The sequence below is a fragment of the Chryseobacterium vietnamense genome (genome assembly GCF_031454475.1).
Taxonomy (GTDB): domain Bacteria; phylum Bacteroidota; class Bacteroidia; order Flavobacteriales; family Weeksellaceae; genus Chryseobacterium; species Chryseobacterium vietnamense.
The window spans coordinates 1-230,686 of sequence record NZ_JAVDQX010000005.1 but is presented as its reverse complement, the minus strand read 5'-3'; the positions used below and the strand labels follow the sequence as shown (position 1 = coordinate 230,686).

Sequence of the window (230,686 nt, the reverse complement as noted above, 5' to 3'; positions counted from 1 at the left end):
CGGACATAAATGCAATCGGAATGAATACCGATGCCATTACCAATGTGATTGCAATAATTGCTCCACTGATTTCATGCATTGCTTCTTCTGTGGCCTTCAATGGAGAAAGATGTTTTTCTTCCATCTTGGCGTGAACGGCTTCAATCACTACAATCGCGTCATCTACCACAACCCCGATCGCCATTACCAGCGCAAAGAGGGAAATCATATTCAGGGTAATTCCGAAAGCAGACATTACCGCAAATGTTCCCACCAATGAGACCGGAACGGCTAATGCAGGGATCAATGTTGAACGCCAGTCTCCAAGGAATAGAAATACTACGATAGCAACCAGAATGAAGGCTTCAAATAAAGTATGGATTACTTTTTCCATGGATGCATCCAGGAATCTTGATACGTCATAACTGATATCGTAATGCATTCCTTTCGGGAAGTTATTTTTTTCAAGATCCTTCATCAATGCTTTCACATTTTTGATAACGTCACTTGCATTGGATCCATAGGATTGTTTTACCGTGATCGCCGCTGAAGGTTTTCCGTTCAATGTGGAATAAATATCATACATGGAACTTCCAAACTCTATATCGGCAACATCTTTCAACCTTACAGACTCTCCATTCGGTTTTGCTTTTAAAATAATGTTTCCGTAATCTTTTTCATTATTAAAACGACCGGGATATTTTAATACATACTCGAAAGACTGAGAGCGCTTTCCTGAACTCTCCCCTGTTTTCCCGGGAGAAGCTTCCAAACTTTGCTCGTTCAGAGATTCCATTACTTCATCCGCTGAGATGTTATATGCTGTTAACCTGTCCGGTTTAAGCCAGATACGCATGGCATATTCACGGGTTCCCAGGATATCGGCAAAACCTACACCACTTACCCTTCTCAATTCAGACATTACGTTGATATCTGCATAGTTGAAAAGGAATTTCTGGTCGGCTTTAGGATCATCACTGTACAGGTTAATGTACATCAACATGTTGGGTTCTTCACGCGTGATCTTTACCCCTTCACGCACTACCAAAGGCGGAAGTTTATTGACCACTGAAGATACACGGTTCTGCACGTTTACTGCAGCTACGTTGGGGTCTGTCCCCAGATCAAATACAATCTGAATGGACGCTTCCCCGTCATTTCCGGCATCTGAGGTCATATATTTCATACCGGGAACTCCATTTAATCCTCTTTCCAAGGGGATGACTACGGATTTAATTAACAGTTCGTTGTTGGCTCCGGGATATTCCGCGGTGATATTTACTTTAGGCGGAGAAATAGATGGAAACTGGGTCACCGGAAGTTTCACCAATGACAATATTCCCATAAATACAATAATCAATGAGATTACTATAGACAGAACTGGTCTGCGAATGAATTTCTTAAACATACTGCTTCATTTTAGAGACCACTACTCTGCTTTTAATTTCAATGATTGAAGAACTTTCTTAGGATCCTGGAATTTTGTTTTCACTTTTTGATCATCCTTTACTTTCTGTACGCCTTCCAGAAGAATCTGATCTCCTTTTGAAATTCCTGATCCTACCACATACAAGTCCTGAAGTTCATAGGCTACTTTGATATTTCTGGATTTTGCCACTCCATTTTTATCAATGACAAATACATATTTCTGATCCTGAATTTCATAGGTAGCTTTCTGTGGAATGATCAATGCATTATGAACAGGCATAGACATCTGCACTTTTCCGGTTTCTCCGTTTCTCAGAAGCTTGTCCGGATTAGGGAATTTCGCACGGAAAGCAATATTTCCAGTTTCATTATCAAATTCTCCTTCAATGGTCTGAATTTCTCCTTTTTGGGTATACATTTCTCCATTTGCTGTAATCAGAGAAACCTGGTTACTTCCTCTGTCTGCAGCGTGAGTCTGATAGCTCAAATATTCAGGTTCAGAAACATTGAAATAGGTGTAGATACTGGTATTGTCTGATAACGAAGTCAACAGATCACCTTCATCTACAAGGCTTCCCAATTTCAGTGGAATTCTGTTAATAATCCCTGAAAACGGTGCTTTGATATCAGTAAAAGAAAGGTGGATCTGAGCCAGTTTCATTTCTGCATTGGCAGCATCCAGTTTGGCTTTTGCCATTGCTCTTTCATTTTTAGAAACGATATTGTTTCCTGCCAGTGTACTGGCGTTTTTCAGCTCAATAGAAGCCTGTTCTACTTCTGCTTTTGCTTTTAATAATTCTGCCTGGTACAATTTAGGCATGATTCGGAACAATGTTTGTCCGGCCTGTACATATTGTCCTTCATCTACAAAGATTTTTTCCAGGAAGCCTTTTTCCTGAGCTCTCACTTCAATGTTTTTTACAGATTGGATCTGAGCAACATATTCTTTGTTGATTACGGTATCCATTACCACAGGGGACGTCACCGGATAGACGGTAACTTCTTCTTTTTCTTCTTTTTTCTTATTGCAGCCAACCGCCAACAGAAGGGCACTCAGCGCAATTCCCGAAGCAACTCTTTTTATCATAATTCTAGAGTTTATATAAATCGTTAATGTTTTGATAGAAATAAAAAACGGTAATAAAAGGGGTACGATGTGATGATTACCGGCATACACAACGCAAGTGCTTTCCACCCGGAATCAGGCAGAAAATAAATAGAACGGAGAATTTTTAAATTCTAATGGAACGGATAAGAATAAATCTTTTGGTGGCTAAACCAAGAACAAAGCCATGAATATCCGGTTTTGACCGTTTATAGCTTTTTAATCCAAAAATATAGACCAGACTGAAAACTCCGGCAATAACAACAATAGCCTGCCATACATCAGACAGCTGGAAATCATTTTCGGTAAGTTCTAAAGTGGAATTGTCTACACTATCAGCCATCTGCTGAACGGAAAGTTTTTCAAAAGTCTGATTCAGTCGGTTGGCTCTTTTTGGCATATGATGAGAAACATGACCGTTATAGTCGTTTCGGAGCGTTTTAACATCAAGTCTGCTTTCTACTACAAAGAGCAGAAAAAGACCGGTTAAAAAGTATACTATAAAGTTTCTCATTTTGAAGTTGCAAATGTACACCCAGATTATGATATTATCATCATGGATTAACAAAATTTAACTCTTCTTTAAAATACCTGAATCCAAAAATATGATAAATATTAAATATTTCTTTTATTCAAGCGTATTCTGAGCAATTCTGATATCTCATCTGTGCATGTTTCAAATTTCAAAAAGTAAGCCACTTTTGTTGATTTAAGGAAATTTTAATTTTAAAGCTGTTTCGCTTTTGAACATTTTAAATGGCCTGGCTCGCTGTTTTGAAAATTTTTCTATTCCAACCTAAACTTTATCATAAATTATAATTATTAACATTTACTTATTGTTACTCTCTTTTTTTTGAATTATTTTTGCCGAAATTAACACAACAAATGAAAAATGAAAAAAAACAACTTTATACTACTGAAAGTAAGTGCGTTAAAAACCCTGAATTAACAACGGTTATCCTTAATCTTCCACAATAATTATTACATTCCGTTTCGTGAATATTGTTTCAAAAAACAGTGAGTTAAATGACCTAAAACTTTAATTTTCTGTTAGTTTATGAAAAATTAACACATATTTATTAAAAATATTTGTAAATTTATATAGCATTAACAGCATAATTCATGAAACACTTTAAAATCACTTATCACTATGAAAAAATTATTATTACCAGTCCTTTTCGGATTGACCATTATTTCCCTGACAGCGTGTAAACATCCCGGAAAAGAAGCTGAAACAATTACTGCTGTTGCTCCAGAAAATACAGATGACATTTCAAAAAATGTGTATGTTGACAGCTATGGAGAAAAAATAGAAGTGACTATCAACAACACCAAAAATACAGCAACAATACATTTAAACGGCAAAACTTTTGACCTTAAAAAAAGTGATGCTTTACCTGACTATACAGCCTCCAATGAAGAATATCAATACTCTGATATTAAAGGCAATATCACTTTTCTGAAAAAGAATGTTGATATGGTCCTTTTCCATCTTAAACAGGCAAAAAAAGAGTCTGGTCCTGCAAAAATGGCATCGTATTAGCATAGGGATTAGCAATTCACATTAAAAAAATAAACATTATGAGAAGTTTATATTATTATTTTTCGGCACTTGTTATCGCAGCATTTTTAGTGGTTTCTTGTAAAACACAAAATGCTCAAAAAGCAACTACTGATATTACAGGAAAAACATGGAAGCTTACTGAGCTTAACGGGAAGCCGATTGAATTGAAAAACCCTAAAAACAATCCTTATTTCAAGCTTGAAATGGACGGAATGAGATATCAGGGACATGCAGGATGTAATGGTTTAGGAGGAACATTTGAGATCAAACCTGAAATAATGAGAATTAAATTCAATCAGGGAATGTCTACCATGATGGCTTGTGAGGATCTTGATATTGAAAATCAATTTACCAAAGCAATCCTTGCAACAGATAATTACTCTGTAAACGGAAATACATTGACTCTAAACAAGGCAAGAATGGCTCCTTTAGCTAAATTTGTACTTCAATAATAGGATCTCGCTTAATATTTCACTTAAATAAAAATAAAATACGCTTCATCATGATGAAGCGTATTTTTATTTGACAATTCTATTTTTTCTTATTATACATGATATAACAGATCAAAAGGCTGATATTCACCAGAACTGCAAATGCATTGGATACAATGATAGGTAGTTCGTCTTTGGCAAAGCCGTACCATACCCATAAAGAGAGTCCTGAAATCAGGACCAGCAGCATGAGTAAAGAAATATCTTCTACATTCTTTTCTCTGATTACCTTTATAAGTTGTGGGATCATTGAAACGGAAGTAAGAACTCCGGCCACTATACCTAATATATTTTCATTCATAAATTTTCACCTTTTATTATCTGCACTAAGATACACTATTGAAATCTCTTCCATGAAACTTCTTCGTGCAGTGGGATATCTTCCTCCATAAAACGGAATAAATCTCTCGAAAAATAGCATCCATTAAGAATACCACGGGCTCCAAGTCCATTAAAGACATAAAGATTGCTGAATGTTTCGTGCCTTCCTATGATAGGTCTTCTGTCTTTTACAGTGGGGCGGAATCCGAAATGTACTTCTTCTACTTCAAAATCATAAGGATAAAATTCTGAAAGTCCCTTCACAAGTTGTGCAACTGCAGACTCATCAATGTGATGGTGAAGCTGCTCCCTGTCATAAGTTCCTCCATAAAAATACAGCCCGTTACCGGTTGGGAATAAAAAATGTTTCTTTTTAATGGTTATATTTTCCTGAAGAGGTTGTGACAATTTCACTTTTATATGGTGACCTTTATTCGGGGTTACTGTAATCTCTGAAAAGTAAGGATTCTCCTTCACTCCCATTCCTTCACAAAATATAATATTCTTGAAAGTATAATCCTTATAGATGGATTCAGATGGGTTCAATTTTGAATAATCGAATTTTTCTTGTACCAGATGATCATTTTTTTTAAAATAATTGAATAGACCACCGAAAAATCCATTAACATTAAGTCTTGCAGATTGATTGACCTTTCCGGTAAGAAAATCGTTTTTTACTATATTTAAACGATCAAAATTTTGATCAAGAAAATGTGATAATTCTTCATTTTCTGATTTTTTCAACCATAAATTCTGTTCATTCTCATCATGAAAAATTCTGTGGATGGGAGCATTGATCAGATAATTTTCTCCGGTATATGATTCTATTTCCTTTAGACTTTCTTTGAGAAAATCTATTTGTTCCTGTGCTTTCCAGAATGTGGTAAACTTTTTTAGCACAACGGGATTGATAATTCCTGCTGAAACCTGAGAAGCACTTCTTCGCCCTTCTGTAAAGATCACAAAAGATTTGTTGTTTTTAATTAGCTGATGAGCTAAGAAAAGCCCGGCATACCCATCTCCTACAATAATATAATCTACATTTCTCATAATAAAAAAACCTGAGTAAAAATACTCAGGTTTTCTATAAATATCAAGTGAAATCTAGTAATTCCACATATCATTTTCCATATCAAGAATCTGTCCTTTGATTCTATCACTTTCTTCCAGTTGTTCATCGGCATTTTTAGGAATATAATCCTTAATAGTACCATCTCCTAAACCAGCTGAAGACTTATAAATGATAGAAGAGAATCTTCTTGCATTGATAACATCATCGAAAGATAAGTCAGCAGACGAATTTTTTCTGTTGAAAACAAAATTATTCGCCAAAACATCACGAGCACTTGGATAATAGATCCAGAACAGATCAATTAACTCATCGTTACTTGCAATAGGCTTACCATCTGGCCCGATAACTCCCTGTACTGCAGGATCCGGTCCCATAGCAGCAATACCAAGAGGTCTGTATTTCATTTGCCCGTCTCTCTTATCAATAAACCACATACCCATGATTTTAAGAACTTTTACTTTATCAGTAGTTGTCTTAAATACGTCAGTATATTGCTTTTTTTCTGCTTCTGTAAGTTGTCTTCCAGAGTTTAAGATATCAATAGCAGCATCATTGATGATCACTTTTTCCAATCTTTTCTGAATTCCTTCAGGAGAAAGTTTTACAGTGAAGTTTTCATCATCATATACCTGCTCAATTTTTCCACTTAAAGCTGCATCCAACAATAATTGGTATAGAGATCTTGTAGGAGAAGAAAGAAGGCCATCCGGATTATCATAGTAGAATGGCTGGTTGATCTTATCATTCATATCAATGATCTCCCATACAAACATACTTTTAAGGATATCTTTGTCTTCTACGAAACCATACTCAAGAGGCTTTACTGTTTTATCTACAATAGTATCACCAACTTTTTGTTTGTTTTCTGCTCTCATCTGTCTGAACTCTTCCGGAGAGGATGCATTCAGAATAGTCTGGGAAAAAGCAAATCCCGAAACTAATACTAAAAGGGTGCTAATATATTTTTTCATAATAAATTACAATTTTAGTCCTATGGAATGTTAATGATTATAGGAGTAATGTTTTTAATAACCTGTCCATCTAAACCTTGAGCAGTAACTTTAATATCAAAGATAGAAACTACATCTCCAGATCTAAGATTCTTCACTAATCCAGCAGCATCATCTAATGAATTTCCATGAACTAATAGCGCTGCTCTACCTGGTACTCTTACCATAAACTGAGTTACAGTAAATGACACAGGGAAGTCAAAGTCAGGGATTGCTGCCTGAACAGATTGGTTAGGAATAGAAGTTGCCGGCATAGACACAATACTTTGTCCTCTAATCTGACCTTGTGGTGGTGGTACATTTTTAATTCTGTATTCAAACACCTGAGATACTGATTTTCCGTAAGGATCTGTTCCTGACAATGTTAACTTAACAGTAGTACCTGTAGTTGGTTTTACAATCCATTTTCCTGGGCCTGTACTTCTTACAGATGCACCCGGAGCAGATAATGAAAGTTTAGAATTGTCAGCTCCTAAGATTGATCCTGAAACAGGGTTCTCAAGTCCTCTATACATTACATTCATTTTGTCTGCAGAAAGTAATAATCCTTTTTCAAGTTTTACTTCTCTTGGTCCTGCAATTACATTATAAGTATGTGTCCAAGGGAAGCTTTGCGGCTTACCTGAAGCATCCGTTAATGTAATAGTACCTCCCAATTTATGTTCACCAATTCCAGAACCTGAAATTGCGATAGAACCTTTACCGTTTTCTACTTTACTTACTCCAGAAATACTGATCTTATTACTGTTAGAATAAGTACCTAGCATTACTTTTACTTCAGCCTGTTTTCCTGCCTGGATATCCACCGGACCTGAAACGATAGGCTCGTAGCTTGAGAATTTAATACTCGCATCCACTTTTTCCTGAAGTAATAATGCCAATGCATCAGACTGAACGTTTCTGGCATCATTTTGGATAATCTCCAAGTTAGATATTGCAGCAATTAGCGGCTGATGATAAAATTTATTCTGGAACCAGGTCTTTTCATTTGGAGATGTTCCTTTAGGATACTCCGCGATAAGAGACTTGTTAGCTCTTGCAACTAAATCCTGTAACTGAGCATTGCTTCCGAAAGTAGCATTGATGTAGTTTCTTACGTCATCAATTTTAGCTTTCAGGTCTAATGCATTCTTAGATGGAGTATTTTCATCTCCTTCTTTGAAGAAATATTCAGTAGTGGCTTCGTTGTTGTTCAATGCAGCAAAGTTTTCACTTACGTCAATATCTTTTCCTGTTTTAGGATCTTTGTCGTGAAACTCAGATTGTTTCTTCAACAAATCTTTAATATCCTGAGCAGATTTTACCAATGCATCAATTTTGGTTTTCAATACTTTGTACTGAGACCATGGTTGTGCATAAGTATCCGGAACTTGCTGAGCCTTAGCTTCCAACGTTCTTTCAAAGATCTTCTCGTTCTTTTTTTCTGTTAAAGTTCTGGTTTCATTCAATGCTCTTGTAGAGTCATAGTATGATCTGATGATTTCTGCATCAATATTTAGGGCCATCATCGCGATGAACACCAAATACATCAGGTTGATCATCTTCTGACGAGGGGTCTGTTTTCCTTGTGCCATTCTCTTTTCTTTGTTTTTTGATTAAGTAGTTAAATTTAGAAATGGTTAGGAATTAAGACTTCATAGCAGTTAGCATACCACCATAAACTCTGTTTAAATTATTAAGATTAGATGTTAAACCTTGTAGCTCTTGGTTGAATTTTTCAGATTGCTCTGCAGATTTCTGCATATCAGCAACATACTTGTTAGCAAATTCAGATTGTCTCTTACCGCTTTCAAGTTGCATTGCATAAAGAGCATTCATGCTTTCCATATGCTGAGCTGCTTTATTTAATTGATCGTTATATTTATGAGTAGAAGCAGATACGTCAACAGTTTGATTGATCTGATCAACAGAGTTTGAGAATTTATCAATTCCTGTTCTTAATCTTTCAAATAATTGAACATCTAATCTAGCATCTTCAAGCATTTTATCCAATTTGTTAGAAAGAGAGTTTTCTAATTCAGCAAATTGAGCTGCAGCGTTATTATTTCTAGAAGAAACATTAGAGTGTAAAGGATTTGGGTTTGCATGCTTATCTAATAACTCAGGATAAACATTTTCCCAGGCATAAGACTCTTCTGATTTTGGAGGGTCAAATGCAAAAATGATAAAGATAATTGCCTCAGTAATAAGCCCCACAGTAAGAGCAATATTCCCGTTAATTGGTCCCAAGGTAATGTGAGTAATTTTAAGCCAAGCTCCAAGAATTACAATTGCAGCACCGAATGAATAAAAGAAATTCATCCAAGCATCTTTAGTCTTAAACATATTGAGTTAGTTTTTTTAATGTTAAATAAAATTGTTATTGAAAAATTGTCTGATTAATTTCTGTTAACTCTTCTTGGTTTAACAGCGGCTTCAGGGATGTCCTGTACAGTTCTGAATCCAATATAGCTTCTTGCGGAATCTTTTCTTTCCCAATCTCTAGCACCTGTCATTAGTGCATATCCTATATCTTTCCATGATCCACCTCTTACAGATTTCTTCGTATCCATCTTATCTTTAGTAGAAGGATTTAATGTAGAAGAGAATCCTGAAGAAGAATTGTTAAATGAAGATAGTGTCCATTCAGAAACGTTTCCAGCCATATCAAATAACCCAAACCCATTTTTCTTAAATTTCTTAACTGGAGCTGTATATGTATAAGTACCTTTTTTCTCATCTTCCATGTAGTTACCTCTCTTCGGCTTAAAGTTAGCCAGATAGCAACCTCTGTCATCCATTAAATATGGACCACCCCAAGGGTAAGTAGCATTTTGCATACCTCCTCTTGCAGCATATTCCCATTCAGTTTCAGTTGGAAGACGGAACTCTAATGGTCTTTGTTTTTTTCTTTTTAAGCTTTCGTTGTAATCTGTTTTCAATTTAGATCTGAAGTTACAATAAGCCCTTGCCTGATCCCAGGTAACCCCAACAACAGGATAGTCTTTATAAGCCTTGTGCCAGAAATACTGTTCAAACAATGGCTCATTGTAAGCAAAGTGGAAATCTTTTACCCAAACTGTAGTATCAGGATAGATCGCGATACTTTCGCTTTTCAGGTAATTAGCTCCTCTTTCGTTATCTGCAACTGCAGCGTCCATATCTCCCCAACGGTAAGTATATTTCAGCTTGCTTACATCTAAAATTCTTTCGTTTCCAATTCTTGAAGAAGAAGGCAGATACAGAGATTCTAGAACTTCTGCGTATTCTACATCCGGATATTTTGATGTGCTCCAGTGTAAAGGAATTTTCCAATCTAATCTTTTGCTGGCATCATAGCTTCCGTCTTCCCGGCCACCTTGGCCTTCCATATATTCTTGATAAGGTGTTAAATTTTCTTCTTTTTTAGCAAGATATGCATAATCCCCTATGCTGGCCCCTTTACGTCCGCCTTCATCACCACCTTCTCCGGCAGCTTCAGCAAGTAAAGTTCTCGCGATAGAGTCTCTTACATAATTGATAAATACTCTGTACTCTGAGTTGGTAGTTTCTGCTTCATCCATGAAGAAAGAAGAAACAGTAACAGTCTTCAATGCTGCTTTTTCAGGAGTATTTGTTGGATCCTGGTCTGCTAAACCAGCAACAAATGAACCTGCAGGAATTGCAACCATTCCGTATGGTCTTTCCGCAACAAATGATTTAGTTTTTTCTCTTGGTATCAATTCTCCTTTTGTTCCTGGCTTCCCTACAGAAGAGCTGCCACCACCTGAACAAGATACCGATGCTACCGACGCAGACAATAATAAAAGAAATATCCTTTTCATGTTAATTTTTATAATTAAGCCGTAAATATATAATTTTTTTAAGAAACTTTTAAGATTTTTTTTGAAATAACGGAAGAAATCTAAATTTATTTTATTTACAACAACTTTTTATTCCACGGTAACAGATTTTGCAAGGTTTCTCGGTTGATCTACGTTGGCTCCTCTATATACTGCAATATAATAAGCAAGCAGTTGCAGAGGTACGGAAGCAACGATTGGAGAGAAACATTCTGAAGTTTCAGGGATTTCGATAACATAATCTGCCATTTCGCTCACCTGACGGTCTCCTTTATTAACTACAGCGATAATTTTTCCTTTTCTCGCTTTAATTTCCTGAACGTTACTTACAATTTTATCATAGTGGCCTTTTCTAGGTGCTATAATTACAATTGGCATGTTTTCATCGATCAGGGCAATGGGACCGTGCTTCATTTCTGCAGCCGGGTATCCTTCTGCATGGATGTAAGAAATTTCTTTTAATTTTAATGCTCCTTCTAAGGCTGCAGGATAGTTGTATCCTCTTCCTAAATAAAGGAAATTGGTAGCTTTCACAAAATCTTTTGCAATATTCTGCGTAAGCTCATGGGTAGTATTCAACACTTCTTCAATTTTCTTAGGAATAGCATCAAGCTCAGCAATTAAGCTCATAAATTCAGCGTTTCCTAAGTTTCCGTTGTGTTTTCCTAATTTAAATGCAATTAAAGTAAGAATGGTAAGCTGCGCCGTAAATGCTTTGGTAGAAGCCACCCCGATTTCAGGACCGGCATGGGTATATGAACCAGCATCTGTAATTCTTGCAATGGAAGAATCTACAACATTACATATACCATATATAAATGCACCTTTTTCTTTTGCTAATTTTAAAGCAGCCATCGTATCAGCTGTTTCTCCGGACTGAGAAATGGCAATCACCACATCTTTATCTGTAATAATCGGGTTTCTGTATCTGAACTCTGATGCGTATTCTACTTCAACAGGAATTCTTGCGTATTCTTCGATCAGATATTCTCCGATAAGACCTGCATGCCAAGAAGTACCACAAGCAATGATGATAATTCTGTTGGCATTTTTAAATCTTTCAACATGATCCCAGATTCCAGCCATTTTAATTACTCCTTCATCTACAAGAAGTCTACCTCGCATTGTATCGTGTACAGATTTAGGCTGCTCAAAGATCTCTTTAAGCATGAAGTGTTCGTATCCACCTTTCTCAATTTGTTCAAGGCTTAATTTAAGCTCTTGAATTTCCGGCTCAATTTTAGAGTTTTCACTGATGGTTCTGATATCTACTCCATTTTCCAGAGAGATCGTTGCCATATGTCCTTCTTCAAGATAAATAGCTTCTTTTGTAAATTCTACGAAAGGAGAAGCATCAGAAGCAATAAAGTATTCTTTATCACCGATTCCGATTGCTAAAGGAGATCCTAATCTTCCTACCACCAATACTCCAGGATAATCTTCATGAAGCGCAGTAATTGCATATGCTCCATATACTTCATTCAAAGCATATCTCACTGCAGTTGGGAAGTCGATATCCGGATTAAGATCCATAAAATACTGGATAAGGTTTACCAGTACTTCCGTATCTGTTTCTGATTTGAAAGTAAACCCTTTTTCAGTAAGCATTGTTTTAATGGTATCATAATTTTCAATAATACCATTATGTACAATTGCAATTTTTCCGTTGTTTGACAAGTGCGGGTGGGAATTTCTGTCACTTGGAACTCCGTGGGTAGCCCAACGGGTGTGTCCCATTCCAATTTTAGCCTTTCCTTTTAGTTCTTTTGAAATATTCACCAAATCCTCCACTTTACCTTTTGTTTTTTCTACTTCCAGTTTGTTACCTGGTCCTTCTAAAACAATTCCGGCACTGTCATACCCTCTATATTCCAATCTTCTAAGACCATTAATTACAATTTCATAAGCGTCTTGAAAACCTGTATATCCTACTATTCCGCACATATTTTATTTTGTCTAGTGTTGTTTGTTTATTGTGTTCTATTTTTTCGTACCATAAGTCACCATTAGCTGGATTCTCTTAGGGTTGGTATTCGTTTTATCAGTTCCTATCAGAATAATTCTGTTCATATCAAATGCTCTTGTCGTATTACGAACACCTAAAAGGGTTCCTGTAGTACTTGCTGCAAATGCTCCCGCACTGATTATTAATGGCTTATTAACAATCGGCTGTGTAGCATCTCCAACTGTTTCTGTTTTTCCTTCAACGATATCCTTGATTGTTTTTGTGACTACAAAATCATAATAACCTGGCTCAGGTTTCTCACTAAAATAGTACAATCCAAGTCCGTTTGTCAGATCTGAAGTGAAAGCTAATTTTGAGTAATCAATTTTACCGGCATTTAATGTATTGTTTAATAGTGTAAACTTACGATCTTCAGTAGAGCCAGTATTTTTCCAGGTTGAAGGATCCAGATATACTCTGATCTTAGCACTTACAATGCCCGCTTTATCTTTGGTATAGATATCCTTAAGTTTTGCGATAGTCTCATCCTGAATTTTTACCACTACAGAAGGACCTCCCATTCCCTGAACAAAAAGTTTTGCATCACCTTCGTTAGGATTACTTTCTGATAATGCATCTTTAACAGGTGTTCCTAATCTGTTATATTCAACCAATCCGATATGTGCATTGGCACTTCCTAAATTAAAATTAAGTGTTGCCTGCGGTCTTGTGGTAGTTCCATTATCAGTTTTATCATATTTATAGTACATGATAACCTGCAGGTCATTAGGAGAAAACTGATACAGATATCTGTCTGTTTCGTCTACAGAAATTTTTATTCCTTTAAAATATCTGATAAAGTTAGCAGCATCCTGAAGTTCAGGTTTTCCTTTTTTATCAAGAATATGAGTCTGGAAGAAATCTGTGTTACTCAATTTCATTCTGAATCCTAAGTTTCCTGAAAATACAATTGAATTGTCAGATTTTTTTGTAATAGATAAAGAGCTCACGTTACCATCAAATACTCCTGAACCTAATAGCTCACCAGTACTTATTGATGCATTGGAACGTTTTAGGGCATCATTATTTGCATCCAGGAACGTAGTCACTTCATGCACATTGATTTTCATTGATTTTGAAGCACCTCCTATTTTACCGTATTTACGAACAGGATATGTTTTCTTCTCAATGGAAACTTCTGTAGCTACTCCGTCTACCGGGAAATCAGTTTTCGTGTATGTATTTGTTCTTAATGAATCGCTGCTTTCAAAGAAGTAAGTATTTGAAGCTGTATTTGCAGGTGGTCTTACTACAAGGACTACGGAATCTACTTTTGGATTCGCGCCATTGAAGTCGAAATTATCTGTTGGCATTCTCAGCTGAGTAACATAAGATGCTCTCTGCATTCCAAACTGGGATTCAGTAAAGGCTCCAAGAACAGCAACATTTGTGGTAACGCCTGATTCGCTCAGCCCACTGATCAATCTTGAAGCATCACTTCTGATGGAATCATTATTGTCATAATTGTATGCTATAACAGGATATGCAATTTCATTGCCTTGTGCTGCATCACCATTAAACAGCTGCTCCCCAAGAGAATCCGGATCCGGCTCACAGTTATAAAGCAATGCACTTCCAAAAATCGCCAATAAAAGCATGGCGAAGGTCTTTTTAAGATTATGAGTCATTAAAAATGTGTTTTTAATAAAGTTGATTTATAGAATCTACGTCCAGATACTCCGATTTCTGGGTTGCTGTTTCGTTGAAAGCCTTATCCAGGTCTTCATCCAGAAACTCGTCACCTTTTACAACGGCATCTACGTAGTTCATACTTTCGATAACAAAACTTTTAATAGTTGGGTTATCTAACGCTTTTAATCCTGAAATATTATCAAACTGCAGCTTTTCATCGATCTTTTTGTCCAGGTCAGCATCTTTCTCATTGTAAAGAGAAAGTACAATTTTTGCGTCCTTGAAATAAGTATCTGATTCGTAGTAAGTTTTTAGATAAATTGGAACAAAAGAAGACATCCATCCATTCAAATGGATAACATCCGGCACCCAGTTTAGTTTCTTAATGGTTTCAATAACTCCTCTGGCAAAGAAAATAGCTCTTTCGTCGTTGTCTTCGAAAGGGTTTCCTTCATCATCGAAATAATATTGTTTTCTTTTGAAGTATTCTTCATTGTCAATAAAGTAAACCTGAAGTCTTTCCCCCGGAAGAGACGCTACTTTAATGATTAGAGGCTGGTCCAGGTCATTGATAATAATATTCATCCCTGAAAGACGGATTACTTCATGAAGCTGGAATTTTCTCTCACTTATTTGTCCAAATCTTGGCATAAAAACTCTTACATCATTGCCTTCTTGGTGCATCTTAAGTGCCATTTTGTTTACCACTGCAGCCATATTTGTATCTTCCTGATATGGATACATCTCTGTAGTAATGTACAGTATTTTTTGATTCGGCATAAACTTTCTATCTAATTTTTGTAAAAATGCTTTAATGTGCAAAATTACAAAAAAACATCCAACATTATTTTAATTAACATTTTTTTACGAAAATTCCCTTTTTCAAATTATTAAAAGTACATATTATTATGCGATATTTTTAGTATTTTTGAAATAGTATTAAAATAAACTATGGAAGTTCTAAAAAACAGAAAAGTCCTTCAGGATTTCATTGAAAGACAGAAAGAAATGGGAAAAAGAATTGGCTTTGCCCCTACTATGGGTGCCCTGCACAATGGCCATCTTTCTCTGTATGAAGAGGCAAGAAAAGAAAATGACCTTGTCATTTCATCAATTTTTGTAAATCCAACCCAGTTCAACAATCCTGAAGATCTTGAAAAATATCCAAGAGATATCAACAGGGATATTCTTATTCTTCAGAATTCAGGTCTTGTAGATGCTGTTTACATCCCGGAAGTAGCTGATATTTACCCTGAAAAAGCAGAAAGCCAATCATATGACTATGACGGATTGGAAAATGAGATGGAAGGCAAATCAAGACCGGGGCATTTCAATGGGGTAGGAACTGTTGTAGAAGAGCTTTTCAGACAGGTACAGCCTGATAATGCTTATTTTGGTGAAAAAGATTTTCAGCAGCTTGCTATTATTAAAAAAATGGTGGAGAAAAAGCATCTTCCCGTTAAAATAACCGGAGTTCCTATTTACAGAGCAGAAAACGGACTCGCATTAAGCTCAAGAAACCAAAGACTTCATGAAGACCGAAAAGAAGCCTCTAAAGTAATTTATGAGACTTTAAAAAAAGTAAACGACTGGTTCAGGACTGTGAGTATTCCGGAAATTAAGGAAAGAGTAGCTGATATTTTTGATGATCAGCAAGGCATGAAGCTTGAATATTTTCTGATTGCTGATGAAAACACATTACAGGAAACTGACTTTTTCTATAAAGACAGAAATTTCAGAGCTTTCATTGTAGTTGTAGTAGATGGAGTGAGATTAATTGACAATATGCATCTGGATTAATCTTTATCCATTACAATATACTATCCCCTGCTGATTCAGTTGGGGATTTTTCTTGAATCTATCAACAAAAGATTAGGGAAGGCTTAGTTTATACAAAAATCAAAGGCCTCCTGAAGGAAGCCTTTGAAACACCAAATCACAAAATATTAATATGAAAAAAATTTACTTTTCAGTAAACTTGTGACCCGGCTGGGATTCGAACCCAGGACCCATACATTAAAAGTGTATTGCTCTACCAGCTGAGCTACCGAGTCGGCCACAATTAAAATGAAATAAATTTCAATATTAATTATAAAATTTTCTTTGCAGTGCCTGCGACTGGACTCGAACCAGCACATCCTTAGGAAACCACCCCCTCAAGATGGCGTGTCTACCAATTTCACCACGCAGGCAATAAAATTACAAACTAAGTAATTATTATTGCTAGTGACCCGGCTGGGATTCGAACCCAGGACCCATACATTAAAAGTGTATTGCTCTACCAGCTGAGCTACCGAGTCGGCCACTTGTGTAACAAGTTTTCATTTAAGTAATGTCCCTTGTTTTAAGTGGTGCAAAGATATGACTTTTTTCTTTATCTCAAAACTTTTTCGCAAATTTGTTTAAAAAAAATTCATGGTAATTTCATTGATCGGATACATGGGAAGTGGCAAATCTCACATTTCCAAAATATTAAGCGAAAAAATAGATTTTAAATTAATTGATCTCGATAAAGAGATTTCCAGAAGAAATAAATTAACCATTCCTGAAATTTTTGAAAAAAAGGGAGAGATTTACTTTAGAAAGCTGGAAAGAGAGGCGCTTGAAGAGATATTGGCTTCTGAAGAAAATGTGGTTTTAAGTCTTGGCGGAGGAACTCCCGTATATTATAATAACATGGAAATCATCAATCACAATTCCAAGAGTGTTTTTTTAAGAACAGGAGTAGGAACACTGGTTGAAAGACTTTCAAAACAGAAGGAAAAAAGACCTTTGATTGCCAATATATCTGATGAAGACCTGCCGGAATTCATTGCCAAGCATTTATTTGAAAGGAATCAGTTTTACAGCAAAGCACAATTCACTGTAGGGACAGATTCCCGAGAACCGGAAGACATTGTGAACGAAATAATAGAAAAGCTCTATCTCTAGAGCTTTTTTATTTTACTATTAATCTTCATCATCAGTTTCATTACCTGTCTCTCCAAAGAAATCGTCCCAGTCTGTAAAATCAGAATCGATATCGTTTCCTACGTAGTCGTCCATCTCTCTTCTGTCTTTTTTGGTAGGTCTTCCCTCTCCTTTATTTCTGTAATAGTCTTGTGACATTTTACGGAGTTTCAACAGTTCGTACTGCTCTTTATCTGTCACATCCTGGATATGAAGAGGTACCAGCTTGGCTCCAATTCTGCTTTTAGGAATCTGAATTACCTTTATTTTATAATCAATTTGATTCTTACGGATTTTAATAGTATCTCCTTCTTTTACCTCTTTAGATGACTTTACGGCAGACGTTCCTATAGAAACTCTATTCTTTTTAATCTCCTCTGCTGCAATACTTCTCGTCTTATAAAAACGAATGCTCCATAAAAATTTATCTATTCTCATAATTTTTTATACTTTTGCCGTTATATTATTTGTAAAGTAATTAAAGTTTTTTGAAATGAAAAAAATATTTTTATATATCCTTGCAGGATCTTTGTGTTTTACTGCTTGTAAGAAAGATGATGACACATCACCCTATGTAGAACCGGAAGATATTGCTACGCAAAACACCTATGATGATCAGGCAATTAAGAAATTCATGGATGAGAATTATCTCGATGCGCAGGGTAATATAAAAGCTTTCAGCTCTACAGACACATCAGATGATAATGAAAAGAAATTATCTGAACTGTCGCCTGTAACTCTTCCTTCAGGAACAATCTATATTATGAGAAGTGGTGCTCAGCCTGTTAATCCTACAGCTAATCAAACCATTAAGGATGATGATATTATCAAAATTATGGGAAGAGGATACTCGTATCTGGCCGTTAATTCTGATGGAAGCACTACATTTCAAGCAAAAGCTGCCTTTTTAAATACCATTGACGGAACGGGTGTACCTGTTATTGACCCAATGTATTACTATGTAAAGAAATCAATATTGAGCACTGTTACGACCCCTGATGCTGCAAAAAAAGCAAAATATTATCAAATTCCAGGATTTAGAGAAGCTTTACAGAAGTTCAAAGCATTTGATAATCTTACCGGTGAATCACCCTATAACTTACAGGGAGTAATCATCGTTCCTTCCAGAGCTGCTTTTGCAAGAAATCCTCATTATCCGTATCTAAATACTTCTTACAGAAATAAATCTTTTGTGTTCAACTTTCAGATTTATGGAAGAGAGGACAGACCAAGTGATGACAAACAAACACAGGAACAACAGCAATAAAATAAAAAGTAATTATATAAAAAACACCGTTATTCAAACGGTGTTTTTTTATGATGTAAAATGTAATTACGGTCTTGCTTTCTGTTTTACATTTCCTAAGATATCAGGGAAATAAAGGTCTGCAAGGTGATCAAATTCATCTCCTCTCATAAACATGGTGGCATCTACTTCTTCATAAGAGCTTCTTCCTGCAGCAGCAATTAATTCATTACAGGTATGGAGTGTATTTTTGTGGAAGTGATATACTCTTTCTGCTTTATCTGTCACATCAAGTCCTTTAATAAGCATTTTATCCTGAGTTGCCACTCCCGTAGGGCAGTTGTTTGAGTTACATCTCAACGCCTGGATACATCCTAAAGAGAACATAAATCCTCTGGCATTGTTACACATATCTGCACCCATTGCGACTGCTCTCAGAATATCAAGACTGGTAAGAACTTTACCACTGGCGATCACTCTTAATTTACTTCTCAGATTATAGTTATTAAGTGTTCTGTTCACAAATATCAAAGCAGGCTCCAATGGCATCCCCACTCCATCAGAAAATTCTGGTGGTGCAGCTCCTGTTCCCCCTTCAGCTCCGTCTATAGTGATAAAATCAGGATAGATTTTCAAAACATTCATCTGTACACAGATATCTTCAAATTCTTTGGTATCACCGATACACAGTTTAAAACCGACTGGTTTCCCTCCAGAAAGATCTCTCAATTGCTGTACAAACCTCAGCAATCCGGCTGCATCAGAAAAAGCACTGTGTGAGGGTGGTGAAATAACAGTCATTCCAGGTGTTACGTGACGAATTGCTGCAATTTCCGGTGTATTCTTCACTCCCGGAAGAACTCCTCCGTGTCCTGGCTTTGCTCCCTGTGATAATTTGATCTCAACCATTTTCACATTAGGAAGGGTGGAATATTTTGTAAATAATTCAGGATTGAATTTTCCTTCAGCATCACGGCATCCGAAATATCCTGTCCCGATCTGCCAGCATAAATCTCCTCCTTCCATGTGATAAGGTGAAATTCCTCCCTCGCCTGTATTATGATAGAAGTTTCCTTTTTTAGCTCCTCTGTTCAGTGAGATCTGTGCTCTGTCACTCAATGCTCCGAAGCTCATCGCTGAGATATTGAATAAGGAAGCATGGTAAGGCTGTGTACACTGCTCTCCTCCTACCCATACTCTCGGAAGTTCTTCTGATGGCGATTTTGCATAAATAGAATGCTTAATCCCTTCATATTTTCTGTGATTTACTTCCAGCTGTGTACCAAAAGCTACCGTATCACTTAAATTTTTTGCACGTCTGTATACTGCAGAACGCTGATTTCTTGGAAATGGTTTGCCATCTGTTTCCCTTTCAATAAAATATTGCTGCATTTCGGGTGAAATACTCTCGAAAAAATACCTGAAGTATCCCAATACAGGAAAGTTCCTCAAAATAGCATGTTTCGATTGGTAAGCATTGTAAACACCCAATGCATAAATTGCGGATAACAGCGTGGGTATCCAATAATGCGCTCTGATCAGTATTGCTATAATCCATGTAGCAACTACTAATACAATTCCCCAAGATAAAAACTTATCTCTCATGAATGTAGTATTTAAAGTTTAAAAATAAATTTAGTAGAATTTTTGCAAAGAGCCTATGCTTTTGCTAAAAAATTTTGGTAAGAAGATTGCACAGAAACTGTGCCATCTGACAGGATTTTTTCTAAATTTAGAAATTCGATTTGATTTACGGATGCAGGATCAAAGTCTTTCTGGACTCTCACATAGTTTTCTGTGAAGCCAAACATTTTTCCGTCTTTATTTTCGTGCTCCCAAAGAACAGGAAGCGTTTTTCCAAGTTGTGTCTGATAAAATGCCATTTTCTTCTTTTCAGAAAGAATTCTCAACATTTTATTACGTTTTTTTCTTTCCGCAACAGGAACTACTCCATCCATCGCTGCTGCTTCTGTATTTTCTCTTTCAGAATAAGTAAATACGTGAAGGTAAGTGATAGGAAGCTCATTAAGGAAATTATAAGTTTCCATAAATATTTCTTCTGTTTCTCCCGGGAATCCTACAATAACATCAACACCGATAGCCGCATGAGGCATAACCTCGCGGATCTTGTTTACTCTGTCATTGTAAAGCTTAGTCAGGTAACGACGTTTCATCTTTTTCAAGAGATCATCGCTTCCGGATTGTAACGGGATATGGAAATGCGGAACAAAGCTTTTGCTTTTAGAAACCAGCTCAATACTTTCATCTTTCAAAAGATTGGGTTCAATAGAAGAGATACGAATCCTTTCAATTCCTTCTACTTTATCCAGTTCTGAAATAAGATCAAGGAATGTATGCTCATGTCTTTTATTTCCAAATTCTCCTTTACCATAATCCCCGATATTTACACCTGTAAGAACAATTTCTTTAATGTCTTTCGCAGCAATCTCCGTGGCATTTCTAAGAACATTTTCGATGGTATCAGAACGTGAAATTCCTCTTGCTAACGGAATGGTACAGTAGGTACATTTATAATCACAGCCATCCTGTACTTTCAGGAAAGCTCTGGTTCTGTCCCCAATAGAATAACTTCCGATAAAGAAATCGGTTTCTTCAATTTCACATGAATGCACTACGCCTTCACTCTCGGATTTCTCCAAATCATCCAGGTAGCTCAGAATATTGAATTTTTCTTTTGCTCCTAAAACCAGGTCCACTCCTTCAATCTGTGAAATTTCTTCAGGTTTCAGCTGTGCATAGCATCCCACAATAACGACCAGTCCTTCCGGATTGGCTTTCATTGCTCTTTTCACGTGAAGTTTACATTCACGGTCAGCATTTTCTGTCACCGAACATGTATTGATCACATATACGTTTGCTTTTTCATCAAAACTTACCTTATCATAACCTGCATCTGTTAATTGACGGGCAATAGTAGATGTTTCTGCAAAGTTTAATTTGCAGCCAAGTGTATGAAACGCGGCAGTTCTATGAAAAGTAGACATTTGTTACTCCTGAATTTTATGGGTGCAAAGATAGTAATTTTAATAAGAATCCAAGATTGATTCAATCTATTGTTTATATTCATCCCTTACTTCGGGGCTGTTTTGAAAACAAACGGGTGATGAATTAGGATCCGGATCCTGACTTGAAAATTTGGTTTTCATTTCTGTATTAAACTGTTGAGATCGGTTTCTGGCAATTGAAAGTGTACTCCATCCTTCATTTTTTATCATTTTGGCGATATAAATAATTTGTCCGATATGGTAAGGATAATGAGCCAACTGACGAAGGACTGCATCAATAACAGGGTGAGCTTCCCCTCTGATATAAGTTGTTGAATACATATTATCATCATTTATCTTTTCAAGGGCATCAAAAAAGCAGGCCCAACCTTTTTCCCAGTATTCAACAATCTCTTCTTTTGTTGTAAATGTATTGACAAATTCTCCATCGCGGTTACGCCAGGATTTCTCTCCGTCTTCTGTCAGGAAATTGGTCCATCTTGAAAGCATGTTTCCCGCAAGATGCTTCACAATGATAGCAATAGAATTACTTTCTTCATTATACTGCCAGAACATCTGCTCATCTGTTAACTGTTCAAAGGTTTTATCACCAAGAGATTTATAGTATTCAAAACGTTTTACAAACAGGTCTTTCATTTTTTCTATTTTGATATCTAATTTAAAAACTTTTAAAAATAAAAACCACTTCAATTGAAGTGGTTTTTTCTATCTGTTTTATTTATTATTCTCTGTTTTTCACCAATACCCAACCTGTGAATTTAACTGCAGTATTTTTTTTATCATTTTCATTCCATGTGATAGAATACCAGTATGTTCCTGTAGGTACTCTTCTTCCACCGTGAGTACCATCCCATTTATAGCCATTTGATCTGTCTGCCTGGAAGATTTTATTTCCATAACGATCAAAAACATTCATGACCAGGTTTTGTTTGTTTGCCAGGGCTGAATAATCAATCACATCATTTATTCCATCTGCATTAGGAGTTATCACGTTAATCAAATTAGGGACAACGATTCCTATTTCTATCGGATCGCAATCATAAGCATCTTTTACATATACTTTATGATCTCCTCTTGAAAGGTTATTGAAAACATTGGAATCCTGCCAGATGATATTATCTATTGAATATTTATAAGCTGGAGTTCCCCCTAATACAGATACTGTGATTGTATTGTTCGAGATATCAATACCGGAAACAACAGGCTGTTCGGAAGGGAGTACTTTTACCGTTTGTGTGGTAACACATTCTCCTGTTTTAAGTTTTACCCAATACACTCCTATTCCTGCTTTAATTGTCTGTGAAGTAGCTCCTGTACTCCACTCGTAGCTTTTAAATCCGGGACCTGCATCCAGAGTGGTTTGGTCTTCCGCACAAATAGTCACATCTTTAAGTTTATCAGAATAGACAGGTGGAATAACCACTAGAGTAACCTTAGCCACATTATAGCATCCCTGGGAATTAGAAACTCTTATGTACACAAATCCATTAGGTGCAATGTAATTATTGGCATTCAGAATTTCATTGGTCTGGTTAACAGCATCTGTTAATGAAGGATAATATTTTTTGGTTGGATTGGTTTGTCCGGTTACCGAAGCATTGATAAGATTGAAAGAAGCTGTAGATGGGCTGGCCTCGATGAAGCATGATCTCAGGGTTGTTTCATTCACAACCACAACCGGATAAAATTTCAAAGTAATCTGTGCCACTGCAGTACAGCCAAACTCTGAGATTACCTTTACATAGATTATTCCTTCTGCAGACACATATGCCATTGGGTTGGTTATCTCATTGGTTCCAGCATTGAGATCTGCCATTGTAGGATAATATTTCTTAGTAACATTTGGGTTTCCAATAACATCCGCTGTGGTTAAGTCAAACAAAGCTGTCCCAGCATTATTATTGTTACATTGGGTCAATGTTGCATTTTTTGCTGTAATAGAGCCATCTTTAAATTTAAATATTCCGACCTGTTTACATTTATTAAGCGGATTAGACGCATTGGCCGGATCGGTATAATTGATACTGTAATAATAGACAGTTGTTGTATTTACAGTAATTGGAGCAGTGATAGGGTTATTGCCTGTTAAAGCATCATTCTGACCCAGGTGATAGCTTACCCCGAAATTTTGATTTCCATTGAGAATTCCTGAGGATAATGTAGAAAAATCGAATAAAGTTGTTGCAGAACAGATGACCACTTCTCTTGGATCAGCAGGATTGGCAGCCGGAATTCCGGGAGGATTAAAGGGCTGGGTCTGAATAGCCGGATCTGTAAATGGTGAAGCGAGTGTTGCAGTTCCTCCCCACGTTAAAGAAAACGGAGCCGTTGTAGAACTGGTACTGCTTACCCAATTGTCGATAAACAAATAATAAGTTTGTCCCGGTAAAACATCAAGATATTTACAATAAGGAGTCAGGGAACCTCCTGCAGCGCTTAAAATAGTGCTGGTCATATTCAATCCTGTAGCGGGACCGGGTCCGATAACTGTTGCTGCATTACAACGTATCGGGGACCCCAAACTTCCACAGGTTACATTCGGACCAAAAATTGCCCAGTCGTAATCTGCATCCGGATTATTGGGTACAAGGTCAAAGGTAAGGGTACCTCCTGTAGCGATTGTAATTTTATACCAGATTGAGTTGTGCTCGCCGGTAAAGTCTATACAACTTCCCGAGTTGACCAATTCCTTTATATTACCATATCCGGTAGGGCTATACGTGATATTTGAATTTCCGCAGACGGAGAGTGCAGTAGCACAATCAGCTTGAGCATAGAAAGTATGAGATAGACATAGAAGTATAAAAAGTAAAAGTTTTCTCATAGATTTAATGTTTTTATGGTTATATCAGTTACACATTGTATTGATAATCAACACCCATCAAATATAACCCAATTTTAATTAAAAACAATAAAATCTAAATAATTTTAAACTATTACAAATTAAAACATCAATTGCTTTAAAATTATTCATCTTATCTCAGATTAAAGAACAAAATAGCCAAAAATAACAGGACATTAGCTTTATTTTATACTTGTAATATTTCCACAGAGATTTTCCAGGTGAAATATTTTATGGAAGGGGCTTTTTACTTCTTTCAGATGTTCTTTATCCTGAATGAAAGTATATCTTGAAGCAATAGAATTCATATCGGAAACAATCACCAGCCAACATTCATCTACGGAGGTGTCGTAATAAGGGAATTTTTCGTTCTTCTTTTCAATGAGTTCCAGAATTTTATCGGAGCACAATTCATCAAACAGATTCATACTGTACTCATGGGTGATAAAAACATTTCTGCGGTGAAAAGATTTCCTCAGACTTTTTACACAACCTACAGGTTTATTTTTTTTAATGCTCTTATAAATACTGATGATATTTTCCTGCTGCACTTCCAGATTATCAAATTTTGTTTCAGGATGGAATTCTAAAAAATAAACACCACGATATTTCGTAGTGTCTTCCTGTTCTAATAATATTTCTGCCTGACGGAACATTTTATTCAAAGTACTTTCTACTTTTTTCATTTCCAGATGATTGATTACTTCGGTCAGTTCTATTCCAATTTTTTTGTCGTTGAGCTTGGCGATAAAGTCTGGGCTCTCGCAGGTAAGGTCTTCAAATTTAACTTCGGGGAAATGATGCATAAATGAGTTGAGAAGAAGAATCTCGGATTTCTTTCTGTACTTTTCACGGTCATGCAGCGGAGATGCATCTATGGTACGGTGATACTTTTCCATTGGCTTTTTTTTCAAATGCCGATTAAGGTAGTATAAGCTAAGATTCTTTATCAGATCTTCTTCAGAAAACGTCTTTTTCATGTGTGATTTTTTTATTTAATTAAAGAACACATGCAGCCATTGGCTTTCATCATTAAAAGTTTTTGATAATCAAAAATTTACACTCTTAAAGATAAGTAAAAAAACAATTCGATACTTAGTTTTTAATTAATTTATCGATTAATTAATGTAAAGTTTATTTTCATAATTAATACCTTTGTCTTTTTAAACACAAACCCACATTTATGGATTTCAGGAATTTCAGAATACCCTACACTATCAATCCCCAATATTCAAAAAAGACTGTCTATTTTTCAATGGAATTTGCTCTTGAGCAGGTACTGAAAATATATTCGGGAGGACTTGGCTTTCTGGCAGGATCTCATATGAGAAGTGCTTATAACCTTAAGCAGGATCTTATTGGAATCGGTATCCTGTGGAAATTTGGTTATTATGACCAGGCGAGAAATCACGATCAGACTTTACAACCTGTTTGGACGAGAAAAATGTACAGTTTTCTTGAAGACACGGGAATAAAGTTTCAAATCGAAATCCACAGTGCTCCGGTTTGGGTAAAAGTATGGTACCTTGATCCTGAAATTTTCAATACGGCACCCATGTTTTTCCTTTCTACAGATGTTCCTGAAAATGATCATGTTTCTAAAACCATCTGCCACAAATTGTATGATGCCAATGAATCTACAAAACTTGCCCAATATATTTTATTGGGAAAAGGCGGAGCTAAGTTACTGGATGAAATGAATATTGAAAGAGAGGTTTACCATCTTAATGAAGCCCATGGACTTCCGGCAGCCTTTTATCTTCTGAAAAAATATAACGGCGATCTTAATAAAGTTAAAGAAAAACTGGTTTTTACCACCCATACTCCTGAGGAGGCAGGTAACGAAAAACATAGTTTCAGATTATGTTATGACATGTCTTATTTTTCCGGATACAGCATGGAAGAAGTGAAAAAAATTGAGGGATCTGATGATGACCGTTTCAATCACTCCCTCTGTGCGTTAAGAATGGCTAGAATAGCCAATGGAGTTTCCCAGCTTCATGGTGTAGTTTCCAGAGCTATGTGGAATAAATATCCGGGAATCTGTGAAATCACTTCTATTACCAATGCTCAGGAATTTAAATATTGGTCTGATAAACCTTTATACAATGCAAAGGATGAAAATGATGCCACTGTTTTTGATTTCCGAAAAAAGTATTTAAAGAAAAAACTGTTCAGTATTGTTGCTGATCAAACAGGAAATTTATTTAACCCTAATGTATTTACTATTGTCTGGGCAAGAAGATTTGCAGGCTATAAGAGAGCAGAACTTCTTTTGCACGACAAGGAAAGATTCTACAGACTTCTGAATCATCCAAAATATCCGGTACAGATCATCTGGGCAGGGAAGCCTTACCCAATGGACTACTCTGCAATTTCTACGTTCAATACCCTGGTGGAAGAAAGTAAAAATCATAAAAATATTGCAGTTCTTACAGGCTATGAACTTTCTTTAAGCAAGTCTTTAAAACAGGGTTCTGATGTCTGGCTTAATAATCCGAGAGTTCCAAGGGAAGCTTCCGGAACTTCCGGTATGACGGCTGCTATGAACGGTTCTGTGAATTTATCCACAGATGACGGCTGGATTCCGGAATTTGCCAAGCATGGCGAAAACTCCTTCGTTGTCCCTAAAGCTGATTATCAGAATATGAGCATTTATGAACAGGACAATTATGATTTAAATACATTGTATGAAATCCTGGAAAACGAAATTCTTCCCACTTATTACGACCGTCCTGACCAATGGAGAAAAATTCAGCATAATGCAATGAATGATGTGAAAGATCATTTCAACAGTGACAGAATGGCGGATGAATATTACAGAATTCTCTATAATCAGCAATAGAATTAATGAGCAACATCCTGAACACACCTGAATCCGGTGTTTTCAAGACTTGTATCAGGGCTGCTTTTCATGCGTCTGGCTACCCTGTATCCACTGCAATAGCTATCATTGCATAAAAAGCTTCCTCCACGCAGGCTGCGTTTTACACTATACGGTTCCTGAGGGTCATAAGACCTGTCGGCACCCTGAGGATTTAGAGCCAGTCTGCCTTCCAGCTTTTTATAGTAATCGTAATTATATAAATCGCTGCACCATTCCCAAACATTTCCCGCCATATCATACAGGCCATATCCGTTGGCTTTAAATGATTGCACAGGGGCAATGGTAATATAGCCGTCTTTCTTTTCATTAAGGTAAGGAAACTTTCCCTCCCAGCTGTTCGCTTTAGGAACTCCTGCATTGATGGATTCATTTCCCCATGGATAAATATTATTTTTTAATCCGCCCCGTGCTGCAAATTCCCATTCTGCTTCTGTGGGTAAGCGTTTACCGGACCATTTACAATATGCCTGCACATCATCCCAGCTTATCTGCACTACAGGATAATTATCTTTACCTTCAATATTGCTGGCCGGTCCTTGCGGATGCTTCCAGTCAGCTCCTTTTACCCATTTCCACCATTGACTGAAATCATTCAGATTGACAGGTTTACTTGTGGGTTTAAACACTAATGAAGCAGCTACCAATAAGCTATCCGGAGGTTTCGGAGTACCCTCAGGCAGGTTTTTCTTTAATTCTTCCCAATCGGGTTTACGTTCTGCCGTTGTGATATACCCTGTAGCATCTACAAATTTACGGAACTGTGCATTTGTCACTTCTGTTATATCCATATAAAACGGAGAAACTTTTACTCTGTGTTTAGGATATTCATCCGGATCAGCCTGACTGTTATCACCACCCATGTCAAATTCTCCGCCCGGTATAAGCACCATTCCCTCCAGAGAAGCAGTTCCGCTAAAACTGATATGAGAAGAATCCGTTGTACCCAATCGTTTTGGTACATTCATACAGGTGTGCCCGGGTTTATTTTCCTCGGGCTTTAAGGTTTTATCTTTATTACAGGAACACACAAAACTTAGTATACCTGTATAAATGATCATTTTTTTTATAACGGAAAGCATCATCTCTATCTGAATATTTACAGTTTTTATGATCTCGGTTTACTGTATCTCCATCCTTTTTTCAACTGCAGTGAAAGTTGATTGACTAATTTTTTAGAAGAAACTTCTTCAGCAATATTTATATTTTCATCAGGATCATTTTGATGATCATAGAGTTCTCTGGCCAGATAGTCGCCAGGCTTTTCAGTTTCTTTATTCCATTCGAACCATTCTACATATCGGTAACGGTCGGTACGGATCGCATATCCCATTCTTTCTACATTTTGCACTCCTTTGGCTTTTACTCCATATCTTCCCAATAAAAACTGGCTGTAGGCTGCTGTCTTCCATTTATGTCCGGGATCCGCAAGCAGAGGTTTCATACTGGTTCCCTGAAGATAATCCGGAGTTTTTATTCCGCTCATATCACATAAAGTAGGGTAAATATCAACAAACTCTGTAAGAGCATTGCTTGATTTTCCTTTTGCTTTTACTCCTGCCCCACTGATAATAAGCGGCACTCTGGTATCGATCTCATAATTACTCTGTTTACACCAGCTGTTATGCTCTCCGAGTTTCCAACCATGGTCTCCCCACAATACAATAATGGTATTTTCACTAAGTCCTAATTCATCCAGTGCTTTTAACAGCCTGCCTATTTGAGCGTCTGTATAAGAAACAGATGCATAATACGCATGGAGAAGTTCCCTTTGCTTTTCCACATCATAAGGTTTTTCCGATGGTAAAGGCAGGTCTGATCTATCTGTATAACCTCTCAGTTCACTATCCCCATGTACCGCAAATTCCGGAGCATTTTCGGGCATGAATTGATTTTTTGCAAGTGGTATATCGTTTCTGTTATACAAATCCCAGTATTTTTTGGGAGCATTAAATGGTAAATGTGGACGGTAATATCCTACCGAAAAAAAGAAAGGTTTATCTTTTCCTTTTAATTCTTTCAGCTTTTGAATGGCCATAGTTGTTTGCGCACCATCATAATAAGCGTCATCATCAACATCTGCCATTTCTACAGAATTGGCCTTTGTATAGATAAATCCATAAGTATCCGGCCTGGCTTTTCCCATTTTCTTAAGGGCGAGCTCCTTTTCTTTCTGAATCATCCTGTTTTTTTCCAGTTGATACACCGCATCCGGATCAAAAGGATATCCGTTTACATGTAGCTCTTCATTCCAGGATTTATCATCAGGTAAAGTGTTATGAAAGGTTTTCCCGATCCCTACCGTATAATAACCGTTATTCTTGAATACCTGCGGAAGAGTGATTACATCCGGCAGATTTTTCCTGAAATCTGTCTGAAGATCCCATACACGCACAGAATCAGGTCTCAGACCTGTTAGTAGGCTTGCTCTGGAAGGATTACATACTGCCTGCTGACAATATGCCCTTTTAAAAACAACACCTCTTGCGGCAAGTTTGTCCATATTAGGCGTTTTTATAACAGTATTCCCGTAAGAGCCCATTTCAGGTCTTAAATCATCAATAGGAATAAATAAGATATTAGGTCTTGCTTGCTTTATATTGGATTTTATACTTTTTTTAGGTTTAGGATTAGCCGTATGGAAATTTCCGCCCCTTACCGCTATACAATTACAAATTGATACAATGAATAGTATTTTTAAAAAATTGAAATTCTTCATGAAATATAAGTTTCTTTTTATTGAGTAGATTGAGCTGTGACTAACTTATTTTTAACCTCTTTCCATCCTTTTTTACGTTGTTCGGACAGCTTTTCAAGGATGTCTTTATTTTCCGGATACATTGCAATATTGAAATTCTCTTTCGGATCTGAGGTAAGATTATAAAGTTCACGTGCCACAAGTTCTCCCGGTTTTTGGGTTACTTTATCCCAATAGTACCACTCTATCAGATGATAACTTTTGGTCACCATTGAATATCCCATATAGTTTTTTTTATTAAGATCTATTCCTTCTCCGGCTGGGCGTAAGAACTGGCTGAATACAGCCCCTTTCCATTCCACACTATTTTCATTCAAAAGCTTTTTAAAGCTTACCCCTTGCAGATAAGAGGGCGTTTCTATTCCTGCAAGATCACAGAGGGTAGGATAAAGATCCACCATCTCTACCAGTTCGTTGCTTTTACTTCCTGGATTTTTCATCCCAGGTGCATAAACAATAAGTGGTACACGGGTATCATTTAAGTAATTAGTCTGTTTACCCCATGCATTATGCTCACCTAATTTCCAGCCATGGTCTCCCCATAACACAATAATGGTATTATCTAATAACTTCTGTTTTTCAAGCTCATCTACGAGTCGCCCGATACAGGCATCCACATAACTTACAGAAGCATAATACCCATGTTTGAGCATTCTGGCTTCCTTTTCAGGCATTCTGAAATAGGCAGGATGTTTTACGTATTCCAGATCGTAACAGGCGGTCATCTCTCTTTGATTATACATTGCCATGCTCGGTGCATTGAAAGGGATAAAATTGTTATCCGCCATAGGTATTTCCATAGGATCATAAAGATCCCAGTACTTTTTAGGAGCTACAAAGGGTAAATGCGGTCTGAAATATCCCAATGCCAGAAAGAACGGTTTCTTTTTATTTTTAACACGGTTGATCGTCTGAATGGCAAGTGATGTCTGAGCTCCGTCATAAAGCGAATCATCAGGGCAGTTGGCCACTTCTACAGAACGTCCATATGCCCAGCCGTTACCATATCTTTTAGGATCTTTAGCTAATCTTTCCAATCTTTTGGCAGCAAGCTCAGTTTTAAGTTCTCCACTGAAATAAAAAGATTCAGGATCTCTGTCTACCATATTTTTAAGGGCATAGCCATCAGGACGGAGGTCCGGCTCACGAAAAGAGATAGAATCAGGCATGTGGTTATGAAAAATCTTTCCGATGGATACCGTATGATAATTAAATTTTTCAAATTGCTGGGGAATTGTGACCACATCAGGATGTATTTTACGAAACTCTTCTCCCAATACCCACACTTTGGTAGAATCCGGCCGCAAGCCTGTTAATGCACTTGCTCTGGAAGGAGCACAAACAGCCACCTGGCAATATGCATTGGTAAAAGTTGTACCTCTTCCTGCCAGCTTATCTATATTGGGTGTTTTAATGGTTGAATTACCGTAAACTCCCAGTTCCGGCCTCAGATCATCAACTACAATAAAGATTACATTGGGTTTGGATCTTTTTTGCGATTGTCCTGTAATGATAGTAAATGGTAAAATCAACAACAGAAGAATAGATATTGATTTTGATTTGAAGGTTGAAATTCCGGACATATCAATTAGTTTTAAATAATCAACCTTGCAAAAACGTAATCTATGTTGTGGTAGAAGAGCAAATTTCCAAGGCTGTTTTTATTGATTAACATTGGAGAAGAAAACTTTAAACATCCACAAAACATTAAGAATTCTTTTTCATCATTTGTGTTTGTATTGAAATAAGATAATGAGTTATGGATGTGATGCGAATTTGCAACAAAAAAGTGCAAACTCTTGCAAAGTTAACTACAGCATACATACATCAACAATACAAAACACACATTTACAGCATTTTATAAATAACAACAAGATCAAGACATAAAAAAAATTACAGTTTAGAAAAACAGATCAGTTAATTTTCCATGTACTACTTTCATCTCACTTTTTTATGAAATACAGAATATGAGATAAAAAAAATCCGGAAAGTTGATCTTTCCGGATATTATGAATTACTTATTTTTCTTTTTCACTGGTACTTTCATACCTTTTTCCCGCGCTTCAGAAATACCGATAGCTACGGCCTGTTTTCTGCTTGTCACTTTCTTTCCGGAAGAAGATTTCAATTTCCCTTCCTTGAATTCGTGCATTACTTTTCCTACTTTGTCCTGAGCTTTTTCTGAATATTTTGTTTTGCTCATGATTGATTTTTTAAGATTTTGGCAGGGATACCCCTAGTTCATAGACACAGGCATGTTTCAAATATTTTGAACGCTCTCTCGATGTCACCGATTCAAAATGATCATTTTTAATTACAATAATCGGGTCTTCCGCATTTTCAATTTCAAAATTGGCTAAATATCTTTCATCCGGTGGAGATTGCTGCAGTTTTGCTTTTATTTTCTGCAGCTCATCTGCATATTTCCTGAATCCCGGATCTGAGGAATGGATAAATTTGTACTCATCGCCTGCATACACATAGTAATGAATTTTTTTCTCTATCAACCCCGCCTCATTAGTAATTTCGGGATTATCATTTCCGTCTCTAAACACCACTTCCACCAATGTCCCTCCTTTTTTATGAGCACATTCTTCTGCATCATTAAAACTGGAAAAACCTGTATAAACAATCTGGTCGTTTAATACATAACGGTTGAGTTTCTGGTTGTATGCATTCGTTTCCATAATTATTACTTGATTTGATTTACTGTTATTATATATTCAATTTTTTTGCCAAATTGTTTTTTTTCGCCAAAATTCATTACTTATTTTTTATTACTTTAGTGTTGAAAACTAAAAAAAATATTTACCATGAAAAATCTAAAAAAAATGTCAAGATTTCAATTAAAAGAAATACACGGAGGCGTTTTACCCGGAATGAGAAGATGTGTTGACGAAGTCACCTGTCAAATCAGAACCTGGTGGATTGGAGGAGGATTCGACTCTCCCTGCACTGCTACCTATCCATTCTGCGCCCCGGAAGGATATTACCCTCCGGAAACAGAAAATCCGGGAACTATGCACGAAGCTTAATCAAAATAAAGAATCAGGACATTAGATCCTGATTTTTTATTTTATATGGTTATGTAAGTAAGAATTATTAAATTTGAAATCATTAAAATTGAAAATGAAAAAACTCCTATTAACTCTTACTGTGGCTGTGGTATTTCAAAATGTAACGGCACAGGAAATTACTTTAGATAAAATATATTCAGGATATTACCGTGGAAAAGGGATTGCAGGAATCTCTTCCATGAAAAACGGAGAGAACTATCTTGTTATTGAACCCTCAGGAATTGCAAAATATTCTTACAAAACTTCACAGAAAGAAGGAAATCTTGTAGATGGAAAGTTTGAAAGTTATATTTTTTCTGATGATGAATCTAAAATCCTTTTACAGGTAGGAAGCCAGCCTATTTACAGGCATTCTTTTCTGGGAAAATTTGATGTAAAAGATTTAAAATCCGGGAAAGTAATCAGTCTGAATGAAGGGAAACCGGTTCAGGAGCCTACATTTTCACCAGATGCTACAAAAGTGGCTTTTATTTCAGACAATAATCTTTTTTATCAGGATCTCAGCTCAGGAAAAATCACTCAGATTACTACGGATGGTAAAAAGAATTCAATCCTGAATGGTTTGGCAGACTGGGTATATGAAGAAGAATTCGGGCACGCAAGACAATATGAATGGACAAAAAATTCTGATGCCATTGTATTTGTGAAGTCTGATGAAAGCCAGGTTCCGGAAATCTATATTCCCATTTATGGAAAAACGCTTTATCCTACAGAAATGCGTTATAAATATCCAAAGGCAGGTGAGAAGAATTCTGTAGTTTCAGCACAGCTATACCGTCTTGATAACGGGAAGACAATGCAGCTGAACCTGGGTTCTTTTAAAAACTATTACATCCCGAATGTATTCCAGACTGCAAAACCGGACGAAATTGTTTTAATTACTTCTGAGAGGATTCAGAACGCTTCTGATATTTTAAAAGTAAATACCAAAACAGGAGCTGTTCAAAAGTTATTTACAGAAACAGATGATAAATGGGTAGATACGGACAGCCCTACTCTTGAATTCCTTGAAGATGATTCGTTCCTTTGGGCCTCTGAAAGAGATGGAAACCGTCACCTGTATTGGTATGACAAAGATGGTAAGCTTAAAAAGCAGATCACAAAAGGAAACTGGGAGGTAACGGATTATTATGGGTTTAATCCAAAATCTAAAGAAATCTACGTTCAGACTACTGAAAAAGGAAGCATCAATAAAGTGATTTCCAAAGTCAATATTGACAACGGAAAAACTCAGCTGATCTCCAATGCAGAAGGAAACAACTCTGCCAATTTCAGCAAGAACTATAATTATTTCATTGAAACATCTTCTACAGCAGCAAAACCTTATACATATGTTTTAAAAGACGGGAATGGAAAAGCAGTAAAAGAACTTCAAAACAATAACGATCAGTTACAGAAATTAAAGACTGATAATTTTGTTGAAAAAGAATTCATTACAATTCCCAATGCAGTAGGCGATCAGATGAATGCCTGGATCATGAAGCCTAAAAACTTTGATCCGAATAAGAAATATCCTTTATTTATGTTCCAATATTCCGGGCCGGGGTCTCAGCAGGTAGCCAACTCATGGGATAACGGAAATGCCATGTGGTTTAATCACCTGGTACAAAAAGGATATATTGTTGCTTGTGTGGACGGACGTGGAACAGGTTATAAAGGAGCAAAATATAAGAAAGTAACCTATATGAATTTAGGAAAATATGAGATCGAAGATCAGATCACTGCAGCGAAGTGGTTTGGAAACCAATCTTATATTGACAAAAGCAGAATCGGAATGTTCGGATGGAGCTTTGGTGGTTATATGACAAGCTTAGCAATGACTAAAGGAGCTGATGTTTTCAAAGTGGGAATTGCGGTAGCACCGGTAACCAACTGGAGATATTATGATTCTGTATATACGGAAAGATTTATGAGAACTCCTCAGGAAAACCCTGATGGATATGATAAAAATTCACCAACTGAATATGCGAATCTATTAAAAGGGAAATTCTTATTAATCCACGGAACGGCGGATGATAACGTTCACTTCCAGAACTCTATGGAATTCTCTGAAGCTTTGATTCAAAATAAAAAGCAGTTTGATTTCATGGCCTATCCCGACAAAAACCACGGAATCTATGGTGGACAGACAAGACCTCAGTTGTATCAGAAAATGACGGATTTCATCCTGAATAATCTATAATATCAAATATATATCTCATAAAAATTCCTTTCAGAAATTCTGAAAGGAATTTTTATTGATGTACCTCTTAAGGATATTTTACCGCTTTATCCAGTTCTATAGGATTATTAAAAGCTTTTAGTTTTTTCCTTTCGTTGGCTTCTGCTGGCTTCAGCTGTTCTTTAGACAAGACTGTTCCATCCTCCAACAACAATTTCTGCCCTTCGCGCATAGTCAGATTTCCATTCAGGACATATTTAAAGGGATTGGAATATAGGTCCAACCTTAGTTTATTTAAATCTTTCTGAGTAACGGGAATTGCTCTGGATATAGAGGCATTTAATAAATGTCGCTTATAATCATCCGCAATCTTTTCACTCTTAATCACATTAAAATAATAATTCTTTTTTGTATCATACAATTCCATAATCAATCCCGGTAATCCGTTAAACTTATAAGGTCCGTAGGGCATTGGAATATCTTTGGAAAACCATGCGATCCAGTTTCTTCCTCCAAATTTGGTGGTCGCTTTTTGAAGCGAAAGGTGATCAGATATTTTTATGCTGTCTGTAATAGTCCACTGTTGCCTTGGTTCCTCAGACATTTTATAAAAATTCACATCCCCGATGTATTCATAGTTCTGATAGGTATTGCTATTGTTCTTTTTGATGAGAAATGAAGTCAGCCTGTTGCCTTTAAATGCATATTGCCCGGTAGCAGTAAATAATGAATCACTAATATAATTCAGTCTGTTATAATAAGCAATATCATCTTTTGTGATATCCAGATAGTAATTTTCTCTGGTAATATCTTTGGAGGCTGAATCTTTCTTGTATTTCACCTCATAGATGAACCTGTTGTTCTGAGCAAACATCATACATGTTCCCAGCAATATAAATAATAAGCTTTTCATAATAATTTAATTTTCAGATAATAATTCCGGGATAAAGAACTCCAGATCTGCTCTCTCATACTGTACCGGATATTCTGTGTCATTGATAAAGATATTGGGTGTAAAATGCACCCCATTGCTGCTTACCCATTTTTCGTGTCCTTTTAATAGGGCAAGTGCATTCTCTGAACTTCCGAAATATTTGGAATACTTTTGATACCAGCCACTTTTGTCTTCACTATATCCCTGAACGTCATACCAGCCGTTCAATGCTTCCAGAAATTCTATTTTATTTTCGCTATTGATATAGATATTGGTAAGATTTACATGAACCGTTCTATTATCCAGATCATCCCTGCTAAGATCTATATCAAAGAAAATATTGATTCTCAGCTCATCAGAATACTTTTTTACCAGCTTTAGAAAAACAGGATAAAATTCTTTGCAATGTTTACAAAAAGGATTGGTAATAAAGGTTAAAGTTTGATCTGCTTTTTCATTTCCAAACACAAAAGCGCTCGAAAAATCTTTATTCGTAAACCTTTTCTGCAAAGACAAATTATTTTTGAAAAACTGATAGTTTCTCCTGAATTTCAAATTTCTTTTAAGCGTATTTTCATCTTTCTGTGCATTTTGATTTTTCATCCTGAAATTCATCAAAACGATGAGCGAGCCTAAACTTCCAATGAGAAACAGAACAGCACTTATGTCAAGTCCTTTACTGGTAAAGGAAATAAGATTGGCAGCTACCAGTTGAATACATACGGATGCTATGATTACCATACAGACAGGACAATACTTTTTAACAATAAATATCTGATAGAATAATGACAAGAAAGCGATGGGTATGAAGCCAAATAATCCATATTGATAGATCCCGAAAAAGAGTTCAAGATTTTTTATCAGACCAAATAAAATAAAACACACGATCTGGCTGGTAAAAAACAGCAGTGAAATCTCAGACAAATCTATTTTGTTAAAAATCTTCCATTTTTTCGAATTAAAAACCAGGTCGCAGTCCGTATTCAGATAATTGCTTTTACATACGCCAACCGGTATGAATGTTCCTTTACCATGAGTTTTTTTGTAGGCTTCACGGGCAAAGATGAATCCGATAAGACCAGTAACCGCAAAGATCAGTTTCAAAACCAGATTAGAATCATCATATCCGAAAAGAAACAGAAATAGTAGCGCTATAATTCCCCAATTAAGGTATGCAGAATCAAGTTTTGATTTTGTATAAGTTTGATCTTCAGACTTTTCTACAATAAGTATTATATTTTCCCATTCTGAAAAAAAATCTTCTGTGTGAGAACCATTGACTGTTATTGTATCACCTGTATTATTCACAACTGCCAGCTCTCCTTTTACTAAAGCCAGGAAATCTTCAGGTAAAATGTCTTTTTCATCATTATCAATTCTGTAACTGTAATTTTCAATATTGAAAAAGTGTAAAGCATCAGAAAATGCCAGAAGGCTTGGAAAATCGGGATGTCCTTCCAACTGAAGCTCAAACTCATCCTTATCAATACGTATTTTATTATCATCCAGATAATTGATAACAGCAGTATAACTTTTGCGTGTCATAGTAATATATCTTTTTGCATTAAAAAAAATAGCAACAGTTTCCTGTTGCCATTTTAAAAAACTTACACTGATTACCCACAACAAAAAGTACCATTGCAATAAGAATCACCATTCCCATTATGGGTATTGGCACAAGCTGCATTCGTACACCCACATCCTCCCTCTGTCTCAGGATCATCCGCCATCAATCCTCCTTTAATAGTTTTCAACTGATTTCTGGATAAACTTCCTTTCATCTTTTTTAAATTGATCTTTTTCATAATAAATGTTTTTTAATTATATGTCATTATTGACATCTCGAAACTAGAAAACAAATATTAGATAAAAGCAAAATAAACTTGTATATCCATTGTACAACAAGCAGTTACAACATGTATATAATCTGTACAAATTAATTTCAGCAACTTAAATCACTCTTTATACTTAAAATTTTATATTTATTTCATTAATCATTTGGCTAAGTATTATTTATTTTATCAATTAAAATTAAAAAGCTATTTTTGGGAAATTTGAAAATTGATTATATGAAGACTAAACATCCTAAAGGGCTGCCCTATCTCTTTTTTACAGAAATGTGGGAGCGTTTCGGGTATTACCTGATTCTTGGAATCTTTGTTCTATATGTTATTGAGCCTACGGGTATGAAAGGCGGACTTGGACTTCCGGATAAAACTGCTGATGACATTTTCGGAACTTATATTGCCTTAACTTATCTGACTCCATTCATTGGAGGATTCCTGGCTGACAGGGTTTTAGGGTATATTAAATCTATTTATCTTGGAGGTTTTTTAATGGCTGCAGGATATATAGGAATGGGAGTTTTTAAAGATTTGCCTTTGTTTTATGCTTCTCTGGCATTAATTATCATTGGAAATGGTTTCTTTAAGCCTACTATTTCAACACTCTTGGGAAACCTCTATTCTGAAGAGCCTTATAAAGCGAATAAAGATTCAGGATATAATATTTTCTATATGGGAATTAATATCGGGGCATTTATCTGCAACATTATTGCGGCTTTCATGCGTAATAAATTCGGTTGGGGTGAAGCTTTCATCACGGCGGGTGTAGGAATGTTGATCGGGATGGTTATTTTTACCATAGGAAGAAAGCATTATATCCACGCTGCACAGATGAAACCAGTACAGGAAGGAGATACCAAACTTTCAGAAATTCTGATCAAGGTATTTGTTCCTGCTATTGTTGCCGGAGCCATCGGTTGGTTTATTCCCGGTAATATTTTCGGAAGTGACAGTACGGATGCCTTTATTTTTGCATGTATACCTGTTATTTATTTCTATGCATCTCTTTACTTTAAAGCTAAACCTGATGAAAAAGCATCTATCGGGGCATTACTTTCTGTATTCCTTATCAGTATGTTTTTCTGGGCTGTTTTCAAGCAAAACGGTACAGCATTGACAAGATGGGCCAATTATTATACGGACAGAAGTGTTCCTGCTTCTCTTGAAAAGCCATTGGAAGGAATTTATATGGTGGAGGGAAAAAGCTATGAAAATAAAGAAACTCCTGTGTATGACAATCAGTTCCGTTCTCAAAAAGATGATAATGGAGAGACTAAAAAGGAAATGGGAAAAGATGTTTACTTTAAAAATATATCCCCTGAACAGCGTGCTGTTCTTGAGAAAAACCCGGAAAATAAAGTATTCTTGTACAATACAGAATTATTCCAATCTATCAATCCGTTCTGGGTTATTGCTCTGACGCCTGTTATTGTAGGATTCTGGGCATTATTGAGAAGAAAAGGAAAAGAACCTTTAACGCCTACCAAGATTGTTTTAGGGCTATTCATATCCGGACTTTCCTGTCTTGTAATGGTTTTAGCTGTGATGGCTGGAGATAACGGATCTGTAAAAGTTTCTCCTCTATGGCTGGTTGCCAGCTACGGGGTGATTACCATCGGGGAATTATGTTTATCTCCAATGGGACTTTCTTTTGTATCTAAACTTTCTCCTGCAAGAATTACAGCATTGATGATGGGAGGATTTTTCCTGGCTAACTCTGTTGGAAATAAGCTTTCAGGAATTCTTGCCAGTACGTGGTACAGCTACGAAAACAAAACGAATTATTTCCTTGTTAACTTCGCTTTGTTAATATTTGCTACACTTTTAGGTCTTTCTATGTTAAAAAGACTGAATAAAATTATGACAGAAAAAGGGCATTAAAATGCTCAATATTATAAAGATAACTAAGCTGCGGACTAGTCCCGCAGCTTTTTTATTTAAAAATAAAATTAAAACCTTGCCAAAAACCCAAAATAAACTATATTTGTCAGTCTTAACAAAAATTAACAATAGAAATGGATAATATTGAAGCATTGAGTCCGAAACCGGATGAATTTGTAGAGAATAAGAATTCCAGGCATCCTAAAGGATTATGGGTTCTGTTCGGAACAGAAATGTGGGAGCGTTTCAACTTTTATGGAATGAGAGCTCTATTGACGCTCTTCATGGTAAATTCCTTATTAATAAAAGAAGCTGATGCAGCAATCATCTATGGTGGATTTCTAGCTTTATGTTATTTAACCCCTCTTTTGGGAGGTTTTATTGCTGATAAATATATCGGAAACAGATATGCGATCATCATTGGTGGATCATTAATGGCTATTGGCCAGTTCTTATTATTCATCAGTGCCTCTACTTTCTCAGCAGATATCGGAAGTGCTAAACTTATCATGTGGCTGGCGTTATTCGTTATCATTTTCGGTAATGGATTCTTCAAACCGAATATTTCCTCAATGGTAGGAAGCCTTTATCCAAAGCAGGAAAAATCTAAACTGGATTCTGCTTTTACCATTTTCTATATGGGGATCAACATTGGGGCATTTTTAGGTCAGTTTATCTGTCCATACGTAGGAGACGTAAAAGATGCTGCAACTGGAGTAAGAGATATCTTCGCTTTCAAATGGGGATTCTTAGCAGCTTCTATTGCAATGGTAATCGGAACGGTAACCTTCTTTATCCTTAAGAACAAATATGTAGTAACTCCTGAAGGAAGACCTATCGGAGGGTTACCTAAAAATAATACAAGTGCCGACTTCGAAGAAGGAGAAACGCAGACTGCTAAATTCTCTGGTCAGGCTTTAGGAATTACCGGAGGAATATTTGTTGTTCTGTTCTTCCTTTTCAGATATCTTCTTGTAGGTGAATTTGGATTCAACTCTGTAGAAATGGGGCAGCTGATCAAAGGAATTATTTATCCTTTCATCTATTCAGCTGGTATAGCTCTTGCTTTCCTGATTATGTCTTCTGCTGAAAATAAGGTAGAAAGACAGAGAATCTGGGTAATCTATATTGTATCATTCTTTATTATTTTCTTCTGGGCAGCATTTGAGCAGGCTGGATCTTCATTAACATTTATCGCAGATAACCAGACAGACAGAAACATTTTCGGATGGAATATGCCTCCTTCAATGGTTCAGATCTTTAATGGTATTTTCGTTGTTCTTTTAGCGGTTCCTTTCAGTTTATGCTGGGACAAGTTAAGAGCTAAAGGAAAAGAGCCGGTATCTCCGTTCAAACAAGCAATGGGATTGGCATTAATCGCTCTTTCATATTTCATCATTGCACACAATGTAAAAGATTTAGGAAGTTCAGGTTTATTAGCCATCAAATGGTTAATGTTATTATATTTCATCCAGACTTGTGGTGAGCTTTGTCTTTCTCCAATTGGTTTATCACTGGTAGGTAAACTGGCTCCAAAAAGATTTGCTTCATTATTATATGGTGTATTTTTCATTTCTAACGCTGCCGGTTATGCATTGGCAGGTTCATTAGGAGCTCTTATCCCTGCAACGGGTGATAAATTCAAAAAAGCCGAAGAAATGGGAGTTAATCTTCAGGATGTATTAGATAAAAAAGTAACCTTAACAGCAGATCAGGTAGCTGCCTTTGATAAAGCTCAGTTACCACTACACAACCCTACTTTTGTAGGATTCGAGATCCATAACTTATTTGAATTCTTTATGGTATTCGTAGTACTTTGTGGTATTGCTTCTGTCATCCTAGGTTTAATTTCACCTATCTTAAAGAAAATGATGCATGGTGTAAACTAATTGTATCAATAAAATAGAATAAAAACCTCTGCCAAGTCAGAGGTTTTTTTTATTTTCGTATGATGGAAATTTCCGAAGATTCTTTATTCCAATCCGTACAGGAAATCATTAGACAGTCGCGCGAAAAAGTTTTTCGGATCGCGAATTCTACACTACTGCTTACCTACTGGCAGATTGGAAAATTGATTGTTGAAGACGAACAAAAAGGAAAAGAACGTGCAGAATATGGAAAATATACACTGAAAAAGCTTTCTCAGAAGCTTACCTTAGAATTTGGGAAGGGATTTGATTATACGAACTTGTCTAATATGCGGAAGTTTTACACCGCATTTCCAATTGTTGACACATTGTCTCAACAATTGAGCTGGTCTCATTACAGACTGCTCTCAAGTCAGGATAATAAAGACAAGAGGTTTTATTATCTGAATGAGTCCATACAAAATAACTGGAATGTAAGAGATCTCAAAAGACAAATCAATTCGCTTGCTTACGAAAGAGTTTTAGAGCATAAAAAATCTTCTCCGGAAAGTATTCACAGTGTTTTAAAAGATCCCTATATTTTTGAATTTCTTGGCTTAAAAGCTGATGAACAATTCTCTGAAAAAGAAATTGAAACAGCCATTATTGATCATATTCAAAAATTTTTACTGGAATTCGGGAAAGGTTTTGCCTTCGTAGCCAGACAACAACATATTTCTACGGATACATCGGACTTCTATATTGATCTTGTTTTCTATAATTACATTTTGAAGTGTTTTGTCATCATTGATCTAAAAACCGGAGAACTTTCTCATCAGGATATCGGACAGATTGATATGTATGTAAGAATGTATGATGATCTGAAACGCGGAGAAGGAGATAACCCAACCATCGGAATTTTATTATGCTCAGAAAAAGATGAGACCATTGTAAAATATTCCATTTTGAATGATAAAAACAATTTATTTGCCAGCAAATACCTGCTGTACCTCCCAAAAGAAGAAGAATTAAAACAAATTATTGACCAGGACAGAATCCGTTTTGAACTGGATCAGGACAATAAAAACCCTTAATTAGAACTTAATCATATATCACTATGAGCTTAACTTTAGATGAAATACAAAATTTCAAAGGAAAGTATCCCAGACAAATCTGGAGCCTGTTTTTCTCTGAAATGTGGGAACGTTTCTGTTTCTACGGAATGCGTGGAATGCTGGTTTTCTTTATGATCTCACAGCTTAACTTCCATGAAAAAGAAGCCAACCTTCAATATGGTGCTACCCAGGCCTTCGTATATGCTTTTACTTTTGTAGGAGGTCTTTTTGCCGATAAAATTTTAGGATTCCGAAAATCCCTGTTCTGGGGCGGACTTCTGATGATCGTAGGAAGTTTAATTCTTGCTACCGATCCCCATAAATTCTTTTTCTTAGGAATAGCATTCACCGTAGTAGGGACAGGTTTCTTCAAACCTAATATTTCATCTATGGTAGGACAGCTTTATAAACCTAATGATTCAAGGGCAGATGCAGGATTTTCACTTTTCTACGCAGGAATTAACCTCGGAGCTTTGCTGGGTGGTTACCTATGTATTGCAATTGGTAAAGGAGAATTCCTAAGCAATATTATTGCAGAAGAAATGAGATGGCATATTGCTTTTGGTCTTGCTGCAATAGTAATGGTCGTAAGTTTGATCAATTTTGTATTTACACAAAGAACATTAGGCACCATCGGCCTGCAACCGGGACACCCTTTAGCAGAAGAAAAAACAGCCCCAATTCCAAAATGGAAAGAATATGGAGTATACGTTTTGTCGTTGGTTTTTGTACCTATCATTATGACCATGGTAGCGAAAACAGAATATACAGATTATTTCATGTGGACCATCGGGCCCTTAACTTTAATCTATTTATTCTATGAAATGTCTAAAGTAACAGCTTCTGAGCGTAAAAAACTTTGGGCCGCTTTGGTTTTCATTATATTTTCAATCATCTTCTGGGGAATTTATGAACAAAGTGGAGGCTCTTTAAGCATTTTTGCGGCTAAGAACCTTAACAAAGATCTTCTTGGATTAGACCCGAATGGAGTGAATAACTCAGGAGGAGCTTTCTTCATTATTTTCCTTGCTCCATTGATTGGACTTCTTTGGATCTGGCTGAACAAAAGAAAAATTGAGCCCAATACGATCATTAAATTCGGATTAGGATTCATTTTCTTAGGATTAGGATATTATGTTTTGTTTGCCACCCGCCTGTTTGCAGATCTTCAGGGAATCACTTCACTGAACTTCTTCACACTGGCACTTCTTATCATTACACTTGGAGAATTATGCCTGTCGCCTATCGGATTATCCATCATGACCAAGCTTTCTACAAAGAATCTTCAGGGAATGATGATGGGAATGTGGTTCCTTGCTTCTGCTTATGGACAGTATGTTGCCGGGATTATCGGGGCAAGTCTTGCCACAGCCAAAGAAGGTTCTACCAACTATGATGAATTGATCACTTATACTGATGGATATAAACAATTAGGATTATATGCGGTAATTGCCGGAGTGGTATTAATTTTGATATCTCCGTACGTGAAAAAATTAATGCAGGATGTAAAATAAAAAATAAGTAATTATGCTTATTTTTACTTAAATATCACAATATGAAGAAAATTTTAAGCATAGTTCTCTTACTTTTATTAAATTTCAGTTTTGCACAGGTAAAGTGGATGACGATTGAGGAAGCTTTAAAAGCTCAAAAGGAAAGTCCAAAAAAAATATTAATTGATTTCTATGCAGACTGGTGTGGCCCATGTAAAATCATGGATAAAAAAACGTATGGTCATCCTGTAATTGCTCAGATTTTAAATGAGAACTATTATCCTGTAAAATTTAATGCAGAAGAAAAAAAGAGTATTGAAATTTTCGGAAGAACATTTTCCAATCCCAATACTGAACATAAAAAAGGAAAAAATTCTCTTCATGAGTTTACCCAGTATATGAATGTAGGAGCAGTTCCAAGCACCGTATTTCTGGATGAGCATGGAGATCCCATCACCATACTTCAGGGGGAACTGTCTGCCAAAGAACTGGAACCTTATCTGGAACTGATCTCAAAAGATTTGTTTAAAAAGATTAAGACCAGGGAACAATGGGAGGATTACCAGAAGAAATTCAAATCTAAAATTAAAGATTAATTCAGAACTTTGAAACCGCATTTTCTGTTTCAGTTCTAAAAATTCACTATAGAGGCTTCCAATTTTTTGGAAGTCTTTTTTATTTTACCGAAATTCGAGCCTTTATTTCTATTATCCGAAATAAGGATCAAAAAATTCAAAAAATTAGTATCCTGCAACCTGAAAATGAATCTCGAAACCTCCATAGAATATGTAAAAGGAATAGGCCCGGAAAGAGCTAAACTCATCAAAAGTGTGTTGGGCTTATCTACTGTAGAAGATATGTTGAATTTCTACCCTATCCGATATCTGGACAAAAGTAAAATCTATACTGTTTCTCAACTCAAAGAAGAAACCAGCCAGGAAATTCAGTTGAGGGGAAGAATTACTCAGGTACAGGAAATTCAGACTGGTAAAACCAAAAGATTATCTGCAAAGTTCAATGATGAGACAGGCAGTATGGATCTTGTGTGGTTTCAATATTCCAAATGGTTGAAAGAACAGCTTCCGATCAACAAGGAAGTTTATATTTTTGGGAAGATCAATGTTTTCAACCGTCAGTTTTCTATGCCGCATCCGGAAATTGAAGCGGAAGAAAAAAAAGAAGGAGACACTCGGCTTAAACCTATTTATCCGAGTTCTGAAAAACTAACCAAGAGAGGATTAAATCAAAGATTTTTCCAGAATGCTTTAAGAAATATCTGCAAAGAGATCCCGAATCTTATTGAGGAAAACTTTCCGGAATATCTGATGAAGACATTCAAGTTTATGTCCAGACAGCACGCTTTTCTGAATGTCCACTTTCCAAAGGATCAGGAACATTTTGATAAAGCGGATTACAGATTAAAATTTGAGGAATCATTTTTCTTTCAGTTAGGATATGGCTTAAAGAAACTTCATCATAAAACACAGTCTCATGGTAATCCTTTCCCGATTATTGGAGATCATTTTAATGATTTTTATGAAAACCATCTTCCTTTTGAGCTTACCAATGCACAGAAAAGGGTTTTGAAGGAAATAAGAGTGGATATGAAAAGACCGGTTCAGATGAACAGGCTTTTGCAAGGGGACGTAGGATCAGGAAAAACGATGGTTGCCCTTCTTACGATGCTTATCGCAATGGATAACGGTTTTCAGAGCTGTCTGATGGCTCCCACGGAAATTCTTGCTCAACAGCATTACAATGGTATCAAAGAGCTATTGGAAAAAACAGGAATCAATATCCGCCTTCTCACAGGTTCTACCAAAGCAGCAGAAAGAAGAATTATCCATGAAGAACTGGAAAATGGCTCACTTTCTATTTTGGTAGGAACTCATGCCGTTTTGGAAGACAAGGTTAAATTTAAAAATCTGGGATTAGCCATCATTGATGAGCAGCATAGATTCGGAGTTGCTCAAAGGGCTAAACTTTGGGCTAAAAATAGGATTCCGCCTCATATTCTGGTGATGACCGCCACCCCTATTCCAAGAACTCTGGCTATGAGTTTTTATTCTGATCTCGATGTTTCTGTGATTGATGAGATGCCAGTGGGGAGAAAGCCTATTATTACAGCTCATCGCCGGGAAAAAGACAGATCGTATGTGTATAATTTCTGTAAAGATGAAATTAAAAAAGGCAGACAGGTTTATTTCGTATATCCTCTGATTGAAGAATCGGAAACCCTGGATTATAAAAACCTGATGGAAGGCTTGGAGCATGTCATGGATTATTTCTCGGAATACAACGTCACTATGCTTCACGGGAAAATGAAACCGGATGAAAAAGATGCCGCTATGGCTTATTTTGCTTCAGGAAAAGCTGAAATAATGGTTGCAACAACAGTCATTGAAGTGGGAGTAAACGTTCCGAATGCTTCGGTAATGGTGATTGAAAGCTCGGAAAGGTTTGGGTTATCACAGCTTCACCAGCTCAGAGGGCGTGTGGGAAGAGGTGCTGAACAGAGTTACTGTATCCTGATGACTTCCGATAAATTATCCAAAGAAAGCAGAACACGTATTAAAACAATGACTGAAACTAATGATGGGTTTAAAATTTCTGAGGTAGATATGCAGCTTCGCGGACCCGGAGATATTTTGGGTACTCAGCAAAGTGGTGTGGTAGATTTTAAAAGACTGGATCTTATTAATGACTCGGCAATCATCAAAACAACAAAAAATACGGTAGAAAGAATACTTGAAGCAGATCCTATGCTTTCAAGGACTGACAATCTGATCATCAAAAACTATTATATCAGATACTACAAAGGAAAAAATAAGTGGAGTAAAATATCATAAAAAAAACCGCAGAAAAAAACTTCCTGCGGCCCCCTTATAAAACTGTTATTTAGAAGAAATTACTTTTGGTGTGTCCAAAAAAAATTTATTTTAATAGTTCAGGCTTAATATTTTGTGATGTGGTGTGAAAATATTTATATAACAATATAATAATGAGCTAAAACCATAACTATTAAAATAAATTATAAAAAACAAAATGAATTATTTTTTCCAACTTGCTTATTATAAAAACTAACTGTGCTTTCGATGGAGATGAGGGAATGAAACGAATAAAAATATCTCCAACTACTTATTGAGTTTTCATGATTGTACCGTTTTGTTTAAAGATCTTCTGTGCTTTAAAATTGGAAAATTAGTATAATTCATTTTGTTTAACTAACATCGTGATTTATATAATTTTGTTCTTTAGAAACAATTACTTCTCATTCATCTGTATCTTCTACTATATAATGAAATTTGTGTCTCAGTTTACTTTTACAAATGTCAGAATATTAATTCAGATGCCTTTTATATTATTTTAATTATTAGTTATAAAATTTTCACTTATTTGTGAATAGTATGCTATAAATATGATTTAAAAATTATTAATATTAAATTAACAATTCCTTTATTCATAATACTTTCAAGATAAAATTATCTTTATTCAATCCTGAGGTATGATACTGCCAATTAATGGTAATAACTTCCGTGAGTACTTTTTTAAGCTTCTCAAAACACTCTGGTTTTTTCATAAAAATATGGGCTCCTTTTACAAAAATATCTTCTATTTCACTTTCCGGAATCGGGTCTGAAAAAATAGCCGTTACCATATTGTTGAATTTTGAATTCGAACTGATATCTTCCAGGCATTCCATGCTTTCTTTTCCAGGAATCAGGTAATTGATAAAAACAATTTCCGGAACTACTGCATCGTCATTATTCAGGTATTCCATCAGGTTACTTCCATTGCTGAAACATTGAACTTTTATAGAGATTTTCAGTTCTTTCAAAATATTTTTAAAAAAAATCAAGGTGTTTTCATCGTTGTCTGCTACAATTACGTTCAGAAATTCTTTATTCATACTGCATTTTATGGTTTATTACCGTGCTTTGTACTCTTCTTCGTTTGCTAATAATTTTTTGAAACTGGGATGGAGTGATTCCTGTTGTATTTTTGAACTGAGTACTTAAATGCGCTACACTGGAATAGTTCAGCTTATGGGCAATTTCCGTAAGACTTTGTTTGTTTCTTATGATCAAAGCCTTTGCATGTTCAATCTTTTGCAGAATAATAAAATTCTCAATAGAGGTATAGGCAACTTCTGAAAAAAGATTGGAAAGATATCCATAGCTGTGATTCAGCTTCTCAGAAATATAGATGGATGCTTTTACCGGTATAATTTCATCAGAAAAGACAAGCTCTACAATAGCATCTTTTATTTTCTGTACCAGCGCACTTTTTTGACTTTCTATGATCTCAATACCATAATCTTCAAGATTTTTCTTAAAAAGATTGTGCTGTTCTTGTGTAAGGGGCTCATAGAATTCCACTTCACCAAAGTTCAGTAACCTGTACTTCAGCCCGTGTTCTTTAAGTTTCTCGTCCAATACCTTTTTACAAAGGGCATTGAAATCAAATTTAACATACATTTTCATCCTAGTATATATAAGCCAATATTATTTAGTAAATATAATAATTTATTTCAAGTAAATGTGAAATAGATGTATATTTTTAACATTTTGCTATATATACGAAAAAACTCCTGTATTTTAGAATACAGGAATTTAAACACTAAGGATGAAAAAAATATACTGATAAAAAGCTTTTCAGCTCAAAACCAAGCATATGAATGTATTGTATAAGTGATTTGGTTCTGAAGCAAAGATGAATCAAAAAAAGAAATCACTTGTTATAGAATTACAGGATAAAGTTACAAAATTTTAAGTCATTTATCAGTGAATTAGAAATTCCATGAGATAATCATCCATTACAAAACCGTTTCCAATATCAAAAACACCTTCGTCATAAACTTTATATCCCTGGGATTCATAGAATTTTCTGGCAGAATTGTACTTATTGACATTCAGGATAATTCTATTGTTTTTGTTTTCAGAAACCTGCTCATTCAGGAACTGAAGTGCTCCCTTCCCAAATCCTTTTCCTTTGCTTTCCGGAATCAGATAAATCCTGTGCAGCTTTGTTGTTTTTTCTTCATAATTATGCTCATAACCGATAAAGCCTTCATAGCTTTCATTATTTTCATCCTGAATAAGATAATAATGATAATACGGATTTTGAAAATGATGCAAAATTTCTGTTTCAGAATACATTTCCGAGAGCATAAACTCCATTTGTTCTTTCGAAAGAATGTCTGCATAGGCATTTTCCCATGATCGTCTTGCAAGATCCTGAATCAAAGGGATATCAGCTGCTGTTGCCTGTTGTAATTTCATGATTGGTTATATTATATGATTAAAAAAAGTGAAAAGCCTAAGCTTTTCACCCTTTATATTGTTCAATGATGACTCATGAGTTTTAACATTATTAAAATTCATTTTGTCGGTTCATTATTAAATCTTAGCCATTTCAGCTTTAATTTTTGCGTGAAGACCTTCAGAAGCTTTTACCAGAGGAAGTCTCAGATAATTTTTGATGATTCCCTTTTCTGTCAGTATTACTTTAATACCACAAGGATTACCTTCAGCAAAAATCAAACGGGTAATATCTACCAGTTTGTTGTGAATTTCATAAGCTTCCTTCACTTTACCCTCAAAAGCCAGCTGTACCATTGTTGAAAATTCTTTAGGATAAGCCTGCCCGATTACGGAAATTACTCCATCTCCACCGGCTAATGTTACAGGTAATGTATATTCATCATCACCGGAAACTAAAGAAAATCCTTCCGGCTTCTTTCTCAGAATATCAAAATACTGAAGAATGTTAGGAGAAGCCTCCTTAATCAGGAATAAGTTAGGAAATTCCTTTGCAAGACGAAGCGTAGTCTCTGCTTCTACATTTTGCCCTGTTCTTGATGGAACATTATAAATAATAATATTTTTTCCTGTGGAAGCTAAAGCTTTATAATGTTGATAAAGACCTTCCTGGTTCGGTTTATTATAATATGGAGATACTGAAAGTACGGCTTCAAATGCAGAAAGATCTGCTTCTTCAATCTGTTTCTTGACGTCAAGAGTATCGTTACCGCCAATTCCCAACACTAGAGAAAGACGTTTATTATTCACCTTAATGATATGCTCAATTACCTGTTTCTTCTCCTCTGCAGAAAGCGTTGCGGCTTCTGCCGTTGTTCCCAATACAACTAAATAATTGGTTCCGTTTTCGATATTGTACTCCACCAGTTTTGTTAAACTGTCGAAGTCAACGGATAAATCTTCATTAAAGGGCGTTACCAATGCAACACCTACTCCTTTTAAAATGCTCATCTGTTAGAATTATTTTTGTCAAATTTAATAATTTACAGTAAGAATTTGTAATAAATAATAATGTTTTATTATACATATAGTTATATTTGCATATACTAAAAGAGATTATGAAAAATAAATTCTTGTTACTAGGAATTGCTCTGATGTCGCTTACTGCATGCAAAACGGCTTCTGCGCCGCAGCTTGTGAATGTAAAGACCCAGAAAAATATTTCTATTAATAATGAGCTAAAGAATGATGAGGAGTTTGTAAAATTTATCGAACCTTATAAGCAGAAACTGGATAAAGAAATGAACCAGAAGATCTCGCATACCAATGTGGATCTTACAAAACAGGGCGATAACAGCAATCTGGGTAATCTTTTAGCTGACTATACGTTTGAAGGAGGTAATGAATGGATCAAAACTCATCTTAAGCAAAACGTAGACGCTGCACTGATCAATATCGGAGGAATCCGAACCACTATCGGAAAAGGAGATATTTTACTTAAAAATGTATTTGAAGTAATGCCTTTCGAAAATGAAGTAGTGATTGTGAAAATGAAAGGAGCAGATTTACAGGGGCTTTTTGAGTATTATGCAAAAACGCAGGTCAACAATCCCGTTTCTCATTTATACATTGAAACAAAAAACGGACAGGTAACCAAATCCTTAATCAACGGCAGCACAGTAGACCCTGCCAAAGATTATTATATTGCTACTTCAGACTATCTTGCACTGGGAGGAGACAATATGAAATTCTTTGCTAAAGGAGAATCCATTGCTACAGGGATTAAAATGAGAGATTTATTTATCGATTATTTTAAAAAGTCACCTGAAGTGGTAGTGAATTCGGATGTTCGTTTAAATTTTATCGGGAAGAAATAATGGATAGAAAAAGTTTTTTAAAAGCAATAGGCGGAGGATCTTTAGCAATGGCTTTAGCTCCCAATATGATGATGGCGGAAGAATTAAAAGTTCTTAATTTAAAATCTGCAAATAAACTGACTATTCTTCATACCAACGATCAACATAGCAGAATAGAACCTTTTGATGCGAGCTATACAAAAAATCCTAATCAGGGAGGTTTTGCAAGAAGGGCAAGCTTAATTCAGCAGATCAGAAGCCAGGAAAGTAATGTTCTTCTTCTTGATTCCGGAGATATTTTTCAGGGAACACCATATTTTAATTTCTTCGGAGGAGAACTGGAGTTCAAATTAATGTCCATGATGAAATATGATGCCTCTACCATGGGAAATCATGATTTCGACAATGGACTTGATGGATTTTTAAAAGTGCTTCCTAATGCGAAGTTTCCTTTTATCTGTTCCAATTATGACTTTAAAAACACAGTTCTTGACGGGAAAACTTCTCCCTACCAGATCTTCAATAAGAATGGCATCAAAGTAGGAATTTTCGGAGTGGGAATCCAGCTTGATGGTCTTGTAGGCAAAAAACAGTATGGAGAAACCGTTTACTCCAACCCGGTGGATGTAGCGCAGCATTATTCAAATTTCCTGAAGAAAGATCAGAAATGTGATCTTGTGATTTGTCTTTCTCACATCGGCTACGATTACAGAGACGAACCTAATAAAATAAGTGATAAAATTTTAGCGGCCAATACAGAAAATATTGATATTATCCTAGGAGGCCATACTCATACATTCTTACCGGAACCGCAGACCTTCACCAACAGACAGGGCAAAAATGTACTTGTTAACCAGGTGGGATGGGCAGGTCTTCTTTTAGGTAGAATAGATTTTTATTTTGATACAAACAAAAACGTACAGCATATTTCCTGGAACAATCAGGTAATAGATAGCAGCATAACCGCATAATATGAAAAAACTCTCTATAATTTCTCTTGGTATTTTAGCTTCCCTGCAGCTGACAAAAGCACAGGTTATTTCATCCAAAAAGTGGGCAGATCTGTTTTCCTACAATAATGTCTTAGCCATGAAAGAAGACAACGGAAAAATCATTGCAGCCACTCAAAACGGAATATTCTATTATACAATATCAACAGGAGAAATTACGAAGTTATCCAAAGCCAATGGTCTTCATAACATCGGAATTACCGCTTTCGATTATAATCCGCAGACGAAAACAGGGCTTATTGGTTATGAAAACGGATCTATGGATGTTATTACGCCGCAGGAGATCAAATATATTGTTGATATTCCCATTGCTACAGGTTATAACGGGGACAAAAAAATCAACCATATTTCCATAACCGGAAATCAGGCTGTCATTTCTGTTGGGTACGGAGTTTCCATATTCAACCTCCAGAATAAAGAATTTGGTGATTCTGCATTTTTCCTTTCTGGTGGTGTTTATCAGGCGAGTAATGAAGCCACGATATTCGGGAATAAAGTATATTCTGTAACAGATACAGGATTGAAAAGCCATCAAATGAATACTACATTTCCGGTATATTCTACCTGGACAACGGAAGCTCCCGGAGTTTTCAAACATATAGATTCAGAATCAGAACTGGTATATTCAACGGCTACAGCAGCGTATATTTATAATAATGGTACCCCAATACAACTTCCTACTACCTTTGAAAAAATCAGGGATGTGGTGATTACTTCCAATAGTATTACCGTTACCGATAACAGAGTATATACCTATGGAACCAATGGAGTTTCACAAAATGCGGTAAGCCTTGGCGAAGAATGCAATACAGCATTAACAGCTGGCGGAAAAATTTTAGGAGGAACGGTGTTATCAGGAATTAAGGATGAAGGTAACAATACTTTTAAACCTTCCGGTCCTTACTTTAATTTTGCGTATAATATCAATCTTTTTGATAATAATCAACTCCTGGTTTCTACCGGAGCAAGAGCAAATAACTATAACGAACCATCTATTAATCCTAAAAAACCGGGATTTTATTATTTCACCGGTACAGAATGGGTTTATCCTTCATATTTTGTTAATAACCCACAGTCTATCAATGTACTAGATGCCACATTAAGTCCTTCTAATAATAATGAAGTATTTTTTACCAATTATACGATGTTTGATAATGGGGTTTACAAAATGAAGTACAATGCTACCAGCAAAGATTTTGAACTGGTAAAGTATTATAATCTTGGGGCACAGCCTTATTACAGACGCCCTGTAGGTTTTGCTACAGACTCCCAGAGTAATCTTTTTGTATCTTTTGGTTTTAATGATGGGAATCCTTCTATAGGAATCTACGATAAAGCAGCGGATGATTTTGTTATCAAGAAAATAGTTCTGGCCAGTGATGGTATACAAAAACCGGTTTTCTATGAAAATATGTTGTGGACTCCGCTACCGAGATCCAATAACTTCTGGGTGTATGATTATAAAAATGCTCTCAATCTTTCAGATGATTCGGATTATATCCTGGGAACATCTAATGGATTTAACAGTTCAGGAGGAATTTTATCTGTAGCATTTGATAAGGCTGGTGATGCATGGATTGGTACAGATGGAGGTTTAAGAGTTATGCCTAATGCGGCATCAGAAATAAAAAGCGCTCAGCCTAAAGTTGAACCTATAGTTATAGAGCAGAATGGTTTGGGTGAGGAGCTCTTCAGAGAATCAGCAATTCTTCAGATTGCAATAGATGCAGGTGACTATAAGTGGGTTTCTGTTGACGGTGGTGGTGTTTACTACCTGTCTTCAGACGGTCAGAGAACCATAAAACATTTTACAAAGGAAAATTCACCTCTTCCTACGAACAGTGTTACTGATATCAAGATTGATAAGAAAACAGGTAAAGTATATTTTGTAACCTATAATGGTATTGTAACGTATCAGGGCGATGTTGCCGATGTAACATCCAATTTCGGTGATGTTGTAGTATATCCTAATCCTGTTGTTTATTCCAATTTCAAAGGAAAAGTAACCATTAAAGGTCTTGCAGAAAAAACCAATATAAGAATTGTAGATGCTGCAGGAAACGTAGTTCACTCAGCTGTAGCACGAGGAGGTTATTATGAATGGGATCTGAATAATCAGAAAGGAACAAGAGTAGCCTCAGGGATTTATTTCGTTCTGATGACCAATGAAGACGGATCTGATAAAGCTACCGCCAAAATAGGAGTAGTTAATTAATGAATTCACAAAACGGTTTTTTACTTTCATTTATCAAATATGGAGAAAATGATGCTGTATTGCATTGTTTTACGGAAGAAGAGGGTTTCCAGAGCTATTTTCTAAAGGGAATTTATTCCAAAAAGAATAAAAAGAAAGCCTTGCTTCAGCCACTGAGCCAGCTCAATTTTTCTGTAAATCCATCGCGGGGTAACGGTATTCCGTCTGTTTCAAAATTTGAACTGGTTAAAAACAATGACATTTATACAGATATAAAGGTTAATACCGTCATTTTCTTTATTTCAGATTTTCTGAGCCATATTCTTAAGCATGAGAACAAAAATATTCCGATCTATTCCGGTATTGATCATCTCATCAGCGAGCTGACCAATAGAAACTATCAGGCGCATCTTCTGTTTTTGCTGGCTTTTTTAAAAATTCAGGGTGTTGCTCCATTGCTGAGTGAAGGCAGATTTTTAGATCCGGAAACAGGAACTTTTTCTCCTGGAATAAGTCATCAGCTTTTCAATGAAGAAATTTCTATGCTGTGGAAAGAAGCGCTTTGTGCAGAAGACTTTTATGCCACAAAAATCCATTCTTCCTTAAGAAAAGATTTTCTTGATAGTCTTTTAGTGTACTATCATTATCATATTACAGACTTCAAAACTCCGGCTTCACTGGAAATTATTCAGCAGATATTTGAATAAAAGCAGATTACTTTTTCGTTGCCTTATTGTTTTTTCCAACATCCTCCGGCATTTCAGTTTCGGACTCTGCCATTTCTTTTTTGGAAAATCTGGGCTGAAGAATCTTAGCAATAAGTCCCGTCCAGCCGGTCTGATGAGAAGCTCCTACTCCACGACCGTTGTCTCCGTGAAAATATTCATAGAACAGGATATAATCTTTAAAATCCGGATCGGTCTGAAATCTTTCATACTGCCCATGAACCGGTCGTTTTCCGTTTTCATCTTTTAAAAATATCTTCGCAAGTCTCTTGTTTAAGGCATCTGCAATCTGATCAAGGTTTGAATAATTACCACTTCCCGTAGGATATTCCACTAAAAAATCCGGGCTATAATAGAAGAAAAAACGCTGAAGACTGTCAATAATAAGGAAGTTAATGGGAAACCACACGGGACCGCGCCAGTTGCTGTTTCCTCCGAAAAGGCCGCTATCACTTTCGGCAGGTGTATATTTTACGCTGTAATTCGTATCATTCAACGTTAAAGTGTAAGGATTGCTTTCATATTCTTTGGATAAAGCTCTTACTCCGTAATCACTGAGAAATTCCTCAGGATTCAACATCCGGTTTAACAGTCTTTTCAAACGATGTCCGCGAAGCAGAGATAAGAGGTGTTTGGAATCCTGCCCTTTCACTTCCCATCTTGAAACCAGAGAAGCCAGTTCAGGTTTATTATCCAGTACCCATTTCATTCTTTTCTTGAAATCAGGAAGATTTTCAATCATTTCATCATCGATAACCTCAACGGCAAACATTGGAATTAAACCAACAATCGTCCTTAGCTTCAGATACATATGAGTTCCGTCACTGGAGGTAATGGCATCATAGAAAAATTCATCCTGCTCATCCCAAAGACTGAATTTCTCATCACCCATATTATCCAGTGAATGGGCAATCGACAGGAAATGTTCAAAGAACTTCATTGCCATTTCTTCATACACTTTATTGTATAGAGCCAGTTCCAGGGCAATTCTCATCATATTCAGAGCAAACATGGCCATCCAGCTTGTTCCATCGGACTGCTCCAGCTGTTCTCCGTTGGGCAAAACAGAATTCCGGTCAAAAACCCCGATATTGTCAAGTCCCAGAAAGCCTCCTTCAAAGATATTGTTGCCATTAAGATCTTTTTTATTAACCCACCAGGTAAAATTCATCAATAGTTTTTGAAAAGCACTTTCCAGAAATTCCAGGTCTGGTTTATCTTTTAAATATTCATCAATTTTAAATACCCTGAAAACCGCCCAGGCATGTACAGGTGGATTTACATCACTCAGGTTCCATTCGTAGGCAGGCAGCTGTCCGTTGGGATGCATATACCATTCAAAGAGGAAAAGCTTTAGCTGATGTTTTGCAAAATCCGGGTCTATCAGGGAGAAACTAATGGTATGAAATGCCAGATCCCATGTTGCATACCATGGATATTCCCATTTATCAGGCATTGAAATGATATGCTCATTGTTCAGATGCTTCCAGTCGAAGTTTCTTATTGTTTCCCGGGACTTTGGCGGCGGCATTCCGGAAGGATCACCTTTCAGCCATTTTTCTACATTGTAATGGTAAAACATTTTATTCCAAAGCATTCCGGCAAAAGCCTGTCTTTGAACCAGTCTTTCATCTTCCAAAGAAATTCCCTTCTGAATTTCTGCATAAAACTCATCTGCCTCTTTCTGTCTTTGTTCAAAAAGAATTTCGAAATCTTTAAAAGGCTCTCTTATATCTTTATCTGAAAGTCTGAATTCAAATATTTTAGATTCCCCTGCTTTAAAATCCTCATCAATAAAAAAAGAAGCTTTTGTTCCTGCATTTTGTGGATTCACAGACTGGGAATTTCCTGTCATCACAAAATTATTAATTCCGTCTTTACTGTATTTTGACTCATTGGAAGATTGATAAAGCCTTTCATTATTGGTCTCATTATTACAAAATAATGTCTTCAAAGATTGCTTTGCATAGACATTTTTAATCTCAATATCCTGATGACCGACCTTAATATGATCTGCATCTTCCGCAGATAATTGCGGTTTATAATCATCATACCCCCAATTCCAGGTATTCCTGAACCAAACAGTCGGAAGAATGACAAGAGACGCTTCGTTTTCAGATTTATTGACTATTGTTATTCTTACAAGAATATCATGCTGACTTTCTTTTGCATATTCAATAAAGATGTCAAAGTATTCATTGTGATCAAAAATACCTGTATCTATCAGGTCATATTCAGCTTCCTCCTTTCCCCTTTCCGCATTTATTTTAACAAGCTGTTCATAAGGAAAAGCATTTTGAGGATATTTATACAACATCTTCATGTAAGAATGGGTAGGTGTGGAATCCAGATAGTAAAAATATTCTTTCACATCTTCACCATGATTTCCCTGTCCATTGGTGAGCCCAAAGAATCTTTCTTTGACCATTTTATCTTTCTTATTCCAGAACCCTACAGAAAATACAAGCTTCTGGAGATCATCACAGATTCCACATATTCCTTCTTCACCCCAACGGTATGTTTTGGCTTCTGCGGTATCATGACTGGTATAATTCCAGGCATCTCCGTTTTCACTGTAATCTTCACGAACAAGCCCCCACTCACGGTTACTAACATAGGGACCCCATTTTTTCCATGAAATATCTGAAATTCTCTGCTGTTCTGACATAAGCGATAATTATGAGTAATGAGTAATGAGCAATATTTAATTTCGTTTCAATCTCTGAGAACAACCTCAAAACTTTAAACTAAATTTTGAACATTAAACCTTGAACTTCGAATTTCCTCTACCCTCCCGTAGAAAAACTCTCAAACGTAGTCATTCCACCATCCACAAAGATGCTGGTTCCGGTGATATAATCTGCAAGGTCACTGGCAAGGAACGCGGCTAAGTTTCCGATATCCTGCGGTTGTCCGATTCTGTTATAAGGAATAAGGTTCAGAAGAGAATTAAGGGCTTCCGGAGTATCCCACGCATTCTTATTAATAGGGGTTTGAATAGCCCCCGGACAAATGGAATTGACACGGATCTTGTTGGCCCCATATTCCTGAGCAAGGGTTTGCATCAGCATTCTGATGGCCCCTTTACTGGAAGCATAATTCGCATGTCCCGCCCACGGAATAATTTCGTGTACCGAACTGATATGAATGATTTTTCCACAGGCTGCGGACCTTGAAGGATCTATTCCTCTTCTCAGAAATTCTTTAATAGCTTCTCTGGCGCATAGAAATTGTCCCGTCAGGTTGACTCCAATGACAGCATTCCATTGATCCAATGTCATTTCAGTGAATTTTGCATCTTTTTGAATGCCTGCATTATTGATCAGAATATCTACAGTCTGATATTCAGCAATGACATCCTGAAACATCCTGACTACCTGATCTTCTTTGGAAACATCACATTGATAGGTCATTCCCTTACCTCCGGCATCCGTTATTTCTTTTAATACAGCTTTAGCTTCTTCCGTAGATCTTTCTGAAGAATGGTTGACGATGACTGTTGCTCCAGCTGCAGCCAATGATTTCGCAATTCCCGAACCGATTCCACTGGAAGCTCCTGTGACTATAGCCACCTGATTCTGAAGTGATATTTCCATGTTTTGTAATTTGATGTTACTCAAAGTTATGGAAAGATTCCAGCAGATAAAAAATTATGATTTTAAAATTTTATTAAAGTTTTTTGTGCATCAGGTATTGAGGGCCGCTTCTTCCGATCCTCGTTTTACCATCGTAAATGTATCCTGCCTGAAGGTAAATATGGTAAGCAGAGTCATTTTTCTGGTTTACAGCAAGGACAATTTCATCACAGCTATTGAAGTGGTTTCTCACAAAATCTCCCACTTCCAGCATTGCAGCTTTTCCAATTCCTTTGCCCTGCATTTGCGGATTCACAGATAAAGAACGTAATAAAACTGAGTTTTCATTATCTGTAAGTTCGTGTTTATCTTTCCCAAAATCAAGTACAAAAAAACCTGCAGGCTGATCGTTGTAAAATATAGTTACGGGAAATGCATCGTTATCATCCCGTTCACTGATACTTTGTAAAGCCTGCTGAGCAGTCGCTGTAAATCTCATCTGATTTTCATCCAAAGCATAGCTGACTCCGGAACGATCTTCTGGTTTAAAGAATGCTAAATGTATCATAAGTATCAGTGATGGTAGATATCTTCATACATTACTCCTGCACGGATTTCCACGGGAAGTTTATTTTCCTCCGGAACAATAGGGCAATTGTAATCATAAGCGTTGTAAGCACAGAAAGGATGATAGGATTGATTGAAATCAAGCACAATGGTATTTCCTTTCGGGATGGTAAGATCCATGTATTTTCCTCCTCCATAGGTTTCTTTTTCATTGGTGGCATCACGGAACGGAAGGAAAAGATAGTTTTTGTATTTTTCCTGTTTAATTAAATCCAGACTTTGATATAACGTTACAGTATAAGGTTTTCCATCCAATGTAAAGGTTGCTTTTCCATATTCCTGATACATTTTTGTTTTGCCTGAAGATGTGGGAAGTTCAAAAGGCTGCGTATCCTTCGACTTAACAAATTCTGCCGTAATCCTGTACTTAGCATTAAAAGGAAAGAAAGGATGCCCCTTAAAATTTTTAAAATTATCACCTCTTAACGGAGTCTCTTTTGGATTAAGATATTCCGCATTCAGTTCTTTCTGAAATTTCTGGACCTCTTTCTCTTCCTTTGACATCTTTTTCTGAGAAAAAAACCATAGTGGAAGAAGCAGAAAGAGTATTATATATTTTTTCATGAATTTAAAATTATAAGTAAAACTATGAATTTCCGAAACAATAAAAGTTAAAATTGTAATAAAAAAATATAATCTGTAATAAATAAAATAAGCACCTGCATATCTAGCATACTTTTTGAAAAACAAAGCTCATGGACAGAAAAAGCTTCATTAAGACCGGTGTTTTGGCAATATCAGGATTTTACTTTCTTCAATCTGAGTTATTTCATGCTGCGGAAAGAAGAAACAATAAGATAAAGGACTATCGTGATGTTCCGATTGTTATTATTGGCAGTGGATATGGAGGTGCGGTATCTGCCCTCCGCCTTTGTGAAGCCGGAAAAAAAGTGGTACTGCTGGAGATGGGTCTTAACTGGGAAAAAGCAGGAATTCCGTTTTCCAATCTGCTGAAGCCCGGTAAAAGTTCTGCATGGCTGAAAACCAAAAGCATTGCTCCTTTTATGAATATTTTTTCTCTGACTCCTTTTACCGGAACACTGGACCGTCTGGATTTTGATCATATTAAAATCTGGGTAGGACGAGGGGTAGGCGGAGGTTCTCTGGTGAATGGCGGAATGGCTGTTACTCCTAAGGAGAGCTATTTCAAAGAGGTTTTCCCTGATCTTGATGCTGAAAAATTTTATAGCCATTACTTTCCTCTGGTTCGGGAAGAGCTTAAAGTAAACGTGATTGATGAACAGTTTCTGAAAGACTGTCCTTATTATAAATTTACGCGGGTAGGTGAAGAAGAAGCTCATAAAGCCGGGTTTAAAACCATCCGGGTTCCGAATGTGTATGATTTTAAATACATGGAAAAAGAATTCCGGAATGAAGTTCCCCGTTCTGCGCTCAATACTGAAGTGATTTATGGAAATAATCATGGGAAAAACAGTTTAGATAAAACCTATCTCAGAAAAGCAATGGAAACCGGAAATCTGGAAATTCTTGATCTTCACCGTGTTCAGACCATTCAACTGAATGATGACAAAAGTTATACATTAAATGTGCAGCAGACCGATACTTCGGGAGCTCTGATTGCGGACAAAGTTTTCACCTGCAAAAAACTTATTCTTTCTGCAGGAACAATGGGCACTTTACAGCTGCTGTTACAATCCAATGCAGAAAACGGGTTTCCTATCCATGAAAAGATTGGCAAAAACTGGGGAAATAACGGGAATTTCATGACAGGAAGAAACTGGGTTAAGCCTTTGTCTGGTGGCACCGGAGCTAAGCAATCCACTATTCCGGTAGGAGGAATTGATAACTGGGATGATCCTGAACATCCGTTTTTCACAGAAATTGCTCCTCTTCCAATGGGAATGGATGTTGCTACTGCTTTGTATCTGCTGATTAACAGGGTTGATAAAAAAGGAGATGTTTTTTACAATAAAACCAGCCAATCTCTGACATTAAACTGGAATGAAAGTAATACTCTCAAAATGAGAGAAAATGCCCAATATTTTATCCGGAAAATGAATAAAGCTAATGGGGGTACCAGAAGCCATCTTCTTTTCGACAATGGTTTTGGAGCAGATATCTGTTATCATCCGCTTGGCGGATGTGTCCTTAATGAAGCTACCAACGAATATGGAAAGCTGAAAGATCACGAGAACCTGTATGTTTTGGATGGCTCGTTAATTCCGGGAACCATTGGTGTTAATCCCTTTGTTACCATTACAGCCATTGCAGAATACTGTATAGAAAATCTTATCAGAAAGAATGAGTTTGCCTGAAATTAAGGCATTGCCTTCACTTCCTCAAGATAGTTCCTGATATCTTTTTCCAGTTTTGCAGGATAGATAAAATGAAGTTTTTCTGCCAATGAAGTCCCCAGTTCATGTACCAGGTCGGCACATTCCAATAAAGCTTTCCAGTTTTCTTCAATATCGCTTCCGGAGAAAGTTCTTTCCACCTTGCTCCACAAATCAGCGGGTAGGTATTTTTTGAAAAGTCTTCCGTGTTTATTGGTTGTGATCGTGTTCCAGTTATGATTTCCGGCAATATACCATTCAATCAATGGAACGAGATAATCTGTACGAAGAATATTTTCAGACATAAATTTGGCATAAAAAATATCTCCGCGCTTCAGGCATTTTGCAACATAGGTTGTATCCCACCAGAAGTCATTCATCAGCTGCTTAAATTCCTTTTCAGATGGTTTCTGAATCATGACTGACTGATACGTTGGTTCTTTCAGCTTTTCAGTCAAATTATCTTTATCTATTAAAACTCTATACCCTACGTCCCAGTCTTCAGGAAGGTTTTCTTCTTTAATTTCTTCAATAAATTCTGCTACCTGATACAGTTTAAAGTCAACCTTCACATGGTCTTTATATAAAACCATTTTCATGGCATGTTTTCCGTCAAAAACACTCTCATCTTCTTCAATCATGGAAATAGGCTCACCAAAGAGTCTGATCCATTCATTTTCTGATTCATAGAATGATCTGTTATCAAAAACAAGTTCTACATCAAGATCACTAAAATCATCTACGGATGCATAAGGATTTACCAATGAGCTGGTAAGAAGAACAGCACGAATATCAGGATTGTTTTCAGCCCAGTGAATAATCTGTTTCAGCTTTTCTTCCCTTACTTTCATATTAATAAGATTCTGATATTTTCACGCGGTACACGTCGGAAGAATTTCTCTTGATTGATTCTACAAAAAAGCCTCCTTCCTCAGGAATTACTTCTTTCAGATCAAAACTTTTACAATCTTTCGGAAGCCCGGAAAAGATCAGGGTAAACCAAAAGTCTTTCATAAAGGGAACCGGTGTCCAGTATGGTGAAATTGAAATATTTTCCGCATGAATCATTTTGCTTCTATGCTCAGACTGGTTGTCAAAAAGATAGGTTGAATGCCAGATCCTGATCAGGTTTCCCAGAAACGGTGATGCGGGAAAACAGCAATGTACAATAACCTGCCTCTCCTCTTCTGTTTTTGCCTGAAGAGATTCCAGGATTTCCTTTGCAATGAGTGGTTTTACAATTACTTCTTCCACCTTTTTATAAATAATGAGCAATGAGCAATGAGTAATAAAGGCTATTACTCATTGTTCATTATTGATGTTAATATTCTAATTCTAGTTTTTCTTTGGTGTAATTTCTTACTTCATGGGTCAGTTCTGGGTTTTCGGCCAGTTTTTGTCCGTAAGAAGGGATCATTTCAAGTAACTTTCCTTTCCATTCTCCATGTAGTTTTTCCGGGAAACATTTTTCCAGCACATTCAGCATGGCATAAACTGCAGTGGAGGCACCCGGTGAAGCTCCCAATAGAGAAGCAATTGTTCCGCTCTTGTTCACTACCACCTCAGTTCCGAATTCCAGCTTACCCCCTTCTTTTTCATCTTTTTTGATAATCTGAACTCTCTGTCCGGCTACTTTCAATTCCCAGTCTTCTTCTTTAGCATCCTTGATAAATTCTCTCAAATGCTGCATTCTCTGCGACTTCGTCATGGCAACCTGCTGGATCAGATATTTTGTTAGTGGAATATTATGCCACCATGCTCCGAAAAGTGATTTTAAATTTTTGGTATTTACACTTTCAGGAAGGTCAAGATAGCTTCCCTCTCTCAGGAATTTAGTTGAAAATCCTGCAAAAGGTCCGAAAAGAAGTGCTTTCTTCCCATCAATGATTCTAAGGTCCAGATGCGGAACAGACATTGGCGGAGCATCTACCGTAGCCTGAGTGTATACTTTAGCATGGTGCTTTTCTACCAGCTCCTGATTGTGACTTACCAGCCACTGGCCAGAGACCGGGAAACCACCATATCCTTCACTTTCTTTAATATCTGAACTATCCAGTAAAGGAAGCGCATATCCTCCTGCACCGATAAATACAAAATCTGCCACCACTTCCTGTTTATGACTGTGAATTCTGTCTTTCACTTTCATTTCCCATGTACCGTTTTCTCTCGGGCTGATATCTTTCACTTCATGGTATAAGAAAACCTCAACATTGGAATCTTCCAGAAGGTGTCTTCCCATTTTTCTTGTCAGGGTTCCGAAGTTCACATCTGTTCCCATATCCATCTTTGTTGCAGCCATTACTTCAGATTGATTTCTTTTGCTCATCACCAGAGGAATCCATTCTTTAAGTTTCTCGTGATCTGTAGAAAATTCCATTCCTGAAAAAAGGACAGATTCTGCCATTTTATCATGACGTTTTCTAAGATATTCAGCATCTTTTTCTCCAAATACCAGGCTCATATGTGCACAGGAATTGATAAATTCTTTGGGTTCATGAATATATCCTTTGGTAATCAGATAAGACCAGAATTGTTTTGAAATTTCAAACTGTTCTGCAATACTTTCAGCTTTGGTAATATCAACAGATCCGTCTGGTTTTTCAGGGGTATAATTTAGCTCACAAAAAGCGGAATGTCCTGTTCCGGCATTGTTCCATGCAGCTGTACTTTCTTTGGCAAATCTTCCGAGTCTTTCGAAGATAGCGATTTCAAGATTTGGATCAAATTCATGAAGCAGCGTTGCTAAAGTGGCGCTCATGATTCCGCCGCCTATCAGTACAACGTCGTATTTAGGTTTCGGTGTTCTGCTTGTAAGCGATTGTGACATAATTTTAAAATTTTACTTCAAATTTCGTGAAAAGTTTTAAAAACCGGAACGATTTTAACACGTTATTTTTTCGTTCAAAACACTTATTGAGTACACAACAAAAAACCATGGAAAATTTCAATAGAACACCATTGAAATGATTGATAATGTAAAACAGTTGTTTATAAAAATGTTAATTTTTTATTTTTTTAATTCACTGAATGGTAACTAATTAATTAATTGACAAGGGCAAAATTTTATAAAAATTTAAGTTTACTTAAGTTCATCGGATTAAATACAGCAACCATAAGTATTTATGCCATTACACTTTATCAACAATAAGTGATAAATAATTACACTTACAATATAAAATATCACTTTTTATTGATAAATATACAATTTTATAGATTTAATTCTATGCATACCACATTGAATAACTGTTTTTTTTATGTACCTTTCAATTGATTTAATACCTATTCCACAAGTATTTAATTAAAATTATTTCATAAACATACTACAGATGAAAATTATTAATTTCGTGAGTACACTATTCGCGACAGTGGCATTTGCCCAAAGCGGAAGTGTAGGAATCAACACGTCCACACCGGACCCCAGTGCAATTCTGCACATTGAGAACTTCAGTGGAACACCTGCCACAGCTACTGCCGCCATTTCGGGAGGAGCTGTTACCGGGGTTACCATCAGCAACGGAGGTAGTGGTTATACTTCCACACCAACAATTAATTTTTATGGAGGAGGATCTGTCGTTAACGGAGGTTCAAAAGCGCGTGCTACAGCAGTAATTTCCAATGGTCAGCTTACAGGGATAACGATTAACAACGGAGGTAGCGGCTATACGACAGCTCCTACGGTAACCGTTTCCGGAGGTAATAAAGGAGTATTATTTCCCAACCTGAATATTGCCAGCCTTACCAGTACAACGAGCCCTGTTACCTCTCCCGCCAATGGACTTATTGGTTTCAACGGAGGAACAAATGGTAACAACAGAGCTCTTCATTTTTTTAACAGTACAACCAATTCATGGCAAAGCACAATTGATGCACAAAACACTCCTAAAGTTGCCTATCTCGATTTTACCGGATCACTATCTGCTCTTGACAATGCGATAGCGGGTGCCAGCACTCAGCTTATGGTAAATAATCCTGCGGTTTCAGGGGTATCAAACATCAGCGGATTTAAAGTTCTCCCCAGCACTTTAGGAGGATATTCCCTTATTCTTCCACAGGGAAGCTATCTGGTGGAAGTGAATCTGAATTTAAATTCCCCCCAGGAAAATCCAGCCGGAGTGAACGGTACTGCTCCACTCACAGGGAGTACTTATTATCTGATGGGATATTTTATAGATTTCTACAGCGACACCTATAATAATTCATCCAACACCTTTACCGGAGGGGGCGTCAGCAGAAAAGAGGTTCCTATTGTTTCAAAAATAAGTACCAATCACCTCGCTACCTGGTCTTTCTACTATACAGTACCTGCAAATGCCAATGCCAATATTATTGGCGCATTACGGTTGAGTCTGGGAAGAATGCAAAACAGTACATTCTACGATCTTGTGAATGTAATTCCTACCGGTTCTTATATTAAAATATCTCAGTTATAAAAAAACAATCAACATATGAAAAAAAGTTATATCCTGCTATTATTGATTATAGCCCAGACCATATATGCACAGGTTGCTATTGGGAAAACCTCAGTCAACAGTTCAGCTGTTCTGGATGTTTCACAGATTACCAATAAAGGAGTACTTCTTCCAAGAGTGGATATTGTAGATGTATTGAGTAATAGCTCTCCGGTAAATAATCCGGCAGAAGGACTGGTGGTGTACAATAAAGGAAACTCCATCAGTCCCGGTCTTTATATCTGGAAAAATAACAGATGGACTCAGTTGTCTGATACGTATAACCTGGTAAGTTATATGATGCTTCAACGCTCCTCTGATTATGCGATACTTGGAGGTCTCGCCAACGGTACATACAAAAATTTTAATGATGCTGCCTTTACTGTTGTATCCAATGATATCGGAGCATTATACAATACTTCCACAGGAATTATCACACTTCCCGGAAACAGCGGTTATCTGGTGAATGTATGCCTGAACATCAGAACAGCTCTTGAAAGCACTACAGCAGGGATCGGAGGAACTTCTGTTCATCTCCATCAGTATCTTGTAAAGCTCATTGATCCGTCCAGCGGAAATCAATATGGTAAAACAATAAGTATCAACGCACAATCAATTGCCGGTAATAAGACCCATACGCTGAATATGAGTTTCTCTTTTGTGACTACTTCAGCAGCACCTATTCTTTTAGTTCCTGCCATTGCTCATGATGCAGGAGGAACTTATCAGAACGGATCCGGAGGAACAGGTCCTAATAACGGAGAAATCATCATCACGAACGCTAAAGTTGATATTCAAAGATCAGCGCTTAATCAATAATCAATTGCACAATGAAAACATCTATTTACATAACCTGTATGATACTGTTAAGCATTTTTTCAAATGCACAAGTTGGTATTAATACAAACTCACCCAATGCGAGCAGTGTTCTGGACATTAACTCATCCAATAAAGGAGTGCTTTTTCCGCAATATGATCTGCTTGTTCTGAACAGTACTTCAACGCCTGTTGCGAATCCCACAGACGGGCTTATGATCTACAATAACGGAGGAGCCTCAACATATCCGAAAGGATATTATGTTTGGGTAAGAAATCAATGGCAGCGTATTATAGTTTCCGGTTCAGAACCTCAGATAATGTCTCTGCTTATCAGTCCGGGAGTCCTTATTCCTACCGGAAGCACAAATAATACATTAGGAAACTTTGCAGTAACTTCCAATAAAATTGCAGGGGCATCACTGGGTACAGATAATTCCACTATTACACTGCCTGCCGGAACTTATATTGTAAGATATTCTGTGGATTCCAGCAATGCAAATAATAACAACGGAACGGCTAACACCCAGTATCTTTCTCAAAATTTTACCTGTACCCGTTCTTATCTGATTAATTCTGCTACGAGTGCAACCATTACGGAAACCAACAGAATGTGCCAGCTGTCAAGTTCTTTTACATTCTACCAGGGAAGTTATTTTTTAACACTGGCTGCCCCAACAACGATCCGTCAGAAATTTGAATTTGATACAGGAAATGGCTTTACTGCCAGCAATCTTAATGTCAGATCATCATTATCACTTGTCATTACTAAGATGAGCCTATAAAAAAACTTAAGCACTTTCTGTGCTTAAGTTTCATTATTTATGTTTAGCAGGACTTTCCCAAGTCCTGTTTTTTTAATTCAATTTTGCAGTCAGTTTTTTAAACTGCTTTTCAGCATTTTTACCTTCATACAAAATAGCATATACTGTATCAATAATCGGGAGTTTAAGATTTTTTTGTTTCGCTGTTTTATAAATGGAATCTGCAGCATAATATCCTTCTGCCACCATATTCATAGACTGAATGGCAGATTTTACCGTATATCCTTTTCCAATCAGGTTTCCAAGGTTTCTGTTTCTTGAGAAAAGCGAATATGCTGTTACCAGAAGGTCTCCCAGATAGGCGCTTTCGTTTACATCTCTTGGTGCTTCGTAAATTGCTTCCAGGAAGGTTTCCATTTCACGGATCGCATTGGAAACAAAGACTGCTGTAAAGTTATCTCCATAGCCTAATCCGCTTGCAATTCCCGCTCCGATTGCAAAAATATTTTTAAGAATAGCACTGTATTCATTTCCTAAAATATCTTTGCTTGTATGAACTTTGATAAAGTCTGAACTGAAGATTCCTTCAAGCTTTTCAGCAGTTTCATCTTCTACTGTAGCAATTGTAAGATAAGAAAGTCTTTCCATAGCCACCTCTTCAGCATGACAAGGCCCTGCAATAACAGCCTGGTTTCTGAAACCGATTTTAAATTCATCACGCAGATAATGCGCTACTACGTCATTTACTTTAGGAATAATCCCTTTAATTGCAGAAATAAAGATCTTATCCGAATAATCACATGTCATCTTATCCAACGTATCAGACAGGTAGATAGACGGTGTTGCCAGAACAATAACATCACAGGCAGCCACCAGCTCGTTAATATCTGTTGTCAGTTTTAAACTTTTCAGATTAAAATGTGCAGCGGTAAGATAAGTAGGGTTATGTCCACGAAGTTCAATGGCTCCTTTTACAAATTCACTTCTTACGCACCAGTGTACTATTTTGCAGTTTTCAACAAGCATTTTTACAATAGCGGTTGCAAAACTTCCGCTTCCTACAACTCCTACAGAAATATCCTTTTTATTCTTTTTTGGATTCGAAGATTCTGAAATAATTTTCTTTTTAGCCATAATTGGAATGTGAACTGCAAAGATATTAAAACAAAGACGTATCGCGGGCTTTGAAACTATGATAAAAGCCATTTTCTGAAAAAATTAACACTTCAACACAATTAAATAACTAATTAACCGTTAAATACAGAAAAAACTGAATTTTAAATAAAAATAACTCACAAAACTTATTTTTATTTAAATTTGCAGCTTCAAAACCGTTTTAAATTTACTAAGAGAAGAAATATGAAAAAATTTCTAAACAGCAAGAAGAACGTAAACATTCTCCTGGGAGGACTTTTACTAGTAGTTTTTGCACAAGGTGTCTTCATTGCGAAGCTCTTTTCTGAAAGAGATGACAAAACCTACGAAGTGAACCTTGTAAAAATAAACACTGAAAAAGACAGTGTAGATTATTTAAAAATGAAAACTGATCTTACTCTTGTAGATCAGACTGTTGCTCAACTCAACTCCTTCCTGAAGTCCAAAGACATCACTAATGAAAAGCTCATGATGCTCAGCCAGGACAGTATTTCAAATTCTATTTATCTTTCCAAACAGGCTAACCGATATAGCCAATATCTGATGGATCTTCAGAAAAAACTGATGCAGGTACCATTAGGAATGCCTACTGACGGATATATTTCATCTAATTTCGGGATAAGAAAAAATCCTATTCCATTCAAAACTGTTTTTGCTTCGGTAAGATCAAGTGCGGCAACAGAGGCAAAACCAACGGTAGCTGCAGCTGCAAAACCTGAAGTAAAAGCCGAACCTGTAGAGAAAATTATAGAACTTACAGACAGCTATGGAAATAAAAGAGAAGTAAAAGTGATGGTTACTCCAAAAGCAACTCCTGTGGCTTCTGCCCCAGCTCCTTCTGCCACTAAAACTGTTGCCGGAACTACTACAGCCAAAACTGCTGTTGCGGAAAAAAACAATCCACCTGCTGAGGCTGACCAAATGCAGTTTCATAAAGGGCTGGACATTGCGGTTGCCTATGGTTCCGATGTAAGAGCTGCTGCTGCAGGGACAATCATTTTTTCCGGACAAAAAGGAGGCTATGGAAACTGTGTAATTGTTTCGCATGGAAACGGGCTGGCTACTTTATATGGACATTTATCTCAGCTTGTTGCAAAAGTAAATGATAAAGTAAAAGTAGGTCAGGTCATTGCAAAATCCGGAAATTCCGGGCGTTCTACCGGACCTCATCTTCATTATGAAGTCCACAAAAACAATACTCCGATTAACCCGAAATTGTTTATGAATCTATAAAAAGAAAACTGTCTCATGAGAGGCAGTTTTTTGGTTTTAAAAAATAGAGTATTCATTTAAAGGCCTTTTTTAAACACGAAGAACACGAATAGTTTCACGAATATCACGAATATAATTCTCATGATCATAGATCTGCAGCATATGAAAAATCTGCGAGAGATTATTTTAACGCCAAGTTTTTAATTTGCTTTCTTTTGATTCTAGGGAGGCAAAGTTGGAATCAGCAAGCTGATTTGAGAGCTCTGGTGATATTTTATTGTTAATTCTTATGATACAAAAAAAACAGCTGCCAATGCAGCTGTTTTTTTATTTTAAAATTTTAAGCGTTCCTTTCGGGTGGGTAAATGTACCGTCCGGACCTGCAATATTTGAGTAGATGATATTTTTATTATAATCCTGAATATGGGTTACATTAAATCCAAGATGAGGTTCATGCCAGTAGACCATAAAAACATTCTTCGCAACTTCCACAGCGGTATATTCCACAGTGTCTGTACTGTTTTTTGAACTTCCTGCGGTTCCTGTAAACGTCATTGTTTTATTATCTTTAAAATCAAGAAGGAATTTTATAGTTCCAAAATCCACTTCTACTTTACGGCCTATTGCCGGATAAGGAGATTTCAGATCCCAGTCCATTTCTTTAAGATAAACCTTTACTCCCATTTCCAGTTCGCCTTTTCCTGGTAGATCAGGATATTTTTTAACCATGAAATCTACAATAGCAGATGAAGTTTTGTTTTCAGTAACTGCCTGTTTATAGTTTTCCAGATAGCTTTTCACAAAATCAAGTGATTGTGGTGATGTGGACAATTCTGCAAAATGAGAAGGAATAACCTTTTCAGGCTTCAGAGCCTTCATAGCATCAATCTGCCCTATCCATTGATCAATTGCTTTTATATTCTGCGTATCTGCCATCCAGAGATGTGAGCCAACAGAAACTGAAATCCCGCCTGCAATGGTTTTGATGGAAGGAATCCAAAGAAAACTGTGTGCCGGATCTTCCTGGTTTTGAATAATTTCAATTTTGTTTCCTTCAAGATCAGGAATTGAAGTAACTGCTTCAGGAATTATAATTTCCGATGGAGCATCTGCCTTCAACTGTGGTTTCCACACTCCCATTTTATCATCTTTTGATGCTGATATCAGATAAGCTGTCTGTGCTGTTGAAATAATCTTTGCATTCGGAAAAGCTTTTTTAATCACATCCAGTCCAAAGTAAAAATCAGGATCACTGTGAGAAATGAAAACCGTTTTCAGGTTTTTTCCTGTTGCTTTTATTTCTTTTACCAGCTGTTCTGCATATTGCTTCTGAAACTGTGCATCCACAAGTATGGCATCTTTATCTCCATAAATAATGGTAGAAGTGATAGGAAATATAGCTTTGGTTCCCGGATTATAAACTTTCACTTTTAGATTTCCTGCAAATATGCTGATGAATCCCAACAGTGCTAATAACGACCATAATTTTTTTTGTATCATTTCTGTTCTTTTATCGATTAGTAAGCTGCGGTGAAACGTTCACGGATGTGGTTATTCTGCTCCAATTCATCTACCAAAGCAACAGCTACATCTTCTACAGAAAGACGGCTTCTTCCGTTTTCATCAAATACCGGAGTTTCTAATGATGTTCTGTATTTTCCTGTTCTTTCTCCTACGTTCGCCTGGTTCATTTCGATAGCAGGGCTGAAGAATGTCCAATCCAGTGTATTGTTTTCTTTGATCTTGTTTAAATAATCTCTTGCTGCTGTTGCACCCGGCTTGTAAGCTTCCGGGAAATCAGGAGTATCTACGATCTGTACGTTATCCGGTGTGTAAAGACTTCCTGCTCCACCTACTACAATCAGTCTTTTTACACCTGACTGTTCTACAGCTTTTTCAATATTTTCAGAACCGTTTAAAAAATCGTTGTAAAGATTAGGATTCGTCCATCCTGCGTTGAATGTACTGATTACCGCATCACTCCCTTTCAATGCTTCAGCTAATTCATCTACATTGTTTACATCAACACTTTTGGCGGTTACATTTTCCTGTGTTTTTACTTTTGATGCATCTCTTACCAATGCTTCCACTGCATATCCTCTGTCTGCTAATTCTGATACTACGTGTGCTCCTACAAATCCTGTTGCACCGATTACTGCTACTTTTTTCATAATGTTTTATTTTTAATTAAATTGTAATAAATTTTGTTACATTTAAGGTTAAAAAATTTTATTCGAACTGGTCTGTGAATTTTTGTAATGACTTGTCTCCTAAAAAGTTTACAACCAATTGGTCTGTTTCTTCAAATAATGTATTTAAATGATTGTTGATCTCTTTTCCAACACTGCATGCCGGATTGGGATTCTGATTTTTTTTGCCTAATACTTCTGTATTTTTTACTGCTTTATAGATCTCAGAAATAGTGATCATTTCAGCATTTTTTGCAAGCTGGCTTCCTCCTTCTTTTCCCTGTCTGCTGATAATCAGACCTGCTTCTCTCAATACGCTGATTTCCTTTCGGATAATCACCGGATTCACATTGATACTACCGGCCATCCAGTCAGAAGTAAGCCACTCCTGAGGACTTTTTGCCAATAATGTCATAATATGTACTGCCGTAGCAAATCTTGTATTGTTCATTGTAATTACAGGGCAAAGATACACTTTTTTTTAAATGTAACAAAATTTATTACAGTTAAATTTTTCTTAAAGTATTAATTTGTCCAGATCCAGCAACAGATAATTGATGTTCTGATTAATGGTACGGGTTGCGGACTGCATCTGATTCAGCATGGCTGCCCGGTTATGAAGATCATCTGCCCTATAAAGGCCACCATCACTGAAAATCACCGACTTATCTGCCGCTTCTTTACTATCGTCAAACTGATAATGCAGCCATCGGGATTTCATATTTCCGATAATGGAATGTTCTTCTCTGTTGGAAAACTTTTTCTCTGTGTACATATACCAGATAAAAGGTGGAAAATTGGGTGACTCCAGTTTTTCTCTCCAGATATCTCTTAAAAGATTTCTCTGATGGATAAATTCTACTTTCCTACCTTTAGGATTAAGAGTTGCCAAACCAAAACCTGCTCCCAGAACTCCTCCACTAATATCAATGGCATTACTCCAGCCCTGATCATGCACAATTCCTCCTGCTATTGAAGCTGCTGCTCCTGCAATGATAGAATATAAAATAAGCTTATTATTTCTTGAAGAATTTAAGTTATCCACATAATTTCCAATCTGGGCTACTCTTTCTCCTTCACAGTCAAACTCTGCAGCCACCGCATCTAACTCTGTAAGAGCAATTGTTATTTTGCTGTTTATTTTTGTTTTTAACTGTAAAACTTTAACCTGTGAGGCCAGGGATGAGTCTTTTTTGAGATCAATAATTTCATGAACTTCATCTAAATTATCCAGTGCATTTAAGATGAGAATGCTCTGGTCAGAAAATACTTCTTTTAGGTCTTTATTGGCAGTTAAGATCGAATCAGAATTATAGGATGGAAGTTTATTGCTGTAGTTATATTTGAACGGAGCCTTACAATAGCTGTCTTTCAGCGTGAGAATATTCTGCTGAATAGCTTGATTCTTCCTGGAAACACAGGAAGTAAGAAGCCCGAAAACAATCAAAAGGTAAAAAAGTTTTTTCATTCAGTCATTTTTTGTGCAGGATTGATGAATTGTAGCCGGTTCATCTTCTTCTTCAACTTTACAATTATCAATACGAATATAGCACAAATAAAAAAATTTACCTGAAATCAGGTAAATTTTAATTTATTTTTAAGTAGGATTATTTAATATCCAACAATTCAACTTCGAAAACAAGGGTACTGTTTGGCCCTATTTCTTTGCTGATTTCCTGATCTCCATAGGCTAAGTGCGGAGGAATAATCAGTCTCCATTTGCTTCCGACCGGCATTAACTGAAGAGCTTCAGTCCATCCTGAAATAACTCTGTTTAAAGGAAAAGATGCGGGTGTACCTCTTTTTACAGAGCTGTCGAATACTTTCCCGGAAATAGTAGTTCCGTGATAATGGCATTTTACAGTAGATTTAGGACCTGGTTTTGCACCATCACCTTCTGTAATAATTTCATATTGCAAGCCGCTTGGTAACTGCACAACGCTTTCTCTTTTACCATACTCCTCCATATATTCTTTACCGTCTTTCAGGTTTTTTTCTGCTAATTCTTTTTTACGTTTAAATAACATATCTGCTACTCCCATATTATAATTTTTTACAAAGATAAGGCTTTTTAGGGTTGCAACGTGGAAGCACGATGAGGGAAGTTTAAAAGCCCAAAGCATTCCCGTACCAAACAACAGCTTTTTAATTCATTCTTATTAAAAAAAATCTAAACACTAATAATCAACAAGTTAAACAGTTTATTCTTTAATATTTATCAACCATATAATCTTACATTTCCTTATTTTTAAATATGTTTTCCACAAAATTCAAATAATTGTAATACTTATTTAACACAGATTTCGAAACTTGGCGTTATAATTGGATTTTAAAAACTAAATGCCAAATCCACTAAAATATAATAAGAAGTTTGATGAACTGAATGAAGAGGAAAAAAAGCTTCTGGAAATCAATAAAAAAACAATAGCAGATTTTGTTGAACAATCCTCTTCCATTAGTGATGTCAATTATGCCACCAGGAATGCCCATGCTAAAACGTATGCGGCAGCAAAGGGTACATTCCGGATAGAACCTGATATCCCGGAATCACTGCAGCCTTTTTTTGATAAGGAAAAATTTGACCTGACTATACGTTTTTCCAATGCTCAGCTGAAAATTAAGAATGCTAAAAAGGATATTCCTGCCTACGGCTTTGCGGTGCAGATCAGGGATGAAAGCGGTACACTGCTTGCCAATTATCCGCTGGTTAACTTCCCTTTGTTTCCCATTAATTCTGTTTCAACTTTTTTGAAACTGTTTACTGCTGTCAACAGATTTTACATCAAAAAATGGAGCAGCCTTTTTACACTGCTGCTTCAGGTGATTAAAATAGTTCCTTCCCTGGCAACAGGTGATATGGTTCGTAATATGATCAAACTTCTTGGTAAAAGAAATGATTTTATTCTTTCCTTCGACTATTATTCTATAGGTGCTTACCGGCTTGGGGATCATATTATCAAAATAAAACTGTCTCCTCAATCTGTGGATAAGAACATTGGAAAAAGACAGAAGGTAAAAGATTCCTTAAAAAACTATCTGCAGACACACGACTTTACTGCAGATGTTTTGATACAGATATGTTATGACCTGAAAGACCAGCCGATCAATAAGCTGAATGTAGAATGGAAAAATTCCCCATATATCAAGATCGGTGAGGTTAAAATAAATAAAGGTTCCTTACTGGATGAGCGCAATTGTACAAATGAGCTGCTGTCATTCAATCCTTTTGAAAGTAAGCTATTCTTTCAGCCAGTAGGAAAAATACAGAAACTGCGAGATGAAGCTTACAAAGTATCTATGCAAACAAGGAGAAAGATCAATAAGCTGCTGCATGGGAAAAACAGTTAATAAATGATGAGTTATGAATTATAATTTATTGACTGGATGTTTCAGTTTTAATAAACCTTAAAAAACAAAAATGACTGTTGTAGTAACAGTCATTTTATTTTATCGAAATTTTCGTTCTTCTTCTTTGATTGCCATATCATTGATGCTTGCATATCTTTTTGCCATGAGCCCGTTTTCATCAAATTCCCAGTTTTCATTTCCGTAGGCTCTGAACCAGTTTCCTTCCTGGGTCTGATATTCATATTCAAAACGAACAGCGATACGGTTGTCAGTGTGTGCCCAATATTCTTTTTTAAGGTGATAATGAAGCTCTTTTTCCCACTTTTTCTGTAGAAATACTACAATATTTTCTCTTCCATTCACGAATGTATCTCTGTTTCTCCATTCGCTGTCAATGGTATATGCTTTGGAAACCTTTTCAGGATCCTGACTGTTCCAGGCATCTTCTGCCATTTGAATTTTTTCCAGTGCCGTTTCAAGAGTGAAAGGCGGAAGCGGATGTTTCTGTTCCATAACTTATTGTATTAAATTGGTAACTATTTTTTTTGATTTTTCAATGAGTTCATTGGATTTAAAAAGCTGGCTTTCTATGATGCTGCTTTCAAAAAGCATGTAGATATGATCGGAAAGAGTATCATCATTCAATAATTCTAAAAAAAAATTTCTGAGATCAGCTTTATGAGACTGAATTACGCTGAGTATTTTAATATTATCCATTGGTATTTCCGAAAGAATATTCAGGAAGCTGCACCCACGGAAATTTTCTTTTTTATTCATATATATCAGGAAATCGAAAGCCTGGATGGTTTTAGATTTCGGGTCTTTTTCCTTTGATAGAAAACTATTGAGTTCACTGAACCAATATTCATGTCTTACCTTCAGAAATTCTACACATAGGTCTTCTTTGGATTTAAAATATTGATAAAAGCTTGCTTTGGCTACTTCTGCCTCGGAAATGATCTGATTGATTCCGGTAGAATTGTACCCTTGTTTTGCAAACAATTCGAAGGTTATTTCTACTATTCTTTCTCTTGGAGATTTCATATTGCTTTTCTTTTCTGGAACAAATGTATGAAAAAAAATAATATACAGACCAGTCTGTCTATTTTATTTTTAAAAAATTATTTGGTAAAATGTTGGAAACGCAAGGGCGCGAAGTTTTTATGAAAAATAATGTGTTAAGGCGCAAGGATTTTATCTTCGATAAAATTTAATACCGCTAATAATATGTCTCTGAATTATGCAAATAATTAGTAAGTATCCTTGAGTAAAGTATTTTGACAATCTTATTCCCCTTTTATCTCAAACCTTATAGGTTTTTGAAACCTATAAGGTTTACATCTTAAAAATTCAACATTGCTGAAAATCTTTGATTTTCTTGGGCCTTAAATAATATGCAAAATGCTAATCATCCGGGCGTTTTTCCAACAAAAAACACAAATAAAAAACCTCCAGAAATAAATTCTGGAGGCTTTATAGTATATTTTAAATACAATTATTTTTCATCCAATTCTTCCTTCTTCTCTTCTTCTTTTTCAGGGAAGATGATCGATAAAAGAACAGAGATTACCAATACTCCTCCTACAATTCCCAATGAAACCGGAGACGGAATATGAATCCATGGTGCGATAAGCATCTTAACTCCAATAAAAGATAGGATAATAGCCAATCCGTATGGAAGTTTGCTGAACATATGAATAAAGTTCGCTAACAGGAAATATAATGATCTTAATCCTAAAATAGCAAAGATATTTGATGTATAAAGGATGAACGGATCATTTGAAATCGCAAAGATCGCCGGAATGGAATCTACTGCAAAAAGAACGTCCGTAAATTCGATAACCCCTACAACTACTAAAAGGGGAGTTGCCATTTTGATTCCGTTCTGGATAGTGAAGAATTTATCTCCATCATAGTTATCGGAAACTTTCCAGAAGCTCTTGATCAATCTTGCTCCTGCTGTATTACTGTAATCTTCGTCATCGTCATCATCGCCATCACCCCATGATTTGATCCCTGCATACACAAGGAATAATCCGAATAATGTCATGACAACGTTGATTTTCACCGCTTCACCGAAGATATTCATTTCAGGAAGATACGTCAGATTGATTAATCCGACTCCTGCAAAGATGAAAATCGCTCTGAAGATCAGGGCTCCGATAATTCCCCAGAAAAGAACCTTATGGTGAAGAAATTTCGGAACTTTAAAGAACCCGAAAACCAGGATAAATACAAATAAGTTATCTACAGACAAGGCTTTTTCAATCCAATAGGCTGCCTGATACTGTGTAAATTTCTCTACTGCCAAAGCATGGCTTTCAGGGCTTCCGTCGGTATTAAATACCCAATAGACCACTCCTGAAAAAACCATAGAAAGCGAGATCCATACAATAGACCAGATGGTAGCTTCTTTGGAAGATACTTCGTGACTTTTTTTATTAAATACCCCTAAGTCCAGGAGCAGCATGATAACGACTGTTACTGCAAATCCCCACACCAGACCAGGGTGCAGTTCTAAAATACTTTGATGTTCCACTTGAGTTATGTTATTATATGATAAAAGCAATAGATGCACAGAGTACAAATATTGCTATTTTATTTATCGTTTGATTGACAATTGATTATAAGTAATTCATCTGCACTGTCTGGATCGTCTGCTCCAGCTTTTTATCTGCTGTAGGATCTCCGATTGCGTTGAATTTCCATTCTCCGTTTCTCTTATAGAAAACACCCATTACCATAGCAACGTGCCCGCTGAAAGAAGCATCATTTGCAATATCATATTTTGCAAAAACTTCTCTCACATTGGTAGGTGATCCTTCATAAATACGGATAGAAGCAAAAGGAATGGTTCCGAAATCCTGACCTCTGTAGCTGTTCAGTACCATTGCCACATGTTCTACATTCGGTTCCAATTGGCTGAAATCTACTGTGATTACTTCATTATCCAATCCGTCATCTCCATTTACGTCACCAGTAAGGTCATCTCCGCTGTGTCTTACAGATCCGTTTCTGGACTTAAGATTTCCAAAGTAGATTACTTCCGTAACGTTTTTGTTTGAATCATATAAAATACAGCTTCCGTCTAAGTCTACTGCTTCTTTTTTAGTTCCAAAAAATCCTTTCTTTTCAATTGCTCCCCAGTTGATTCCTACACAAGCCTGGGAAAGTTCAGCTCCATTTTCTTTTTTAAGGTTTATTCTCTGACCTTTTTGTAAGTTGATAGCCATCTTTTTATGTTTAGTTGTTATTTATTTTTTTGCAAAAAAGTTATTCTTTTTGCTTTCAAATTTCGTTCTAGTTATTATTCAGATTCAGGTTAAGCATCGCTCGCAGAATATTCGTTTCTTCATCGAAGTCAAATATTTTGCTCATAATGTCCATATTTTCCAGGTTTTTAATATAATCTTTCAAAACGCCTTCCACTTCTGCCGGCAACGTACGTTTTCTTTCATTCATACTATGTTCCAACTGCTCATTTTTATTTCTCAGCTGATCAATAATAGAGCTTTGGTTAGACTGATTTTCAGAAATATCCAGCTTATCCAGTTCTTTATCAAAAAGATACAATTTCTTTTCATCTACACTGAAAATAAAATAATCATCCGACTGAAAGATCTTAAACAGTTCATAATCATGGGTCCCGATAAGATAACCACACACAAAACGGACTTTAAATCCCTGTATATTAAGCCTTCCCAACAGTTTCCTTTCAATAGAATAGTCTTTATACTGATAGGCAGGAAAAGCATCGGATTTCAATAGTGTTTCATCTGTATTGGCCCTGTAAAATTCCTGAGCATATTTTTTATGAAAGTACAGTACATTTTCCCAATTGGCTGTAAAACTATCTTCCGTAAGATCTTTATACAACGTTTTCAAATGTTGCGAAAACACACCACTGTACATTTTCCTATCGGTCTGAAAGTTGTCTGCCTGTCTCTCTTCAAAACCTGATATATATTTACTGTTGATGTTAATTTCATTGATGACCGCCAGCATATCATTTTCCTTCTGCTTTTTAATTTTAGTCAGAAGTTCTATAAGGCTGTCGGTATACTGAAGGTGAAAAAGTTCCAGTTTATTGTAATCTAAAGCCGTATTTTCCTGGAACAGATTGTGGATAATATCTGTTTTGATGTAAATAGATATAATGTCAATATGTTCAAAAAAATTAGCGAGAAGCTTAAGCTTTGTTAATCTTCTTTTGCTTTGCGACAATATGGTTGCTGCATCATCCCCCACCTTGGTATCCTATAAATTAACCTCTGACATTTGCTTTAAGTTCATGCTCCAATGTCTGAAGATCCTGATTCAGTTTTCTTCTGTTATCAGCTCCCTGTTTCTGGATTTGTTTCACTTCATTCAACGTATTAATCAGCATGGATGTTGTTTCTCTTAATGTTTCCACAGATACAATAGTCTGCTCATTAGCTCTGGCAACATTCACAGAATTCTGGCCAAGACGCTCAGCATTCTTTCTTAAGATTTCTTCTGTAGTGGAAGAAACTTTCTGCTGGATTTCAATATTCTGCTGCTGTCTGTACATTGCTACAGCTAATGAAAGCTGGTTTTTCCATACAGGAAGTGTCGTGGTAAGAATCGTCTGTGCTTTTTCAGCAATAGAAACGTTGTTATTCTGTACCAGCCTGATCTGTGGAAGTGACTGCATCATGATCACACGCACTACTTTTAGATCAGCCATTCTTCGGTCTAATCTTGCAATGAAATCTCTTTTATCTGCAATCTGATAATCCTGAAAATTCTGAGGAGCAGCTTCCATTTGAGCAAGTTCAACGGCAGCTCTTTCCATTCTGATATTTCCTGCGATCACCAGCTCTTCAATCTGCTTGATAGAATTCACATTGCTCTCAAAAATAGTCTGAAGAACAGCATTATCTTTTGTAGAAGTAATGATTCCTGCATTTACTTTATAAGAAATCTGCTCGATATTGTTGATGATCTTATCGTATTTTGCAAATAAGTTCTCTACCTGAGTCATTACCTTCTTCATGAATGGCAATTTGCTCAGAAAGCTTTTCACTTTGTTTCCGTTAAGCTCTTCTACGTCTACATAATTAAGCTCTACCAAAAGGTCATTGATAAGTCCTCCAACTTCTCCGGAATTTGATCTTCTTACATTTCCTAAGAAGCTGTCACTCTGATTGGTTAATGTTTTCTGAAGTTCCGCTCCGAAGTTCACGATAGAACCTGGATTGGCTTCGTCAATAGAGTTCGCAAGAACTTCATATTTCTGACGTTCTTCTGACTGTAATTGTGTCAGATTTACATTTCCCTCTCTGTCCACAAGAACTGCAGGCGCTGCATTTTGTGCAGGCTGAGCCGGAGTTGGAGGAACCATTGGAGTAGGTTCAAAGGTTTTAAGAGGTTCTATTGATCCTAGCGGATCTATGGGTTGATTTTCCTGATTGTCCATGATTACTTCTGATAAATTGATACAAATTTCTCAAGGCCGTCTCTTTGACCTGCCCCTACAGCCTCAAATTTCCATTCTCCGTTTCGATTGTAGATTCTTCCGAATTCCACAGCAGTTTCGATTGAGAAATCTTCATCTAATTCATATTTTAAGATCTCTTCATTCGTATCTGTATTGAAAATTCTGATGAAAGAATTTCTTACCTGTCCAAAATTCTGTTTTCTTGAATCAGCTTCGTGAATCGTTACTACTACCGTAATTTCTTTGATTGCATCATCAATTTTTGTCAGATCAATTTTGATCTGCTCATCATCTCCTGATCCTTCTCCTGTAAGGTTATCTCCAGTATGGATCACAGATTTATCCGGAGACTCAAGGTTGTTATAGAAAATAAAGTGATTATCTGAAACTAATTTTTTGTCGTCCCCAAGCAAAAATAAAGAAGCATCAAGGTCGAAAGCTGTTCCTGTAGAAGTATTATTGATATCCCATCCTAAACCTACAGTAAATTTAGGTGCGTTAATGTTTTCTCTTTGTCCTTTTTGTAAGTTAATAGCCATAATATAATTCCGTTTGTGTTAAAGTATTGATGTTATTTTCGTATTCTTTTATTAAATGATAATTGTTGCTGATGGCCAGCTCCAAAAGCAAATCCATCTGTTCTCTTTTTACTTTAGACGTAAGATAATCAAAATTACTTGATTCCAGTCCTAAAATATATTTTACAATCCTTGTATTGAATTCAAAACTTTCTTTATTCATCACTTCTGCAACATGATTTACATTTTTCACTGCGTAATAATTGAAAAAGTTTTCAATTTTCGGGTCAAGGTCAAAATTCATCAGTTCTGCATAATACAGGAACATAAAGTCAGCCTCTACGCTATATTCGTCCAGAATTCTGTTGACTGTATATTCATGACTTCCCGTGATTTTTATATCGTCTATAAAAATACAAAGTTTTCCCCTCAAAAAATCTTTATCGATATAATAAGTATCATTCGCGATCAGATTTTTACGGTCTTCGAAATTAAGATTCCCATAATCTGTGATGTAAGTATGATTACGATTGATCTTAGATAAAATACTGGACTTCTTTCCTTTCTGAAACAAATAAAAATCCAGATGCTTTTTAAAGAAAAAACATAAGAAATTAGAAGCCGTAGGAATCGCCATATAAGGGCTTGGAAGTACTACAATCTCTTTGTCGGTATCTAAAAGCAATTCGTTTTCAGAAATAAATCCGTCGAATAATTCTCTCGCAAATTTTTCAGCATACGACTTATCGCCATATTTGAAATAGCTGTATTCTGCGGGTGAGAAAGTAAACTCATCTGCTGAATGAATGTGGTGTAAGCTGTATCTTTTATTCATGTTTATTTTTAGTGTTTAAGTAAGTGTGCACTGAAACCGAAGTTTTTTGCTCCCTGATAATCTGCTACGGGATTATCTCCGATATGCAGGATCTGATGCATAGGTAAATCCTGATCTTGGATATTATTCTTCACTTCCTGAAAAATAAGCGGGTTCGGTTTGGAACAGTTGATTTCATCAGAATAAATGTGGAAATCTATATACTGATCCAGGTTTTCGTGGATCAGGAATTTCCTCATGGTCGTTCCTTTGATAAATCCTGTATTGCTCAGAATATTGATGGTCTTTCCCTGATTTTTAATATCATCAAAAAAATCATGAAGATTCTCAAAAATCACAACAGGTCTGTATTCCAGAAACAATTCTTCACTTTTGTTGTAAAACTCATTGAGTTTTTCCTTGTTCAATTGCTTTACATCTATATCCAGAGAACCAAGAATCATCAGATAAATTTCAAAAGTGTCTATATTTCCTCCCGTGACTTCATTAATGGTATTGCAAAGATCATCGTAATATTTTACAGTTTTCGCAACTTCCTCTAACGGTTTATCTACGTTAAAAAATGAGGAGAACAGCTCAACTCTTTTTGCTTTAAATTCAGGATGAGATTTGATTAAAGTGAGCCACAGGTCAAAGGAAAAATGACAGTGGTTATGGATGTCGATATCTGTTTTCAATAGGTTTTAAGTTAAAAGTTTTTATTTAGCTTCTTGAAAAAGATTTAAAATTTTTTAATCATCAAAAAGTGTTTACCATACTATTCTTCCCAAAGATAAAATATTTATCATAAAAGCATTACGTTCGTTATCTGTTTTAAGATATTTTTATGAAATTCTATGGATTTGAAAGATTCTCAGAAGATGATTTAAAAAGTGTTTAATATCCGTTCACGAAAAAATATTTTCAAAAATTCTTTGAAAATCAAAAAAAAATTATAATTTCGCAACCGATTAAAAATCAACAATGTCAACAAAAATGATAAATATTATAACGTTAAGCAATCCTGTCAGAGCTGTGTTCTTTGGCAGCACTGAATATTTATCTGAATAGTTCTATAGATCTTTTATACCCAAAAATATATTGAAGACCTGTCTATTCGGATAGGTCTTTTTTGCTGCCCTGATTTCAGACTTCAACAATTCAAACAACTTCTGTGATTTGTTAAGATCTCTGAAAATTTTCCTTTGATTCAAAATACAAAAAATGTTTTGCCGGCTCTCTGAGACCGGAGTGTATTTTGTGTTCATTTTTTTTAGAATCTTTTCAATATACAGATCTAACAACCAACAATTTAAATCAAACAAAATGAAATACAACACACGAAATATAGGGATCATAGCACACGTAGATGCAGGAAAAACAACGTTATCAGAAAGACTTCTGTATTACACCGGGCTTATTCATAAAATTGGTAATGTAGATGACGGAAATACCACCATGGATAAAGATATTCAGGAGAGAAACAGAGGGATTACCATTTCATCAGCTGCGGTTTCCACACAATGGAAAAAGGATGATAATGTTTATAATATCAACATTATTGACACTCCAGGGCACATTGATTTTGCTGTGGAAGTAGAACGTTCTCTAAGAGTTCTGGACAGCGTTGTCGCCGTTTTCTGTGCTTCTTCAGGAGTTCAGCCACAGACTGAAAATGTATGGTTTCAGGCTGAAAAACATGGAACTTCCAAAATCTGTTTCATCAATAAAATGGACAGAATTGGAGCAGATTTCTTTGCGGTTCTCAATGAGATAAAAACCAAACTGAATGCAGTTCCTCTGGCTCTTCAGATTCCGATGGGAGCTGAAAACCACTTTGAAGGTGTCATTGATCTCGTCAAAATGAAAGCGTTATACTGGACAGATGAAAATGGAGAAACCATTCTGGAGAAGGAAATTCCTTCTGCTTCTATCACAGAAGCCAACGAATACAGAGTAAAGTTAATAGAAACTCTTGCAGAATGTGATGAGACGTTTTTTGAAATCTTCATGGATACTGAACATACAGTCACTGTTGAAATGATTACAGAAGCTATACAAAGAGTCTGCAGAACAGGATCTGCGGTTCCCGTTCTATGTGGTTCTGCCTTTAAGAATAAGGGAGTCCAGCCTCTTCTCGATGCGATTGTAACGTATCTTCCGGCACCTGATCAGCTTGCTGACCTGCAGGGAAGAGACCCTCGTACAGAAGAAACCGTAACTCTGGCAAGGAATGAAACTGTTTCTTTTTCAGGTCTTGTCTTCAAAGTTGTGATTGACAAGCATATGGGCAGACTGGCTATGCTCCGTGTATATTCCGGAACAATTAAATCCGGAGATACGATATTGAATGTAAGAACGGGCGAAAGTTTCAGGATTTCCAGGATTTTACAAATGCAGTCTGACAAAACGTTATCTCTGGAAGAAGCCAGAGCAGGAGATATTGTTGCTTTGACAGGAATAAAAGATGCCAAAACCGGAGATTCTTTATCTTCTGTAGAAAAACCGATATTACTGGAAGCCATTACCATTCCTACTCCTGTGATCAGAGTGGCTATTGAACCAAAAACCAATGGTGATGAGAAGTCTTTTGGCTTGGTGCTGGCAAAAATCCAGGAAGAAGATCCTTCATTGGTGGTTGAAAGAGACCCGCAGACTGGAGAAACTTTATTAAGTGGATTGGGAGAACTTCATCTCGAGGTTACTCTGGAGAAAATCCGTCTGAATCATGATATTGAAATCAATCAGGGGAAACCTAAAGTTTCTTATCGTGAAATCTTAACGGAAACCAAAATCCATAGAGAAAAGCTGTCCAAGCAAAACGGAGGAAGCGGTCAGTTCGCTGATATCACTTTTGAAATAGGCCCGGGAAATGACCACGAACACGGATTGGAGTTTGTTAATATGATCAAAGGAGGAGTTATTCCGACTGAATTTATTCCTTCCGTTGAAAAAGGATTCAGAGAAGCTATGGAAAACGGACCTTTAAAAGGATATCCTCTGGAAAACATGAAGGTCACCCTTCTGGATGGTTCTTTCCACGCTCAGGATTCTGCAGCATTTGATTTTGAAATTGCTGCAAGAGAAGGATTCAAAGCGGCGGCAAAAGGATGTAATCCTAAACTGATGGAACCTGTTATGCAGGTGGAGATCCAAAGTATTGAGGAGTACACGGGAGCTGTCACCGCAGATATCAACAGAAGAAGAGGAATCATCACTTCTATTGATGAAAAATCGGGAAGAAAGATTTTTGCAGCGGAAGTTCCGTTAGCTTCAACTTTCGGATACATTTCTGATCTGAGAACGCTGACAAGCGGAAGAGCTTCCATTAGTATGAAATTATCACACTATGCTTTAGTGCCTGATTTTATCGCTAATACATTAATAACCTAAACAAGCAAGGACTGTAGATTTTTCTTACAGTCCTTGTGTTGTTATTGAGGAGTTTTTATAGTGAAAAGTCAATCGTCAATCCGTTGCGCTTGTCAATTTTTTTTCTACAAAATTCATCATTTCACTTGCGGAGCAAAATTTACTTATTAGCTTCTCACCTATTTTTCCGGCATCACTTTATAAGTCGGGTCTTCCTGAATATTAATTTCAATTACTGCTTCTGCATTTTTAAGTATTTTCAGGCAGTCTTCGCTGAGATGACGTAGATGTAAGGTTTTATGATATTGCTTATACCGCTTGGATAATTTGTCCAGAGCATCTATGGCGCTCATATCTACAACGCGGCTTTCTTTAAAATCAACCACCACCTGATTAGGATCATTCATAGGATCGAATTTATCTGTAAATGCTGTTACTGAACCAAAAAACAGAGGGCCATATATTTCGTAGTGCTTCACTCCATTTTCATCCATATGTTTTCTCGCTCTGATTCTTTTGGCATTATCCCATGCAAAAACCAGTGCTGAAATGATCACACCAACCAAAACTGCTAATGCCAGGTTGTGTAAAATCACAGTAACCAACGCTACAGTAACGCCTACAAAAATATCAGACTTCGGCATTTTATTCACAATTCTTATGGATACCCATTGGAATGTACTGATGGCCACCATCATCATCACTCCAACCAAAGCTGCCATAGGAATTTTTTCTATCACGGGTGCTCCGACCAGAATGATAATCAAAATAAGCAGGGATGCTACAATTCCTGATAACCTTGCCCTGGAACCTGCGTTAAGGTTTACCAACGTCTGTGCTACCATTGCACATCCGCCCATTCCACCAAAGAAACCATTGGTAATATTTGCCAATCCCTGAGCTACGGATTCTTTATTGGCGCTTCCTTTTGTATTTGTGATTTCATCTACCATTGATAATGTCAGAAGAGATTCAATAAGGCCTACTCCAGCCATAATTAAGGCATATGGAAAAATAATCTGTAAAGTTTCCAGTGAAAAAGGGATTTTCGGAATATGAAAATTGGGAAGGTTTCCACTGATATGAGCGATATCTGCTACCGTTTTTGTCGGAATATTAAATCCGAGAACAACTGCAAAGACAATAATAATAGCTACCAGAGAAGCAGGAACAATTTTTGTGATTTTCGGAAAAAAATAAACAATGGCGATTGTAAGAACCGTTAAACCAGCCATGATGTATAAAGGCATTCCCTGCAGCCAATGTACCGCACCACTACTGTCTGTTATTTTAAACTGCTCAACCTGCGCCATGAAAATAATAATAGCCAAGCCATTCAGGAATCCGTACATAACAGGTTGTGGAATCAGTCTCACAAATTTCCCAAGTTTAAAAATACCTACCATCATCTGAAGGATTCCGGCAAGTGCTACAGTGGCAAAAAGGTATTCTATCCCATGAGATTGTATCAGAGCAATCAGTACAACGATCGTTGCTCCTGCTCCACCGGAAACCATTCCCGGACGTCCTCCCAAAACAGCGGTTACCAATCCCATCATAAAAGCGGCATAGAGACCTGTAAGGGGAGACAGACCAGCCAGGATAGCAAATGAAAGAGATTCAGGAATCATCGTCATCGCTACCGTAAAACCAGCCAGCAGTTCATTTTTATAATTGATTTTTTTCGAAAAGTCGAATAAGCTTATAATATTTTTCATTGATTTGCAAAGGTATGGACTGTCCGGATGGTATACAATTTTTTCTTTTTATGATTTTTTAATGGACGAGTTTGTCATTTTAGATAATTCACACATCAGTTCTTATAATATGTTAATTTTAATTAAAACAAATCTATAAAGTATGATTTTTACATTTTCAAGTGTTTTTACTACTTATTTTTGTTTACATTTGAAAACGAATAAACAATTATTTGGTACTAATTAAAAATTCAATGGGTAAAAAGCTGTTTATCAATCTATCTGCAGCTTAACTCATAGAATTACGTAAAACCTTAATAGGTTATATATTATTTCACACAAATGGCAGGAAAAGAAGTTTGAAAGAGAAGAAGAGAAAACCATTGAAAGTAAAGAAATATATTCCAAGTACATTAAGGTGATCCCTACCCACCTGCTTTTAAGATATTTGGCAAATTACAAATACGTTTTATAAGATCAATGGTCTTATAATACCTGTTTTAATATTCTTACATCATCATTTTCATTTTCATCAATTCAAATTTCTGTGAATTAACGCCTACCATGCAAGATAATATTTATCACCTATTTTCGTTTTTTTATATATAAGTTTAAACAAAAGAACAATATTTATTAAAAATGTTATATAAAGAAATCCATATTGGGAAATTTATCAAGGAAAGAGTTGATGAAAATGAAATTACAGTAGAGAGGATATGTAAATTTTTAAGTAAAGATGAAGAAGCTGTCGAAATGATGTATGACAGCAGATCAATAGATACGGATCTTCTTTTAAGATGGAGCAAATTACTGGAATACGATTTTTTCAGACTTTACAGTTCACATTTGATTTTATATGCTCCTCCCTCCGCCATTAATAAAAACCAGCAGAAGTCCGAAAAAACGCCCTATTTCAGGAAAAATATTTATACACAGGAAATCAAAGACTTTATTATGAAAAGAATTCTTTCCGGTGAAATGACCCAGAGTGAAGTTATTAAAGAATATTCTATTCCGAAAAGTACTCTTCACAGATGGCTTCAGAAGAGTAATAATGCAAACGGATAAACAGATAAAAATGCGCCCAAATTACAAAAAAATTTACCAGGATATGCTGAAGATGGAATATCCTGAAAAGCTTAAAGATCCAAAAGTTAAAGACCTTCTTGAAAAGCTTCATACGAGCGAAGATGTTCTTAAGTTCAATGAAAAACTGTTCAAGCAATCCAGAGAAAATCAAAAACTCAAAACCTATGACAGGCAGACTATGCTAAAACTGCTTCAGTATCAAAAAAAGCATGGTCATTCTACGAGTTATATGTCACGAAAATATAAAATAAGCCGCACAACGCTTTCCAAATGGAAAGGAATGTTTGAAGAAGAGCTTGAAGATACAATGAAAAGTGCCGGTAAGTAATCTACCGGCATTTCTTTAAAGGTAATGGTAAGGAAAAAACCGGGCTAAACGTTTGCCGGAGTCGAACCGGATAACCTTGCCGGACTGACCGGCTTCGCTATTCCTCCCATAGTTGTGTTACGATGAATTTTTTCCTAACGACACTTCAAAATGGTAATATAAAGAAGCTGGAAGTGGGCAGAAGAAAGGGATTAAAGCCTGATGATCTCTCTGACTTTATAGAAAATTATATACAAAGATCTTTCAACGTCCCACTTCCGGCTTCTTGAATGTTTGAAAAACAAGGCAACGGACAAAAAATGCAGTCGTGCTCTAACCTGCTGAGCTACTCTTCCTATATAGACCGTGTTTTTTTTTGTGGAAGAGACGGGATTCGAACCCGTGACCCCGTCGTGATGAGCGAAGTAACATTTTTCTACGGCACTTGTTTGTTTTTATTTTTCTTCTTCAGCAATATATGTTTTGACAATAGGATGAACGCTGGCATTTTCCGGATAATAATTTAACCCAAAGCCTCTCCATCCCGAAGACCAGTAAAGAATCAGTTCTTTGAGATAAGGAATGTCTTTGGTTTCATCATACTTAAAATTTTCGTTATTAATTTTTTGCACTTCATCAATAAGTTCCGGATAAAACCTCTTATCTTCATCATCATATACATCTGTATAAATATCAAGATGATCTCTTAGTTCATATAGTAAGTAAGTTCTGAAATCCCAACCCAGAATGACAATGTCCGAACCTCTAATGCTTACTACAGGATTCCATTTTAAATTGTTGTTTTCTACAACACAAGCAGAATTCCTGACAGGTAATAATTGCGGAAGCCTTGAAAACCATTCATCAAAAATTTCTTTCCTTTTTTCGATTGATTTTGGTTTTATTCCCCAGGATTTCAACCAAACATGATTGACACTCATAATATCATCCCACATCCATTTGTAAAAAGAATTTATCTGGCTGATAATTTCTGTTTCATTCTCTAACCAATTATAAAAGAAAGTACATTCTTCTGCAATCAGTTCTCCATCATCCTCATATTCAACAATTTCTTTTTTATCTATAGCATGAAGAATCTTTAGAAACTCTCTGTGTTCATAGGTAAAGCTCACCTCATATTTTCTTTCAACCTGATCAATCTGTTCTTCAGAAAGCCCTTGCCATTGGGCGCCGTAAAATCCTTTAGGACAATTTTCATTATCTACAGACCACAGTTTTTCTGTGCGTTCTTTGACCCAGTATAAAAATTCAGTCAGATTACTTGGTATATTCATGGTTGTTAAAGTTTAAAAATAAAAAGAGGCAAGATTCGAAAAGACTTGTACAAGATCATTTCCATGACCTTCTGGAGTCGAACCAAATTAAACCGAAGCAGGCCTTTTCTACGGCACTCTTTTATCAATCAAGGTAATATTTTTTAGAATCTTCCGTGCATTTGCTCTACCTGCTGAGCTACCTCTCCTTTTCGGGGGAAAAGGCAGGATTCGAACCTGCGACCCAATGTTTACTCAATCTCGAAGTATGATTCTAAGACGACACTTGATGTTAATTATTCATAGTTATTAGTTTTCTTTTTACAAAATTATATTGTTACTGCGCATTCTTTTTACGCAGTTGTTTTTTATTAAAAAAACCAAGCAATAAGTTATAAGAGTAATTGATATTCAATTGAAAGTTGACGATGAAACTCTTATGAACGGCATTGGTCTGGTACCTGGGCAATCTGGTGAAAGACTCTTTCATTTTTGAATCGAAGTAGGTCTTTCTAACGGCACCGATATTATTAACACTGCAAAATTATATTACAGGTACGCAATCTTTTTACGTAGTTTGATTTTTATTTAAATATTTGTTCGTTTTGCCTTGAAGCAAAAGAACCAAAAGTTCAAGACCTGGAAACTCCGGCTAAAAATAACCTACACTCTCTAAAAATTCTAAAACTTGCGCGAATGTTATATGAGCTCTTCGTTTCACTTTCTGTGTCGCGCTTCAAACAGTAGAATTTTCTTGACGTTCGTATAGCTTATTTTCTTAACGCCTCCATTTCCTATGTCATTCTTTAATTCCAGCCAATTGATTTGGAATTTTCTATGGATATTTATAATTCAGTGTTTTTAGAGTGGAAAGCGGGAGTAAGCTCCTGAATATATTGATTGTTTTTTTATATATTTTAAAAGCAGTGCCTGTTACAGCACTACTTTTTGAATCATTTTCACTGCCGATTTTTTGTCTTCCAAAGCATTCAGTACATCGAAAATTTTGTCTGACCAACCTGCAATAAGATGTACATCATCCTTCCTGATATCCAGCGGCTGCGTACCATAACCTGCAAGGTCAAAAATATATAGCTTTGCATGAGGCGCGATGGCTTTGTACTTTTTCCACACGTCTTCAAAGGAGTTTCTTTTTCCCGTGCTATCCCACATCTGAGTATCGGTGAACAGCATTACTTTATCTACCTGCTCGTTTCTTTTGATAAGATCCTCGATAACCAGGTAACCATTGGTGGAATATCCTACTTCACCTTCACGCTTGTAAAAGGCATCTACATTTCTTAAGATACCATTTTTCGGCATTGGAACTCTTAGCCAACGGTCGCCGAAGATACCTGTCACCACATTTTTACATTGTGACTGAAGGATCATAGACATCAGCAAACCGATATCATACAGCAAAATTTTACTTTTGCCAGAGACTGGCTTCTGCATGGAACCTGACACATCGGCAGCGATCACCACTGAAGTATCAAAACCAAAGCCTTTGATATTTTTAGCACTCACCACCACTGCATCTTCCAATGCTTCCAATACAGATGACAAATAAGGAGAATCTATATTTTTTAACTCTCGATAAGCCGCAAGGAATCTGAATGGGAGCTGTTTTGAACCGGATACGGCCCTTTCATCTGAAAGATATCTGCATACTTTATTCATTGCATCTGGTGATACGCTCGCTTCCAGGATATTCCTCAGGTTTCTCATGGTTGCCATATAACCCAATTTGTTACTGAAGATCAGTTCTTCCCATTTGTTTTTGAAGGCCATTTTTCTTTCCGCATCATTGGCAAATTTTGTCTGTCCCAGAACGTAAAGTTCAACTTCCCATGTATAGGGAGTTTCCAATGTATTGTTGGCAATTTTGTTGAAAACGGCCTGCTGATTTTCATCTTTAGCTTTCGGATGAACCAGGAATAATGCATCTTTCAGCGTTACTTCCGTTTTTCTGTTGTATTTTGCAAACTGGTACTCATCAAATTTATTGAATGATTTTACCAGACCTTTCTGAATCTGTTTGGACAGTTTGTTCAGTTTCTTGGTATCTGTTCTCTTATTGGCCAGCTGGTAGTATGCCAGCAACTCTGTGATTTCATCTGCTCTCTGAACGATTCCGTTTACTGTTTTACTTACAAGGTCTGTACCTGAAGTCTGCTTTGCCAATTCGGTTGTTAAAACCAATGGAATGGATCTTAAATACATATCTTTTCTGGCATATACCGCCAGCTTTGCCACAAACTCAGGATCATTTTTTTTAATCAGAGACTGGATTCTTTCCAACCTGTCATTTCCTTTTTCATAGTTGGCATCTGACAGTCCTGTTGTAACAACAGCACTATACAATTCTTCTGCAGGTGTCATGGCATATGCTTTTGCACCTTCGTAGTTCAGTACTACTTTTTTATTTTCTTTTTTTAAAAAATTAAATTTCATGGTTACTGTTTTTTTGTTAAACATGGAGAAGAATTGATACTTCCTCTCTGATTTCTGATGCAAAGTAAAAACAGTATTACGCAATCTTTTTGCGTAGAAAATTTTTCTTCGTTTTTTCTATTTTTTATTTCGGAAACGTGTTTATATACATAAATGCTCGTAGATTTTGCGGATTGCGCAGATTTTTAAGTTTTGGCTAAAGCCGAATGAAAGGAGGCAATTTGAAAGGCGGGCTAAAGCCCACCTCTATTGAATTGTATTAATTTTTAGAATTTGTTCATCCGCAGATTTCAAAGAATTGCACAAATATTGTGATGATACAATGGCATTCATCATTCATCATTCATCATTATAAAATCCTTCTATCATTCATTTTCATTAAAGAAATCGTCTGTAGTCAGTTTTTCGGTAAGGCTTTTTTAGCTTTGCTTTTATTAAAATTAAGCTATGATTAAAGGAATATATGAGACTCATGTTCAGGTGAGCAATCTTGAAAATGCGATACAGTTTTATACAGAAGTACTGGGATTGAAACTGGCTCACAGGGATGAAACCAGACCTATTGCTTTTTTATGGGTAGGAAATGGAAAAGAATTTATGCTCGGATTATGGGAGCAGAAGGAAAATCTTCAGACCAGGCATTTTGCTTTTTCCAGCAGTAAGGAAGATATTCTGAATTATTCTGTGGAGTTTCTTAAAAAAAAGGATTTAAAACCTTACAATTTCCTTAAAAACGGAAGTACAGAGCCTATGGTATTTGCATGGATGCCTGCACTGGCTATTTATTTTAATGATCCTGATGGAAACCAGCTTGAGTTTATTTCTATTCTTGAGGGTGAAGGTAAGCCCGAATTAGGTGTATTAAGCTATGAAGAATGGATAAAGCAATCTGGAAATTAAACAGCACCTTGAACAGGCAATGCAGAGGCGGAAGAGAATAAGATAATATTTTCCCTGATAAAACAGAATTTATGCTTCTGCGATTACCATTAAAATAATAAGGTAAGTATTAGAATTTTTAAACATTAACCAGTCTTTTTACTGCCAGCACATGTTTACAGGGTCCTCTTTCTCCCTGATATTTACTGAACCATTCGCAGGTACAGCGTTCTTTCTCTTCTTCAATGATTACCGTATGGTTCACATCGGTTCCTTTTACTCTGGCTTCTGTTCTTTCTTTATTATTGTTTAAGATTTCTACTTTTCCGTCTTCAATCAGTTTTTCGGCATTTTTTATGCGGGGATTGAGCCCAATAATACGACTTAATTTAAAAGGAAGTCTACGGTAGAAAAATTCTCTGTCATCAAGATCATAACCCAGTAATCCCATTGCGGCAAGCCTGCATGTTATATTTTCAATTTTGCTCAAACTGATATTCTCTTCCCGGGCAAGTCTGCCAGGGTTAAAAGACTGATTGGTATAAGCATATTTATCCAGCGCGTCAACCCATTCATCAGGAACATCTGAAATCAGGTTATCCAACATGGCCCCTTCTCCTGAAAAGCCTCTCCAGCATTCTCTCGATAAAGAAAAAGTGAAACGAATATTTCCCATATAAAGCTGCCATGTGGTAGACTGCATATTTGCATGTGGAAAAACCTGCATGCTATCAATATAAGGAAGAATAGGTTCTAAAAGCCGAAGCCTGTGAAGCCCTCCTACACAAACAGAATCTACAGATTTCACGGGAGAAAATATAGGTTTATTACCTCTCACAATTAAATAATAATCTGACTTCACCACTCCTTTCGGCATTCCTCTAAACAACTGCTGTGTCTGGATTTTATTGAAGGTATAACGCTTTTCCGATTCTGATAAATACACCTGAACAGTTCCCAGTCCTTTGATCCATTTTGCAGGCAATGGTACTTTTCTTTCTGTTACCCTGGTTTCGTCCTTGTATAACTCTACTTCTTTTTGTCCTACAGAAAGCATAATTTTTTCATTCGGACGGACGCTTCCTAATGCCGTTATCATAGGCTGATTGAAATCCACATTTGTCGTTCCATTTTCAAGAAACTCTCCATCCAATCCATCCGGCAGGACATCTACTCTTGCGTAAACTCCTGCACAATGGGAAAAACCTTCAAACTTTACTCTTTCATTTCCTGCTGTTACTATAGGATCTTTAAGAAGTACCATCTGAAACGGCGATAGATTAAAACTGGATTTCACTATATTGGAAAGCGTGATCAGACATCTGGCCAGAATAAAAGGCTGTCCTACATTTCCCCAAAAGAAACAGGGGGCATCAGTATTTTTATGTACCTCACTGTATTTCGCAAGAAACAACTCTTCAAGTGCACCTTTCCTAAATAAAGAGGATACACCTGAATAGTTGTAAATAAGCGTATCTCCCATGATCTATTTTTTCAGAAGAAGATTACAGATTTTTTTCAGGCTTGAGTTTTCTTTCCAGATATTTAATTTTTCAACGACTTCCTGATGTACGAATGAATGGTTCAAAGCCAATACTTCGTGGTAGATTTCCAGAATTCTTTTCAGATTGGTAACAGGTTCTTCCATTTGAAGTAAAATATTGAAAATCAATTCCTCAAGAGCTGTATTATGATTTTTACTTACATTAAGCATGTGGTGCTGCATAAGATCTGTGAATCTTTTCACCGGTGCCCATTCCAGTTTTTCGTGCAGACCAATTACTCTTCCCAGCCTTGCATTATCCATCATCTGGCAAGAAACATGTTCAAGCCAGATTTCGGCAGCAGTTCCGCGAATGGTCTTATCACTGTCCAGGAAAATAGTCCCAAGAAACAAATAACCGATTTCATCCAGAGGTTTTTTAATCTGATAAAGCGTATTCGCAGTATTCAAAACAAGACTTCTTTCAAACACTTCAGCAATTCCCGAATAGAAAAGACAGTATTTAATTACTTTCGCCAGTGCATTTGCAGGAGTATTGGGGAAACAAAGCATCAGCGCAGGAATTTCATTAAGCTCTTTCTGCTCTGCAACAAAATATTCCATGAACAGAGGCTCTTTTCTTTTTTCAAGATGATATTTTGGAATCGTAATATTCAGTTCTACCGGATAGTATGAATTTTTCTTATTGTCAATGGTTTTCCATTGGTAATCTCCAGTAAAGAATTCTGCAGAAATATTATTATATCCGAAATCTTTAAATTCCTCAAAAACTGTTTCAGGTGAACGGGTAATTCCAGCTGTCATCCACCATGAAGGATGGATAAACTTACCTTCCGGCTTTGCATTTTTTCCAAAGAAGAAAAGCAGTAATTCTTTATATTCGCCTTTTAATCTTTTCTCTGCTTCAGCAATAGCTTTTGAAGTATCATCCAAAGCACAACGTTGCAGGGCCAGCTGAATATCCAGATGATGAGGTTCTGCATTATTTTCCTGATAGCGCTCCAATCTCTCCACCAGTGTTACAGGAGAAATCCAGCATGGTGCATGGGTAATAGGAAACAATAAAGGGAGTTTGTCCCCGGATTTTATTTTTTCAACTGCATATATAGCTATATCCTTAAAAGCCTGTCTTGCAGGGCAATCTGCTCCAACATCTTCTATAGGACCTAATTTTTTCTGATAATTGGAGTAAGACTCTCTTGTCGCTTCCTCTTCTTTGGTTTTCTGGTATATCTTTTCCAGATTCTTCAGCTGAACCGGATATTTCTCCATTAAAGCCAGCCCATAATTGATAATGGCATTGCATAGTAAAACATTCAGATAAGGAACTTCCCATTTTGCAATGGTTTTACAGGCTTTCAAAAACACGGGTTCCATCAGTTTTACAGAATCTTCATCCACATCTCCGGCAAACCTGATAAATCCCGTCAAAGCAATATCACAGTGATAGCTATATGGATCATCCATTGCCAGAGGCAGATAGAACATAAGATCTTCAAAATTCTGAAGTATCTGTACTGCATTTCTATCGGAAGTCAGCAACAGTTTTTCTGAAGCAATCGCCTCCAGTTCCGGCTGTTTCTCTTCAATATATTTTACCAAAAGAGGACGCACATTGGATAATATATTATCAGAATAATGAGACAGAGCTACTATCATATTTTCTGAAGCCGGAATATATTTAAGGATGATCTTCGCTGCTTTTGATTGTATACCATCATCTTTACTGACAAACGCTGTACTTAAAGCCATTCCAAGCATATCCGGATCTATTTTCTTTCTCTGGAATATTTTTTCAGTAAGTCCCAGACTGGAAACCACTACTGTTTTTACCTCTGAACTCAGTAGATTCGGAAGGTAATGGGAAAATTCTTCATTTTTAAATTCAGAAGTTTCCACAATTTTTTTCAGATGTGATAATATTGTATTTACCGCTTTTGACTGTGAAGAAACAAGTCCTGCAAGCAATTCATCCTGTAGATCAGCTAATTCTTCTTCCGTTGGTTTTAATGATGTAAACGCATCCATAAACCAACCTGTGACATTTTTATTAAAGTTTCTGTTGGCAGCCAGCAGGCACTCTTTCAGAAATCTTTTTCTCTCAATTTTCTTATCCGTAATAAGCTTTTGAACAATAGGGAACCATTCTTTACGGAAAGGTAAAGATTTGGAAGGATATTCACACAAATACCAAAAATGAGTATTAAGGGTTTCCGGATGGCCGTCAAGATCTGCCGGGTAATTACTGAGATGGTGTCCCAATAATTCCGGTTTGGGCTGTACATATCCTTTCTCTGTCCATCCTAAAATATCTTTATAATTAAATGCTGTAAATTCAGCTTCAACCGATTCATTGATAAAGTCTGAAAACCAATCCGGACATCCCCATTCCAGTATCTGATCAGTCTGTTCTGCATTGCGGAAAAGACTCCAGTAGTTTTTACCAAAATTCTTTTTGTCCATGCAGACAAATGAAGCTATATCTATAATGGAATGCTGATTCACAGATCCTGCCGTATGGTAGGAGTTTTTAGTCATTACAATTTTACTGATCTCACGATCCATTTTCTTTATAGATGGCACCAGTGTTTTCCTTTCTTCATTACTAAGCTCTTTTAAAAAAGGGATAATCTCATGTATCTTTTCCTCATTAAGGATCTCATAAAGTCTTTCTTTCATGTGCTTCTAATTTGATGTATAAATTTGTTTCAGGTTATTGAGCAACGACTTCTTTTTTATCTTTTGGTATAAGTTTTTTAAGAAAAAGAACCATCTCTTTTATTTTACAGTTTAAGTATTTTCTCTTAAAACCCTCATCAATAAGCATAAATTCATTCTTGTCAGCTAAAATAAAAAAAAATGACTGAGAGACAGTAAATTATCCCATAAAAGTGATTTTTTTAACAAATATTAAGTTAATAAAACAATTGCTATTAAAGCATTTAACAAAACAAAAACAATTCCCTGTTTAAAGATATATTGATAAAAAAGTAGATAAAAGCTGTCTACTATGATATTTACACATCATTTGGTGTCTTAATTTCAGAAATTATCATACCATACGGCAAAATCAGTTTACCTTACGGATACGTTAATTTTTTTTAAAATAATAAATACAGGGACCAAAATGAAATCATCCCGTAACCTTTAGCTATAGGCTCTTTCCAGTATGATGCTGAACTCTTAAAGAAAATAAGAGTTCCTACTCTGATCATTCATCCTGATTGTGGAAAAGATATTGCGGATTCTATTCCCAATGCCTAATGGCTTCTCATTGAAGGGATGGACATTCTATTCCGATGGAATTACATGATATACAGTGAAAGTATTGTCAATACTATCAACAAAAAGCTCCCATATTAAAGGGAGCCTTTTTATACTATTCATCCTGTACGACTTGTAGAATATGAATTGCCTTATCTTCATTGTTGGCAAAATAAAGTTTCAGTTCTTCATACATAAATTTCTTAATTTCTGTCTGTACTTTTGGAGTTCCAAGCGTCCATCTTGTTGAACCCAAAAATGTAAGATCTCCCTGCACAGAACCATAAAGCAACAGGTGTTTTTTTAGTCTTGACGAACTTATATTCAATTTCATATCTCTCTTTGCCGCTTCTTTCTTCAAAAACATCTTGAATCCCTGTATAATTCCATCCAGTAAAGATCCTCCCAAAATGGTTTCTTTATAATTGGCGTACATCTTGATTTTAGGTTTAAAGACCTGGCTATCAACAAAGGCAAATGCTACTGAATATGAATATTCTGTTTTTTTCTGAAAATTCAATGTAAAAAAACAGAAATCATACTGCAATCTCTTTTGCACTTCATAATCTATGATCTCAGCTAAACCATCTGAGTAATGAAAAATATTAATCTGTTGTTCATCTCCAGATTCATCAATACTTCTTATTTTCAAATTTGGATTCAAAAAGGAAAATCTTCTGAATAAATCATTCAAAACCTTATAACTCAAAATCAAACCTTTAAAAATATCCTGATCAGGAATGAAATCAATCATCCAACTGCATGCTTCTTCTTCATTAATATGATTGATGCTGTCCAAAATATCAAAATTTCCTTTTTCTGATTGTAATACAGGTAAACCATTAATCTCAATTGAAGAATACTCCGTCAGTGCAATAATACCTGCCAATGATAAATAAAACTCTCCTTGTTTATATTGATCAATACTCTTTATGATTTCTGTATTAAAAAGCGTTTTTTCAGGACTGGTCCATTTCATGATCAGTCTATTATCTTTTTTCAGGATGAAAATGATATCATAGATTCCTGCTCTGATGAAATCTTCAATAAAATAGCTTACTAATTCATTAAAGCCAAAATGGTTCAGAAAACCTATATACATTGCAGGTCGCATTCTGATATGCTCCAGCACATTATATTTTTCAATCATATATTAAGAATCAAGATATTTAAATATATGAATTTTTAAAATTTTATAAGGACTTTTGAAGACACCAATGCAGAATCTTTGCAATATTTTTGGCATCATCTACTCCTCTGTGGTGGGTACCTTCTAAAGTCATCCCCAATTCACCCAAAGCTCTGTTCATTCCGACACTTTTCCTGATGGTAGGGTGAATTTCACCGAATAATGTCTTCACATTGATGTGGTCATCACTCATCGGATAATCTGTGTAGAATCTTCTTGCCTGATTCTGAAGCATATTCAGATCGTAATTTCCATAGCTTGCCCATGTCAGTTCTTCGGAATCATACTCTGCTCTCAGGATATCGAAAGCGTCATCCAGCATAATACCTTCATGATCCAGCATATTTTGGGTAAGGGTGGTCAGTTCCGTACAGAACGGACTTACTTTTGAATGTTGGGGTTTTATTAAAATCCCTTCATTTTTATAGATCTTACCGGTTTTTGCATTCATAATGCATACTCCGATTTCGATGATCTCACTTTCCTGACCTCTTGGAGGCCGGTTTTCCCAGCACGTTGCTTCAAGGTCTACTATTAATATATTTTCTGTTGTTTTCACTTGTTTAAAATTTAATTGTTAAAGGATAGAAGACGGATACGGGAAGTTTCCATAGTCTGTGAATTACCTCCCGCCTTTAGTTTCAGTCTTCCATTCTGATTACTATTTACAGAATCTTACTTAAAATTCTGGCTGTATTGTAAGCATCGTCTGCTCCGCTGTGATGGGTACCTTCAAATTCCATATTCAGATAACTCAAGGCTCTTTTAAGTCCTATTTGTTTGTGTAATTTAAAATGTCTTTTAAATTCATGCATCACATTCATATAGTTTTCTGAAAAAGGATTGGTTATCCCGAGCCAGTCACACTGTTCTATAATCTGCTCTCCATCAAAGTTTCCATATCCTGCCGATGTAAGCGGTGCGGAACTGTATTGATCTCTGATCATTTCACAGGCTTCTTCAAAATAGATTCCTTTTTCTTCTATCAGTTGAGGAGTAATTCCGGTCAGTTCTGTACAGAATCTGTTGATTTCTGATCTTTCAGGAATTACATAAATGCTTTGTTTTTGGGAAATTGCTTTTGATTTTAAGTTTAATTTACAAATCCCTATTTCGATAATATCGACCTGTTGCCCGACGGGAATTCTGTCGTTTTCCCAGCATGTGGCTTCCAGATCGATGATTATGATCTCATTGGTTGTATTCATGATTTTTTTGAAATTAGAAACTGGAGGTAAGAAGTTATCAGGTTTATAGTTCTCTTCAGCTTCCTTTCATTGTTAATTGTTAGTTTCTTGGAGCAAATGGAGGCGTCCATTTTTTCCTTTTCATTATTTCTTTGACTTCCTCGTAGGAAACCGGATAAAAATTGTGGCAGTCTACCCCAACGTCAAAACTGAGTGCCATCTCATCATCCGGCAGTGTTCCGTGTGAATGACCGTATAACTGCCAGACACCGCGATGTGAGCCATTCCAGGTACGCATGGCGTAATGGAAAAGAATAATTTTCTGTTTGCCATTGCTTTGGTCCGGCTCATCAATTTTCAGTTCGTGATAATCTCTGATGGAGGTAAATCGTTTGGGATACGTTAAAGCTGCTCCTTCATGATTGCCTTTAATCAGATGGATATTTCCATTTAATCTATCCAAAATCTCTTTTGTAAAGTCTGGTTTTCCTAAACTCATGTCTCCTAAATGGTAGACTGTATCACCAGGCTCAATCTTTTCATTCCATCTTTTAATAAGTTCTTCATTCATGTGGTCCAGTGATTCAAAGGGTCTCTCTGAAAACTTTATAATATTCTCGTGACCAAAATGATGGTCTGCTGTAAAAAATATATTGGGTTTCATTTTTTTAATTGTTTTTTCTTTTTTAAACCACCCCGTCAAAAATTCTTTGAATTTTCGCCACCCCTCCAAAGGATGGGAATTGTCACACTTTCATAAGTCTTATTTCTCTTTAATACAATGAAGTGTTTTCGTTCTTCTGATATTGATGGTTAAGTTTATACATAAAAAAGTTTCGGTAAAAAATTACCGAAACTATACTTTAAGAGTCATCAACTCTTCTTTTATAAAATCAATCGCTAAAGAATTCAACTTTTTGTTGATCCTTTTCTGCTCTTCTTTTTCAATCGCGGCAAAAGCTGCCGGGAAGTCTTTTTGAAAGTCTTCTAAAATATCCTGTGAAAAAAGACCAATCACCTTACCTGTCATTTTAGGTTCGAATTCGCCTATTTTGCTCACCACATTATTCAATCTGTTGGCTGTAGCATACTTTTGGATTTCTTCCCAGATTTCCTGCGCTTTTTCACCGAAATGAACCTGTTTATGAACAGTTTTACCCTCTTTTTTAACCATTTTGGATTTTTCGACCCATTTTTCATTCTTATTTTTCAGAATAATTCTGGCTCCGTTTCCAAAGTATTTGGTTTTCAAAGTTTTTACGATGGTTCCTTCACACATATTGTTCTCCAATTCAGGTAATCCCAGCCAGGCCGGAATTTGTGAATTGAAAACATTGGGGAATTTCAAAGCTTCTTCCAGGGTTCCCTGAAACAAAATTTTAGCATAGAAAAATCCTGTCTCTTCAAAAATCTGATTGACCACTTCTGTATCCAAATAGGTAATCCCATTCAATTTGATATCGAAAGCGTAAAATTCGTTGTGAGGGGCATACTCAATGCCTTTCTGCACCTTCACAGTATCTTTTACAGGTTCTACTTCTTTATGTTTGTAACCGCCACCGAACAATTCACCGTAGATCACTACAGTTTCTACATCCGGGTGTATGGTTTTCACTTTCTGAAACACTTCTATTACATTTTTTCTGTAGCGTTCCAAAATCTGATGTGCATTGAAAAATTTTTCATCCTGTTCGATGAAAGCAGTTCTCTTCGCGATTTTAATTTCCTTTCCGTCGGTAAAGAAAGAGAAATTAGCTCCATGAACTTTTTCCTGTACTATGAAAACCTCATCCCCAAAACCCTGCATCCTGATCTGTTCGATCACGCGGGCCTGGTAAGCATTTTCTATAGCGTTATATGTTTTGAAAATCATTTTGTTTTAGTTTTTAAAGTTTTTTAAAAGGGAAAGAATATTTTCCTTTCCTACCGGATTCATGGAGTGACTATAGAATTTTGGAAGATCCAAATAATTATCCATGCAATATTCTACCAGCCATTTGGCGCAGTCGTATCCTGTTTTTTCAACAAATTCCTGAGAATCCTGTTTCAAATAGTGCTCGTCTGCAAGATCATGGTCAAAAGAGATCATTTCCGGAAGTCCTTTTTCCAAAATCCTGTTGACAAACTGCTCGTAGTTCCGAACGATATGCCAGTCGCTTCTGAAGAAAATATCCTGTTTTGTATAATGATAGGCCTCAACAGGATATCTTATATCATCCAGAAATAGTAATCTTTTTGTTTTTTCCATGATTTAATTTTATAATTATTAAGCTTCCAGCTTTATTACACCATCATATCAGCACAGTTGGAACTTGCGAAGGCAAAAGGTTTTGCTTTAAACACATATCCCATTCCGAGAATATATCCCATGGCATCTTTTAATGCTACATTGGATTTAAAATCCGGGTCGGTATTAATGTCTGCGTGTACCTCCATTTCCACACCATAAGTATCCAACACAGAGCAGATCGCGTATGCAATTTCAACGGATTTGTTGACTTCATTCAGCATTCGCTCCTTGATACTGATACTCTGTATTTCTCTTTCTTTTCTAATAAAGGTAAACGCTCCTTTTCCCTCACGAATAAATACTACTGCCGTAGCATAATTGATGGCATCTCCATATACATGAGAGTCTGATCCCACACATACTTTCAGACGGTGTCCGTTGGCCTGTTCGCGGATGATGGCTTCTTCTACCAGCTGTGTGATAGAGTGTTGGAAAATTTTTCCATTCATATTCTGCCATGTTTGTTGTTGCGTTTCCATTTTTTCTACATATTTTAAATTGATAAATGATTATTGTTAATTGATAAATGATAACCCGTTACTGGTTTCATACTTTGCATTCCGAACCGGACTCGAACCGATACCATCAGTTTTGGAGACTGAGATGCTGCCATTACACTATCAGAGTAATTCATGAGTAAGTAATTGGTAATGAGTAATATTTTCTCTTTTTATTATTATCCATTGCTCATTATTTATTACTTACATTTTTGGTACGGAAAGAGGGATTCGAACCCCCAAAAGCTTGATCCTAAATCAAGAGTGTCTGCCATTCCACCATTCCCGCAGGTTTTTTATAAGTAATGATTAATTGGTAATAAGTAATATTTTCTCTTTTATTATTACTCATTATTCATTGCTTATTACTCATATAATGTTAGGTTTGAGAAAGCTCTGTCTGTTTATAAATTATGCCTGCTAGTATTTGTAAAGATCTTCTGCGCTTGACAAACCTTTCTCATTTCCTAAGGTGTTTTGTTAAAAAAAAGTAAAAGGCTGTCTATTTTTATTGACTAAAGATCTTCTGCTCTGACAGTCCTTTTCTCTTTTCTTCATTTTTTTGTGTGAATGGTAACTGGCCAATTTTTTTAAAAAAATCTGAACTTTCATGGTATTAATATCATTCAATATTGACCAGCTATTCACATCCAGTACTCTATAAGGGAATCGAACCCTTGTTTTCTGCTCGAAAGGCAGGCGTCCTCACCGTTAGACGAATAGAGCGTTAACCCACCGACCAGGAATCGAACCTGAACAACAAGAGTACATTTCCTGCATGCTGCCATTACATTATCAGTGGTTGGTGGAAGTAGTAGGATTCGAACCTACTCAGCAATGAAGCAACAGATTTACAGTCTGCCCCGACTCTCCAACTTCGGCGTACTTCCGGATTTTATGAGCAATTAGTAATGAATAAGTAATTCCTCATTTTTTTCTTTTAAAAAGAAAAGGTCTGTCTTTATTGAATGTTTGATTAAAGATCTTCTGCGCTCGACAGCCTTTTTCTTTTATTAATAAAGGATATTCTTTGCTATAGATGATAAAAGATCTTGATAAAAGATTCTTATATCTCCTATAGTTTTTACATTGAGATGGCTATGGGATTCAAACCCACTCAGTTGACACAGCGGTTTTGCAGACCGCCCCGACTCTTCCACTTCGGCGAACCATCAGATTAAAAAAAATAAAGTCTGTCTAAAATTGTTTGATATAAGAACTTCTGCGCTTAACAAACTTTATTTTACCTAAAAATTTATAAATGATAATCTTAACTTTTAATTAATCCGGAGAGAAGAAAAGCCTGTCTGTATTTTCCGTGTTTGGCGTAAAGATCTTCTGCTCTCGACAAACTTTTACTTTTTCTCCTGAAACAATTAACAATTAGTTACCTGCGATTCCGGAAAGACTCGAACTTTCAACTTCCGGTTTAACAGACCGGCGCTCTGCCATTGAGCTACAAAATCATTGTAATTCCGGAAGGACTCGAACCTTCAACCTTCGGTGTATCAGACCGACACTCTAACCACTTGAGCTACGAAATCATTGTTTCCATAAGGGGATTGACCCTTTCCCGTTCAGTAGCAAGCCGAATGCACTTACCACTATGCTAATGGAACAAATTGTCTGGAAAGCAAGATTCGAACTTGCGACCTCCCGTGTCCAAGGCGGATAAACAACCACCGTTATCTTTCCAGCTTTGGGGTTCACTTCTGTTTCTTTTCCGGGAGACAGCCGGATGGGAAATTTTCCATGAACCTTTTTGTGATTCCGAGAGGACTCGAACCTCTGACCCTGGGTTTAGAAAACCCATGCTCTATCCAGCTGAGCTACGGAACCGCTTTTGTAACCCCAGAAAGATTTGAACTTTCAACCCCCGGTTTAAAAGACCGGTGCTCTAACCATTTGAGCTATGAGATTGTTTTTAAAGTCATGAATAGTCAATATCAATCCACTTCACTTGTCAATTTTAAAATTCACATTCTTTGTAATCTCAGAAGGACTCGAACCTTCAACCTTCGGTGTCGTAAACCGACGCTCTATCCAATTGAGCCATGAGATTTTCTCCTTTGGGTATCTCCGGGGATCGAACCCTGTTCTCCGGTTCCACAGACCGGCGCTTTACCAAATAAGCTAAAGAAACCATAAAAAAAGCGCCTCTTTTCGGGAGGCGCTTCATATATTTTAACGTAAGAGATCATTAGCTGACCCACGTATATAAGCACCTTTTATCCACAATTCCACTTTCAAGAATACACGCAACACCTGTCGGTTCCTGTCCGAATAGTCTTGAATATTGATTGAATATGTTGTGTAAATGTTTCATTTTATTTTTGTTTGTTTCTAAATTATTTTTAATTGAATCCTGAAAACCTGTTGCTTTCAATTTTCGGTTGCAAAGTAAATATGAATTTTTGGAATCCGCAAATAAATTTTTAAATTAAATTATTGATAATCAGATAATTACACCGTATTTTCAGCATAGAGAATTTCTGTCCGCAATATTTTGCAGATATCTTAATTACCTAAATGACTGTCTCTCACTGGGTTGCTTATCACTCTATTTTATCGTATTAAAGTTTCATTGTTTATTAAAAATTTTTCATGTTTATGGTTATTTTTTTTCATTCTAAATAATTTCTGACCTAAAAAACAAAAAACGCCTCGGTTTTCCGAGGCGTTTCTGTTGTATTTTGATTAATTTTTTACAAGTTTATAGTAAATAATTTCCAAAGTCAGCACATTTCGCCTCATTCCATATCACCTCATCATATCCGAATAATCCTTTATTAGAAGGACTTTCGAATAGTTCTGCATTGATATGTGCTCTTTGTATTGTCATAATTTTCTGGTGCAAAGATAAATCTTTTTTGATATTATTTTATAATTTTCACAATTTAGGGAGGTTTTGGATACGCAAAACAACAAAACAGAATTACTATATTATCTTCAACGCAAAGTTTTATTTCAGGAGTTTCTTATTTTAGGGAGCTAAGGGGAATCAATTAAGAATTGATTTGATGAAGATGTCTGCTAAATTATATCATGCAAAGTTTTCTATTCCATTAATTAATATTATTCATTTCTTCATCAAGTTTTTCAAGTTGTGTGAATAACTCTCCTTGGTAATCATAAAGACTTTTATGTTCTGAAGTTGCTATAACAATAACTTCTTTGGCTTCCATTAATGAGAATGCAGGAAACTTCTCCTTAATTACTTTTACGGCATAGAGTGGTAATTTGCCTTTTGATATTATTTCCTGTGCAATTTCAAAAGGATTTTTATTATCAAATTTAAAATGAAGATATTTAGCAGTATTGTCCATCTTATTTTCTCTTTAATTTCTAAACATTTTATTTCTTCCGGTTTTGAATCTTGAGATATCTTTGAAAATTACTGCATCATCAGGGTTAAAAAATTTGAGTTCATTCACAATTTCTGAGCGTGTGCTTACTTTATCAGCGATAATTTCGTAGGCTATATTTCTAACTGTAGTATGTAATTTCGGATCTTTTTTGAATTCATGTTTCATTGCTTCCAGATAAGTAATTTTTTTATAGGCTGGAGTCTTTTCGTATAAATTCAATATTTCAGATTCTAATTTTTTAATGTCAAAGATATTGGCGAAATAGTTATTCAAACAATTGAAAGCATCTTTATCTTCTTCCCATCCTTTCAATAACACCTTCTGGGCTTCTTCTGTTTTCTCCATCTTTTTCCGGTACACCAAAGAAGCTTTTACCATCTGGTTGTTTTTCACATAATCATCGACAACCATCTGATAATAGTAATGGGCATTTCTAAGATCGTTGATTTCTTTATAAAGATCTCCTACTTTTTCTTTCTGTTCCATTTCTTTGTAAAGATCAATAGCTTTTTTATGCTGTTTTGCCTTTTCATAACAAACGGCAGCATCGGATTTGTTATTCAGTTTTTTAAGGTATACTACTGCTGCTTCGTTATAATGTTCTCCATTTTCCAATGTCTTTGCACCTCTGTAGTTGTCCTGCAAAAGATTCATATAGATTCTTGCTGCTTTTTTATAGTCTTTTTCCGCAATGTATTTTTCGGCCAGCTCTTCATATTTGCTGCGGATTCTGTCGAAAAGTGAATTTTCCAGATAAAAACTGCTGCTTCCACCGCCTTTTCTTCCGGCAGAATTGCTTTTGTTCCGTTCTTTATCCTTTAAAGAAGTAATCACAAGAAGTATGATGAAGGCTACAATTAAGAAAACGCCTAATGTTCCAACCACATTCCAGAAACTTTCATGGAATAACTGGGCTACAATTCCGATAACCTTAAATAGGGCAAGCAGTACAAATGCCGCCATGAATTTGTCTATAAATTTCTGTTTATTCATCATCATCGGAGTTTAAAATGGTTTTATCTTCTCTAAACAGACGATAAAGGAGTAATAACACACAAACGACCATAACCCATACAAACCAGTTGTATCCAAACATTTTTACCAGCGGATAAAACAAATACACAAGCATAGCCACTAGAATGGTAATTAAAACAAACTTTACCCAGCCAGGTACATTGTCTCCACCCAGATTCAAAGATTTGTTTTTAAACAGGAATGAGTACAGTCCTACACCGGCAATCATCAGGATCACCATATACATAATATCTGATATCGGGGCTTTTTTCTCTAATGGGTTTCCTTCCTTTCCCACGGCTTTCACTTTTGATTTATCGATAGCAGCAGAAGAAGGATCTACAATATCCAATGTTCCGTACAGTTTTCCTAATGAATCAGCCATCAATGCCTTCTTCTTTTTCAGAAGGTATTTTACAACATCATCATTCACTGGTTTTCCTTTGGTGTATTGTTTTAAAGAGTCTGAAATTTTACGTTTCAGATTTTCAGTTTTTTGTTCAAGGTGTTTTGTAATTTTCTTTGTGTAGATGGTTTTGAGAGAATCTCTGCTCTGTTTTTCTTTATTAACAAGCTTTTCGATATCTCTTCCTATTTCGCTTACATCTCTTCCTCCTGCTTTTTTATAATTTTCTTTGTCTTCTTTTGTTTTGGATTCTATAATTCCGGCATGAATAAGTTCTTTGGACAGCCCTTTTCTTTCCTGATGATATATTGAATCTATCTTAAGGTCAATTTCTGATGTCCCGGACTGGAAAGCTATCATATCAGAAGGTTCTTTTACTGTGCTGTTTACAATAGTTCCCGATGAATTGGTATTTTCTTCCTGTTCAGAACTATTTCTATCTGAAGGTAATGCTATCTTTAAAACGATTGCCGCAATAATGACCGCCCAAAATACTCTGCGAAAATTTCTGGTTCCTGCGCTCTCCTTTTTACCTTCTGAACCACCACCGAATAGTCCTTCCAGCCATGTAAATTTGCCAAAACCATCTCCTCTGGAAGTTCCCATTACATCCAGGGAAACGCCTAATTCTATCGCTCTTTCTGGGTATTTTTCAATATATTTCAGGTATTTCTCTATTTCTTTTTTATTTCCGGCCAATACTTTTTTAAGGTCAAATGGCAGATCATTCATCCATTCTTCTTCGGTTTGTTTGGGCTGTAATGCTTCCATTACTTTTTCATCATCCATTTCCACCGTATAGCTTTCTATTTTCTGAGGGATTGAAACTCCATTCAGTGGTTTTCGGACGCTGTCAGTGATTGTTCCCGGCTGCTGAATCAATACAATCCAGTCAATTTCTTCTGAGAGTTTTACGAGTCCGAATTCGGGATGCATAATCAAAAACCGGGAATCAAGCTGTGCCCAGTCTTCAGGATTTATTTGGGGATAAAAGGTTGTATTTTCCGGAATGAAAAGCCTGTCATCTACACTTTGAAAATAAGCATTCCTGCCAATTTCATGGGGAGCATGATCATTAAAAACGAGAAAACAACCGTACAGTACATTGGGACTATCAGCAGGAATCGCAAAGGATTTTACCTGATGTAAATTGACCCCAAGCATTTCCATCTCCTGAAGCCATACCACAGGTGAAGGACCTTTAATCAAAAGTCCTTTTTTCGGGTAGTTATTTTTCGGGAAAGGTTTTATTCTAAGCTCCATAATCCAAAATCTGTTCTATAAAAGGTTTTAAAAACCTATCACACATATCATCCATTGTTTTTACTTTCAACAGGGCATGTTCCGGAAGATAATATTCTGATCCACCGAATTCCGTATAGGTAGCTAACGATAGAAAACCGCCCAACGTAGACGGAATAAAGAATTCTTCAATACTTTTGTTACTGCTTCGGAAGCTTATCATTCCTCTTGAATCGGTAACAATTTCACTTCCATCGGGGAATGTGAATTTATTCTTATTCTGCTCTGCGAAAATTCTGATATCGTATTTGTTTTTAGAAAAATCAAGTGTGTTTTCAGAGGCACTGTATAATTCATTTCCGGAAACAACCAGATTGTTGTGCTGATTAATTCCTATTTTATTGAAGTTATTGATGATCCTCAATCCGCTTCCTTTCAATTTAGCGACTTCTGCTTCAGCTTTTATAATATTTTTTTCAAATTCTTTCTCTTTTCCGGTAACAGGCTCTACAGAAATATTCCCGTCAATATTGATTTTATAATGGGTAACACTGTCCGGATGATGAATATAAAATGTCCGTCCGAAATAAGTCAGCTGATAATATTCCGGAATATTCATTCCTGTAAGATTCTGTTCAGAATATTCTCCCGTATTAAGATTAAGCTTTGAAATCAATTTCTGATCAGACTGATACTGACACAGAATAAAGTGCTGCTGCCTGTTTTTTGCGAGGGCAAACTGTCCTCTAGGTTTTATGGAAATTTTATCAAATAACACTTCACATCCGTGATGGGTTTTATAATAATCGTAAGAATGTCTGTCGTAATAGTTATCGGAAAGATAAGTCTTCAGCAATTGTTTTTTTGAACTCAGAATAAAAAACTCTCCATCATATAAGAACTTAGCGATCTTATTAACCGGCGTTGGGAATAAAATCGGATAGTTTTGTGGAAGATCGGTTTTCTTTCCGTTGAAGTTCTGAGTGGATTGTTTTTGCTGTGGCGGATTGGCCCACAGCTCCTGCAATGGAAGTTTTATTTTCTGGATATGCTTTCTTGTTCCTTTGTGATGTTTGTAAAAATTGATTTCACCATCTGAAGCTGTTGTTACCAAAAATTTCAGTTGATCTCTATTCTGATGTACAACCCGCTGAATTTCCTCATCAGCCATATTATCCTGATGGGTAATGAAGAAAACTTCCACATCTTTTTCTGAATGATGTTCGTTAAAAAACTTCTCCAGAGCTTCCGAAACTTCCAGAACTGCACTTACCTGATTGAGGTTTTCCACCACTTCTTCCACTTTGTTCAGCGCAATAGGAGTAGCAGCCTGTCCCAAAGCCAGAACTTTACATTCAGAATGGGCTTTTGGATGCTTAATAACGGCTATTGCAGAGGCATAAGCCAACACTTTTGGCGTTCCCCAGTTTCTAAGGGAAGTATCAATCAGGATAATTCTTTCAAAAATATTTTCTTCAGGTGGAATTTCTCTTTGAATATAAAGTGCCTCATTATTGGCTACACGATTCATAAAGACATCATCTTCATTGGCAAATTCGGAAAGAAGCATCCTATGGAAATCACCTTTATTGCTCATATCAGAAATTCCTCCGATAGGCTGTTCACCCGGAGAAAGATGGCGCATAGGAATTTTCAGACCACTCCAGATTCTTTTGATCAGGCTTCCCACCTGGAAGGTCTTTGGCTCATCAATTAATTCTTTGATAAAATCTTTATCAGAATCTGCAGTTGTTTCTTCTTCTACCACCTCATCATCCAGTTCCGGCTCATGAATCAATCCTTTCATGGCATCAATAATGGACTGTGCTGTAGGAAACTTTTCGTTCAGGTTCAAAGCACTTAAATCTTTGTTTAAAGCTGATGAGCCTTCATCATGTTTTTCTGCACTGGAAGCAATTTCATGCGGTCTTTTATAATAGGATCTTAAGAAACCATCGGAAAGCCCTGGTGACAGCCTGTTGTGTCCGTTTTCAAAAAGGGTCTGCAGCAGTACAATTCTGTTCTGCCTTTGTTTATAAACTTTTGGAAGTGTTTTTATTTTTTCAAGAAATTCAATTTGTTTTTCCGCTCTGAATTCAAAATCTTCTCCGCTATAAAACTCTGCTGTACGTCTTAATGGGCCGGCAAAATCCGTGTAGCCATCCTGCATTGCATATAAAACCATAAGCAATGCGCCGAACGGAGGCCATCCCACGGGCTGAAGATAATTCAAAATCTCCATGACATAAGGCCTGTAAGCTATCGCTCCCACTCCCGGAACCGAGAGAAGATTGTTTTCATGGTATCCGGAATCTCCGGGAACATCTTCATCTGTTTTCCATTCCCAAAAATAATTTTCGTAGGACTGGAAATAAGTATTTAATTCCATTCTCTTGATTTTTCGGTGAGACGAAATGAGCTTATGGACAACGGACGGAAATCGGTATCTTTAATTAAAATACAGTTTCCATTTTCATCCCATAACAACCATCCTTCCTGTTCTTTATTATATTTCTGCAGCAGCAGTGTGCTTACATTTTTAAATTCAAAATCCAGACCGGCCGGCAGTAAATGTCTGTCTTTAGTCCAGTAGGCTTTTCCGGGAAAGCTTAGCAAAGGAACTCCCAGGAACAATGCTTTGTCTCCCAGCAAAGTCCATTGTATTTTTTCAAGTTTAAATTTGGGCAATGTGGCAATAGTTTCCTTAATATCAGCAATAGTACTGAGTAAGGCGGTTGCCGGGTGTTCTTCATTGCTTTCTTTCAGTTGTATCTGAACCTGTTCATGAATCCCGAAATAGTTTTGGTTCGAAGGGGGAAGACTAAGCTGCAATGCTTTGTCTATAGGAATCCAGAGCAATGCTGTTCTCATCTTTTTGCTGGGAACCAAAGCCTCTTTTCTGAATAAAAGCCCATCACGAAGTTCATATAGAATAAAATCCGGCAATTGTTGTATTACTGAGGCTGCCGCCTGTTCGTCAGTAAAACCTTTTAACCAGATTGTTTCATCATCCACGGCAATCTGAATATTCTTCCAGTCTCTGATGGAACCCAGAAAATCTTCATCAGCACGGGGAATTTCCGCCCAGAATTCTTTTAAACGCTTTGAAGGATCTTCTGCCATAAGGTTTCAATTTCTTGCTGAATATACTGTTTCTGCTCCGGATTTCTGATCCAGGCGCAACGGGTTTGCAGGTATCTCAGTTTATCTTTAATCACATTCTGTTCTTCAAAACTCAATGGTCCTACATTCCATTTTTCCACAAGAATTTTTACGTCTTTCATGACTTCTTCAGGATTGGGAGTTTTGTTTTGCATGGCCTGTGGATGGGAATCCGGATGATCATCTTTCTCGATAGTCCTGTTAATAATCCCTTCCAGAATTTCAATCTGTTCTTCGGTATCCCAGATATGTTTCAAAACCCATAAATCGGAAAGTACCGCTTCATTTCTTCCGCAGATCAGAGCACTTGCGGCAATCAGGTTCTGAAGTTTTACCGCTCTACGGTCTGAAATAGCAATCCCGGTATTTCTGAGGCTCATGATGGTATTCAGATAAACTTCATAAATGGGTTTAAGATCTATTGTTCTACACAGACTCTGAAGTTGCCTGATTGCGTCAGCATGGATTTCCGGAATTTCTGTTTCTTCTTCGTTTTCCAGTTTTCTTCCTGCCAGAAGTACCTGTTGTAAGAGTTCGGGATTAACATAGTCTACATTAATTCTTACCAGAAAACGGTCAAATAATGCGTTCAGTGCTTCATCTTCCGGAAGAACATTACTTGCTCCTACAAACATCAGCGCAGGAAGGTGTTTTGTTTCTTTTCCTCTTTTAAATATTTTTTCGTTAAGTGCCATCAGAAGGGAATTCAGAATAGCGGAGTTTGCATTGAAGATCTCATCAAGGAAAACCATAGAGGCTTCAGGCATCATCCCTTCCGTATTGGTAAGGAGCTCACCCTCTTTCAGTTTTCTGATATCAAAAGGTCCGAAAATTTCATTCGGTTCTGTAAATCTTGTAAGCAGATATTCAAAGTTTTTTCCGTCTTTCACTGTTTTAGCCAGCGTTCTGACAATTGCAGATTTTGCAGTACCCGGAGGTCCGTATAAAAATGCATTTTCTCTTGCCAACAGGCATATTCCCAACAGATCTACGACATCATTTTTACCTACAAAAGTATCTTTTACGTAGTTAAGAACTGTATTAAGCTGATTTATATTCTGGTTCATTGATTTAAAAAATTAAAATTTCCACCACTTTTTTTTCGGGATCTTATCTTCTTTATTTTCCGGCTGTTTATTTCTTTTACTGAATGAGAAAGCGAGTCTCTGATAAGGCACTTTGATATCGAAATACAACTGAGTTCCGTCATCCAGCGTGAGTACATCCATTACTCGATCTTCGTCTTTGACCAAACTTTGTGAAATATCCTGTTTATTGAGATGATGCCTGATCAGATCTCTTTCATCGGAAATTCTTGTAATAATGTAGGGAGAATCTTTGGTTCCGTCTCCTGTTTTTTCAAGACATTCGAAAATAAGCTGTGCAATGGTCATTTCAATACTCCTGCCTTTTTCATCACCCAGTTCTTTATAAGCAAAGTATTTACAGATATGTGCTCTGGGACTCAGCAGAATATTGACATTGACATATTGTATCACTTCTTCAAATTTTTCTTCATTCAATAAATCCTGTATTTTTTCAATATCTTCCGAATAGGGATCATATTCGGGGTTATTGATTACCAATTCACGGCATTTCAGGAATGTCTCTTTTGTAGGGTCAGTTAAAAATTCAAATACTTTCTCATACGTTTTCATTATGGTCTTCGGTTATAGTTTTTAGTTCTCGCCAGAATGCATCTTTGTGCATTCCGAATTCGGCTATTAGTAGTTTATTGATAAACGGAATTTCTGCCAGTTTATAATCCTTTTTTTCAACAATTCTTTCCAGATAGAGTTTTCTGTATGTATTGTCTTTCAGTTCTTCCTTCCAGTTCACGTTCTTCAGATCAAGATCAAGATCATACCCTATTCCTGAATAGTGAAACTGCGTAAGAATATTCTCCAGCATGGCAATCAGTGGATCTTCAGGATCAGCGGTATTCAAAGCAACCATGACCTGTGGTAAAAATCTCAGTGATAAGTCTGCAGATAAGATAGAAGGAATGTCCCGTGTTCCTTTGAATCCGGGAATAAGATGATCAATATTTTTTTCTGTATTTTCTCTAATGAGATAAAGCTGTGCGCTATGGTAGAGCACTTTGGCTGCCCAAACTGAAGTTTCTTTGTTACAGGTAATTTGATCAGACAAAAACTCAAGTCGTTCTTTTTCGAATTCTGTTTCAAAATAATCTCCTGCTTCCGCCTCTTCCTGAGGGGAAATTTGCTGTAAGCCAGAAAAAAGAGTAATACATTCTTCCTTACGAAGCAAAAACATCGTGTCTAAAAACGGTGACTTGGTTTCCATGATCTAACAAAAATAAAATTATTTCGTTGAGAATAAAATTTTTATGAAGAAGATTCACGTTAAATATGGAATTAAAGTATTGAAAAATGCAAAGACGCAAAGGTTATCAGCATTATACCGTTTTTAAGGCGCACGAAAATCAAAGATTTTCGGCAAAATAAATCTTATAATCTAAACCTTATAGGTTTTAAAAACCTATAAGGTTTGAAATTACGTATTTATTACTATAAAGATTGCTTCGTCACTAAAGCTCCTCGCAATGACTTATTATGATACGATTTCAATGATATTATTTTCCGGATCAAGGATGACGCTTTCATAATATCCGTCTCCTGTCATTCGCGGTTCTCCGGCAACTTTGTATCCGTCTTTTCTTAATGTTTCTGTCAGCTCGTTTACTTTTTCTTTGCTGCCCGCAGAGAATGCAAGGTGGATGATTCCAAACTGTTGGGATTCGTAAGAGTTTTCACTTTCTTTGATATCCGGACTGGTCATGATTTCAAGACGGCATCCATTCTCAAATTTTAAAAAATAAGACTGAAAGTTTTTGACAGGATTATGGTACTTTTCATTGGAAACAGCTCCGAAATATTTCTGATAAAATGCTCTGGATTTTTCCAGATCTTTCACCCAAATGGCAATATGCTCTATTTTCATTTTTAAAATGTTATATGTTTTACTTCTGCAAAAGTAGCCGGACTGCTTTCACGATACCTGCTCTTCGTTATTCTTTTATTGTTCTGTATTTACAAGGTTAGGTTTTGAATTCTGCAAAGGACTTTTTATAAAAAATTATTTAAAGCATTTATTAATAACATCTTATATGTTTTATTAATAAGAGAGGGTTTCACAGTTCCCATTTTCGCAATTACAGAAACAAACTAAAAGTTATTATCTTTGCCTCATTCAAAAAAATATTATGAGTATTCACATCAGTGCAAAAAAAGGAGAAATTGCTAAAGTAGTATTGCAGCCGGGGGATCCGCTTCGTGCACAGTATATTGCTGAAAATTATTTAGAAAATGCTAAACTGGTAAGTAAAACCAGAGGTATTTTATATTATACAGGACTTTATAAAGGTAAAGAAATCACTGTAGGAGCTAGTGGAATGGGTTTCCCAAGTATCGGAATCTATTCTTTTGAGCTGTTTACAGAATATGAAGTAGATACCATCATCAGAATTGGAACTTGTGGTGCTTACAATACGGATCTTAAACTTTTTGATATTTTAAATATTGAAAAAGCAGCCAGCGAAAGTACTTATGCCAAATATGCATGGGGAATTGAAGACGAAATCCTTTCTCACCAGGGGAATATCTTTAACACCATTAATGAAACGGCTAAAGATTTATCTCTAAATGCTAAAGCAATCAATATCCACAGTAGTGATATTTTCTACAGAAAAGATCCTGACACTCCGGAAATTGCTACAAAATATAACTGTCCTGCAGTAGAAATGGAAGCTTTCGGTTTATTTGCGAATGCCCAGCATTTAGGAAAAAACGCAGCGACTATTCTTACCGTAACGGATATTATCCCTACCCATGAGAAAATCTCTGCTGACGAAAGAGAAAAAGCTTTGAATCCTATGATGGAGCTGGCTTTAGAATCGGCAATAAAGAGTTTGTAAAAGAATAATTATTTATAAAAAAAGAGCTTTACTTTATCAGTAGAGCTCTTTTTTATAGTCTGAAAAAATTTCTGGCAGTTTCTGTGGTCTCGTCTGCAACCTCGGAAATGCTGATCTTCTTCAGATGGGCAATGGTTTGGGCCACATAAGGTAAAAACGAAGGTTCATTTCTTCTGTTCTGCATTCTCGGCATATTCTTGGGAAGCATAAATGGAGCATCTGTTTCAATCATCATCCTGTCAAGAGGGATATATTTTATAACGTCTTCAAGGTGTTTAAATCTTTTTTCATCGCTTATGGCTCCGGTAAATCCTAAATAAAATCCTTTATCCAGATAGATCTTTGCTTCATCCAATGTTCCGGTGAAACAATGTACAACGGCTTCAGGTAATTGGGAAAGGTATTCATCTGTAAGCTCATTAAATCTTTTAAATGCTGATCTTTCATGAAGAAAGAGGGGTTTATTGACTTCTATCGCCAGTTCAAGCTGTTCTTTATAGCATTTTTCCTGAACGGGTCTGGGGGAAAAATCACGGTCAAAATCCAGTCCGCACTCACCTACTGAAATCACATGATCCTGTTTTAATAATTTCCTCAGTTCGGCGATGCTTTGTTCATTAAAAGATTTGGCATCGTGAGGGTGAATTCCGGCTGTTGAAAACAAGATTTCAGGATATTCTTCTGCAATTTCCGCAGATTCTTTACTTCCACGTATACTGGTTCCAGTGAGAATCATATGTTCAACGCCATGATCTAATGCGCGGTTGATAATTTCTTCGTGTTCATTATAAAATTGTTTATTGGTCAGATTAATGCCAATATCAATATAAGTATTCATTTGTTTTTACTGTTTTATTATTGGTTACTTTTATTTAAAAATAGAAACAGACCGGGTTCGAACCGATGACCTTCCTTTAAATGGAATATTTTTCCAGTTAAACTACTGTTTCTTGTTTATGTTTCCGCTCTCAGAAGATTAAAGTATTCTGAAGCGGTAAGTGGTCGTATTTCTCCGGTAGGAGTTACTTTTTCTTTCAATTCGCAGATGAGCAAATCGCCCTGTCTCTTCAGGCATTTTATATAAGGGATCAGGTTGCTGTGTATTCTGAAAGTAGATGCAATGGCTGTCAAAGCATCACCTTTATATCCTTCCTCTATCCACAACCAGTGCTCTTTTTCCGTAGACGGACAATAACATTTCACTGCATAAGAATATTCTGCTCTCCTTCCCCAGATGAATACTCCCAATTTACGGTTTTCAACTTCATGAACTTCATAACGGTTGACTTTTTGGATTAGTTTTGCGTTTCCGTTTTCATCATATTCCTGGTAGGTAACTTCAATTTCTTTTTCATTGATCTTTTGGGCTTCAAGTTTTTCCATCAGATTTCCTACACCATAATAACTGAAGCAGAACAGTTTAAAATTCCGATCTTCTGCTTTAAAGAATTCTTCATATTTCATCGGCTCCACTTCCATCCACAGACTTTCAATTTTATCTAAAACCTGTTTAAAAAATGGAGTGGTATAAGACTCCCATTGTCTTTCATATTCACGGGTTTCAAAATTCTGAAAACTGCTGTGTCTTAATTTTAGGATTGCAACCAGTTTTCTTAAAGGATAGCGTTTTTCCTGAAAAATATAAGGAAAAGATGTCCGCGAGATAATGAAATGATCTTTTGTAAGATGCAGGTTATTATTTATTTTAAAATAAACATTTTTTGCGATATGCTCAAAGCCATCATAGGTACCGTACAAATAGTTATTAACACACTTCAGGGCAGGAAACTTCAGTCCATTCATCCTGGAATCCCCCCATTCCCCAAGATATTCCAACGATTTAAAACCTGTTGCAGGGTTCACATTATACAAAAACTGAATTTTCCCGTTCACTTTTTGAAGATGTTCAAAACGATCGGTTTCATGAATAATCAGATCCCCTACTTCAGCAATGTTGGGAGCAACCGCATTATAGGTATTGAAAACGCCTTTCACATATCGGAGAGCATTCAATTCGCACTTTTCAGAACCATTATACATGAAATTTCCATTAATATCTGTCAAAACCGGAAATGATCCTCTGCTTCTTCCATTAAGCATTATATTGCCGGATTTTTCAAGCGCCGGAAAAGTGACATAAGAACCATTTTCCATATGAATACTTCCACTGGTTTCCTGAAGCACCGGAAATGAAACCCCAGTATTTTCAAATTTCAGGTTACCGATCAACTTCTTCAGGAAAGGAAAATGATGGGTAAATTTATGCCCGATATGATATTCGCTTCTTATTCTAAGCGTGCCCTGAACAAATTCCAGATTCGGGAATGAAACATTTCTCCCTACAATGGTAATTTTACCCCGGATTTCCTGATGAGGAATGGTAATATTATCTCCAAGGATATTGATATCAAAGATACCGTCTTTCAAAAGCAAATCTGCCTGAAACTGATACTGAACAAGAATAACATCTCTTGTTTTCAGCAACTTTCCATTCCTTGTATTTACCGTGGCATTCTTTACAGAAATGCATCCTCCGATAGTTTCCAGGTTTTTAAAAGTCGTATCCACAATACACTTAAAATTTCCTCTGACTTGTTTAAGGCTGTTCATCACAGTATGACAATGCATGGTAAAATGACGTTCTACTGTTTCCAGTTTTGGCAGTTCACAGTTTTTGGCATCAATAGAAAGGTTTCCTGTGATAAGTTTCAGCTCCGGGAAGCGGCATTCTTCACCCCGCAAAACCAGGCTGCCCTGTATTTCAGTGCAATAAAAAGTGACGTTTTTAGCATACACTTCTATCAGAGCATGTTCATCAAAAACAATATTCGCCCAATCTTCTCCGGAGAATATTTTATATTTTTTTATGGTATCAGTCGTATGCATTTTCTATCATTTGAGTTATCGGATTATATTCCTGCTGGATATACTTTACGAAGTAATCACTTTCTACACGGAGCATTTTATGTTCATTATGGGTTATAAAGGCATTTTCATAAATCTGGAATGCTTCTGTAGTTCCGGCTTTAGCATAGATATGGTATTCTTTTGTTTTCAACATATGCTGATTGCTTGTTTTCTCAAGACAGTATTGTCTATAACCCGTTGTATATTCTGCAAGATTTTTAATTTTATTATGATAGCTTCGATTTGTTTTTCTTTCTCTCAGTGTAAGAATAGGTTCTTTCACCATCTCTTCTTGCGCTAACTTTTCTAAGGCTTCTCTTTTTTGTTCCTGTAAAATTCTTTGTCTTTCTTTTAGCATTTCGGCTCTGGAGAGCTCCAACGCTTTTTCCATTGGAGTTCTATTCCTCCTCTGTATGGGTATCGGAATCTGAACTTCATCAATAATGTTCAGATAAATCAATAGTTTTTTAAGCATGGTATTATATTTTAAAATGAAAGCCAAAGAGACCGGGATCGAACCAGCAACCTATCCTCCATGGATATGCTTTTCCAGATTAAGCTACTGCTTTGACTTTCTGATTAATTATATCTGCAAAACTAGAAGCTTAGTACGCAATGTTTCTACGCAGTAAAAAGTAGGTGAAAAAAGACGAAAGGTGAAATAATTTTAAGAGTAAAAGCAGCATAATCTGTGGGAGCTTTTATTTTCCCACAGATTTCACAAATGACACAGATGTTTGCATTTTATTCGTTGATGAATTTTTCCAGAAAACCGATTAGCTTTGTTCCGCCGTGACTCCAGCGGATTCCATGACCTTCTTTTTCCCGAACTTCAAAAACCAGCTCATGTTTGTAGTGGAAGAAAACATTCCACCAGGTTTTATTATCGAGAATATCATGGATTGTTGCCATTACTTTTTCCTGCTTCTGCTGGTTATTTCCTTTGATTTCTCCCCAGAAATCATCATCCATTCTTCCAATATGCTTTTCCCAGGCTCTATGTGCAATCGTTATTTCATTGTTAAATGGTTCCTGACAGGCATTGATCAGCATTGCTTTCAATGGCGGAATAGCATTTTCATCACGGATGCTTGCTGAAGTCAATCTTTGTCCTAAAACATTCAGCCAATGCTCAAAAGGAATTGCTTCCAGAAGTTTGGTTTTCACCTCATCAGAATCACTGTTCTCAAGAATCTTCATCAATTTTTCAAAGCTTTCCTGTCTGTTGATCTTTATTTCTTCATTAAAATAAGGGAAATCCCAATCTAAAATTCCTTCCTTAAATCTATGAATATTTTTTTCAAGGTTTTCCAGATGTTCTTTTGCTAAAAGGGCTTTGTACTGGTCTTTCCATGTTTCGGAAAATAGGCCGATATAGGGTTCGAACAGATTCATATTTTACATCATTTTGATCAGATTAACAGGAAGACTTTCCTCTGTAATCAAATATCCGATCAGATTAAACCATTCTTTACAGTGATCCAGAATCCAGGCATCTGAAGAAATAACGATTGCTGAACTTTCTGCCAGAAATTTATCAGGATTGAATTGCAGATCTGCATCCCAGTTGAGTTGATGATCTTTGGCAAAATCCAGAACGATCTGTTTAATTCTTCCACTGTTGGAAACAGGCTTATCAAATATCCATACAATTTGATGAATCTGATTTTTCCGGTAAAAAGATGCCACTAATTCTACTGCTCTCAGGGTCTGATTAACTCTTTTATAGGTTCCATGCACGCCTGAAAGATCACGAATGCAGCCATCCAATCCTTCAAAAACATAAGCATCGGAAAGCAGACTTTCCAGTAAGATAAGAACATTGAAACCATCCAGATATACCGTCTTATCTTTTAAATCTGAAGTACCAACATTCTTTAGCTGTCTGCTATGAAGCTGCTGAATGGATGCTGATGCTCCCCGAAGAGCTTGTATCTGGCGGGTTTTAAGCCGATACCTGTTCCCTACAAGATCCGAAGCCGCTTTTTCCGGGTAATCTCTGCTCAGCAGGTACTGCATATCTTCAACAGCCAGTTTCAGCTTACTGAGCTGCTTCTCTGAACCAAATAAGGTATCATCGCCAGTATTTTTCCCACGGTTTCTGTTATTCATGCTCAAAAATAGAGTTTTTGGTGAATTTTTATGGTAAGAAATTGATTTTAATAAATAATGCTAAAAACCACCCCGTCAAAAATTCTTTGAATTTTCGCCACACCTCCAAAGGATGGGAATTGGGTACTTTTGATGCAAATTTTGAACATAACATCATTTTTCTCATTCTGAATTGGGATCTGTTATATTTTCTACAACAAAAGATATATTTTATACAACACATTGCTATTTATTAGGGATAAGTTTGCAAAGACTTAAAAATACCCTTATGAATACACTGAAAAAATTATGTTATCTGTCAGCAGCCGTATTGCTATCGGCATCATTCGTTTCATGTTCAAATGACGACAATGAAATGAATATTGAGCAGCAGACTCCCTCACAGACACTGTCTTCTACCCCATGGGAAACTACAGGAGCAAAAGATAAAAATGGAAATAGTGTGCCCCTTACCGATGCCAGTGTATCGGGATATGTGGGTTTTGCTTATTTCAAAGCAGATGGAAAGTTTGCAATTTATAATTTGACTGACGTATTAAGATCTATGGGAACATGGTCTGTAGATGCTCAGGGAAAAACAAGAACTATTGCAGCATTAAACCCGGATGGAACAACTATTTTCACCCGAGATGTTGAAATTCTTGTTTTGAACAGAAATGAATTCACGTACAGAATCCGTCCTAACTCCAGTGATCTGTCTGTTTACTTTGATATCATCCATACAAGAACTTCTCATGCTGAACCAACGAATGGGCAGCTTACTTTGGCTTCCACTCCCTGGGAAACGACTGGTGCCAAGGATAAAAATGGAAATAATGTTGCATTAAATGATGCGAGTGTAGCCGGATTTGTGGGATATTCCTACTTCAAAGCTAACGGTACTTTTAAAATTTTCGGTTTAAATGATGTGTTAAGATCTGAAGGTACATGGTCTATCTCTCCGGATGGAAAGAAAAGAACACTTACCACTCCTACTTTTACACGTGTTGTAGATATTCTGGTTCTGAACGAAACAACATTTACTTACAGAATTACACCTGATGCTGCAAATCCATCTGTATTTTACGATATCATTCATACCAAGGTCAATCATAAAGAACCTTTGTAGTGATTATTTTTTGATAAGAAGGAAGAATCCGGCCCAATAATGGGCCGGATTTTATTTTTCCAGTTCTATCGGATTATCATATGCAAGGTTCTGTTTTTGCTCTCTTTCCCTTCGTCGTACAATTTCCTGCCCTTTTAAAATTGTTGTTCCATAGCTTGCCAGCACAGCAGCAGTATTTTCTCTGGCAGTCTTTAATGCCTGTTCCAGTTTTGACTGTGTCGTTTCTATGGCTTCTGTATATCTTCTTTTATTGATCTTAACAGATTTACCCTTTAGTTCAGCACTGGGTACGGATTTTACAAGTTCAAAATCAAAATCTCCTGTTTCATCCGCTATTTTGATGATCAGTCCTGGCAATCCACCAAATTTATAGGGACCATAGGGAAATGGGATTTCAGTAGAATACCATGCCATCCAGTTTCTTCCTCTATAGCTGAGCTCGGCTTTTTTGCAATGTAGTGTATTAATTATTTTTGATTCATTAATAAGTTTCCAGCCGTTCATAACGGGTTGCTTATATGTAAGCAAAGACATTCCGGCCAGCTGGAAATATTGTACATTTTCATTGGACTGTACTATGGTAGAGAGAAATCTTGTTTTGGGCACTGACACCCCTGCCAGGCTAAGACTTATGCTTCCATCCGGATTTTTTGTTGTCTGCAGAGAATTTTCTATCACCGAATCTCTTCTAAGGGATTGAACACTCGTAAAAAATGCACGGTTGTTACTTACCTGTAATGAGAATAGCTCCTCGTGAATGTAATCCGTTTGTCTATTTAACCTTGCTTTTAAACGGTATGTAAAATCGCCCTGCAGAGTATCTTTTTCATAGGAATGAGCGTATGATAAAATACTGTAGAGCATAATTAATAATGTTATTAGTTTTTTGTAGTAGTACATAAAGGATTTTAATTATATGTAGTCTTCCCACCATTTTTTCCAGACTGCAGTTCCCAGCTGATCCAGATCTACTTTTTCTCCAATCATCGGAAGTGTTATCGGTATATCGTTTTCTTCTGCATGTTTTGAAGCGAGTTCCAAAGGTTCATACCAGATGTGCTGGGCAAGTTTGAATTTGGAATTGTGCACCGGAATGAAGTTTTGGGTTTTCAGTTCTTTTATTTCTGTCATCAGTTGATCCGGCAATGTATGAATATAAGGCCACTTTTCATTGTACTGTCCGGTTTCCATCACCGCTAAATCAAATGGTCCGTATTTTTCCCCAATTTCTGTAAAATGATTTCCATAGCCACTGTCTCCTCCTAAAAACAGATTTTTGGTTGGAGTTTTTAAAACAAAGGATGTCCAGAGCGAGATATTACGGTTTAGCAATCTTCCTGAAAAGTGTCTTGCCGGAGTGAGGGTAACTCTGAAGCCTTCTGCAATGTCTATACTTTCCCACCAGTTTTTTTCGATAATTTTATCAAAGCTCCAGCCCCAGTATTCGAAATGCTGTCCGGTTCCCAGGCCACAAATAACTTTACCTACTTTATCTTTTAATTCCTGAACGGTTTTATAATCAAGATGATCCCAATGGTCGTGGGAAATAAGCAGAAAGTCTATATCCGGCATATGTTCCGGTTTGTAATAATCTGCACCCTGAAAAGCTTTTATGGAACCGGGCATCGGGGATGCATTACCACTGAAAACAGGATCTATCAGGAATTTTTTCCCATCCACCTGGATGAAATAAGAGCTGTGCCCAAACCATACCAACACATTTTCATCCGGACGAAGATTCTTAAGATCAGTCACTACAAACGGGAGAGCGGTCTTTGGTGATGTATTTTCTACTTTGCACAGGCTTTGAAGGAGTAATTTAGTCATACTTTCCCCTTCTAACAATGCCGGTGTTGTTAATATATTCTGAAATCGCCCGTTGAGATAATTCGGTAGTGTACTGAAATATTCTTTTCTTTTTTCATCGGGAAACTGTCCGAGCTGTTTTTTTAAACTTTTCATTCATTTAATTTTAAATCCAGCCGTAGTTTCCAGAGAATACCCCCCGTTTTATTGGCCGGAAAACCTTAATACAAAATAAATATAAGCATAAGATTTTGAGATATAAAAATAAAATTAAAGGATATGAAATTTAAATTCTTCGTTAGCTCATGAGAGATTCTTAAAAAAGCCACTTAACCAATCCAAACAAAATGCTTCCTAATACCAAACAGAATAGTATCATTATTGTAAAAGTCTGTGCTAGTGATATCCAAAACTTTTTATGATCGAAAGTAAAATCAACAGGATTAATATAAAAGACATCATAAACCAAAGGATTGATGCGCAAATCTGGTCGAAAATAAACAATTCCCTGGATATATCTTCTTCGTAAAGCTTTCAGGTTTCCAATATAAGTACTGTGGCCGGCATCCATTCCATTAAAATCAACTTCTGCTACCGAACCGTTGTCATTTACTTTCAATATATAAGTTTTATTTCTTGGGCTGATACTTACGTCATATTCATCAGAAAAGGAATATTTTTTCAGGTTACTGTAAAAAATTTCATCTATTGTTCCGTCGGCTCTTTCATAATGAATTCCTTTCTCATCAACCTCTATCTTTCGGACTACTCTCTTTCTGATTCTCTTCTGATAGTGGAAAAAACGGTATAAACCGAAAGCAAGTGCAGGATAGTATAGTATGGCTACAATAACAAATATGACCAGTTTATCGCTAATTACAACAGGTAATCCTGCTATGATCAGAAACGCTGCCAACAATAAAAGTATTCCAAAAGTCCTGGTCAGCCAAGTCATAAACCACCATGTTTTAGAAACTAATGGTGAAAAATCTTTTCTTACATTCTCTTGCATCTGTTCAAGATATAAAAAATTAAGTAAACCTGGTAAAAATAGAAGCGGGAGGCTGGAGGTTACTTTTAGTCTGATAATTTCTGTAGTTACCGCAAATTCAATGAAATTTTCCCTTAAAAAGATAATAGTTTTTTGAGAGTAGCTTTTGTTATGATCTCAATAGCTTCCCTCCTGCTGCTTCCAGCTTCCAAACTATAATACAAAAGAGCCACAGTGGCACACCATGACTCTTTTTACTAAATTGAAAATAAGATATGATTATTGAAACTATGATATCGTATAGGTTTTCTCTGTACTTACATTATAAGTGTCAGAGATGACGTTGTCTACAAACCTCCATTCTGCTGTAGAACTTCCAGTGGTAAATTTCACATTCAGATATCCTCTTTTATAAAGATTGGCATAATCCAGATCATCAATCAGTAATGAAAATGCCTGGGCCAGTTCTATTGCTTTTGTAGGATCTGAAGTGATTCCCAGATATCCTTCAAGGCCAGGAGAAGAAACGGAACTGCAGGCAAGCTCTGTTCCGATGAATTTACCTTGTGCATCGGTAAGCTTTCCTAGCCATGCATTATGGGTATCTCCTGCCAGTACCACCACATTTTTTCCGGCGAGAACAGAATAAAGCTGTTCTCTTTCCATGAAATATCCATCCCATGCATCCAGATTGTATGGTAAAGTAGTTGTAATTCTTGCAATTTCCTGCGGAGTCAGTGTAGGGTCCTGCTGTTGATATCTTGTCTTAAGAATAATCAGCTGGGTGATGGTATTCTGAAGAGCCTGCATGGTAGACGGCTGTGCGCTTCCATGTTGTTTAATTTCTGCCAGAATCTGATTCAGCAGCATCAGAAGTTCTGCAGGAACCATCATTTTGGTCATTAAAATCTGTTGTCCCAATACTTTCCATTTTGCGGTATCACTATTAATCTGAGAGCCCAGCCATGCCATCTGCTCACTTCCGATCAGTTTTCTGCTGGTACTTAAAAAATCTGTTTTAAACTGTACCTGATTAAAATTCCCGGTGCTATCAAGATAATCGGAATATTCCATTTGCTTATCTCTTGCAATCACTCTGGTATCCATCATATAAAGGGAAACGATATTTCCAAAGCTGAAACTTCTGTAAATCCTCATGTCTTTCCCTGTTTTAAGAGGAATATATTCGCTGTACGCCTGGAAGGCTGCCATTTTTCTTGCCTGAAAATCTCCTTCATTAGGCTGATGGTTTTCAGCCCCGGATTTATAGGTGTCATTGGCGAATTCATGATCATCCCAAACACAGATAAACGGTTTTTTCTGATGAAGAAGCTGAAGGTTTTTATCTCCTCTGTACTGCCTGTATCGTTCCCTATAATCACTGAGGTTAAGAATTTCTTTCGCCGGCTGATGGGCTCTTCCCAACTGATTGGTGTAAGGATTTGTTCCGTATTGTCCCGGAGCATATTCATAGATATAGTCTCCAAGGTGTACTACAACATCAGCTTCAGATTTTGCAATTGCGCCATATACATTGAAAAGTCCCGCAGGAAAGTTGGAACAAGATACTACAGCCATTTTCACTTCACTTACAGCATCTGATTTTGAAGGTAAAGTAAGGGTTTCTCCTGTTACGCTGACTTCCTTAGTTTTACTGTTATAGAATCTATAGTAATATTTTGTGTTGGAAGAGATATTCTGTACATCTACCGCTATAGTAAAATCATTGACAACGGTGGCATTCGCCTGTCCTCTTCTTACCACTTCTGAAAAGTTACTGTTTTTACTGATTTCCCAGGTAATCTCGGCATCAGTTCCTTTTGAATATCGGGTCCAGATAATAATTCCTGCTGCACTGGGATCAAAACTCGCTACACCGGATTCGAAACCTCCGTTTTGGAGATTATCGGGAGCATTTCCATTTTCAGTAAAATCGTCACTGCAGCTTTCAATGAGAGGAGCAAGAAAAATTCCTCCGGCTGCCAATAGTGAATTTTTAAGAAACCTTCTTCTGTTTAATTGGTTATTGTTTTCCATCATTACTTTTTTTGCAAAGCAACGGTATCTCAGGAAGAAGGCTGTTAACTGAATTTTAAATGTATTTTATGGTTTTTTAAACAATTGTTTAATGTTATACATAGGAAATTAACCCTTTGCAAATGTCTCTTTTTAAGAAAATAAGAATGAAAATTGTATGAATATTTTTAAAAAGTTATACTGCTTTTTATTACATTCACAATACTAATAATGATGATTAAACTACATGACTAAAAAAGTTATTTTTTCGATGCTCCTCTTAATGGCAAGATATTTTTTCTATAATCCGCTGATCATTTCATCGACTAATATAAAAGATCCTGAACCCATTAACTTTAAACCCGGTCAAATATTTAAATTAAAAGATATTCCGGAACTGAAAAGTTCTCAGAATATGGTTGTATATATAATTTTAACCCCGGAAGACCGAAACAATATAAGCCCCACAATTCCGAAGTGGAAAGTTTTAAAGTCTGACAATACAGCTTTGATACATGATCTGCTTCATTGTGAGTTCAAATATAATAATGCAGATATTTCAACAATACAAAGTAAAATATTTATCTATTCAAATAATACATTAGTCTTTGAAAGCGAAATTTCGTTAGATAAAAACGATCTTGGACTTCAAAATAGATTGACCGGCTGTGCAACTCCAGTGGATAATAATCGTTTGCTTACTATTATAAGTCAGTTTGACAGGTATAAATTACCGGTTTTAATTCTTAAGTAAGTAGCTGATACATAAAAATCATTCGATCCCGCAGAAAATATGTTCTATACTAAAACCCTATTTGTTTTGTTTTAATTCGAAATTGATTTTTCAATCTCTTTAATATAAATAGACGGAGTTGTTCCTGTTTTTTTCTTAAAAGCAATCGAAAATGCCTGAACGTTATTATAACCTATTTCTTCTGCAATAGCCGGTAATTTATAAGAACGAAATTTTTTATCTTTTACAAGCTGATCTAAAGCATAATCAATACGTAAATCATTAAGATAAGTAGTAAAATTTTTATCTTTATGATTATTAATGATTTCCGACAAGTAAGCGGTATTGGTTTTTATATTTTTTGCAAGACTTGTTAATGTAATCCCGTTTTTCAAAAAATGAAGTTTATTTTCGAAATTGTCCAGATCCTTTAAGATAGATTGAGCAACATCTTCGGGAACCGTTTTAATTGTTTTGGTTTCATTTTCAACCTTTACCGGTTCGTATATTTCTACCGGTTTATCATTTTTATTTTGAGCTGCTTCTAGATTTCTTTTTTCAATCAAATGAATTAAGTCCTGAGCAATTTTTCGATGTTCTTTCTCAGCTTTCTTAGTTTTGTAATAAAAATAGGTAAGCAAGATTAATATTAATACTAAAATACTAACAGAAGCATACAAAAATGTTTTTTTATTTTTTAATTCATTTATTATAACTTCTTTTTCTTGTAAAAGATTAGGTGTATCATATTTCTGGTGCAACTCCGTTGATAAGTATCGAAATTGTTCATCAAGCTTTTTATCAACTTTTAGAAAACGGTCAATATAATAGAGTTGTTTTTCTTTATCACCGCTTTTCCTATAATAATCTATTAGAAAAGTATATACATCTCCTAGCTCTGGAAAGGTAATATCTGTTTTCTTTATGTTGTCATCTATCTGAGTAAAATATTTTATTGCCTCCCGTTTCTTATTTAATTCTTCATAACATTTTCCAAGGCTGTATAATGCATAATTTTGATTGTTATCATTAATACTTGAAAAATAAGCATACGCCTTTGTTAACTCAGCAATAGCAGCTTGATAATTTTTGGTTTTAAGATGCAGCTGACCAGATAAAAATAAATACTGATTTCTATTATATTTATTCTTTTGTACAAAGGGAGAAGTCAATCCTTCCTTAATGAAAAAACTGGCAGAATCAATTTTATTTATCTTAATATAGCAGTATGCAAGACTTACCCGCATCTGATCGTGCTGATATTCATCTGTTATATCCTGAGAATTTAATAAATGATATCTGAAAGTTTGTGCCGCTTCTTTATTTCTTCCCATATAACTGTTTAAATAGGCAATATTCATATTAGCATAAGCGATCTGCTTTAGATTTTTATGTTTTTTCGAATATTCTAAACCTAAAATATAATTATCAAGGGCGGCTTTTAAGTTATCATACTTATAATACAGATTTCCTTCTATGATAAATGTTCTGGCAGGATATACATCTCCTTTTACATTTTTTGTAATTGCGGACAAACTATCAATATACTTTAAAGCCAAGGGGAAATCTTCAGTTAAATGTATAAGATTATAACCTTCCGCAATTTCAAGGATATTTTTTTCTTTTTTTGCCTTATTTAAGTAATAGCGGGAAATAGTTTTTGCTTCTAACTTTTTATTCGCTTCATCATACATATTAAATCTATTCTTTAACTTTTCATAATTCAATAGTTTTAGGCTATCAATTTTGTTTTGAGTAAAAAAGAGACTATAAATGAATGCAAATAAAAACAGGAATATCTTTTTCATTAATTTTTCTATACCACACAAAAATATTCATTTTTTCAAGAAAACATAATCATCATACATTGACTAAAAGCATTTGATCATCAACAACAAAATAATATCTGATATTGTAAAAACAGAAGATAATCAACAAAAGTTTATATATTTACTTTAAAAGGAAACAAAAAAGCACCTACATTTCTGTAAGTGCTTGATTTATTGTGGTCCCACCTGGGCTCGAACCAGGGACCACCTGATTATGAGTCAGGTGCTCTAACCAACTGAGCTATAGGACCTCAAAACTTGGTTAAATTTTGTGTTTGCAAAAATAGTAAAATTTCTTTCACTACAAAATTTTTTATTGCTTTTCTTGGCAAAGTTCTACCAGCACACCGTTTGTAGATTTGGGATGAAGGAATACAACTAATTTGTTATCAGCACCTTCTTTCGGTTCTTCGGAGATAAACTGAAATCCTTCTTTTTTTAATCTTTCTACTTCCTCAAGGATATTTTCAACCCCAAAGGCCAAATGATGGATGCCTTCTCCCTTTTTATCGATAAATTTAGAGATCGGACTTTCAGGATTACTGGCTTCTAAAAGCTCAATTTTACTTTCTCCGGTTTCATAGAAAGAAGTTACTACCCCTTCCCTTTCCACTGTCTCTTTTTTATAGGATTCTTTTCCTAATAACTTGGCAAAAAGTTCGTCAGAAACACCTAAAGACTTTACAGCAATACCAATATGTTCTAGTTTCATAAATACTAATCAATATAATTAAATCGTAAATTTGATACTGTAGTTGAATTTCAAAGTATCAATTCAAACAAAAGTACTAAATTTGCAGAAATTATGGAAAGTAACAGACAAAGAAAAGTAGCACAGATCATTCAGGAAGACTTCGCAGAGCTTTTCCGCAAACAGGCTTCAGAAAGCAAACAGAGCATATTGGTATCTGTTTCAGATGTAAAAGTAACTGCTGACTTAGGGATTGCTAAGATTTATTTAAGCATTTTCCCACAGGAATTCCGTACCGCTGTGATGAAGGAGATTGAAGAAAACAAACCTCAATACAGAAACTTCATTGGCCAGAAAATGGCAAAGCAGGTGCGTATTATCCCACAACTAAACTTTTACCTGGATACCGCTCTTGATGATGTTGAAAGACTGGAAAGAGAATTAAGAGGCGAAGGCGACAATCCTGTTTTATAGATCTTGAAGAATATTGCATTTTACATAGCATCCAGATACCTTTTGGCTAAAAAAGGAAGTACTGCCGTTACGTTCATTACGTGGCTGGCCGTAGGTGCCATGACGGTTGCTGTGGCTGCAATGTTCGTCATTATTTCTGTTTTTTCAGGACTTGAAAACCTGAACAAAGACCTTATTTCCAATCTTCATGCTGATCTTACTATAAAAAGTACTTCCGGAAAAACGATCAAAAATCTGGATACAGTCACTAAAGTTTTAAGCAGCAACAAAGAAATCAGTAGCTTTTCCCGTGTTATTGAGGAAAAAGTATACATCAGTTTCAATGGAAAGGGTGACATTGCTTACTTAAGGGGTGTAGATTCTGCTTATGTCAAGGTAAATCCTATTAATAAAGAAGTTTTCTACGGAACTTATCCAAGTTTCAGATATTCCAATGAAGTATTAATGGAAAACAGTCTGGACAACAGACTTTCGATTCCTGTGGATTCTTCCAATCATTATGCAACAGTCTTCATGCCGAAACCGGGAACGGGGATCATCAGTAAGGAAGAAGATATCTATAATAAAAGAGATATTCTGGTAACAGGCGTTTTCCCTGGGAAAGACCAGCTGGACAGTTATATCGTTTCTCCTATTGAGCTTACAGAAGAATTACTTAGTCTTCCTAAAAAATCAGCTTACCAGATTGTTATTAAACTTAAAAATCCGGAAAATGCAGATGCTGTAAAACAAAACCTGCTTTCTTCACTTGGAAAAAATATCGAGATCAAAACCAAGGAAGAAGAAAATGCTGCTTTCTGGAAAATGATTAACACTGAAAAACTTTTTATTTATCTGATCTTTGCGTTGGTTATCTTTATTACGACCTTTAATCTTGCCGGAGCCATTATTATTCTCCAGCTTGATAAAAAAGAGCAGGCAAAATCATTGATATCACTCGGCTTTCCTTTAAGCCATTTGAGAATGACTTATTTCTACACCGGACTCCTGATTGTTATTTCCGGAGTAATTACCGGATTACTTTTTGGAACTGCTCTCTGCTATTTCCAGCTTTATACAGAATTCTTCAGAGCCAATGAGGTTCTGCCATTCCCGGTAAAAATTGTAGGAAAAAATTATCTTATTGTAGCCCTTACAGCTTCCTTATTTGGAATCACTATTTCATGGTTCTTTTCAAAAATCAGCAAAGAATATATTACTAAAAACTAATATATTAAGTTTACATATTACATACAATTAATATACTTCAGTTTCATTTTTTCGTACCTTTACGCCCCAATTTTAAAAAATGAAACAACTTTTATCTTTTTTTCTTTTAAGCGTTACATTTATTGGCGCTTTGGCACAGGCTCCGGCAGGATATTACACAAATGCTAACGGATTTACAGGTGCAGCTCTGAAAACAGCTCTGAAAAACATTATCAGCAACGGACATGTAGACAATGGTTATGGTGGGCTATGGACTGGCTATGCAACCACTGACCGCGACTATTTCTATGAAAATGACGGAACTATTCTGGATATTTATTCTGAAAACCCCAATGGAGCGGATCAGTATAATTTCACACTGGGAACCAGTCAATGCGGATCTGCCGGTTATTCTAATGAAGGCGACTGCTACAACAGAGAGCATGTGATTCCCCAGAGTTTATTCAACAGTGCTTCTCCTATGGTAGCTGATATTCATTTTATCCGCGCTACCGATGGAAAAGTAAACGGAATGAGATCCAACTACCCTTTCGGAATTGTTGGCAACACTTCTTTTACCTCTAAAAACGGATCAAAACTTGGTACATCTGTATCTGCAGGATATGCAGGTACCGTATTTGAGCCTATTGATGCTTTCAAAGGAGATATTGCCAGGATGATTCTTTATTTTGTAACAAGATATGAGGACAAACTTCTTAATTTCACTTCCGGTGATATGCTTGGCAACACCGCATTTCCAGGGCTGCAGCCTTGGGCACTTAATCAATATTTAGCATGGAACGCAATGGATCCTGTATCTCCGGAAGAAATTGCCAGAAACAATGCTTCTTATACTTACCAGGGAAACAGAAACCCTTTCATTGACCACCCTGAATACGTTACCCAGATCTGGGGAGCTCCGGTTATTGACAGCCAGGCACCTACAGCAGCAACCAACCTTGTTGCCAGCAATCCTACTTCAAACTCTATTGCTTTAAGCTGGACAGCCGCAACAGATAATGTGGGAGTAACATCTTATCAGATTTATGCCAACGGAACATTAAAAACTACAGTTTCAGGAACAACAACGTCTACTATTGTTTCAGGATTATCTCCACTTACTCAATATACATTCTATATCATTGCTAAAGATGCTTTCTCAAACTCTTCTCCACAAAGCACAACCGCTACGGAAACCACTCTTGACACACCTGCCGGTGGAGGAAGCTGCGGAACTGAAAATTTTGAAATGATCACCGGCCCTGTAAATACATACATGACAGTAAACTGGACCAACAATGGAATTTCATGGACTGCTACAGACGCAAGAGTTGACCAGACCATCAATAATAAGGCTATTACTATAAAAAATGGAACTTTAACAAGTTCAACTTTCACAGGTGGAGTTCAGAGTTTAACATTAACAACTCAATTGAAATTCTCCGGAAGCGCAGGATACTTCAATGTTCTTGTAAACGACGTCAATGTAGGAACTATTCCTTACAGTAATGTGGTTACTACAACTACCATTAATAATATAAATGTAAGCGGAAATGTTGTTATTAAACTAACCAATTCATCTCTTACCAACAGAGTTGCTCTGGATGACCTAAGCTGGACATGTTTCGGTACTACGTTAGCTACCACTGAAAACCAAAAGGACAAATCAGACTTCACGATCTATCCTAACCCGGTAAGGAACAATGAATTATTTGTAAAAGGAGAAAACCTTGGCAAAATTTCAAAAGCTGACATCTATGATCTTTCAGGAAAATTAATTGAAACAATTGCTAATCCTTTCAGACATTCAAACAAAATCAACCTTAAAGGGATGGTAAAGGGAACTTATATCCTGAAAACAGATAATTTCTCTACTAAATTTATCGTAGATTAATTATTAAAAAATATTTCAAACTAAGGCCGGATTTATCCGGTCTTTTTTTTACTTTTGATCTATGGATTCCAATAAAAAATTAGGATTGATAGGCAGAAACATTTCCTATTCTTTTTCTAAAAAATTCTTCGAAAATAAGTTCCAGAAGCTCATGCTGAAGAACTTCTCCTACGATATTTTTGATCTGAACGAAATTACTGAAGTTGAAAATCTTTTTGCTTCTCCGGACCTGTTAGGATTCAATGTGACCATTCCCTATAAAGAAAAAATAATTGATTATCTGGATGAATTAAGTGATGAAGCAGAGAAAATAGGTGCTGTCAATTGCGTTCTCATTCAGGATGGAAAAAAAACAGGTTACAATACGGATGCGTTCGGTTTTGAAAAGACGCTTCTCCTGCATAGAAAACCTTCACAGGATAAAGCATTGATTTTAGGAAACGGGGGAGCTGCAAAAGCTGTTAAATATGCCTTAGATAAACATAATATTCCTTCGGTAATCATTTCAAGAAGTACGGAAATCAATTTTGAAAATCTTGATCAGGAAACTGTTGCTGAACATAAAATTATCATTCAGTGTACGCCAGTAGGTACTTTCCCAAATGTAAAAGACTGTCTGAACTTTCCTTTTGAAGGACTTTCTTCAGATCATCTGGTTATTGATCTGATTTATAATCCCAACTACACTCAATTCATCATCAATGCCTCTGAAAAAGGAGCAAAAACCGTGAATGGATACTATATGCTTGAACAGCAAGCAGAAAAAGCCTGGGAAATTTGGAATTTTCAAAAAAAATAACATAAATTAGTGCTTTAATTGGCCTTACAGCTATATTTAAAGGATATTAACGCCACTCACATAAAAGATTTGCTATGACTACAGAAAACAATCTTTCTGAAAACGAAGAAAAGAAAAATCCTAACGAAGTATCTCAGGAACCATCAGAAAACACCGTTTCTCATGATGCAAACCAACATGAAGATGATGCAGAACACCTGGATGAACATGAAGAAGAAATCTCCCTTGCCGATGCTTTAAAGGAAATGGAAAAAATCATCAACACTCCCAATGCTGGTGAGAACTTCAAAAGATTCAACCAACTGAGGGAAAAAGCAAGTCATTACATCCATGATGAAGTGGAGGATAAAAAGCATGAATACGTAGAAGCCGGAAACCCTGCCGAAAATTTCAGCTATGAACACCCTTCTCAGGCCAAGTATTCTGCATTGGTCAATATCTTCAAAGAAAAACATGACGACTTCCAGAAAGGACAGGAAGAAGAGCAAAAGAAAAACCTTGACCACCGTCAAAGCATAATCGAAAGACTTAAAAATCTATACACCAGCTCAGAACCAGGAATTAATCTTTTCAGATCTATTCGTGAGATTAAAGAAGACTGGTCAAAAGCCGGACAGGTTGCCAAGTCTGAATTCAAAATTCTTAACAATAATTATTTCCATCACCTGAATCAGTTTTATCAGATGCTGGATCTTAATAAAGAATTTCTGGAACAGGAATACAGCCATAACCTGGAAAAGAGAGAACATATCATTGCCCGTGCTAAAGAACTGGAAAATGAACCTGTCATCCAAAAGGCTTTAAATGAGCTTCAGTATCTCCATAAGCTATGGAAAGAAGAAGCAGAACCTGTTGCTGAAGAGTTCCGTGAAAAAACATGGGAAGAATTCAAAGAAATTTCGAACAAAATTCACGAAAGAAAATCTGAGCTTTCTGCTTCTATTGAAAAAGAACAGGCTGTTAATCTTGAAAAGAAGAATGAAATCATTGCTGAAATCAAAAAACTGTCTGAACCTTCAGAAACACCTAACCACAATTACTGGCAGAATGCCATCAAAAGAGTGGAAGATCTTCGTTCTGAATTCCTGAAGACAGGAAGTGTTCCAAGAAAACTTTCCAACCAAAACTGGAATGATTTCAAAACAACACTAAGAGGTTTTAATACAACGAAAAATAATTATTACAAATCGTTGAAAGGCTCTCAGCAGGCGAATCTTGAAGAAAAATTAAAACTGATCCAGACTGCACAGGACAATATGAATAATGAGGAATGGGATATTGCTGTTCCGCTATTCAAAAAACTTCAGGAAGACTGGAAAAAAATAGGCCACGTTCCAAAAAGCATGACCAATAAAATCTGGGATGAATTCCGTGATGCCTGTAATGCATTCTTCAACAACTACAGAGAGAAAAGCAATACATCTACCGACAACTGGAAGGAGAACTATAAAAACAAAAAAGCTCTTCTTGATGAACTTAAAGAAGTTTCCAATGAAGAAGGCAGTATCGAAAGAATTGAACAGATCAAAACTTCATGGAATAATATTGGAAAAGTTCCGAGAGATAAAATTTCAATTAACTCTGAATTCAACAAGACATTAAGAGAGAAATTGAAAATAAACAAAATCAATGAACTTGAACTGAAAGAAGAAGGATTATCTGAAAATCAGCTTACCGATAAAGCAAGAAAGATCAAAAATCAAATCTCTGATCTTGAGGCAGAGATCGTTAAACTGGAAAACAATCTTTCTTTCTTTAACAAACCGTCCAGAGAAAACCCTCTTTTAAAAGACACTTACAACACGATTGATGAGAAAAAAGCTCATCTTGAAACGTTAAAACAAAATCTTCACAGCATTATCAGTGGAGATTAACACATAACAAAATCAATAAAGGCGGAGCAAAGCAATTTGTCTTCGCTTTTTCTTTTTATATCTATGAACAACGACGAATTTTATATTAAAAGATGTATAGAGCTGGCTCAAAAAGCTCTTGGCTACACCTACCCTAATCCTCTGGTTGGAAGCGTGATTGTACACAACGGAGAGATCATTGGCGAAGGATATCATCACAAAGCAGGAGAAAACCATGCGGAAATCAACGCCATTAATTCCGTTAAAAATAAAGATCTTATTCCGGAATCAACGATTTATGTATCTCTGGAACCTTGTGCCCATTACGGAAAAACTCCACCTTGTGCTTTAAAGATTAAAGAACTGGGATTTAAAAAAGTGGTGATTGGCGCTATGGATTCTCATGATAAAGTGAATGGCAAGGGGAAGAAAATCATTCAGGATGCAGGAATTGAAGCCGTTTCAGGAATTCTTGAAAAAGAATGTATTGAACTCAATAAAAGATTTTTCACTTATCATGAAAAGAAAAGACCTTATATCATTTTAAAATGGGCGGAATCCGGTGATGGTTTTCTGGATAAGGATTTTAAACCGACAGCTGTTTCCAACACATTGGTGAATCAGTTTGTTCATCAGTTAAGAGCTGACGAACACGCTATTTTAGTAGGAACTCAAACTGCTTTGAATGATAATCCCAGCCTTACCGTAAGAAATACTGAAGGCGTAAATCCGGTCAGAATTTTAATTGATTTTGATTTAAAAGTTCCTGCCAACTTCAATATTTATAACCATGAAGCAAAAACTTTGGTTGTAAATTCCGTGAAAGAAGGTACTGAAGGACACATTCAATTCATTAAAATCAACAAAGATCATTTTCTCCCGGAGCTCATGGAAGCACTGTATAAAGAGCAGATACAGTCAGTTATTATTGAAGGTGGTCGTTTTACCTTGCAGGAATTTATCAACGCTGATCTCTGGGATGAAGCAATGGTCATAAGAAATGAAAATCTGAAACTTGAAAACGGAACAAAAGCTCCGGCATTCAATAATACAGCTACTAAAACTGAAACATTCAGAGATAATACCATTTCATTTTATAATTCAAAATAAAAAATCATTTTATCACCGGTAAATGAAATAATTTCTTTACATTAGTTTTACAAAATTAAAACTACCATGAAAAATTTAAAGAAAGTTTCAAGAAAAGAGCTAAAAACAGTTCAGGGAGGTATTGCTCCTGAATGCTGTTCATTCTATCCACCTTCATTACAGCACTGCTGTGCAACTCCCTCCAGTATGAGCTGCCCACCACCTTGGGCAGACGGGACATTTCCTTGTTAGATCTATTTTTAATTTGAAAAACCAAAAACTATTATCATGAAAAATTTGAAAAAAGTATCAAGAACCGGCTTAAAGACAATTCAGGGAGGAGTTTTTGTAACCTGCACACTACCCAATGGAGAACCTACGAGATGCAGAGATAAATGTCCTCAGGATTTTTGCGGCCCGACAAGTTATATGTGCCTGATCCCGATGGATCTTTGCGGAGATGGAATATAAGAACGTAATTTCATATCAAAAAACAGATAAGCCGTCAAGATTTGACGGCTTAATTTATGATCATGGTGCAGAATCGTAAAGCATTTAATATTTTTGCATAAACAAAGCAGGAACTCTAATGACGTTTGAATACAAAACCATAGAAAAACCCATAGAAAATACTCTTTTAAAAGAAAAAGGAAGCAAGTTCATAGGATTTGCTTACCCGGTAACCAATGAAAAAGAATTAAAGAGTGCACTCGAAAAAATAAGAGAAGAACATCCGAAAGCGACTCATCACTGCTACGCCTTCAGAATGGGATTAAATGGAGAGAATTATCGGGCCAATGACGATGGTGAACCTTCCGGTAGTGCCGGATTACCAATTTACAACCAGCTTTTGGCTAATGAAATCACCAATGTTCTTGTCATTGTTGTCCGTTATTATGGAGGGACCAAACTAGGTGTTTCAGGATTGGTAAAAACCTATAAGGAATCTGCCAAGATCACACTTGAGGAAGCCAGTATTATCACCAGAGAATTAGAGACAGAGGTCGAGATTCAATTTAACTTCAATCAGCAAAATACAATTTTCACCCTGCTTTCAAAATTTGATGCCAAGGTTTTGAATTTCGACGCCAATGAAAACTGCATTCTTACTGCATCCTTGAAGCTGGCGCAAAAAGAAAACATCTCAGAAAAACTTTCTGAGATGCAATATGTTTCATTTGAATTTAATGATTAATCCCTCCTTCCACCAAGAAGTAATGATCCCCAGTAAAGAAGTTGTGCCAGAGAACCTAAGGCTGCCACCACATAAGTTCTTGCTGCCCATTTCAAACTATCCTGTACTCCAACAAATTCTTCTGCAGTTACCGTTCCTGTATCTTTAAGCCATTTCATTGCTCTGTTACTTGCATCGTATTCCACGGGTAGTGTTACAAAAGCAAAAAGAGTGGTCATCGCAAACATCGCTACACCGATTGCAAGAACAGTTGTATTTCCATTTGGATTCTCAATTGTTCTTGATGCCGCCATTACTGCGATACCTGCAATAAGAACGAACTGCATCAGATTAGAACTTATATTGACAATAGGAACCAGTTTTGAACGTAAATTCAACATAGAATATCCTACCGCATGCTGTACTGCATGTCCGCACTCGTGAGCTGCTACTGCCGCTGCCGCTGCGTTTCTCTGCATATAAACTCCTTCAGAAAGGTTTACTGTTTTATCTGCCGGATTATAGTGGTCCGTCAACTGCCCGGGTACAGAAATGACCTGAACATCATTTATCCCGTTATCTCTCAACATCTTTTCCGCTACTTCTTTCCCCGAAAGGCCATTTCGAAGGTGTACATTGGAATAATATTCAAATTTCGATTTCAACCTGGATGAAACCCACCAGCTCACCAGCATTGAAATACCAATAATGATATAATAACCCACCATTTTATATAAATTTTTGTGTTTAATTTCACCCATAATCATATAAAAACTGTGCCAAAGTATACGATATTATTATTTATATTTGTCCTTTAATTCCTCTCAAAAAACATGTCTAAAGTTTCAATAATTGAAGTAAAAACAGCGGGTCAGCTCAAGCAATTCGTAAGGTTTCCAATGGATTTGTATAAAAACAATCCCTACTATGTTCCGTCTTTTATCAATGACGAAATCAATATCTGGAATGCAGATGAAAATCCTGCGCTTCAATATTCCGAAGCAAAACAGTATCTGGCTTATAAGAATGATAAGATCGCGGGAAGAATTGCCGTTCTGATTAATCATAAGGAAGAGAGAGAATTAGGAATTAAGAAAGTACGTTTCGGATGGATCGACTTTATTGATGATGCTGAAGTTTCAAAGGCATTGATTCAAAAAGCGGTTGATTATGCCAAAGAAAAAAATATTGACAAAATTGAAGGACCTATGGGGTTCACCAATCTTGACAAAGCAGGAATGCTGGTAAAAGGTTTTGATCAGCTGGCAACGATGATTGGGATTTACAACCATGATTATTATCCTCAGCATCTCGAAAATCTAGGATTAACCAAAGAAAAAGAATGGGTAGAGTTTGAAATCATTTTCCCTGAAACCCTGCCTGAAAAAATCCATAAATTCAATCAGCTTATTTCTGAAAAGTACAAGCTGAAAGTTTTAAAATTCAAAAACAAAGAAGAGATTATTCAGTATGTAGATCCTATGTTTGATCTTTTGGATGAGACTTACAAACATCTTTCTACTTACACTCCGATTTCGGATGAACAGCGTAAAACGTATAAAGAGAAATATTTCAAACTTATTGATAAAGATTTCATTGTCTGTATTGCTGATGAGCACAACAATCTGATCTCTTTTGCTATTACCATGCCTTCTTATTCCAAAGCACTGCAGAAATCCGGCGGAAAACTTCTTCCATTCGGTTGGTGGCATTTCCTGCAAGCTGGAAAGAAAAATGACAGGGCTAACTTCTATCTGATCGGAATCCACCCGGACTATCAGAGAAGAGGAGTAACTTCCATTATTTTCAAAGAAATCTGGGACATATTCAGAAAAAAAGGAGTTAAATATCTTGAAACCAATCCTGAACTGGAAGAAAACAAAAGTATTCAGCTGCTATGGCAGGATTATAATCCCGTGAATCATAAAAGAAGAAGAACCTATTCTATGGAGCTTAAATAAATGATTCTGTATTTTGTACAGTGTAAACTTATCACCTAAACTTTGAACTTTATGAAACCACAGCTTATCATATTTGCCATTCTAATTGCAGGATTTGTCAGTTATAACATCTTTTTCCAGTCGCCGGATGACAAAACCAATACAGTAATCAACATTCTTTTTGCCAGTATTCTTTTCGGATATATTTCCTTTATGGCCTATACGCTTCTTAGAAAAATGAAAAAATAAGAAATGTAAAATTATCATCAGATTCTATGAAATAATTTATATTTGTTCTGACTAATAACCACCAGCATGAACAGAATATTACTTTTCATAGGAATGCTTTTTATTCCGGCATCAACCTATTCACAGGAATTTTACGTTAATACATTCTCTGTAATCAACTTTACTAATTTCACCAGCGGTGTCTACAGATTTGATGTTTCTGGTCCTACGGAAGTCCCGGAAACCTACTGTACACAAAATATTACGGCCAATGAAATATCCACAGATATTGCTATTGACAGCAATAACAACTTGTATTACGTTACCAATTCCGGATTATTATACAGAAAAAAAAGCACCAGTTCAATTTGTGAATTTTTAGGTGATTTCACCACTGGCAATGCTGCAGCCAATTCACTTGTAGCCGATTCCGGAAATTATCTTTATGCGGCCGGAACCAATCCTAACGCGCTCTACAGGTATGATATAAATAACGGTACTTTCACAGAGATCGGTAATCTCTCGGATGGCCAGACTCCTTCAGGAGATTTATTCTTTTATGAAAGCAGACTTTTTTTAACTACTGCAGACGGAATCGTTGAAATTAATCTGGAAAACCCAACCCAGAGCTGTCCTTTCATGGCCATCAATACACCGAACCCATACGCTGCTTTTTCTATTGATTACGGAACATATTCAAAAGCCTATCTGATCACTTATGGCAACAATACATCTACTTTATCTGAAATCGATATGGTAAATAAACAGATTGGAGCTCCGATAAGGACTTATAACCATCTTATTTATGGCGCTGCTGCCCGTTACAATCTTACATCTACCAATACGACCTGTAGTCTCACACCATTACATACCCAAGAAACCTCTGCATCAAAAACCTATTTCAATGTAAACAATCCTGCTAACGGCAAAATTATTTGTAATACCAATATTGAACGTAATCAAATGATCGCAATACAGCTGTTTGACAACTCAGGAAGGCTAACTAAAGACTTCTCCAGCCAAAACAATATTGAAAGTTTAAATATCTCTAATCTGCCTGATGGAGTATATATTTTGGCAGTTACTACAAAAAAAGGGGAAAAACACACAAAAAAAATAATCATAAAAAGCTAATTTTTATTGATTCTAAATTACCGATTTAACTCATTTTCATCCCACTTTTAAGCTGATTAATTTCATGCTTTCTTGTTTATTCGCTAAATTTGCAAATTGAGATAATAATGCAAAAATGAATTTACCTGAAAGTTATATTCCAATCCTTATCCAGGCTGGTGTAGCAGTAGGATTTGTAGCTGTTTCTTTGCTTGGGGCACATTTCTTAGGTCCACAACAGAAAAAAGGAGACTCTGTAAAAAACCAAAGCTGGGAATGTGGGGTTCCTGTAGAAGGAAACGCTAGAACACCGTTTTCTATCAAGTACTTCCTGACTGCGGTATTGTTCGTACTATTCGATATTGAAATCGTATTCTTTTATCCTTATGCTGTTAATTTCAGAGAATTTGGTATGGAAGGATTCCTTGCCGTGCTTACATTCGTTGCGATATTCTTCGTAGCGTTTTTCTATGTCTGGAAACGCGGTGCGCTGGATTGGGATAAATAAATTTTAACATTAAAAGATTGAATAATTTAATCATTGAAAAAAAAGAGATGATTACATTTGATAAGTACTTTAATCTTTAAATATTCAACAAAAGAAAATGTCAGATAAAAAACCAGTAATAAGAACAGATGCACCTGCTCCCGAAGGCTATGAAGGAGAAGGGTTTTTCGCAACAAAACTGAGCAGTGTAATCGGGATGGCAAGAAAGTTTTCACTTTGGCCATTACCATTTGCAACCTCTTGTTGTGGTATCGAGTTTATGGCTACCCTGAACCCAACTTATGATGCTTCAAGATTTGGTATGGAAAGAAACTCTTTCTCTCCAAGACAAGCAGATATGCTGATGGTTTGCGGAACTATATCAAAGAAATTGGGACCAGTCCTGAAAGAAGTTTACACTCAGATGGCTGAGCCGAAATGGGTGGTAGCAGTTGGAGCTTGTGCTTCCAGCGGTGGTATTTTTGATACGTATTCTGTACTTCAGGGAATAGATAAAATTATTCCGGTAGATGTTTACGTTCCCGGATGTCCTCCAAGACCTGAACAGATCATTGAAGGTGTAATGCAGGTACAGGCTCTTGCAGAAAGCGAAAGCATCAGAAGAAGAGACATGCCTGAATATCAGAAATTATTAGATTCTTACAACATAAGCAACTAAACGGAAATGACAAACGAATTTGTATTAGAAGCAATCACAAGAGAATTTCCGGAATCTGTTATTTCAAGCTCAGAACCATATGGGATGCTGACGATTGAAGTAAAGAAAGAAGATATCAAGAAGATCATTCACTATCTGAAAGATTCATCTCTGGAATTTAATTTCCTTACGGATATCTGTGGTATTCATTACCCTGAATTCCCTGAGAAGGAAATTGGTGTTGTCTACCATTTGCATAATATGATGGCCAATTTCAGATTACGTCTGAAAATCTTTATGTCCAGAGAAAATATTGAAGTAGACTCTCTAGTAGAGCTGTATGCAGGAGCAAACTGGATGGAAAGAGAAACGTATGATTTCTATGGGATTAAATTTAAAGGACACCCGGATCTGAGACCTATTTTAAATATGGAAGACCTGGGATACCACCCAATGTTGAAGGAATATCGCCTTGAAGACGGTACAAGAACCGACAAGAACGATAGCATGTTCGGAAGATAAAAAATAAAATATAAATGATAAATGATGATAGATAAATGATTATCGATTATCAACTATCAATTATCAATTATAATACTTATGAAAGATAACTCATTATCTAATATACTAAACCAGTACGAAAGTAAGGAACAGATTGACGGACAATTATATACCCTGAATCTGGGACCTACCCACCCTGCTACTCACGGGATTTTCCAGAATATCTTAACGATGGACGGAGAGAGAATCCTTCACGCTGAGCAAACAGTAGGATACATCCACAGAGCATTTGAGAAAATTTCTGAAAGAAGAAACTATTCTCAGATCACTACCCTTACAGACCGTATGAATTACTGTTCTGCACCCATCAATAACTTAGGCTGGCACATGACAGTAGAGAAGCTGATTGGCGTGGAAGTTCCAAAACGTGTAGACTATATGCGTGTTATCCTCATGGAGCTTGCAAGAATCGGTGACCACCTGATCTGTAACGGGGTAACCGGAATGGACTCAGGAGCGATTACAGGTCTTACTTATATGTTCATCGAAAGAGAACGTATTTATGATATGTATGAGCAGATCTGCGGAGCCAGAATGACAACCAATATGGGAAGAATAGGAGGTTTTGAAAGAGATTTCACTCCTAAGTTTCATGAGTTGTTGAAAGACTTCTTAAAAACTTTCCCACCAAGATTCAAAGAATTCTGTACTTTATTAGAAAGAAACAGAATTTTCATGGACAGAACCATCGGTACAGGAGCTATTTCTGCTGAAAGAGCATTAAGCTATGGTTTCACAGGTCCAAATTTACGTGCAGCAGGAGTAGATTATGATGTAAGAGTTGCACAGCCTTATTCTTCCTATGAAGATTTCGACTTCATTATTCCTGTAGGAACTTCAGGAGATACTTACGACCGTTTCATGGTTCGTCAGCAGGAAATCTGGGAATCAATCAAAATTATCAAACAAGCATACGAAAATCTTCCGGAAGGGCCATTCCACGCGGATGTTCCTGATTTCTATCTTCCTGAAAAGGCGGATGTATATCAGAAAATGGAAGCACTGATCTACCATTTCAAAATTGTAATGGGAGAAACTGATGTACCGAAAGGAGAAGTTTATCATGCTGTTGAAGGTGGAAACGGAGAATTAGGTTTCTATCTTGTGAGTGACGGAGGAAGAAGCCCTTACAGACTTCACTTCAGAAGACCATGCTTCATCTACTATCAGGCATATCCTGAAATGATTACAGGTTCTGTAATTTCAGATGCCATTGTAACGATGTGTAGTATGAATATTATTGCGGGAGAATTAGACGCATAATTAGAATTTAGAAAACAGATGAAAGATAAAGGACTTTCATCACCCAATATAAATTGAATTTAGGACACGAATTTCAGAGTCTATTCTCTCTTTTTCTATGTTCTTTAATCTTAGATAAAAAATGAGCGAAACAATAGCTTTTAAACCGGAAAGTTTAGCACAGGTACACAAAATTATCGCAAGATATCCTGAAGGAAGACAGAAATCTGCTCTTCTTCCTGTACTTCACTTGGCGCAGAAAGAATTCGGAGGATGGTTAGATGTTCCTGTGATGGATTATGTTGCAAGACTATTAAGTATCCAACCGATCGAAGTATATGAAGTGGCTACTTTCTATACCATGTTTAATATGAAGCCTGTAGGTAAATATGTTTTAGAAGTTTGCAGAACTGGACCTTGTATGGTTTGTGGAAGCGAAAAAATTCTGGATCATATCAGAACCAAACTGAACATTAAAGACGGAGAGACTACTGAAGACGGTATGTTCACATTAAAACCGGCTGAATGTCTTGGAGCATGTGGATACGCACCCATGATGCAGCTTGGAAAATTCTTTCATGAAAATTTAACGATAGAGAAAGTAGATGAAATCCTTGATCTTTGCAGACAGGGACAACTTGCTTTAGACTAATAGAAATTTTAAATTCTACATTGTAGATTTTAAATTATTCACTTAACGTTTAATCATAATTAATGCAAGAAGCCAAAAGCCAATTGCAATAAGCAAATAACAATGAGTAAAAAACTTTTACTTAAAGACGCACATATAGAAGGTATTCGCTACTTTGAAACCTACCGCAAACAAGGGGGGTACACTGCTGCTGAAAAAGCCTTGAAAATGACTCCTGACGAAATTCTTGAAGAAGTAAAAGCTTCAGGACTAAGAGGTCGTGGTGGAGCTGGATTCCCAACAGGAATGAAATGGAGCTTTCTGGCAAAGCCGGAAGGCGTTCCAAGACACCTTGTTGTGAATGCAGATGAATCTGAGCCCGGAACGTTCAAGGACAGATATCTGATGGAGTTCCTTCCTCATTTATTGATCGAGGGAATGCTAATTTCTTCTTACTGTTTAGGCTCCAATACTTCTTATATCTACATCCGTGGAGAATACTCATGGATTCCAGATATCCTTGAAGAAGCTATTGAAGAAGCTAAAGCAGCAGGATTTTTAGGTAAAAACATTTTAGGAACCGGTTTCGATCTTGAAATCTATGTACAGAGAGGTGGTGGAGCATATATCTGCGGTGAAGAAACGGCATTGCTTGAATCCCTTGAAGGAAAAAGAGGTAACCCGAGATTAAAACCGCCATTCCCGGCTGTAAAAGGTCTTTGGGAAAGACCAACGGTGGTAAACAACGTTGAATCTATTGCGGCAATTGTTCCAATCATTGATATTACAGGTGCTGAATATGCTAAAATAGGTGTTGGAAGATCTACAGGAACGAAATTAATTTCTGCTTGTGGAAACATCAACAAACCGGGTGTATACGAAATCGATATGACGATCACTGTAGAAGAGTTTATCTATTCTGATGAATATTGCGGTGGTATTAAAGATGGTAAAAGATTAAAGGCTTGTATTCCTGGAGGAAGTTCCGTTCCGATTGTTCCCGCAAATCTATTGCTGAGAACCGTAAACGGTGAGCCAAGATATATGAACTACGAATCATTGGCAGACGGTGGTTTTGCTACCGGAACCATGATGGGTTCAGGAGGTTTCATCGTTTTGGATGAAGACCAGTGTATTGTAGATCATACTATGACTTTGGCAAGATTCTACAACCACGAAAGCTGTGGACAATGTACTCCTTGCCGTGAAGGAACAGGATGGATGTACAAGATTTTAAAGAAAATCGAAAAAGGAGAAGGAAAAATGGAAGATATCGATCTACTTTGGGACATCCAGAGAAAAATCGAAGGAAATACAATTTGTCCGTTGGGTGATGCAGCAGCTTGGCCGGTTGCAGCAGCGATCCGTCACTTCAGAGATGAATTTGAGTGGCACGTAAAAAACCCAGAGTTGTCTCAGACACAAAATTATGGATTGGCACATTATGCAGATCCTATCCCGGCTGTTGAAAAGAACGCATAGGTAAAAGATGAAAAAATTATTGGTGGTCGGCTTAATGATGTCGAATTTTGTATTTGCACAGAATAAAAAAACTGATACTGCAAATTATAACAGATCTGTTGAAGAGGATTTGTCATATTTAGTGAGTGAGAAACAGCAGATTAAAGCTGAAAGAAAGGAAAAGCCTTTACCATTAAGCAAAAAAGGTCAGGTTTTCGTATTTTATGGTTGGAACAGAGCCGCTTATAGTAATTCTGACATCCATTTTACCGGAAACGGATACGATTTTCAATTGAATAATGTAACCGCGCAGGACAGACCTACAAAATTTGGAATTGTCTATTTTGATCCAAGCTGGTTTACTGTAACACAGTATAATTTCAGAATAGGATATTTTATTAAAGATAATTTAGCATTGGTATTAGGGATCGACCACATGAAATATGTAATGGATCAGAACCAGACTGTAGGTTTCAAAGGTCATATTTCAGATCCTGAATATGCAGCAATGGTTCAGAACGGGCAGGTTAATCTTGCAGATGAGAAGTTCCTTACTTTTGAACATACAGACGGACTTAATTATGAAAACTTAGGTCTTGAGAAATACAAAAATCTTGTTCATAAGAAAAATATAGATTTAGTGTGGTCTTATGGAGCCGGAATCGGGTTTATGTTTCCGAAAAGTAATGTAAAACTTTTTGGTAATGAAAGAAGTGACCGTTTTCACGTTGCAGGTATGGGAACTGATATCAGATCCAGTCTTAACCTCGTATTCTGGAAAAATTGGATGCTGAGATTAGAAGGAAAAGCAGGATATATCAATATGTGGGACATCAAAACCACGTTGAATAACAAGCCGGACAAAGCACGCCAGGATTTTGTTTTCGGACAGGTTCTGGGAGGAATTGGATATACATTTAATACTAAGAAATATAAATAACAAAGCCTATTGCTTAACGCATAAAGCTTAAAGCATGTCATATGAGCGAAGAAGTTAAAAAATTCAAAATAACTATAGACGGACAGACTACTGAAGTTTTGCCTGGTACTTCTATTCTGGAAGCTGCAAGACAAATCGGTGGTAAATCTGTACCTCCTGCAATGTGCTACTACAGCAAGTTGGAAACCAGTGGAGGAAGATGTAGAACTTGTCTGGTAGAAGTTTCTAAAGGATCTGAAGCAGATCCTCGTCCTATGCCAAAATTAGTAGCAAGCTGCAGAACTAATGTAATGGACGGTATGGAAGTAAAAAATCTTACTTCTGAGAAAGCTCAGGAAGGAAGAAAAGCGGTTACCGAATTCCTTTTGGTAAATCATCCGCTGGACTGCCCTATCTGTGACCAGGCAGGAGAATGTCATCTTCAGGACTTAGGATATGAGCATGGTGTGGAAAACACAAGAACAGAATTCGAAAGAAATACTTACGAAGCTGATGATCTTGGACCGAACATCAAATTAAATATGAACCGTTGTATTCTTTGCGCAAGATGCGTACTGACAGCTAACCAGCTTACAGAAACAAGAGAACACGGTATCCTTTTCAGAGGAGATCACGCTGAAATTTCAACCTATTTAAATAAAGCTTTAGACAATGACTTCATCGGAAACGTTATCGATGTGTGTCCTGTAGGAGCATTAACAGACAGAACAGCTCGTTTTGCAAGCAGAGTTTGGTTTACAAAACCGATGAATGCAACTTGTAAATGTGATAAATGTTCCGGAAAAGCTGTAGTATGGTTTAAAGGAGATGAAATTGTAAGAGTAACGGCAAGAAAAGACCAGTGGGGTGAAGTAGAAGAATTCATCTGTGATACATGTCGTTTCGAAAGAAAAGCATTATCAGACTGGAACATCGAAGGTCCTAGACACATCGACAGACATTCTGTAATTTCATTGAACCACTACGAAAAGCCTAAAGATGAGCTAAGAGTTTTAGACAATCCAATGGCTAAAGAAATCAGTGAAAAAGACGAAAAATAGAATAGTTCAAAGTTAGGAAGCTGGAAGCTGGGAGTTTAATAAATACCCTAAATTTCAGTTTTAACTTTAGCTGTTTTAAAATATAAAAAAAAAATTTGGTAATGTGATGAAGAGTTGATGGCAAGACGTAATACACTTCCAGCTTCCAGCTCCCATCTTCAAACATTTAAAATAAAAAATGGATTTACTTACATTTAAACTAATACTTGTACTAGCACTTTTCCTGCTATCCTTGACGATTGCAGCCTACTCTACCTGGGCAGAAAGAAAAGTAGCCTCTATCATGCAGGATAGAATTGGTCCTAACAGAGCAGGACCTTTCGGATTACTGCAGCCTCTTGCTGATGGTGGAAAATTCTTCTTTAAAGAAGACTTTACACCTGCCAATGCAGAAAGATTTCTTTTCGTATTGGGGCCGGCTTTGGTAATGTTTATTTCATTGATTACAGGCGCTGTGATTCCTTGGGGTAAAAGTTTAAATATTGCAGGTACTTCTTTTGATCTTCAGGTAGCAAATATTGATGTTGGTGTACTTTTCATCATCGGTATGGCTTCCATCGGAGTTTACGGAATTATGATCGGAGGTTGGGCTTCGAACAACAAATATTCATTACTAGGTGCTATCCGTGCTTCTTCTCAGATGATTTCTTATGAATTGGCGATGGGATTAGCACTTCTTTCTATCATTATGATGTCAGGAAGTTTGGATCTGAAGGAAATCACTGAAAGCCAGACAACCGGAAAATTATGGGGAGTTATTCCTTGGGTTTCTGGGCTGAACTGGAATATTTTCTACCAGCCGATTGCTTTCCTTGTTTTCTTTGTAGCCGCTTTGGCAGAGACCAACAGACACCCGTTCGATTTACCTGAGTGTGAATCTGAATTGGTAACAGGATATTCTACAGAATACTCTTCCATGAAATTAGGTTTATATATGTTCGGGGAATACGTGAACATGTTTATTTCCAATGCATTCATGGTAGTTCTTTTCTTCGGAGGATACAACTATCCTGGTATTGAATGGGTAACTCAGAACTGGGGTGAAAATGCTGCGGGGATTTTGAGTATCGTAGCATTCTTAACGAAGACTGTCATCGGAATTCTGATCTTTATGTGGATCAGATGGACCCTTCCGAGATTCAGATATGACCAGTTAATGCACTTGGGATGGAAAACTTTAATCCCAATGGCATTGGTAAACCTATTAATTACAGGAGCTGTAATTTTAGCGTTTGGAAATTAAATTATCTAAACCTAACAGGTTTTAAAAACCTGTTAGGTTTGTGTGAATATTGAATATTAAAAATTAAGATAACAGACAAGATTAGTCTAAAATCTGGTGTCTAACATCTAATATCTATAATTAAATGAAACTTACAAACAGATCAAAAGTTGTTTCCAATAAAGAAATGACCCTTGCTGAAAAAATCTACCTTCCTGCCATCTTTACAGGAATGGGGATTACATTTAAGCATGCTGTAAGAACCGTGATAAAGGGTGCTCCCGCAGTATATTCGTATCCGGAAGTACAGAAACCAAGAACCACTATCTGGAGAGGTCAGCACGTTTTGAAAAGAGACGAGGAAGGCAGAGAAAGATGTACAGCTTGTGGACTTTGTGCGGTAGCTTGTCCTGCAGAAGCCATTACGATGACGGCTGCTGAAAGAACTAAAGAGGAAAGAGGTCTTTACAGAGAAGAGAAATACGCTTCAGTATATGAAATCAATATGCTAAGATGTATTTTCTGTGGTATGTGTGAAGAGGCCTGTCCTAAGTCTGCGATCTATCTTACCGACAGATTGGTAGATGTGGAAACCAACAGAGGTTCTTTCATTTATGGGAAAGATAAATTAGTTGAAAAAATAAATGAAAGGATTGATATCACGACAAGACAATCCGAGAAACAAAAAAATGCGGTAAAATAATGGATCAGTTTTTATTTTTCTTGGTGGCGTTTTTAGCAGTGGCAAGTGCAGTGTATTTTGTATTTGCAAGAAATCCTCTCTATGCTATTTTGTCATTAATTGTTACGATGTTTTCAATTGCCGGAATGTACATTCTTCTCAATGCACAGTTCCTTGCAATTATCCAGATTATAGTGTACGCAGGTGCCATCATGGTACTTTTCCTTTATATCTTAATGATGCTTAACCTTAATAAAGGAGACGAAAGTAAGAAGAACAATACTTTAAAATTTGTTGGAGTTTTTACTGCAGGTATTCTTTTAGTAGGAGTATTAGGCGTTTTCAGAGGTGTAAGAGAAAACCACATTGTTGTTGAAAATGTAGACAGAGGTGTTGGTCTTACCAAAAATCTGGGTAGACTTTTGTTTAATGAATATGTTTTACCGTTTGAGCTTGCTTCCATCCTTATTCTGGCAGGTATTGTAGGCGCGGTATTAATCGGTAAAAAAGATTTATAAAATTATGGGAGAAGTAAATACATTTATACAAAGCATCCCTTTGGACTACTTCATCATTCTTTCATCAGTATTGTTCTGTCTGGGAGTAATGGGAGTATTGCTTAGAAAAAATGCTATTGTGATTCTGGGCTGTGTAGAGCTTATGCTGAATTCTGTAAACCTTTTATTGGCAGCTTTTTCAGCGTATAAAGGCAACGGCGACGGACAACTTTTAGTTTTCTTCATTATGGTGGTAGCTGCTGCTGAAGTAGCGGTAGGTTTGGCAATTATTGCGATGCTATATAGAAACACCCGTTCTGTAGATGTAAGTATATTTAATAAATTAAGAGGATAAGAATGGAGAATCTAGTATATGCAATAGTACTTTTACCACTTTTAGGGTTTCTTATTAACGGGCTATTCGGAAAAAATCTTCCCAAAATATTGGTAGGATCTTTGGCTACAGCTATGGTTTTCGGATCTTTCTGTATTGCTGTAAGTATTTTCATGAATTTCAATTCTGAGAGCCAGCCTGTTATTGTAAAAGCTTTTGAATGGTTTAGAGTAAACGGAGTTCAAATCAATTTTGGATTCCAGATTGATCAGCTTTCTTTAATGATGGTGATGATCATTACGGGTATCGGTTCACTGATCCACTTATACTCTATCGGATATATGAGTCATGACAAAGGGTTCTATAAGTTCTTTACTTATCTGAATCTTTTCATCTTCTCGATGTTACTTCTGGTAATGGGAAGCAACTACCTTATCCTGTTTATCGGATGGGAAGGTGTAGGTCTTTGTTCTTACCTGTTGATCGGATTCTGGTATACCAACGAAGAATACGGTAAAGCGGCAAGAAAAGCTTTCATCATGAACAGAATTGGTGACCTTGCGTTATTGATCGGTATCTTCATGATCGCTTCTCAGACCAATGCTGTAGATTATCTTTCTGTAGCAGAAAACGCTTCAAAATTTGAATTAGACGGAACAGTGATTATCTTTATCACAGCGAGTTTATTCATCGGTGCTACCGGTAAATCTGCTCAGGTTCCATTATATACATGGTTACCGGATGCGATGGCGGGACCAACTCCTGTATCAGCGTTGATCCACGCGGCAACGATGGTAACTGCAGGTATCTATTTAGTAGTAAGATCTAACTTCTTATTTACTTTAGCCCCTACAGTACAGGGAGGAATTTTATTCATCGGATTCTTAACAGCTGCTTTAGCTGGATTCTACGCACTACGTCAGAACGATATCAAAAAAGTATTGGCATACTCTACAGTTTCACAGCTTGGATTTATGTTCATCGCTTTAGGTCTTGGAGCTTATACAACAGCAATGTTCCACGTAATGACGCATGCATTCTTTAAGGCTTTGTTATTCTTAGGTGCAGGTTCTGTAATCCATGCTATGAGCAACGAGCAGGATATGCGTTTCATGGGAGGTCTTAAAAAATATATTCCTCTTACCCACGCTACATTCCTTATCGGAACATTAGCCATCTCAGGTTTCCCTTTATTATCAGGGATGATCTCCAAAGACGAAATTTTAGTAGCAGCTTTCGCTAAAAACCCGATTTACTGGGTCATCTTATTTGTTTTAGCGGCAATGACTGCAACTTATATGTTCAGATTATACTACCTTACATTCCATGGAGAATTCAGAGGTACTGAAGAACAGAAACACCATTTACATGAAAGCCCTTCCAATATGACATTACCATTGATCGTATTGGCAATTCTTTCTGTAATCGGTGGTTTTATCAACCTGCCACACTTCATCGGTCACGGCCACTATGCCAAACTGATGGAATGGTTAAAGCCGGTTCTTACAGAACAAAGCTACAGCCAGATGGAAGCTACTCTTTCAGGAGTACCTTTCAATACTGAAATGATATTATTAGCAGCTACAGTATTGATGTTTTTCACTGTATGGTTCATCGTTAGAAATACTTATGTAAGTAAGAAAAAGATGGCTGTTGCAGAGGAAAGTTACACCGGATGGGAAAAGCTTTCTGCTAAGAAATTATACGTTGACGAACTTTACAACGCATTGATTGTAAAAACTGTTGAAGGATTAGGACGCGGAGGAAAAATGTTTGATAAGGGTATCTTAGACCGTTTTGTAAACTTTGTAGGTGATGGTGCTGAAGACAGCGGAAAAGCTATGAAGCGTGTACAGAACGGAAATGTAGAGACATATATCCTTATCATGTCTTTAGCGGTGGGAATTATATTAATTGTTAACTTTTTATTACAATAATAATGTCTTGTTTGTTATTAACATTATTACTATTACCTCTAGTAGGTTCGGGATTAGTTTTTGCCTGGAAGAATAATTCCAGCAAATATTTGGCGCTTGGAATCGCATTGGTACAAATGCTTCTTACGTTCTATATACTATCGGATTTTGATTTTACTCCGACAGTAGACAGCGTATTGCAGCATGAGATCAATTATCCATGGTCACAATTTATGAAGAGCTCTCTTCACTTCGGTATCGATGGGATGAGCATGCTTCTTTTATTATTGACCAATATTCTGGCTCCAATCATTATTTTATCATCTTTCAACGAAAATGTAAACTACAGAAATACATTCTACGGATTGATTCTGTTGATGCAGTTCGGTCTTATAGGAGTGTTCACTTCTTTAGACGGATTGTTATTCTACATTTTCTGGGAAGTAACTTTGATTCCAATTTGGTTCATTGCCGGACTTTGGGGACAAGAGAATAAAAGGTTTGAGTTTACGACGAAATTCTTCGTATATACATTCGTGGGATCATTATTTATGTTAGCCGGATTGATCTATGTGTACAACCACTCTGCATCATTCGCTTTAACAGATCTATATAATGCTCAGCTTAACGAGGTACAGCAGACTGTGGTATTCTGGTTTATTTTCTTTGCTTTTGCGGTGAAATTACCGGTATTCCCTTTCCATACATGGCAGCCTGATACTTATACCTACTCTCCTACTCAGGGATCCATGTTATTATCAGGGATCATGCTGAAGATGGCAGTATACGGTGTAATGCGTTATTTATTACCAATCACTCCGCTTCCGATTGCCGGAATTTCCGGACAGATTGTAATTATTCTTGCTATTGTAGGAATTGTTCACGGTGCTTTGATTGCTATTATCCAGACGGATATGAAGAGAATCATTGCCTATTCATCTTTCTCTCACGTAGGATTGATGGTAGCTGGGATCTTTGCTTCTGCAGTAGTTACTTTGAGAGGAACTTTCAATGTAGAAGGAGCTGAAGGAGCTTTGGTACAGACTTTTGCTCACGGTATCAACGTAGTGGGATTATTCTACTGTTGTGATATTTTATACAAGAGATTCAAATCAAGAGACATCAGACAAATGGGTGGTTTAGCTAAAGTAGCGCCTAAGTTTGCAGTATTGTTCTTGATCATTATATTAGGTTCAATGGGAGTTCCATTAACCAATGGATTCATCGGGGAATTTATTTTGTTGAAATCAGTTTATGATTTTAACGGAACAGCAGCAGTAATTGCTGGTCTTACGGTAATTCTTTGTGCTGTGTATTTATTGAGATTCTACGGAAAAGCAATGTTCGGAGAAGGTGATGAAGCCGTTTTAAGTACAGCAAAAGATTTATCAGGTGTAGAATTTTCTGTATTGGCAAGTTTAGCGGTTTTTGTGATCTTACTGGGTATTTTCCCACAACCGGTAATCGACATGGTGAGTAGTTCGGTGAAGTTTATCTACCAATCAATGGTAAGTTAATTTGATATTTTAAGAAATGAGTGTTTTAATTATTGTTTTCCTAACGGCAGTTATTGCGTTATTTTCAGGAGTTTTTGAACAAGGAAAATTCGCAAGATACATTGGGATTTTGGGATTAATCATTGCATTGTATGTAAGTTTTATGCCGGAATGTTCGTTCTTCGACCATTACAAGCATATGTATGAGTACAGTGACAATACCGCATTATTCACTAAAATATCAATCGTAACAACTTTATTGTTATTCTTCCTTGGTGGTTTTGCTTTCAGCAATCACAGAAGCCACCAGTCAGAATTATATGCATTGATGCTATTTGCATTATGTGGAGGGATCATCCTTTTCGGATACCAGAATCTGGTAACGATGTTCTTAGGAGTTGAAATCCTTTCTATTCCATTATATGTAATGGCTGGAGCCAACAAAACTGATTTGAGATCCAATGAAGCTTCAATTAAGTATTTCCTTATGGGTGCATTTGCAACAGGTTTCTTACTGTTCGGTATTGCATTCATCTACGGAAGTGCAGGAAGTTTTGATTTATACAAAATCCATGATTTCGGGGTAGCTAATTCAGGGAATGTAATGTTCATCTTAGGAGTATTACTGATTCTTTGTGCATTGGCATTCAAGGTAGCTTTAGCACCTTTCCACATGTGGAGCCCTGATGTATATGCAGGTTCTCCTTCATTGATCACAGCTTTCATGGCGAGTGTTGTAAAGATCTCCGGATTCTTTGCGCTATTCAGATTGATGACGCTTGGTTTCACTGGAGTTACTCACGAATGGATCAATGTTTTAGGAGTATTCTTAATCATTACTTTACTTTTGGCAAACGTTATGGGTCTTGCTCAGACAAATGCAAAAAGAATGTTGGCATACTCTTCAGTTTCCCACGCAGGATATATCGGATTGGTATTCTTCGGAATGACAAGCCTTTCTACTTATAACCTTGCCTTCTATTTGTTTGCTTATTCTTTATCTACAGTAGGAGTTTTCATGTGTCTGATCTGGGTAGAGAAATTAAAAAGAGAAACTTCTTTCGGAGCGTTCAAAGGATTGGCAAAAAGTGAACCTTTATTAGCAACAGCAGCAACGATCTCTATGCTTTCAATGGCAGGAGTTCCGTTAACAGCTGGTTTCATGGGGAAATTTGCTTTGTTCTCCCAGGCTATGAATGGTGCTGCTTTCCTAGTATTGGTAGCTGTATTAGGTTCTGCTCTATCTATCGCTTACTATTTAAGACTGATCATTGCCATGTTCTTCTTTAAAGAATCAACATTCAAATCATCAGAAAAAGTAACCCTTACTTATAACATCATTGCAGTAATTGTTATTGTTTTGATCATCATCCTTGGAGTTTTCCCGGATATGTTTGCAAGAATGTTCGGATTGTAAAATCTGAATGTTAAGATATAAAAAGCACAACTTTTCAGTTGTGCTTTTTTTGATCATATTTGAAATAAAATTCATAAAATTTATTATTCATTAATCCTGCCATCCCCCTTTCCAAAAAAACAACAAATAATGACAAAATATCTTATATAGTTTCCCGAAGTACAAGTAAATTATGTACAATAAAATAAATTATACTCCTATTAATATTCCGCTTTTTTCATAACTTTACTCTAAATTTTTCAGCTCTTGGCTAATCTCTATAAAAAAGACTCTCCCTTTCAGGTTTATATATCATTCAAAAAATATTTGGATGTTCTGGAACATATCCGGTATAACGACAGACTGGAATACAGGGTCAATTATGCAGAGTCTTTAATCGAAAGCACAAGAAATTTTAAAGAACTCAGAGAAGGTTTTCAGGACACAACCCTTCTTGAAAAATATGAAGACCTCATCAGACTGCTTCTTGCCGATCTTTTCCCGACTGGCCTTACCAGAAATGAAATAAAGGCAGCAAGCATTCCGCTTTCCAACATTACCTTCAACTATACCGAAAGGTTTAAAGATATTCTGAAAGATGCCGGAAAAGACTTCGAAATAGAACTCAGAAATATTTCAGATAATGAATTTTATGTATTCTGCTGTTGTCTGATTCTTCAGAGCTATTTCAAAAAAGATATTAAAAGTACGATCCCATTTTATTATGATATTCCCAATAAGCAGGGAATCATGAAGCATTATAAAATTACGGTCAATTCAGATTTTACGGAAATTACTCCCACAGAAGAGGCCAAAATTCCGTCCGATGATGTTCTGGATATGTTGCTGGAAAACCTGGATGACTTTAAAATGTGGAAGAAATATTTCCCATCCCAATCCTGGATATTGAAAGGATTCACCATTATTTCACTGGTAGACTGTACCTCTGAAGTAGCCCTTTCCGATCTGAAATCAAGCATGATTGAAATTGATCCGGAAAATATGAATCCCAACGAAAATCTTACTGAAATTTTCAAATCCTATTTTGATGTTCCTGAACTCAACTTCGGGTTGATGACGTTTAACAAAAAGGAACAGAAACTGGATAAACTTCCGATATATGAAAGTCTTCTCACGAATCATATCCTGGATTTCTGGATCAATGCATTTGATGAAGAGACACGTAAAAGCACCTTTAATAATTTAAATCATAATTCAAAGCCTGTTGTTGTTTCCAATGTCAACAACCTGGACGAGAATGTCAAGCTGCTTCCTTCCTTCAGTATTTTAAAGGACAACAATGTCAATAGTTTCATGGTAATTCCCATTATGAAGGACGGCGAACTTCTTGCAATTATGGAATTCACCTCTCCTATTGCCGGAAGCTTCAATGGTTTAAAGCTAAAAAAACTGGAGTTTTTCACTGATATGGTTCTTTTTTCTCTGAACAGATTTTACTTTGAGAAAAACTATCAGATAGAAGCCATTATTCAGCGTGAATATACAACGATCCACGACAGTGTGGTCTGGAAATTCAGAAATGAAGCTGAAAAATATTTTACCGCATCACTCGGAAGAAAAATATATACTTTAAAACAGATTGCATTTAAAAATCTTACTCCGCTATTTGGGGTTTCAGACATCCGTTCCTCTTCGGAAAAACGTTTCAATCTGATGCTGCAGGATCTCAACCAGCAGATTGAATGGCTGAATGAAATTCTGATACTCACCAATTCCGATTCCGAAAAATTTGTACTGGCACTGGATGTCTTTGAAAATGAAATCAACAATGAAATCAAAGCAGATACGGAACAGCGTTTCCAGAGGTTATTAAGGGAAGAAATTCATCCTTTTTTACAGGGAAAACTGGAAGTAAGAACTTCGAGAGAAATAAAAACGAAAATCAAAGACTATTTTTCACACATCTTTACTTCTACGGATCTGTTTTATCACCACAGGAAAAACCTTGATGATTCTATCACATTAGTCAACCGAAAACTGGCAGATATGCTGGACGAAAGCCAGGTGAAGGCACAGGAGATTTTCCCGCATTATTATGAAAGATTTAAATCTGATGGTGTGGAACACAATCTGTACAGTGGTTCCTCTATCGCTCCTGAGCTGCATTATACTTCGAAAGTAGTTCATAAACTGAGATACTGGCAGCTGAAAACGATCTGTAAAATGGAACTTGAATTTCAGTCGTTCAAAAAATATCTTCCTGTACAACTGGATATTGCTTCACTGATCTTTGTATATAATGAAAAAATAGACATCCGTTTCAGAATGGATGAAAAACGGTTTGATGTAGACGGCGCATACAATTCGTATTACGAGATTATCAAAAAACGTCTGGATAAAGCCCACGTGAAAGATTCTTCAGAACGCATTACGGCTCCCGGAAAAATTACCATTGTCTATTTCGGCATGGAAAACCAGAAGGAATACTTAGATTATATTTCCAAACTCCAGAAGAAAGGAGTTTTACAAAATGATATAGAATTTTTAAGAGTAGAGGATCTTCAGGGTATTACAGGATTGCTGGCACTGAGAGTTTCTTTTACACTTCCTCAAGAGTAGTAAATATCTTTAATCCACAAAATAAGTATCCGGTTTCTTCAACTCCCCTTGTGGAATTCCTGCCTGTTCAAAAATAGAAAACTCAATGGTACGGCAGATACTATTCAGGGCAAGGTCATTTTCCTCTTCACCAAAAGGTTCTCCAATCTCCTGAATAATAGCGTCAAGAGCAATAAAGGTATAGCTGATTAATAAAACAATCAGAGGCATCATCCATCCTAATGAATCTACCAGTCCGAAAGGAAGCCAGAAACAGTACAGGTATACGGTACGATGCAGCAAAACACTGTAAGCAAAGGGTAACGGTGTATTGTAAATTCTCTCACAGCCTCCGGAAATATTAGAAAATTGATTCAGCTGATGATCCATCGAAGTCATGACGATAGTATCTATATTTCCTTTTTTATTTTGTTCATTGAGCCAGTCTGCAATAAACCCAAGAATAATACTGGGAATAAATTTCTTGTTCTTCACCTGTTCCAGGTGTTCGGGAGAAAGCAGCCTTTCAAGATGTTCTGTCCCTGTTTTATCTCTTAGCTGAAAGTTCAGAGACCAGGAAAATGCAGAAATCAGTTTAATAATTTGCTCTTTTTCCTTTTTAGCCTCGGGAGAAGAATCATTCACTAAGGATAGGATCTGTCTCGTCAGGGATCTGGTTTCGATCACAAGTAATCCCCAAAGTTTCCTGCCTTCCCAGAAGCGGTCATAACTTGCAGAATTACAGAAACCCATAAATATGGCAAGTGCAAGTCCTATCAGTGTAAAAATGGTAGGATTAAGATGCACTTTATAATCAAATATTTTCCCTTTGAAAAAATAGATAGCCAGAGAAAACAGCGTGATAATGGAAAGCTGAACAACAATTTTCTTTAATACGGAACCTCTCCATATAAATAACATTTTCAGCCAATTCGTACGCTGTCGGACTATCATTTGTGTATATTTTAATTAAAGACTAAGAAAGGCCACCCCAAAAGATAAAACGGAAATAATAATTCCGGCCATAAAGATCTTATAGGTAATGGATAAAAGCTTGTACTTCCTGTTAAGAACTTTTCCCAGATAGTATAAATCTTTCACCATGGAATCATAGATGTAATCCCTGTCTTTAATAAGGTCTTTCATGGCATTGTTATAATCGTCAAACAACATCTGCTGAAAGTTTCCAAAGAACAGCAGGTTTACTTTTCTGTTGACAATATCCTCAGAAGTAAATGTTGATTTTGTGACATTCGGTTTTGTAGACAGAATCGCAAATATGATCGTCAGTACGCTAGACAGCAATAATATAAAACTTGGAAGAATCAGATGCGAATTTTTAGGCGCATCCAGCTTCGGAACCAGTACAGAAAGACACACTGAAATAATAATGGCATTTACAGATAAAAGAATATTGGCTTTACTGTCTGCAATATCGCTCAATCTTGTATGATTATTCAGCGTTACTCTGAATAAAGTATCTACACTTCTGTCCGATTTTTCTTTTTCTTTTTTAACTTCGGAAGCCTCCTTTTTGTTTTCTTTTTTTTCTTCTTCTTTTTCCAGCTTCTTTTCGATCTTTTTGATGTTTTTCTTTTTCAAAGGTTCCCAGTTTTCTTTGGCATAATCTGTATAAAAGGTATGCTTGTTTTTCAGCATATCCAGATTTCCGGCATTCCATTCCTCATTGGAAAAGCATCTTACATTCGTCAGTTCCCATTCTTTTCTTAAAGCATCGGAAATATCACTATAATCATGGCCTGCAAAATGACTGAAGTCTGCATCTTTTACAATTTTTTCCAGTAAATTCTGAGGTTCGTACTGTATTTTCGTGGCCAGAATCAGTTTTTCAACGTCTGCAATATAGTTTTCAGGATAGTTTTCCTGGTGTAAAAAGGCTTTCATCACCTCTACACTCCTTTCCTCATGGTTCAGAGCACATTCTATATACCCTGTATCATGAAACCATAATGCAACGAGTACCTTCTCCTGATCCTCTTCAGAAACAGGAGTATTTTTCATGATTTCCTCAGCCTTATTAACTGTATAGGCAGTATGGATAAAATTATGATAAAAATATACCGAAGATAACTTATCTTTGAATAAGATTTCAACATAATTTTTAGCTTTTTGTAAAATGCTCATCCCTGAAATTTTGTTAATGTAAATTTATGAATTTATCCTTTAAAACTCATCTAAAAAATACTTCTATTGTTCTTAGAACAGTAATGTCCGCAGGAGTCCTTTATTCCTGTGCTACCTATAACGTACAAAAGGGCAAAAACTTATTTGAAGTAAAAGATTCCGAAATAAAATCTGAAAATGATTTCAAACTCTTTCTGATTGGAGATGCAGGAAACTCAGATGAACCTCAGGCCCAAAAAACATTGAATTTACTGAAAAGCAAGCTGGATTCTGCGGATAGTAATTCGATGCTGATCTTTCTGGGAGATAATATCTATCCCAATGGGATGCCTGAAGAAACAGACAAAGATTACTCCCTCGCAAAGCAAAAACTGGAAAACCAGCTTTCCATTACCAAAAATTTCAAAGGAAAAACATTAGTAATTCCAGGAAATCACGATTGGTATAATGGATTGGAAGGATTAAATACCCAGGAAGGGCTGGTAAAAAAATATCTTGATGATAAAAAAGCTTTCCTTCCTAAAAATGGCTGTCCTATTGATGATATCAATGTTTCTAAAGATATCAAGCTTATCGCCATCGATACAGAATGGGTGATTGCCAACTGGGATAATTATCCGGGAATCAACAAAAACTGTAATATCAAAACCCGCGAAGATTTTTTTACGGAGTTCAAAGATCTTATCATTAAAAATCAGGGTAAAAAAATAATTATAGCTTTACATCATCCTATCATCAGCAGTGGAACCCATGCAGGTTTTAATTCTGCAAAATCCCATCTCTTTCCTCTAAAGAGTAAAGTTCCTGTTCCTGTAGTAGCAAGTGTCATCAATATACTAAGAAGTTCCTCAGGAGCGAGCCCTGAAGATATCAATAATCAACATTATGCTGACATGGCCAACCGGCTGAAAAGTATTGTTCAGGATAAGGAGAATATTATTTTCGTATCGGGTCATGACCATAATCTACAGTATCACGAAGATGGAAACTTAAGGCAAATCATTAGTGGTGCAGGCTCAAAAACAGATCCGTCCACCATTGTAGAAACAACAGACTTTTCCTACGGAGGCAGTGGTTTCGCAGTTTTAAATTTCAGAAAAGATGAAAGTACAGATGTGGAGTATTTTTCTACCAAAGATGCTCAACTTCAAAAACTGACTCATATATCCGTAATTTCCAAACCGGATGTATTCGTCAATAATTTTCCCAATTCTTTTCCTGCAACATTCTCTTCAACCATTTACCCGGTGCAGCTTACCGAAAAAAGAAAGTTTTACCGCTGGCTTTGGGGAGATCATTACAGAAGATATTACGGAATTCCCATTGAAGCCCCAACAGCTAATCTTTCAGAATTAAACGGTGGATATATTCCTTTCAGAGAAGGAGGAGGAAACCAATCCAACAGCCTTCGATTGAAATCTGCAGACGGACAGGAATTTGTAATGCGTGGGGTGAAAAAAAGTGCAATCCGCTTCTTAAACAATATGGCTTTTCAGAAAAGTACATTGGGAGAAGAACTTGCAGACACCTATCCTGAAAAATTCCTGCTGGATTTTTATACTACCAATCATCCATTTACTCCATTTACGATTGGAAATATGTCGGAAAAACTGGGTATTTTCCATAGCAACCCAAAACTGTATTATATTCCTAAACAGCAGGCTTTGGGAAGATATAACGAAAACTATGGAGATGAAATGTATATGATTGAAGAACGTTTTTCATCAGATCCAAAGACATTGGCTTCTCTCGATAATGCAAAAGATATTGTTTCTACCGATGATGTATTAAAAAACCTCAGCAAAAGCAGTAAATATTCTGTGGACAGGGAATCTTATATCAGGGCAAGATTATTTGATATGCTTATCGGTGACTGGGACAGACATTCCGACCAATGGAAATGGGCAGAATATGAAGCCGGTGATAAAGTAATCTATAAACCTATTCCTAAAGACAGGGATCAGGCATTCAGTAAATATGACGGCGCAGCCTTTAAAATTATTATGAATGTTCCGGCCATCCGCCACATGAAAACCTTTACAGAAGACATCAGCAGTGTAAAATGGCTTGCCATGGAACCTTACCCGATGGATCTTGTGTTCTTAAAAGGTGCAGACCAGAATGAGTGGGAAACCCAGGCAAAATATATTCAGGAACATCTGACTGATGCGGATATTGATGAAGCTTTTCATAACCTTCCGAAAGAAGTGCAGGATGAGACCATCGATGAAATCCAGAGAAAACTGAAAATAAGAAAGACAAAATTACAGACCTATGCTGCTCAGTATTATGATGTACTGCAGAGAAAAGTACCTCTTGCAGGAACGATACATCCTGATAAATTTGTCATTACCAAAAACGGACATTCCGTACTTGTACAGCAATATGATCTGGGTAAGAATAAAGATCAGAATGAACTTGTTTTTGAAAAAACTTATCAGGATTCGAAAACAAAAGAATTGTGGATCTATGGATTGGAAGATGATGACACTTATGTAGTTACCGGAAGCGGAAACCCTAAAATGACGATAAGGCTGATTGGTGGATATAATCATGATACCTATAACGTTGCTGACGGAAGAAAGGTAAAGATCTATGATTTCAAATCTCAGAAAAACACATACAATTCCGGAAATGCAACGAGGAATATTACGGATGATTATGATATCAACAGCTATAATTATAAGCACCCTAAATATAATTCTGTTGCCGGATATCCAAACCTGGATTATAACCCGGATGATGGGGTGATTGTAGGGGTTCTGGCCAATTATACCGTGAATAATTTTATCCGCGATCCATTTACTCAAAGACACAGCTTAAAAGCTAATTTTTATACGGCTACCGCAGGATTTAGCCTTACGTACAAGGGGGTATTTAAAAAAGCCATCTCCGGTTGGGATATCAATCTTGATGCATTTTATACAACGCCGAGATTCTCTCAAAACTTCTTTGGGCTTTCCAATGAAAGTGAGTATGATAAAGAGGATACGGAAAGAGAATACAACAGAGCCAGAATTTCCAAATTCAACTTTGCGCCTTCCATCTCTCAGAAGAGTTGGATGAACCTCAGCCACCAGTTTCAATTGACTTTTGAAGATAATAAAGTACAGCGAAAAGCTGACCGCTTCATCAACCAGTCACCGGATGTGAGACCTGGTGTATTCAACAGCCAGCAGTTTGTAGGAGCCAATTATACCTTTGGCTATAAAAATGCAGATAATGCTGCCTTCCCTACTCTTGGACTGGAATTCATGCTTAATGCAGACTGGAAAGCAACCCTTTCCGATTTTAATAAAAACTTCGTAACGGTAAAAGGAAAACTTGCCATCGACCACAGGATTGATAAAAAAGGTAAATTTGTATTCGCCAATTCCAGCAATGTGATGTGGATCAATAATAATAATTTCGAATTCTATCAGGCAGCGGCTATCGGAGGTAATAATGGAATGAGAGCTTTCAGAAACGAAAGATTCTCAGGAAGATCATACCTGACCAATAACTCAGAAATACGATGGGATTTTGGACGGGTAAGAAATAATATTGTGCCTGCCAACATGGGAATTCTTATCGGATATGATATCGGCCGTGTATGGAACGACAGTGAAAATTCCAGAAAATGGCATCAGTCTGCCGGCGCAGGAGTATGGCTGAGTATTGTGGAAATGATGTCTGCAAGGTTGAATTATTTCTATGGTTCAGATGGTGGAAGAATTTCTGCCGGAGTGGGAATGAAATTTTAACCTGTTTCATAGAAAAGAAGGAAATTAATTCTAATTCCGGGAACGTATACCGTAATTACAGAATAAACATAAAACACTATTTAACAGTAATTTACACTACTTAAATTTAAATATTAAAAAAAAATCAATTTTAATAAAATTTAATAATTCAAATTTTCAACTCACATTTTTTACAGATAAAATAAATATGGCTTTTAAATAAGAGCCATATTTTCAGCTATATAAGTCAAAGCCAGACATAGTTCAATATGTTTATCAATTCCTTAAAAAACAGACATTTAAAAAACATTTTATATTTGTGCCAATAAAAAATCAACAAATGATGAAAAAAAAGCTATTGTATATGGCATTATTTGTCATGTTCATACAGTTAAGTGCACAAGTAGGGATTAAAACACCCACACCCCAAAATACTTTGCATGTGAACGGTACACTTCAGGTAGTTAAGGATCTGAATGTAGGTGGGGACGACAAAACAAAAGGAAATTCCGGAAACAAAGGAGAGGTTTTAATGTCAAATGGAGAGGGCATTGCGCCGGTATGGAAAACTATAGAGTCTGAAAACTTCTTAAAGGTAGTGTATGTGGGAAATAAAACGAACATCAGCCCTGCAAGCGGAAGCTACACAGGAACCCATTCTACACCGGTTAATACTCATGAAAGTTATTCACAAACCTATGTTTTCAATGTGAGTAATAAGATCGATACGGCTTATTTAACTTACAATTCTACCACAGGGCTTTTCACGGTAGTAAAGCCGGGGTTTTACAATATCGTTCCTTATGCAACCTATGATCTTAATTTAAATCCATCAGGACAAACTGCAGGAACGGCCAATTCCTATATCCAAAAAGTTTCCCCTACTCTCACGACACTTGCAGGTATATCCACAGGACATGGCGAGCGCACAACAGGCTTGAATCATAATCTTTCCTCCATTAATTTTTTCAACACGGGAGAAACCTTCAGAATACGCTGCCGTTATACCCAGGATTTCAGATTATCGGGTGGAAATATTCATATCTCTTATCTTACTCCATAAACAAGACAAACGTCAATCACTTCAACCATTCATATATTCAAAGACCACAGACTTATTCTGTGGTTTTTACTGTATAATAAAATTACAGATTGAGTTCCTTTATATTAGGTAAAGAAGTCAGCAACACTTGTTATCACAATAATAATCCTTGCTAAAAACTATAGTTTTTACATCATCATAGAAATTCTTCTATAATTTAAAAAAAATCATAAAGAACAAGAAAAATGAATTTAAATTAATTCAAAAAATTCAGCAAATTAATTTAAATAAAACACGCAAAAAGCAAATTATATAAAAATAAACCACAATAATAAAATTAATCATCTATTGTTGATTTTTTTTCGTTTTATAATAATCCATACATTTGTCCCAACAAAACACATTTTTAAGATGAAAAGAAAACTATTAAGTGTAGCATTATTTGCTATGTCAATATTTGCTTATGCACAAATCGGAGTCCAGACATCTACTCCACAGAGAACACTGCACGTCAACGGCTCACTGCAGGTGGTAAAAGAACTGAACGTAGGAGGTTCTGAAAATGTACAGGGTACCGCAGGTAAAGACGGTGAATTTTTAAGTTCCAATGGGCCAGGTACAGCTCCTACCTGGAGAACTATAGAATCTCAAAATTTTTTCAAAGTAGTCTTTGTGGGCAACAAGGGTAATATATCACCAGCTACCGGCAGCTATACAGGAACTCACGTAACCGGAACTTTTGAAAACCTGGCTCAAAATTTCATTTATAATATGGTTAACAAAATAGATAATAATTTTATTTCCTATGATGCAAACACCGGGATATTTACAGTAAACAGGACCGGATTCTATAATATAGCAACCTATTTCACCTATGACTTAAACCTTAACGGAACTAATGAAACAGCAGGAACAGCAACGTCACAACTTCAGAAAGAGGCTGATACTCAAAACTTAGTTTCAGCAGTATCAACAGGACACGGAGAAAGAACAACATATGTATATCATCAGTTAACGGGTATCCAGCCCTTTGCTGCCGGAGAGACATTCAGGCTAAGATGTGGATACACCCAGGACTTCAGATTATCAAAAGGGAATATCAGTATCTCCTATCTTACTCAGTAAACAATACAAAAAAAACATCAATCCTTTCAATAACATTCATATATTCAAAAGAGGCCGTTTCACAAATTGTGAAAACGGCCTTTTTATAAAGTTTTATTGTACACTCATAGATGATTTTTACTCTCCGTCATTTAGTTGTGATACCTCTTCTTTTTATTTTAAGGTTTACTTTAAAGAAAAAGTATACATATTTCCACCTTCATTTTTTCCTTTCTCATCGGCAATCATTACTGTTTTATCATCAAGAAAAACAATAGCTTCTTTTTGTGAATTATGATTCAGTGGAATTTTCTGAATTTTAGCAGAATTAAAGTCATTAGCGGTAAATCCGGTAAGAACGTGAACATTTTTATGAGTCAGCAGTACAATCTTATCCTTCGTACTGTTGATGGTGGCTGAAGTAATGGCAGCATCATTATACCCACCCTGAAGTTTCAGTGTTCCTATTAATTTAGCTTCAAAATCACCTTCTTTATTAGGTACCTGGAATACAAGGAAAGTTCCGTCAAAACCTTTGCTTCTGTTTTTAGTGAATAAATAAAAATTTCCGTCCATTTCTACAAAAGCCTCACAATCGTACAACAGGTTTGATTTTTTAGGTGGAAACTCCGTCTGCCCCTGATAATGGAATTTTGTAGTCTGTACAACTTTGGTAACAATTTGTTTGCTGTCTTTCAGATCTGTTTTTAAGATCGCCAGATCCTGCCTGTTATTATCATTATTCCCAAAATCTCCGATATATATATTTCCCTGAGGATCAGATATAATATCTTCCCAGTCTGTATTTTCAGCATTTTCTACCAGTATTTTTGCCAGCATATCACCTTTATCACTCAGCCCGTATATCGCATTTTTATTTCCCCTGTCCTCAATCGCCCAGATTGTTTTCTTATCCTGTGACAAAGCAATTCCGGAAACTTCCTTCAATTTTTTAGGTAAGGAAAACTGAACTTTTAATTCATCTTCTTGAGTTGGGGAATTCTGAGCTTTTGGATTACAGCTCAATAAAAGCAAAGCGGGTAAAATAAGAAAACGTAACATATTTATTTTTTATTTTTTTTAATTGAATGTAAGAAGCATTAATTGTTCCAATCAGAAATTATAAAAGCTTTTTTGCCTTTTCCCAAAGAACATCCATTTCTTCCAGAGACATATCTGCCAGTTTCAACTCCTGTTCCTCGGCAAGTCCTTCCATCTTTTGAAATCTTGAAATAAACTTAAGATTGGTTCTTTCCAACGCAGAATCCGGGTTAATACCTGAAATTCTTGCATAGTTAATCAAAGAGAAAAAAACATCACCCAACTCCTGTTCTTTTTTATCCAGATCAGTCTCAGCATGGAACTCCTGAATCTCTTCATCTACCTTTTTCCATGCATCTTCTGCATCATGAAACTCAAAACCTATTCCCTTCACTTTATCCTGAATTCGGTAGGCTTTTACCAGACTCGGCAGGCTTTTAGGAACTCCTCCCAAAATAGAATTGTTTCCTTCTTTTAGTTTTAATTTTTCCCAGTTCTGCTTCACTTCTTCTTCATCTTTCACTTCTACATCTCCATAGATGTGAGGATGGCGGAAAATTAATTTTTCATTCAAGGAATTGATAACATCAGCAATGTCAAAACTTTCTTTTTCGGAACCTATTTTAGCATAAAAAACAAGATGAAGCAGGACGTCGCCCAGTTCTTTTTTTATTTCCTGTAAATCATTCTGCAAAATAGCATCTGAAAGTTCATAGGTTTCCTCAAGGGTAAGATGACGAAGGGATTCCAACGTCTGCTTCTGATCCCATGGACATTTTTCACGCAAATCATCCATAATATCCAATAACCTTCCGAAGGCTTCCAGTTTCTCTTGTTTCGTATTCATAAATAAGGGGAAATTCAATCTTATACAAATGTAAGGGTTATTCAGGCATCATTACAAACGTTGGAAGTAAAAGTTGCGAAGTGCAGAATTCAGGACAGATGAGAGGTCTAAACCTAACAGGTTTTCGAAACCTGTTAGGTTTGGAATATTAGCGTGCAATTATCTTTTTTCTCAAAAAACAAAAAGCCTTGTCCGGACATTCCAGACAAGGCTTTATATTTTTAATTCAGAACTGAATTATCCTTGTTTTCTGTGGGTACTCTTAGGAGCTGATTTTGCAGCTGAAGTAGCTTTTACTTTTGGAGCAGCTGGCTTTTCTGCTTTTGGAGCCGCTTTTTTAGCTTCTTTTTCAATGCTTACTTCTTCTGTTGCAGGCTCTCCTTCTAAAGTTTCAGGCTCAGCTTTCACAAAGCTTTCAGGAGTAATATATCCTGCTTTTTGAAGGATGTTGTACCACTGAGCTAATTTCTTGATATCAGAAGCATATACTCTTTCTGTATCATAATTAGGAAGAGATGTTAACATGAATTCTTTTAAATCTGCATCAGACGATTTGTGAGAAATCGTTTCTTTATAATCGTTGTTTTTAGCAATATTTTCAAATACTTCAAACAAAGGAACTTCTTTCTCGAATGTAAACATCGCAATATTGTCCAATAAACTTACCTGGCTTGAGTTTCCAATGCTTACTTTTTTCTTGTTGGTAACATCTTCAATGATGAATCCGTTTCTTAATTGAGAAACTAATTTGAAAAGTCCTGGTTTTCCAGAAATTGAAATTATTTTTTCTAACAGCATAATTTTATTTTTTGTAAATTCTGCAATCAGCACTAGCTTTTTGCTTTTTATTATTTTTAATCCTTATTTTAAATTACTTTGGAAATCTCATTTTGTAACCGATGTTCACATCACCCTGAGATATTTTAGTCAGCTTACCTTTTACCAGTTTCTTCTTCAGAGCACTAAGGTGATCGGTAAAAAGAACTCCTTCAATATGGTCATATTCATGCTGAATTACGCGGGCTCTAATATCGGAAAAAGTTTCTGTATGTTTCACAAAATTTTCGTCATAATATTCAATAACGATTGTTCCTTTTCTTTTTACATCTTCTCTTACATCAGGAATAGAAAGACAGCCCTCATTGAACTTCCATTCTTCCCCTGATTCTTCGAGAATCTGAGCGTTGATGAATACTTTTTTAAACTCTGCCAGCTCATCTTTAATATCTTCATAATCCTCATCTTCTGCAAGAGGCGTTACATCTATTACGAACAGACGGATGTCCAAACCAATCTGTGGCGCTGCAAGACCTATGCCATTTGCGCTGTACATGGTTTCGAACATGTTATCTATCAGTTCCTGTAATTCGGGATAGTCTTTGTCTATATCTTTCCCTACTTTTCTCAAAACAGGATCCCCAAAAGCTCTTATCGGTAATATCATCTTAATCTTTGTTCTAAAAAATTCTGCAATATAATTGTTGCACTTACTTTATCTATTAGTCCTTTTTCCTGCCTCTTTTTCTTGTTTTTTCCACTTTGGGAAATAAAAAACGAAGCCATTTTGGAAGTAAATCTTTCATCAAAACGGTGAACTGCAATATCCGAAAATTCTTTTTTAAATTCTTCTATGAATTTTAAAATATCGGTTTCCACTTCTGAAATATTTCCTCTCAAATCTATGGGAAGCCCAATTACTACTTCATCCACCTTATTTTCACTGAAATATTTTTTCAAAAATTCCATTAAAAGACGGTTCTCTACAGTCTCCAGTCCACTGGCTATAATCTGCATATCATCGGTTGCAGCGATACCACAACGAGCCTTTCCGTAGTCTATTGCAAGGATTTGTCCCATAAGTTTGCAAATTTAGTAAAATTTACTGATTTTATTCATAACGCAGTTTTTTTATATAAATCATGTTTTATTCCATTATTTTTTTTATAATTTTAATCTTCCAAAAAACAATTATATGAAGAAACTCATCCTCGTTAGACATGCAAAAAGCGACTGGCCGGAGGAAACGGAGGACTTTGACAGACCATTGGCAGACAAAGGTTTGGAGGATGCTATGCACATGTCCAGGTTCCTGAAAAGTAATAATATTTCCATTGATCATTTTGTGTCCAGCCCCGCGGTGCGTGCACTGAATACCTGTAAAATTTTCAATCAGGCCTATCAGCTGAACTGTGCTACTGATGAAAAACTTTATAATCCATCGGAAAGAAGCTTTGAATCTGTAATTTATGATCTGGATGACAATCTTAATTCTGTTGCATTCTTTTCTCACAATAATGGAATTTCCAATTTTGCCAATTCTATTTCTGAGGATATTTTCCATTTTCCGACTTGCGGAGTTGCAGGTTTTGAAGTAGACTGTGAATCCTGGTCAGAATTCGACGGTGCTAAAAAGAAACTGTTATTCTTTTATGAGCCGGGGAAAATATAACTTTACTTCTGTACTTTTTTATGTATCCTTATTAATCCTTCTTTTCTCATGTCAGAAACAGAAGAAAACCTACTATGAATCTATTGCACTGAATGACATAAAGCTTTCTTCCCCCAAGCCCGGAAGCTGGCGCTCTAATCATGATGAACATTTCCAGACCTATGAAGATTTTCAGAAATCAAAAAAGATAAAACCAGAGTCTGGAAAGAATACCATCTATCTGCAGCCAATCGGAAAATTTGATGAACTTCAGAAAAGAGAAATAGCCCTCACCAGTGAATATTTAAAAATATATTTCCAGCTGGAAACAAAGATTCTTCCCCCCTTATCCAACACCATATTTCCTGAAAAGATCAAAAGAATTTCAAAGGAAGGACAGGTACAAATTCTGGCAAGTTATGTCCTGGACAGCATTCTGATCAAAAGAAAGCCTAAAGATGCTGTAGTACTGATGGGAATTACAGAGAAAGATCTTTTTCCACTGCCGGAATGGAACTATGTTTTCGGGCTGGCTTCTTATGAAGAAGGTGTAGGGGTCACGTCAATGTATAGATTTGCAAACGGTCATTTAAGTGATTCCAACTTTAATGAGAGTTTTCTGAGATTAATAAAGATCAGTTCTCATGAGATCGGGCATATGTTTGGAATAAGCCATTGTCTGAATGCCAACTGTGTAATGAATGGAACCAATACGCTTACTGAAACAGATTATCACCTCGCAAGAGCATGTTCACTCTGTCAGAGAAAACTGAATTCAAGTATCCATTATGATCCTAAGAAAAGACTTCTTGAATTGAAAAATTTCTTTGAAAAGCAACATCTTAACACAGAACTTTCCCTGTCACAGCAAGACCTGAATCTTGTACAATAAACCAACATTCCTTTACCAACTGCATATTCCCCTCCATCGGAGGGGTGGCAAAAAACTTATTTTTTGACGGGGTGGTTAACAAAAAAGAACGGACCCAAGCCCGTTCTCTATGAAATATCTTACGTGATTCCGCTTTTATTTCTTCTTCAAATCCAGATCATCAAAATCAAAACTGAAATCCGTTACATCAGAAATCGCCTTCAATTTTGCAGATTCTGCCTTTCCGTTTTCGTCGTAGCTGAAAATAATATAAGCATCCGCATCATAGCTTCTGTCGTCCCATTTGATAATAAAAGAATTATTAGAGTATGGAAGTAATTCGCCTTTTAATCTTGGAGAGTTTTTACATGAAATTCTATAAGTATTTCCCTGCTGAGCAATTTCTACATCACCAAACCAAACATCATTGTAAGTTCCTGTAAACTGTTCTGCTTTTGGCTGAAGTGATTTTTCTTTTTTAAATGCTTCTGATGTTGCAAAAGCATCTTTCTTCTGCTTATTGAATTCAGCTTCCATTTTAGACATTCTGTCCCCATAGGTTTTTAGCCAGTTTCTATCTGCTACCCCAAGATAAGAATCTTTCACGGTATTGGTAATGGTATTGAAAGCTGCTCCAGATTGTTGGTTCGTCAATACAACAATTCCCAGTTTCATATCCGGAATTAACGTAAACTGTGTAACAGTTCCAATCAATCCACCAGTATGCTGTACCTGTTTATGTCCTTTAACATCACTCAGGAACCACCCTAAACCATATCCATAGAAACTTGTATCATAAGGGTTTTTAGCGGCTACTCTGTCAGGGATCTGTAAGCTCCACAATTGTTGGGCATTTTTATCGGAAACTAATTTTTTTCCATCCTTAGTGATGAAATTATTGAGCAGACATTCAGCCCATGTGGTCATATCTTTGATATTACTCATGATTCCCCCGGCAGCATTAGCCGTTTCGTTCCAGTCGTGAGGAACAGCAATCGCTTTTCCATCCACAGGAGCATGTGCATCAATTTTATTAGCTGTAGCTTTTGCTCTGTTGTAGCTTCCGAAACTTGAAGTCATTCCTACCGGCTTCATGATTCTTTGCTCAATAAATTCTGCCCAGCTTAATCCGGAAATTCTGTGAATCACTTCTCCAGCCACAATAAACATAATATTGTTATAATCCAGTTTTGTTCTGAAAGGATTTTCTGGCTTTAAATATCTTACGTTACGAACAATATCGTTCACAGTCATACTGCCTCCTTCAGGAAAAAACATAAGATCACCCTGCCCAAGTCCTAATCCTGCTCTGTGCGTAATAAGATCTTTAATGGTAACATTTTGAGAAACGTAAGGATCGTACATTTGAAACTCAGGAATATATTTTGAAACTTTATCATCCCAGTTCAGTTTTCCCTCATCTGCTAAGATGGCTAATGCCACACAAGTAAAACCTTTTGAGTTGGAAGCAATTCCCACTAGTGTATTATCGTCCATAGGCTGCTTAGTCGTAAGAGAACGTACTCCAAAGCCTTTAGAATAGGTTACTTTACCATCTTTTACAATTCCCACTGACATTCCTGGTACATCAAAGGTTTTCAGGGTATTTTGGATCAGTTCATCCAGCTTTTTTTCTTCAACCTGCGCATTGGCCAATCCTACGGTCAAAAGAAAAATGAAAAAAGAAAGTTTCTGTTTCATTGTTTATTTTAATTTTCCCAAATTTACTAAATATTAAGCGATGCTAATTTTAGCAGTGCTAAAACTTTACTATAAATCAATTGTATTTATGAACAAGTCTATTTGTATCTGTATATTTTCTCTTTTCGCTATCAGTGGTACCAAAGCCCAGGACAGAACTGCCAATCCTCTGCTTTTACAAACCTGGAATCTCAATAAAATGGATACTTATATTTATACCTATGAAAAACAGGATGGCTTTGAGGCAAGAAGAGAAGGAATCAGATTTCAGAAAAACGGAAAAATTACGGGAAATCTCATTAAATCTACCTTAAGATATGATACCCTGGAAGAACCTGTTACTAAGAAAAATGAAAAACCAGACCGCTATATCGGGAACTGGAAAAAAGCTTCAGACTCTACAGTTACTCTAATTTTTCCTTCCAATACCAATATGACCGGCACTTTTGTTATTTCAAAGCTTACGGAAAATCAGCTGAAATTAAAAAAGGTTTTCAGTGCGGATATTGAAAAGAAACTGGATTCAATCAGAAAAACAAAAAATATTACTGATTAGGATCTCTTATGAATTGATAAAAGCTTCTTTATATTTGCACTCTTAAAAATGGCAGTACATGACAAAAGTTCTTCTCCTTTCCGACTCTCATTCTTATATTGATGACAGAATTCTGGAATATGCTTCTCAGGCCGATGAAGTATGGCATTGCGGAGATTTCGGAAGCCTGGATGTTATTGAACAGCTTGAAAAAATAAAACCTCTGAAGGGCGTTTACGGAAATATTGATAATGCCAAAATTCAGGCTGAATTTCCGGAGGTGAACCGATTTTTTTGTGAAAAACTGGAAGTTCTGATGATTCACATTGGAGGATATCCGGGAAAATATACTCCACTTACTAAAAAAGAAATTGCAGAAAAGGCTCCGAAATTATTTATTTCAGGGCACTCTCATATTTTGAAAGCTATGTATGACGAGAAAAACGGTCTGCTTCATCTGAATCCCGGCGCCTGCGGAAAACAGGGTTGGCATAAAGTGAGAACGATGATGCGCTTTGTGGTGGACGGTGAGGAAATCAAAGATCTGGAAGTGATTGAACTGGGACCGAGAGTATGATGAGTGAAAGTGCTAGGGAGTATGAGTGTTTGAGGGTAAAGAAGTTTGTCTTCTATCCGTTTTAGTTTTTACCTTTGCAGAAATATTGGATTAGACAAGTCTTAAAATTATGAAGATCGGCGATAAGATTTCGGTAGTAGATGAAGATTTAAGCGGAGTAATTACATCCGTGAAGGGAAATATTGTCGTTTTTAAAGATGAATATGGCTTTACCCATCAATATCCTAAAGAAAAACTGGTTCCTAAAGATTCGGATCTCTATGAAAATATCAGAATCGTCAGAAAGGCAGAGCCTAAAAAAATTATTTCTAAGAAACACCAGAAAAATCATTTGGTTTTAGATCTGCATTTTCATAATTTGGTAAAGAATCCCAATGACTATGACAGCTTTGAAAGATTGTTTATACAGAAGGAAAAACTGATTGAAGTGATTGAGTTTTGCAGGAAGAACAACCTGAAGAGACTGGAAATTGTTCATGGCATTGGTGATGGGACTTTACAGAGGATGGTTCGGGATGTGCTGGAAAGCCAGGTAAATATTGATTTTTATAATAAGGAAATACTTCACCATCAATCGGGTGCGGTAATGGTAGAATTTCACTAAATTTGCAGGAATTGAAATATGAACGTACTTAATTTACTTTTTACCAAAGACGGATTGATCTGCCAGATTGTTAAAAACAAAAACATTCTGGAGGAAAAGTCTTATTTCGTTACTGAAGAGACACCAGCCAATCTTATTGATCAAAAGCTGGATGAAGTTCTTTTAAAGCAGCGCTATGACGAAATCCATGTGATTTCAGCATTTAACCACTTTACCCTGATGCCGGAAGGTTTTTCTGAGCATGATGCAGGTTTTGATCTGATTGCTTTCAACGCTCCAACTGACAGAGAAAAGGAAGAGCTGATGCTTTCTATCAATAAAAAATTCAATATTCAGTTTTATTATACTTTCCCAAAAAACTATTATAAGAAAATAAAAGAGCTGGCAGTACCAGTTCATTTTAATTTCTCCGGAGAAAAGTTTCTAAGTGCGATCAATAATAAAACCAATAAGGAAATTCACATCAATCTTTATCACAACCAATGTGAGTTTTTTGCAATTGATAATAAGAAAATCATTCTTTATAATAACCTGGATGTCAACTCCGAAGTAGATTTCCTTTATTTCGTTATGTTTACACTAAGTAAGATAGGTTTCGGAATCAATGAAACCAGCTTTTATGCTTACGGAGAAACTACGGAAAATGAAACGTTTATTTCCGAACTTCAGAAATTTGTTAAAAATCTGAAAATTGTCTTTGACAATATTCCCAATAAGAATTTTATACTCAACTAGGTTACAGGCCGCAGGTATTAGGGATCAGTTCCCGGACATAATTACCAGCCACCTATAATCTATTACCTAAACCCTAAGAAAAATATGTTCAGAATAATATCAGGCAAATGGAAAGCCAAGAAAATTGCCGCTCCAAAAAACTTTGAAGTAAGACCTACCACCGATTTTGCGAAAGAGGCATTATTCAGCATTCTGGAAAACAAATATGATATGCAGTCGATTTCTGTGCTTGATCTTTTTGCAGGAATTGGTTCTATTACCTTTGAATTTGCTTCACGAGGCTGTCAGAATGTTACTTCTGTAGAGCTGAATCCAAAACACACCGCATTTATCAACTCCACTGCCTCTGAGCTAGATATGGCCCTTCAGATCAATGTACAGAGAGGGGATGTCTTTGACTGGCTTAAAAAATTCAGAAATAATAAATCTTTTGAAATTGTTTTCTCTGATGCTCCCTTTGAAATGGAAGAGAAAAAATATTATGAGCTGATTTCTCTGGTTTTAAACAATAAATACCTGAAGGAAAACGGCGTTCTGATTGTAGAGCACCAAAGCCGTATGAAGCTCGACCATCCCAATTTAATAGATACCAGAAAATACGGAAACGTAAGTTTCAGTTTTTTTGAACCCAATAAAGAAGATAATCAGGAACTTTAATTCCTGATTATTTTTTTTGAAATGACCGGAGATTCTTCTCCCCATTTTGTTATAGCTTCCAAAACAGGTAAAAGCGTCTTTCCAAAGTCCGTTAATTCATATTCTACCACTAAAGGAGGTTTTTCTGTAAAAACTTTTCTGTCAACAATTCCGTCTTCCTCCAATTGCTTTAGCTGTAAACTCAATGTTCTTTCCGTGATGGTAGGAATGGATTTTCTTATTTCATTATAACGCTTAGCTCCTCCAATGAGGTGGTGTAAAATTACTGCTTTCCATTTCCCTCCGATAAATTTCATCGTAACGCTGGTACAGCAGGGATAGGATTTATTATCTATTGTATACATTTTATACTATCATTTTTTACCGTTATTGCAAAGTTAATAAACTTAAATTACTTTTGTAACTATAAAAATGATAGTATAAAATTATGAACTTTTTAGACAAAATGAAAAACAGATATACTGTAAAAAAGTATAATCCACAGGGAAAAATCAGTGAAGAACAAATTGCAGCGCTTCAGGAGATTTTAAATTTAAGCCCGTCATCTATTAACAGCCAGCCATGGAATTTTATTTTCGTAAATGATAATGAAATAAAAAAGCAATTGGGTGAAAAATCTTATTTTAATAAAGAAAAAGTACTGGATAGTAGTCATGTTATTGTTTTTCAGGTGATCAAAAACATTGAAAACTTTGAAAAACAAATTGAAGAAAATCTACCGGAAGGCGCTGTTAATTATTACCGTACTATGGTAAAACCAAAGGGAGAAGATGCTATAAAATCATGGCTCGGGCATCAGGTATATTTATCTCTAGGCGTACTTTTGTCTGCCTGTGCAGCGATGGGAATAGATTCCACTCCAATGGAAGGAATTGAACCTGATGGTTATGATGCTGTTCTGAATAATGAAAACTATGAAACCTTATTTGCCGTAGCTATCGGGAAAAGAGATGAAGCAGATGCCAATCAGCCAAAGTTTAATCCCAAGAAGAGGCTGAATGCTGAAAAAGTAATTGTGGAGGCGTAACATAAACACAAATTTCACAATCTCTTTCACAAAGGACACTAATAAAAAAGTCTGCTTCGATGTGAGGCAGACTCTTTATTTATAATACTTTCAATTCTAAATCAATTGTTTTTCCGAAGAACTTCTTGGAGATCTTTTCAAAATTCTTGGTAAGATCTGAAAGGTAGAAATGATAATTCGGCTGGTGATTGTTATCATTTAAAAGGTTGTACTTATCCAGGATGATTTTTAAATGATTGGCAACAATATTCGGAGAATCTATTACACGGACCCTGTTTCCGTAATATTGCTTGATTTCATCTATTAAAAGAGGATAATGGGTACAGCCCAGAATCAAAGTTTCAATATTTTTTAATTTACTGTTACTTAAATAATTATAAATAATAGCATGGGTAATCGGATGGTTTTTAAATCCTTCTTCAATGGCAGGAACCAGTAATGGTGTTGCCAGTTCATCCACTTTGATCCACTTATTGTGCTTTCTGATGCTCTTTTTATATAACCCGGAATTCACGGTTGCTTTGGTAGCAATAACGCCTACATTATTGTGAATTTCATAAGATACTTTTTCAGCAACAGGATTAATAACGTCTATGACAGGTACTTTTCCCGCAACAGACTGCATCACTTCATTTAAAGCATTAGCTGTTGCCGTATTACAGGCAATTACAATAGCTTTACAATTCTGCTCCAGCAGAAAATTGGTGATCTTTGTAGAATATTCAATAATTGCTTCCTTGGATTTTTCTCCGTAAGGAAGGTGCTTTGTATCTCCAAAGTAAATAAGGTCTTCGTGAGGCAGAAGTCTTTTAATTTCTTTGGCAACGGTAAGACCTCCCACTCCACTATCAAAAATTCCGATAGGCTGGCCTGGTGAAAGATGTGAATAATCTTGTTTTTTAGTTTTCAAATGAGCTGAAATTTTATACAAAAATAGTGAATTTATGGTATATCATATACATCAAAATGCTATACAATAAATAAATCCGAAGCAATTCCGTCTGCCATAAACCAATGCTTTTCAGGAATTTTCAAATGATCATTTTCAATAATTAAAATACCTTCTTCTATTTTCGGTTTTATTTCTCCCTGAAAATGTTCCAGCATTCTCTCTGAAAATTTGTTTTGTAAACTTTGCAGATCAACGCCCCAAATGGTCCGCAAGCCAATCATAATCATTTCATTAAACTGATCTTCCTTGGAAAGGATTTCTTCCTCTTTAGCCAGCAATTTATCATTTAGTTTTTTAATGTATTGCTGATTATTAGCTACATTCCAGCTTCGGACATCGAATCCGTTATACGAATGTGCTGATGGCCCTATCCCAAGATATTCCTGATACTTCCAATAGGCAGAATTGTGGCGGGAGTAAAAGCCAGGTTTAGCAAAATTGGAAACTTCATAATGCTCAAAACCGTTGTCTTTTAAAAAGTCGGATAAATAATAGAATTCTTTGTTTTGTTCTTCTTCTTTAGGACTTTTTACTTTTCCTTTTGAGATCCAGTTTTCCAAAGCCGTTTTGGGTTCTACTGTCAATGCATAAGATGAAATATGCGGAACTTCCAGAGCGATGGTTTTATTCAGATTTTCTTTCCAGATCTCAAGATTGGAAGTGGGTGAACCATAGATCAGATCAATACTTAGATTTTCAAAACCGAAGTCCTGTGCACGTTTGATAGAGCTTTCCGCCTCGGAGGCACTGTGAGCTCTGTTCATCAACTTCAGATCTTCTTCAAAAAAGCTTTGAGTACCAATGGACAGTCTGTTCACTGGTGTTCCTGCCAGCTGTTTCAGGAAATTTTTGTCCAGATCATCAGGATTGGCTTCCAAAGTGACTTCAATATCATTTTCAAAACTGAAATGCTGCAAAATTTCATCTATTAAAGAACTGATCTCATCTACCGAAAGAATAGAAGGAGTTCCGCCTCCAAAATACAGAGATTTGAGATTTTTATTCTGTAACTCATCTTTTCTCAATAGTATTTCAGTTTTCATGGCGCGAAGCATTTCATCCTTGAAATTCAGGGATGTTGAAAAATGAAAGTTACAGTAACTGCATTTTTGTTTACAGAATGGAATGTGAATATAAATCATAAAAAAAGCCCTGAAAAATTTCAGAGCTCAAATTTATTTAAATTAAATTAATTAATATCTAAATCCTCTAGCATTAATAAAGTTGTCGAAGTTATACCCCAGACCAATCATGAAGCTGTTTCCACCATAGCTCTGGATATCAGATAATCCAAGGTTATAAGTAGCTCCAATCATGAATTTGTTGAATCTTACTTTTACAATTGGAGAGATACTCAGGTTCTGATTATCAAATCTGTTCTGAACCGTTCTGTAGCTTACCCCGAAAGAGAATGCGTTAATATCATTAGAGAATGTAGCCATTAGGTTCCAGTCTATCATTCTCGTTGAATTTGTATTAAGGTTGATTAATGCTGAAGGTGCCAATGTAATATTATCAGCAATGTTCCAGTTGTATCCTAAGTTTAAGAAGAATTTAATTGGAGAAGGCTCGTAGTTGTTTACGATAGAAGCATCATTACTTAATGCGATATCATTTACGGAAACACCCCCGAATAAACCTCTGTAGGTAGCTGCCAAACCGAAGTTTGCATACACCATAAAGATGTTACTTTCTTCACCTCTCAATAATGGGTCACCACCTTCTTCAGTATTGATTTTTGAATAATCAAAATTCATGTTATAGAAGTTAACACTTGTACCGAAAGAGAACTGGTCTTTTCTGTCTCCTTCACTACTTAGCGGAATAAAATATGAAGCACCAGCCGTGATACCACCCGCAGAGATCGGTCCGTTACTGTCTCTGAACACGGAAATACCAGCACCTACTCTATCAAAGATATTCGCATTAATCCCGATTGACTGAACATTCGGAGAATTACTGAATTTTGAAAATTGTTGTTGATAATTGGCGTTGAGCTGTACGTAATCTGTTTTTCCGTATTGAGCTGGGTTGAACAGGAACTCACCATCCAAAAGATATTGCTGATAGTATGGTAGTGATTCTTGTGCTTTGTATGCATTTGACAAAAGAGCTAAACATACGATAGCATATAGTTTTCTCATAACAAATCTTGATTTCAATTCAACAAATATAAAAAAAATCTCAATATATTTTTAGTTTTCTAAATAATTTCTCCATTTTTTTACAGCATCCGCCATATCTTTGGGCATTGGGCTCTCAAAATATAATTCCTTTTTTGTTGTTGGGTGTATAAATCCTAGGGTATGTGCATGAAGGGCATGTCTTGGCAAAATTTCAAAAACATTTTTAATAAACTGCTTGTATTTTGGAAGATTTACCCCTCTTAAAGGCGTATGTCCTTCATATCTTTCATCATTAAACAAAGTATGACCGATATGTCTGAAATGCGCTCTAATCTGATGGGTTCTTCCCGTCTCCAGTTTACATTCCACCCACGTCATATATTTGAATCTTTCAAGAACTTTATAATGGGTTACTGCATGTTTACCCTGGCTGCCATCTTCATAAACAGACATCTGCATTCTGTTTTTAGGATGCCTTCCGATATGCCCTCTGATGGTACCTTCTTCGTCCTGCATATTGCCCCACACAAAAGCCCAGTAGAGTCTCTTTGTAGTTCGGTTAAAGAATTGCTTTGCAAGAAAACTCAATGCATATTCATTCTTGGCAATCACCAATAGCCCTGATGTATCTTTATCAATTCTGTGGACAAGCCCTACTCGGTCAAGATCAGATTTTTCACCGTTCTTTTCAAAATGAAAAGCCAGAGCATTTACCAATGTTCCATCCCAGTTTCCAAACCCTGGATGTACCACCATTCCCGCTTCCTTATCCACTACTACAAGATCATCATCTTCATAAACGATGTTCACAGGAATATCTTGTGGAATAATAACATTCTCTCTTGGAGGATGGGTAAGCAACACTGAAATCTGATCTCCCGGTTTTACACGGTAATTCTGCTTTACTGCAGTTCCATTCACTATCACATTTCCGGCTCTGCAGGTCTGTGAAATTTTATTTCTTGAAGAATTCTGTCTGTATATTAATAGGAACTTATCTATTCTTAAGGGTTCCTGCTTGCTGTCAACAGTGATATTAAGATGTTCATACAAACCCTTATTTTCCTCGTCAATATCGATATTTTCAATACTGTTGGAATCTAATAATTCTTCATCTAAAAAATCTTCGTTATCTTCTGACATTGTTTTATTTTTTTACACAAAAGGCTTCAACATTTTGCAGTTGAAGCCTGTATTTTTGATATTAATCTGATTTTATTCTACGACAACCTTCTTAGCTTTCGGCTTTTGCGCAGGCTGCTGTGTTGTTGTTGAAGCAGCTGGTTTAGCTGTACTTCCTGTCGCAGGAGTAGTGGTAGAAGTTTTAGGCTTCTCTGTACTTTGACCTGCAGGTTTAGAAGTTGTTGTCTGAGGCTTTGGAGTCTCAGTTTTCGGTACTTCAGGTTTTGGTGTCTCCCTTCTTGGAGCCGGAGTTGGTACTACGGGAGCTTCATAACTTGGCTCATTGTGCACTTCTTCATATCGTACCGGAGGAAGTGAAGTATCCACTTTCATACGATAGATAGAATTCAACTGCTCTACTTTTGCTCTTAATTCTGCGGGAGTTTTCTTACTCGCCCAAAGGTCAATCTGCATTCCCTGATCACGAACATCTCCGGAAGCAGGATCCTGATAATAAATAATATCAGATTCATCTTTACTTCCATCTTCGTGTTCTACCAGCCCTACCTCAAACATACTCTTGGTAATTACAGCTCTTGCTTCTTTTACTGTAAGTCCCACAACATTCGGAATAGAGATATTTCTCATCGGCCCGGAACCTACCACAACATCAATCGTAGAGAATCTTGGCAAACGGGTACCTGGGTTCACAGCATTACCTTTATATAATATTCTTAAAAGAGCATCTTTCTGAATACTAGGCTCATAAATTGTATCACCGATTTTAAGTCCTACCTGATCCAATCTCTGGAAGGCCAGTCCGGAATATTTATTAATTACATTCGGCACCGCAATAGGAGCCCATGTTCTCGGATTTACTTTAAGCGTTACGGTTCTTCCGTCTTTTACACGGGAACCTGGTGCAGGATATACCTGCAATACCTGGAATGGTCTGTATTTCGGGTCGTAATTGGCACTGTCTACTTCATATTCCAGCCCTGTATCATCTAATATTTTAACGGCATCATGTACCGATTTATTTACAATATTGGGAACAGGAATTTCCTGACCGTGGTTAGTATGGTACTCCAACCAGCGAAATGTGAGCCATACCAGCCCAACGAAAACACCGATGGCTACTACTAAATTCAGTAAAACTTTCCAATTGAAAAGTGATTTAAGCATACTTAAAAATACTTTAATTATAACCGCAAATATAGCTAATAATTTTAGAATGGACTTTTTATTTAACACAATTCATTTTTGATTTTAAAATTTGCCGATTTCCCGTATTGCATTACATAAAATGATTAAATTTGCCTTAATTGATACTATATGGTTATGAATAAAAAAAGTGTTGCCGTAGTAATGGGAGGCTATTCTGATGAATATGTTGTTTCTTTAAAAAGCGGACAATTAATTTATGATTCTTTAGACAGAAATCTCTATGACGTATATAAAGTAGTAGTCCTTAAAGATGAATGGTATTTTTTAGGTGAAAATGATACAAAATATGCCATCAACAGAGGAGATTTTTCTGTGGCTTTAGATAATGGAGAAACTTTAAAATTTGATGTTTGTTTCAATATCATCCACGGAACTCCCGGAGAGAACGGAATCCTTCAGGCATACTGGGATGCCATCGGTCAAAAATATACAGGTTGTGATTTTTACCAGAGTGCCCTTACTTTCAATAAAAAAGATACTCTTGCCGTATTGTCAAAATACGGAATTCCATCTGCTAAAAGTATTTATTTAAGAAAAGGTGAAGACATCAATGTGGACGAAATTGTATCAGAACTCAACCTTCCATTATTTGTAAAACCTAACCAATCCGGATCTTCACTGGGAATTTCCAAAGTAAAAGAAAAATCTGAACTGATTGCTGCTACTGAAATTGCATTCAAAGAAGATAATGAAATCCTGATAGAGAGCTTCCTTGACGGTATGGAAGTTTCCGTAGGAGTTATTGATTTTAAAGGCGAAACCATTGTATTAGGAATTACAGAAATTGTTCCTACCAATGAGTTTTTCGATTATGAAGCAAAATACGAAGGAGCTTCAGAAGAAATTACACCTGCAAGAATTGATGAAGAAACCACAAAAAGAGTGGAAGAAATTGCGAAAAGAGCTTATAATTCTTTAGGAATGAGTGGTTTTTCAAGAAGTGAATACATTCTGATGAACGGAATTCCTTATATGTTGGAAATGAATACGAACCCTGGATTCTCTCCTGCAAGTATTCTTCCTCAACAGGCAAAACATTATGGAATTTCCATTATGGATCTGTGTGGAAATGAAGTAGAAAAAGCACTTAATAAATAATCAAAGATTAGAAATGACAGGTCAGAAGTAAAATCAACTTAAAACTTCACCTGTTATTCACGACTCAAAATCATAACTCGTACAACATGAAAATTGCTGTTTTCCCAGGGTCTTTTGATCCGATTACACTAGGACATTACGATATTATAGAAAGAGCGGCACCGCTATTTGATAAATTAATTATCGCTATCGGGCAAAACTCTCAGAAAAAATATATGTTCCCTCTTGAAAAAAGAATGGAATTTATCCAGAATTCTGTTGCAGAATTCCCCAATGTGGAAGTAGATTATTTTGAAGGGCTAACCGTTGATTACTGTTTTGAAAAAAACGCACAATACATCATCAGAGGACTGAGGAATCCGGCTGATTTCGAGTTTGAAAAAGCAATTGCCCATACCAACAGAACTTTAGCCCACAAAAAACTGGAAACAGTATTCTTACTGACTTCTTCCGGAAAATCTTTCATCAGCAGCAGTATTGTAAGAGAAATCCTTAACCATGGAGGTGAATACGAACTACTGGTTCCTGAATCCGTGAGAGTGGAGCGGTAAAAAAATATAATTGATGAGCGATAAATGATAATTGATATAATGGCCAAGAATTTGCTTAAGCAGAAATCATTCATCAATTATCATTTATCAACAATCATTTATAATTATATATGCACGAACAGTTCAATTTTGCAATAGAAGTCCTTGGGACCATTGCCTTTTCCATGTCGGGAAGTTTTGCAGCGATGCAGAAACGGCTTGATCCGTTCGGGGTGCTTATTATTGCATTTGTAACTTCTGTAGGAGGAGGAACTGTAAGAGACCTGCTGCTTGACATCCCTGTTTTCTGGATGCATGATATTCTGATGTGTACCCTGATTCTGGTGACCAGTATTTTTTCAATGATTTTCAAATCTCTTGAAAAAAACTTTAAAGTAACTTTATTTATCTTCGACAGCTTCGGGCTCGGATTATTTACCATAATTGGTGTACAAAAAGGTTTGAATGCAGGAATCCATCCCATGATCTGTATTGCATTGGGAACGATTACGGGTTGTTTCGGTGGTATTATCAGAGATATATTACTCAACAGGATTCCTTTGATTTTCAGAAAGGAAATTTATGCTACGGCCTGTATTGTGGGAGGAGCAGTATTTCTGTTAATGACCAAATATTCTGTACTTTCCTATACTTTTGTACAGATTCTCACCATTCTCCTTATTGTTGCCATACGGACACTTGCTGTAAAATATCATTGGCAGATGCCTAAATTTTATGGCTACGACCATAATAATTCGGAAATGTAATTTAAACCCATTTAAATCCAATATTAAAAAACAAAAAAGTCCTGAAAATTCAGGACTTTTATAGTATATGTTAGGTTGACTAGAAGAATTTTCCTCTGTTTCTCATATTCGGGTTATGCATATGCTTCTGCATGGTTGGCATTTTCAACTGATCTTTCATCATTTTGATCTGATCAGTCATCATTCCTGCACTGTCCAGTCTTTTTGCTTCTTCCAGCAATTTCTGCCCTTCCTGTTTTCTTCCTTTAGAAATAGCGGCTGCTGCAAGATTTAAAGTAGCCATTGCTCTGTCGTGTTTCATATTCAAACCATATTCCAATGCTTTTTTCATGAAAGGTTCTACTTTTGCAGGATGATCCTGAGCTTGTGTCAATCCTGATAAATAATGGAAATATCCGTATTGAGTCTTATGAAGCTGTCCTTTATAATCTGTTATTTTGGATAACCATTCTCCGGCTTTCTCCATATTTTGTTTTCTCAATTGCCAGAATGCCAACAAGATATATTCGTTTTTAAAGAATAGTAAGATTGGAAATGCAGCCAATAGGAAAACAACAATACCCCACCCAAGATTTCTCGTGAAGAACATCATATAAAGTCCCAGTAAAATAAGGACTGCTGCTACTGCAATTTTTATGTATTTATTCATTATTAAATTTTAGAAGTGCAAAGATAATAAATTTAAGGCTTAAAGTTCAAAAAGTCAATGGTGAATGGTCAATTCGCTACGCTTATTAACTTTGGAACTGCAAGAAATTCACAATTTACTTTGCGAAACAAAAATTGACTATTGGTTCTACGCTTCGTTTTTGATTTTTTCAAACGTCTGGAAACAGAAATCATAGCCATTCTTTTCATCTTTCTCATGGCAGATTTCGTTGGTCATTTTCCAGATTTTCGGATCTATTTTAGGAAAGAATGTATCAGCCTGAAGATCTGCTTTCACCAAAGTCACTTCAAGCCTGTCCACAACATCCATAGTCTGCTCGTAGATGTTTCCACCACCAATTACAAAAACTTCTTCATCAATTTTTTTAGCAAATTTCAATGCTTCTTTAATGCTTCCTACGATAAGAATTCCTTCTTCGAACCAGTCTTTCTTTCTTGACACAACAATGTTGGTACGGTTCGGAAGGGCTTTCCCAATACTTTCATATGTTTTTCTGCCCATGATTACAGGATGCCCGGAAGTAATATCTTTAAAATGTTTCAAATCTTTGGGAAGATGCCAAAGCAACTGGTTTTCAAAACCAATTTCATTTTTCTCTCCCATTGCCACCACTATTGTTGTCATTCAAATAATTTTTTACAAAATTAGCACATAATTTGTATATTTGGTTAGCACAAAAAATTTAAAAAAATAAACTATGAAAAATAAAGGATGTCTGGGTGCAGGAACCATTGGTATCGCCCTCCTTATTATTGTTGCTGTTTTATTCTTCTGGGGAAAAAGCGGCTATAACAATTTTGTGAACAAAGAACAGACTGTGAATGCAAAATGGTCTAATGTAGAGACTGTATATCAGAAAAGAGCGAACCTCATTCCTAACCTGGAAAGAACTGTAAAATCGTATTCAAAATTTGAGCAGGAAACTTTAACTCAGGTTGTGGAAGCCCGTTCCAAAGCAACTTCTATCAATATTGACCCTACGAATATGACCGAAGCTGATCTGGCTAAATTCCAGGCAGCACAGGGAGAATTATCCGGTGCATTAAGCAGATTGATGGCCGTGGTAGAGTCTTATCCTAACTTAAAAGCTGACCAGCAGTATATCAATTTCCAAAGAGAATACACTGCGATCGAAAACAGTATCAGAACTGAAACTGTTTATTATAATGATGCTGCAAAGGATTATAATACTTCCATCAAGACTTTCCCGAATAATATTCTGGCGAATTTCACCAATTTCAAAGAAAAACCTTATTTCAAAGCTGATGCAGGTGCTCAGAAAGCCCCTGAAGTATTCAAATAATAATGGGTAATTTCCTAACAAATCAACAGATCGCTTCCCTTGTGGAAGCGATTCAGTCTGCGGAAGATCATTCTACAGGAGAGATCAGAGTGCATATTGATTCCAATACTGAAAACCGGGATGCCAAGACAGCATTTGAAGTTTTCAAAAAACTGGCTATGGATAAAACTGCAGACAGAAATGCCGTGCTTTTCCATGTTAACTTTGAACAGAAATATCTTACCATCATTGGAGATATCGGCATTCATGAAAAAGTAAAACAATCTTACTGGGATCATCTTCACGATTATATCACCGCCGAATTTGCCAAAGGAAATTATTATCAGGCCCTGAAAAGTGCCATCCTGGAAACAGGACTTGAACTCAAAAAACATTTTCCTGTAGAAGGAGAAAACCCAAACCAACTCCCAAATGAAATTACGTTCTCTTAAAATAGTATTTTCATTTTTACTACTCTGCTTTTACACTTTTGTATCAGCACAATACACCATTCCCGAAAAACCTGCAGTGCTTTATCCTGTTTTTGATGAAGCCGGATTGCTTTCTCAGCAGGAAAAAGATGCACTTAATCATAAACTGATCAAGTTTGCAGATTCTACCTCAACAGAAATCGAAGTAGTGATTATCCGATCCACCAAAGGAGAAGATGTCAACTTTCTGGCAACCATGTTTGGCGAGAAATGGAAAATCGGAAAAAAAGGAGTTGATAACGGAGTTGTCTTTCTTATTGCAACGGAAGACAGAACGATGTCTATACAGCAGGGACGTGCTGTAGAACAATACCTTACCGCTTCAGTAGCCGGACAGATCTTAGATTATATTGTTACCCCAAATTTTAAGAAGGGACTTTGGTATGAAGGGATCAACGGTGGAACCTCAGCGATTATGGAAGCTGTTGAGGGGAAATTCAAACCTGTAGCTACTACGGCTCCTTCCGGCAATGGAAGTGCCTTTAAAGTTCTTATCATAGCTTTTATTATTTTCATCATCATTGCTATCTTATTTGGTAACAGAGGCGGCGGGCGTGGTGGAAATAATGACGACGATGATGATGTGATCATCACCAGAAGAGGACGCAGAAATTATCCCGGTGGTTTCTTCCCATTCCCTGGCAGCTTCGGAGGAGGCGGCTTTGGCGGAGGAAGTTCTGGCGGCGGTGGCGGCGGCTTTGGAGGTTTCGGCGGCGGTGGAAGTTTTGGAGGAGGCGGTGCATCCGGAGGTTGGTAAAAATTAACATTTCAAAATTGATATAAAATCAGATCATTATGATCTGATTTTTTTATTTAAAAATCTAAAATAACACCGATTCTTTACCTTTTATTAATATTAAATTGACATTTAGGTGTTAAAAAGTTAATAAAACCTCATAAAAACCACCTTTTATTCAATATTTTTTCACTATATTTACGGAAAACAGGATTATGAAGAAGACGCTGGTAGTATTTGCACACCCTTATCTGGAGCACTCCAATTCGAATGTTGAGCTCATCAATTTCTACGTTCGACACCAGCATTATACCCTGAGAGATCTTTACGAAGAATACCCCGACTTTCATATCGCTGCTTTCCGGGAAAGAAAACGCCTTAAAAACTATGAGCGTTTTATCTTCCAGTTTCCCCTGATATGGTTCGGCATGCCGCCACTCCTCAGATTATGGATTGATGAAGTTTTTGACAGAGACTGGCTGAAAGAAGGTGAACATAATCCCCTGGAAGGCAAAGAAGTCTATATCCTGATAACGACTGGAGGAAAAGAAAGATCTTTCAGTAAAACAGGAACCTATCAATATACCATAGATGAACTGATCAGCGGGCTTATTGTTTCATTAAGGGTTTTCAAAGCAGATATTAAGCATATTAAAATTGTATACGAAGCTAACAAGCTCTCTAAAAAAGAAATTATTTTACATAAAAAAGAATTCACAGAACTACTCAATCAATAGCATATGGAATCCAGCTTAGCGATGAACACATTAATTTTCCTCGGTGTAGCCATTATCATGGTTCCATTGGCAAGGAAATTAGGGTTGAGTTCTGTAATCGGTTATATTCTGGGAGGAATCCTCATAGGGCCTTATGTCCTTAAACTTACAGGAAACAATGTCAATGATATTATGCATGCCAGCGAATTTGGCGTTATCATGCTTTTATTTTTGGTAGGATTAGAACTGGAGCCCCGGAAGTTCTGGGAAATGAGAAAGAAAATAATGGGTCTTGGACTATCTCAGATGGCTCTTACCATTCTTCTGCTTTTCCTGGTATTCACAAGCGTAGGCTGGAGAGTAGACAAAGCGATTGCCATTGCCATGTGTTTTGCATTATCTTCTACTGCCATTGTTCTGCAGACTTTACAGGAAAAAAACAATCTCAAAACTACCGCCGGAGAAGCTTCATTTTCTACCCTTCTGTTTCAGGATATTTCAGTGATTCCTATTTTAGCAATATTGCCTATTCTAGCCAATTATAAAGCCAAACATCACGATAATGAAATCCAGATTCTGATTCAAAAACTTCCGGAATGGCTTCAGGCCGGAACTGTAATTTTTGGAGTTGCATTGCTTATTCTGCTGGGCAGATATGTCTTTGTCCCTTTCCTGCGTTATGTTTCAAAATCGGGAATGACAGAACTCCTGACTGCTTCTTCGTTATTTCTTGTTATTGGTGTATCAGAGCTAATGGTGGTGATTGGCCTTTCACCTGCTTTGGGTGCTTTCCTGGCAGGAGTAATGCTTGCCAACAGTGAATTCCGCCATGAGCTGGAAGCGCAGATTGATCCGTTCAAAGGGCTTTTACTGGCTGTCTTTTTCGTCAGCGTAGGATCAACCATTAATTTTAATATTATTCAGAAAGATCCCTTATTTATCTTCAGTACTGTTTTTGCTGTGCTGGCCGTAAAGTTTGTGGTTTTATATACCATTGGAAAATTTTTCAGGATAGACACTCCCCAAAGTCTTTTTTATGCATTTGCTCTTTCTCAGGTCGGGGAATTTGCATTTGTACTGCTTAATTATGCCTCGGATCTTTATCTTTTAGGCCCGGAGATGAATGCCCAAATGATGGCGGTAACAGCAATTACGATGTGTATTACTCCTATCCTGCTTATCATCAACGACAGACTGATTACTCCAAAATTCATTAAAGAAATTCCCGAGACAGATCATGATTATAATATTCTCGATAGCGATGTTGCTCAAAAGAAAATTATTATTGTAGGTTTTGGGCATTTTGGAAGTACTGTAGGACGTCTTTTAAAAGCCAATAAAATATCCGCTACGGTTTTGGACCGGGATTCCGACCGTGTGAAACTGCTCAGAAGCTATGGTTTTAAAGTATATTATGGGGACGCTACCAGGATTCCTATTTTAAGAGCTGCAGGAATTGAAGATGCTGAAATTCTGGTTTTATGCCTGGATGATCCGGATGATAATAAATTTATTGCAGAACTTGTCCGTGAACATTATCCCAATGTGAAAATTTTTGTAAGAGCAAAAAACAGAATTGATGCTTATGATTATCTGAACAGCGGGGTCAATCACATCTACCGTGAAACACTGGGAACAGCAGTAGATATGGCTGTAGATGTACTTCATGAAACCGGAATGAGAAAATATGCCGCAAGACGTCTTGGCCAAAGATTTATGGCTATTGATAAAGCGTCAATCAGGAAGCTGGCAAAAATGAAGGAAAATGATGAAGATATTACTCTGTTTACCACAAAAGAAATCCTCCAGCGAGAGGAGGATTTATTGGCTTATGATAATCTTAATTTCGATAATAAAAACTGGGAAGGATCCTCATCAGTTGATGAAGAAGATGAGGAAGAATCTCAGGATTAATTTACTGGATGTTTACGCTTCCTCCGCTGCTTTCTTCTTTTATCACATTCTTAAGCTCACCTTTTTTCGAGATATCCACACTTCCACCGGATGAAGCACCTGCTTTCACACTGGAAACAGCACTTATGTGAACACTTGCTCCGCTGGAAGCATCTGCTTCTACATCCTCAGCAATAACATTTTTAGCTGAAACACTGCTTCCCGAAGAAGCACTTATCTCTACTTTTTTTGCTTTTCCTGAAAGATCCAGGGTTGATCCTGATGAAGATTCAACATCAAGGTTTACCGCCCATATTTTTCCATCAAAACTACTGCTGCTGCTTACATTGATATCCATATCATTAGCTTCGAGATCTCCGGAAACACTTCCTGCACTTGATGCTTCGATCTCAGCTTTCTCCTGAGTAAATTTATCTTTTACAACAATTCTCGCTGCTGAATCGGCAAGGAGTTTCTTAAAGTCTTTTGCATAGATCTTCGCTGTTACTTTGCTGATATTCATCACTCTGATCCCCGGCTTATAATGAATATGTAATTTTCCCCCATCGTTATCTACAAGAATTTCATCAATGATACCTTGAGGTGCTGAGATTTCTACTCTTTCTGTTTCAGATTTTATAACCTCTGCTTCAATGGCCTGTGAAACCTGAATTTCATCAAAATCACCATTAAATTCTTTATGCTGTATCGGGCCGCTTTCCTTACTCACTACCTTCTCTACCCAATTACCCCTGTCTTCTTCTCTGTCTCTGTTTCTGTTCTCATGTTTATCATTACATGAGGCTAAAGCCACTAAGGCTGAAAAAATAAATAAAGTCCTTGTTTTCATGCTTATTCCTTTTGTTAATTTTTTGTTGATTTCTTTATTTAAATAACAACTAATTTATAAAAAATATTACATTACATTTGAAAATACTGTAATGGTCTGCAAGAGAGATTATTTGGAAAGACTTTTCAGGTCTTCAGCTAGTTAACTGATTCATTGTAGAATACCCGCAAAATGGCTTAAAGAAATACGTTTGCCAAAATACATTCTATGATGCAAGTTTTTAATATCTTTATGCTTTAATAACAACTATATTTATGAAGAATATTTCATCGGTATTATTAATTTCTGCCTTGGCGTTCAATCAATCTTGTACTACAATGAAACAGACCGATATTCAACAGGAGCTTCCAGCACCTGATCCCTCTTTATCTTCAAATCCTTTTATGAAGAAGAGCAAGCTTCAGTACGAAGCTCCGGAGTTTGACAAAATTAAAAATGAGCACTTCAAACCTGCTTTTAACTACGGTTTAAAGCAACACGAAGCTGAAATTATAAAAATTGCCAATAATCCGGCTGCCCCTACTTTTGAAAATACCATCGTTGCATTGGAAAAAAGCGGTGAAGTACTGAGAAGAGCACAAATTGTATTTTCAAATCTTACCAGTGCTAATACGAATCCTACATTACAGGCTTTAGATGAAGAATATGCTCCTATTTTTGCCGCACATTCTGACAAACTGTACCTGAATGAAAATCTTTATAAAAGAATACAATCCATCAAAGAAGATGGTCTTGATTCCGAAAGCAAAAGACTGGTACAATATTATAAGCAGAACTTTGAAATTGCAGGTGCTAATCTTTCTGCAGCGGATAAAGAAAAATTAAAGCAGCTCAACCAGGAACTGGCTTCACTTTCTACCCAATATTCCAATAAATTACTGGAAGCAAGAAAGCAGGGTGGAGTTTTCTTTTCTGATGCAAAAGAACTGGATGGACTTTCTGCTGATGAAATTGCTGCAGCAGCAGCTGATGCCAAAACAGCAGGTCAACCGGGAAAATATCTTCTGGCTTTACAAAATACCACACAGCAGCCTCTTTTACAAAATTTAAAAAACAGAGCTACCAGAGAAAAGCTATTCAAAGCTTCGTGGACAAGAGCTGAAAAAGGTGATGCTAATGATACAAGATCAACGATAGAACAACTTGCCAAACTGAGATTGAAGAAAGCGCAGATCTTAGGAAAGAAAAACTTCGCTGAGTGGAAACTTCAGGATCAGATGGCAAAAACACCTGAAGCTGCTACCAAACTAATGAACCAGATTGCTACTCCGGCAGTGGAAACTGCAAGACGTGAAGCAAAAGATATCCAGGATCTTATCGACCAGCAAAAAGGAGGCTTCAAAGTAGAGCCATGGGACTGGAATTTCTATGCTGAACAGGTAAGAAAAGCTAAGTTTGATCTTGATGAAAGTGAAATAAAACCTTATTTTGAAATTACAACCGTTCTTGAAAAAGGAGTTTTCTTTGCCGCTGAAAAATTCTACGGACTGACTTTCAAAAAGAGAACAGATCTTCCTGTTTACCATCCTGATGTAGTAACGTATGAGGTTTTCGATCATGATGGGAAATCTATTGCCATTTACTACCTGGATTTCTATACAAGAGATTCTAAAAATGGTGGTGCATGGATGAGTAATTTTGTAGAACAGTCTTATTTACTGGGAACAAAACCTGTAATCGTTAACTGTTACAATTATCAGAAACCAGCTCCTGGGAAACCTTCATTAATAAGCTATGATGATGTATCAACCATCTTCCATGAATTTGGTCACTCTATTCACGGAATGTTTGCCAGCCAGAAATACCCTTCACTTTCAGGAACAAATGTACCGAGAGACTTTGTGGAATTTCCATCTCAGATCAATGAGCACTGGGCTTTAGATCCTGTTGTTCTGAAGAATTATGCTGTACATTATGAAACCAAACAGCCTATTCCACAGGCTTTGGTAGACAAGATTAAAAAAGCATCTACTTTCAACCAGGGTTATATGACTACTGAATTGGTTTCTGCAGCTGAACTTGATATGGATTGGCATACAGTAAGCAATGAAAGTCAGTTTATTCCTGTTTTAGATTTTGAAAAACAGTCTTTGGCAAGCCATGGATTCAATTTGGCAACGGTTCCGCCGAGATATCACACTCCTTATTTTGCCCATATCTGGGGAGGTGGATATTCTGCAGGATACTATGCTTATTTATGGTCTGAAACTTTGGATAACGATGCATGGGAATGGATCAGTAAGAATGGAGGCTTAACCAGAGAAAATGGTGACCGTTTCAGAAAATATATTCTTTCTGTAGGAAATTCTGTAGACCTGAACCAGGCATTCAGAGATTTTACAGGACACGATCCGGATATCAAACCTTTATTGAGAAACAGAGGGTTTATTAAATAAATAACAGGAAGCATTCTTTAATTAGAGTGCTTCTTTTTTATGTTTCGGCTAAAGCCAATGGATTTTTATTTCTTTATTTTTTAACGGGCTAAAGCCGTTTCTATTGATATTGATTATTTTTGCATTTCAAATTTTAAATACAATATATGGACTGTCCATGCTGTTCAGGGAAATCCTACGAGGAATGCTGTAAACCTTATCATACCGGAGAAAAACATGCTCCCACAGCTGAAGCTCTGATGCGCTCAAGATTTTCTGCTTTTGCCATTCCGAATGGTCAATATCTGATGGAGACTACTCTTCCGGGAAAAAGAAAATACCACAATAAAAAAGATCTTCAGGAATGGGGAGAAATCAACCAGTGGACAAAATTGGAAATCATCCGTACTCCTGCTTTAAACCACGTAGAATTTAAAGCTTATTATACGGATCAGGACGGTCATCCGCAAGTTCATCATGAGTTTTCTGTTTTTCAGAAGATGCATGAACGCTGGTATTATGTTTCCGGAGAGTTTTTGGATTAGTAAGTATAGAGTGATGCTTTGTGTGTAGAACCACTGCGTCAAAAATTCTTTGAATTTTCGCCGCCCCTCCGGTGGAGGGGAATGCCAAGCATTCGATAGCTGGTGTACCTTATAAATAAAAATAGCCAAAGAATTATCCTTGGCTTATTTTGTATCATTTATCTAATATAATATCCGACTTTTCGGAGATTATATTATTTTTTTAATGACCTTCAGTACCGTCAATTCCGTGAGCGTGACCATGTGCCAGCTCCTCTTCAGTGGCCGGACGAGTACTTAAAACTTCCACGTCGAAATCTAAAACTTTACCCGCCATCGGGTGGTTAAGGTCTGCTACTACAACTTCCGGAGTAATTTCTACTACAAAAGCCTGAAAGTTATTTCCCTGATTGTCTGATAAAGGTAAAATAGCTCCTACAGGTGGAAGTCCTGATTCTTTGAACATTTCCACTGGTAACTGTGCAATAGCATCCGGCTGTCTTTCACCGTAAGCTTCTTCAGGCTGAATCACAAATGCAGCTTTATCACCTGCTTGTAAACCAAGGATATTTTGTTCAAATTTTGGAATCATCATTCCCACACCATACAAAAATGTAAGCGGATTTTCTGTTGTTGTTTCTTCTACAAGAATCTTACTTCCATCTGGTTCGATAGTGTGAAGTATATACTTTACAGCTACAACGTGATTGTTTTCGATTGTCATATTTTTTCTTTTTTTCGTGATTTTGTTTCACGATTAATCATACAAATATACTCTTTTTGAAATGATTCAATGAGCCTGGAAGATGGGAGATGGAAGATGGAAGCTATGAGAGGCATAAAGAAAAATAAATTTCCCTGTTACAGCCATTATTTTTTTCTATTCTCCTCTCTTTTTTTCTGCCTCAGGACAAAAAGATACAGGCTCTCCACTTTTGTTCTTGCCCATGGTGTTTTCCGTAGAAATTTCAGGGAAGAATTTATACTTGGGTTATCTGTAAAACATTTTATATTGATTTGTTCGCCAAGCCTTTCAAAACCTTGATAATATTCTACCAGTTCTTCAAGGATAGCATCCAGTCTTTTTCCGTGTAGAGGATCTTTGGATTGTTGCTCCATCTTTTTTTTTGCAAAATTAACTGATTATAAGTTTATATGGAAATCTACACCTCTTCTTCCCTTTTTGTTTCTTATTTTTGAAGAAGCTATTTCTTACCAATAAAAATTATCTGCTATAAAAAAACATGAGCAAAAATAACGAAGCAAACAGGAAGAAAAATAAAAAGAAAATTGATCAGAAAAAACGTAAAATACAAAATGCTGAAGCGGAAAGGAAAGCAAAATTAAAACAGATCCGGGAAGATTTCAAAGCCAGAGAAGCTGACCATAAGCTGTAAATTGTTTTTATCTGATTAAGGGAAACCTTATTTTTTTAAATGAAGTATTCTCTATCTTTACATTGTAATACCTGCAAATAATTTTCTACCCAACAAGTTGAGAATTACGTTGCACATACTCTTTTTAATTCTCAAATTTAAGTTATGAAAATCCTCCACACTGCCGACTGGCATTTGGGTAAACGCCTCGACCGTTTTTCAAGACTGGAAGAACAGGTTTTGGTGATGAATGAAATTGTTCAGATTGCTGACGAACAAAATGTTGATCTGGTATTAATTGCCGGTGATCTCTTTGATAATTTCAATCCAGGTGTAGAGGCTGCTGAACTTTTTTATAAAACCTTAAAACGTTTATCACTGAATGGTAAACGCCCTGTGATTGCTATTTCCGGTAATCATGATTCTCCAAGCTTAATCAATGCTCCCGATCCTCTGGCAAGGGAATGCGGAATTATTTTAATTGGTCATCCTAAAGCTGAGATCGTGCCCTTCGGTACAGGATATTTCAACATTACCAACTCGAAAGAAGGTTTTATAGAGCTGAAAATTGATGGTATAAATTTTCCGGTAAGAATTCTTCACACTCCTTTTGCGAATGAGATTCGTTTAAAGGAATATTTTGGTGAAAATAAAGAGGAAGAAATCAACAAAGTTCTTGCACAGGAATGGAAAAATCTTGCGGATCAGTTTTGTGATGATATGGGAGTGAATCTTCTGACCGCTCATTTGTATATGAATAAAAGAGGGGCGGAAATTCTGGAAGAACCCGATGGAGAAAAACCGATTAAAATAGGAAATGCAGATTTGATTTTTTCGGACAGCATTCCTGAGCAGATTCAATATACGGCATTGGGCCACCTTCATGGTTTTCAGAATATCGGAACGAAGGAAAAACCTGTTGTTTATTCATCTTCTCCTCTGTGCTACAGTTTCAGTGAAGCCGGACAAAAGAAGTATGTTTCCATTATCGATGCAGAACCCGGGAAAGTAGTTTCTTACGAGAAGAAGATATTGGAAAATGGCAGAACTCTGGTGAGAAAAACATTTAATTCTATCGAAGATGCCGTTCAATGGCTAAGTGATCATCCCAATACATTTATAGAGCTCACACTGGAAAGTGAAACTTTTTTAACGGCTGATGAAAGAAGATTGATTTATCAGTCTCACAACGGAATTGTACACCTTATTCCAAAAGTCAGGAATCTGGAATTGTCAGAAGATCAAAACCACGTGATCAATTTGAGCCAGGATATTGATATTTTATTCAAAGATTATTTTAAATCTAAAAACGGCGGGCAGGAAGCCAATGAAGAACTGATGAATTTGTTTAACGAAATTTTAAATGCATAAGCCATGATTCCTGTTCAACTAACTATCGAAGGACTTTACTCGTATCGGGAACGCCAGACTATTGATTTCAGAAATCTTACCGAAGCAGGATTATTTGGGATTTTCGGAGCGGTGGGTTCCGGAAAATCTTCTGTTCTGGAAGCCATTTCTTTTGCTTTATACGGAGAAACGGAACGTCTGAATATGCGTGATAAAAGGGCTTATAACATGATGAATTTAAAATCAAACAGTTCTTATATAGAATTTGATTTTATTAATTATGAGAATAAACTTTTCCGCGCTGCCCGTGATTTTAAGAGAAATTCAAAAAAGTTTGAAGAAGTAAAGCCTAACGCGGTTACATTTTATGAAAACATCAATGGCAAATGGATTCCACTGGATCACTCAAATGCAGAATCTATTATTGGACTAAGCTATTCCAACTTCAAAAGAACCATTATTATTCCGCAGGGACAGTTCAAAGAATTCCTTGAATTAGGTGCCGCAGAGAGAACAAATATGATGAAGGAGATCTTTAATCTTCAGAAGTTTGATCTTCAGAACAATGTTTCTGCACTGAATGTAAAAAACAGATCTGAACTGGATCAGCTGGAAGGACAATTAAAAGGCTTCGAAGAAATCAATGAGGAAAAAATCCGGGTTGAGAAAGAACAGCTTTCAGAGGAGCAGAAAAAACTCTCCGAATCCAATGAAAAACTGGAGAAGGTTTCCCAAATCTATCAACAGCTGAAAAACCTGAAAAGTGATTTCGAAAGTTTACAGCAGAATAAAGGAAAGTTCAGTAAACTCTCTGAAGAAAAGCCTCAGATAGATGCACTGGAAACACAGGCAGAATTATACGACAGGGTTTTCAGAATTTTCAACCCATTGATTATTGAGAAAAACAAACTTTTAAAAGAGATTACTGCGAAACAACACGAAAAAGAACAGCAGATTAAATCCTGGCAGGAAACTGAAAAGGCTTTCAATACTGTAAAAGAACAGCTCAGCGCTCTTGAACCACAATTTAAGGCATTAGAACAATCCAGAATTCAGGAAAATGATCTGAACCTCATCATTCAGATTCTGAAATTTTCGGAAGAGATCAAAGTTCTGAATGATAGAACTCAGAAAGGTTCCGAAAAGGTAAAAGAAGTGGATGCTCATAAAGAGAAAATTCAAAAGACAATTGATGAACTTTCTGTACAGATTAAAAATTTAAAAGAACAGAAACTTGATTCTGCCCTGCTTTCTGAAGTCGGAAACTGGTTTATTCAACAAAAAAATTTAAAAAAATCACTTCAGGAACAGGCGGAAAAAATTGAGAAACATCAAAAACTGATTGGAGAAATTGCAGAAGAATTAAAGCCTTTTGCTTATACCGAAAATTATAAAGAAGATTTCAGAATCAAAAAAGAAACGTTAGAAACCAGAAAAAAGGAACTTTCCCAAAAACTGGATCATCTCAAAATACAAAAAGAGCTTTCCCGTTTTGCCAGTGAGCTTCATGACGGTGAAAACTGCCCTCTTTGCGGTTCCAAAGAACATCCGCATATTGTGGAATTTCATGATGTGAATGCTGAGCTGAAGGAAATTCAGGAGAAAATAACTTCTTTGGAACAGGAAACTATTGGTCTTCAAAAGCAGGAATCAGAAATTGACAAGATTCTGGACCGTAGAAAAATCTTTGAGGAACAGCTTCTTTCAGAGCAGAAAGTGGCTCTTCAGATTCAGAAGGACATTGAAAATCATCTGTTTAATTTTTCCTGGAAATCATTTTCACCTGACAAGGAAGGGGAATTTGAGAAAAAACGTTCAGACTCGTTTTCGCTGGAGAAGAAGATTGAAGAAACGGAACGTACTCTAGCTGTTGAAAGGGAAAATATTGACAGAGAAACCAAAACACTGGAAAAGTATAAGAGCGCTCTGGAAGCTTTCCGTTTGGAAGAAGTTTCAAAACAGGAACAAATCAATATCAGCCGTTCTGCGCTTAAAATTCTGGAGTGGAATCTGTATGCTGAAAAGGAAATAAAAGAGATTGAAGAATCTTATCGAAAGCTTGCCCTTTCTAATAAAGAGATTGAAGAAAATTATCAGAAGACCGTAGAACAGGAAAAAATTCTTTCTCCAAAACTTGCTGAACAGAAAACTATTGTCAACCAATCTGAAAAGCAGATCGCAGCACTTGAGAAGGAAATTTCAGGAAATGAGGAGGCTATTTTCAAAGCTTTGGCAGATCAGAATTTCACAGAAGTTAAAGAAGTTGAGAATATTTTACTTCAGGAGATTAATATTCAATTGGTAAGAGCTAAAGTTCAGAATTTCAAAGTTGAATTCGAAGCTTTAAAGAAATTCATTACAGAACTGGAACTAAAACTAAAAGGCCTTTCATTTAATAATGAACAGTTTTCTCTTGCTGAGCAGCAATTCAATGAAGCACAGGGTGAGCAGAAAAAAATAAGTGATTCCGTAGTCACAAAAACTGCCGAAATAGACCGACTGGAAAAGGAGTTTGTGAAAAAAGAGGAACTTCTGAAAGAACTTGTAAAACTGCAAAAACGCTCAGAGAATTTGAAAATCATGATGAACCTTTTTAAAGGGGCAGGTTTTGTACAATATGTTTCGTCTATTTATCTGAGACAGCTTTGTGATCATGCCAATGTGCGTTTCCACCGGATGACCAGAAACCAGCTGAGTCTCCAGCTTAATGAAAATAACGATTTTGAAATCATCGATTACCTCAACGAAGGAAGAAGCAGAAGTGTAAAAACGCTTTCCGGAGGACAGGCCTTTCAGGTATCGTTAAGCCTTGCTCTGGCACTGGCAGAAAGTGTTCAGGCCAATGCACAGGCGGACAAGAATTTCTTCTTTATTGATGAAGGTTTCGGAACACAGGATACAGAATCCGTGAATATCGTATTTGAAACGCTTATCAATCTGATGAAAGAAAACAGGATTGTAGGTATTATTTCGCATGTTGAAGAGCTAAAGGAAAAGATTCCGACGGCTCTGAATATTATTAAAGATGAAGAAAGAGGAAGTATCATTGAAATTATTTAGTCCGGTATATTTAAAATAACAAAAGCCACAAAAGATCTGTTCTTTTGTGGCTTTTACTATCAATAAACTTCCCTGTTACAGTCCTTTTATAACAGGCTTCACCTCATTTCCAAACAATTCAATAGATTTCATCATTACCTCATGAGCAGGATCTCCTACATCCATATGCCCGATAAACCTTGTAATTCCGAAAATCTCTTTCATATATGCAATCTTATCTGCTACTTCAGCAGGACTACCGATAAATAGTGCACCATCTTTGCTTCTTCCTCCGTCATACTGTGCTTTTGTATATGGAGCCCATCCTCGGGAAGCGCCTATCCTATCCATCTGCGATTTATAATTATGGAAATATCCATCTACTACTTTCTGATCATCACTCACAAAAGTATGGGAGTGGATTGCGATCTGCATTTTAGAAACATCATGTCCCGCTTTTTGGTATTCCTGCTTATAGAATTCGATCAGATTCCTGAACTGAATTGGCATTCCTCCAATGATAGCCACCACTAAAGGCATTCCCAATTGTGCAGCACTCAAAACAGATTGCGGAGTTCCTCCAACAGCTCTCCAGATAGAAAGTTTTCCGTCATTTTTTGCTCTTGGATATACCGTCTGGTTCTGCATCGGAGCACGAAGCTTTCCTGACCAGCTTACATTTTCCTCAGTATTGATTTTCAGCAATAATTCTAATTTTTCGTCAAATAGCTGTTCATAGTCATTCAACGAATAGCCATACAAAGGAAATGATTCTATGAAACTTCCACGTCCTACAAATATTTCTGCTCTTCCGTCTGAAATTAAATCCAGCGTTGAAAAATCTTCATATACTTTTACTGGCTCTGAAGAACTCAAAACAGTCACTCCACTGGCCAGTTTTATATTTTTTGTAATACTTGCTGCTGCTGCCAAAACAATCTCCGGAGAGGAAACAGCGTAATCCGGACGGTGATGTTCTCCCATAGCGAAAACATCAATTCCTACCTCATCCATCAATTTTACCTGATCCAGTATTTCACGGATCTTAATTCCTGCATCTCTATATTTTCCGGTTGACTGGTCAAAAGCCAGATCCCCGAACATTCCTATTCCTAATTCCATATTGTTGATTTTAGTGATACAAAGTTACCACTATGGAAAATCAAAAACATTGATGTTTGTTAAGATCGAAAAGTTACTTTTTTAAAACACAAATAACACTAATGTATCACTAATAACACGAGAGTGTCATTGCGAGCAAAGCAAATTGTACTTTTGTTGGAAAGCGCAAAGGCGCAAAAGGATCTTTATCTTCATCTGTTTAAGGCGCAAGAAAATCGAAGATTTTCAGCAAAGATTTGTGCAAATAGTATTAGAGTTGAACAATTTTATCGCAGATAAAATCTTTGCGCCTTACAACATAATCCATTTAATAATCCTGCGCCTTTGCGTTTTCCAAAAAGATTAGCAAAAACAAAAAATCCAGCCTGGTTTTAGGCTGGATTTCTTTATTATTTCTTCAGATATAAATCAAAATAATCTGTAATCTTCTGCATCAGGTGAACCCTGTCTTTCCCGATCACGTTATGCGGATGTCCCGGATACGTAAAGTAATCCAGCTGAACTCCGTTATCCACAGCAGATTTGATGAATTTAATAGAATGCTGCCATACTACTACATCATCCTGCGCTCCGTGGATCATCAGTAATTTTCCTTTCAGGTTCTGAACTTTATCCAGAAGATTAGCAGCTGCATATCCCTGTGGATTTTCCTGTGGCGTGTCCATATATCTTTCTCCGTACATAATCTCGTACATACTCCAGTCGATCACTGGTCCTCCTGCTACTCCTACTTTGAATACATCCGGTTTACGAAGCATAAAGCTTGTTGTCATAAATCCTCCGAAACTCCATCCGTGGATTCCCATTTTGTCTCCATCTACATACGGAAGAGATTTTAAGTAGTCTACTCCTTTCATCTGGTCGTTCATTTCTGTAGTTCCCAGGTTTCTGAATACAGCCTGCTCAAACTTCATTCCACGGTTAGAAGAACCTCTTCCGTCCATTGTGAAAATGATGTAACCGTTCTGAGCCATATATTCGTACCAAAGGTTTCCTGAAGCCGGGAAGCTGTTGGTGATCAGCTGTAAATGTGGCCCGTTGTACAGATAAACAATAGTTGGATATTTTTTATTCGGGTCAAAATTGGTTGGAAGAATGATTTTTCCATACAAAGGAGTTCCGTCATCAGCCTTTAATTCTACATTTTTTATTTCCGGTCTCTGATAATTCTTTAATGGATTCTCAGAAGTAAGGATATTGGTCGTTTTTAAATTGGCTGTATTGATAATGTTGGCAACTCGTGGTGAGTTGGCATTACTGTAAGCATCATAAAGATAATTCCCGTCACTGCTCAAAGTTCCGATATGCATTCCTTCTTCACTGTCCAGCCTTTGCATCTTAAAGTTGGTCCAGTTAATTTTATACAAATGTCTTTCTAAAGGAGTTTCTTTTGTTGAAGTGAAATAGATTTCTTTTTTCTTCTCGTTGAATCCTAAAATATCTGTTACCAGCCAGTCACCTTTCGTGATTTGTGCTACCAGACCTTTCTCAAGGCTGTAATGGAACAAGTGGTTATATCCTGTTCTCTGACTCTGCCAGATGAAGTCTGTATTAGAATTAGGGAAGAAAGTAAGCGGGTGTTGTGGCTCCACATATTTGCTGTCTGTTTCCTCAAATAACGTTTTTACCAATTCTCCTGTCGCAGCGTCATACTGATTCATTTTCATATGATTCTGACCTCTGTTCAGAACAGCTACAAAGATATACTTTGAATCGGGGCTCCAGGTAACGGCTGTCAGATATTGGTCTTTTTCACCTTCCACTTTTAAGAAAGTGGTTGACTGAGTTTTAATATTGAAAACCCCTAATGTCACCTGGTGAGAAGTCTGTCCAGCCATTGGATATTTGATATTATGGTTTACAGCAGGAGTTACAGACCAGTCGATGATCGGATAATCTGCTACCATACTCTGATCCATTTTATAGAAAGCTACGCTCTCAGAGTTCGGTGCCGGGAAAATTCCGGTATCAATTCCGAATTCATTTCTGTGAACCGCCTGTCCGCTAATGATATTTTCATTGCTTTCGCTGGTTACAGCAATGGTTTTTCCATTTCTGTTTACAAATAAATTATTCTTTGCAGTGAAGGCAAAAGTCTGACCGTCCCCAAACATTTTCACGTTTGCAGCATCCTCGTCAATTGTGGCTGTACTTTTTACTTTCCAATCGTTTCCTGATTTTTCAATCCATGACATTTTACCACCTGTTGTAAAATACCCACTGGAATTTCCTGTAAATTTAATGGGTGGAACAGCTTTAAACTTATCATTGGAAAGATTTCTGTTCAGTTGGCTCAACGAGATCAAAGTATCCTGTTTGTTGGTCTTCAAATCTGTAATCAGATAACCGCCTTTTACGGCCTGAATATAGGATTTACCATCTGCAGCCCATGAAAACTGGGAGATATTTTTCACAGCAAGGTTGGTTCTCATTCCATTTACAGCCTCCGCCATGGTAAACTTCTGGGTCTGGGCAAATGCTGAACTGCCTAAAACCAGCATCAATAAAGAAAATTTATGTAATTTCATCGTATAAAATTGAATCCTCCAAAAATAAGAAATAAAAACCATTCGTTAAGAAATGTTAAATTAAAACATTCATAAAATGGAATTCATGCATTCAAAGGAATTATTCCTTAACTTAATAGTAGAATTTTATGAGATGGGTGAATGGTCAATGGTCAATCCGCTGCGCCTGTCAATTTAATGTTGAAATAAATTCACCATTCACTTGCAAAAGTGACGATTAATGTTAAAAACTCATTTCTTATCCTATATCAATGACTTGTATAGGTACGCTGTCCTAAATTTGCATCATTAATAACAAACAAAAAATACGAAATACAATGGCAACAAAATGGATTTTAGACCCTACGCATAGTGAGATTACTTTTAAAGTAAAACACATGATGATCTCTAACGTAAAAGGAAGCTTCAGAACTTTCACTGCTGAAATTGACTCTGAGGACGAATTCTTTGCAAACGCTAAAACGACTGCTACCATCCAGACGGATTCTGTATTCACAAACAATACAGACAGAGACAATCACTTAAAATCTGCAGAGTTCTTCAATGCTGAAGTACATCCTACCATCACTTTTGAATCTCAGGCGTTAAATAATTCTATCGTTGGAAACCTTACCATCAACGGAATTACAAAACCTGTTAATCTTGATGTAGACTTCGGAGGAATTAACGTAGACCCATGGGGAAATACAAAAGCAGGTTTCTCTTTCGAGGGAAAAATCAGCAGAAAAGACTTTGGATTAAACTGGAATGCGGCTCTTGAAGCAGGAGGTGTAATGGTAAGTGATGATGTAAAAGTAGCTGGTGAATTACAGTTTGTAAAACAAGCATAGTCAATAACACATATTTTAAAAGGTTCAGGGATTTTTCTAAAAGCCTTGAACCTCTTTTTTTTTATAATCTTCAATATTTATGAACCTCAACGATCTCCAAAATATAAGTGACGGTTTTAAAAGTACACAGAGAATGCCTGTTTTATTTCTTGGGCATGGTTCACCAATGAATGCCATTGAAGAGAATCAGTTTGTACAGGGTTTCCGGAAAGCAGCTCTAGAAATTCCCAAACCTAATGCAATTCTTTGTATTTCTGCCCACTGGTATACAGACGGAACTTTTGTAACCGCGATGGATATGCCGAAAACCATTCATGATTTTTATGGTTTTCCAAAAGCCCTATTTGATGTGCAGTATCCTGCTCCGGGAAGTCCCGAACTGGCCAGAGAAACCGCAGAATTACTTCTTCCTGTAGAGGTGGAAGAAGATCACAGCTGGGGACTTGATCATGGTGCATGGTCAGTTATCAAACATATGTATCCTGATGCTGATATTCCTGTGATACAGCTGAGTATTGATCACACAAAACCTCCGCAGTATCATTATGATCTTGCCAAAAGACTGAACAAACTTCGTGAAAAAGGTATTCTTATTATCGGAAGTGGAAATATTGTTCATAACCTCCGTCTTATTGACTGGAAAAATATAAATACGGTGGGAGCCGGATGGGATTGGGCAGTGGAAGCCCGTGAAAAAACAAACAATTGGCTACTTGATGGTAATTTTCAGAATATTATTGATTACCAGAAGCAGGGAACGTTCTTACAGTATGCTGTTCCTACTCCTGATCATTATCTCCCTTTATTGTATACTTTGGGGTTAAAAGATCAGTCCGAAGAGCTTAGTTTATTTAATGACGATCTTATTGGAGGATCATTGAGTATGACAAGTGTAAGAATCGGATAAATTCTTCTTTTGTTTATCACTAAAAGTTTAGTAATATTGTTTACCATGAAAACAGTATTACTATTTTTTTTACTCACCACTTCCCTTTTTTCCGCACAAATGGTAAAAGGAACTGTGGTGGATGATACCGGCCACAGGATCTCTGGTGTTAACATTTATCTTGACGGTACGAAAACAGGGGCCGTTTCGGAAGAAGACGGAAGTTTCACATTACATGTTTCTGCTCAGAAATACGGAAATCTTGTTTTTCAAAAGGAAGATTATGAAACCTTTACCATCGGATTACCGGATATCATCAACAAGACTTTAAAAGTGGTATTGACCAAAACCAATGCTATCGAAGAAATAAGACTCGTTCCTTACACTTCCGAAGCTTATCAGAACTATATCAATTATTTTCTGGACACATTTATAGGAAATCATCGTGATGATGTGAAAATCAAAAATCAAAGATCTTTAAAGTTTTCCTACGACAAAAAGAATAAAATTCTGAAAGTAAAAGCCCCCAATACACTCATTATTGAAAATAAAAATCTGGGCTATGAAATCAATTATAATCTGATCGCCTTTTCTTCGGATTTCAATAGTAAAATGATTAATTATTCCGGAACCAGTTTTTTTAAAGAGACAAAAAATACGGATAAGGTGAAATTAAACCGGATGAATGCCTACGAAGGCAGTCAGCTTCATTTTTTCAGAAGTATCTATGAGAATAAAATTGCTGAGGCAGGTTTTATAGTGAATCAGGTAGTAAGAGTTCCTAACCCAAAGTATCCCACAGAGGAAGAATTAAATATTTTAAAAAATTATCTGGACCTCGTCACCCAACCTGATTTACATACGATTCCTGAAAATATCAGAGAAATTGCCCGTAGAAAAAATACTCAGAGCCCATACATGCTGGCTATTGTAAAAACTAAAATCCCTGATTCGGATTATGTTAAAAGACCGGAAGGGCATGTGTTTCTTGAATTTAAAGATATCCTGCAGGTCAACTATCCTAAGTTTTATTATGAACTTAAAGGAAAAGAATTTGTAAAAAGAACAGACAGAAGTATATTATCATCATTTCTTCATTCTGATGGAGAATCATTCGAAGTTTCAAAGGAAGGTAATATTACAATGCCTGATCAACTCATCAATGAAGGCGATTTCTCAAAAAATAAAATTGAAAATATGCTCCCTCTTGATTATCAATTAGGAGATTAATCTCAGGAACCGATTATTATATTAAAAAGGAAATACCTCTGCCGAGATATTTCCTTTTCTTTTTATTTGTAAGGATATTGTTTATTGTACCGCTTTCAGAACATTGATATTTCCGTAGCCATAGCTTGAATTTACGTTTGGATAGTAAGTAGCTGCCTGTCTCATTTTATTGAGAACCTGATCTCTCGTCCATGATGGATTTTTAGCCCAAACCAGCGCTGCAATTCCCGCTGTGGCTGCTGTAGCTACTGAAGAACCGCCCACATAATCTGCCTGTCCGTTGTAATAGCTCAATACAGGAACAGTATTTCCTGAAGGTCTCTCCATCTGGAAGGTAAAATCAATCTGACTTCCCGAGTGGCACACATCACATTTCTGATTGGAAGTATTTTCTTTCACTCCTGTTATCGCCTGAGTTTCCGGCATGGATGCAGGGAAAATTACTCCGACAAAACTAGTGAAACTGGTAGAAGTACCTCCGGCACAGAAGATCAGTTTTCCTTTAGAATAAGCGTATTTCACACCGTCTTCAATTTTCCCGACAGAGAAAATATGCCCCATCGACATAGAAATGATCTTCACATTGGTATTGTTACCCAATTCTGTGAAAGCCGTTTTTACAGCAGTCTGTTCGCTGGAAGTTTCAAGAACAACATTTTCTGCAGCTCGGTAAGCAATAAGATTGGCATTATAAGCTACTCCTACAGGTAATCCTGCATTATTTCTCGGAGCCGCCATTACGGAAGCCATTTTTGTTCCGTGTCCGCACTGATCTCCTGATCCGTCAGAATTATATACTCCATATTTACTGATTGTTCTGCCTGAAGAAGCACCATTATTAAAGCTTCCTCCCAACAAAGTCTGTTCAGGTGAAACACCTGTATCAATAAGGCCAATAGTTACGCCTGCTCCGGTACTATAGCTCCAGGCTTCAGGAATGCTGTGTTTAGTGAAAGCCCACGGTATTTTTGCACTTGGTGTCGTTGAAGTATAATCTGCAGTACTTAATACAGATGATGAAAATCCACATCCTGACGAACCACTTCCTGAAGATTTTGCAGCTGCATTATATTGAGCTTCAAATTCAAAATAATGATAATCTGCAGGTTCTACATATCGGATATTTTTCATTTGCCGAAGAGCGGAAACAGTTTCCTCATTTTCAATGACAACATCCATCTGATTAAGATACTGATCTGAAAGAAGAAGGAAATTTCTTTCGTCTTTTCCTTCATATTTTTTGATCACAGAAAGAACTTCTTTTTCGATATCATTGCTGTTTGGAGATTTACTTCTGTCGAAATCATCTTTAGAATTTCCAAAACCGATAGATACCATTTTATTTCCGCGGAAAATAGCACTCCAAACGAAATGGTCGGATTCATTCTTCCAATTAAAAGTACCGTCCGTTTTAATTGCCTGATTGATCCTTTCGTTGATCTGTTTTGCAGTCAGCGGATCTTTCTGGGACATTTCAGTTTTTACATTTTCGTTCTGAAGTTCTTCTCTGGAACACGAGTTTAAGGCAAAAAATATTGCCAGTAGGAATACAGTTTTTTTCATATGTTATAATTTTGGTTGGAGCCACAATATAACACTTTAACAGGAATTAAAAATTGAAAAAAAATGAATTTAGCATTACACGAATATTAAATTACAATACTTTCCCGTAGCAGACACTTTGCTCTATTCCAACGTATTGCCCATAATTCGGTATTTTGTAAAAACCATTTTTTTCATACACTGAAATGGCACCTTTCAAATCCCGGGAAGTTTCCAATACGGCTTTTGTAAAGTTCAATTCTGCTGCCCAGCTTTCAAGTTCTTTTACAATGGTGGAACCTAGCCCCTTCTTTCTGAATTCCGGATGGGTAAACATTCTTTTTATTTCTACCGTATCTTCTGAAAAGGGCTTGAATGCTCCACACGCAACAGGAATATCATCTATATAAGCTACGACACAATTTTTGATGCTATCAATTGTATTGAACTGAGCAAAAAAATCATCATTTTTACCGTTATGTTCGGCTAAAGTAGCATCAAGGGATTTTACCAGTGTTTGAAAATCTTTATGGGTGGAATCTGTTCTGAGTATATACATTTTGTTTGGTTTAAAGATTAATGTGGGTAGAATCAAACCTTATAGGTTTTTGAAACCTATAAGGTTTAAACCCAGCCATTATTAATTAGAAAACACAAAAGCTCCCTTTCGGAAGCCTTTATTTTTATGGAGCTGGTGGAGGTGGATTTTGAAAATTATAATGTTTATTCAATTTATCTTTAACCCTTTTATCTAATGCTTCTGCATAACTAGTTCCAAGTTCCATTGAATCTTTCATTAAGTTTGGCATATTTTCAATCATTTTCTGACCTGCCGGAGTTTTATAAAATTTAATGAGCTCATCAACATCCGCATCAGTAAAATACTTTTTATAGACAGGAATGTACAATGCGAAAATTTTATCAGTAGACATGTCTTTTTTAAACTCATCCCAAAAATTATCCGGTAAATCTTTATAGATATTTTTATAATGGTCCATAAACTGTTGAAAAGCCATAGACAGCATCTTATCTGATTTTGTTAAAGTGATAAGTTCTTTCAATTTTGTTTCATTTGACTGAGAAAAAGCATTTAGTCCCAGCAGAAAGAAACACAAAATAATACCTTTCTTCATCTTCTATTTTACATCAACAATAAACTTTCTCTCATTGATCAATTCTGCAATTGCCAGCATATCTTTACCGATCAGCCTGTCATCTTCCAGCTTGGCAACTTTAGAACGAAGAATCGCAAAGTTTTCTTCAATTACTTTAGAACATTTCGCAGGTCTTCTGAACTCAAGTCCCTGAGCGGCAAACATAAGCTCAACGGATAGAATATTCACAAGATTTCCAAGAACCTGGTTGAATTTTCTTCCTGAAATACTTCCCATAGAAACATGATCTTCCTGACCTAAACTTGTTGGAATAGAGTCTGCTGATGCCGGGAAACATAATGTTTTATTCTCTGTAACCAAAGCTGCTGAAGTATACTGAGGAATCATAAACCCGGAATTTAACCCTGAGCTTTCCGTTAATAATCTTGGAAGTCCGTATTTTCCTTCCAATAATAAATAACTTCTTCTGTCCGAGATATTCCCCAATTCTGCGGCTGCTAATGTAGCATAATCCAAAGGCAAAGCCATCAGCTGTCCGTGGAAGTTTCCACCTGAAATAGATTCTTCAGCACTTAGTACGATCGGATTATCGGTAACGGAGTTCAATTCTGTTTCTGCCATTCCTTTAAGGTGCTCAAAGGCATTTCTGCTGGCTCCATGAACCTGTGGTACACATCTCATGGAATAAGGATCCTGAACTCTCTCACAGTCTTCGTGAGCTTTCATATTTTGTGATCCTTTCAGGAATTTAACCATTCTTGCAGCTACTTTTTTACTGCCTTCAAAAGGTCTGATCTCATGAAGCTCTTTTTTGAAAGGGCTTTCAGAACCTCTGTAAGCTTCAATACTCATAGCAGCTGTCATATCTGCAAGATCCAATAAGTATTCAAATTTCTCAAGTCCTTTGATGGCATGAGCAAGGATAAACTGCGTACCATTGATCAAGCCTAATCCTTCTTTTGGGCCTAAAGCCAGGGGCTCAAGGTCATGCTTTTTCAAAACTTCCATGGTATCAGATACCTGATCTCCTTCCCAAACCTGTCCTAAACCAAGTAAGGGCAATACAAGATGCGCTAACGGAGCAAGATCTCCTGAAGCTCCTACCGATCCTTGTTCAGGAACCACCGGAATGATATCTTTTTCAAGCATCAGAATCATTCTTTCAATAACTTCCAGGGAAACTCCTGAAAATCCTTTCGAAAGAGCATGCACTTTGGCAATGATCATAATCTTGGAAAGCTCCTTATCAATAGGCTTTCCTACCCCTACGGCGTGGGAAATGATCAGATTATATTGTAACTGAGCTGTTTCGTCCGCTGAAATTTTAGTATCGCATAATGGCCCGAATCCTGTATTGATTCCATATACACATCTGTCTGATTCTACTATTTTCTGTACGTTTTTCTGAGATTTTAAAATTTGTTCTTTTGCTGCTTTGTTTAGCTTGGCTTTATTAGGTTTTTTACATATTTCCAGAACATCATGGAAAGTAAAAACATCTACTCCGTATATCATTTCTAAAAAATTTCCTTAAAATTACGCATTTAACAATAATTGGAAAAGCTAAATTTCAATCTTCTATATTTTTATAAAACAAGCGAAATAATTTACTACTTTTAGCCCTGAAAATTAAAAACAATAATACATGAGACTGAAAACTCTACTTCTTGCTGTATGTGTAGCAAGCACAACTGCTTTTGCGCAGAAAGTAAAATACTCTAAAGAGGATATCAAAAAAATGGAAACTTACCTTTTTAATGAGGGTTTTAATACTCCATCTCCTAAGAAAACATCTACCATCATCCTAAAAGACGGAACTACCTACAAAGGTTTCTGTAATAAGATTGAAACCAAAAAAGGACAGATCTACGAAGTCGCTATTAAAGACAGTGTTACCAAAAAGAATGCAACTTTCAATGCGGATCAGATCAATGAGATGTATGTGTATCCAAGCAATGCGGAGAAGATTGCAAAAGTGGCAAAATATATGGGGAATATCAGAAATTTCGGAACTAAGAAATTGACGAAAAACACCAATAATGACAGAATTTATTTTGTCAACCAAACTGTTTCTCTAAAGAACAAAAAAGATGATAAGGAATTTCTGATGCAGGTTATCAACCCAGGTTTTGATGATATTATTTCAGTATACCACGATCCGAGGGCTAAAGAAACTACAGGGTTTTCTGTAATGGGCTCTCCACAGCTTGGAGGCGGGGTTATCAAATCTTATTATGTAAAAAAGGGCAACAAAGTGATGTGGCTGCATAAAGATGATTTTGAAGATAATTATGATTTCCTTTTTGGAGATAACCAGGATTTCATGAAAAAATATCCTAAGAACTCTGTGGAATGGGATTACTTCAGTTTTCTTGTAAGTGAATATACTGCAATGGCAAACGGATAAAATACTTTGAACCATAAAATAAAACCTGTAGAGTCATCTTCAGGTTTTTCTTTTTTAAATAGGGAAAGTTTCCTTAATTTTGTTATATGAATCCTTCTTTAGAACTACAGCTCAAAACCTTACCATCCGAACCCGGCGTTTATCGTTATTATGATAAAAACGAACAGCTTTTGTATGTTGGGAAAGCTAAAAATCTGAAAAAGAGGGTACTCTCCTATTTCAACAAAAACCTTTCAGGATACAGGATCAAAATAATGGTCAGCAAAATCCAGCGACTGGAAACAACGATTGTAAACAGTGAGTATGATGCACTTTTACTGGAAAATAATCTGATTAAAGAATACCAGCCGTTTTATAATGTCATGTTGAAAGATGACAAGACCTACCCATGGATTTGTATCAAAAATGAAGATTTTCCCAGAATTTTTCTGACCCGGAATATGATTAAAGACGGATCAGAATATTACGGTCCGTATGCAAAAGTACGTCCTGCAAAGATATTGCTGGATACCATAAAACACATCTATAAGCTTAGAACGTGCAACCTGAATCTTTCTCCGGCCAAGATCGCAGATGGAAAATATAAAGTCTGTCTGGAATATCACATCAAAAACTGTGAAGGCCCCTGTGAAGATCTTGAAAGCAAGGAAGATTATGACGAAAAAATAGATGCTATCCGCGGAATTATCAAAGGAGATTTCCGTAAAGCAAAAGATTATCTGGTGAATCAGATGATGAAACTGGCGACCAACCTAAAGTTTGAAGAGGCCCAGATCATTAAGGAAAGACTGGATATTCTTGAAGATTATCAGGCTAAAAACACGGTTGTTAACCCTAATATTGATGATGTAGATGTTTTCGGAATGACCAGTGATGAAACAGCAGCATATGTCAATTTCTTTAAAATCAGAAACGGAAATATCATTCAGAGTTTTACTACTGAAATTAAAAAGATTCTTGAGGAAACCGATGAAGATATTATGGAGGAAGCTTTGATAGAGATCCGTCAAAAGTTTTCTTCAGATTCTAAAGAAGTTCTTTTACCGTTTCATCTTTCTGTAGAAATTCCAAATGTAAAACTGATTGTTCCCAAGGTAGGAGATAAAAAAAGAATTGTAGAGCTTTCTGAAAAGAATGCTAAAGAATACCGTCTGGAAAAGCTAAAGCAGGTTCAGATTGTTGATCCTGAAAGACATACCAACAGAATTATGGCCGAAATGCAGAAACTGTTGAGAATGCCTGTAGAGCCAAGACATATTGAAGGTTTTGATAACTCCAATATTCAGGGAACGAATCCGGTATCGGCATGTGTTGTTTTTAAAGATGGGAAACCAAGTAAGGCAGATTACCGAATTTTCCACCCTAAAACCGTAGAAGGGCCAAATGACTTTGCAACAATGGAAGAGGTTATCTACCGCCGTTATAAAAGAATGCTGGATGAAGGGGAAAGCCTTCCTCAGCTGATTCTGATTGACGGTGGAAAAGGGCAGTTGTCTTCTGCTGTAAAAAGCCTGAGGTTATTAGGACTTTATGGAAAAATTACCATTGTAGGGATTGCCAAGAGACTGGAAGAAATTTTCTTCCCGGAAGATCCTATTCCTTTATATCTTGATAAAAAATCTGAAACGTTGAAAATCCTTCAGCGTGTCCGTGATGAAGCCCACCGATTCGGGGTAAAACATCACAGAACAAGAAGAAAAAATTCTACTATAAAATCTGAGCTGGAAGAAATTCCTGGTGTGGGAGAAAAAACTATTGAATTACTTCTGTCTAAACTGAAATCTGTAAAACGAATCAAAGAAGCTAATCTGGAAACCCTGGAAGAAATTCTGGGTAAAAGTAAAGCTAAGGTAGTTTGGGCGTTTTTTAATGCTAATTAATGATCCCGCTTACTACAGTGGTGAAGTTACCACAAATAAAAGATGCTTATTCGTAAGATTTCATAAGATATTTCTATTTTATCAAAATGAGACAAAAACTAAAATTCCTCCTGATATAACACTAACACAGCAACAAAAAACCTAAATAAATAAATATTTTACTTAAAAATATTATTATATGTATTTTTTTCATAAATTAGAGTTATCAACTAATAACAATAATACTGTGAAAATTTTTCTCATTTTACACCTATTTTAACGGTATCATTTTCCATCAATGGTTAGATTACTTTCCATAGCTAAAGGTTGGATGTTTAAAGTTTAAAAAATGAAAAACACATCAGCATATATATTATAAAAGGCTCTTTTTAAGAGCCTTTTACACGTATTATTTTTTTATAATCTTACCTACATATTCCCCTTTATCTGTTTTTAACTTAACAAAATATATTCCTGATGGAAGTTCTGCTACATCAATATTTTTATTATTGTAGATAATATTCTTCACAAGTTTTCCGGAGGCATCAAAAATTTTCACGTTTTCTATTTTAGAATTTTCGTTCAGTTTTATTGAAAAATATTCTGAAACAGGATTAGGATAAATCTGCAGATCTGCATTTCCTCTTTTACTTTCTGCGCCTGATATTTCATGGGTTGCAAGATAAACAGGCAGTGGATCAGTCACTACATACAATTCACTTCCATGTTCTTTGGTATTCATGGTCAGAAATAATTTCTCGCCATCTGTTCCCATTTTCTGAATATTTTCATTAACCAACAGCTGATTATCATCGTTTGTCACGAAAATATCCATCGGAGAAGTTGAAACACCGTCACTTTTCCATACCTTTTGGGAATCCCCATTAAGAAAGTAAAGATAATTGTTGGCACACGTCATATCTTTCACTGAAGAAAAATTTTGGGATAAATCAGATGTGCCATTCGCTGTTCCATCTGTTTTCCACAACTGTGTACTATTGTTATTGGTAAAAAATAACTGATTCCCACATTTTTTAAATTTTACATCACCCAAAAAGTTTCCCGCTAGTATCTGTTCTGTCCCTGCCACTGTTCCATCTGTAGAATGCAGCGCTGGAGAAGGATAACCTGAAGTGACATAAAAAAGTTTATTATTAAATATTATTGTTTCTCTCGCAATACTTGAAGATCCATAAGGCGCAGCGTAAGATTTCAGTAATGTAGCAGATGCCTGATTACCGTTTGAAATCCAAAGTTCGTTTTGCCCAGAGCTGTAATTCGAAGGAGTATTTTCCTGTTGTTTTGTAAAGAATAATTTATTATTAAAAGCGTTCAGTACTTTAATATCTCCATCTGTCCCATCCTGATAGGAGAACTGTATTACCTTTTGGGTATTGGCTTCAGTAGCATCTGTTTTCCAGATCCCCAGTTTTCCATTATCTTTTGCCACAAAATAAGCAAAACCATTCAGTATTGCAGTTTTTGAATCTACAGAATAAAGACTTCCCATATTATCCTGGGAAATATCTTTGACCATACTAACAGTATTGGAAGTATTGTCAATCTTCCAAAGTTCAGTTCCTACCACATTATTATATCCGGCAAAAAGCAATGTATTATCGTTCAAGCTGGTATACGGTACCCTGCTGGTAATATTGGGGGATGATATTGACAAAGTATTGGCTTCTGTACCATCTGTTCTGTAAGCTGCTTCCGGAGTGTAAAGATAGTTTCCTACTTTAATGAAATTGTCATTAAAGTCACTGCCCATACCTATAAACGAATTTCCTCCAAAGCTGGATAACCTCTCAATCTGCTGTGTGATTTTATTTCTCTTATAAATCTGGCTGTTATACTGTCTGTCTGTCGCAATGAAAATAAGATCATCATTCAGTACCTGAAATGCATGAGGCAAAGAACTTTCAAATCTACTGATGTCCGAAGCTATTGCAGTCTGATGGGTCACCGGGTTTAGTGAAAATAGTTCAGTGCCATATTTGGGGGTATTTCCGGTAAGATAAATTTTAGAATTCAGGTCTACAAAACTATTATTATTTGGCATTCCAAGTCCTGTAATCTCAAAACTCTGTGAAGAATTTCCATTCACTATCCAATATCTGTTTCCATAATTAGCCATCGTAAGAATCAAATGATTATTATCTGAGCTGTTTCCATAAATCAAAGCTCCTGCGTGCGTATTGAACAGAACAGTTCCAGCTTCTGTACCATCTGTTTCCCAGATATAATTACCATACATAGAGTTAACACCGTTGGCACTACTTTCAAAGAATATTTTGTTATTATATTTTACAAATTTCTTCATTGCCATAGAACTTGTAGCTCCAGGCATTAGATTTTTCAACAGATAAGTTCCTGCCGTTGTTCCATCAGAAACCCATGGTTCATAGCCATTTGCTGCATCAAATCCTGTAAAAACAAAATAATTATCAGCGGCAGCTCCTTCCAGCTGCGGATAACCTACAGATTTTATGGATACTGTTCCCGCTTCCGTTCCATCTGTTGAATATAATTCATATCCCGCTGTTCCTGTTCCAAGATTAACAACGAAGTATAGTTTATTTTTAAAGATCAGTGCTTTAAAATCGCCATTAATACTTCCACCTGCATTGGGAACAATATCCTTTAATAAAGATGTTCCGGCAACGGTTCCATCTGATTTCCATATCTCTTTTCCATGTGTGCCGTCATCTGCTGCCAGGAACAAAGTATTATTCATGGTATACATTTTTACATCACCGGAATATTGAAATGTTTTTAATAGCTGCAGGCTATCTGTAACGGTATTGTAAGACCAAAGTTCATTGTGGTGGTAGAAAAAGATATTATTTCCAACCGCAGCAGTTGCAGCCACCAAAAACTCAAAATTCAGATCTTTTACCTTGGATGTTCCTACCGTGGTTCCGTCTGTGACCCAAAGCTGATTATTGGACGAGCTATTGCTTTGTACAGCAATAAAGTAAATTTTATTATTGAGCCTCATAAAAGACGGATCTCCAGCCATCCCAATGCTGTATCCCGGAAAAACATTCTTCAGCAGAATTGATTTTTGAGTACCCGGATCAAAGCTCCACAGTTCCCTTCCTTCCTCTGTAGACTTGGTGGCTGTGAAAAGAATATGATTATTGTATTTTATAAAACTATCAGGATCACTGGAAGCCCCAAAATTAATTTCGTTTAACTGGGTATTAAATACACTTTGTGCGCTCGAAAATACTGACAGTATTGCCAGTATAGAAATGTAAACTTTTTTCATAGCTATTAGTTATAACAAATCCTTAATTCTAAAAAGTTATGAATTAAGGATGATCTGTTTTTTATTATTGATGTAAATTATTTAGCAGCAAAAATTTCTTTGGAGTATCTTCCGTCAGTCTGTGGAATATCTATCACAATATTTCCGTTTTCAAAATATCCGATGGTAGTATTTCCATCAGCCATTTTTACAAGGAAAACAGCGTTCTTTGATGTTGCTTTGAAAACCGCAAACGGTACAGAGCTGCCAGACTTTGCCAAAATAAACTGGCTAGGATCAATCTGTATCTTCTGAAGATCCAGTTTCCCATTCGAGTAATTACTTGATTCCGGAGTTGTTGCAGATGCTACAGCCACTACAGGCTCAGGAGATGAATTCTGAACAGTATTACCGGATGCAGGAAGTAAGGCAACCGGATTGGAAGCCGGTACTTTTATTAAAGCCAGTTTCAATGCTTCCCCTAATCCTTCTTCAAATTCTTTAATATTTGAACTCCCTTTAGATTCCAGTATCAGGTTGTTATTACAATCTTTAAACTGTAATATCAGTTTATTTTTAAATATACTTTTATCATTGAGAACATCTGCTGTAATCACATTACAATAATTGATTTTTGCTTCAGACGGCCAGTTATCTTTAATGATAGGAAGAATTATATATTTTCTTTCTGTCAGAGCTTTAACAAAAGAGTTTTTTAATCCGTAATCTCCGTTGAAAGTCTGAAATTTTTCGGGAACTGCAACATATTTATAATCTGAAACCTTTTGTGCGAAAGCCATTGTTGAACAAATAGCCATCACCAATATTGATAACTTTTTCATTTTTATAATTTTAATCGTTTCTAAATGCTCCCATATCCAGTTTTAATGAGAAGAAATTGGAATAGAAATTAGATCCGCCAATCCCTGAATTCGTAATTGCATAATCCAGTGTAAGCCCTCTATATCTGATCCCAAGACCTGCACTCGGCTGGAAAGAAACTTTTCTCTTAAGGTCTTCTATATCTGTAATAGACTGGAATCTGTTGATCCCCAATCTCACAAAAATCATTTTCTGATATCCCAGTTCAGCTCCGGCATATGGACTGATACTGGCAAAATCTGTTGAAATTAAAGATGCAGTTTTAGCAAAATCAACATTGATCCCTGCTTCCGGTAATACATACACACTGCTATTAATTTCGAATAATTTGCTGGCACCTACATTCAGCTTAGGCATCGTAAGTTCCAGCTTATCTTTAGGTGCAGGGTTAAACTCTTCCCCGTTTACAACAGTAGAAAGTTCTTTCTGATTAATCGTCCAGAAGTTTACCGTAGTTGTAATATCTCTTACCATTCCCCCGAACTTCCATCCGTTATCTGCCTTGTAAATTGCTCCGACATCGAAACCAAAACCATAACCATTCGCAAATTTACCTACATTTCTGTAAACTATTTTAGCATTCACCCCTACATCCAATTTTGGATTTCCTCCCGGTCGGAAAGCATAAGAAAGAATAGCAGCATAGTCGGACTGAGAAAACTTGGTAATTTTATCATAATCAATGTTTCCTTCAGAATCAATCATTTGGGTAGTATTCAAAATATTATCTACTCCAAGCCTTACTACCGAAACCCCAAAAACACCTTCTTCAAGTACTTTTGCATAGGCCAGATAGTCATATTTTGCAATGGACTCGAAGTATTCTGCATGCATTGCTGCCCCTTGCCAGTCTCTTTCAATTGACATTAAACCGGCAGGGTTCCACATTGGAGAATATACGTCATCCTGGTTCGTAATTACTGCTCCTCCCATTGCAAGACCTCTTGCGCCGGCACCGATATTTAAGAATTCATTGGAATATTTCCTGATAATCTGAGATTGAGAAAGCCCAAACAGCAGTGAAAATGCAAGTAAAAAATATTTTTTCATCATATAAATTTGATGCTTAGTTTAAGTTTTTAGTTTTTCTGGCTTTTATTAATCCGTTTGCAATGATTGCCAGTATCATAACACCTGAAGCAATATAAAATATAGGGCTCATATGTTCTGATTCCCCAAAGATAAAAAAAGCTAGTATAATTCCGTAGACAGGTTCTAAATTAACTGTTAAAATTAAAGTGAAGGGTGATATATATTTCATTAAATTCACAGATTCCAGCATTGGAAAAGCTGTAAAAACACTGGCTAACAAGCATATTAACGCCAGATCTCTGTAGTTTATTTCATTCATCTGAAAAATTTGGCCTGAAAGCAAATAAAATATCATTAAAATGAACCAACCGCAGAATATTTCATAAAAAATGATGTTTCCTGAACTTGTTTTCCCAAACATCTTACCATTAAAAACAGAAAAAACAGTCCCGAATATAGCGCACAGAATTCCATACATAATACCTTCCTTAAAATGAAATTCTGTTTTAAAGATCAATAGTATACAGGCGACAATAACAGTTCCCATTAACACTTCAGAGACATCAATTTTCCTTTTAAAAATAATAGGCTCGAGAATGGAGGCAAAAAGCGTAGATAATGAGAGACAGCTTAAGGCAATAGAAACATTGGAAACTTTAATAGAATAAAAAAAGCAATACCAATGAAGTGCCATGGCAAAACCTATGGCTGCCAGTTGAAAAAATATTTTTTTGGAGACCTTTATGCTCTCCTTTTTAAAAATCCTGATAAATAAGTAAAGAAAAACAGAGGCAAACAACATTCTGTAAAACACCAGAATCTGAGCATTGGCCTGAATCAGTTTTCCTAAAATTGCAGTGAACCCCCACAAAAATACTATTAAATGCAATCTGAAAAGTGCCAATTTATGCATACCCTATCCCCTTTTTATTTTAACGTGCAAATTTACAAATACGCTTTTATAAATCTTGCAAAAAAATATAAATTTACATTAATAAAAAGATAATAAATAAAGTTTTTAATAGCTTTACTCTTAATTCAGAACCATTCTATTAATTTAATAAAAGGATCAATCATTTAATTATGATATTAAGCCCGAGCATAGAAATCAAAACAAAACGTCTGACCTTAAGTCCTGTTGAAGACTTACACATTGATGATATTTTGGAACATTTTACCAATGAGGTGACCAGATATATGCCTTTTAACCCGCAAGGGAATAGACAGGATATAATTACCTTTGTGGATGAATCAAAAAGAACTTTATTACAAAACACAGATCTTGTAATGGTCGCTATTGATTCTGATGGGGATTTTATAGGATGTTGCGGGATGCATAACATAACAGAAGAATCTGTTGAACTTGGCTTATGGCTAAAAAAGAGTTCTCAGGGGAAAGGATTAGGGACTGAAATCATAACGGCCCTCATAGAATTTCTGGAAAAGAATTTTACTTTAAACTATATTTTATATCCTGTAGATGAAGACAATAGAGCCAGCAGAAAAATTCCGGAAAAGCTAGGCTTTATTCCTGCAAAAAAATATAAAAAACAGAAGAATCATCTTACCGATCTGAATATTATAGAATATAGAAAATATTACTAACAACACACGCATTACTAAAAAAACCCTGAAAATTTGTTAAACTTTCAGGGCCTTCAAATAATAAACTATTAAAAAAATAAACTAGGAACAGAGTAATTTTCAGAGGTTATCACCCTCCATTACTCTTATGTAAAGTTAGAAAAAATATAAATTATTTGAAAATATTTTTTAGTTAAAAATTTCACAAATTACTAAAAACCAAATAATTAAACATCTGTTTTACTTCCAATTCGTATTCCTCATAAAAATAGTATCTTTAAGCGTAAAAAATTGAAAATTTTATGGACATCGAATTCAATAAACGAGAGGATCAGAACAGATTAAAATTATCTGAAATAAATCGCTTACTCACTGAAATTAAAAAAGGAGGTGGTGAGAAAAGGCTTCAAAAGCTTCGTGATGAAGGAAAAATGACAGCAAGAGAAAGAATAGATTATCTTCTCGATAAAGATTCAGATTCCATAGAAGTAGGAGCATTTGCAGGATATGAGATGTACCAGGAGCACGGAGGATGTCCTAGCGGGGGCGTTGTAGTAGTTATTGGCTACGTTTCCGGAAGACAATGTATTGTAGTGGCTAATGATGCTTCTGTAAAAGCAGGCGCATGGTTTCCTATCACAGGAAAGAAAAACCTGAGAGCACAGGAAATTGCTATGGAAAACAAACTGCCTATTATTTATCTGGTAGACTCTGCGGGTGTTTATCTTCCTATGCAGGATGAAATTTTCCCGGATAAAGAACATTTTGGGCGGATTTTCAGAAATAATGCTAAAATGAGTTCTATGGGAATCATCCAGATCTCCGCTGTTATGGGGAGTTGTGTAGCTGGAGGAGCTTATCTTCCCATTATGAGTGATGAGGCTATGATAGTGGATAAAACGGGCTCTATTTTCCTTGCCGGAAGCTATCTTGTAAAGGCTGCAATCGGAGAAAGCATTGATAATGAAACATTAGGTGGAGCTACCACTCACTGCTCTATTTCGGGAGTAACAGATTATAAAGCTAAAGATGATAAAGACGCTCTAAATAGAATCAAAACCATCATGAAATCTATCGGAAGTACTGAAAAAGCAGGCTTCGACAGGATAGAAAGCTTTCCACCAAAAGAAAACCCTGAAAATATTTTCGGAATTATGCCGGTTTCAAGAGCTGAGCAATACGATACCTATGAAATTATCAAGTGTATTGTGGATAACTCCGAGTATGATGAATATAAACCAGACTATGGTAAAAGTATTATCTGCGCAACTGCCAGAGTGGACGGCTGGTCTGTAGGCATTGTAGCCAATCAGAGGAAGCTGGTAAAAAGTGGAAAAGGAGAAATGCAGTTCGGAGGGGTAATCTACTCTGATTCTGCTGATAAAGCTACACGATTTATTGCCAACTGTAATCAAAGAAAGATACCTTTGATCTTCTTACAGGATGTTACCGGGTTTATGGTAGGTTCCAAATCAGAACATGGCGGAATTATCAAAGACGGAGCTAAAATGGTAAATGCAGTTTCCAATTCTGTTGTTCCTAAGTTCACTATTATTACCGGTAATTCTTATGGAGCAGGAAATTATGCAATGTGTGGAAAAGCTTATGATCCAAGATTAATTGTTGCATGGCCCTGGGCAGATCTGGCAGTAATGGGTGGAGCGCAAGCTGCAAAAGTACTGGCTCAGATTCAGGAATCAACATTGAAAAAACAAGGAAAAGAAATTTCCGAAGAGGAGCACAATGAAATTCTGGATACGATCTCAAAGAAATACCAGAAACAAACTGAATCTACGTATGCCGCAGCAAGATTATGGACAGATGCTATCATCAATCCTGCCGATACAAGAAAGTGGATTTCTATGGGAATTGAAGCAGCAAATCATGCTCCTATTACAGAGAAATTCAACCTTGGAGTAATACAGGTATGATCATTATTCATAAATAGAAAACGGCTATCTCAGGATTTTGAGATAGCCGTTTTTTATTTATCCTTTAAAATAGGAAGTATTTTACTTGCCATATTCTTCCTTACAAAATTCTATGGGCCCACCAAGTTTCATACAGCATTGATACTTAGTCATACAAATTCCATTTGGCCAGCCCGGAGGATAGCACATTCCAAATGCAGGATCATCAGGACATGCAGGTCCTCCACTTCCTTTTAATGATTTTAAACTCTCTCTTGAAACCTTTAGCAGATTTTTCATAGTTATTTTAGTTTTTGATATTTCCTACTCTATTTAAGCTTTTCGGATAACGCTTTTCTAAATTACTATTTTTTCCAAACATGGTGAAATTTAATTAAAAGTTCTATTTCCTTAGTTACTAAAAATCAGACAAATGATTGTTATAGAGACTATTGAATTATGCTTTATACAATTTAATCTAATTTACTTAGCCTCCTACAACGTGACAGATATAATCCGGTAAACTGTAGTAAAACAGCAGCTGGAAATGGATTTGTGGTTAAGGTGAGTAATTTAGGTTTTGAAGAATGAATGATGAATGATGAATGATAATTACTTATTATTCATCATTCATCATTCATCATTCATTACTTATATCTGAGGCTGTACCTATTGGGTATAAAGCAAAAAACCATTGTGATAACGATAAGGGATTTCCCATACACATTATATAAAATAACAATAAATACTTTACAATCCTTTATTTAATAACAAAACCCTCATATCATATAAAAAGTAAAAAAATAAAATTTACAGATAATAAATAATAGATAGTCATTTTTTATATTTTCAATATTGTTAATTAAAGAATAATATACATTAAAATCAGCATTAACAAGAAAACCACAACCTTAGAAACATTGAAAACCAACACATTACGGTTAAATTTATCTTGCTGTATCAGTTTTTTTTATATATTGCAATAAGCAAATGATGAACAAAATGAAACAATTAAGTACAAGGCTTCCCTTGGCTGTTGGTGTTTTTTGTTTTCTATTGAGTACAAACCACGTAAGTGGTCAAAATGCAAAGAAAGATTCAATAAAGAATAAACAAATCGATGAAGTTGTTGTTACTGCACTTGGGATCAAAAGAGATCAGAGAAAATTAGGCTATGCCATTACCAAAGTTGAGGCCAAAGACATTACCCAGGCTGGTGTTGTTAATCCCGTGGAAGCCCTTCAGGGAAAACTTCCGGGTGTAGAAATTACGGCAGGATCCGGAGGCCCACAGTCCAGTACCAGGATTCAGATCCGCGGAAACACATCATTAGGTAACAATAACCAGCCGTTGATAGTAGTTGACGGCGTAATTATTGATAATGGAGTAACCGTTGCTGATTCCTGGGGATCCGGTTATGATTTCGGTAATGAAATGAAAAACCTGAACTCAGATGTTTTTGAATCCGTTTCCATACTAAGAGGTGCTGCAGCATCTGCTCTTTATGGTTCCCGGGCTGCTAACGGGGTTATTGTCATTACAACGAAGAAAGGAAAAGGTACGAATGGATTGGGTGTCCGGATAAATTCTTCTCTTACTACACAGCATGTCTATAGCGGTCCCAGGTTTCAGAATGAATTCGGTGCCGGTATCGGACCCAATTTTTCAACGGATGCTAACGGAGACCGTTTTATTGATCCAAACAATTTTTTTTACAGCTACGGGCCAAAATTTGACGGAAAACCAGTACAGGATATTGATGGCAGGACCATTCTGTGGAATCCTCAGCCAAACAATTATAAAGATATTTATCAGGTAGGATTTGATCGGAAAAACTCATTCGAGCTCTCCGGAGGAAATGATAAATCTACAATCTTATTGAGTTATACCAATCAGGAAGCTGATGGTATTCTTCCCCGTAATAAGTTTATCAAAAATGCCTATTTTATTCGTGCAACCCATCAGTACAATAAATATTTGCAGGTAGATGCAAGTTTCAATTATAACCGCTCTTTCGGTCAGAATCCCGTACCTCAGGGAGGAAATGAGAGTCCACTCTTTAGTTTCATTTATGGTACTCCCAGAAGTTTTGATGCTGTATATTGGAAAAACAATTATCTGGATCCTGTAAATGGGGGAAGAAAACAAGACAGTGCAGATCCTTACGGTATGACATCTACTTATTTTAATATTTTCCAGAACACAAGAACCCAGAAGGAAAACAATTATATAGGCAGGCTAGAGCTCAAATCCCAGCTAACAGACTGGCTTAACTTGATGATAACCGGCAATTTCAACAATTATGATTTTCTTAATGAATCTAAAATACTCGGAGAAAATGCAGGATTCGCTGGTGGTGGGTATAGCATTCTGGAAGGAAGAAAGGAACAGTATACTACTAAATTTTTATTAAACGCCAACTTCAAATTAACAGAAAATCTCACCCTCAATGCATCTGTTGGAGGAGAAGATTTCAGATCAAAATACAAAGCTACAAGACAATGGACAAATGGAGGGCTTAATTCTCCTGGTGTTTTCCAAATCCAGAACTCAATAGATCCGATAGGAAGCGAGACCTATTATACCGATGGTAATCAGTCCCCGAAAAGAATCCAGGGTTTGTATGCCTTTGCTAATTTCGCATGGAAAGATCAGCTATTCATCGATATTACAGGCCGGAATGACTGGTCTTCCACATTGGCATATCCTGATGGACATGGAAGTATAAGCTATTTCTATCCTTCATTTGTTGGAAACTGGATATTTTCCAATTCTTTTAAACTTCCGGATTGGATAAACTCTGGAAGCCTGAGAGGAAGCCTGGCATGGGTAGGAAGAGATACTTCACCATACAACACAAGCTCCGGCCTTTATTACAGACCCGACCCCTCTGCTTACAATTCCCCAGATGGAACCCGCATTCCGCTAGTCGGCTTCAATAGTAACTCACTCGCGAATTTAAATTTAAAAAATGAATTGAGCAGATCTGTAGAATTTGGATTAAATATGGCTTTCTTCAGTAACCGGCTGGATTTTGATGTTTCTTTTTATAAAACCAATACGACGAATCAGCTGTTAACACTTTCCTTACCGCAAGAGTCAGGACTCAGCCAACAGCAGATCAACGCAGGAAATCTGCAAAATCAAGGCATCGAGGTAGTTGTCAACGCAGTTCTGGTGAAACAACCTAACTTCAAATGGAATACCACAGTTACATTCTCTCAAAACAGAGATAAGCTGATTGAACTTTATCCCGGCGTTACTGAATATGTATTAAACTGGGGTATGGGGACTGATTTCAAAAGTATAGCAATACCAGGCCAACAATATGGTTTGATCCAAACCAAATATGCCTATGCCAGATATCAGGCGCTGGATGTGAATGGCAATAAAATTGACGATCCCAGAAACGGAATGAAAGTTCTGAAAGCTGATGGTTCTTACCTGAGATCAGATTCTTACCAAAATCAGGGATATACTACAGTAGGGAAATTAACTCCTGATTTTTTAGCCAGCTTCAGAAACACTTTCAGATATAAAAATTTATCTTTAAGTGTGTTGATAGATGCCAGAGTAGGAGGTGATATTCTTTCCGCCACCTACAATTATGGCGTTCAGCTTGGCAACCTGTCATCCACGTTAAAGTATAGGGATGAGGAAAGAGGAGGAATCAAATATACAGATTCCCAGGGCAACACTCAATATGGGGTAATTCCCGATGGAGTATTTGGCCAAAATTCCATTATAAAAGATAAACAGGGAGTCTCCAGAGATGTAAGTGGAATGACTTATCAGGAAGCTTATGAAAAAGGATGGATCAACCCTGTAAATACGGCTTCCTATTATGATAATCTAGCCTCATGGGGCAATGGTATCCGGGAACAGGCCGTGTTTGAAAATACATGGATATCTCTCCGTGAAGCACGTCTGACCTACTCTTTTAAACCTGAAATGATCAAGTCTCTTGGAGTCAATACTCTGAACCTTTCCCTTATAGGCAGGAACTTATTTTATATATACAATAAACTACCGGATGGAATAAACCCTGAAGGAAAATATTCCAACAGCGCAGGCAGCTTTGCGGAATATGGAGGTTCTCCCATGTCCAGATATTTCGGATTCAATCTGGATTTCTCATTCTAAAATAGTAACTCGAAAAATGATCAAAAATGAAAAAAATACTTATAGTTACTCTGTCATCTCTCTTTTTTATATCCTGTACCCGCGATTTTGCTGAGATCAATACAAATCCGGTAGATCAAATAAACGCTACCCCTGAAGAACTTCTGCCTTTAGCCATTATGAAAGGTTATAATGGCAGTTTTGAATATTATTACGATTATTACCGCAGAATTATGCCCTGGACCCAGACCTTGGTGCCCAGTACCGGTAACTCTTCACAGTTCATGGATGATGGTTCAAATATGAATCAAAGGAAAGATATTTTTTATGGAGATCATGGCGCTCTACTCACAGACATTATTTACAAAATTGATCACATGCCGGCCGAAGAACAAATAAAATACGTAAACATTAAAAGCATTGCTGCAATTTTAAAAGTTTATTATGCATGGTATGTAACAGATGTGAATGGAAGTATGGCTTATACAGAAGCTTTTCAGGCCCGATATGGAGGTACACAGACGCCCGGCTTTGAAACGCAGGAACAATTGTATGATGTTTTTGACACACAGCTAAATGATGTTTACACGGCCATACAAAGTGCAGATCAATCCGTACAGGTAAATCCGGGAGATAAAGATTTATTTTTTAAAGGAGATATAAGCAAATGGAAAAGAGTAGCCAATTCGCTAAGATTAAAAATTGCATCAAGGCTCATAAAAAGAAATCCATCCAAAGTGACGGCCATTGCTACACAGGTTTTATCAAGGGATGAGATTAACAGTACAGCGTCAAGCTTCATGTTACGCGCCAGAAGATTTACAGAGCATGGTAATTTTAATCCTGCAGGAATGTCTGCCACAAAGCCTATGGTTGATTTTATGAATGAAAACAAAGATCCCAGAATATCAATATTTTTTCAGCAGAATGATTATTCCCAACAAAATATAAATAAGCTCGCAGCTGCCGGTAAAATGCAACACGTTACGGAAGGTCAGCGTTATGTTGGTGGTCCTGTCAGTCCTAATATGGTACCAGCCAACATGAGCCGTTATTACACTTCTGCAAAAAGATTATTAGATGGAGTGAATTATGATACAATTTCCAGATTGCAATATAGAATCTGGAGACCGGAAAATACTTCTAATGGCATTATTGGAACAGGAAATGCAGTATTTCCCATTCTTACGTACGCTGATTATTCTTTATTAAAGGCAGAACTGGCAGCAAGAAACATTATTCCTGCGAATGCAAAAGATCTTTACGAACAGGGAATCAGAGCGTCTGTTGAAACCTATAACTATATTGCCAAAGAAGCATTGGTAGATAGCTATACAGCAGCCAATGATAACGATATTACAGCTTATCTTAATGAACCGCAGATCAAATTTAATCCATCATCGGCACTGGAACAAATCATAATTCAGGAATATCTCAACTATTTCAAACAGCCCAATGAAGTATGGGCATTGATTAAAAGAACAGGAATGCCTAATATTTCAACTTCTCTAAAGCTAGAAAATACAGTTAATGGGGCTGGAGTTCTGCTTACTATGCCAAGAAGAATTGTTCTTCCCACTCCTTCAAAAGATAATCTGAATTATAAAAATCAAAATGAAGCACTGAACCAAATGAAGCAGGATCCTGATTTTGGAACCAGTGAAAGTGATATACAAGGCCGAATTTGGTGGGATAAGAAATAATCGCACGAATGAAGTCTACTCTGTGATAAACAATTGAACAATAATAATGCTCTTGTTATTTTGAAATACGAAAAAGTACAGTGTAAAACCTTCACAACAATTCAATTAATTGAAAGTGACTTACATAGATAAATTTATCTATTAGTGAAGTTTCTTTACAATTTCTTTATGTCATCCTCAGGGTCTAAGTACCATACTTTACAATCTTCACTATTTTTGGTCTTGGATCCTTAGAGGATGATAGTTTTATTTTAATTTGAATGATGGGGATAACAAATGAATTACAGATAGTAATCAGGAGCTTTTTCCCGCTATTCATTCATACTCCTCGCGCCTAGTGCTGTCCCATGCGCGAAGCCGGAGGGCATACACCCCTGCTGCGGGGTAACCATTGCTATCGGGGCTAGGGAGAAACATGACGATAAGTGATAAGTGATGAATAATAATTGATGATTGCTTACTACGCGCATCTATTATCTATTATCTATTATCTATTATCTATTATCTATTATCTATTATCTATTATCTATTATCTATTATCTATTATCTATTATCTATTATCTATTATCT

Annotated in this window: 209 protein-coding genes and 17 tRNA genes (1 of these 226 cut by a window edge); 92 read left to right on the top strand and 134 right to left on the bottom strand. The window is 36.4% G+C overall.

The window, feature by feature from the left end:
- From J2786_RS19550 to J2786_RS19540, 3 genes are all read right to left on the bottom strand, one after another.
- Nucleotides 1–1,387, bottom strand: partial view of an efflux RND transporter permease subunit gene (locus J2786_RS19550; RefSeq protein ID WP_047428059.1) — the 5' portion only. It extends 1,805 nt beyond the left edge of the window; only the first 1,387 of its 3,192 coding nucleotides appear in the window; it begins with the start codon at nucleotides 1,385–1,387; the stop codon falls past the left edge of the window.
- Nucleotides 1,388–1,408: 21 nt separating this feature from the next.
- Nucleotides 1,409–2,491, bottom strand: a complete 1,083-nt coding sequence (locus J2786_RS19545; protein ID WP_047428612.1) for an efflux RND transporter periplasmic adaptor subunit — start codon at nucleotides 2,489–2,491, stop codon at nucleotides 1,409–1,411.
- 148 nt (nucleotides 2,492–2,639) lie between these two features.
- Nucleotides 2,640–3,026 carry a hypothetical protein gene (locus J2786_RS19540; RefSeq protein WP_047428064.1) on the bottom strand — a complete coding sequence of 129 codons (387 nt, stop codon included), beginning with the start codon at nucleotides 3,024–3,026 and terminating at the stop codon, nucleotides 2,640–2,642.
- A 636-nt stretch (nucleotides 3,027–3,662) separates the two neighbouring features.
- On the opposite strand from J2786_RS19540, the gene J2786_RS19535 reads away from it, so the two are divergent.
- Together J2786_RS19535 and J2786_RS19530 are read left to right on the top strand one after the other, a co-directional pair.
- Nucleotides 3,663–4,055 (top strand): multicopper oxidase domain-containing protein, encoded by a 393-nt coding sequence (locus J2786_RS19535; protein WP_047428067.1) that lies wholly within the window; start codon nucleotides 3,663–3,665, stop codon nucleotides 4,053–4,055.
- 38 nt (nucleotides 4,056–4,093) lie between these two features.
- The gene (locus J2786_RS19530) at nucleotides 4,094–4,528 is read left to right on the top strand and encodes an META domain-containing protein (RefSeq protein ID WP_047428070.1); all 435 of its coding nucleotides are present in this window, start codon (nucleotides 4,094–4,096) and stop codon (nucleotides 4,526–4,528) included.
- A 79-nt stretch (nucleotides 4,529–4,607) separates the two neighbouring features.
- Here J2786_RS19530 and J2786_RS19525 read toward each other — a convergent pair whose 3' ends face one another.
- The 9 genes from J2786_RS19525 to J2786_RS19485 form a co-directional block, all read right to left on the bottom strand.
- Complete coding sequence (locus tag J2786_RS19525; RefSeq protein ID WP_047428073.1) at nucleotides 4,608–4,868, bottom strand: SWEET family sugar transporter; 261 nt, start codon at nucleotides 4,866–4,868, stop codon at nucleotides 4,608–4,610.
- 35 nt (nucleotides 4,869–4,903) lie between these two features.
- Nucleotides 4,904–5,938, bottom strand: a complete 1,035-nt coding sequence (locus J2786_RS19520; protein WP_310026408.1) for an NAD(P)/FAD-dependent oxidoreductase — start codon at nucleotides 5,936–5,938, stop codon at nucleotides 4,904–4,906.
- Between the two features lie 54 nt (nucleotides 5,939–5,992).
- The gene (gene porN / locus J2786_RS19515; protein ID WP_047428079.1) at nucleotides 5,993–6,931 is read right to left on the bottom strand and encodes a type IX secretion system ring subunit PorN/GldN; all 939 of its coding nucleotides are present in this window, start codon (nucleotides 6,929–6,931) and stop codon (nucleotides 5,993–5,995) included.
- 20 nt (nucleotides 6,932–6,951) lie between these two features.
- Nucleotides 6,952–8,544: a type IX secretion system motor protein PorM/GldM gene (gene porM, locus J2786_RS19510; protein WP_047428082.1), complete on the bottom strand. Its 1,593-nt coding sequence runs from the start codon at nucleotides 8,542–8,544 to the stop codon at nucleotides 6,952–6,954.
- Between the two features lie 52 nt (nucleotides 8,545–8,596).
- Nucleotides 8,597–9,295 carry a type IX secretion system motor protein PorL/GldL gene (gene porL / locus J2786_RS19505; protein ID WP_047428085.1) on the bottom strand — a complete coding sequence of 233 codons (699 nt, stop codon included), beginning with the start codon at nucleotides 9,293–9,295 and terminating at the stop codon, nucleotides 8,597–8,599.
- 53 nt (nucleotides 9,296–9,348) lie between these two features.
- Complete coding sequence (porK, locus tag J2786_RS19500) at nucleotides 9,349–10,773, bottom strand: T9SS ring complex lipoprotein PorK/GldK (protein ID WP_047428088.1); 1,425 nt, start codon at nucleotides 10,771–10,773, stop codon at nucleotides 9,349–9,351.
- 108 nt (nucleotides 10,774–10,881) lie between these two features.
- Nucleotides 10,882–12,735, bottom strand: a complete 1,854-nt coding sequence (glmS, locus tag J2786_RS19495; RefSeq protein WP_047428095.1) for a glutamine--fructose-6-phosphate transaminase (isomerizing) — start codon at nucleotides 12,733–12,735, stop codon at nucleotides 10,882–10,884.
- Between the two features lie 36 nt (nucleotides 12,736–12,771).
- Entirely contained in the window at nucleotides 12,772–14,424 is a 1,653-nt protein-coding gene (locus tag J2786_RS19490; protein ID WP_082001912.1) for a DUF4270 family protein, read from the bottom strand.
- Between the two features lie 13 nt (nucleotides 14,425–14,437).
- Nucleotides 14,438–15,208 carry a glycogen/starch synthase gene (locus tag J2786_RS19485; RefSeq protein WP_034693703.1) on the bottom strand — a complete coding sequence of 257 codons (771 nt, stop codon included), beginning with the start codon at nucleotides 15,206–15,208 and terminating at the stop codon, nucleotides 14,438–14,440.
- 171 nt (nucleotides 15,209–15,379) lie between these two features.
- On the opposite strand from J2786_RS19485, the gene panC reads away from it, so the two are divergent.
- Nucleotides 15,380–16,228: a pantoate--beta-alanine ligase gene (gene panC, locus J2786_RS19480; protein ID WP_047428100.1), complete on the top strand. Its 849-nt coding sequence runs from the start codon at nucleotides 15,380–15,382 to the stop codon at nucleotides 16,226–16,228.
- A 181-nt stretch (nucleotides 16,229–16,409) separates the two neighbouring features.
- Here the strand turns inward: panC and J2786_RS19475 are convergent.
- The 3 genes from J2786_RS19475 to J2786_RS19465 all read right to left on the bottom strand — a co-directional run bounded on the left by J2786_RS19475 (nucleotide 16,410) and on the right by J2786_RS19465 (nucleotide 16,728).
- A tRNA-Lys gene (locus J2786_RS19475) sits at nucleotides 16,410–16,482 on the bottom strand.
- Between the two features lie 55 nt (nucleotides 16,483–16,537).
- Nucleotides 16,538–16,620: transfer RNA gene (locus J2786_RS19470), tRNA-Leu, on the bottom strand.
- 35 nt (nucleotides 16,621–16,655) lie between these two features.
- Nucleotides 16,656–16,728 (bottom strand) — tRNA-Lys (locus tag J2786_RS19465).
- A gap of 115 nt (nucleotides 16,729–16,843) precedes the next feature.
- Here J2786_RS19465 and J2786_RS19460 point away from each other — a divergent pair.
- A complete protein-coding gene (locus J2786_RS19460; protein WP_047428102.1) occupies nucleotides 16,844–17,359 on the top strand; it encodes a shikimate kinase in 516 nt (171 codons plus the stop codon).
- Nucleotides 17,360–17,377: 18 nt separating this feature from the next.
- Here the strand turns inward: J2786_RS19460 and J2786_RS19455 are convergent, their stop codons facing one another.
- On the bottom strand, nucleotides 17,378–17,815 hold the full coding sequence (locus J2786_RS19455) for an Hsp15 family ribosome-associated heat shock protein (protein WP_047428105.1): 438 nt from the start codon (nucleotides 17,813–17,815) through the stop codon (nucleotides 17,378–17,380).
- A 55-nt stretch (nucleotides 17,816–17,870) separates the two neighbouring features.
- Here J2786_RS19455 and J2786_RS19450 point away from each other — a divergent pair, with 55 nt between their 5' ends.
- Complete coding sequence (locus tag J2786_RS19450) at nucleotides 17,871–18,644, top strand: hypothetical protein (protein WP_047428107.1); 774 nt, start codon at nucleotides 17,871–17,873, stop codon at nucleotides 18,642–18,644.
- Between the two features lie 66 nt (nucleotides 18,645–18,710).
- Here the strand turns inward: J2786_RS19450 and J2786_RS19445 are convergent, their stop codons facing one another.
- From J2786_RS19445 to J2786_RS19425, 5 genes are all read right to left on the bottom strand, one after another.
- Nucleotides 18,711–20,228, bottom strand: a complete 1,518-nt coding sequence (locus J2786_RS19445; RefSeq protein ID WP_047428110.1) for an FMN-binding glutamate synthase family protein — start codon at nucleotides 20,226–20,228, stop codon at nucleotides 18,711–18,713.
- Between the two features lie 53 nt (nucleotides 20,229–20,281).
- Entirely contained in the window at nucleotides 20,282–21,628 is a 1,347-nt protein-coding gene (gene mtaB, locus J2786_RS19440) for a tRNA (N(6)-L-threonylcarbamoyladenosine(37)-C(2))-methylthiotransferase MtaB (RefSeq protein ID WP_047428113.1), read from the bottom strand.
- Between the two features lie 66 nt (nucleotides 21,629–21,694).
- Complete coding sequence (locus J2786_RS19435) at nucleotides 21,695–22,285, bottom strand: DUF1572 family protein (RefSeq protein WP_047428116.1); 591 nt, start codon at nucleotides 22,283–22,285, stop codon at nucleotides 21,695–21,697.
- Nucleotides 22,286–22,370: 85 nt separating this feature from the next.
- Complete coding sequence (locus J2786_RS19430; protein WP_310026402.1) at nucleotides 22,371–24,473, bottom strand: FIDD domain-containing protein; 2,103 nt, start codon at nucleotides 24,471–24,473, stop codon at nucleotides 22,371–22,373.
- 200 nt (nucleotides 24,474–24,673) lie between these two features.
- Nucleotides 24,674–25,471, bottom strand: a complete 798-nt coding sequence (locus tag J2786_RS19425) for a hypothetical protein (protein ID WP_047428121.1) — start codon at nucleotides 25,469–25,471, stop codon at nucleotides 24,674–24,676.
- Nucleotides 25,472–25,674: 203 nt separating this feature from the next.
- Here J2786_RS19425 and glgP point away from each other — a divergent pair, with 203 nt between their 5' ends.
- Nucleotides 25,675–27,336, top strand: coding sequence for an alpha-glucan family phosphorylase (gene glgP / locus J2786_RS19420; protein WP_047428124.1), 1,662 nt, complete (start codon nucleotides 25,675–25,677; stop codon nucleotides 27,334–27,336).
- Nucleotides 27,337–27,338: 2 nt separating this feature from the next.
- Here glgP and J2786_RS19415 read toward each other — a convergent pair whose 3' ends face one another.
- The 5 genes from J2786_RS19415 to J2786_RS19395 all read right to left on the bottom strand — a co-directional run bounded on the left by J2786_RS19415 (nucleotide 27,339) and on the right by J2786_RS19395 (nucleotide 32,820).
- Nucleotides 27,339–28,343, bottom strand: a complete 1,005-nt coding sequence (locus J2786_RS19415) for a formylglycine-generating enzyme family protein (protein ID WP_310026396.1) — start codon at nucleotides 28,341–28,343, stop codon at nucleotides 27,339–27,341.
- 140 nt (nucleotides 28,344–28,483) lie between these two features.
- The gene (locus J2786_RS19410) at nucleotides 28,484–30,094 is read right to left on the bottom strand and encodes a sulfatase (RefSeq protein ID WP_052186835.1); all 1,611 of its coding nucleotides are present in this window, start codon (nucleotides 30,092–30,094) and stop codon (nucleotides 28,484–28,486) included.
- A 17-nt stretch (nucleotides 30,095–30,111) separates the two neighbouring features.
- Nucleotides 30,112–31,716, bottom strand: a complete 1,605-nt coding sequence (locus J2786_RS19405; RefSeq protein ID WP_047428129.1) for a sulfatase — start codon at nucleotides 31,714–31,716, stop codon at nucleotides 30,112–30,114.
- A 431-nt stretch (nucleotides 31,717–32,147) separates the two neighbouring features.
- Nucleotides 32,148–32,336: a DUF6496 domain-containing protein gene (locus J2786_RS19400; RefSeq protein WP_047428132.1), complete on the bottom strand. Its 189-nt coding sequence runs from the start codon at nucleotides 32,334–32,336 to the stop codon at nucleotides 32,148–32,150.
- A 10-nt stretch (nucleotides 32,337–32,346) separates the two neighbouring features.
- Nucleotides 32,347–32,820, bottom strand: a complete 474-nt coding sequence (locus tag J2786_RS19395; RefSeq protein ID WP_047428135.1) for a hypothetical protein — start codon at nucleotides 32,818–32,820, stop codon at nucleotides 32,347–32,349.
- Between the two features lie 126 nt (nucleotides 32,821–32,946).
- On the opposite strand from J2786_RS19395, the gene J2786_RS19390 reads away from it, so the two are divergent.
- Together J2786_RS19390 and J2786_RS19385 are read left to right on the top strand one after the other, a co-directional pair.
- Nucleotides 32,947–33,168: a bacteriocin-like protein gene (locus J2786_RS19390; protein ID WP_047428137.1), complete on the top strand. Its 222-nt coding sequence runs from the start codon at nucleotides 32,947–32,949 to the stop codon at nucleotides 33,166–33,168.
- Between the two features lie 94 nt (nucleotides 33,169–33,262).
- Nucleotides 33,263–35,392: a S9 family peptidase gene (locus tag J2786_RS19385; RefSeq protein ID WP_047428139.1), complete on the top strand. Its 2,130-nt coding sequence runs from the start codon at nucleotides 33,263–33,265 to the stop codon at nucleotides 35,390–35,392.
- Between the two features lie 67 nt (nucleotides 35,393–35,459).
- Here J2786_RS19385 and J2786_RS19380 read toward each other — a convergent pair whose 3' ends face one another.
- From J2786_RS19380 to J2786_RS19370, 3 genes are all read right to left on the bottom strand, one after another.
- The gene (locus J2786_RS19380) at nucleotides 35,460–36,284 is read right to left on the bottom strand and encodes a GLPGLI family protein (protein ID WP_047428142.1); all 825 of its coding nucleotides are present in this window, start codon (nucleotides 36,282–36,284) and stop codon (nucleotides 35,460–35,462) included.
- A gap of 6 nt (nucleotides 36,285–36,290) precedes the next feature.
- Nucleotides 36,291–37,850: a vitamin K epoxide reductase family protein gene (locus tag J2786_RS19375; RefSeq protein ID WP_310026388.1), complete on the bottom strand. Its 1,560-nt coding sequence runs from the start codon at nucleotides 37,848–37,850 to the stop codon at nucleotides 36,291–36,293.
- Between the two features lie 71 nt (nucleotides 37,851–37,921).
- On the bottom strand, nucleotides 37,922–38,110 hold the full coding sequence (locus tag J2786_RS19370; RefSeq protein WP_047428150.1) for a hypothetical protein: 189 nt from the start codon (nucleotides 38,108–38,110) through the stop codon (nucleotides 37,922–37,924).
- Nucleotides 38,111–38,374: 264 nt separating this feature from the next.
- Here J2786_RS19370 and J2786_RS19365 point away from each other — a divergent pair, with 264 nt between their 5' ends.
- From J2786_RS19365 to recG, 6 genes are all read left to right on the top strand, one after another.
- A complete protein-coding gene (locus J2786_RS19365; protein WP_047428161.1) occupies nucleotides 38,375–40,030 on the top strand; it encodes a peptide MFS transporter in 1,656 nt (551 codons plus the stop codon).
- Between the two features lie 134 nt (nucleotides 40,031–40,164).
- Nucleotides 40,165–41,919 carry a peptide MFS transporter gene (locus J2786_RS19360; protein ID WP_047428164.1) on the top strand — a complete coding sequence of 585 codons (1,755 nt, stop codon included), beginning with the start codon at nucleotides 40,165–40,167 and terminating at the stop codon, nucleotides 41,917–41,919.
- 59 nt (nucleotides 41,920–41,978) lie between these two features.
- The gene (locus J2786_RS19355; protein WP_047428166.1) at nucleotides 41,979–42,971 is read left to right on the top strand and encodes a PDDEXK nuclease domain-containing protein; all 993 of its coding nucleotides are present in this window, start codon (nucleotides 41,979–41,981) and stop codon (nucleotides 42,969–42,971) included.
- Between the two features lie 23 nt (nucleotides 42,972–42,994).
- The gene (locus tag J2786_RS19350; RefSeq protein ID WP_047428169.1) at nucleotides 42,995–44,506 is read left to right on the top strand and encodes a peptide MFS transporter; all 1,512 of its coding nucleotides are present in this window, start codon (nucleotides 42,995–42,997) and stop codon (nucleotides 44,504–44,506) included.
- Between the two features lie 41 nt (nucleotides 44,507–44,547).
- Nucleotides 44,548–45,081, top strand: coding sequence for a thioredoxin family protein (locus J2786_RS19345; protein ID WP_047428172.1), 534 nt, complete (start codon nucleotides 44,548–44,550; stop codon nucleotides 45,079–45,081).
- 165 nt (nucleotides 45,082–45,246) lie between these two features.
- Nucleotides 45,247–47,334, top strand: a complete 2,088-nt coding sequence (gene recG / locus J2786_RS19340; protein ID WP_047428175.1) for an ATP-dependent DNA helicase RecG — start codon at nucleotides 45,247–45,249, stop codon at nucleotides 47,332–47,334.
- Nucleotides 47,335–47,945: 611 nt separating this feature from the next.
- Here recG and J2786_RS19335 read toward each other — a convergent pair.
- The 4 genes from J2786_RS19335 to dapA all read right to left on the bottom strand — a co-directional run bounded on the left by J2786_RS19335 (nucleotide 47,946) and on the right by dapA (nucleotide 50,757).
- Nucleotides 47,946–48,395, bottom strand: a complete 450-nt coding sequence (locus J2786_RS19335) for a response regulator (protein ID WP_047428179.1) — start codon at nucleotides 48,393–48,395, stop codon at nucleotides 47,946–47,948.
- Nucleotides 48,388–48,969, bottom strand: coding sequence for a helix-turn-helix domain-containing protein (locus J2786_RS19330; protein ID WP_047428182.1), 582 nt, complete (start codon nucleotides 48,967–48,969; stop codon nucleotides 48,388–48,390). Before J2786_RS19330 ends, J2786_RS19335 begins: the two co-directional genes overlap by 8 nt.
- Nucleotides 48,970–49,266: 297 nt before the next feature.
- Nucleotides 49,267–49,767: a GNAT family N-acetyltransferase gene (locus J2786_RS19325; RefSeq protein ID WP_047428185.1), complete on the bottom strand. Its 501-nt coding sequence runs from the start codon at nucleotides 49,765–49,767 to the stop codon at nucleotides 49,267–49,269.
- Nucleotides 49,768–49,884: 117 nt separating this feature from the next.
- The gene (gene dapA / locus J2786_RS19320) at nucleotides 49,885–50,757 is read right to left on the bottom strand and encodes a 4-hydroxy-tetrahydrodipicolinate synthase (protein WP_047428189.1); all 873 of its coding nucleotides are present in this window, start codon (nucleotides 50,755–50,757) and stop codon (nucleotides 49,885–49,887) included.
- A 107-nt stretch (nucleotides 50,758–50,864) separates the two neighbouring features.
- On the opposite strand from dapA, the gene J2786_RS19315 reads away from it, so the two are divergent.
- The 4 genes from J2786_RS19315 to recO are packed head-to-tail and all read left to right on the top strand — an operon-like array spanning nucleotide 50,865 to nucleotide 55,513.
- Entirely contained in the window at nucleotides 50,865–51,623 is a 759-nt protein-coding gene (locus J2786_RS19315) for a 5'-nucleotidase C-terminal domain-containing protein (protein ID WP_047428192.1), read from the top strand.
- Nucleotides 51,623–52,573, top strand: coding sequence for a bifunctional metallophosphatase/5'-nucleotidase (locus tag J2786_RS19310; protein WP_047428195.1), 951 nt, complete (start codon nucleotides 51,623–51,625; stop codon nucleotides 52,571–52,573). Before J2786_RS19315 ends, J2786_RS19310 begins: the two co-directional genes overlap by 1 nt.
- Nucleotide 52,574: 1 nt before the next feature.
- Nucleotides 52,575–54,827 (top strand): type IX secretion system anionic LPS delivery protein PorZ, encoded by a 2,253-nt coding sequence (porZ, locus tag J2786_RS19305; protein WP_047428197.1) that lies wholly within the window; start codon nucleotides 52,575–52,577, stop codon nucleotides 54,825–54,827.
- Entirely contained in the window at nucleotides 54,827–55,513 is a 687-nt protein-coding gene (gene recO / locus J2786_RS19300; RefSeq protein WP_047428199.1) for a DNA repair protein RecO, read from the top strand. The genes porZ and recO overlap by 1 nt, the downstream gene beginning before the upstream one ends.
- A 7-nt stretch (nucleotides 55,514–55,520) precedes the next feature.
- Here recO and J2786_RS19295 read toward each other — a convergent pair whose 3' ends face one another.
- From J2786_RS19295 to J2786_RS19280, 4 genes are all read right to left on the bottom strand, one after another.
- Nucleotides 55,521–58,199, bottom strand: coding sequence for an MGH1-like glycoside hydrolase domain-containing protein (locus J2786_RS19295; RefSeq protein WP_047428202.1), 2,679 nt, complete (start codon nucleotides 58,197–58,199; stop codon nucleotides 55,521–55,523).
- Nucleotides 58,200–58,317: 118 nt separating this feature from the next.
- Nucleotides 58,318–59,127: a glucose 1-dehydrogenase gene (locus J2786_RS19290; RefSeq protein WP_047428206.1), complete on the bottom strand. Its 810-nt coding sequence runs from the start codon at nucleotides 59,125–59,127 to the stop codon at nucleotides 58,318–58,320.
- 73 nt (nucleotides 59,128–59,200) lie between these two features.
- Nucleotides 59,201–59,674, bottom strand: a complete 474-nt coding sequence (locus J2786_RS19285; protein WP_047428208.1) for a GNAT family N-acetyltransferase — start codon at nucleotides 59,672–59,674, stop codon at nucleotides 59,201–59,203.
- Between the two features lie 5 nt (nucleotides 59,675–59,679).
- Entirely contained in the window at nucleotides 59,680–60,297 is a 618-nt protein-coding gene (locus J2786_RS19280) for a DUF1684 domain-containing protein (protein WP_047428618.1), read from the bottom strand.
- A gap of 131 nt (nucleotides 60,298–60,428) precedes the next feature.
- Here J2786_RS19280 and J2786_RS19275 point away from each other — a divergent pair, with 131 nt between their 5' ends.
- Nucleotides 60,429–62,009, top strand: a complete 1,581-nt coding sequence (locus J2786_RS19275; RefSeq protein ID WP_047428210.1) for a GMC family oxidoreductase N-terminal domain-containing protein — start codon at nucleotides 60,429–60,431, stop codon at nucleotides 62,007–62,009.
- A 2-nt stretch (nucleotides 62,010–62,011) separates the two neighbouring features.
- Here J2786_RS19275 and J2786_RS19270 read toward each other — a convergent pair whose 3' ends face one another.
- The 3 genes from J2786_RS19270 to mqo all read right to left on the bottom strand — a co-directional run bounded on the left by J2786_RS19270 (nucleotide 62,012) and on the right by mqo (nucleotide 64,854).
- Nucleotides 62,012–62,878: an AadS family aminoglycoside 6-adenylyltransferase gene (locus tag J2786_RS19270; RefSeq protein WP_047428212.1), complete on the bottom strand. Its 867-nt coding sequence runs from the start codon at nucleotides 62,876–62,878 to the stop codon at nucleotides 62,012–62,014.
- Between the two features lies 1 nt (nucleotide 62,879).
- Nucleotides 62,880–63,281 carry a hypothetical protein gene (locus tag J2786_RS19265; protein ID WP_047428622.1) on the bottom strand — a complete coding sequence of 134 codons (402 nt, stop codon included), beginning with the start codon at nucleotides 63,279–63,281 and terminating at the stop codon, nucleotides 62,880–62,882.
- Between the two features lie 67 nt (nucleotides 63,282–63,348).
- Nucleotides 63,349–64,854, bottom strand: coding sequence for a malate dehydrogenase (quinone) (mqo, locus tag J2786_RS19260; RefSeq protein WP_047428214.1), 1,506 nt, complete (start codon nucleotides 64,852–64,854; stop codon nucleotides 63,349–63,351).
- 499 nt (nucleotides 64,855–65,353) lie between these two features.
- Between mqo and J2786_RS19255 the strand changes: the two genes are divergently transcribed.
- From J2786_RS19255 to J2786_RS19245, 3 genes are read left to right on the top strand one after another with little or no spacing between them, the layout of a single operon-like run.
- Nucleotides 65,354–66,457: a phage tail-like protein gene (locus J2786_RS19255; protein WP_047428216.1), complete on the top strand. Its 1,104-nt coding sequence runs from the start codon at nucleotides 65,354–65,356 to the stop codon at nucleotides 66,455–66,457.
- 15 nt (nucleotides 66,458–66,472) lie between these two features.
- Entirely contained in the window at nucleotides 66,473–67,294 is an 822-nt protein-coding gene (locus J2786_RS19250) for a phage tail-like protein (protein ID WP_047428219.1), read from the top strand.
- A 38-nt stretch (nucleotides 67,295–67,332) separates the two neighbouring features.
- Complete coding sequence (locus J2786_RS19245; RefSeq protein WP_047428222.1) at nucleotides 67,333–68,076, top strand: phage tail-like protein; 744 nt, start codon at nucleotides 67,333–67,335, stop codon at nucleotides 68,074–68,076.
- Nucleotides 68,077–68,148: 72 nt separating this feature from the next.
- On the opposite strand, the gene J2786_RS19240 is transcribed toward J2786_RS19245, so the two are convergent.
- Complete coding sequence (locus J2786_RS19240; RefSeq protein ID WP_052186838.1) at nucleotides 68,149–69,189, bottom strand: NAD(P)H-dependent glycerol-3-phosphate dehydrogenase; 1,041 nt, start codon at nucleotides 69,187–69,189, stop codon at nucleotides 68,149–68,151.
- Between the two features lie 225 nt (nucleotides 69,190–69,414).
- Between J2786_RS19240 and J2786_RS19235 the strand changes: the two genes are divergently transcribed.
- Nucleotides 69,415–70,443: a M23 family metallopeptidase gene (locus J2786_RS19235; protein ID WP_047428225.1), complete on the top strand. Its 1,029-nt coding sequence runs from the start codon at nucleotides 69,415–69,417 to the stop codon at nucleotides 70,441–70,443.
- A gap of 306 nt (nucleotides 70,444–70,749) precedes the next feature.
- On the opposite strand, the gene J2786_RS19230 is transcribed toward J2786_RS19235, so the two are convergent.
- From J2786_RS19230 to bamJ, 5 genes are all read right to left on the bottom strand, one after another.
- Nucleotides 70,750–71,922, bottom strand: a complete 1,173-nt coding sequence (locus J2786_RS19230) for an MBL fold metallo-hydrolase (RefSeq protein ID WP_047428228.1) — start codon at nucleotides 71,920–71,922, stop codon at nucleotides 70,750–70,752.
- A 17-nt stretch (nucleotides 71,923–71,939) separates the two neighbouring features.
- Entirely contained in the window at nucleotides 71,940–72,593 is a 654-nt protein-coding gene (locus J2786_RS19225) for an NAD(P)-dependent oxidoreductase (RefSeq protein WP_047428231.1), read from the bottom strand.
- 58 nt (nucleotides 72,594–72,651) lie between these two features.
- Complete coding sequence (locus J2786_RS19220; protein ID WP_047428234.1) at nucleotides 72,652–73,062, bottom strand: Rrf2 family transcriptional regulator; 411 nt, start codon at nucleotides 73,060–73,062, stop codon at nucleotides 72,652–72,654.
- 66 nt (nucleotides 73,063–73,128) lie between these two features.
- A complete protein-coding gene (locus tag J2786_RS19215) occupies nucleotides 73,129–74,079 on the bottom strand; it encodes a hypothetical protein (protein WP_047428238.1) in 951 nt (316 codons plus the stop codon).
- A gap of 139 nt (nucleotides 74,080–74,218) precedes the next feature.
- Nucleotides 74,219–74,653 carry a BamJ family beta-barrel-assembly machinery protein gene (bamJ, locus tag J2786_RS19210; protein ID WP_051934256.1) on the bottom strand — a complete coding sequence of 145 codons (435 nt, stop codon included), beginning with the start codon at nucleotides 74,651–74,653 and terminating at the stop codon, nucleotides 74,219–74,221.
- Between the two features lie 298 nt (nucleotides 74,654–74,951).
- On the opposite strand from bamJ, the gene J2786_RS19205 reads away from it, so the two are divergent.
- On the top strand, nucleotides 74,952–75,959 hold the full coding sequence (locus J2786_RS19205; RefSeq protein WP_047428241.1) for a catalase family protein: 1,008 nt from the start codon (nucleotides 74,952–74,954) through the stop codon (nucleotides 75,957–75,959).
- Between the two features lie 99 nt (nucleotides 75,960–76,058).
- Here the strand turns inward: J2786_RS19205 and J2786_RS19200 are convergent, their stop codons facing one another.
- From J2786_RS19200 to J2786_RS19160, 9 genes are all read right to left on the bottom strand, one after another.
- Nucleotides 76,059–76,472 carry a nuclear transport factor 2 family protein gene (locus J2786_RS19200; protein WP_047428244.1) on the bottom strand — a complete coding sequence of 138 codons (414 nt, stop codon included), beginning with the start codon at nucleotides 76,470–76,472 and terminating at the stop codon, nucleotides 76,059–76,061.
- Between the two features lie 3 nt (nucleotides 76,473–76,475).
- Entirely contained in the window at nucleotides 76,476–77,003 is a 528-nt protein-coding gene (locus J2786_RS19195; protein ID WP_047428245.1) for a TetR/AcrR family transcriptional regulator, read from the bottom strand.
- 451 nt (nucleotides 77,004–77,454) lie between these two features.
- The gene (locus tag J2786_RS19190; RefSeq protein ID WP_047428632.1) at nucleotides 77,455–78,498 is read right to left on the bottom strand and encodes a TerC/Alx family metal homeostasis membrane protein; all 1,044 of its coding nucleotides are present in this window, start codon (nucleotides 78,496–78,498) and stop codon (nucleotides 77,455–77,457) included.
- Between the two features lie 85 nt (nucleotides 78,499–78,583).
- Nucleotides 78,584–79,192: a TerD family protein gene (locus tag J2786_RS19185; protein WP_047428248.1), complete on the bottom strand. Its 609-nt coding sequence runs from the start codon at nucleotides 79,190–79,192 to the stop codon at nucleotides 78,584–78,586.
- Nucleotides 79,193–79,259: 67 nt separating this feature from the next.
- Nucleotides 79,260–80,207, bottom strand: a complete 948-nt coding sequence (locus tag J2786_RS19180) for a hypothetical protein (RefSeq protein WP_310026359.1) — start codon at nucleotides 80,205–80,207, stop codon at nucleotides 79,260–79,262.
- 16 nt (nucleotides 80,208–80,223) lie between these two features.
- Complete coding sequence (locus tag J2786_RS19175) at nucleotides 80,224–81,399, bottom strand: toxic anion resistance protein (RefSeq protein ID WP_185097526.1); 1,176 nt, start codon at nucleotides 81,397–81,399, stop codon at nucleotides 80,224–80,226.
- 2 nt (nucleotides 81,400–81,401) lie between these two features.
- Nucleotides 81,402–81,959: a TerD family protein gene (locus tag J2786_RS19170; protein WP_047428250.1), complete on the bottom strand. Its 558-nt coding sequence runs from the start codon at nucleotides 81,957–81,959 to the stop codon at nucleotides 81,402–81,404.
- Complete coding sequence (locus J2786_RS19165; protein ID WP_047428260.1) at nucleotides 81,949–82,773, bottom strand: phosphoribosyltransferase family protein; 825 nt, start codon at nucleotides 82,771–82,773, stop codon at nucleotides 81,949–81,951. The genes J2786_RS19170 and J2786_RS19165 overlap by 11 nt, the downstream gene beginning before the upstream one ends.
- Nucleotides 82,774–82,781: 8 nt before the next feature.
- Nucleotides 82,782–83,450, bottom strand: coding sequence for an HAD family hydrolase (locus tag J2786_RS19160; RefSeq protein ID WP_047428264.1), 669 nt, complete (start codon nucleotides 83,448–83,450; stop codon nucleotides 82,782–82,784).
- A 628-nt stretch (nucleotides 83,451–84,078) separates the two neighbouring features.
- On the opposite strand from J2786_RS19160, the gene fusA reads away from it, so the two are divergent.
- Nucleotides 84,079–86,145, top strand: coding sequence for an elongation factor G (gene fusA, locus J2786_RS19155; protein WP_047428269.1), 2,067 nt, complete (start codon nucleotides 84,079–84,081; stop codon nucleotides 86,143–86,145).
- 158 nt (nucleotides 86,146–86,303) lie between these two features.
- Here fusA and J2786_RS19150 read toward each other — a convergent pair whose 3' ends face one another.
- The gene (locus J2786_RS19150; protein WP_047428272.1) at nucleotides 86,304–87,842 is read right to left on the bottom strand and encodes a SulP family inorganic anion transporter; all 1,539 of its coding nucleotides are present in this window, start codon (nucleotides 87,840–87,842) and stop codon (nucleotides 86,304–86,306) included.
- Between the two features lie 618 nt (nucleotides 87,843–88,460).
- Between J2786_RS19150 and J2786_RS19145 the strand changes: the two genes are divergently transcribed.
- Both J2786_RS19145 and J2786_RS19140 read left to right on the top strand, forming a co-directional pair.
- A complete protein-coding gene (locus J2786_RS19145; RefSeq protein WP_047428275.1) occupies nucleotides 88,461–88,889 on the top strand; it encodes a helix-turn-helix domain-containing protein in 429 nt (142 codons plus the stop codon).
- Nucleotides 88,890–88,932: 43 nt separating this feature from the next.
- Nucleotides 88,933–89,238 (top strand): helix-turn-helix domain-containing protein, encoded by a 306-nt coding sequence (locus tag J2786_RS19140; protein ID WP_226798738.1) that lies wholly within the window; start codon nucleotides 88,933–88,935, stop codon nucleotides 89,236–89,238.
- A gap of 434 nt (nucleotides 89,239–89,672) precedes the next feature.
- Here the strand turns inward: J2786_RS19140 and J2786_RS19135 are convergent, their stop codons facing one another.
- A complete protein-coding gene (locus J2786_RS19135; RefSeq protein ID WP_047428278.1) occupies nucleotides 89,673–90,512 on the bottom strand; it encodes a hypothetical protein in 840 nt (279 codons plus the stop codon).
- 912 nt (nucleotides 90,513–91,424) lie between these two features.
- Nucleotides 91,425–92,945: a TROVE domain-containing protein gene (locus J2786_RS19130; RefSeq protein WP_310026351.1), complete on the bottom strand. Its 1,521-nt coding sequence runs from the start codon at nucleotides 92,943–92,945 to the stop codon at nucleotides 91,425–91,427.
- A 447-nt stretch (nucleotides 92,946–93,392) separates the two neighbouring features.
- On the opposite strand from J2786_RS19130, the gene J2786_RS19125 reads away from it, so the two are divergent.
- A complete protein-coding gene (locus tag J2786_RS19125; RefSeq protein WP_047428281.1) occupies nucleotides 93,393–93,845 on the top strand; it encodes a VOC family protein in 453 nt (150 codons plus the stop codon).
- A 118-nt stretch (nucleotides 93,846–93,963) separates the two neighbouring features.
- Here J2786_RS19125 and J2786_RS19120 read toward each other — a convergent pair whose 3' ends face one another.
- The 32 genes from J2786_RS19120 to J2786_RS18965 form a co-directional block, all read right to left on the bottom strand.
- A complete protein-coding gene (locus J2786_RS19120; protein WP_047428284.1) occupies nucleotides 93,964–95,307 on the bottom strand; it encodes an SWIM zinc finger family protein in 1,344 nt (447 codons plus the stop codon).
- A 3-nt stretch (nucleotides 95,308–95,310) separates the two neighbouring features.
- Complete coding sequence (locus J2786_RS19115) at nucleotides 95,311–98,007, bottom strand: DUF6493 family protein (RefSeq protein WP_047428287.1); 2,697 nt, start codon at nucleotides 98,005–98,007, stop codon at nucleotides 95,311–95,313.
- A 700-nt stretch (nucleotides 98,008–98,707) separates the two neighbouring features.
- A complete protein-coding gene (locus tag J2786_RS19110; protein ID WP_047428289.1) occupies nucleotides 98,708–99,742 on the bottom strand; it encodes a DNA topoisomerase subunit B in 1,035 nt (344 codons plus the stop codon).
- A gap of 43 nt (nucleotides 99,743–99,785) precedes the next feature.
- A complete protein-coding gene (locus J2786_RS19105) occupies nucleotides 99,786–100,340 on the bottom strand; it encodes a 3'-5' exonuclease (protein ID WP_047428291.1) in 555 nt (184 codons plus the stop codon).
- A gap of 106 nt (nucleotides 100,341–100,446) precedes the next feature.
- Nucleotides 100,447–100,989 (bottom strand): 3'-5' exonuclease, encoded by a 543-nt coding sequence (locus J2786_RS19100; protein ID WP_047428293.1) that lies wholly within the window; start codon nucleotides 100,987–100,989, stop codon nucleotides 100,447–100,449.
- Between the two features lie 79 nt (nucleotides 100,990–101,068).
- Nucleotides 101,069–101,632 carry a metallophosphoesterase family protein gene (locus J2786_RS19095; protein ID WP_047428648.1) on the bottom strand — a complete coding sequence of 188 codons (564 nt, stop codon included), beginning with the start codon at nucleotides 101,630–101,632 and terminating at the stop codon, nucleotides 101,069–101,071.
- Nucleotides 101,633–101,824: 192 nt separating this feature from the next.
- Nucleotides 101,825–102,841 carry an RNA ligase, Rnl2 family gene (locus J2786_RS19090; protein ID WP_047428296.1) on the bottom strand — a complete coding sequence of 339 codons (1,017 nt, stop codon included), beginning with the start codon at nucleotides 102,839–102,841 and terminating at the stop codon, nucleotides 101,825–101,827.
- A gap of 6 nt (nucleotides 102,842–102,847) precedes the next feature.
- On the bottom strand, nucleotides 102,848–103,216 hold the full coding sequence (locus J2786_RS19085; RefSeq protein ID WP_082001913.1) for a cyclic-phosphate processing receiver domain-containing protein: 369 nt from the start codon (nucleotides 103,214–103,216) through the stop codon (nucleotides 102,848–102,850).
- A 35-nt stretch (nucleotides 103,217–103,251) separates the two neighbouring features.
- Complete coding sequence (locus J2786_RS19080) at nucleotides 103,252–103,737, bottom strand: ribonuclease H-like YkuK family protein (protein WP_047428299.1); 486 nt, start codon at nucleotides 103,735–103,737, stop codon at nucleotides 103,252–103,254.
- A gap of 77 nt (nucleotides 103,738–103,814) precedes the next feature.
- Nucleotides 103,815–103,885: transfer RNA gene (locus J2786_RS19075), tRNA-Trp, on the bottom strand.
- A gap of 83 nt (nucleotides 103,886–103,968) precedes the next feature.
- Nucleotides 103,969–104,044, bottom strand: a tRNA-Leu gene (locus J2786_RS19070).
- A 365-nt stretch (nucleotides 104,045–104,409) separates the two neighbouring features.
- Nucleotides 104,410–104,481: transfer RNA gene (locus J2786_RS19065), tRNA-Glu, on the bottom strand.
- A gap of 77 nt (nucleotides 104,482–104,558) precedes the next feature.
- A tRNA-Tyr gene (locus tag J2786_RS19060) sits at nucleotides 104,559–104,645 on the bottom strand.
- A gap of 202 nt (nucleotides 104,646–104,847) precedes the next feature.
- Nucleotides 104,848–104,929 (bottom strand) — tRNA-Cys (locus J2786_RS19055).
- Between the two features lie 220 nt (nucleotides 104,930–105,149).
- Nucleotides 105,150–105,221, bottom strand: a tRNA-Asn gene (locus J2786_RS19050).
- A gap of 4 nt (nucleotides 105,222–105,225) precedes the next feature.
- Nucleotides 105,226–105,299 (bottom strand) — tRNA-Ile (locus J2786_RS19045).
- Between the two features lie 81 nt (nucleotides 105,300–105,380).
- Nucleotides 105,381–105,452: transfer RNA gene (locus tag J2786_RS19040), tRNA-Pro, on the bottom strand.
- Nucleotides 105,453–105,520: 68 nt separating this feature from the next.
- Nucleotides 105,521–105,594: transfer RNA gene (locus J2786_RS19035), tRNA-Arg, on the bottom strand.
- Nucleotides 105,595–105,601: 7 nt separating this feature from the next.
- Nucleotides 105,602–105,675: transfer RNA gene (locus J2786_RS19030), tRNA-Lys, on the bottom strand.
- Nucleotides 105,676–105,743: 68 nt separating this feature from the next.
- Nucleotides 105,744–105,817: transfer RNA gene (locus tag J2786_RS19025), tRNA-Arg, on the bottom strand.
- An 8-nt stretch (nucleotides 105,818–105,825) separates the two neighbouring features.
- Nucleotides 105,826–105,893 (bottom strand) — tRNA-His (locus J2786_RS19020).
- A 62-nt stretch (nucleotides 105,894–105,955) separates the two neighbouring features.
- A complete protein-coding gene (locus J2786_RS19015) occupies nucleotides 105,956–106,081 on the bottom strand; it encodes a hypothetical protein (RefSeq protein ID WP_262711519.1) in 126 nt (41 codons plus the stop codon).
- A 387-nt stretch (nucleotides 106,082–106,468) separates the two neighbouring features.
- A complete protein-coding gene (locus J2786_RS19010) occupies nucleotides 106,469–106,597 on the bottom strand; it encodes a hypothetical protein (protein WP_047428305.1) in 129 nt (42 codons plus the stop codon).
- 223 nt (nucleotides 106,598–106,820) lie between these two features.
- Nucleotides 106,821–107,081: a hypothetical protein gene (locus J2786_RS19005; RefSeq protein ID WP_047428307.1), complete on the bottom strand. Its 261-nt coding sequence runs from the start codon at nucleotides 107,079–107,081 to the stop codon at nucleotides 106,821–106,823.
- A gap of 12 nt (nucleotides 107,082–107,093) precedes the next feature.
- On the bottom strand, nucleotides 107,094–108,122 hold the full coding sequence (locus J2786_RS19000; protein WP_310026342.1) for a soluble NSF attachment family protein: 1,029 nt from the start codon (nucleotides 108,120–108,122) through the stop codon (nucleotides 107,094–107,096).
- Entirely contained in the window at nucleotides 108,109–109,806 is a 1,698-nt protein-coding gene (locus J2786_RS18995) for a bpX3 domain-containing protein (RefSeq protein WP_047428313.1), read from the bottom strand. The genes J2786_RS19000 and J2786_RS18995 overlap by 14 nt, the downstream gene beginning before the upstream one ends.
- Nucleotides 109,796–112,174 carry a hypothetical protein gene (locus tag J2786_RS18990; RefSeq protein WP_047428317.1) on the bottom strand — a complete coding sequence of 793 codons (2,379 nt, stop codon included), beginning with the start codon at nucleotides 112,172–112,174 and terminating at the stop codon, nucleotides 109,796–109,798. The genes J2786_RS18995 and J2786_RS18990 overlap by 11 nt, the downstream gene beginning before the upstream one ends.
- A complete protein-coding gene (locus J2786_RS18985; RefSeq protein WP_047428320.1) occupies nucleotides 112,165–112,908 on the bottom strand; it encodes a hypothetical protein in 744 nt (247 codons plus the stop codon). The genes J2786_RS18990 and J2786_RS18985 overlap by 10 nt, the downstream gene beginning before the upstream one ends.
- Nucleotides 112,881–114,014 carry an AAA family ATPase gene (locus J2786_RS18980; RefSeq protein ID WP_047428323.1) on the bottom strand — a complete coding sequence of 378 codons (1,134 nt, stop codon included), beginning with the start codon at nucleotides 114,012–114,014 and terminating at the stop codon, nucleotides 112,881–112,883. The genes J2786_RS18985 and J2786_RS18980 overlap by 28 nt, the downstream gene beginning before the upstream one ends.
- Before the next feature lie 12 nt (nucleotides 114,015–114,026).
- Complete coding sequence (locus J2786_RS18975) at nucleotides 114,027–114,605, bottom strand: DUF4919 domain-containing protein (protein ID WP_047428328.1); 579 nt, start codon at nucleotides 114,603–114,605, stop codon at nucleotides 114,027–114,029.
- Nucleotides 114,592–115,257 carry a conflict system bpX4 domain-containing protein gene (locus J2786_RS18970; protein WP_510183762.1) on the bottom strand — a complete coding sequence of 222 codons (666 nt, stop codon included), beginning with the start codon at nucleotides 115,255–115,257 and terminating at the stop codon, nucleotides 114,592–114,594. The genes J2786_RS18975 and J2786_RS18970 overlap by 14 nt, the downstream gene beginning before the upstream one ends.
- A 264-nt stretch (nucleotides 115,258–115,521) precedes the next feature.
- Nucleotides 115,522–115,911, bottom strand: coding sequence for a VOC family protein (locus tag J2786_RS18965; RefSeq protein WP_047428331.1), 390 nt, complete (start codon nucleotides 115,909–115,911; stop codon nucleotides 115,522–115,524).
- Nucleotides 115,912–116,173: 262 nt separating this feature from the next.
- On the opposite strand from J2786_RS18965, the gene deoD reads away from it, so the two are divergent.
- Nucleotides 116,174–116,884: a purine-nucleoside phosphorylase gene (gene deoD / locus J2786_RS18960; RefSeq protein WP_047428333.1), complete on the top strand. Its 711-nt coding sequence runs from the start codon at nucleotides 116,174–116,176 to the stop codon at nucleotides 116,882–116,884.
- 52 nt (nucleotides 116,885–116,936) lie between these two features.
- On the opposite strand, the gene J2786_RS18955 is transcribed toward deoD, so the two are convergent.
- The 6 genes from J2786_RS18955 to J2786_RS18930 all read right to left on the bottom strand — a co-directional run bounded on the left by J2786_RS18955 (nucleotide 116,937) and on the right by J2786_RS18930 (nucleotide 121,903).
- The gene (locus J2786_RS18955) at nucleotides 116,937–117,722 is read right to left on the bottom strand and encodes a TatD family hydrolase (RefSeq protein WP_047428336.1); all 786 of its coding nucleotides are present in this window, start codon (nucleotides 117,720–117,722) and stop codon (nucleotides 116,937–116,939) included.
- A gap of 116 nt (nucleotides 117,723–117,838) precedes the next feature.
- Nucleotides 117,839–119,770, bottom strand: coding sequence for a hypothetical protein (locus J2786_RS18950; RefSeq protein ID WP_047428339.1), 1,932 nt, complete (start codon nucleotides 119,768–119,770; stop codon nucleotides 117,839–117,841).
- The gene (locus J2786_RS18945) at nucleotides 119,757–120,266 is read right to left on the bottom strand and encodes a hypothetical protein (RefSeq protein WP_052186845.1); all 510 of its coding nucleotides are present in this window, start codon (nucleotides 120,264–120,266) and stop codon (nucleotides 119,757–119,759) included. The genes J2786_RS18950 and J2786_RS18945 overlap by 14 nt, the downstream gene beginning before the upstream one ends.
- Before the next feature lie 23 nt (nucleotides 120,267–120,289).
- Nucleotides 120,290–120,361 (bottom strand) — tRNA-Pro (locus tag J2786_RS18940).
- A 174-nt stretch (nucleotides 120,362–120,535) separates the two neighbouring features.
- Complete coding sequence (locus tag J2786_RS18935; protein ID WP_047428343.1) at nucleotides 120,536–121,186, bottom strand: tRNase toxin domain-containing protein; 651 nt, start codon at nucleotides 121,184–121,186, stop codon at nucleotides 120,536–120,538.
- A gap of 3 nt (nucleotides 121,187–121,189) precedes the next feature.
- Complete coding sequence (locus tag J2786_RS18930; RefSeq protein ID WP_047428346.1) at nucleotides 121,190–121,903, bottom strand: DUF434 domain-containing protein; 714 nt, start codon at nucleotides 121,901–121,903, stop codon at nucleotides 121,190–121,192.
- 268 nt (nucleotides 121,904–122,171) lie between these two features.
- Between J2786_RS18930 and J2786_RS18925 the strand changes: the two genes are divergently transcribed.
- Nucleotides 122,172–123,011 carry a DUF4822 domain-containing protein gene (locus tag J2786_RS18925; protein ID WP_226798737.1) on the top strand — a complete coding sequence of 280 codons (840 nt, stop codon included), beginning with the start codon at nucleotides 122,172–122,174 and terminating at the stop codon, nucleotides 123,009–123,011.
- A 51-nt stretch (nucleotides 123,012–123,062) separates the two neighbouring features.
- On the opposite strand, the gene J2786_RS18920 is transcribed toward J2786_RS18925, so the two are convergent.
- The 4 genes from J2786_RS18920 to J2786_RS18905 all read right to left on the bottom strand — a co-directional run bounded on the left by J2786_RS18920 (nucleotide 123,063) and on the right by J2786_RS18905 (nucleotide 127,848).
- Nucleotides 123,063–123,911, bottom strand: a complete 849-nt coding sequence (locus J2786_RS18920; RefSeq protein ID WP_047428348.1) for a GLPGLI family protein — start codon at nucleotides 123,909–123,911, stop codon at nucleotides 123,063–123,065.
- Nucleotides 123,912–123,923: 12 nt separating this feature from the next.
- On the bottom strand, nucleotides 123,924–124,973 hold the full coding sequence (locus J2786_RS18915; protein WP_047428350.1) for an MBL fold metallo-hydrolase: 1,050 nt from the start codon (nucleotides 124,971–124,973) through the stop codon (nucleotides 123,924–123,926).
- A 160-nt stretch (nucleotides 124,974–125,133) separates the two neighbouring features.
- Nucleotides 125,134–125,829 (bottom strand): hypothetical protein, encoded by a 696-nt coding sequence (locus J2786_RS18910; RefSeq protein ID WP_047428352.1) that lies wholly within the window; start codon nucleotides 125,827–125,829, stop codon nucleotides 125,134–125,136.
- Between the two features lie 267 nt (nucleotides 125,830–126,096).
- Nucleotides 126,097–127,848, bottom strand: coding sequence for an alkaline phosphatase D family protein (locus J2786_RS18905; RefSeq protein WP_310026329.1), 1,752 nt, complete (start codon nucleotides 127,846–127,848; stop codon nucleotides 126,097–126,099).
- 223 nt (nucleotides 127,849–128,071) lie between these two features.
- Between J2786_RS18905 and J2786_RS18900 the strand changes: the two genes are divergently transcribed.
- Nucleotides 128,072–128,578 (top strand): hypothetical protein, encoded by a 507-nt coding sequence (locus J2786_RS18900; RefSeq protein ID WP_156121351.1) that lies wholly within the window; start codon nucleotides 128,072–128,074, stop codon nucleotides 128,576–128,578.
- Between the two features lie 71 nt (nucleotides 128,579–128,649).
- On the opposite strand, the gene J2786_RS18895 is transcribed toward J2786_RS18900, so the two are convergent.
- The 3 genes from J2786_RS18895 to mce form a co-directional block, all read right to left on the bottom strand.
- The gene (locus J2786_RS18895; RefSeq protein ID WP_082001916.1) at nucleotides 128,650–130,365 is read right to left on the bottom strand and encodes a tetratricopeptide repeat protein; all 1,716 of its coding nucleotides are present in this window, start codon (nucleotides 130,363–130,365) and stop codon (nucleotides 128,650–128,652) included.
- 198 nt (nucleotides 130,366–130,563) lie between these two features.
- Nucleotides 130,564–130,637: transfer RNA gene (locus J2786_RS18890), tRNA-Ile, on the bottom strand.
- A 62-nt stretch (nucleotides 130,638–130,699) separates the two neighbouring features.
- Nucleotides 130,700–131,098, bottom strand: a complete 399-nt coding sequence (mce, locus tag J2786_RS18885; RefSeq protein WP_047428360.1) for a methylmalonyl-CoA epimerase — start codon at nucleotides 131,096–131,098, stop codon at nucleotides 130,700–130,702.
- A 93-nt stretch (nucleotides 131,099–131,191) separates the two neighbouring features.
- On the opposite strand from mce, the gene rbfA reads away from it, so the two are divergent.
- From rbfA to J2786_RS18840, 9 genes are all read left to right on the top strand, one after another.
- Nucleotides 131,192–131,551, top strand: coding sequence for a 30S ribosome-binding factor RbfA (gene rbfA, locus J2786_RS18880; RefSeq protein WP_034693455.1), 360 nt, complete (start codon nucleotides 131,192–131,194; stop codon nucleotides 131,549–131,551).
- A 3-nt stretch (nucleotides 131,552–131,554) separates the two neighbouring features.
- The gene (locus J2786_RS18875) at nucleotides 131,555–132,760 is read left to right on the top strand and encodes an ABC transporter permease (protein WP_047428363.1); all 1,206 of its coding nucleotides are present in this window, start codon (nucleotides 131,555–131,557) and stop codon (nucleotides 132,758–132,760) included.
- Between the two features lie 79 nt (nucleotides 132,761–132,839).
- On the top strand, nucleotides 132,840–134,633 hold the full coding sequence (locus tag J2786_RS18870; RefSeq protein ID WP_047428366.1) for an endonuclease: 1,794 nt from the start codon (nucleotides 132,840–132,842) through the stop codon (nucleotides 134,631–134,633).
- Between the two features lie 61 nt (nucleotides 134,634–134,694).
- Nucleotides 134,695–135,432 carry a shikimate dehydrogenase family protein gene (locus J2786_RS18865; protein ID WP_047428370.1) on the top strand — a complete coding sequence of 246 codons (738 nt, stop codon included), beginning with the start codon at nucleotides 134,695–134,697 and terminating at the stop codon, nucleotides 135,430–135,432.
- A gap of 74 nt (nucleotides 135,433–135,506) precedes the next feature.
- Nucleotides 135,507–137,306 (top strand): DUF349 domain-containing protein, encoded by a 1,800-nt coding sequence (locus J2786_RS18860; RefSeq protein ID WP_047428373.1) that lies wholly within the window; start codon nucleotides 135,507–135,509, stop codon nucleotides 137,304–137,306.
- A gap of 63 nt (nucleotides 137,307–137,369) precedes the next feature.
- Complete coding sequence (ribD, locus tag J2786_RS18855) at nucleotides 137,370–138,395, top strand: bifunctional diaminohydroxyphosphoribosylaminopyrimidine deaminase/5-amino-6-(5-phosphoribosylamino)uracil reductase RibD (protein WP_047428377.1); 1,026 nt, start codon at nucleotides 137,370–137,372, stop codon at nucleotides 138,393–138,395.
- A gap of 66 nt (nucleotides 138,396–138,461) precedes the next feature.
- Entirely contained in the window at nucleotides 138,462–138,626 is a 165-nt protein-coding gene (locus J2786_RS18850; protein ID WP_156121353.1) for a bacteriocin-like protein, read from the top strand.
- A gap of 36 nt (nucleotides 138,627–138,662) precedes the next feature.
- A complete protein-coding gene (locus J2786_RS18845) occupies nucleotides 138,663–138,845 on the top strand; it encodes a bacteriocin-like protein (RefSeq protein ID WP_047428380.1) in 183 nt (60 codons plus the stop codon).
- 118 nt (nucleotides 138,846–138,963) lie between these two features.
- Nucleotides 138,964–139,569, top strand: coding sequence for an IMPACT family protein (locus tag J2786_RS18840; protein WP_047428383.1), 606 nt, complete (start codon nucleotides 138,964–138,966; stop codon nucleotides 139,567–139,569).
- Here the strand turns inward: J2786_RS18840 and J2786_RS18835 are convergent.
- Nucleotides 139,566–140,276, bottom strand: a complete 711-nt coding sequence (locus J2786_RS18835) for a zinc metallopeptidase (RefSeq protein WP_174525207.1) — start codon at nucleotides 140,274–140,276, stop codon at nucleotides 139,566–139,568. The two genes, J2786_RS18840 and J2786_RS18835, sit on opposite strands and share 4 nt — an antisense overlap.
- A gap of 105 nt (nucleotides 140,277–140,381) precedes the next feature.
- Here J2786_RS18835 and J2786_RS18830 point away from each other — a divergent pair, with 105 nt between their 5' ends.
- The 19 genes from J2786_RS18830 (at nucleotide 140,382) to J2786_RS18740 (ending at nucleotide 159,972) form a co-directional block, all read left to right on the top strand.
- Nucleotides 140,382–141,509 carry a GNAT family N-acetyltransferase gene (locus J2786_RS18830; RefSeq protein WP_047428386.1) on the top strand — a complete coding sequence of 376 codons (1,128 nt, stop codon included), beginning with the start codon at nucleotides 140,382–140,384 and terminating at the stop codon, nucleotides 141,507–141,509.
- Nucleotides 141,510–141,560: 51 nt separating this feature from the next.
- On the top strand, nucleotides 141,561–141,737 hold the full coding sequence (locus tag J2786_RS18825) for a hypothetical protein (RefSeq protein ID WP_167497897.1): 177 nt from the start codon (nucleotides 141,561–141,563) through the stop codon (nucleotides 141,735–141,737).
- Nucleotides 141,738–141,803: 66 nt separating this feature from the next.
- On the top strand, nucleotides 141,804–142,850 hold the full coding sequence (locus J2786_RS18820; RefSeq protein ID WP_047428389.1) for a T9SS type A sorting domain-containing protein: 1,047 nt from the start codon (nucleotides 141,804–141,806) through the stop codon (nucleotides 142,848–142,850).
- A gap of 115 nt (nucleotides 142,851–142,965) precedes the next feature.
- Nucleotides 142,966–143,337 carry an NADH-quinone oxidoreductase subunit A gene (locus J2786_RS18815; protein WP_047428392.1) on the top strand — a complete coding sequence of 124 codons (372 nt, stop codon included), beginning with the start codon at nucleotides 142,966–142,968 and terminating at the stop codon, nucleotides 143,335–143,337.
- Between the two features lie 97 nt (nucleotides 143,338–143,434).
- A complete protein-coding gene (locus J2786_RS18810; protein ID WP_002983540.1) occupies nucleotides 143,435–143,995 on the top strand; it encodes an NADH-quinone oxidoreductase subunit B in 561 nt (186 codons plus the stop codon).
- 6 nt (nucleotides 143,996–144,001) lie between these two features.
- Nucleotides 144,002–144,496: an NADH-quinone oxidoreductase subunit C gene (locus tag J2786_RS18805; protein ID WP_034693433.1), complete on the top strand. Its 495-nt coding sequence runs from the start codon at nucleotides 144,002–144,004 to the stop codon at nucleotides 144,494–144,496.
- 78 nt (nucleotides 144,497–144,574) lie between these two features.
- Nucleotides 144,575–145,798, top strand: coding sequence for an NADH dehydrogenase (quinone) subunit D (gene nuoD, locus J2786_RS18800; RefSeq protein ID WP_034693431.1), 1,224 nt, complete (start codon nucleotides 144,575–144,577; stop codon nucleotides 145,796–145,798).
- Nucleotides 145,799–145,919: 121 nt separating this feature from the next.
- Entirely contained in the window at nucleotides 145,920–146,429 is a 510-nt protein-coding gene (locus J2786_RS18795; RefSeq protein ID WP_047428397.1) for an NADH-quinone oxidoreductase subunit NuoE family protein, read from the top strand.
- 102 nt (nucleotides 146,430–146,531) lie between these two features.
- Nucleotides 146,532–147,890 (top strand): NADH-quinone oxidoreductase subunit NuoF, encoded by a 1,359-nt coding sequence (gene nuoF / locus J2786_RS18790; protein WP_045492881.1) that lies wholly within the window; start codon nucleotides 146,532–146,534, stop codon nucleotides 147,888–147,890.
- 7 nt (nucleotides 147,891–147,897) lie between these two features.
- Complete coding sequence (locus tag J2786_RS18785) at nucleotides 147,898–148,809, top strand: hypothetical protein (RefSeq protein ID WP_156121355.1); 912 nt, start codon at nucleotides 147,898–147,900, stop codon at nucleotides 148,807–148,809.
- A 41-nt stretch (nucleotides 148,810–148,850) separates the two neighbouring features.
- Complete coding sequence (locus tag J2786_RS18780; RefSeq protein WP_034693425.1) at nucleotides 148,851–149,849, top strand: NADH-quinone oxidoreductase subunit G; 999 nt, start codon at nucleotides 148,851–148,853, stop codon at nucleotides 149,847–149,849.
- Nucleotides 149,850–150,027: 178 nt separating this feature from the next.
- The gene (gene nuoH, locus J2786_RS18775) at nucleotides 150,028–151,092 is read left to right on the top strand and encodes an NADH-quinone oxidoreductase subunit NuoH (protein WP_047428401.1); all 1,065 of its coding nucleotides are present in this window, start codon (nucleotides 150,028–150,030) and stop codon (nucleotides 151,090–151,092) included.
- Between the two features lie 124 nt (nucleotides 151,093–151,216).
- A complete protein-coding gene (locus tag J2786_RS18770) occupies nucleotides 151,217–151,774 on the top strand; it encodes a NuoI/complex I 23 kDa subunit family protein (RefSeq protein WP_034693420.1) in 558 nt (185 codons plus the stop codon).
- Nucleotides 151,774–152,271: an NADH-quinone oxidoreductase subunit J family protein gene (locus tag J2786_RS18765; RefSeq protein ID WP_047428404.1), complete on the top strand. Its 498-nt coding sequence runs from the start codon at nucleotides 151,774–151,776 to the stop codon at nucleotides 152,269–152,271. The genes J2786_RS18770 and J2786_RS18765 overlap by 1 nt, the downstream gene beginning before the upstream one ends.
- A 4-nt stretch (nucleotides 152,272–152,275) precedes the next feature.
- Nucleotides 152,276–152,605, top strand: a complete 330-nt coding sequence (gene nuoK / locus J2786_RS18760) for an NADH-quinone oxidoreductase subunit NuoK (RefSeq protein ID WP_002983557.1) — start codon at nucleotides 152,276–152,278, stop codon at nucleotides 152,603–152,605.
- A 2-nt stretch (nucleotides 152,606–152,607) separates the two neighbouring features.
- A complete protein-coding gene (gene nuoL, locus J2786_RS18755; protein ID WP_047428407.1) occupies nucleotides 152,608–154,521 on the top strand; it encodes an NADH-quinone oxidoreductase subunit L in 1,914 nt (637 codons plus the stop codon).
- A 2-nt stretch (nucleotides 154,522–154,523) separates the two neighbouring features.
- Nucleotides 154,524–156,017: a complex I subunit 4 family protein gene (locus J2786_RS18750; protein WP_310026313.1), complete on the top strand. Its 1,494-nt coding sequence runs from the start codon at nucleotides 154,524–154,526 to the stop codon at nucleotides 156,015–156,017.
- Between the two features lie 16 nt (nucleotides 156,018–156,033).
- Nucleotides 156,034–157,413 carry an NADH-quinone oxidoreductase subunit N gene (locus tag J2786_RS18745; protein WP_047428413.1) on the top strand — a complete coding sequence of 460 codons (1,380 nt, stop codon included), beginning with the start codon at nucleotides 156,034–156,036 and terminating at the stop codon, nucleotides 157,411–157,413.
- 246 nt (nucleotides 157,414–157,659) lie between these two features.
- Nucleotides 157,660–159,972, top strand: coding sequence for a GAF domain-containing protein (locus tag J2786_RS18740; RefSeq protein WP_047428416.1), 2,313 nt, complete (start codon nucleotides 157,660–157,662; stop codon nucleotides 159,970–159,972).
- Between the two features lie 9 nt (nucleotides 159,973–159,981).
- Here J2786_RS18740 and J2786_RS18735 read toward each other — a convergent pair whose 3' ends face one another.
- Both J2786_RS18735 and J2786_RS18730 read right to left on the bottom strand, forming a co-directional pair.
- Entirely contained in the window at nucleotides 159,982–160,905 is a 924-nt protein-coding gene (locus J2786_RS18735; protein WP_047428419.1) for a bestrophin family protein, read from the bottom strand.
- Nucleotides 160,906–160,920: 15 nt separating this feature from the next.
- Nucleotides 160,921–162,096 carry a Pycsar system effector family protein gene (locus J2786_RS18730; protein ID WP_047428422.1) on the bottom strand — a complete coding sequence of 392 codons (1,176 nt, stop codon included), beginning with the start codon at nucleotides 162,094–162,096 and terminating at the stop codon, nucleotides 160,921–160,923.
- A gap of 26 nt (nucleotides 162,097–162,122) precedes the next feature.
- Here J2786_RS18730 and J2786_RS18725 point away from each other — a divergent pair, with 26 nt between their 5' ends.
- The 3 genes from J2786_RS18725 (at nucleotide 162,123) to J2786_RS18715 (ending at nucleotide 167,985) form a co-directional block, all read left to right on the top strand.
- On the top strand, nucleotides 162,123–165,839 hold the full coding sequence (locus tag J2786_RS18725) for a metallophosphoesterase (protein WP_047428425.1): 3,717 nt from the start codon (nucleotides 162,123–162,125) through the stop codon (nucleotides 165,837–165,839).
- Between the two features lie 319 nt (nucleotides 165,840–166,158).
- Nucleotides 166,159–166,881, top strand: coding sequence for a hypothetical protein (locus J2786_RS18720; protein ID WP_142018567.1), 723 nt, complete (start codon nucleotides 166,159–166,161; stop codon nucleotides 166,879–166,881).
- 390 nt (nucleotides 166,882–167,271) lie between these two features.
- Nucleotides 167,272–167,985, top strand: a complete 714-nt coding sequence (locus tag J2786_RS18715) for a hypothetical protein (protein ID WP_047428431.1) — start codon at nucleotides 167,272–167,274, stop codon at nucleotides 167,983–167,985.
- A gap of 165 nt (nucleotides 167,986–168,150) precedes the next feature.
- On the opposite strand, the gene J2786_RS18710 is transcribed toward J2786_RS18715, so the two are convergent.
- The 5 genes from J2786_RS18710 to ruvX all read right to left on the bottom strand — a co-directional run bounded on the left by J2786_RS18710 (nucleotide 168,151) and on the right by ruvX (nucleotide 171,709).
- A complete protein-coding gene (locus J2786_RS18710) occupies nucleotides 168,151–169,026 on the bottom strand; it encodes a YjiK family protein (protein ID WP_047428435.1) in 876 nt (291 codons plus the stop codon).
- A gap of 58 nt (nucleotides 169,027–169,084) precedes the next feature.
- Nucleotides 169,085–169,852, bottom strand: coding sequence for a nucleoside triphosphate pyrophosphohydrolase (mazG, locus tag J2786_RS18705; protein WP_047428438.1), 768 nt, complete (start codon nucleotides 169,850–169,852; stop codon nucleotides 169,085–169,087).
- A 237-nt stretch (nucleotides 169,853–170,089) separates the two neighbouring features.
- Complete coding sequence (locus J2786_RS18700; protein ID WP_047428671.1) at nucleotides 170,090–170,650, bottom strand: DUF5606 family protein; 561 nt, start codon at nucleotides 170,648–170,650, stop codon at nucleotides 170,090–170,092.
- Nucleotides 170,651–170,723: 73 nt separating this feature from the next.
- Nucleotides 170,724–171,296, bottom strand: coding sequence for a peptide deformylase (gene def, locus J2786_RS18695; protein WP_034693378.1), 573 nt, complete (start codon nucleotides 171,294–171,296; stop codon nucleotides 170,724–170,726).
- Complete coding sequence (gene ruvX, locus J2786_RS18690) at nucleotides 171,293–171,709, bottom strand: Holliday junction resolvase RuvX (protein ID WP_047428440.1); 417 nt, start codon at nucleotides 171,707–171,709, stop codon at nucleotides 171,293–171,295. Before ruvX ends, def begins: the two co-directional genes overlap by 4 nt.
- A 115-nt stretch (nucleotides 171,710–171,824) precedes the next feature.
- Between ruvX and J2786_RS18685 the strand changes: the two genes are divergently transcribed.
- Nucleotides 171,825–172,301, top strand: a complete 477-nt coding sequence (locus tag J2786_RS18685; RefSeq protein ID WP_047428442.1) for a SixA phosphatase family protein — start codon at nucleotides 171,825–171,827, stop codon at nucleotides 172,299–172,301.
- Nucleotides 172,282–173,172 carry an archaemetzincin gene (locus tag J2786_RS18680; RefSeq protein ID WP_047428445.1) on the top strand — a complete coding sequence of 297 codons (891 nt, stop codon included), beginning with the start codon at nucleotides 172,282–172,284 and terminating at the stop codon, nucleotides 173,170–173,172. Before J2786_RS18685 ends, J2786_RS18680 begins: the two co-directional genes overlap by 20 nt.
- A 135-nt stretch (nucleotides 173,173–173,307) precedes the next feature.
- On the opposite strand, the gene J2786_RS18675 is transcribed toward J2786_RS18680, so the two are convergent.
- Nucleotides 173,308–174,852, bottom strand: a complete 1,545-nt coding sequence (locus J2786_RS18675) for a serine hydrolase (RefSeq protein ID WP_047428448.1) — start codon at nucleotides 174,850–174,852, stop codon at nucleotides 173,308–173,310.
- Nucleotides 174,853–174,940: 88 nt separating this feature from the next.
- Between J2786_RS18675 and J2786_RS18670 the strand changes: the two genes are divergently transcribed.
- The 5 genes from J2786_RS18670 to J2786_RS18650 all read left to right on the top strand — a co-directional run bounded on the left by J2786_RS18670 (nucleotide 174,941) and on the right by J2786_RS18650 (nucleotide 177,960).
- Nucleotides 174,941–175,408 carry a hypothetical protein gene (locus J2786_RS18670; RefSeq protein ID WP_047428451.1) on the top strand — a complete coding sequence of 156 codons (468 nt, stop codon included), beginning with the start codon at nucleotides 174,941–174,943 and terminating at the stop codon, nucleotides 175,406–175,408.
- A 58-nt stretch (nucleotides 175,409–175,466) separates the two neighbouring features.
- On the top strand, nucleotides 175,467–175,964 hold the full coding sequence (locus J2786_RS18665) for a metallophosphoesterase family protein (protein ID WP_047428453.1): 498 nt from the start codon (nucleotides 175,467–175,469) through the stop codon (nucleotides 175,962–175,964).
- A gap of 109 nt (nucleotides 175,965–176,073) precedes the next feature.
- The gene (locus J2786_RS18660) at nucleotides 176,074–176,568 is read left to right on the top strand and encodes a DUF8465 domain-containing protein (protein ID WP_047428455.1); all 495 of its coding nucleotides are present in this window, start codon (nucleotides 176,074–176,076) and stop codon (nucleotides 176,566–176,568) included.
- Nucleotides 176,569–176,586: 18 nt separating this feature from the next.
- Complete coding sequence (locus J2786_RS18655; RefSeq protein ID WP_047428458.1) at nucleotides 176,587–177,303, top strand: DUF3822 family protein; 717 nt, start codon at nucleotides 176,587–176,589, stop codon at nucleotides 177,301–177,303.
- 84 nt (nucleotides 177,304–177,387) lie between these two features.
- Nucleotides 177,388–177,960 carry an RsmD family RNA methyltransferase gene (locus tag J2786_RS18650; protein ID WP_047428461.1) on the top strand — a complete coding sequence of 191 codons (573 nt, stop codon included), beginning with the start codon at nucleotides 177,388–177,390 and terminating at the stop codon, nucleotides 177,958–177,960.
- Here the strand turns inward: J2786_RS18650 and J2786_RS18645 are convergent.
- Entirely contained in the window at nucleotides 177,957–178,304 is a 348-nt protein-coding gene (locus tag J2786_RS18645; protein ID WP_034693356.1) for a winged helix-turn-helix transcriptional regulator, read from the bottom strand. The two genes, J2786_RS18650 and J2786_RS18645, sit on opposite strands and share 4 nt — an antisense overlap.
- A gap of 83 nt (nucleotides 178,305–178,387) precedes the next feature.
- Here J2786_RS18645 and J2786_RS18640 point away from each other — a divergent pair, with 83 nt between their 5' ends.
- Entirely contained in the window at nucleotides 178,388–178,987 is a 600-nt protein-coding gene (locus tag J2786_RS18640; protein WP_047428466.1) for a nitroreductase family protein, read from the top strand.
- A gap of 79 nt (nucleotides 178,988–179,066) precedes the next feature.
- On the opposite strand, the gene murI is transcribed toward J2786_RS18640, so the two are convergent.
- The 5 genes from murI to J2786_RS18615 form a co-directional block, all read right to left on the bottom strand.
- Complete coding sequence (murI, locus tag J2786_RS18635) at nucleotides 179,067–179,897, bottom strand: glutamate racemase (protein ID WP_047428674.1); 831 nt, start codon at nucleotides 179,895–179,897, stop codon at nucleotides 179,067–179,069.
- 59 nt (nucleotides 179,898–179,956) lie between these two features.
- Nucleotides 179,957–181,081, bottom strand: coding sequence for a radical SAM family heme chaperone HemW (gene hemW, locus J2786_RS18630; RefSeq protein WP_082001917.1), 1,125 nt, complete (start codon nucleotides 181,079–181,081; stop codon nucleotides 179,957–179,959).
- Nucleotides 181,082–181,132: 51 nt separating this feature from the next.
- A complete protein-coding gene (locus J2786_RS18625; RefSeq protein WP_047428474.1) occupies nucleotides 181,133–182,083 on the bottom strand; it encodes a PorP/SprF family type IX secretion system membrane protein in 951 nt (316 codons plus the stop codon).
- 51 nt (nucleotides 182,084–182,134) lie between these two features.
- A complete protein-coding gene (locus J2786_RS18620) occupies nucleotides 182,135–183,208 on the bottom strand; it encodes an RluA family pseudouridine synthase (protein WP_047428477.1) in 1,074 nt (357 codons plus the stop codon).
- 72 nt (nucleotides 183,209–183,280) lie between these two features.
- A complete protein-coding gene (locus J2786_RS18615; RefSeq protein ID WP_047428481.1) occupies nucleotides 183,281–184,372 on the bottom strand; it encodes a PASTA domain-containing protein in 1,092 nt (363 codons plus the stop codon).
- 156 nt (nucleotides 184,373–184,528) lie between these two features.
- On the opposite strand from J2786_RS18615, the gene J2786_RS18610 reads away from it, so the two are divergent.
- From J2786_RS18610 to J2786_RS18600, 3 genes are all read left to right on the top strand, one after another.
- Nucleotides 184,529–185,512, top strand: a complete 984-nt coding sequence (locus tag J2786_RS18610) for a D-alanine--D-alanine ligase (RefSeq protein WP_047428678.1) — start codon at nucleotides 184,529–184,531, stop codon at nucleotides 185,510–185,512.
- An 86-nt stretch (nucleotides 185,513–185,598) separates the two neighbouring features.
- Nucleotides 185,599–186,063: a pantetheine-phosphate adenylyltransferase gene (gene coaD / locus J2786_RS18605; protein WP_047428484.1), complete on the top strand. Its 465-nt coding sequence runs from the start codon at nucleotides 185,599–185,601 to the stop codon at nucleotides 186,061–186,063.
- A 110-nt stretch (nucleotides 186,064–186,173) separates the two neighbouring features.
- Entirely contained in the window at nucleotides 186,174–186,809 is a 636-nt protein-coding gene (locus tag J2786_RS18600) for a trimeric intracellular cation channel family protein (RefSeq protein WP_047428487.1), read from the top strand.
- Nucleotides 186,810–186,888: 79 nt separating this feature from the next.
- On the opposite strand, the gene J2786_RS18595 is transcribed toward J2786_RS18600, so the two are convergent.
- Nucleotides 186,889–187,458 (bottom strand): membrane protein, encoded by a 570-nt coding sequence (locus J2786_RS18595; protein ID WP_047428490.1) that lies wholly within the window; start codon nucleotides 187,456–187,458, stop codon nucleotides 186,889–186,891.
- Between the two features lie 147 nt (nucleotides 187,459–187,605).
- The gene (locus tag J2786_RS18590) at nucleotides 187,606–188,103 is read right to left on the bottom strand and encodes a dihydrofolate reductase (protein WP_047428494.1); all 498 of its coding nucleotides are present in this window, start codon (nucleotides 188,101–188,103) and stop codon (nucleotides 187,606–187,608) included.
- 73 nt (nucleotides 188,104–188,176) lie between these two features.
- Between J2786_RS18590 and J2786_RS18585 the strand changes: the two genes are divergently transcribed.
- The 5 genes from J2786_RS18585 to J2786_RS18565 all read left to right on the top strand — a co-directional run bounded on the left by J2786_RS18585 (nucleotide 188,177) and on the right by J2786_RS18565 (nucleotide 192,618).
- Nucleotides 188,177–188,782 carry a LemA family protein gene (locus J2786_RS18585; RefSeq protein WP_047428498.1) on the top strand — a complete coding sequence of 202 codons (606 nt, stop codon included), beginning with the start codon at nucleotides 188,177–188,179 and terminating at the stop codon, nucleotides 188,780–188,782.
- Between the two features lie 2 nt (nucleotides 188,783–188,784).
- Complete coding sequence (locus tag J2786_RS18580) at nucleotides 188,785–189,213, top strand: TPM domain-containing protein (RefSeq protein ID WP_310026295.1); 429 nt, start codon at nucleotides 188,785–188,787, stop codon at nucleotides 189,211–189,213.
- Complete coding sequence (locus J2786_RS18575) at nucleotides 189,194–190,009, top strand: TPM domain-containing protein (protein ID WP_047428504.1); 816 nt, start codon at nucleotides 189,194–189,196, stop codon at nucleotides 190,007–190,009. The genes J2786_RS18580 and J2786_RS18575 overlap by 20 nt, the downstream gene beginning before the upstream one ends.
- A gap of 194 nt (nucleotides 190,010–190,203) precedes the next feature.
- Nucleotides 190,204–190,725, top strand: a complete 522-nt coding sequence (locus J2786_RS18570; protein ID WP_047428507.1) for an NAD(P)H-dependent oxidoreductase — start codon at nucleotides 190,204–190,206, stop codon at nucleotides 190,723–190,725.
- Nucleotides 190,726–190,728: 3 nt separating this feature from the next.
- Entirely contained in the window at nucleotides 190,729–192,618 is a 1,890-nt protein-coding gene (locus tag J2786_RS18565) for a monovalent cation:proton antiporter-2 (CPA2) family protein (protein WP_047428510.1), read from the top strand.
- Between the two features lies 1 nt (nucleotide 192,619).
- Here J2786_RS18565 and J2786_RS18560 read toward each other — a convergent pair whose 3' ends face one another.
- A complete protein-coding gene (locus J2786_RS18560; protein ID WP_047428513.1) occupies nucleotides 192,620–193,447 on the bottom strand; it encodes a head GIN domain-containing protein in 828 nt (275 codons plus the stop codon).
- Nucleotides 193,448–193,701: 254 nt separating this feature from the next.
- Here J2786_RS18560 and J2786_RS18555 point away from each other — a divergent pair, with 254 nt between their 5' ends.
- Complete coding sequence (locus J2786_RS18555) at nucleotides 193,702–195,843, top strand: M3 family metallopeptidase (protein WP_047428516.1); 2,142 nt, start codon at nucleotides 193,702–193,704, stop codon at nucleotides 195,841–195,843.
- A gap of 146 nt (nucleotides 195,844–195,989) precedes the next feature.
- Entirely contained in the window at nucleotides 195,990–196,367 is a 378-nt protein-coding gene (locus tag J2786_RS18550; RefSeq protein WP_047428519.1) for a YchJ family protein, read from the top strand.
- A gap of 202 nt (nucleotides 196,368–196,569) precedes the next feature.
- Here J2786_RS18550 and J2786_RS18545 read toward each other — a convergent pair whose 3' ends face one another.
- Both J2786_RS18545 and J2786_RS18540 read right to left on the bottom strand, forming a co-directional pair.
- Complete coding sequence (locus tag J2786_RS18545) at nucleotides 196,570–197,070, bottom strand: FKBP-type peptidyl-prolyl cis-trans isomerase (RefSeq protein WP_047428521.1); 501 nt, start codon at nucleotides 197,068–197,070, stop codon at nucleotides 196,570–196,572.
- A 146-nt stretch (nucleotides 197,071–197,216) separates the two neighbouring features.
- Nucleotides 197,217–197,465, bottom strand: a complete 249-nt coding sequence (locus J2786_RS18540; protein ID WP_047428524.1) for a VF530 family protein — start codon at nucleotides 197,463–197,465, stop codon at nucleotides 197,217–197,219.
- Nucleotides 197,466–197,590: 125 nt separating this feature from the next.
- Here J2786_RS18540 and J2786_RS18535 point away from each other — a divergent pair, with 125 nt between their 5' ends.
- The 3 genes from J2786_RS18535 to J2786_RS18525 all read left to right on the top strand — a co-directional run bounded on the left by J2786_RS18535 (nucleotide 197,591) and on the right by J2786_RS18525 (nucleotide 202,132).
- On the top strand, nucleotides 197,591–197,743 hold the full coding sequence (locus J2786_RS18535) for a hypothetical protein (RefSeq protein WP_167497896.1): 153 nt from the start codon (nucleotides 197,591–197,593) through the stop codon (nucleotides 197,741–197,743).
- 144 nt (nucleotides 197,744–197,887) lie between these two features.
- Nucleotides 197,888–199,093, top strand: a complete 1,206-nt coding sequence (locus J2786_RS18530) for a metallophosphoesterase family protein (RefSeq protein WP_047428527.1) — start codon at nucleotides 197,888–197,890, stop codon at nucleotides 199,091–199,093.
- 3 nt (nucleotides 199,094–199,096) lie between these two features.
- On the top strand, nucleotides 199,097–202,132 hold the full coding sequence (locus tag J2786_RS18525) for an AAA family ATPase (RefSeq protein WP_310026287.1): 3,036 nt from the start codon (nucleotides 199,097–199,099) through the stop codon (nucleotides 202,130–202,132).
- Nucleotides 202,133–202,207: 75 nt separating this feature from the next.
- Here J2786_RS18525 and J2786_RS18520 read toward each other — a convergent pair whose 3' ends face one another.
- Both J2786_RS18520 and J2786_RS18515 read right to left on the bottom strand, forming a co-directional pair.
- Nucleotides 202,208–203,233, bottom strand: coding sequence for an LLM class flavin-dependent oxidoreductase (locus J2786_RS18520; protein ID WP_047428533.1), 1,026 nt, complete (start codon nucleotides 203,231–203,233; stop codon nucleotides 202,208–202,210).
- A 389-nt stretch (nucleotides 203,234–203,622) separates the two neighbouring features.
- Nucleotides 203,623–205,761 (bottom strand): S9 family peptidase, encoded by a 2,139-nt coding sequence (locus tag J2786_RS18515; RefSeq protein ID WP_047428536.1) that lies wholly within the window; start codon nucleotides 205,759–205,761, stop codon nucleotides 203,623–203,625.
- Between the two features lie 317 nt (nucleotides 205,762–206,078).
- Here J2786_RS18515 and J2786_RS18510 point away from each other — a divergent pair, with 317 nt between their 5' ends.
- The 3 genes from J2786_RS18510 (at nucleotide 206,079) to J2786_RS18500 (ending at nucleotide 208,707) form a co-directional block, all read left to right on the top strand.
- Nucleotides 206,079–206,591, top strand: a complete 513-nt coding sequence (locus J2786_RS18510) for a YceI family protein (RefSeq protein ID WP_047428539.1) — start codon at nucleotides 206,079–206,081, stop codon at nucleotides 206,589–206,591.
- Nucleotides 206,592–206,670: 79 nt separating this feature from the next.
- Entirely contained in the window at nucleotides 206,671–207,498 is an 828-nt protein-coding gene (gene ygiD, locus J2786_RS18505; protein ID WP_047428543.1) for a 4,5-DOPA-extradiol-dioxygenase, read from the top strand.
- Between the two features lie 45 nt (nucleotides 207,499–207,543).
- A complete protein-coding gene (locus J2786_RS18500) occupies nucleotides 207,544–208,707 on the top strand; it encodes a carboxypeptidase-like regulatory domain-containing protein (protein WP_047428546.1) in 1,164 nt (387 codons plus the stop codon).
- Nucleotides 208,708–208,788: 81 nt separating this feature from the next.
- Here J2786_RS18500 and J2786_RS18495 read toward each other — a convergent pair whose 3' ends face one another.
- From J2786_RS18495 to hutH, 4 genes are all read right to left on the bottom strand, one after another.
- Nucleotides 208,789–210,270 carry a S8 family peptidase gene (locus J2786_RS18495; protein ID WP_047428551.1) on the bottom strand — a complete coding sequence of 494 codons (1,482 nt, stop codon included), beginning with the start codon at nucleotides 210,268–210,270 and terminating at the stop codon, nucleotides 208,789–208,791.
- 91 nt (nucleotides 210,271–210,361) lie between these two features.
- Entirely contained in the window at nucleotides 210,362–210,808 is a 447-nt protein-coding gene (locus J2786_RS18490) for a GNAT family N-acetyltransferase (RefSeq protein WP_047428554.1), read from the bottom strand.
- A gap of 124 nt (nucleotides 210,809–210,932) precedes the next feature.
- Nucleotides 210,933–211,382, bottom strand: a complete 450-nt coding sequence (locus tag J2786_RS18485) for a DUF2059 domain-containing protein (RefSeq protein ID WP_047428556.1) — start codon at nucleotides 211,380–211,382, stop codon at nucleotides 210,933–210,935.
- A 3-nt stretch (nucleotides 211,383–211,385) separates the two neighbouring features.
- Nucleotides 211,386–212,879 (bottom strand): histidine ammonia-lyase, encoded by a 1,494-nt coding sequence (gene hutH, locus J2786_RS18480; protein WP_047428559.1) that lies wholly within the window; start codon nucleotides 212,877–212,879, stop codon nucleotides 211,386–211,388.
- A 130-nt stretch (nucleotides 212,880–213,009) separates the two neighbouring features.
- Here hutH and J2786_RS18475 point away from each other — a divergent pair, with 130 nt between their 5' ends.
- Complete coding sequence (locus J2786_RS18475; protein WP_142018539.1) at nucleotides 213,010–213,771, top strand: hypothetical protein; 762 nt, start codon at nucleotides 213,010–213,012, stop codon at nucleotides 213,769–213,771.
- 86 nt (nucleotides 213,772–213,857) lie between these two features.
- The gene (uvrC, locus tag J2786_RS18470; protein WP_047428562.1) at nucleotides 213,858–215,651 is read left to right on the top strand and encodes an excinuclease ABC subunit UvrC; all 1,794 of its coding nucleotides are present in this window, start codon (nucleotides 213,858–213,860) and stop codon (nucleotides 215,649–215,651) included.
- A 388-nt stretch (nucleotides 215,652–216,039) separates the two neighbouring features.
- On the opposite strand, the gene J2786_RS18465 is transcribed toward uvrC, so the two are convergent.
- The 4 genes from J2786_RS18465 to J2786_RS18450 form a co-directional block, all read right to left on the bottom strand.
- Nucleotides 216,040–218,904 carry a T9SS type A sorting domain-containing protein gene (locus J2786_RS18465; protein ID WP_047428565.1) on the bottom strand — a complete coding sequence of 955 codons (2,865 nt, stop codon included), beginning with the start codon at nucleotides 218,902–218,904 and terminating at the stop codon, nucleotides 216,040–216,042.
- A gap of 77 nt (nucleotides 218,905–218,981) precedes the next feature.
- Complete coding sequence (locus J2786_RS18460; protein ID WP_047428568.1) at nucleotides 218,982–219,725, bottom strand: hypothetical protein; 744 nt, start codon at nucleotides 219,723–219,725, stop codon at nucleotides 218,982–218,984.
- Between the two features lie 10 nt (nucleotides 219,726–219,735).
- Nucleotides 219,736–220,818 carry a putative type IX sorting system protein PorV2 gene (locus J2786_RS18455; RefSeq protein ID WP_047428571.1) on the bottom strand — a complete coding sequence of 361 codons (1,083 nt, stop codon included), beginning with the start codon at nucleotides 220,816–220,818 and terminating at the stop codon, nucleotides 219,736–219,738.
- A gap of 13 nt (nucleotides 220,819–220,831) precedes the next feature.
- The gene (locus tag J2786_RS18450; RefSeq protein WP_047428574.1) at nucleotides 220,832–221,710 is read right to left on the bottom strand and encodes a DMT family transporter; all 879 of its coding nucleotides are present in this window, start codon (nucleotides 221,708–221,710) and stop codon (nucleotides 220,832–220,834) included.
- 170 nt (nucleotides 221,711–221,880) lie between these two features.
- Between J2786_RS18450 and J2786_RS18445 the strand changes: the two genes are divergently transcribed.
- Together J2786_RS18445 and J2786_RS18440 are read left to right on the top strand one after the other, a co-directional pair.
- On the top strand, nucleotides 221,881–222,402 hold the full coding sequence (locus J2786_RS18445; protein WP_047428577.1) for a GNAT family N-acetyltransferase: 522 nt from the start codon (nucleotides 221,881–221,883) through the stop codon (nucleotides 222,400–222,402).
- Nucleotides 222,403–222,683: 281 nt separating this feature from the next.
- Nucleotides 222,684–224,312: an acyl-CoA carboxylase subunit beta gene (locus J2786_RS18440; protein ID WP_047428580.1), complete on the top strand. Its 1,629-nt coding sequence runs from the start codon at nucleotides 222,684–222,686 to the stop codon at nucleotides 224,310–224,312.
- Between the two features lie 81 nt (nucleotides 224,313–224,393).
- Here J2786_RS18440 and J2786_RS18435 read toward each other — a convergent pair whose 3' ends face one another.
- The gene (locus J2786_RS18435) at nucleotides 224,394–224,591 is read right to left on the bottom strand and encodes a hypothetical protein (RefSeq protein ID WP_047428583.1); all 198 of its coding nucleotides are present in this window, start codon (nucleotides 224,589–224,591) and stop codon (nucleotides 224,394–224,396) included.
- Nucleotides 224,592–225,293: 702 nt separating this feature from the next.
- On the opposite strand from J2786_RS18435, the gene J2786_RS18430 reads away from it, so the two are divergent.
- A complete protein-coding gene (locus J2786_RS18430; protein WP_310026278.1) occupies nucleotides 225,294–228,434 on the top strand; it encodes a SusC/RagA family TonB-linked outer membrane protein in 3,141 nt (1,046 codons plus the stop codon).
- A 26-nt stretch (nucleotides 228,435–228,460) separates the two neighbouring features.
- The gene (locus J2786_RS18425; protein ID WP_047428586.1) at nucleotides 228,461–230,116 is read left to right on the top strand and encodes a SusD/RagB family nutrient-binding outer membrane lipoprotein; all 1,656 of its coding nucleotides are present in this window, start codon (nucleotides 228,461–228,463) and stop codon (nucleotides 230,114–230,116) included.
- Nucleotides 230,117–230,686: the final 570 nt, after the last annotated feature.

Excerpts from the sequence above, each read along its gene's own strand:
- porK (WP_047428088.1), bottom strand. The coding sequence starts at position 10,773 with ATGAAAAGGATATTTCTTTTATTATTGTCTGCGTCGGTAGCATCGGTA.
- J2786_RS19235 (WP_047428225.1), top strand. The coding sequence starts at position 69,415 with ATGAAAAAATTTCTAAACAGCAAGAAGAACGTAAACATTCTCCTGGGA.
- J2786_RS19410 (WP_052186835.1), bottom strand. The coding sequence starts at position 30,094 with ATGAAGAATTTCAATTTTTTAAAAATACTATTCATTGTATCAATTTGT.
- J2786_RS19540 (WP_047428064.1), bottom strand. The coding sequence starts at position 3,026 with ATGAGAAACTTTATAGTATACTTTTTAACCGGTCTTTTTCTGCTCTTT.
- J2786_RS18945 (WP_052186845.1), bottom strand. The coding sequence starts at position 120,266 with ATGCTTAAAAAACTATTGATTTATCTGAACATTATTGATGAAGTTCAG.
- J2786_RS19150 (WP_047428272.1), bottom strand. The coding sequence starts at position 87,842 with ATGAAAAATATTATAAGCTTATTCGACTTTTCGAAAAAAATCAATTAT.
- J2786_RS19275 (WP_047428210.1), top strand. The coding sequence starts at position 60,429 with ATGGACAGAAAAAGCTTCATTAAGACCGGTGTTTTGGCAATATCAGGA.
- J2786_RS18625 (WP_047428474.1), bottom strand. The coding sequence starts at position 182,083 with ATGAGAAAACTATATGCTATCGTATGTTTAGCTCTTTTGTCAAATGCA.
- J2786_RS18935 (WP_047428343.1), bottom strand. The coding sequence starts at position 121,186 with ATGAATCTGTTCGAACCCTATATCGGCCTATTTTCCGAAACATGGAAA.
- J2786_RS18475 (WP_142018539.1), top strand. The coding sequence starts at position 213,010 with ATGAGACTGAAAACTCTACTTCTTGCTGTATGTGTAGCAAGCACAACT.
- J2786_RS18550 (WP_047428519.1), top strand. The coding sequence starts at position 195,990 with ATGGACTGTCCATGCTGTTCAGGGAAATCCTACGAGGAATGCTGTAAA.
- J2786_RS19285 (WP_047428208.1), bottom strand. The coding sequence starts at position 59,674 with ATGATACATTTAGCATTCTTTAAACCAGAAGATCGTTCCGGAGTCAGC.
- J2786_RS19330 (WP_047428182.1), bottom strand. The coding sequence starts at position 48,969 with ATGAAAATGTATGTTAAATTTGATTTCAATGCCCTTTGTAAAAAGGTA.
- J2786_RS18535 (WP_167497896.1), top strand. The coding sequence starts at position 197,591 with ATGAGCAAAAATAACGAAGCAAACAGGAAGAAAAATAAAAAGAAAATT.
- J2786_RS18915 (WP_047428350.1), bottom strand. The coding sequence starts at position 124,973 with ATGAAAAGTTTAAAAAAACAGCTCGGACAGTTTCCCGATGAAAAAAGA.
- J2786_RS19315 (WP_047428192.1), top strand. The coding sequence starts at position 50,865 with ATGAAAAATAAATTCTTGTTACTAGGAATTGCTCTGATGTCGCTTACT.
- recO (WP_047428199.1), top strand. The coding sequence starts at position 54,827 with ATGAATTCACAAAACGGTTTTTTACTTTCATTTATCAAATATGGAGAA.
- J2786_RS18585 (WP_047428498.1), top strand. The coding sequence starts at position 188,177 with ATGAAAAATAAAGGATGTCTGGGTGCAGGAACCATTGGTATCGCCCTC.
- J2786_RS18850 (WP_156121353.1), top strand. The coding sequence starts at position 138,462 with ATGAAAAATTTAAAGAAAGTTTCAAGAAAAGAGCTAAAAACAGTTCAG.
- J2786_RS18460 (WP_047428568.1), bottom strand. The coding sequence starts at position 219,725 with ATGAAAAAGTTATCAATATTGGTGATGGCTATTTGTTCAACAATGGCT.
- J2786_RS18645 (WP_034693356.1), bottom strand. The coding sequence starts at position 178,304 with ATGTATACAATAGATAATAAATCCTATCCCTGCTGTACCAGCGTTACG.
- J2786_RS19395 (WP_047428135.1), bottom strand. The coding sequence starts at position 32,820 with ATGGAAACGAATGCATACAACCAGAAACTCAACCGTTATGTATTAAAC.
- J2786_RS19355 (WP_047428166.1), top strand. The coding sequence starts at position 41,979 with ATGATGGAAATTTCCGAAGATTCTTTATTCCAATCCGTACAGGAAATC.
- J2786_RS18520 (WP_047428533.1), bottom strand. The coding sequence starts at position 203,233 with ATGGAATTAGGAATAGGAATGTTCGGGGATCTGGCTTTTGACCAGTCA.
- J2786_RS18530 (WP_047428527.1), top strand. The coding sequence starts at position 197,888 with ATGAAAATCCTCCACACTGCCGACTGGCATTTGGGTAAACGCCTCGAC.
- J2786_RS18685 (WP_047428442.1), top strand. The coding sequence starts at position 171,825 with ATGAAGAAACTCATCCTCGTTAGACATGCAAAAAGCGACTGGCCGGAG.
- J2786_RS18990 (WP_047428317.1), bottom strand. The coding sequence starts at position 112,174 with ATGGAATTAAATACTTATTTCCAGTCCTACGAAAATTATTTTTGGGAA.
- J2786_RS19245 (WP_047428222.1), top strand. The coding sequence starts at position 67,333 with ATGATACTGTTAAGCATTTTTTCAAATGCACAAGTTGGTATTAATACA.
- J2786_RS19175 (WP_185097526.1), bottom strand. The coding sequence starts at position 81,399 with ATGGACAATCAGGAAAATCAACCCATAGATCCGCTAGGATCAATAGAA.
- J2786_RS19110 (WP_047428289.1), bottom strand. The coding sequence starts at position 99,742 with ATGATTGAAAAATATAATGTGCTGGAGCATATCAGAATGCGACCTGCA.
- J2786_RS18985 (WP_047428320.1), bottom strand. The coding sequence starts at position 112,908 with ATGGCAGAAGATCCTTCAAAGCGTTTAAAAGAATTCTGGGCGGAAATT.
- J2786_RS18650 (WP_047428461.1), top strand. The coding sequence starts at position 177,388 with ATGTTCAGAATAATATCAGGCAAATGGAAAGCCAAGAAAATTGCCGCT.
- J2786_RS19530 (WP_047428070.1), top strand. The coding sequence starts at position 4,094 with ATGAGAAGTTTATATTATTATTTTTCGGCACTTGTTATCGCAGCATTT.
- J2786_RS18575 (WP_047428504.1), top strand. The coding sequence starts at position 189,194 with ATGAAATTACGTTCTCTTAAAATAGTATTTTCATTTTTACTACTCTGC.
- J2786_RS19365 (WP_047428161.1), top strand. The coding sequence starts at position 38,375 with ATGAAGACTAAACATCCTAAAGGGCTGCCCTATCTCTTTTTTACAGAA.
- J2786_RS18665 (WP_047428453.1), top strand. The coding sequence starts at position 175,467 with ATGACAAAAGTTCTTCTCCTTTCCGACTCTCATTCTTATATTGATGAC.
- mce (WP_047428360.1), bottom strand. The coding sequence starts at position 131,098 with ATGAAACTAGAACATATTGGTATTGCTGTAAAGTCTTTAGGTGTTTCT.
- J2786_RS19405 (WP_047428129.1), bottom strand. The coding sequence starts at position 31,716 with ATGTCCGGAATTTCAACCTTCAAATCAAAATCAATATCTATTCTTCTG.
- J2786_RS18815 (WP_047428392.1), top strand. The coding sequence starts at position 142,966 with ATGAATTTACCTGAAAGTTATATTCCAATCCTTATCCAGGCTGGTGTA.
- J2786_RS18445 (WP_047428577.1), top strand. The coding sequence starts at position 221,881 with ATGATATTAAGCCCGAGCATAGAAATCAAAACAAAACGTCTGACCTTA.
- J2786_RS18975 (WP_047428328.1), bottom strand. The coding sequence starts at position 114,605 with ATGAAAACGTATGAGAAAGTATTTGAATTTTTAACTGACCCTACAAAA.
- J2786_RS18930 (WP_047428346.1), bottom strand. The coding sequence starts at position 121,903 with ATGAATAACAGAAACCGTGGGAAAAATACTGGCGATGATACCTTATTT.
- J2786_RS18620 (WP_047428477.1), bottom strand. The coding sequence starts at position 183,208 with ATGTCAGAAGATAACGAAGATTTTTTAGATGAAGAATTATTAGATTCC.
- J2786_RS19200 (WP_047428244.1), bottom strand. The coding sequence starts at position 76,472 with ATGGAACAGAAACATCCGCTTCCGCCTTTCACTCTTGAAACGGCACTG.
- J2786_RS19240 (WP_052186838.1), bottom strand. The coding sequence starts at position 69,189 with ATGGCTAAAAAGAAAATTATTTCAGAATCTTCGAATCCAAAAAAGAAT.
- hutH (WP_047428559.1), bottom strand. The coding sequence starts at position 212,879 with ATGATATACGGAGTAGATGTTTTTACTTTCCATGATGTTCTGGAAATA.
- J2786_RS18485 (WP_047428556.1), bottom strand. The coding sequence starts at position 211,382 with ATGAAGAAAGGTATTATTTTGTGTTTCTTTCTGCTGGGACTAAATGCT.
- J2786_RS18730 (WP_047428422.1), bottom strand. The coding sequence starts at position 162,096 with ATGAGCATTTTACAAAAAGCTAAAAATTATGTTGAAATCTTATTCAAA.
- J2786_RS18870 (WP_047428366.1), top strand. The coding sequence starts at position 132,840 with ATGAAACAACTTTTATCTTTTTTTCTTTTAAGCGTTACATTTATTGGC.
- nuoH (WP_047428401.1), top strand. The coding sequence starts at position 150,028 with ATGGATTTACTTACATTTAAACTAATACTTGTACTAGCACTTTTCCTG.
- J2786_RS18895 (WP_082001916.1), bottom strand. The coding sequence starts at position 130,365 with ATGAAAAAGATATTCCTGTTTTTATTTGCATTCATTTATAGTCTCTTT.
- J2786_RS19080 (WP_047428299.1), bottom strand. The coding sequence starts at position 103,737 with ATGGAAACGCAACAACAAACATGGCAGAATATGAATGGAAAAATTTTC.
- J2786_RS19455 (WP_047428105.1), bottom strand. The coding sequence starts at position 17,815 with ATGAGAATAGATAAATTTTTATGGAGCATTCGTTTTTATAAGACGAGA.
- porZ (WP_047428197.1), top strand. The coding sequence starts at position 52,575 with ATGAAAAAACTCTCTATAATTTCTCTTGGTATTTTAGCTTCCCTGCAG.
- J2786_RS19535 (WP_047428067.1), top strand. The coding sequence starts at position 3,663 with ATGAAAAAATTATTATTACCAGTCCTTTTCGGATTGACCATTATTTCC.
- J2786_RS18980 (WP_047428323.1), bottom strand. The coding sequence starts at position 114,014 with ATGAACCAGAATATAAATCAGCTTAATACAGTTCTTAACTACGTAAAA.
- J2786_RS18795 (WP_047428397.1), top strand. The coding sequence starts at position 145,920 with ATGAGCGAAACAATAGCTTTTAAACCGGAAAGTTTAGCACAGGTACAC.
- J2786_RS19430 (WP_310026402.1), bottom strand. The coding sequence starts at position 24,473 with ATGAGAAAACTTTTACTTTTTATACTTCTATGTCTATCTCATACTTTC.
- bamJ (WP_051934256.1), bottom strand. The coding sequence starts at position 74,653 with ATGGGAGTAGCAGATATGTTATTTAAACGTAAAAAAGAATTAGCAGAA.
- J2786_RS19225 (WP_047428231.1), bottom strand. The coding sequence starts at position 72,593 with ATGAAAAAAGTAGCAGTAATCGGTGCAACAGGATTTGTAGGAGCACAC.
- J2786_RS19115 (WP_047428287.1), bottom strand. The coding sequence starts at position 98,007 with ATGAAAGAAAGACTTTATGAGATCCTTAATGAGGAAAAGATACATGAG.
- J2786_RS18590 (WP_047428494.1), bottom strand. The coding sequence starts at position 188,103 with ATGACAACAATAGTGGTGGCAATGGGAGAGAAAAATGAAATTGGTTTT.
- J2786_RS19005 (WP_047428307.1), bottom strand. The coding sequence starts at position 107,081 with ATGGACAATACTGCTAAATATCTTCATTTTAAATTTGATAATAAAAAT.
- nuoL (WP_047428407.1), top strand. The coding sequence starts at position 152,608 with ATGGAGAATCTAGTATATGCAATAGTACTTTTACCACTTTTAGGGTTT.
- J2786_RS18785 (WP_156121355.1), top strand. The coding sequence starts at position 147,898 with ATGAAAAAATTATTGGTGGTCGGCTTAATGATGTCGAATTTTGTATTT.
- dapA (WP_047428189.1), bottom strand. The coding sequence starts at position 50,757 with ATGAGCATTTTAAAAGGAGTAGGTGTTGCATTGGTAACGCCCTTTAAT.
- J2786_RS18435 (WP_047428583.1), bottom strand. The coding sequence starts at position 224,591 with ATGAAAAATCTGCTAAAGGTTTCAAGAGAGAGTTTAAAATCATTAAAA.
- J2786_RS19290 (WP_047428206.1), bottom strand. The coding sequence starts at position 59,127 with ATGGAAATATCACTTCAGAATCAGGTGGCTATAGTCACAGGAGCTTCC.
- porL (WP_047428085.1), bottom strand. The coding sequence starts at position 9,295 with ATGTTTAAGACTAAAGATGCTTGGATGAATTTCTTTTATTCATTCGGT.
- J2786_RS19280 (WP_047428618.1), bottom strand. The coding sequence starts at position 60,297 with ATGAAAAAATATATAATACTCTTTCTGCTTCTTCCACTATGGTTTTTT.
- J2786_RS18910 (WP_047428352.1), bottom strand. The coding sequence starts at position 125,829 with ATGCAAGAGAATGTAAGAAAAGATTTTTCACCATTAGTTTCTAAAACA.
- nuoF (WP_045492881.1), top strand. The coding sequence starts at position 146,532 with ATGAGTAAAAAACTTTTACTTAAAGACGCACATATAGAAGGTATTCGC.
- J2786_RS18660 (WP_047428455.1), top strand. The coding sequence starts at position 176,074 with ATGAAGATCGGCGATAAGATTTCGGTAGTAGATGAAGATTTAAGCGGA.
- J2786_RS19460 (WP_047428102.1), top strand. The coding sequence starts at position 16,844 with ATGGTAATTTCATTGATCGGATACATGGGAAGTGGCAAATCTCACATT.
- J2786_RS18555 (WP_047428516.1), top strand. The coding sequence starts at position 193,702 with ATGAAGAATATTTCATCGGTATTATTAATTTCTGCCTTGGCGTTCAAT.
- ruvX (WP_047428440.1), bottom strand. The coding sequence starts at position 171,709 with ATGGGACAAATCCTTGCAATAGACTACGGAAAGGCTCGTTGTGGTATC.
- J2786_RS18425 (WP_047428586.1), top strand. The coding sequence starts at position 228,461 with ATGAAAAAAATACTTATAGTTACTCTGTCATCTCTCTTTTTTATATCC.
- porN (WP_047428079.1), bottom strand. The coding sequence starts at position 6,931 with ATGAAAAAATATATTAGCACCCTTTTAGTATTAGTTTCGGGATTTGCT.
- J2786_RS19135 (WP_047428278.1), bottom strand. The coding sequence starts at position 90,512 with ATGAATATACCAAGTAATCTGACTGAATTTTTATACTGGGTCAAAGAA.
- J2786_RS18810 (WP_002983540.1), top strand. The coding sequence starts at position 143,435 with ATGTCAGATAAAAAACCAGTAATAAGAACAGATGCACCTGCTCCCGAA.
- J2786_RS18840 (WP_047428383.1), top strand. The coding sequence starts at position 138,964 with ATGACGTTTGAATACAAAACCATAGAAAAACCCATAGAAAATACTCTT.
- J2786_RS18745 (WP_047428413.1), top strand. The coding sequence starts at position 156,034 with ATGAGTGTTTTAATTATTGTTTTCCTAACGGCAGTTATTGCGTTATTT.
- J2786_RS18700 (WP_047428671.1), bottom strand. The coding sequence starts at position 170,650 with ATGCTGTTAGAAAAAATAATTTCAATTTCTGGAAAACCAGGACTTTTC.
- J2786_RS18610 (WP_047428678.1), top strand. The coding sequence starts at position 184,529 with ATGAATAAAAAAAGTGTTGCCGTAGTAATGGGAGGCTATTCTGATGAA.
- J2786_RS18500 (WP_047428546.1), top strand. The coding sequence starts at position 207,544 with ATGAAAACAGTATTACTATTTTTTTTACTCACCACTTCCCTTTTTTCC.
- J2786_RS18925 (WP_226798737.1), top strand. The coding sequence starts at position 122,172 with ATGAATACACTGAAAAAATTATGTTATCTGTCAGCAGCCGTATTGCTA.
- J2786_RS19390 (WP_047428137.1), top strand. The coding sequence starts at position 32,947 with ATGAAAAATCTAAAAAAAATGTCAAGATTTCAATTAAAAGAAATACAC.
- J2786_RS18735 (WP_047428419.1), bottom strand. The coding sequence starts at position 160,905 with ATGATAGTCCGACAGCGTACGAATTGGCTGAAAATGTTATTTATATGG.
- mazG (WP_047428438.1), bottom strand. The coding sequence starts at position 169,852 with ATGAATACGAAACAAGAGAAACTGGAAGCCTTCGGAAGGTTATTGGAT.
- J2786_RS19125 (WP_047428281.1), top strand. The coding sequence starts at position 93,393 with ATGATTAAAGGAATATATGAGACTCATGTTCAGGTGAGCAATCTTGAA.
- glgP (WP_047428124.1), top strand. The coding sequence starts at position 25,675 with ATGGATTTCAGGAATTTCAGAATACCCTACACTATCAATCCCCAATAT.
- J2786_RS18710 (WP_047428435.1), bottom strand. The coding sequence starts at position 169,026 with ATGTTACGTTTTCTTATTTTACCCGCTTTGCTTTTATTGAGCTGTAAT.
- J2786_RS18570 (WP_047428507.1), top strand. The coding sequence starts at position 190,204 with ATGAAGAAGACGCTGGTAGTATTTGCACACCCTTATCTGGAGCACTCC.
- J2786_RS18490 (WP_047428554.1), bottom strand. The coding sequence starts at position 210,808 with ATGTATATACTCAGAACAGATTCCACCCATAAAGATTTTCAAACACTG.
- J2786_RS19185 (WP_047428248.1), bottom strand. The coding sequence starts at position 79,192 with ATGGCTATCAACTTACAAAAAGGTCAGAGAATAAACCTTAAAAAAGAA.
- J2786_RS19205 (WP_047428241.1), top strand. The coding sequence starts at position 74,952 with ATGCCAAATCCACTAAAATATAATAAGAAGTTTGATGAACTGAATGAA.
- J2786_RS18965 (WP_047428331.1), bottom strand. The coding sequence starts at position 115,911 with ATGAAAATAGAGCATATTGCCATTTGGGTGAAAGATCTGGAAAAATCC.
- panC (WP_047428100.1), top strand. The coding sequence starts at position 15,380 with ATGGAAGTTCTAAAAAACAGAAAAGTCCTTCAGGATTTCATTGAAAGA.
- J2786_RS19435 (WP_047428116.1), bottom strand. The coding sequence starts at position 22,285 with ATGAAAGACCTGTTTGTAAAACGTTTTGAATACTATAAATCTCTTGGT.
- J2786_RS19140 (WP_226798738.1), top strand. The coding sequence starts at position 88,933 with ATGCTGAAGATGGAATATCCTGAAAAGCTTAAAGATCCAAAAGTTAAA.
- J2786_RS18450 (WP_047428574.1), bottom strand. The coding sequence starts at position 221,710 with ATGCATAAATTGGCACTTTTCAGATTGCATTTAATAGTATTTTTGTGG.
- nuoK (WP_002983557.1), top strand. The coding sequence starts at position 152,276 with ATGGGAGAAGTAAATACATTTATACAAAGCATCCCTTTGGACTACTTC.
- J2786_RS18720 (WP_142018567.1), top strand. The coding sequence starts at position 166,159 with ATGATGAAAAAAAAGCTATTGTATATGGCATTATTTGTCATGTTCATA.
- J2786_RS19170 (WP_047428250.1), bottom strand. The coding sequence starts at position 81,959 with ATGGCTATTAACTTACAAAAAGGACAAAGAGAAAACATTAACGCACCT.
- J2786_RS18455 (WP_047428571.1), bottom strand. The coding sequence starts at position 220,818 with ATGATGAAAAAATATTTTTTACTTGCATTTTCACTGCTGTTTGGGCTT.
- nuoD (WP_034693431.1), top strand. The coding sequence starts at position 144,575 with ATGAAAGATAACTCATTATCTAATATACTAAACCAGTACGAAAGTAAG.
- J2786_RS18715 (WP_047428431.1), top strand. The coding sequence starts at position 167,272 with ATGAAAAGAAAACTATTAAGTGTAGCATTATTTGCTATGTCAATATTT.
- J2786_RS18780 (WP_034693425.1), top strand. The coding sequence starts at position 148,851 with ATGAGCGAAGAAGTTAAAAAATTCAAAATAACTATAGACGGACAGACT.
- J2786_RS19370 (WP_047428150.1), bottom strand. The coding sequence starts at position 38,110 with ATGAAAAAGATCAATTTAAAAAAGATGAAAGGAAGTTTATCCAGAAAT.
- rbfA (WP_034693455.1), top strand. The coding sequence starts at position 131,192 with ATGGAAAGTAACAGACAAAGAAAAGTAGCACAGATCATTCAGGAAGAC.
- J2786_RS19195 (WP_047428245.1), bottom strand. The coding sequence starts at position 77,003 with ATGAAATCTCCAAGAGAAAGAATAGTAGAAATAACCTTCGAATTGTTT.
- J2786_RS19095 (WP_047428648.1), bottom strand. The coding sequence starts at position 101,632 with ATGAAACCCAATATATTTTTTACAGCAGACCATCATTTTGGTCACGAG.
- J2786_RS18545 (WP_047428521.1), bottom strand. The coding sequence starts at position 197,070 with ATGACAATCGAAAACAATCACGTTGTAGCTGTAAAGTATATACTTCAC.
- J2786_RS19520 (WP_310026408.1), bottom strand. The coding sequence starts at position 5,938 with ATGAGAAATGTAGATTATATTATTGTAGGAGATGGGTATGCCGGGCTT.
- J2786_RS19250 (WP_047428219.1), top strand. The coding sequence starts at position 66,473 with ATGAAAAAAAGTTATATCCTGCTATTATTGATTATAGCCCAGACCATA.
- J2786_RS19400 (WP_047428132.1), bottom strand. The coding sequence starts at position 32,336 with ATGAGCAAAACAAAATATTCAGAAAAAGCTCAGGACAAAGTAGGAAAA.
- J2786_RS19325 (WP_047428185.1), bottom strand. The coding sequence starts at position 49,767 with ATGAAATTACAACAGGCAACAGCAGCTGATATCCCTTTGATTCAGGAT.
- J2786_RS19345 (WP_047428172.1), top strand. The coding sequence starts at position 44,548 with ATGAAGAAAATTTTAAGCATAGTTCTCTTACTTTTATTAAATTTCAGT.
- J2786_RS18750 (WP_310026313.1), top strand. The coding sequence starts at position 154,524 with ATGTCTTGTTTGTTATTAACATTATTACTATTACCTCTAGTAGGTTCG.
- glmS (WP_047428095.1), bottom strand. The coding sequence starts at position 12,735 with ATGTGCGGAATAGTAGGATATACAGGTTTTCAAGACGCTTATGAAATT.
- J2786_RS19350 (WP_047428169.1), top strand. The coding sequence starts at position 42,995 with ATGAGCTTAACTTTAGATGAAATACAAAATTTCAAAGGAAAGTATCCC.
- ribD (WP_047428377.1), top strand. The coding sequence starts at position 137,370 with ATGAACAACGACGAATTTTATATTAAAAGATGTATAGAGCTGGCTCAA.
- J2786_RS19085 (WP_082001913.1), bottom strand. The coding sequence starts at position 103,216 with ATGGAAAAAACAAAAAGATTACTATTTCTGGATGATATAAGATATCCT.
- J2786_RS19015 (WP_262711519.1), bottom strand. The coding sequence starts at position 106,081 with ATGAAACATTTACACAACATATTCAATCAATATTCAAGACTATTCGGA.
- J2786_RS18835 (WP_174525207.1), bottom strand. The coding sequence starts at position 140,276 with ATGGTGGGTTATTATATCATTATTGGTATTTCAATGCTGGTGAGCTGG.
- J2786_RS18510 (WP_047428539.1), top strand. The coding sequence starts at position 206,079 with ATGGCAACAAAATGGATTTTAGACCCTACGCATAGTGAGATTACTTTT.
- fusA (WP_047428269.1), top strand. The coding sequence starts at position 84,079 with ATGAAATACAACACACGAAATATAGGGATCATAGCACACGTAGATGCA.
- J2786_RS19425 (WP_047428121.1), bottom strand. The coding sequence starts at position 25,471 with ATGAAAAAGACGTTTTCTGAAGAAGATCTGATAAAGAATCTTAGCTTA.
- J2786_RS19215 (WP_047428238.1), bottom strand. The coding sequence starts at position 74,079 with ATGAAAAAACTTTTTTACCTTTTGATTGTTTTCGGGCTTCTTACTTCC.
- J2786_RS18900 (WP_156121351.1), top strand. The coding sequence starts at position 128,072 with ATGACTAAAAAAGTTATTTTTTCGATGCTCCTCTTAATGGCAAGATAT.
- def (WP_034693378.1), bottom strand. The coding sequence starts at position 171,296 with ATGATATTACCGATAAGAGCTTTTGGGGATCCTGTTTTGAGAAAAGTA.
- J2786_RS19230 (WP_047428228.1), bottom strand. The coding sequence starts at position 71,922 with ATGATACAAAAAAAATTATGGTCGTTATTAGCACTGTTGGGATTCATC.
- J2786_RS18565 (WP_047428510.1), top strand. The coding sequence starts at position 190,729 with ATGGAATCCAGCTTAGCGATGAACACATTAATTTTCCTCGGTGTAGCC.
- J2786_RS19120 (WP_047428284.1), bottom strand. The coding sequence starts at position 95,307 with ATGGGAGATACGCTTATTTACAACTATTCAGGTGTATCCTCTTTATTT.
- J2786_RS19450 (WP_047428107.1), top strand. The coding sequence starts at position 17,871 with ATGAAAAAAATATTTTTATATATCCTTGCAGGATCTTTGTGTTTTACT.
- J2786_RS19445 (WP_047428110.1), bottom strand. The coding sequence starts at position 20,228 with ATGAGAGATAAGTTTTTATCTTGGGGAATTGTATTAGTAGTTGCTACA.
- J2786_RS18860 (WP_047428373.1), top strand. The coding sequence starts at position 135,507 with ATGACTACAGAAAACAATCTTTCTGAAAACGAAGAAAAGAAAAATCCT.
- J2786_RS19380 (WP_047428142.1), bottom strand. The coding sequence starts at position 36,284 with ATGAAAAGCTTATTATTTATATTGCTGGGAACATGTATGATGTTTGCT.
- J2786_RS18540 (WP_047428524.1), bottom strand. The coding sequence starts at position 197,465 with ATGGAGCAACAATCCAAAGATCCTCTACACGGAAAAAGACTGGATGCT.
- J2786_RS18595 (WP_047428490.1), bottom strand. The coding sequence starts at position 187,458 with ATGAATAAATACATAAAAATTGCAGTAGCAGCAGTCCTTATTTTACTG.
- J2786_RS18950 (WP_047428339.1), bottom strand. The coding sequence starts at position 119,770 with ATGCATACGACTGATACCATAAAAAAATATAAAATATTCTCCGGAGAA.
- J2786_RS18830 (WP_047428386.1), top strand. The coding sequence starts at position 140,382 with ATGTCTAAAGTTTCAATAATTGAAGTAAAAACAGCGGGTCAGCTCAAG.
- J2786_RS18995 (WP_047428313.1), bottom strand. The coding sequence starts at position 109,806 with ATGGAGCTTAGAATAAAACCTTTCCCGAAAAATAACTACCCGAAAAAA.
- J2786_RS18955 (WP_047428336.1), bottom strand. The coding sequence starts at position 117,722 with ATGAATACTTATATTGATATTGGCATTAATCTGACCAATAAACAATTT.
- J2786_RS19485 (WP_034693703.1), bottom strand. The coding sequence starts at position 15,208 with ATGCCGAATCAAAAAATACTGTACATTACTACAGAGATGTATCCATAT.
- J2786_RS18615 (WP_047428481.1), bottom strand. The coding sequence starts at position 184,372 with ATGCTTAAATCACTTTTCAATTGGAAAGTTTTACTGAATTTAGTAGTA.
- J2786_RS18765 (WP_047428404.1), top strand. The coding sequence starts at position 151,774 with ATGGATCAGTTTTTATTTTTCTTGGTGGCGTTTTTAGCAGTGGCAAGT.
- J2786_RS19270 (WP_047428212.1), bottom strand. The coding sequence starts at position 62,878 with ATGAAAGTAAGGGAAGAAAAGCTGAAACAGATTATTCACTGGGCTGAA.
- J2786_RS18670 (WP_047428451.1), top strand. The coding sequence starts at position 174,941 with ATGAACAAGTCTATTTGTATCTGTATATTTTCTCTTTTCGCTATCAGT.
- ygiD (WP_047428543.1), top strand. The coding sequence starts at position 206,671 with ATGAACCTCAACGATCTCCAAAATATAAGTGACGGTTTTAAAAGTACA.
- J2786_RS19000 (WP_310026342.1), bottom strand. The coding sequence starts at position 108,122 with ATGATGATGAATAAACAGAAATTTATAGACAAATTCATGGCGGCATTT.
- hemW (WP_082001917.1), bottom strand. The coding sequence starts at position 181,081 with ATGATTTATATTCACATTCCATTCTGTAAACAAAAATGCAGTTACTGT.
- J2786_RS19310 (WP_047428195.1), top strand. The coding sequence starts at position 51,623 with ATGGATAGAAAAAGTTTTTTAAAAGCAATAGGCGGAGGATCTTTAGCA.
- J2786_RS18865 (WP_047428370.1), top strand. The coding sequence starts at position 134,695 with ATGGATTCCAATAAAAAATTAGGATTGATAGGCAGAAACATTTCCTAT.
- J2786_RS18600 (WP_047428487.1), top strand. The coding sequence starts at position 186,174 with ATGCACGAACAGTTCAATTTTGCAATAGAAGTCCTTGGGACCATTGCC.
- J2786_RS19010 (WP_047428305.1), bottom strand. The coding sequence starts at position 106,597 with ATGACAATACAAAGAGCACATATCAATGCAGAACTATTCGAAAGTCCT.
- J2786_RS18560 (WP_047428513.1), bottom strand. The coding sequence starts at position 193,447 with ATGAAAACAAGGACTTTATTTATTTTTTCAGCCTTAGTGGCTTTAGCC.
- J2786_RS18675 (WP_047428448.1), bottom strand. The coding sequence starts at position 174,852 with ATGAAACAGAAACTTTCTTTTTTCATTTTTCTTTTGACCGTAGGATTG.
- J2786_RS19525 (WP_047428073.1), bottom strand. The coding sequence starts at position 4,868 with ATGAATGAAAATATATTAGGTATAGTGGCCGGAGTTCTTACTTCCGTT.
- J2786_RS18770 (WP_034693420.1), top strand. The coding sequence starts at position 151,217 with ATGAAACTTACAAACAGATCAAAAGTTGTTTCCAATAAAGAAATGACC.
- J2786_RS18845 (WP_047428380.1), top strand. The coding sequence starts at position 138,663 with ATGAAAAATTTGAAAAAAGTATCAAGAACCGGCTTAAAGACAATTCAG.
- J2786_RS18440 (WP_047428580.1), top strand. The coding sequence starts at position 222,684 with ATGGACATCGAATTCAATAAACGAGAGGATCAGAACAGATTAAAATTA.
- J2786_RS18825 (WP_167497897.1), top strand. The coding sequence starts at position 141,561 with ATGAAACCACAGCTTATCATATTTGCCATTCTAATTGCAGGATTTGTC.
- J2786_RS18640 (WP_047428466.1), top strand. The coding sequence starts at position 178,388 with ATGAACTTTTTAGACAAAATGAAAAACAGATATACTGTAAAAAAGTAT.
- J2786_RS19100 (WP_047428293.1), bottom strand. The coding sequence starts at position 100,989 with ATGAATACAACCAATGAGATCATAATCATCGATCTGGAAGCCACATGC.
- J2786_RS18430 (WP_310026278.1), top strand. The coding sequence starts at position 225,294 with ATGAAACAATTAAGTACAAGGCTTCCCTTGGCTGTTGGTGTTTTTTGT.
- J2786_RS19090 (WP_047428296.1), bottom strand. The coding sequence starts at position 102,841 with ATGATTTTCAAAACATATAACGCTATAGAAAATGCTTACCAGGCCCGC.
- recG (WP_047428175.1), top strand. The coding sequence starts at position 45,247 with ATGAATCTCGAAACCTCCATAGAATATGTAAAAGGAATAGGCCCGGAA.
- mtaB (WP_047428113.1), bottom strand. The coding sequence starts at position 21,628 with ATGTCTACTTTTCATAGAACTGCCGCGTTTCATACACTTGGCTGCAAA.
- J2786_RS19415 (WP_310026396.1), bottom strand. The coding sequence starts at position 28,343 with ATGAATGTACCAAAACGATTGGGTACAACGGATTCTTCTCATATCAGT.
- J2786_RS18905 (WP_310026329.1), bottom strand. The coding sequence starts at position 127,848 with ATGATGGAAAACAATAACCAATTAAACAGAAGAAGGTTTCTTAAAAAT.
- porM (WP_047428082.1), bottom strand. The coding sequence starts at position 8,544 with ATGGCACAAGGAAAACAGACCCCTCGTCAGAAGATGATCAACCTGATG.
- uvrC (WP_047428562.1), top strand. The coding sequence starts at position 213,858 with ATGAATCCTTCTTTAGAACTACAGCTCAAAACCTTACCATCCGAACCC.
- J2786_RS18805 (WP_034693433.1), top strand. The coding sequence starts at position 144,002 with ATGACAAACGAATTTGTATTAGAAGCAATCACAAGAGAATTTCCGGAA.
- J2786_RS19490 (WP_082001912.1), bottom strand. The coding sequence starts at position 14,424 with ATGACTCATAATCTTAAAAAGACCTTCGCCATGCTTTTATTGGCGATT.
- J2786_RS18580 (WP_310026295.1), top strand. The coding sequence starts at position 188,785 with ATGGGTAATTTCCTAACAAATCAACAGATCGCTTCCCTTGTGGAAGCG.
- J2786_RS19360 (WP_047428164.1), top strand. The coding sequence starts at position 40,165 with ATGGATAATATTGAAGCATTGAGTCCGAAACCGGATGAATTTGTAGAG.
- J2786_RS18820 (WP_047428389.1), top strand. The coding sequence starts at position 141,804 with ATGAACAGAATATTACTTTTCATAGGAATGCTTTTTATTCCGGCATCA.
- J2786_RS19255 (WP_047428216.1), top strand. The coding sequence starts at position 65,354 with ATGAAAATTATTAATTTCGTGAGTACACTATTCGCGACAGTGGCATTT.
- J2786_RS18495 (WP_047428551.1), bottom strand. The coding sequence starts at position 210,270 with ATGAAAAAAACTGTATTCCTACTGGCAATATTTTTTGCCTTAAACTCG.
- J2786_RS19220 (WP_047428234.1), bottom strand. The coding sequence starts at position 73,062 with ATGAACAATACAAGATTTGCTACGGCAGTACATATTATGACATTATTG.
- mqo (WP_047428214.1), bottom strand. The coding sequence starts at position 64,854 with ATGTCACAATCGCTTACAAGCAGAACACCGAAACCTAAATACGACGTT.
- J2786_RS18465 (WP_047428565.1), bottom strand. The coding sequence starts at position 218,904 with ATGAAAAAAGTTTACATTTCTATACTGGCAATACTGTCAGTATTTTCG.
- deoD (WP_047428333.1), top strand. The coding sequence starts at position 116,174 with ATGAGTATTCACATCAGTGCAAAAAAAGGAGAAATTGCTAAAGTAGTA.
- J2786_RS18680 (WP_047428445.1), top strand. The coding sequence starts at position 172,282 with ATGAGCCGGGGAAAATATAACTTTACTTCTGTACTTTTTTATGTATCC.
- J2786_RS18655 (WP_047428458.1), top strand. The coding sequence starts at position 176,587 with ATGAACGTACTTAATTTACTTTTTACCAAAGACGGATTGATCTGCCAG.
- J2786_RS19165 (WP_047428260.1), bottom strand. The coding sequence starts at position 82,773 with ATGAATAAAAGATACAGCTTACACCACATTCATTCAGCAGATGAGTTT.
- J2786_RS18515 (WP_047428536.1), bottom strand. The coding sequence starts at position 205,761 with ATGAAATTACATAAATTTTCTTTATTGATGCTGGTTTTAGGCAGTTCA.
- J2786_RS18725 (WP_047428425.1), top strand. The coding sequence starts at position 162,123 with ATGAATTTATCCTTTAAAACTCATCTAAAAAATACTTCTATTGTTCTT.
- J2786_RS18525 (WP_310026287.1), top strand. The coding sequence starts at position 199,097 with ATGATTCCTGTTCAACTAACTATCGAAGGACTTTACTCGTATCGGGAA.
- J2786_RS19130 (WP_310026351.1), bottom strand. The coding sequence starts at position 92,945 with ATGAAATTTAATTTTTTAAAAAAAGAAAATAAAAAAGTAGTACTGAAC.
- J2786_RS19385 (WP_047428139.1), top strand. The coding sequence starts at position 33,263 with ATGAAAAAACTCCTATTAACTCTTACTGTGGCTGTGGTATTTCAAAAT.
- J2786_RS19145 (WP_047428275.1), top strand. The coding sequence starts at position 88,461 with ATGTTATATAAAGAAATCCATATTGGGAAATTTATCAAGGAAAGAGTT.
- J2786_RS19375 (WP_310026388.1), bottom strand. The coding sequence starts at position 37,850 with ATGACACGCAAAAGTTATACTGCTGTTATCAATTATCTGGATGATAAT.
- coaD (WP_047428484.1), top strand. The coding sequence starts at position 185,599 with ATGAAAATTGCTGTTTTCCCAGGGTCTTTTGATCCGATTACACTAGGA.
- J2786_RS18920 (WP_047428348.1), bottom strand. The coding sequence starts at position 123,911 with ATGTACTACTACAAAAAACTAATAACATTATTAATTATGCTCTACAGT.
- J2786_RS19295 (WP_047428202.1), bottom strand. The coding sequence starts at position 58,199 with ATGTCAGAACAGCAGAGAATTTCAGATATTTCATGGAAAAAATGGGGT.
- J2786_RS19335 (WP_047428179.1), bottom strand. The coding sequence starts at position 48,395 with ATGAATAAAGAATTTCTGAACGTAATTGTAGCAGACAACGATGAAAAC.